We start from the raw sequence: 230686 nt of genomic DNA, 5'->3' as shown, positions 1-230686 counted from the left end.
AATTCGTGATCCAGCGACTGCCATTGCGGTTCGATGCTGACGCGGCCCTGTTCGGTGAATTTCAGCGCATTGCCGATCAGGTTGACCAGGATCTGCCGGATTCGCGTCGGGTCGCCCTGCACCTGCAACGCGCGCATGTCGTCCGGAATCGACAGCGCCAGGTCGAGCCCGCGTTGCACGGCGCTGTGCGAGAACGACTGGGCGCAACTGCCGATCAGGTCTGCGAGGTTGAATGGAATGTGCTCCAGCTCCAGTTCCGAACGCTCGATGCGCGAGAAATCGAGAATGTCGTTGATGACTTTGAGCAGGTGTTCCGTGGACTCCGAGGCAAGCGCCGCGTATTCGACCTGCTCCTCGGTCATCTCGGTGGTTTCCAGCAGTTGCAGCATGCCCAGCACGCCATTCATCGGCGTGCGCAATTCGTGGCTCATCATCGCAAGGAAATCGGATTTGGCGTTGTTGGCCTTTTCCGCTTCCTCGCGAGTCTGAATCAACTGCGCCATCGCTTGATGCTGTTCGCGACTGGCTTGTTCGAGCCCGTTGGCGAGGTTGTTGATGTGTTGCGACAGCGCGCCCAGTTCAGTGTCGTCGACGATCGGCAGCGGGGTTTTGTAGTCGCCGTCCTGAATGGCCTTGACCGCGTTGCCGATGTCGCGAATCGGTTGCGAAAGGCTGCCGGCCAGGCGCCGGGCGACCAGAAAAGTAAACAGCAGGGCGAACAGCGCCAGGATCCCGGCCTTGAGCAGGATTTCCTGCTGACGCTGGCTGAAGGCGTCATTGGACAGGCCGACGATCACCCGACCCAGATAATCCTCGGAGGACGCCGTGTTGGCGACGCGGCTTCCCTGCAGGAAATCATTGTGCAGCTGGATGCGTTGCAGCCGCACCGGGGCCTGGAACACTTCGACCTGGTGCGAGCGGTTGTGGGTTTCCGACGGTTGCTCGACGTACACCAGAATCCGGTTGGCACTGTCCTGGACTTCCAGAAAGCGCACATTGGGCGTGGCCAGGGTGGCCTTGAGCAAACTGTCTAGCACCTCGTTGTTGCCCGAGATCACCCCGTATTCGGTGGCCGGTGCCAGTTGGTTGGCGATCAGCTGCCCAGTGTGATTGAGCTCCTGACGCAGGTCCTGGATCCGCACGAAGGTAAAGAAACTGATCAACAGCAACGTCAGCAACAGGGCAGGGCCGAGGCTGATAATCTGCGTGCGGGTGTTGATGTCCCAACGGCGACGAAAGGTCATGGGCGGCTTTCTCCTTCGGCCAACTGTGTTGCGACAGACGCTTCATTCATCTGTTCAATCCCTAATGAACGAGCCACTTGCGGGTTGCTTAAGACTTTGAAGCGTTGCGGGTAGTGCGTGCGTGGCCACGTGGCCGGTGGCCGGTCGAGCAGTTCGTCGAGTATCGCCAGCCAATCGCTCTGATCGCTGTAGGTGCTGGCCAGGCTCCCGGCCCTGACGAACCCGGCGTTAGGGCCGATCAGCGCCAATTGCCGTGCATAGCTGCTGAGCAACAGGTTTTTAGCGGTTTTCGGGTTGTACAGATCGGGGTCGTCGAGGCCCAGCAACACGTCGCTGTTTTTCAGTAACGCCTGCAACGGCCGGCTGTCGTTCGTGTTATCCCAGCGCTCGGTGACTACTTCAAGACCCAAGGAGTGGGCGGCCTGATGCAGTTCTTTCAAGAGGAATTCGCTGTGGCTGTCGAAGAGCACGCCGACCCGTTTGGCCTGAGGCAGCAGCAATCGGGTCAGGCGCAATTGTCGGTCCAGGGGCGGGTCGCTCCAGAGCAGGCTGAGACGCGGGGGCAGGGTGGCCCCCAGATGCTGACGGGCTTGCAGGCGGCTGATGCGCAGCACCAGCGTCGCCGGGCCCTGGGTGTCTTGCAGGCGCCAGTCGAGGCTCGGCAGGTCGAGCAGAATCAAACGGGTGCCGGCGGGCAGTTTGCCTGGCGCCGGCAGACTGGCCAGCGGCTGGAAGTGCACGTTATCGGCAGGCCGCAAAGCGCTCAAGGCCTGAGTGAAGGATTGCATGCCCGGGCTGTCCTCGGCGCCGGTCAGCAAAATGTCCGCGGCGGTGGCCGCCAGGCTGCTCAGCAGTCCGGCAAGCACCAGGCACAACCCGGCCAGCAGGCGGCCAAGGATTGGCGTCTTGCGTGACGGGCTATAGAGCATCTTAGAACGCCAGCTCTGCGCTGAAGTAAAGCACCCGGCGCTCGTCGTAGTTGTTGTCGACGAAGGTAGTGGGCTGGCTGTCGAGGCGTTGCTGGAGCACACCGGCCAACTCCAGGCTGGCCTTGCCCAGGCCGATGCGTTTGGCGATGCGCGTATCGACCCGTTCGAAGCGATAGCCGTTCAGGGCATCGTCACCATAGTAGAAGAGCGCGCTGTTCCAGCCGTGGCCCCAGTTGCGCAGCCAACCGACGGACCCGCTGTTTCGAGCCGTCTGTTGTGCATCCTGCGGGTTGCTCGCCTCGGCATCGACGTAGGCATAGGTCAGACGCAGGCGATCGGCGCTGCTGATTCTCCAGTCGAGCTGGGTTTCTGCCCCGGAGAAGCGCGCGCTGTTTGAGTTGCTGGCGATGTACTGATTGTTGCGCAGCGGTTCGCTGATCATCCCGGTGATTTCGTCGTAGAACAGCTTCACATCGACCGCCAGCCCCACTTTGGCAAAGTAGCCGTTGTAGCCCAGTTCCCGGGAACGCATGTGTTCCTGTTCGAGGTCGCCGGGGCCACGGGTCTTGACGAAATAACGGGCACTGGACTGGCCATAGGCACTGGGTCGCAGGTTCTTTACCTGATAACTCCAGTTGACGTTGTTCTCAAACATGTCCGGCGAGCGGATGGCTTCCGAGTACACCGCCCGCAGGCCATGGCGCGGGTTGATCAGGTAGTTGACCGCCACCCGCGGGGTGAGCGAACTGCCAATCAAGTGCGTGTCTTCGAACATCGCACCGCCCTGCAGCAACCAATGCTCGGTGGCGCGCCACTCGAGTTGGCCGAACGCCCGCCAGGTGGTGTCGTCGAGGGTGCCATTGAAGTAGGTCTTGGAATCTGCCCGGTCGTAACGATAGTTCATGCCGCTGACCAGCCGCAGACTGTCGGACAGGCTGAGGGTGTCCTGCACTTCGAGGTCGTAGCGCGACTCCCGGGCGCTTTGGTCGATATCACCGCAGAGGGTTTGTCGGGCGCCGTTTCGCCATTGGTCCAGCACTTGATTGGCCAGTGCGCGCTGGGTCGGGTCACCTGCGGGCGCGCCGGGGCCGGTGTAGCGCTCCATGTTGCGCGCCAGGCGTTCGGTGTAATTCGGGTTGAGCTGCCAGAGCTCGGTCAGCTGCGGGCTGAACGAAACCTCGGCATCGCAGGCACGCCAGGTCTGCTGACGATCCCAGTGTTGCGCCGAGCCCTGGATGTAAAGGCTGTGATCGGGATTGATGTCGAGGTTCCAGCGCAGCGAGCCGGCGTAGTCCTTGGCGATGACGTCGGAATTGTTCCCTGCAGCGGTAATCCCCGAGAAGACCGGGCGGTAGGTATACGGACGCTGGTTGCTCCCGTCCTTGGCATTCAATTGCCAGTCGATGCTCTGGTTTTCAGTGAGCGTTTGGCTGACGGCGAGGTTGAAACGGTTCAAGCGGCGGCTGTCGCGGTAGTCGGCGCCGTTACGGTCCGAATCGAAGCCGTCGTCTTGCTGGCCGGACAGTGACAGGCGCAGGCCGCCGCCGTCCCAGCCCACGCCCTGGCTGGCGTAAAAGTCGTCGATGCCGCGCTGCCCACGGGTGACTTTCAGCCGCGTGCCGTGGCTGTCGGCCGGGTTGCGCGTGATGATGTTGACCACCGCCATCAGCGCATTGGCGCCATAGCTGACAGTGTTCGGGCCGCGGAAAACTTCGATGCGTTCGATGTCTTCCAGGGCCACCGGAATGTCACTCCAGTCCACGGTGGCCAGGCCTGCGCGATACACCGAGCGGCCATCGATCAACACTTGCATGCGTCGCGCTTCGGTCGCGTTGGTGCCGTGATAGTTCACCGCCGCCTGGTTACCGCTGATGTTGCCGACCATCATCCCCGGCACCAGTCGCAGCAACTCACTGATGTCCCGGGCGCCACTGGCGTTGATCAGTTCGCTGTCGATCACCGTCATGCTCCCCGGTACCGCGGCCGGCGACTGCTTGAGCCGCGTCGCGGTCAATACTTGCGGCAGCGGCTCGCTGTCGAGGAACAAGTCGTCGGCAAGCAATGGCGAGCTGAAAATCAGCACCAGTACCAGTGGCGAGCGAGGTGATGGAGAGCCAAACGACACAACACATCCTTGATAGCGAACAATTGGCGCGCATGTTAACCGAGCGCAACGACTTTTCCAGTCACGTTGTGGGCATTTTCGTCGGTTTTCTTGGTCTTCTTCCTACAAGTGCCGGTAATTGATACGGGGACTGGCCGCCACTGGGCCGCTCCGTATAATGCCGTCATCGCCACTGGTATGGATTAACGGATTGCATATGACTGAACAGCGCCCAATTGCGGTCCTGGGAGGCGGAAGTTTTGGTACCGCCGTGGCTAATCTGCTGGCCGAGAACGGGCATCAGGTCCGGCTGTGGATGCGTGACCCCGAGCAGGCCGAGGCCATTCGGGTCAATCGCGAGAACCCGCGTTACCTCAAAGGCATCAAGATTCTGCCGGCCGTGGAAGCGGTCACCGACCTGCTGGCCACTCTGCAAGCCTGCGACTTGTGCTTCGTCGCACTGCCGTCCAGCGCGCTGCGCTCGGTATTGATGCCGCACGCCGAACGTTTGAGCGGCAAATTGCTGGTGAGCCTGACCAAAGGCATCGAAGCCCACACCTTCAAACTGATGAGCGAAATCCTCGAAGAGATCGCCCCGCAAGCGCGCATCGGCGTGCTGTCCGGGCCGAACCTGGCCCGTGAAATCGCCGAACACGCGCTGACTGCCACGGTGGTCGCCAGCGAAGACGAAGAACTCTGCCAGCGGGTCCAGGAAGCGTTGCATGGCCGGACCTTTCGCGTGTACGCCAGCGCCGACCGCTTCGGCGTGGAGCTGGGCGGCGCGTTGAAAAACGTTTACGCGATCATCGCCGGCATGGCGGTGGCGCTGGGCATGGGCGAAAACACCAAGAGCATGCTGATCACCCGGGCGCTGGCAGAAATGACCCGCTTTGCGGTGAATCAGGGCGCCAACCCGATGACCTTCCTCGGTTTGGCGGGCGTCGGCGATTTGATCGTCACCTGCTCGTCGCCGAAAAGCCGTAATTACCAGGTCGGATTCGCCCTCGGCCAGGGCTTGAGCCTGGAAGATGCAGTGACGCGCCTGGGCGAAGTCGCTGAAGGCGTGAACACCCTCAAGGTGCTCAAGGCCAAGGCTCAGGAGGTGGGCGTGTACATGCCGCTGGTCGCCGGGCTGCACGCCATTCTGTTCGAAGGGCGCACGCTGGAGCAGGTGATCGGTCTATTGATGCGTGCCGAGCCGAAAACCGACGTCGACTTTATTTCCACCAGTGGTTTCAACTGAGCACTCAATTGACAGGGGCAGGGAGCGAGACATGAACGATCCGAAAACAGAAGCCAAGTACGAATCCATCCTGCTGCGCGTGTTGTGGATGATCGTCTACGTGCTGGTATGGCAAGTGGCGCAATTCATCCTCGGCGCCGTGGTGTTGGTTCAACTGATCTATCGTTTGATCTATGGCGCCCCAAGCGCCAGCCTGATGAACTTCGGCGACAGCCTGAGCCAGTTCCTGGCGCAGATCGGTCGATTCGGCAGTTTCCACAGTGACCAGAAGCCCTGGCCGTTCGCCGACTGGCCGACGCCGCGTACACCGGAAGGTGAAGCGCCGCACGCTGTGGCGCCGGCACCACACCCGGTCCGAGATGAGGAGCCCAAGCTATGAAACTCTGGATACTGCGTCATGGTGAAGCCGAGCCACACGGCAAGCGTCCTGATTCGGAACGGGCACTGACTGCCCATGGTCGTGAAGAAGTGCTGCGCACTGCCGCCGAACTGGCCGGCAAGCCGCTGACCGCGATCTATGCCAGTCCTTACCTGCGAGCGCAGGAGACCGCAGAAATTGTGCGTACCGCGCTGAATTTCGCGCCGGAGATTCGCACCGTCGACTGGCTGACCCCCGACAACCGCCCGCAAGCGGTGGCGGAACAGTTGGTGTCTGTGGATCATGCGCTACTGGTCAGCCATAACCCACTGGTGGGTAACCTGTTGGGTTACTTGCAGCACGGCCATGTGCAGGCCCCGGAGGCGGTGAAAACTGCCGGCCTTGCAGAACTTGAAGGCGAAGGCCCGCTGGCCGGAGCGATGAAGCTCACCGGCATTAAGCACCCGTAAAATAGTCAACCGAGCAACTGCTTGGTTGACTACGCTTGCTCCAGACCAAAAATAAAGGAGCGAGTCGCATGCCTGCTGCTTTCCGTTTGCCGCTGGACGTTTTCTACGAGCGTGAAGCGCGCCATCCCCACCAGCGCTTTTTGGTCCAGCCCATCGGCGGCGGGCAAGTCGAGACGCTGACCTGGGCCGACGTCGGTCATCAGGCGCGTTGCGCCGCGCATTGGTTGCGCGCGCGCGAATTGCCCCAAGGCAGCCACATCGCCCTGATCTCGAAAAACTGCGCGCACTGGATCATCGCCGACCTGGCGATCTGGATGGCCGGTCATGTGTCGGTGCCGCTCTACCCGAACCTCACCGCCGAGACCGTGGCCCAGGTCCTTGAACATTCCGAAGCGGCGCTGGTGTTCATCGGCAAACTCGATGACTGGCCAGGCATGTCTCGCGGGATCAGCCCCGATCTGCCGACGATCAGCCTGCCGTTGCATCCAACCGGCACGTTCGATTTCAGCTGGGTCGACCTGCAAAAGAGTTCACCGATCCAGGACGATCCCAAGCCGTCCGCCGACCAGTTGGCGACCATCATTTACACCTCCGGCACCACCGGCATGCCCAAAGGCGTGATGCACAGTTTCGCCAATCTGGGGTTTGCCACCACACGCGGCACGCAGTTATTCGGCCTGAATGAGTCAGATCGGTTGCTGTCCTACCTGCCGCTGTGCCATGTCGCCGAGCGGATGTTCGTCGAGCTGGCGTCGATCTACACCGGGCAAACGGTATTTTTTGCCGAGAGCCTCGACACCTTCCTGACCGATTTGCGCCGCGCACGTCCTACCGCGTTGTTCGGCGTGCCAAGGATCTGGACCAAATTCCAGATGGGCGTGTACAGCAAGATCCCGGCAAAACGCCTCGACTTCCTGCTGGGTCTGCCGATCATCGGCAAGCGGGTCGGCCACAAAGTCCTTGCCGGGCTCGGGCTGGATGCCTTGCGCATCGCCTTGTCCGGCGCCGCGCCAGTGCCGCTGACCTTGCTGCTGTGGTACCGCAAACTGGGGCTGGATGTGCTGGAGGTCTACGGCATGACCGAAAGCTGCGGCTATTCGCACGTTTGCCGGCCGGGCCAGAACAAACCCGGCTGGATCGGCAAGCCCTGCCCGGAGGTCGAGGTGCGGATCGCCGAGTCGGGCGAGGTCATGGTGCGCAGCGGCGCGACCATGCTCGGGTATTTCAAGGAGCCTGAGAAAACCGCCGAAACCATCACCGAGGACGGCTTCCTGCGCACCGGCGACAAGGGCGAGGAGGACGCCGAAGGCAACTTGCGCCTGACCGGGCGACTGAAGGAAATATTCAAGACCAGCAAAGGCAAATACGTCGCCCCGGCACCGATCGAAAATCGTCTGGCGGAGCATTCGCGCATCGAGCAGGTTTGCGTGGTGGGCGATGGCCTGAGCGCGCCGCTGGGTTTGTGCGTGCTCTCGGCGGTCGGTCAGCAGGACGCCAGCGGAACGGCGAGGGCGGGCCTGCATTCAAGCCTCGAAAAACTTCTGGAGGAGGTCAACGGCGTCCTCGACAAACATGAGCGCTTGCGTCGACTGGTGGTGGTCAAGGACAGTTGGGCGGTGGAAAACGGCTTCCTGACGCCGACCCTGAAGATCAAGCGCAACGTGATCGAAGCCACCTACGGTGCCCGCTTCGAAGAATGGAGCGAGCGCAGCGAAGCGGTGCTGTGGCAGGATTGAGTCACGAATAAAACCAACAAAGGATGTCAGCAATGAGCTTGTGGCGTACCCATCCCAACATTGAACAGTTGAACGCAATCCAGAAAAACACCATCGGCGACGTGCTGGATATTCGCTTCGAAGCCTTCGACGACGAGTCCCTGACTGCGAGCATGGTCATCGACCATCGCACTCACCAGCCTTACGGCTTGCTGCACGGCGGCGCCTCGGTGGTGCTGGCCGAAACGGTCGGCTCGATGGCCAGTTACCTGTGCATCGACGCCAGCAAGTTTTACTGCGTGGGCCTGGAAATCAACGCCAACCATTTGCGCGGCTTGCGCAGTGGGCGGGTCACGGCGGTAGCCAAGCCGATTCACATTGGCCGCACGACACATGTTTGGGATATCCGGTTGAGCAGCGATGAGGGGAAGGCTAGCTGTGTGTCGCGGTTGACCATGGCGGTAGTGCCATTGGGTGAGAATCCACCGGCGCGTTGAGAGTGTGTTTCTTCAATTGAGGCCGCCCCTCACCCTAACCCTCTCCCGGAGGGAGAGGGGACTGACCGAGGTGTGCTTTCGAGTTACATCGACCTGAGATATTGAGTCGAACTCAGGTCTAGAAGCCAGTGCAGATCTGCTCCCTTTACCCCTCTCCCCCTTGGGGAGAGGGCTGGGGTGAGGGGTGGATTCATCTGACACGCCATTCCCATGACCGGACTGTCATCATTCCTGGCACTTACGGTCATTGCTGCAGGACGTCGTCTTACGGACAATCAACCCTTGTTTTCGTTGATGGATCACCGGTATGTCGCAACAGATATTTTTCGCCCACGCCAACGGCTTCCCCTCGGGCACCTACGGCAAGTTGTTCGCGGCGCTGGCGCCCGAGTATCAGGTGACGCATCTGCAGCAGCACGCCCACGACCCGCGTTTTCCGGCGGACGACAACTGGTACAACCTGGTCGATGAGCTGATCCATCACCTCAAACAGCAACCGGAACCGGTGTGGGGCGTCGGCCATTCCTTCGGTGGCGTGCTGCATCTGCACGCAGCGTTGCGGTGTCCCGAGCTCTATCGCGGCGTGGTGATGCTTGATTCGCCGGTGCTGACCCGCGCTGATCAATGGGTGATTCGCGCCGCCAAACGTTTCGGTTTCATCGATCGCCTGACCCCGGCCGGCCGTACATTGGGACGGCGCGAAGAGTTCGCTGATCTGGAAGCGGCCCGACTCTACTTCGCTGGCAAAACCCTGTTTCGCAGTTTCGACCCGGAGTGCTTCGACGCTTACCTGCAACACGGCTTGCACAAGGTGGGCGACAAGCTGCGCCTGCGCTTCGACCCGGCCACGGAAATCAGTATCTACCGTGGCGTGCCGCACACCAGTCCCGGCCGCACACGGCAACTGAAAGTGCCGCTGGCGGTGGTTCGCGGGCACAAGAGTCGGGTGGTGATGCGCCATCACGCAAGCCTCGTGGGGCGCTTGCCGCTGGGCGAGTCCCTGACCATGCCGGGCGGCCACATGTTTCCCCTCGAACGTCCCCAGGACACGGCCACGCTGTTGAAGAACCTGTTCAGCCGTTGGGACGGTCGCCGCCAACAGGATTACGCATGAGCAACGTCGTTGAAGAAGTTCGCCTGAGCCTGCCGCACATCGAGTTGGCAGCGCACTTGTTCGGCCCCGAAGACGGCATGCCGGTGATCGCCTTGCATGGTTGGCTGGACAACGCCAACAGCTTCGCCCGGCTGGCGCCGAAGCTCAAAGGCTTGCGCATTATCGCGCTGGACATGGCTGGTCACGGTCATTCCGGGCATCGGCCGACCGGGGCCGGTTACGCACTGTGGGACTACGCCCATGACGTGCTGCAAGTGGCCGAGCAATTGGGCTGGAAGCGCTTTGGCCTGCTGGGGCATTCCATGGGCGCGATCGTTTCGCTGGTGCTGGCCGGTTCGTTGCCGGAGCGCGTGACCCATCTGGCGTTGATCGACGGCATCATTCCTCCTACAGACAAAGGCGAAAACGCTGCCGAACGGATGGGCATGGCCCTGCAAGCGCAGCTGGATTTGCGGGAGAAGCGCAAACCGGTCTACAACACCCTCGACCGGGCCATCGAGGCGCGCATGAAAGGCTTGGTCGCTGTCAGTCGCGAAGCCGCAGAACTGCTGGCCCAACGTGGATTGATGCCGGTGCCGGGCGGTTATACCTGGCGCACCGATAACCGCCTGACGTTACCGTCGCCGCTGCGTCTGACTCCTGAACAGGCGATGGCCTTCGTCCAGCGGGTCAGTTGTCCTGCAAAACTGGTGGTGGCTGCCGACGGCATGCTCGCCAAACATCCCGAGTTGCTGGAACGTCTACCCTTTAGCCGTGAACAGCTGCCTGGAGGTCATCATTTGCACCTGAATGACGAACCCGGCGCCGACCTTGTCGCAGACTGTTTCAATCGGTTTTTCGCCGTTCCTTGACTTGCGCCGGGCAACTGTCGAGGCTGGGCGGGTTGAAATGGGAGACAACCATGATAGATCTCTACACCGCTGCGACCCCGAATGGCCACAAGGTCTCTATCGTGCTCGAGGAACTCGGCCTGCCCTACACGGTGCACGCCTTGAGTTTCGACAAAAAGGAACAGAAGTCCGAGGGCTTCCTCAAGATCAATCCCAATGGCCGGATTCCGGCGATTGTCGACCGCGCCAACGGCGATTTCGCCGTGTTTGAATCCGGCGCGATCCTGATTTACCTGGCTGAACTGAGCGGCAAACTGCTGCCAAAAGACCCCAAGGGGCGTTCAGTGGTCCTGCAATGGCTGATGTTCCAGATGGGTGGAATCGGCCCGATGCAGGGTCAGGCCAACGTGTTTTTCCGTTATTTCCCGGAGAAGCTCCAGGGCGCCATCGACCGCTATCAACATGAAACCCGCCGCCTCTATGAAGTGCTCGACACGCGCCTGCAAGCCGTGGAGTTTCTGGCCGGTGAATACAGCATTGCCGACATCGCCACTTATCCGTGGGTCCGTGGCCATGAGTGGTCGGGTGTCGAGGTCGACGGTTTGCCGGCCCTGCAGCGCTGGATGGCAACCATGGAGGCGCGTCCGGCGGTACAGCGCGGTTTGCTGGTGCCTGAGCGCATCGATGACGCCAGTATCATCAAGGGTGCCCAGGCCATGCTGATCCGATGAGTCTATCCATGCGTTCACTCAGTCTGCTGGCGCTGTGTTGCTTCAGTCCGTTGTTATTTGCCGCCGATATTCCGGGCAGTCAGGACCTGCCGATCGTGCCGCGTATGGCCGATGCGCAGATCGTTGACTATCGTCCGGTCGCCGAACTTGAGCGGATCTATCCACTGGGCTCGATCCGCAAAATCAGCGGCCAGTTGCGCTTTGACGGCCAGGTCGCTGCCCGAGGGCAAACCACTTCGGTGACCTACGAGTTGCCACCGGAGCATTCCTCCACCGAGGCCTTCACCGCCGCTCGTGAAGCCTTGCAGAAGCAGGACGCCCAGTTGCTGTTCTGGTGCCAGGCCCGTGATTGCGGCGAAAGCAGCCTGTGGGCCAATGATGTCTTTGGCAATGCCAAGCTTTATGGCGCTGATGATCAGCAAGCGTACTTGCTGTTGCGCCTGGCGGCCCCACAGGACAACACGCTGGTGGCGCTTTACAGCATCACGCGCGGCAATCGCAAAGCGTATCTGCACGTCGAACAGTTCAACGCCGCTGCGCCACTGGGTGATTTGCTGCCGACTTCCGCAACCTTGCTTCGAGAGCTCAAAAGTACCGGTGAACTCGATTTCCCCAAATTGACCGGCGATCCTGACGAAACCTGGCTGCGCCTGATCTCTCGTGGGCTGAATCTGGATACCACGTTGCGGGTCAGTGTTTCGGGGCCGAAGGCCGAAGCCTGGCGTCAGGCACTGATCGGGCAGGGTGTGCGTACCGCCAGGATGGAAGCCGGCAGTGTCGACGGCGCTGGCTTGCACATCGAACTGTTGCGGTAAGCTTTATCAGGCGAACGCAGACACTGCGTTCGCCTACTCTTTGGCGGACTGACTTTTTTCGAGATTTAGATGATCAATAACGATCGGCTATTGGTGCAGATCCTGCTCCTGGTGCTGTTTGGCGCGAGCTTCTGGGTGATGGCGCCGTTCTGGTCGGCGCTGTTCTGGGGCGCGGTGCTGGCGTTTGCCAGCTGGCCGCTGATGCGTTTGCTGACGCGTTTGCTTAATGGTCGCGAATCTCTGGCGGCCGCAGTGCTGACGCTGGGCTGGATGTTGCTGGTGGCGTTGCCGTTGGTTTGGCTGGGGTTCAACCTCGCGGACCATGTGCGCGATGCCACGGCGTTCATCAAGGATGTGCAGGTCGACGGACTGCCGGAAGCGCCGACCTGGCTGGGCAGTATTCCCTTGGTGGGTGAGCGGTTGGTCGGGGTCTGGAACAGTATCGATCAGCAGGGCGCAGCGATGATGCTGGCGGTCAAACCTTACCTGGGCCAAGTCGGCAATTGGCTGCTGGCGCGCAGTGCGCAGATTGGCGGCGGGATACTTGAGCTGACGTTGAGTATCGTCTTCGTGTTCTTTTTCTACCGTGACGGGCCGCGTCTGGCGGCGTTTGTTCACGGGTTGCTGGAACGTCTGATTGGTGACCGTGCCGGGTATTACATTGAATTGGTGGCGGGCACGGTGCAGCGGGTGGTGAACGGCGTGATAGGGACGGCGGCGGCCCAGGCGGTTCTGGCGTTGATCGGGTTTTTGATTGCCGGGGTGCCCGGGGCGCTGGTGCTGGGGATCGTCACGTTTTTGTTGAGCCTGATTCCGATGGGGCCGCCGCTGGTGTGGATTCCGGCCACGGCCTGGCTGGCCTGGAAGGGTGAGTACGGGATGGCGGTGTTCCTCGGAATTTGGGGGATGTTCATCATCAGTGGCGTCGACAACGTGCTCAAACCGTACCTGATCAGCCGGGGCGGGAACTTGCCGTTGGTGATTGTCCTGCTCGGGGTGTTTGGCGGGCTGATTGCCTTCGGGTTTATTGGCTTGTTTATCGGCCCGACGTTGTTGGCGGTGGCTTACAGCCTGCTGAACGACTGGAGCAAGAGTCAGGCTCGGGTTGAGGATCGCCGGCCCTGAGATTTTTGGTTGAAGCTTAGGGCCCCTTCGTCGGAACGCCGCCCGGAGCAGGCTCGCTCCCACATTGATTTTGTATCGATAACAAATTATGTGATCAATGCAGATCAACAGTGGGAGCGAGCCTGCTCGCGATGCTTTTGACTCAGGTTGCGACGTTCAGGTACTTACCCACGGTCGCCACGTTGTCGAGCGAATACTGCTTGCTCAGGTTGGCGATCATTTTGTTCAGGGCTTCGGTCACGTTCGACTGATCGGTGGAGCTGTCGGTGTTTCGCTCGTGGCCGGCTTGCAACGCCGCGTTCAACTCGTCGCTGCTAACGCCGCCACTGCTGTCGCTATCCAGCACTTTGAGCAACGCGGCGCTGGTGTCGGTGCTGGTCGATGAGGTGCTGCTGGTCTGCAACGCGCTGGTCAGTTCGGTGGCGCTGACACTGCCGTCGCTGTCCGCATCGAGCTGGCTGAACAGTTCTTCGCTGGACACTTGTTGAGGGGGCGGCGGAGGCGGGGCGAGGCTGGCGGCGAGTTCGTCCTGGCTGACAGTGCCGTCTTCGTTCTTGTCCAGAGATGAGAAGATTTCTGTGCTGTTGGCGCTGCTGCCGGCGTTTGCCAGGCCGTTGCTCAGTTCATCGCTGCTGATGGCGCCGTCACCGTCGGCGTCCAGGGCGCTGATCAGCGCGTCAGCCAGTTCGGTGTTCGGTGCCTGGTCCCGTGGCGGTGGCGGCGGAGGGGCCATCGCGGCCATCTCTTTACTGCTCAGGCTGCCGCTGTCGTCGCTGTCCAGGTCGGCGAAATTCTTGCTCAGGCTGACCAGCAGACCGTCGTCGGTTTTCTGCGACAGGGCGCTCTTGAGTTCATCCTGATCCACCGCGCCGTCGCTGTTGCTGTCGAGTTTGGCGAGCAATTCTTTCTGAAATTGCTGGTTGCGGGCGGTGCTGGTCGTGGTGCTGCTGGTGCTGGTATAGCTCGTGTAACTGCTGACGCTACCGATCATTGCGCTCACTCCTTGGAATGGATAGCCGGTGGGTGCACCGGCTTATGCAGCCTCAAGGGGCAAGATGTCGTGGGTATGTGAGGTTTGTACCAAGCGGTACACAGAGCACGACAGATCCGTGTAGCAGCTGGCGAAGCCTGCGTTCGGCTGCGAAGCAGTCGTAAATCCTGCCACATCAATCGCCCTGAAACACCGCGATGGCTGGTCTAGCGACTGCTGCGCAGCCGAACGCAGGCTTCGCCAGCTACAAGGATCGAGGCAAGCGGATAACGGCGGTCAATCCACCACCGGGCGTTTCTTCCAGGCTCAACTGCCCACCCAGGCGTTCGGCCGCTTCGCGGGCGATGGTCATGCCCAGTCCGACGCCACCGGAGTTGCGGTTGCGCGATCCTTCCAGACGAAAGAACGGCTCGAACACGGCTTCACGTTTATCCGCCGCAATACCCGGCCCATGGTCGATGACCCGGATCACCAGGGTTTCGCGCGTGTCTTCAAGCGTAATCATGGCCTGCCCGGCATAACGCAGGGCATTGTCCAGCAGGTTGTTGATGCACGAACGCAAGGCCATCGGCTGCACTTGCAGCGGCGCGCAGTGGCCGCTGGTCAGAACATCGGCGCCCTGGTCCTGGGCGTTTTCACTCAGGGATTCAACCAGCGCCTGCACATCCATCCATTGCACAATTTCACTGGTCCGCTGTTCATGCAGGTAAGTGAGGGTGGCGTCGAGCATGCCAATCATGTCGTCCAGATCCTGGCGCATCTGGCCTTGCAGTTTGTTGTCGTCGATCTGCTCCAGTCGCAGCTTGAGCCGCGACAGCGGCGTGCGCAGGTCGTGGGAGACGGCGCCAAGCATCCGCGAGCGTTGCTGTACCTGTTCCCGAATGCGTTGCTGCATCTTGTTGAAGGTGTGCGCCGCTTGCCGTGCTTCCCGTGGGCCGGACTCATCCAGCGGCGGGCTGTCGAGGTTTTCGCTCAGTCGCTCGGCGGCATCGCTCAGGCGCTGGATCGGTCGGCTCAGCAGTTTGGCTCCGTACCAGGCGGCGATGATCAGCGAGACCAGTTGAAAGGTCAGCGGTACCAACGGGCCGCCGAACCACGGCCGCGGTGGCCGATTTCCGAAGCGCGGGTCCATTGGCGGGCGCTGTCCGTCGAAGTTTTCGGAAAACCCCGGCGGCGGAGGGGGGGGCGGCGGGCCGTAATAGTGAAACCAGAAAAACGCCAACAAGTGCGCCAGGATGATCGCCACCAGCAGCATGCCAAACAGGCGGCCGAAGAGCGTATCGAAGCGCACACGCATCAGCCGATGTCTCGGGCGTCGAACAGGTAACCCTCACCGCGAACGGTTTTGATCAGTTGCGGGGCTTTCGGGTCATCACCGAGTTTCTGGCGCAGGCGCGAGACCAGCAAGTCGATGCTGCGATCAAAGGCTTCGATCGAGCGACCGCGAGCGGCATCCAGCAGTTGTTCGCGGCTGAGTACCCGGCGCGGACGTTCGATGAACACCCAGAGCAAACGGAACTCGGCGTTGGACAGCGGCACCACCAGGCCATCAGCGGCGATCAATTGGCGCAGCACGCTGTTCAGGCGCCAGTTGTCGAAACGGATGTTGGCCCGTTGCTCAGTGCGATCGTCGCGTACCCGGCGCAGGATCGTCTGGATGCGCGCCACCAACTCTCGCGGTTCGAACGGCTTGGCCATGTAGTCGTCGGCACCCAGCTCCAGGCCGATGATCCGGTCGGTGGGTTCGCAGCGGGCGGTGAGCATCAGAATCGGGATGTCCGATTCGGCGCGTAGCCAGCGGCACAGCGACAAACCGTCTTCGCCGGGCAGCATCAAGTCGAGCACCACCACGTCGAAATGCTCTGCTTGCAGCGCCAGGCGCATCGCGGCGCCTTCGGTGACGCCGCTGGCGTGAATGTTGAACCGGGCCAGATAGTCGATCATCAGTTCGCGGATCGGGACGTCATCGTCGACGATCAGGGCGCGAATGCTCCAGCGTTTGTCATCGCCGGGCGCTTTTTGATCGTCGTTCACAGGTGCGTGGAGGTTGTGCATGTGTGCGTTCATCTGCCAGGTAGGCTGCCAACCACAAAGATGGGCTGCGAGGTTGTGGTTTCAGCATAGGCGTCCGGCCCGGAGGCGGGAAGTGCTGTAGGACGTGTTGCGGCTGCCGAAGGTAACGTTGAAGGGTGTTGCAGGCGTGTCATGTGTGTATCTGACTCGACACAATGGGTGTAAGGGCTAGTCTTGCTTGAGCCGCCTCGACGAATTACCGATCATCGGGTCCCGCAGAGGCGCTGGTTCCGCTACAATGCGCGCCGATTTCGACCTGCCTGAGAGCCCACTCATGTCCGCCTGCCAGACTCCTATCATCGTCGCCCTGGATTTCCCCACCCGTGACGCCGCACTGAAGCTGGCCGATCAGTTGGACCCGAAGCTGTGCCGGGTCAAAGTCGGTAAAGAATTGTTCACCAGCTGCGCTTCGGAAATCGTTGGCACCCTGCGTGACAAGGGTTTCGAAGTGTTCCTGGACCTCAAGTTCCATGACATCCCGAACACCACCGCCATGGCCGTCAAGGCGGCTGCGGAAATGGGCGTGTGGATGGTCAATGTGCACTGCTCCGGTGGTTTGCGCATGATGGCCGCGTGCCGCGAAGTGCTCGACCAGCGCACCGGTCCGAAACCACTGCTGATCGGCGTGACCGTGCTGACCAGCATGGAGCGTGAAGACCTGGCGGGTATCGGTCTGGATATCGAGCCGCAGGAGCAAGTGTTGCGCCTGGCCGCGTTGGCGGAAAAAGCCGGGATGGACGGTCTGGTTTGTTCGGCTATGGAAGCTCAGGCCCTGAAGTCGGCGCACCCGTCGTTGCAACTGGTGACCCCGGGGATTCGTCCGGCGGGCAGCGCCCAGGACGATCAGCGCCGCATTCTGACCCCGCGTCAGGCGCTGGATGCCGGTTCGGATTATCTGGTGATCGGCCGTCCGATCAGCCAGGCCGCGGATCCGGCCAAGGCGCTCGCCGCTGTGGTAGCCGAACTGGCCTAAACGCCGCTAAACCTGTGGGAGCGAGCCTGCTCGCGAAAGCGGTGTATCAGTCAACATTGATGTCGACTGACACTCCGCTTTCGCGAGCAGGCTCGCTCCCACATTGGTTTTGTGGCGACTATAAATGTCGGGTTAAACCTTCAGAACCAACTTCCCGAAATTCTCGCCGCTGAACAACTTCATCAGCGTCTCCGGGAACGTCTCCAGTCCTTCAACAATATCTTCCTTGCTCTTGAGTTGCCCCTTGGCCATCCAGCCGGCCATTTCCTGTCCGGCGGCGGCGAACTGCGTGGCATAGTCCATCACCACAAAACCTTCCATCCGCGCGCGGTTGACCAGCAGCGACAGGTAGTTGGCCGGACCTTTGACCGCTTCCTTGTTGTTGTACTGGCTGATGGCGCCACAGATCACCACCCGCGCCTTCATGTTCAGACGACTCAACACCGCGTCGAGAATGTCGCCGCCGACGTTATCGAAATACACATCGACGCCTTTCGGACATTCGCGCTTGAGGCCGGCGTGGACGTCTTCGTTTTTGTAATCGATGGCGCCGTCAAAACCCAGTTCGTCGATCAGGAACTGGCACTTGTCCGCGCCCCCGGCAATGCCGACTACCCTGCAACCTTTGATCTTGGCGATCTGCCCGGCAATGCTGCCCACCGCACCGGCCGCGCCCGACAGCACCACGGTGTCGCCAGCCTTTGGCGCGCCGACATCGAGCAGGGCGAAATATGCGGTCATCCCGGTCATGCCCAGTGCAGACAGATAGCGCGGCAGAGGCGCCAGTTTCGGATCGACCTTGTAGAAACCTCGTGGCTCGCCGAGGAAGTAATCCTGCACGCCCAAGGCACCGTTGACGTAGTCCCCGACCGCGAAGCCCGGATTATTCGAGGCAACGACTTTACCTACGCCCAATGCGCGCATCACTTCGCCGATACCGACCGGCGGGATGTAGGACTTGCCCTCGTTCATCCAGCCTCGCATGGCCGGGTCCAGGGACAGGTATTCGTTTTTGACCAGGATCTGACCCGCAACCGGTTCGCCGACCGGTACTTCTTGATAGGTGAAGGTCTCGCGGGTCGCCGCGCCCACCGGACGTTTGGCGAGCAGGAACTGGCGATTGGTCTGGGTAGTCATGACAGGCACTCAAGATGAATGAAGACTTGTTGATAGACCTTCATGAACGATGCCGCAAGTTTGGCTGATGCGGCGAATGCACATCGATCCAGTGCAGTGATAGTCGAACCGACGGTTTTATCACTGTCACTCATGGGCACCCAACCGGCCTTCTGATAGTGCTGCCGCGCCGCAGGCCCTTGTGGCTAGATTGAGAACACGCGATCCCCTGCATCTTCTCTTCGAGGACATATCAATGAGCATGACGTTTTCTGGCCAGGTCGCCGTTGTAACGGGCGCCGCCAATGGCATTGGCCGCGCGACCGCCCAGGCGTTCGCCGCTGAAGGCTTGAAAGTGGTAGTGGCTGACCTGGACGCAACGGGTGGTGAGGACACGGTGGCGCTGATTCGTGCCGCTGGCGGTGAAGCCACCTTCGTGCGCTGCAACGTCACGCTGGAAAGCGATGTAAAAAATCTGATGGACGAGGTGGTCAATACCTACGGCCGTCTCGACTATGCCTTCAACAACGCTGGCATCGAGATCGAGAAAGGCAAGTTAGCCGAAGGCACGGTCGATGAGTTCGACGCGATCATGGGCGTCAACGTCAAAGGCGTCTGGTTGTGCATGAAGTACCAGTTGCCATTGCTGTTGGCCCAGGGCGGCGGTGCAATCGTCAACACCGCATCGGTAGCTGGCCTCGGGGCTGCGCCGAAGATGAGTATTTACGCGGCGTCGAAACATGCGGTGATCGGCTTGACCAAATCGGCGGCCATCGAATACGCCAAGAAAAAGATTCGCGTGAACGCGGTGTGTCCGGCAGTGATCGACACCGACATGTTCCGCCGTGCCTATGAAGCCGACCCGAAGAAAGGTGAGTTCGCCAATGCCATGCACCCCGTCGGGCGCATCGGTAAGGTCGAGGAAATCGCCAGTGCGGTGTTGTACCTGTGCAGCGACGGCGCAGCGTTCACCACGGGGCACTCGCTGGCGGTAGACGGTGGCGTCACGGCATTCTGACCAAGCACTGCAGCGTAGGAAAAAACCCGCATTTGTGCGGGTTTTTTTTCGGTTCCTTAACGGGGCTGGGCAATGTGTTTCAAATGGTTAGAACCGACGGTTTTAGCGGCGTTGTCGCACAGCTGATCGACCAATCCTGTGATTAACTGTTTCCCGCAAAACGGACAGGAGTTTGCTTGCTCATGGAGTTGAGAATCGATCGACAGGCAATGGTGCCGGTCGTACAGCAAATCGTCGACGCACTAGCCTGCTGGCTTCGCCGTGGCGAGGTGCCGCCGGGGACGCGTTTGCCTTCCGTGCGGCAAATCGCCCGGATCAATTTGCTCAGTCAGTCCAGCGTCGTTGAGGCCTGTGAGCGTCTGGTGGCTCAAGGAGTGCTGGCGTCGCGTCATGGCGCCGGTTTCATTGTCGCCATGCCAGCGCCGGCCGCTCAAGGGCAACAGGACTGCCCCTGGTTCGAGGGGGTAGAAACGAAGCAGGGCGGCACTTCGGGCGAACTCAAACTGGGGTGTGGCGGACTGCCCGAGAGCTGGCGCGAAACTGACGACTTGAGCTACGCGATCCGTCAGGTCAGTCGCACCGACATGGCCGGCCTGTTCAACTACAGCACGCCGCTGGGCCTGCCAGCCTTGCGCCAGCAGATCCACAAACGCCTGAAACAGCTGGATATCGTGGTGGAGGAAAGCCGGATCCTGACAACGGCGGGGGCCAGTCAGGGGCTGGACCTGATCGTGCGGACCTTGTTCAAGCCGGGTGATTGCGTGGTGGTGGAGAGTCCCGGTTATTCCTTGCTGTTCGATTTGCTCAGGCTGCACGGTGTCAGCATGATCGAGGTGCCACGAACCCCGCACGGACCGGACATTGAAGTGCTTGAGGCACTGCTGGTTAAGTACAGGCCCTGCGGGATCTTTATCAATAGCTTCTATCACAATCCCACTGGCAGCAGCCTGGCGCCGGCGGTGGCGCAGCGGGTTCTGCAATTAGCCAAAACTTATGGCCTTCTGGTGATCGAAGACGACGTCTATGCGGATTTGCACAGCGGCCCCGGTACGCGCCTCGCTGCGTTGGGTATCGATGACAACGTGATCTACGTCGGCAGCTACTCCAAAACCCTCAGCAGTTCGTTGCGGGTCGGTTTTGTAGTGGCCGGCGCCGGGGTTATTTCGCGGCTGGCCGAGGTCAAGATGATCAGCAGCATGGGCGCTTCACGGTTTTGCGAGTCGGTGCTGGCAAGCCTTTTAGCCAGCGGTGCCTACCGCAAATTGGTCCAGCGCCAGCGCCAGCGTTTGAGCAATGACAGGGAGGCTGCGTTGCAAGTGCTTGAAGACGCCGAATGGGAGGTTTTCGGCAAGCCGGTTGGAGGCCTGTTCATCTGGGCGCGATCGCGGATGTCCGACTACGCTCAGGTGCGCAAACAAGCCCAGCGCTTCGGTGTCCTGTTGTCTTCAGCGACGGCATTCAGTCCCACCGCAGAGGCCAGTGGCTGGCAGCGTATCAATGTGGCCTATGCCTGTGATCCGCGAGCCCGGGCGTTTTTTCAGGCCACCGCTCGGGATCGACCTCAAGCGTTCTGAAAACGACGTAGGCGTAGCTATTTGCCATTATTCCGACGCCGGAGACTTGTGTTGATACAGGCCCGTTGCGAATCTGCGTCAACAGACTATGTCAGGGGACTAAGTGCAATGATTTCGGCCGTGCAAGGACGTTTTGCCAACCTCGGTATGGCGAAAAAACTGGGTGTCGGGTTTGTACTGGTGCTGCTGTTGACCGCCTTGGTGGCGGCCATCGGCGTATGGTCCTTGCAAACCATCAGCCAGCGCTTCGATGGGCTCAAGCAGATGTCGTCGCTCAACAGCGGTTTGCTCAAGGTGAGACTGCTCGAGCAGGAATACGCCTTGCACGGCAACCCGAAAACCGCCGATGCGCTGCGCGAGGGCGTTGACGGCCTGATCGCCCTGGCGACCCAACTGAAAGCGGCGTCTGCGGCCAACGTGCCGGTGATGAATGACGTCGAGCAGTCTTTGGGGGCTTACCGAAAGGCCTTTGACGAGTTCGTCTCGCTCAGCCAGGCCAAGGACCTGGCACTGGAGATGGCCAGTTGGTCGGTGTCCAGCGTGGCCAATAACCTCGACGTGCTGCAGGCCGGGCTGGCCGATGACGGCGCTTATACCTTGAAGGAATCCGAAGGCAAGGACGGTGGTCAGTTCATCGAACAGGCCAATCAGGTCAGCCAGGTGTCGCGGTTGATGTTGCAAGCCATGAACGAAGCGCGTGTGCGCCTGGACCTGAGCCGCAAGGGCGACGACAGCGCAGGGCAGGGCAAGATCGAACAGGCCGACCAGGCACTGACCCAGGCCGAGCAGCTGAAAACCACGGTCAAGGATGAGGGTTACCAGACTGTCCTCAATGAAGTGGTCGGACACATTGGCGGATTCAGCGAAAAACTCGCCGAGTACACCGGTCTGCTGGCCCAGGAAAAAACCGTCTATGAGCAACTCCATCAGCGCGCCGCTCAGGTGGTGGAGCGGGTGGATCAGGCCTATGTCGCCGAAGACCAGTCGATGCAGACGGAGCTGAAAAAGAACTCGCTGCTGATCATCGGTTCCTCGGCGCTGGCACTGCTGGTCGGGCTGATTGCGGCCTGGGTGATTACCCGGTTGATCGTGGCACCGCTGCGCAGTGTGATCCGTGTTGCTCAACAGATTGCCTCTGGCGATTTGAGTGCGACGGTTGAAGTGACCCGTCGTGATGAGATCGGGCAGCTGATGCAGGCCATGCAGCAGATGGGCGCAGGGCTTAGCAGTATTGTCAGCGGTTTGCAGGCGGGTATCGAACAGTTGGCCAGTTCAGCGCAGTCGTTGTCGGCGGTGACCGAGCAGACCAATCTTGAAGTCAGCAGCCAGAAGGAAGAAACCGAACAGGTCGCTACCGCGATGAACCAGATGACCGCCACCGTGCACGACGTTGCGCGTAACGCGGAGGAGGCCGCTCAGGCGGCGCAGACGGCGGACGGCAAGGTTGAAAGTGGTCAGCAGGTGGTGCGCCAGAGCATGGCGCGGATCGAACAGTTGGCGGATTCAGCTACCTCGGCCAGTTCGAGCATCGAAAGTTTGAGTGCGGAAATCCAGAACATCGGTACGGTACTGAGCGTCATCAAGAGTGTGGCCGAACAGACCAATCTGTTGGCCCTCAACGCCGCTATCGAGGCGGCTCGAGCTGGCGAGCAGGGCAGGGGCTTTGCGGTGGTGGCCGATGAAGTGCGGGCCCTGGCCAAGCGTACTCAGCAGTCTACCGAGGAGATTGAGCGACTGGTGAGTGCCTTGCGTTCGGCGGCTCAGTCTTCTGTTCAGCAGATTCAGAACAGTGGCGAGCTGGTGAAGCTGGCGGTGAGTGATGCGTTGCAGACTGAGAGTGCGCTGGGGAGTATCGCAGCGGCAGTGTCTTTGATTCAGCAGATGAACCAGCAGATTGCAGCGGCTGCCGAGGAGCAGAGTTCAGTGGCTGAGGAGATTAATCGCAGTGTCACGAGTATCCGGGCGAGTGCAGATCAGTCTTCGTTGGCGATGCAGGGGAATGCGGCTTCCAGTATTGAGTTGGCGCAGTTGGGGGTTGAGTTGAAGGGGATGGTGGGGCACTTTCGGCTCTGAGGCGTATACCTATCAACTGTGGGAGCCGGGCTTGTCGGGTCGCCGCATCGCCGCGATGGCGGCCTGACGGCTGACCTGTTTTTTTAGGGGGGGGGGCACGCCAAACTCAACGCAAAAAAAAAGCCACCTGTTTAGGTGGCTTCTCTGTTTTTTGTGATCAGTCGTAGATCACTTTTTTCTTCCAGTCCGCATCGGCCTCGACGTCTTTGAGGCCTTCGGTCAGCTGGTTCACTTCGCCTTCTGCCGGGGCGATGTTGTCCATGACTTGTGCGTTGGCGCGAGCCAGGAGTTTTTCCAGGTATTCCAGCTGTTCGGCGTAGACCTGGGGTTCCTGTTGTTTGCGCAGGTATTGCACGCCGCGCTCGAATGCCAGGCGGGCCTGGCCGGGCTGGTTCTGTTGCAGGGCGTGCTGGCCGAGGTTGTTGAAGAATTCGATGTGCAGCAGGACCAGGAGGTGGCGAACTTCGCGGATCCAGCGTTTGGCTTCGTTGGTTGGCAGGAAGCCGTCCTGTGCGGCGCGGGTGATTTGGCCGTGCATGGCTTCGAGCAGGAAGCGTACGTCTTTAGCTTTGGCTTCGGTCTGAATCGGTGCCGGCGGGTTGTTGACCGGGATCGATTCGCCATGGCCGACCAAGGCGCTCAGTTCGCCAATCCGTGCCTTGAGGTTGGAGCTGGTTTTTTCCAGATTGAGCAGGCGTTGGCAGACGTTCAATTCCAGACGGGTCAACAGCAGCTTGAGTGCCGGTGTCATCAACTGGCCGGGAAAGGTCTCGGTGATTTCGCCGCAACGACGCAGACGATCGTTGAGCTCAACCTTGGCGCGGGCCTTTTCCAGCTTATTGTTTTCCACCACATGGTTCATGTAGCCAATGGCGATCAATAGTGCGATCCCGGCTATGACTAGCAGGGTGATCATGAGTGGTGTCACCGGTAAGACCTCTTTATGGGGTTCGCGTGCGAGTGTAGTGGCTTGGCATTGGGACGCATAGCGCCACTCAGCGAGTTGAATCGGCTACTGCACTGCCTGTATCGGCCGCGTTCCTGCTTATATAAGTAATAGCGTGCGCGGTGCACAATGCCATCATCTTTGGCGTAGGTGGACTATAACGTCTTGGCGGGTGTCAGAATATAGGCGTCAAACCCCGGGCGACGGAAAAGCCCGATTAGTGTCTCAAAGCAGGGCGAAGTCATTGATTTAAATAAATTTATATCTGGGGGTTGACGACCCCTCAATCCATCCATAGAATGCGCGCCACTTACAGCGTAAAGCACACAGCGAAACGCGGTAGGGAGTGAATGTTGTACGTGTGTCCCCTTCGTCTAGTGGCCTAGGACACCGCCCTTTCACGGCGGTAACAGGGGTTCGAGTCCCCTAGGGGACGCCATATGCGGGAATAGCTCAGTTGGTAGAGCACGACCTTGCCAAGGTCGGGGTCGCGAGTTCGAGTCTCGTTTCCCGCTCCAATTTTAAACAGCGTTGCTTTCGGGCAGGGCTGAGTGAAACCAGAACCAGCATCTTCGGATGCGGATTTGGGCACTGAAATACACACCATGTGTTTCAGTTAGCGTGTCCCCTTCGTCTAGTGGCCTAGGACACCGCCCTTTCACGGCGGTAACAGGGGTTCGAGTCCCCTAGGGGACGCCATTTGCGGGAATAGCTCAGTTGGTAGAGCACGACCTTGCCAAGGTCGGGGTCGCGAGTTCGAGTCTCGTTTCCCGCTCCATATTTAACGAAAACGCCGCTCAGCAATGAGCGGCGTTTTTGTTTGCGCGTCTTTTATGGCGCAACAGAAAACAACCTTCTTCGGGAAATGCCGATCAGGTAAGCCAAGTCGCACCTTGTAGCAGCTGGCGAAGCCTGCGTTCGGCTGCGCAGCAGTCGTAAAACTGAGCGCGAGGTAGTCCTGAAGGACCGCATTGCCTGATTTCACGACTGCTGCGCAGCCGAACGCAGGCTTCGCCAGCTGCTACAGGGTATGCGTTGCTACGATCAAAGCAGTGGACCCGCCAAAATAGCGGGTCCGAAAGGGAATCAGAGCTTCGGCAACTGCCCAATACGCCCCATCATCTCGGTCACGATCTGCAGGTCCAGCAAGAACTGGTCGACGGTCTTGAACTCGTTGTCAGTGTGGCCGGTGTACTTGATCTCGGGCCTGGCCAGGCCGAATTGCACGCCATTGGGCAGTTCATGGACCGAGGTGGCGCCGGCGGAAGTACTGAACGTGTGTTCCATGCCAAGGTTTTCGCTGGCCACAGCCAGCAGGGCCTTGACCCATTCACCCTCGGGGTTGCGGTACATCGGCTCGGCGATCGAATAGTCGAAGGCCACCGCAACGTGGGTCTTCTTGCTCCAGGCGCCAAGCTTTTCGGCGATTTCGGCTTTGAGCACTTCGGGGGATTTGCCCTTCGGCACCCGCAGGTTGACCGCGAGCTTGAAGGCTTTCTCATCCATCCCGACATAGGTCAGGGAAGTGGTCAACGGTCCCATGAAGGCATCGGAAAAGCCGACCGCCAATTTGCCACCCAGGTAATCCAGCCCCCAGTTGTCGGCGGCGTAGCGAGCAGCATCGGTAATGTGGTTGTGCTTGAGCGCGACTTTTCCGTCAAGGCTGTTGATGAAATCCAGCATCCTGGCCACCGGGTTAACACCTGACTCGGGCTCGGAGGAGTGGGCCGAAACGCCGGTGACCGTCAGCTTGATGTCCTTGCCGACGACCTTGGCGGTTACCTCGAAGTTGCCGCCATTGCGCTTGGCATAATCGCTACCTGCCTTCTGCAGGCTGGCGGCCAACTCAGCAGGCTTGTCACTCAAAAGGGTGGCGACCGACGTCGACGGAATTTGGTTGGTGGCCATGCCGCCCGTCATCGAGATGATTTCAGCACCCTTGCCCTCTGCCTTGCGCTTGGCAAAGTTCGCCATGACGGTGCCGTAGCCTTTCTCGGCAATCACCACCGGGTAGCCGCCATCCAGCGCCAGGTTGTAGTTGGGTGTCGGGTTGTTTTCGAAGTAATAGGGGATGGCGTCGCCGGTAGTTTCTTCGGTGGTGTCGACCAGCAGCTTGAAATTCCTGGCCAGCGGCAGCTTCTCTTCCTTGATGACCTTCATGGCATAGAGCGACACCACGATGCCGTTCTTGTCATCCTCGGTGCCCCGGCCATACAGGCGGTCGCCGATCAAAGTGACCTTGAACGGATCAAGTTGGGTGCCGTCTTTCAGGACCCAGTTCTCCGGCGTCACGGGCACCACGTCGGCATGCGCGTGAATGCCCACGACTTCATCCCCACTGCCTTCCAGGGAGATCTCATAGACGCGATTGTCGATGTTGCGAAAGTTCAGGTTGAAGGCCTGGGCAAGGCTTTTGATCTTGTCGGCGATCTTGATGAATTCGGGATTGTCGTGCTGGGCAACGCCATCCACACGGAAGGTCGGGATGGCCACCAACTCGCGCAGGGTCTCAGTGGCGGCGCTGCCGTACTTCACGCGTGCATAGAGGCCGAGCAGGCGATGGATCTCGTTCTGCTGTTCTGAAGAAAGGGTCTTGTTGTCGAGAAAGGCACTGATGGCCGGGCCGAGGTCGTCGGTTTTGCCAAGGTCGCTTTTGGCCAGGCCTCCCAGGAACTGCCTGAAATCCGTTACCGATGCGTCGCTGAAGGTCTTGAGGATAGCCGCGCTCTGTTGCGGGGTGATGTTAGCGTGCGCTGTCAGGGTGAACGACGAAAGGCTGACCAGTATCAGAGTCGACGCGGCCAGGTGCTTGAGTGAGAAATTCATTGCTGGGGGCATTCCTTTGCAGGCGTTTGTGAGAAGTTGCTGATCGATGGGACAAGAAAACGTTCCCAAACTAACACCACGAGTGAGCAGTCCGGGAGTCCCTGAAGTGAGATCTGTCGCACAGAAATGCAAAAGCGACGCAGAAACGGAAAAGGCCCGCCAGTCGACTGAGCGGGCCTTTTGCATGGCCGCAGATTTTACATCGACAGAATCAGGCGCCCGGCGAACAGGATCAGAATCACCCCCATGGTGCGTTCGAACCAGTGCCCCATGCGCATAAACAGCAGCCGTACCCGGGCACTGGAAAAGAACAGCGCGACGATCACAAACCACAGCGCATTCACAAAACACATCCAGATTCCGTAAAGCGCCTGGATCTTCAGTGGCGTTGTGGTGCTGATGATGGTGGTGAAGATCGCCAGGAAAAACAGTGTGGCTTTCGGGTTGGTCGCGTTGGTCAGGAAGCCGGTGGTAAATGCCTTCAGCAAAGTTTGTTCTGCGACCGGTTCGTCAGGTTTGTCGCCTTCCAGTACGGTCTTGGGCTTGCTGCGCAGCAGGCTGACACCGAGGTACAAAATGTAAGCGCCACCCACAACCTTGGCCACCGTCAGCAGCCAAGGCGTCGTGTGCATCAGCGCGCCGACCCCGAGCAAGGTGTAAAGCACGTGCACGGAAATGCCCGCACCGATGCCCAGCGCCGTGCAAATCCCGACCAGTCGACCGAAGCGCACGCTCTGGCGGATGGTCACTGCGAAGTCCGGTCCGGGTGCAACCACGGCCAGAAAGTGGATAGTTGCCAGCGCCAGAAACTCGCCCAGGTAATTCGAAAGCATTTCAACTCCAGAAAGTAAGGGGTGAAGCATTGCCGCGATAGCCGACAAAGAACGAAAGGCTCAAGCGCGGATCAGCCACACCCGGTGTCACCGAGTGCATGCAGCGCGAATTGAACATGATGAAATCACCCGGCTCGGGAAGAATCTCCAGGGTCGGAGTCCCGAGCAGAGCCGGATCGATTCCGTAACTGTCGCCACGCATTTCGTCAAACTGGTCCGGGGAGATGTCGTGGTCCCACATCTGCAGTGCACCGCCCTCGGCGGGCATGTTCAGGTAAACATTGCAGGCGAACTGCGCTTCCAGGCTTTTAGCCTGGTAACTGTCCGGGGCGTCCTTGGCGAAAATGTCGTGGTGGGCCAGAAAACAGATCCCGGGTTTTACCACCCGGGACAGCCCGACATACATCTTGCGACCGTAGAGATTTTCCAGGTGCGCACCCGCCGGCCAGGACTCGTCGAGCATGCAGCGCAGGGTGTCGACGGGGGACGAATAGGGCGCACACCGGTTGCGCAATTCCGCAATGTTGCGGGTGGCACGTTCGAAATAATCTTCGATCAGCAGCGGCTGGTTTTCCGCTTCATAAAACGCCATGCCGATGCGACCGATGCTCGGCGCATTGATATAGCCTTCAAAGCCCGGGGCGAGGATCTTGTCGCCAATCTGAATCGCCAGCGGCTTGGGCAACAAGCCTTTGACGCGGACGGCGAGGACTTCTTCGTTGGCCAGTTTTTTTATGCACGTCTCATCGAGACGCTCGACGTCAAGCATCATGTCTTAGGTCCATCTATCAGATAGTCAACAGAACCCGCGACCGCAGGTTCCCCCGGCGTCAGGCGATGACAGGAACGGTATCGCCCAAATGCTCAATCCACGCTGTAGTGGACTGATAGCGTTCCCTTCTTCAGTGAAAGGGAAGTGATCGTGACCGTGCCCAAATCCTTCAGGCTGCGTACATGGGTGCCGCCGCAGCCGTAGGCGGGCAGTTCACCGAAACCGATTTCCCGGGCGCCTTCACGCATCGATGTCAGGCGCGGAAAATCATGGGCGATCCACTGCTCGATGCCGTGCTGAACCATCTCGGCATCAACCTCTTTTGCCGACTCTGCCGGTTTGAATTGCACGCGTCCTTCGCCCGGCCAGTGATGAGCCTTGATCGGCATCCAGCCCATGGCCTGGACGAAGTGGCCGATCAGGTGGCCGGCGGAATGCATGCGTGAGTTGAACTGGCGGCGTTGTTCGTCGACCCGAATCTGAGTCATGCCCGGTTTTACCGGATGGTCGACGAAATGAATGATCCGCTCTGGATCCTGAACAACCCGCAGGACCTGGCTTTCGCCGATCCAACCGGTGTCAAAGGGCTGTCCTCCGCCTTGGGGATGAAACAACGTGGCGCGCAGCACCACGGCAAATTCGTTCTCATGGGGCGTGCAATCCAGGACTTCCACATTGGCCTTGAGGTCATCACTATGGAAAAAGAGGCGAAGCGTCATATTCCATGCCCTTATTAACAATTCTATTTTTTATTATATGGAGCGTGGAATTGCGTGATAATCCGTTCAAACATCAAAGGACTGTTGCGCTGTGAGCATAAATCTTCCACTGCCATTGCTCGGTGAAATGGCGATCTTCGTCAAGGTTGTCGAGACTGGCAGCTTCTCCGAGGCTGCTCGACAGTTGGGTTCTTCACCCTCGGCGGTCAGTCGCAGCATTTCGCGCTTGGAGAAGGCGCTTGCCACCCGTTTGCTGCAGAGAACCACGCGCAAGTTGCGCTTGAGCGACGGTGGCGAAGAGGTGTTCAAGCGCTGCCAGGAGATGGTCAGCGCAGCCAAATCGGTGATGGAAATCAGCGGCCAGTTCACCCATGAAGCGGAAGGACTGGTGCGCGTCAGTGTGCCGAAGGCGGTGGGGCGTTTCGTGATTCATCCGCATATGCCGGAATTTTTGCGTCGCTATCCCAAAGTGGACGTGGAGTTGTTGCTCGAGGACCGCCAGGTGGATTTGATCGACGACAACGTTGATCTGGCGATTCGTATTACAGATCGGCCACCTGCTGGACTGGTCGGGCGGCAATTGCTGACCATCGATCATATGCTCTGTGCAACGCCGCAATACCTGGCCGAACACGGCACACCGACCCATCCCCACGACTTGCTCAACCACAGCTGCATCTATCTGGGCGAAACGCCGAGCGATGCACGCTGGAAATTCAAGAAAGGCACCAAGGCTGTAACCGTTGGCGTGCGCGGACGTTATGCGGCCAATCACACCGGCGTGCGGTTGGGCGCAGTGTTGCAGCACATCGGGATTGGCAGCCTGCCGTATTTCACCGCACGTTATGCGCTGGAGCAGGGACTGATCGTGCAGGTGTTGCCGGACTGGACCTTTCTGGCGTCTTACCACGGCGGTGCCTGGCTGCTGCATTCGCCGACCCGTTATTTGCCACCGAAGTTACGGGTGCTGATCGACTATCTGGTGGAGTGCCTGGAAAAGGAACCGACCCTGAGCAAGCCTGGCAAGTTGAGTGGCTCGGGTAAGGTCGCGGTAGAGTATGAGTTGCCGGAGAGTGATGGATTGCTCTGAAGCGAAGATCAAAAAAAGGCCCGCATGTTCAACCATGCGGGCCTTTTGTATTTCTGACCGGGGATCAGTGTTTGCTGTCGTCTTTCGACATCGCCAGCAGCTGTTTTTCCTGGTTCCAGTCGAACGGTTCGTCGTTTTGTTCGGCTTCGAAACGACGTTCTTCCAGCGCCTGGTACACGTCGATTTCATCGTCGGGCATGTAATGCAGGCAGTCACCGGCGAAGTACCACAGCAGGTCGCGCGGGACCAGGTGAGCGATTTGCGGGTAGCGGGTGATCACCTGGCACAGAATGTCCTGGCCCAGGTATTGGCTTTCGATCGGGTCGACCGGCAGCAACGCACGCAGTTCGTCGAAGCGCTCCAGGAACAAGGCATGGCTTTCTTCGGGAACCTGTTCGGCCTCACCTACGGCGACCAGGATGCTGCGCAGGTGGTCGAGCAAGACAAGATGATCGGCAACGACATTGGACACGAGATAAGTCCTCAAGAGCAAAACGGGCGCGGGAGTATAAAGCCCCTGCGCCCGTTTTTACATGGTGGAGAGTACAACATGGATCAGCGGACCTTTCCGTCTGCCAGCGCCAGCTCCTCTTTGTCGAAATCATCGACATCAATCACCTTGCGCCGCGCCGCTTCGGCGTCACGCAAGGTCTGCGCTTCCCCGGGCTGCAACACGCCAGCCTCAAGCGCTGCATCGATGACGTGTTCCCCGGCGACCGGTTTGACCTGGCCGCTTTTGAGCGCGACATGAAGCTTTTTGCGCAGCGGTTGCGCGGCACTCAGCAGGTTACATGCATGTTGCAGGGCGCCGACCGGGTCATCAGTGGATTGCGGCCGGTAGCAACCGCCGAGCAACTCTTCCAGGGTCGGATCGCCCTTGGCGCGACCGATCACCGCCGCCACTTCGGCGCCGAGTTTGTCCGATGGCCCTTTGTGACGACGCCCGAACGGGAACACGATCACCCGCAACAGGCAACCCAACACCTTGTTCGGGAAGTTGCTCAGCAGTTCATCCAGCGCTCGTTCCGACTGACCCAGGCTTTCTTCCATGGCCCAGGTAAACAGCGGTGCCATGTGCTCCGGTGAATCGAGGTCGTGGTAACGCTTGAGTGCGGCGGAGGCGAGGTACATGTTGCTGAGTACATCCCCCAGACGCGCCGACAGGCGTTCGCGTCGTTTCAGTTCGCCGCCCAGCAACATCATGCTCAGGTCAGCCAGCATGGCGAACGCGGCAGCCTGACGGTTGAGCGCACGGAAATAACTCTGGCTGAGCTTGTCTCCCGGAGCGTGTTCGAAGTGACCGAAGCCGAGGTTCAGCACCAGCGTGCTGGCAGCATTGCTCACGGCAAAACCGATGTGTTTGAGTAGCAAGCCGTCGAATTCTATGAGTGCCTGATCCTTGTCTTCACGGCCGGCGAGGGCCATTTCTTTCAGTACGAAGGGATGGCAGCGAATTGCTCCCTGACCGAAGATCATCAGGTTGCGCGATAGAATGTTCGCGCCTTCCACGGTGATGAAAATCGGCGCGCCATTCCAGCTGCGACCGAGGTAGTTGTTCGGCCCCATGATGATTGCCTTGCCGCCATGAACATCCATGGCGTGGCTGATGCACTCGCGGCCGCGTTCAGTGAGGTGGTACTTGAGAATCGCCGACAGCACCGATGGCTTCTCGCCCAAATCCACTGCATTGGCGGTGAGCATCCGCGCGGCGTCCATCATCCAGGCGTTGCCGCCGATACGGGCCATCGCTTCCTGAATACCTTCGAAGGCCGACAGTGGAACATTGAATTGTTCACGGACCTGAGCGTACTGGCCGGTCACCAGACTGGTGAACTTGGCGGCGCCGGTGCCGACCGCTGGCAACGAAATCGAACGCCCGACCGACAGGCAGTTCATCAGCATCATCCAGCCTTTGCCGAGCATTTCCTGGCCGCCGATGAGGAACTCCAACGGTACGAAGACATCTTTGCCGGAGTTCGGGCCGTTCATGAATGCAGCGCCCAACGGCAGATGGCGGCGGCCGATTTCAACCCCGGCGGTATCAGTTGGGATCAGCGCGAGGCTGATGCCTAAATCGACTTCGTCGCCCAACAAGTGATCCGGGTCGTAGGCCTTGAAGGCCAGGCCGAGGAGGGTGGCGACCGGGCCGAGCGTGATGTAACGCTTTTCCCAGTTCAAGCGCAGACCGAGGGTTTCCTTGCCTTCCCATTCACCTTTGCAGATCACCCCGGTGTCGGGCATGGCGCCGGCATCAGAGCCGGCCAGTGGACCGGTCAATGCGAAACACGGGATGTCATCGCCACGCGCCAGTCGTGGCAGGTAATGGTTGCGTTGTTCGTCGGTGCCGTAATGCAGCAGCAATTCCGCGGGGCCGAGGGAGTTGGGGACCATCACGGTGGACGCGAGGTCGCCGCTGCGGGTTGCCAGTTTCATCGCCACCTGGGAGTGGGCATAGGCGGAGAAACCCTTGCCGCCGAACTCCTTGGGAATGATCAGGGCGAAGAAGCCGTTTTCCTTGATGTGGGTCCAGGCTTCGGCCGGCAGGTCCATGGTTTGACCGATCTGCCAGTCGCTGACCATGGCGCAGAGTTCTTCGGTCGGGCCGTCGATAAAGGCCTGTTCCTCTTCGCTCAGCTGTGCTTTTGGATAGGACAGCAGTTTGTTCCAGTCCGGGCGACCGCTGAACAGTTCGCCGTCCCACCACACGGTGCCGGCATCGATCGCATCGCGTTCGGTTTCCGACATCGGCGGCAGGGTTTTCTGGAACCAGCTGAACAGCGGCGCACTGAAATACTTACGGCGCAGGTCGGGGAGCAACAAGGGCGCTGCGACAGCCGCGATCAACACCCAGAGAACCAGCAGCAACCAGCCGGGCGCGCGGCTGAAAGCGCCCATCGCCACCACGTAAACGGCAACGACACACAGGGCGGGCAGTGGGGCGATACGACGGTGGGCTAAATACGCAATCCCGACAACCAGAACCAGTATCCACAACAGCAGCATATTTAATCCTCCGTGAAACTAGGGCAAAACCAACTTTCAGAGCTTAGACGGCATCCGCAAAACAGGGTGGTCAGAGCGATGTGATTGAATTCGTGGGAAACCATGGATGAGTTTTGTAGGTCCGGTGGGCAACAGGCCAGGGAAATCGTTCGTTGGGCGGGCGGCAAAGCGTCCATGTTTGGCCGAAACGTCGTTATCTCTGTGCTGAACGTGTCGCTAGACTCGTGGCTTCCCCAGGAGATTGTTCTCATGCACGAGTATCTGAGTCCCGGCCGCTTCATCGATAGTGACCACCCGTCGGTGGTGGAGTTCGCCGAAAAACATCGCGGCAGCCGTCGCGATCCTCTAGAGCAGGCGATCAATCTCTATTACGCCGTGCGCGAAGCCGTGCGTTACAACCCTTACACCTTCAGTCGCGTCCCGGATACCTTGCGCGGCAGTTATGCGTTGGCAGCGGGGGAGAGTTATTGCGTGCCCAAAGCCACGCTGCTGGCCGGGTGCGCCCGACATTGCGCGATCCCTGCGCGTATCGGCCTGGCGGACGTGCGCAATCATTTATCGACGCCGCGGTTGCTCGAGTTGCTCAAGAGCGATGTGTTCGCCATGCACGGCTATACGGAGCTGTATCTGAACGGCCGCTGGGTAAAAGCCACGCCAGCGTTCAACCAAGGCTTGTGCGAACTGTTCAATGTCGCACCACTTGAATTCGACGGCATCAACGACAGCGTTTTCCATCCGTTCAATCGCGACGGCGAGCAATTGATGGAATACCTGATCGACCACGGCCAGTTCACCGACGTGCCTGAATCGTTCTTTTTCGAGCACCTCGAGAAGTGCTATCCGCATCTGTTCAGCGACACACTGCCCGCGCTGCTGGGTGACATGCAGAGCGATTTGAGTCGCGCCTGATCCGGCGTATGCTGCCTGCGCATTCATCCATAAAGAGGCGGTCATGCTGAAGATCTGGGGTCGGAAAAACTCGTCGAATGTCAGAAAGCCGTTGTGGGCCGCCGAGGAGCTGGGCCTGGCCTATGAAGCCATCGATGCGGGCGGCGCCTTTGGTGTAGTCGATACGCCGCAGTATCGCGCGATGAACCCCAATGGTCGCGTGCCGGTGATTGAAGACGAGGGTTTCGTGCTGTGGGAATCCAACGCCATCGTGCGTTACCTGATGGCTCGCCACGCCAACGGCACGGCCTGGTATCCAGAGGATCTGCAGGCCCGGGCTTCGGCCGACAAGTGGATGGACTGGACCACTTCAAGTTTTGCCGGCCCGTTCCGCACGGTGTTCTGGGGCGTGTTACGTACATCGGAAAGTCAACAGGACTGGCCCGCAATCAACGCCGCGATCAAGGAGTGCGATGGCCTGCTGTCGATGGCTGATCAGGCGCTGGCGACCCAACCATACCTGTCCGGCGATGAGATTGGCATGGGCGACATTTCTCTGGGCAGTTTCATTTATGCCTGGTTCGAGATGCCGATCGAGCGCGCGCCGCAGCCTCATTTGCAAGCCTGGTATGCACGGCTGAAACAGCGTCCGGCGTATCAGAAAGCCGTTATGACCGCGTTGACTTAATACTCACTATCGACACACTTGACTGTACTTGTGTGGCGGCGACAAGCACCATTGCGCTCGTGCGCCGCGGTTGTATCAGTCGCCGCCCGCCCTTATTTGTCCCTTTCTTCCCTTCTTGGTGCGTAAATCCGATATGAGTTCCGCTCTGTCCATCCGGCAGCTAACCAAAACCTACGGCAACGGTTTCCAGGCCCTGAGTGGTATCGATCTGGACGTCGCCGAAGGTGACTTTTTCGCATTGCTCGGCCCTAACGGCGCCGGAAAATCCACCACCATCGGCATCCTCTCGACCCTGGTGAACAAGACCAGCGGGACGGTGAATATCTTCGGTCACGACCTGGACAAGAATCCTGCGCAGCTCAAGCGCTCCATCGGCGTAGTACCTCAGGAATTCAACTTCAACCAGTTCGAAAAAACCTTCGATATCGTCGTGACCCAGGCCGGTTATTACGGCATCCCGCCGAAAATCGCCAAGGAACGCGCCGAGCAGTACCTGACCCAACTGGGCCTGTGGGACAAGCGCGATACGCCGTCGCGTTCACTGTCTGGCGGCATGAAGCGTCGACTGATGATCGCCCGTGCGCTGGTTCACGAACCGCGCTTGCTGATCCTCGACGAACCGACGGCGGGTGTGGACATCGAACTGCGTCGCTCGATGTGGACGTTCCTCACCGAGCTGAACAAGAAAGGCATCACCATCATCCTCACCACCCACTACCTGGAAGAGGCTGAGCAGTTGTGCCGCAACATCGGCATCATCGACCACGGCACCATCGTCGAGAACACCAGCATGAAACAGTTGCTCGGCCAACTGCATGTGGAAACGTTCCTGCTCGACCTCAAAAACACTTTGCAAACCGCGCCGCAGTTGCTCGGTTACCCGACCAAGCTGCTCGACAGCCACACCCTTGAAGTTCAGGTCGACAAGGCCATGGGCATCACCGCGCTGTTCACCCAATTGGCGCAGCAGAACATCGAAGTGTTGAGCCTGCGTAACAAAACCAATCGCCTCGAGGAGTTGTTCGTGTCCCTGGTGGAGAAAAATCTGTCGAAGGTGGCGGTATGAGTTCCGAGCTGCAACCCAACCTCGTTGCCCTCAACACCATCGTTTACCGAGAGGTCAAACGCTTTACCCGGATCTGGCCGCAGACGCTGCTGCCGCCGGCCATCACCATGGTTCTGTACTTCGTGATCTTCGGCAATCTGATCGGCCGGCAGATCGGTGACATGGGTGGCTTCACCTACATGGAGTACATCGTGCCGGGGCTGATCATGATGTCGGTGATCACCAACTCCTACGGCAACGTGGTCTCGAGTTTCTTCGGCAGCAAGTTCCAGCGTTCCATCGAAGAATTGATGGTGTCGCCCGTGTCGCCGCATACGATTCTGATCGGCTACACCCTGGGCGGCGTGCTGCGCGGCTTGATGGTCGGGCTCATCGTGACCCTGCTGTCGCTGTTCTTCACCGACTTGCAGGTGCATCACCTGGGCGTGACCATTCTGGTGGTGGTGCTGACGGCGACGATTTTCTCGCTGCTGGGCTTCATCAACGCCGTGTTTGCGCGCAACTTCGATGACATCTCGATCATCCCGACGTTTGTGCTGACACCGCTGACCTACCTGGGCGGGGTGTTCTACTCGATCTCCTTGCTGCCACCGTTCTGGCAGACCGTGTCCCTGGCCAACCCGGTGCTGCACATGGTCAACGCCTTCCGTTACGGCATTCTTGGCGTTTCGGACATTAGGATCAGCGTGGCGATCACCTTCATGCTGGTGGCGACCGTGGTGTTGTACATCGGTTGCGCACGGCTGCAGGTCAGTGGACGCGGGATGCGTACCTAAAAGGACGACCGCATCGCCTTCTTCGCGAGCAGGCTCGCTCCCACACTGGATCCCCTGTGGGAGCGAGCCTGCTCGCGATGGCGTCAGTCCAGACACCACAAAAAACAACGGCCTCCCACTGTGGAGGCCGTTTTGCGTTTACTGCATTCGCTTTTTCTTGCGCCGCCGCCACTGCCGCCCCACCCACCAGCGCCAGTACATCATGGTCAGGCAATAGGCGAGCGCGCCGAGCACCAGTCCCGTCACCACCGAGCCGAGTAAAAACGGCTGCCAAAGAGTCGAGAGTTCGCCGCTGATCCATTCCCAGGTCAGCTCGTCCGGCAAATGGCGGGTGGGAACGTCCATCAGCCAGGCCCCCGTCTGGTAAGTGCAGAAGAACACCGCCGGCATGGTGATCGGGTTGGTCAGCCAGACCAGGCTGACCGCAATCGGCATGTTGCCGCGCACCATGATGGCGAGAATGGCGGCGAGCAGCATCTGCAATGGAATTGGCAGGAACGCCGCGAACAGACCCACAGCCATGGCCCGTGCGACGGAATGGCGGTTGAGGTGCCAGAGGTTCGGGTCATGCAGCAGGGTGCCGAGAAAGCGTAACGACTTGTGTTCCCTGATGATGATCGGGTCTGGCATGTAACGTTTGAATAAGCGCCGGGGCATAAGGCTTCTCGGTCGGTTAAGGCGGCAAGTATGTCTGGATTCTATGAACCGCCCATTCAGACTTTGTGACAATTAATAACGATGCCTGTGCGATTAGCCGGCTATGCCTAAGAGGGGACTCTCAAGGACGGGCGTATGCGCACAGGGATGATGGCGCTGGCGTTGGGTCTGTTGATCTTGCGTTTTTTACCGGTACTACCGCCGGTCTGGTTGTGGCTGTTGTTGCCAGTCATGGGATTGATGGCGCTGCCGTTCAGGACTTATCCGTTGGCGTTTTTCCTGTTCGGATTCAGTTGGGCGTGCGCGAATGCACAGTGGGCGCTGGATGATCGGCTGCCGATGAGCCTCGATAGCGAAACCCGTTGGGTCGAAGGTCGGGTGACGGGATTGCCGCAGATCAATGAGGCCGTCGTGCGTTTCGAGTTGGCGGACGCCCGGTCGCGACATGGGAAGGTGCCGAAACTTCTGCGCCTGGCCTGGTATGACGGGCCGCCGGTCAAGAGCGGCGAACATTGGCGACTGGCGGTCAAGTTGAAGCGTCCTGCGGGGCTGCTCAATCCCCATGCCTTCGATTACGACGCCTGGCTGTTGGCGCAACGCATCGGCGCTACCGGGACGGTCAAGGCTGGCGAGCGGCTCAAGGAAGCCCAATGGGCCTGGCGCGACGGCATCCGTCAGCGCTTGCAGTCCGTGGATGCCCAGGGACGAACGGGAGCGCTGACGGCGTTGGTGCTGGGGGATGGCGCCGGACTGAGTCGCGAAGACTGGCAGGTGCTGCAAGACACCGGCACCGTCCATCTGTTGGTGATTTCCGGACAACACATCGGGTTGTTGGCAGGGCTGGTGTATCTGTTGATTGCCGGGCTGACCCGTTATGGCCTGTGGCCGAAACGCTTGCCTTGGCTGCCGTGGGCCTGTGGACTCGCGTTCGCGGCCGCTCTCGGTTATGGGCTGCTGGCCGGTTTCGAGGTGCCGGTGCGGCGGGCCTGCGTGATGATCGGTCTGGTGCTGTTGTGGCGCCTGCGATTTCGTCACCTCGGCGCCTGGTGGCCGTTGTTGCTGGCGCTCGACGGTGTTTTGCTGCTGGATCCGCTGGCGAGTCTGCAACCGGGTTTCTGGCTGTCGTTCGCGGCGGTGGCGGTGTTGATCTTCACCTTCGGTGGTCGGCTGGGCCCATGGCGTTGGTGGCAAACGTGGACCCGTGCCCAATGGCTGATCGCGATTGGTCTGTGCCCGTTGCTGCTGGTGCTCGGGTTGCCGATCAGTCTCAGCGGGCCGGTGGCCAATTTGCTCGCGGTGCCGTGGATCAGCCTGGTCGTGCTGCCTCCGGCATTGCTGGGTACGTTGTTTTTACCCCTTCCTTACGTGGGCGAAGGGTTGCTGTGGTTGGCAGGAGGTTTGATCGACCTCTTGTTCAAGGGCCTGACGCTGATGGCCGGGTATTTACCCGCGTGGGTGCCGGTGGCCATCCCGTTGTGGATATGGGCACTCGGCACATTCGGTGCCTTTCTACTATTAATGCCTCGGGGTGTGCCGTTTCGCTCGTTGGGTTGGCCGATGCTGTTGTTGCTGGTTTTTCCACCCCGGCAGGTCTTGCCTGAAGGCATCGCCGAAGTTTGGCAGCTGGATGTCGGCCAGGGTTTGGCCATCCTGGTGCGCACCCGTCATCACACACTGTTGTATGACACCGGGCCACGTTTCGGCGATTTCGACCTGGGCGAGCGGGTGGTGCTGCCGACTTTACGCAAACTGGGCGTGAATGGACTCGATTTGATGTTGATCAGCCATGCTGACGCCGATCATGCGGGCGGCGCCCGGGCCGTTGCCAATGGCCTGCCGGTGAAACGGGTGGTCAGTGGCGATCCCCTGGCGCTGCCGGCCGAATTGCAGGCAGAAGGCTGCGAGAGCGGCAAGCAATGGGTCTGGGATGATGTGAGGTTCCAGCTCTGGCAGTGGTCTTCGGCCAGCGACAGCAATCAAAAATCCTGCGTCCTGCAGATAGAAGCCAACGGTGAGCGTCTGTTATTGACCGGTGATATAGACACCGTAGCCGAGCGGGCACTGCTCGACAGTCCACTCGCCGTCACCACCGATTGGTTGCAGGCACCGCACCACGGCAGTCGCAGCTCATCTTCCATGGCGCTGCTTACCGGGCTGCAACCCAAAGCAGTGCTGATCTCCCGCGGCCAGGGCAATTCATTCGGTCATCCCCATCCCACGATCATGGCGCGCTATCGAAAGCGTGGCATGTCGATCCATGACAGCGCCGAACAGGGTGCCATCCGTCTGCAACTGGGACGCTTCAAGCCGCCATGGACGATGCGTCAAGAACGGCGTTTCTGGCGCTCTGTGCAATAACCGGAGTGATTAAAGCCCGACCGGATGCGACATCGCGGTTTTCGGTGCGCCGACCCCCTATGTTAGAGTGGCGCACTTTTTCGAGGGGACTGTCACTGTGTGGGAATTGGTCAAATCCGGCGGATGGATGATGATACCGATCATTCTGAGTTCCATCGCAGCCATGGCGATCGTCGCCGAACGTCTCTGGACCCTGCGAGCCAGCCGTGTGACCCCGGAGCATTTGCTCGGGCAGGTCTGGGTCTGGATCAAGGACAAACAACTCAATAAGGACAAACTCAAGGAACTGCGCGCCAACTCGCCGCTGGGCGAAATCCTGGCTGCCGGCCTGGCCAACTCCAGGCATGGTCGCGAGATCATGAAAGAGTGCATAGAAGAAGCCGCCGCGCGAGTGGTTCACGAGCTCGAACGCTACATCAATGCGCTGGGCACCATCGCCGCCATGGCCCCGTTGCTGGGTCTGTTGGGGACGGTGTTGGGCATGATCGATATCTTCAGCGCATTCATGGGTTCGGGCATGACCACTAACGCTGCCGTGTTGGCCGGTGGTATCTCCAAGGCCCTGATTACTACGGCCGCAGGCCTGATGGTCGGCATCCCGGCGGTATTCTTCCACCGGTTCCTGCAACGCAGGATCGATGAACTGGTGGTGGGCATGGAGCAGGAAGCGATCAAGCTTGTCGAGGTGGTGCAGGGCGACCGTGATGTTGACCTGAATGGGAGCAAAGCGTGAAATTCCGCCGCAAGCAACGGGAGAATGTAGACATCAACCTCGCGTCGCTGATTGACGTGGTGTTTATCCTGCTGCTGTTTTTCGTTGTCACCACCACGTTTACCCGTGAAACCCAGTTGCGCGTTGATCTGCCGGAAGCGGTCAGCGGTTCGCCTGCCGAAGACCAGCAGGTCAAGCATCTGGACGTTGCCATCAGTGCCGAAGGCGCCTTCTCGGTGAATAATCAGGTATTGCCCAAGAACGACCTGGCGACCCTGATGGATGCGCTGCAGAAAGAATCCAGTGGCGACACCAACCTGCCGCTGTCCATCAGCGCCGACGGCAAGACTCAGCATCAGTCCGTCATCACCGCCATGGACGCCGCCGGTAAACTCGGTTTCAGCCACCTGCGCATGACCACTGTCGAGGCGGCGCCGCCCGCGCCCTGATGGCCATGTCCGATCGCTTGCTCGCCGCATGGTACCAAGGTCATCCGGCCTTGAAGCTGTTGCAGCCGCTGGAGTGGCTGTATCGGCGCGTGGTCATGAACAAACGCAAGCGTTTTCTGGCGGGTGAGGGCGAGATCTATCAACCGCCGGTGCCGCTGATCGTAGTCGGTAACATCACCGTCGGCGGCACCGGCAAGACGCCACTGATTCTATGGATGATCCAGCACTGCCAGCGCAGCGGTTTGCGGGTTGGCGTGGTCAGCCGAGGTTACGGCGCCAAACCGCCGCAACTGCCTTGGCGAGTCGAGGCGGATCAAAGCGCCGATATCGCAGGCGACGAACCGCTCTTGATCGTCCAGCGCACCGGCGTTCCGTTGATGATCGACCCGGACCGCAGCAGCGCCGTCAAAGCCCTGCTGGCGAGTGAACCGCTGGACCTGATCCTGTCCGACGACGGCATGCAGCATTACCGTCTGGCCCGCGACCTGGAGCTGGTACTGATCGACGCCGCCCGAGGTTTGGGCAACCAGCGCTGTCTGCCCGCCGGGCCGTTGCGTGAGCCGGCCGAGCGCCTGCAAAGCGTCGACGCGGTGCTGTACAACGGTGCCGATGACGATCGCGAAGGCGGTTTTGCCTTCCAGCTTCAACCCACCGAACTGGTCAATCTGCGAAGCGGCGAGCGGCGTCCCCTCGATCACTTTCCCGCAGGCCAGGCGCTGCACGCCGTGGCCGGGATCGGCAACCCGCAGCGTTTCTTCACAACCCTCGAAACGCTACACTGGCAACCAGTCCCGCATGCGTTTGCCGACCACGCCGAATACAGCGTGCAGGCCTTGAATTTCACACCGTCATTGCCGTTGGTGATGACCGAAAAGGACGCGGTGAAGTGCCGTGCCTTCGCCGCCGCCGATTGGTGGTACCTGGCGGTCGATGCTGCGCCATCGCCGGCCTTCGTGGCCTGGTTCGATACGCAGCTGATGCGCCTGTTGCCGGCTCGTCTTTTGCCTTAAATCCGTTTTTATCCAGGGAATGCTCATGGACACCAAATTGCTCGATATCCTCGCTTGCCCGGTCTGCAAAGGCCCGCTCAAGCTCAGTGCCGACAAAACCGAGCTGATCAGCAAGGGCGCAGGCCTGGCTTACCCGATTCGCGACGGCATCCCGGTGATGCTCGAAACCGAAGCCCGCACCCTGACCACCGACGAGCGTCTGGATAAATGACCACAGCCTTTACCGTTGTCATTCCATCGCGTTATGCCTCCACTCGTTTGCCGGGCAAACCGCTGCTCCTGATCGCCGGCAAGCCGATGATCCAGCACGTCTGGGAACAGGCGAGCAAAAGCAGTGCTCAGCGCGTGGTGGTTGCCACTGACGATGCGCGCATCGTCGAGGCCTGCAACGGGTTTGGCGCTGAAGTGGTGCTGACCCGCGAAGATCACAATTCCGGCACCGACCGTTTGGCCGAAGTCGCCGCGAAGCTGGGCCTGGCGCCCGACGCCATTGTGGTCAACGTCCAGGGTGACGAACCGTTGATCCCGCCGAGCGTGATCGATCAGGTTGCCGCCAACCTGGCCGCCCACACCGAAGCGCGCATGGCCACGTTGGCTGAGCCGATCGAAGACGTGGAAACCCTGTTTAACCCCAACGTGGTCAAGGTTGTCAGCGACCTTAATGGCCTGGCGCTGACCTTCAGTCGTGCCACGTTGCCGTGGGCCCGGGACGCGTTCGCCAAAAGCCGCGAGCAATTGCCGGAAGGCGTGCCGTATCGCCGGCACATTGGCATCTATGCCTACCGCGCCGGTTTCCTGCATGACTTCGTCAGCTGGGGCCCATGCTGGCTGGAAAATACCGAATCCCTGGAACAGCTGCGTGCCCTGTGGCACGGCGTGCGGATTCACGTCGCCGACGCGCTGATCGCACCGCCCACCGGCGTCGATACCGTTGAAGACCTTGAGCGCGTTCGTCGCCTGCTGGAGGCCTGATGCGGGTTTTGTTTGTCTGCCTGGGCAACATCTGCCGTTCGCCCACGGCAGAAGGCGTGTTGCGACACAAACTGCGCGAAGCGGGGCTGGCCGATCAAATCGAAGTCGCCTCCGCTGGCACCGGTGACTGGCACGTCGGCAAGTCCCCGGACAAGCGCAGCCAGGCTGCGGCGAAACTGCGCGGTTATGACCTGTCCGCCCAGCGCGCCCAGCAAGTGTCCCGCGCCGATTTCGCCACCTACGACCTGATTCTGGCGATGGACCACAGCAACCTGCGCAACCTCAAGGCCTTGCAACCGGCCAGGGGCAAGGCCGAGCTGGACCTGTTCCTGCGTCGCTACCAGTCAGACATCGATGAAGTGCCGGATCCGTACTACGACAGCGACCAAGGCTTCGAGCAGGTGCTGGACCTGATCGAGCGCGCCAGTGATTTGCTGGTGATCGAATTGAAGGGACGGTTATGAGTTTGCAGGTGCACGCCCAGGTTTCGCTCAAACCGTTCAACAGCTTTGGTGTCGACGTTAAGGCCAGGCTGTTTGCCGAAGCCCACAGCGATGCCGACGTGCGTGAAGCCCTGGCCTATGCGGAGGAACATGATGTGCCGCTGCTGGTGATTGGCGGTGGCAGCAACCTGCTGCTGACGGCCGATATCCAGTCGCTGGTGCTGCGCATGGCCACGCGCGGGATTCGCATCCTGAGCGATGACGGCAGCAAGGTCGTGATCGAAGCCGAGGCCGGCGAGCCTTGGCATCCGTTCGTGCAGCACACCTTGGCGCAGGGTTTGTCGGGCCTGGAAAACCTCAGTCTGATCCCCGGCACCGTCGGTGCGGCACCGATGCAGAACATCGGTGCTTATGGCGTGGAGATCAAGGATGTGTTCGCCGGCCTGACCGCGCTGGATCGTCAGACCGGCGACTTGCGGGATTTCACCCTGGAAGAATGCAACTTCGCCTACCGCGACAGCCTGTTCAAGCAGGAACCGGGGCGTTGGTTGATCCTGCGGGTTCGTTTCATCCTGGACCGCGCCGCGCACCTGCATCTGGAGTACGGCCCGGTGCGCCAGCGCCTGACCGAGCAAGGTATCGATCATCCGACAGCCACTGATGTCAGTCAGGCGATTTGCAGCATCCGCAACGAAAAGCTCCCGGACCCGGCGGTGCTTGGCAATGCCGGCAGCTTCTTCAAGAATCCTTTGGTGCCAGCGGCGCTTGTCGCGCAACTCAAAGGTGAATATCCGGATCTGGTGGCCTACGCGCAACCCGACGGGCAAATGAAACTGGCAGCGGGGTGGCTGATCGAGCGGGCCGGCTGGAAAGGTTTCCGTGACGCCGATGTCGGCGTGCATAAATTGCAGGCGTTGGTGCTGGTCAACTACGGCAACGCGACCGGTCTGCAATTGCTGAACCTGGCGCAACGCATTCAGAAAGACATTTCGGAACGTTTCCATGTCGACCTGGAAATGGAGCCCAATCGGTATTGAAGCTACGCTTTCAAGACTGATTTCAAAGCCCTGCACACGTTTAACGGTGCAGGGCTTTTTTGTTAATGCTGGGTTAACTTAGCCACCTAACGATGCAAACGTTTGCTCCATCAAAGGCCCGATGCAGACGCTATCGTCCGCATAAGAGAGCCTCATTAGCCTGAGCCGATCTGCGTGATGCCAACCGCCAACACCAGGCGGCAGATTGCTCGACCCCATAACCAATAACTATGCGGGCGTGCCCATGAATACCCTGAAGCTTAACGGTCAATACTACAAAATGGATGTGTCGGACGAGATGCCGCTGCTGTGGGCTATTCGCGATGTAGCGGGCGGCCATCCAGGCACGAAATTCGGCTGCGGCATGGGGCTGTGCGGTGCCTGTACGATTCATATCGACGGTCAGCCTGCGCGGGCGTGCATCACGCCGATCAGTTCCGTGAACGGGCAGAATGTCACCACCATCGACGAGTTGCACAACGACCCGATCGGGCAAGTCGTCCAGCAAGCCTGGCTCGACACCGCCGTGGCCCAGTGCGGTTTCTGTCAGGGCGGGCAGATCATGTCCGCCACGGCGCTGCTCAAGACCAACCCGAACCCCAGCGACGAACAGATCGAAGAGGCAATGGTCGGCAATATTTGCCGCTGCGGCACTTACAACCGCATCAAGACCGCCATCCGCCAGGCATCCACTCACCTGAAGGAGGCCAAGGCATGAGCCAGCTACCGAATGATTTCGCGCTGAGCAACCTCAGTCGTCGCGGTTTCCTCAAAGGCGTTAGCGCCACCAGTGCGCTGGTACTGGTTGCGAGCTGGGGCTGGCAAGACGCTTTCGCTGCCGAGAAAGAGAAGACATTCGGCGCCGATGGCATGCCCAACGGCTGGATCGACGATCCCAAGGTGTACGTCAGCATTGCCGCCGACGGCATGGTGACCGTGGTCTGCAACCGTTCGGAAATGGGCCAGGGTGTGCGCACCAGCCTGACGATGGTGGTGGCCGATGAGCTGGAAGCCGACTGGGCGATGATGAAGGTGCAACAGGCGCCGGGCGACGAAGTGCGCTTCGGCAACCAGGACACCGATGGCTCGCGCAGCATGCGCCACTGGTACGAGCCGATGCGTCGCTGCGGTGCTGCCGCGCGGACCATGCTTGAACAAGCGGCAGCCGAACAGTGGAAGGTGCCGGTCAGCGAATGCCGAGCGCAACTGCATAAAGTCATTCACCAACCGACCGGTCGTGAGCTGGGTTACGGCGCTTTGGCCGCCGCGGCCGGTGCGCTGGCGGTACCGGCGCGTGACAGCCTGCGGCTCAAGCAGCCGTCGGAATTCCGCTATATCGGCAAGGAAGGCACCAAGGCTATCGACGGTGCCGACATCGTCAATGGCCGCGCTATTTACGGTGCAGATGTACATTTCGACGGCATGCTCTACGCCACCATTGCACGTCCTGCGGTGTACGGCGGCAAGGTTAAGTCCGTCGACTCCAGCGCCGCGATGAAAGTCCCGGGCGTGATCAAGGTCATTCAGATCGAAGATCGTCCACTGCCGTTGGAGTTTCAACCGCTGGGCGGCGTGGCCGTGGTGGCCAGCAATACCTGGGCGGCGATCAAGGGCCGCGAAGCGCTGAAAATCGAGTGGGACGATGGCCCCAACGCCAGTTACGACTCGATCGCCTACCGCAAGGAAATTGAGGCAGCATCCCTCAAATCCGGCAAAGTGGTGCGCAATACCGGCAACATCGATGACGCGATGGGCAGCGCCGACAGCACACTCGAAGCATCCTATTACCTGCCGCACCTGACGCAGGCGCCAATGGAACCGATGGTCGCCATCGCCCGCTTCAAGGACGGTGTGTGCGAAGCCTGGGCTCCAAGCCAGGCACCCCAAGTCACTCGCGAACGAATTGGCGAGCGCCTCGGTATTCCGTTCGATAACGTCACCTTCAACGTCACCTTGCTCGGTGGTGGTTTCGGTCGTAAATCCAAACCGGACTTCATCATTGAAGCCGCAATCCTTGCCAAGGAATTCCCCGGCAAGGCACTGCGGGTGCAATGGACCCGTGAAGACGACATCCACTGCTCCTATTTCCACACGGTGTCGGCCGAGTACCTGAAAGCCAGCCTGAACAAGGACGGCCTGCCGTCCGGCTGGTTGCACCGCACCGTGGCGCCAAGCATCACTGCGTTGTTTGCGCCGGGCATGAATCATGAGGCGGCCTTCGAGCTGGGCATGGGCTTTACCAACATGGCTTACGCGATTCCTAACGTGCGCCTGGAAAACCCGGAAGCGACGGTCCATACCCGGGTCGGCTGGTATCGCTCGGTGTCGAACATTCCTCACGGTTTTGCGATTCAGAGCTTTGTCGATGAACTGGCGCACAAGGCCGGCCAGGATCCGCTCAAGTACCAGATCAAATTGCTCGGCCCGGACCGGCAGATCGATCCGCGCACCTTGAGTGAAGAGTGGAACTACGGCGAATCGCCCGAGCGTTATCCGATCGACACCGCACGTCTGCGCACGGTACTGGAAACCGCCGCCAAAGCTTCCGGTTGGGGCCGCGAGTTGCCCAAGGGCCGAGGTCTGGGTCTGGCGGTGCATTACAGTTTCGTGACCTATGTGGCAGCGGTGATTGAGGTTGAAGTCAAAGACGACGGCACGCTGATCGTGCACAAGGCCGACATCGCGGTGGATTGCGGACCGCAGATCAACCCCGAGCGGATTCGTGCGCAGTTCGAAGGCGCCTGTGTCATGGGCCTGGGCAACGCGGTGCTGGGGGAAATCAGCTTCAAGGACGGCAAGGTCCAGCAGGACAACTTCCACATGTATGAAGTGGCGCGCATGTCCCTGGCGCCGAAGGAAGTCGCGGTTCATCTGGTCACGCCGCCAGGCAACGTGCCATTGGGCGGTGTCGGTGAACCGGGCGTGCCACCGATTGCGCCAGCGCTGTGCAACGCAATCTTTGCCGCCACCGGCAAACGCATCCGCAACTTGCCGGTTCGCTATCAGCTGCAAGGTTGGCAGAAGGCGCAGGCCTGATGGACAGCGTCGATCTGAATGTCCTGCGCAGCGTGCTCGAATGGCGCCGCGCCGGTCAGCGGGTGGTGTTGTACAGCGTGGTCCAGACCTGGGGCACTGCGCCGCGAGCACCTGGCGCCATGCTGGCCTTGCGTGAAGATGGCGTGGTGATTGGCTCGGTGTCCGGTGGTTGTGTCGAAGACGATTTGATTGCCCGGCTGCACGACGGTCGTATTCCCGCCGATGGGCCGCCGGTGCAATTGATCACTTACGGCGTCACCCGTGAAGAGGCGGCACGCTTCGGTTTGCCGTGCGGCGGCACCTTGCGCCTGACCGAGGAGCGGGTCAGCGATCCGGCTTGGGTCGCCGAGTTGCTGGCGCGCTGCGAGGCGCATGAAATCGTGGCTCGCTCACTCAGTGTCGAGACGGGTGAAGTCATGCTGCAACCGGCTGACAAGACGGATGTGCTGATGTTCGATGGCAAGACATTGCGCGCCATCTACGGCCCGCGTTGGCGGCTTTTGCTGATCGGCGCCGGGCAGTTGTCCCGTTATGTCGCCGAGATGGCGCGGCTGCTGGATTTCGAAGTGCTGATCTGCGATCCACGTACCGAGTTCGTTTACGGCTGGGAAGAGCAGCACGGGCGATTTGTTTCGGGCATGCCCGATGACGCGGTGCTCAGCATCCAGACTGACGAGCGTACGGCCATCGTCGCGCTGACCCACGATCCTCGACTCGATGACATGGCGCTGCTCACGGCCCTGGATTCCAGGGCGTTTTATGTCGGTGCGCTGGGCTCCCGGGTCAACAGCCTCAAACGCCGGGAAAATCTCGCTCAGCTAGGCTTGTCACAAGAGGCTATCTCTCGGCTGCATGGCCCGATCGGTTTGCACATAGGCAGCCACACACCGGCGGAAATCGCCTTGTCGCTGCTGGCCGAAATCGTGGCGATCAAGAACGGCGTCGAACTGAAGCAGAAGAAGCTGTTGCAGGAGGTGGTATGAGCGAGCCCATCGGCGTCATCGTGTTGGCAGCGGGGCAGGGCAGTCGGTTTCGACAGGAGGCCGGTGCCGAGAGGGACAAGCTGGTGGCGGATTGTACGGGGCGCGAGGGTGCTGTTCATTCGATGATCGAGCAAGTGCTGGTGAATTTGCCGGCCTCTCTTGAGAAGCGCGTCCTGGTGACCACTGTGGATCGACCACAAGTGATCCGCATGGCCAAGGCCTATGGCTGCGAGATTGTGCTGATCGAATCGACCGGCATGGGTGACAGCATCGCGGCCGGGGTGGCGGCGTGTCCGCAGCTCGGCGGCTGGCTGATTGTGCTGGGGGATATGCCGTTTATCTTGCCGTCGAGTATTGAGCGGGTGGTGGCGGAGATTGCTGATGACGCCGTCAGTGTTCCGGTGCATCAAGGTGAGTATGGGCATCCGGTGGGATTTGGGCGCAGTTTTGGTTCGGCGTTGATGGCGTTGTCCGGTGATCGAGGTGCCAAGGCGTTGTTTGCGCAGGCGAGAGTCGTCGAGGTGGCAGTGGGCGATCCCGGGGTGTTGTGGGATGTGGATGTGCCAGAGAAATTGATCTACCCGCAATGACAGAACCGCAGACATAAAAAAGCCCCGCCTGGATCACCAGGCGGGGCTTTTTAGTGGCCGATGGAATCAGACGAGAGGTTTAGGCTCGTGTTCTTTTTCCAGGGCTTGCTCGTGTTGCTCTACCGCTTCCTGAACGGAGCGCGGTGCTTCGTCGATCACCGATTCAGCGGGTTCGGCAGCAGCGACTTCAGCAGCCGGGGCAGGTGCTGCCTCGACGACTTCAGCGGCAACCGTTGCTGGTTCGACAGCAGCCGGAGCAGCAGTGGCAGCCAGTTCGGCTTCCTTCTGCAGACGCTCGGCTTCACGCTTGCGGCGACGCACTTCACGTGGGTCGTTCGGCGCACGGCCACTTGGCGTCAGGGCGCTGACAGGGGCGGCTTCGACTTCCGGTGCGGCCACTTCGGCAACAACCGGCGCTTCAACCACCGGAGCAGGCTCGGCAGCAGCAACCACTGGCTCGGACACCATGGCCTCGGCTTCTGGCGCTTCGGCGGCGGTTGGCTCGGCAACCCAGTTGAACGCGGTTTGCTCTTCGCGAACTTCACGGACAGCTTCAGTCACTGTTTCGCTGGCTGTTTCGAAAACCGGTTCTGCGGCAACCACTGGCTCAGCGGCAGCTTCAAATACAGGCTGTGCTTCACGAACCGAGGCCACTTCGATTTCCGGAGCAGCGGTGGCTTCGACCGGAGTCGTTGCTTCAACCACTGGCGCTTCCACTGGAGCAGTTTCCAGGGTAGCGGCAGTCGCGCGTTCGGCTTGCTCGTTAGCCTGTGCTTCGGCTGGAGCGCTGATCACGGTGCTGGCAACGGCTGCGGTAACAGCCAGGCCTGCGGCCAGATCGGCAGCGCTTGGCGCTTCGTTGGTTTCGGCAGCTTCGTTACCTTCGGCGGACTCGGATTCTTCCGAACCTTCGATCACATTACCGTTGGCATCGCGCTGACGCTCACGACGGTTGCTGCGACGACGCTGGCCACGGGAGCGGCGGCGTGGACGATCGCCTTCGGCGCCTTCCTGACCGTCTTCCTGCAATTCTTCGTTGGTAACCAGCTCTTCTTCAGCTACTGCGGCAGCGGCTTGCTCTACACGTGGCTGACGATCTTCACGCGGTGGGCGTGGAGCACGTTCTTCGCGTGGCTGGCGAGTTGGACGCTCTTCAGCAGTAGCAGTAGCAGCAGCGGCCGGAGCAGCATCAAGAGGCTCGCGCAGTTCACGAACCGGACGCTCTTCACGATCGCCACGTGGCTTGCGATCTTCGCGAGGAGCGCGCGGTGCACGTTCTTCACGAGGGGCGCGTGGTGCGCGCTCTTCACGTGGAGCGCGTTCTTCGCGGGCGACTGCCGGAGTTTCTTCGCGGGCTTCGCGTGGCTCACGTGGTGCGCGCTCTTCACGCGGTGCACGTTCCTCACGAGGCTTGCGTTCTTCATCGCGGCGACCGTTACGGTTGCGGCTCTGCTGACGACCGTTGCGACGCTCTTCGTTGCGGGCTGGACGCTCGGCGGCCGGTTTTTCAACCACAACCGGAGTTGCAGGCTCTTCCTTGGTCGCGAACAGGCTGACCAGCGACTTCACCAGGCCTTTGAACAGGCTTGGCTCTGGCGCGGCGGCCGGTGCGGCAACAGGTGCGGCAGCGACGACTTCGGTTGGAACCGGCGCATTGGCGCGGGCCGGAGCAGTCTTGACCGCGGCTTCCTGGCGAACCAGGGTGCGGGTCGCAGCGGCTGGCTGGACTTCTTCGACTTCGGCAGCGGCAGCAGCGATTTCGTAGCTGGACTGGTTGATGCTGGCTTCCGGGCTGTCATCACGCAGACGCTGAACTTCGAAGTGCGGCGTTTCGAGGTGATCGTTCGGCAGAATGACGATGCGGGCACGGGTGCGCAGTTCGATCTTGGTGATCGAGTTGCGTTTTTCGTTGAGCAGGAACGCAGCGACCGGGATCGGCACTTGTGCGCGAACTTCGGCAGTGCGGTCTTTCAGGGCTTCTTCTTCGATCAGGCGCAGGATCGCCAGCGACAGTGATTCAACGTCACGGATGATGCCGGTGCCGTTGCAACGCGGGCAAACGATGCCGCTGCTTTCGCCCAGTGATGGACGCAGGCGCTGACGGGACATTTCCAGCAGGCCGAAGCGCGAGATGCGACCGACTTGCACGCGAGCGCGGTCGGCTTCCAGGCATTCGCGGACTTTCTCTTCCACGGCGCGCTGGTTCTTGGCAGGGGTCATGTCGATGAAGTCGATGACGATCAGGCCGCCGATGTCGCGCAGGCGCAACTGACGGGCGATTTCTTCGGCGGCTTCAAGGTTGGTCTGCAGAGCGGTTTCTTCGATGTCGCTGCCTTTGGTGGCGCGCGCCGAGTTGATGTCGATGGACACCAGGGCTTCGGTCGGATCGATCACGATGGAGCCGCCGGAAGGCAGTTCAACGACGCGCTGGAAAGCGGTCTCGATCTGGCTTTCGATCTGGAAACGGTTGAACAGCGGAACGCTGTCTTCGTACAGCTTGATCTTGCTGGCGTACTGCGGCATCACCTGGCGGATGAAGGTCAGGGCTTCGTCCTGGGCTTCAACGCTATCGATCAGCACTTCGCCGATGTCCTGGCGCAGGTAATCACGGATGGCGCGGATGATCACGTTGCTTTCCTGGTAGATCAGGAACGGCGCGGAGCGATCCAGCGAGGCTTCTTTGATGGCGGTCCAGAGTTGCAGCAGGTAGTCGAGGTCCCACTGCATTTCTTCGCTGCTGCGGCCCAGGCCGGCAGTGCGAACAATCAGACCCATGTCGGCTGGGGCAACCAAGCCGTTCAGGGCTTCACGCAGTTCGTTGCGCTCTTCACCTTCGATGCGACGGGAAATACCGCCGGCACGCGGGTTGTTCGGCATCAGAACCAGGTAACGACCGGCCAGGCTGATGAAGGTGGTCAGGGCTGCGCCCTTGTTGCCACGTTCTTCTTTTTCGACCTGAACGATGACTTCCTGGCCTTCGCTCAGGACGTCCTTGATGTTGACGCGGCCTTCGGGGGCTTTCTTGAAGTATTCGCGGGAGATTTCTTTGAGGGGCAGGAAGCCGTGGCGCTCAGAGCCGAAATCGACAAAGGCAGCCTCAAGGCTTGGTTCGATGCGAGTAATCCGGCCTTTATAGATGTTGGCCTTTTTCTGCTCGCGTGCACCGGATTCGATGTCCAGGTCGTAGAGGCGTTGGCCATCTACCAGTGCAACACGCAACTCTTCGGGTTGAGTTGCGTTAATCAGCATTCTTTTCATGTAGTACCGTCGGTTTCCGGGCTGCCGGAAACGGCGTTCGGCACACACGACTTCTCATGGTCGGTGTCAGGTGCGTCAGGAGTGGTTGGACACTCCAGTGTCTAGCGAACCCCGACCAATTGGGCCGGCGTCGCGACGTACGCGTCCTGCTTGCTGTGGCTACTTAAGCACTCAGTCAGGAGGAGGAATCAACCAGCGGCTGTGGACGAGATGAAGCGTCTTGATAAAGCCTATTGCTACACAGTCCAGCGGTTGTGCATCTCCACCCTACACGTATCCCTGATAATTCGGGTGCTGCCGCGCGCAGAATCCGCAGCGGGTTGGCATTTACCGTGAGCTCCGAAAGGGGAGGTCACGCATCATGGCTAATTTAGGCGTTGTTTCCGAAGCGTTCGCTCGGGGTTGTTCGTAGCTGACTGCACTTTGTGAACTGGCCGTGAATATTTGCTCGCAAGGCGAGTGAAAACTCTGCTTTGCGGCATGCTTCAGGCCTCATGTCACCTGCGCTCGTTACAACTGCAAACTCTACCGTTTCGTAGCGAAAGCCCCGTAGGACGGCCTCTCGTCCTCGTGAATTGCGTTGGTCAGGGCCGGTTTTTGACCGTTAGTCCGCTGTCCAGGCCACTTTTGGCGGCGTTCGCGACTATAGCAGCAATGATTAAGTGCTTCAATTCCATAAAAAATTGTTATCATCCGCGCCATGACGACTACTGCCCCTTCGACCCCAGCCGTACAACTGCTGGAGGTCTCGCCGGAATATGCCGGCCAACGTATTGATAACTTCCTTCTCGCTCGGCTCAAAGGCGTGCCCAAGACTTTGATTTACCGCATTTTGCGCAAAGGCGAAGTGCGAGTGAACAAAGGTCGGATCAAGCCCGAATACAAGCTGCAGGCGGGCGATATCGTGCGCGTGCCGCCGGTTCGCGTGCCTGAGCGCGACGAGCCGGTGCCGCTGGCCCAAGGCCTGCTCCAGCGCCTCGAAGCCTCGATTGTCTTCGAGGACAAGGCGTTGATCGTGATCAACAAGCCTTGCGGCATCGCGGTTCACGGTGGCAGCGGCCTGACTTACGGGGTGATCGAAGCCTTTCGTCAGTTGCGTCCCGATTGCAAGGAGCTCGAACTGGTTCACCGTCTCGACCGTGACACCTCCGGCCTGCTGATGATCGCCAAGAAGCGCAGCATGCTGCGTCACTTGCACACGGCATTGCGCGGCGATGGCGTCGATAAGCGCTACATGGCGCTGGTTCGCGGCAACTGGGCGGCCTCGATCAAGCAAGTCCGAGCGTCGCTCGGCAAGAGCAATCTGCGCTCCGGCGAGCGTATGGTCGAGGTCGACGAGGATGAGGGGAAGGAGTCCGTGACCGTGTTCAAGGTCCTGCGTCGTTTTGGCGACTTTGCCACCCTGATCGAAGCCAAACCGATCACCGGCCGGACTCACCAGATCCGCGTCCACACCTTGCACGCCGGACATTGCATTGCCGGTGACACCAAGTACGGCGATGAAGGCTTCAGCAAAGAGATTCGTGACCTGGGCGGAAAGCGCCTGTTCCTGCACGCCTACATGCTGACCGTACCGCTGCCGGATGGTGGTGAGCTGAAGTTGCAGGCACCGGTCGACGAGATGTGGGCCAAAACCGTGGAGCGCCTGAGTGCACCCATCTGATTACAAGCTGCTGATTTTCGATTGGGACGGCACGCTGGCTGATTCCATTGGTCGGATTGTCGAGTCGATGCATGTCGCGGCCGAGCGATCCGGATTCCAGTTGCGCGATGATTTTGCCGTCAAGGGCATCATCGGTCTGGGCTTGCCGGAAGCGATTCGCACGTTGTATCCGGAAATCGGCGACGAAGAATTGGTAGCCTTCCGTCAGCACTATGCTGATCACTACATCGCCTCGGAAGCTGTGCCTTCGCCGTTGTTCGAAGGTGTGGTCGAGTCGATGGAAGCGTTTCGTGCCGAGGGTTATCACTTGGCGGTTGCGACCGGCAAGGCTCGTCGCGGGCTGGATCGGGTGCTGAAGTCTCACGGCTGGGAAGATTATTTCGATATCACCCGCGCGGCCGACGAAACCGCCAGCAAGCCCCATCCGCTGATGCTCGAGCAGATCCTCGCTCACTGCGAGGTTCGCCCGGAGCAGGCGCTGATGGTGGGCGATTCGTCCTTTGATTTGCAGATGGCGCGCAACGCCGGCATGGATTCGGTGGCCGTCAGCTATGGCGCGCAATCGATCGAAGCGTTGAAGTTGTTCGAGCCGGCACTGGCCATTGATTGTTTTTCAGAATTGCATGCCTGGCTGAGTCAGCGGGCTTAATAGGTTTTTGCTGGGGTAGATGTCATGACCGACGAATGGAAAGCGCCCGCCAAGGCAAGCGCAGAGAGCGGTGACGAGAAAAGCTGGAAGCTGCTGGAAAAGACCCTGCTGGCCAGCGTGCAGGAGCAGCGCCGGTCCCGTCGCTGGGGGATTTTCTTCAAGCTGCTGACCTTTGTGTACCTGTTTGGCGCGTTGATCCTGTTCACGCCGCTGATGGACATGGAAAAAGCTGCCACCCTTAGTGGTAACTACACCGCGCTGATCGACGTGACCGGCATGATCGCCGACAAGGAGCCAGCCAGCGCTGACAATATCGTCGGCAGCCTGCGTGCAGCGTTCGAGGACAAGAAGGTCAAAGGTGTCATCCTGCGAATCAACAGTCCGGGCGGCAGTCCGGTGCAGTCGGGTTACGTCTATGACGAGATCCGCCGTTTGCGCGGCCTGCATCCGGACACCAAGCTTTACGCGGTGATCTCTGATTTGGGCGCTTCCGGTGCTTATTACATCGCCAGTGCGGCGGATCAGATCTACGCCGACAAGGCGAGCCTGGTGGGTTCCATTGGTGTGACGGCGGCCGGTTATGGCTTTGTCGGGACGATGGAGAAGTTGGGTGTCGAGCGTCGCACTTACACCTCCGGCGAGCACAAATCGTTCCTCGATCCGTTCCAGCCGCAAAAACCTGAGGAGACTCAGTTCTGGCAGGGCGTGCTCGATACCACTCATCAGCAATTCATCAGCAGCGTCAAGAAAGGTCGTGGCGACCGCCTCAAGGACAAGGAGCATCCGGAGTTGTTCTCCGGGTTGGTCTGGTCTGGCGAGCAGGCGCTGCCGCTGGGCCTGATCGATGGTCTGGGGAATGCCAGTTCGGTGGCGCGGGACGTGATCGGCGAGAAAGAGCTGGTGGACTTCACTGTTCAGGAATCGCCGTTCGATCGCTTCTCGAAAAAACTCGGTGCCAGCGTGGCTGAGCATCTGGCGATGTGGATGGGCTTCCAGGGGCCTTCGTTGCGCTGATCTCCTTCGGCATAAAAAAACCGGCCCAAGTGGCTAATGCCGATCAGTTAAGCCCTCTCGCTTGACCTTTGGCCGCAAGAAATCAAAATCCGATGCCTGTACTGGCATCGGATTTTTTTATGCGTCTCGCTCGGGTCCTGGAACTGGCCCACAACATCGCCTCCACTCCGAATTCAATCGAGGGATTGGATTCCTTGCTCGATCCTTCTTTGGTCGAACAGGCACTGGAGCAGGCAGGCGTAGCGACCCTGCGCAAGCGGCGTTTGCCGCTGGAAATGATGCTTTGGTGCGTGATCTCCATGGCGTTCTTTCGACGCATGTCGGCCTGGGATGTGGTCAGCCGCATGATCATCATGCTGCCGGGACAACGTCCGCTGGTGGCGCCCAGCGCCGTAGTCCAGGCCCGTCAGCGATTAGGCAGCGAAGCTGTACGACAGGTCTTCGATCTGACTCAGAAAAGTTGGCATGAGGCGGTCGGTCATCCGACTTGGGCCGGTTTGCGCTTACTGGGTGTCGACGGCGTCGTCTGGCGAACACCCGATACCCCCGAAAACCGTGCGCGTTACGACTCCGCCAGCAACCAGCATGGCGACACTGGTTTTCCTCAGGTGCGCATGGTCTGCCAAATGGAGTGACCAGCCACTTGCTGATCGGCAGTGCGTTTGACGGCTACCGCAGCAGCGAAATGAAGCTGGCGGAACAACTGATCGAAACCACGCCCGATCACTCGTTGACCCTGTTCGATCGCGGCTTTTATTCCCTGGGTTTGCTGCACCAATGGCAGCAAGCCGGCACCGAGCGCCATTGGCTGATGCCACTGCGCAAAGGTGCGCAGTACGAAGTGGTTCAGCGCTTGGGTCGCCAGGATGCGATGGTTTCGTTAAGCACTTCGCCACAGGCCCGCAAGCAATGGCCGGGGCTGCCGGAGCGCCTGACCGCGCGACTCCTGAGCAAAACCGTCAAAGGCAAGGTGTGTCAGATCCTGACCTCGATGGCCGACCCGCTGCGCTTTCCATCCGACGAGATCGTCGATCTGTACAGCCAGCGATGGGAGATCGAACTAGGGTTTCGGGAGATGAAACAGGCGCTGCTCAACAGCAGTTATACGCTGCGCAGCAAGACGCCCGAGATGATCGAGCAAGAGTTGTGGGGCGTGTTGCTGGGCTACAACTTGTTGCGCTATCAGATGGTGGAAATGAGCCGTCGTTGTCCGGGTATTAACCCATGTGAAATGAGTTTTACCGCGTGTACCTGGGCGATCCTCGGGTTTATCAACAGCGTCTCGGCCGACCGTTCCGGGAACATCCCCAAATACCTGGCCGAGCTTCATGCTTCAGCCATGCATTATGTCCTGCCTCATCGACGGGAGGAGCGCGTTTACCCCCGGGCCATCAGGCTTAAATCCCCGAAGTATCCGATCAAAAATAAAAATGCCAGTCAGCTTAACTGACTGGCATTAGCCCAAGTGGCCGGTTTTTTAATGTCTGCGCGGTCTCTGCAGCTGGCGAAGCCTGCGTTCGAGTGCGCAGCGCTCGCAAATCCGGATTGCGCGGTTTATCTGAAAGGTTGCGGCGTATGGTTTGGCGAGCGCTGCGCACTCGAACGCAGGCTTCGCCAGCTACTACAGGACTGTGGTGTTCAGGGGATTTCAATCCCTTCAACCAGCAACATGTCCACCAGGCGAATCAATGGCAGGCCGATCAGGCTGGTGGCGTCAGGGCCTTCGGTGCTTTGAAACAGGCTCACCCCCAAGCCTTCGGCTTTGAAGCTGCCAGCGCAGTCGTAGGGCTGTTCGGCGCGCAGGTAGCGTTCGATGCGCGCCGGATCGAGGGTGCGCATGTGTACGGTGAAGGGCACGCAATCGACCTGGCAGTCGCCAGTCTGGCTGTTGAGCAGCGCCAGGCCGGTGAGGAAGGTCACGCTGGCACCGCTCGAAGCCAGCAATTGTTCGCGGGCCTTTTCGACGGTGTGGGGTTTGCCGATGATCCGATCGCCAAGTACGGCGACCTGATCGGAGCCGATGATCAGGTGAGCGCGGTGGCTGCTGGCTAGCGTGCGTGCTTTTTCCTCGGCGAGGCGCTTGACCAGCTCGATTGCGGATTCGCCCGGACGATGGCTTTCGTCGATATCTGGCGAGCTGCAGGTAAACGGCAGCTGCAAGCGGGCCAGCAGTTCCCGGCGATAAACCGAGCTTGAAGCGAGTAATAAAGGCAGCATGCGCATCTCCAGAAGACAGGCGCGAATTCTAGCGGAGGCTTGCAAGTGACGGACAGGGCTGAATTTCCTTTGACATGGCTGGGGGCATCCCTATAATGCTGCGCCTATGTTGAATGACCCGATTCCACCTCACGTTGACCCGCGCAAATTGGCTGATCGTGGCACCACCCTTCAAGGTGAACTGCTGCTGGCCGATTTGGAGAGACTCTGCGACCCGCTTTCCGACACTGTCGGTACGGTGCAGGCTAAATTCGTTTTTGAACGAGATGAACGTAAGTCTGTGGTAATCCACAGCTTTATCGACACCGAAGTCAAAATGGTTTGCCAGCGTTGTCTTGAGCTGGTCACCCTGCCGATCCATAGCGAATGCAGTTATGCTGTGGTGAAGGAGGGTGCGAATACCCAGTCGTTGCCGAAAGGTTATGACGTGCTGGAACTGGGCGAAGATCCTTTGGATCTGCAGTCACTGATCGAGGAGGAGCTTCTGCTCGCCTTGCCCATTGTGCCTGCTCATCATCCGGAAGAATGCCAGCAGCCGGCGGGTCTCGATGAGCCCGAACCGAGCGAGGACGAGGTAACGCGGTCCAACCCGTTCAGTGTATTGGCGCAGTTAAAGCGTGACCCAAACGTTTAGGAGTTAATCAATTATGGCTGTTCAGCAGAACAAAAAATCCCGCTCTGCCCGTGACATGCGTCGTTCGCACGACGCCCTGACGGCAAGCACTCTGTCTGTAGAAAAAACCACTGGTGAAATTCACCTGCGTCACCACGTATCGCCAGAAGGCGTATACCGTGGCCGTAAAGTGATCGACAAGGGCGCTGACGAGTAATCACTTGTCTGCTCAAGTCATCGCGATTGACGCAATGGGCGGGGACTTCGGTCCCCGCAGCATTGTTCAGGCCAGCCTTGCTTGTCTGTCTGCTACGCCCTCGCTGCACCTGACCCTCGTCGGTCAACCCTCCCTTCTTGAAGAATTGCTCTCTGGCCAATCGGCTGTGGATCGCTCGCGTCTGTCGATTGCTCCGGCGTCCGAAGTCATCACCATGGACGAAAAACCTGCACAGGCCCTGCGCGGCAAGCCCGACTCGTCGATGCGCGTGGCGCTGGAGTTGCTGCGCGATGGCAAGGTCCAGGCCTGCGTCAGTGCCGGTAATACCGGTGCGCTAATGGCGTTGTCGCGGTTTGTGCTCAAGACCTTGCCGGGCATTGATCGGCCGGCGATGGTGGCGGCGATTCCGACGCAGAAGGGTTATTGCCAGTTGCTCGACCTGGGCGCCAATGTCGATTGCAGTGCCGAGCATCTGTTGCAGTTTGCGGTGATGGGGTCGGTGGCAGCGGAAACCCTGGGCATCGTTCGTCCGCGAGTGGCGCTGCTGAACATCGGTACTGAAGACATCAAGGGCAATCAGCAGGTCAAGCTCGCTGCAACATTGTTGCAAAGTGCCCGTGGTATCAACTACATCGGTTTTGTCGAAGGTGACGGTGTGTACCGTGGCGAGGCGGATGTGGTGGTATGTGACGGTTTTGTCGGCAATATCCTGCTCAAGTCCAGCGAAGGGCTGGCGACCATGATTGCCGGGCGCATCGAGGCCTTGTTCAAGAGAAACCTTGCGTCGAAAGTGGTCGGTGCTCTGGCATTGCCGCTGATGAAGCGCTTGCAAGCTGATCTGGCGCCTGCGCGGCATAACGGCGCAAGCTTCCTCGGGTTGCAGGGGATTGTGGTCAAAAGCCATGGCTCGGCGGGGGTTCAGGGCTTCCAGAGTGCGATTCAGCGCGCCTTGATCGAGATCCAGGAAAATCTGCCGGAACGCATTCACGGTCGCCTGGAGGATTTGTTGCTTTAGGCGTTTTCGTCGGACAATGCTTAAATGTGACCGCTCAGTTCAATTTGCCATCCAACTGTCAGTTTCTTGCGTCCCCCAAGCGGGACGTCAATTCTCCGACGACAAGATCATTAGGGGCTTGTTACATGTCTGCTTCCCTCGCATTCGTCTTTCCGGGACAGGGTTCGCAGTCCCTCGGCATGCTGGCCGAGTTGGGCGCGCAACATCCGGTTGTCCTCGAAACATTCAAAGAAGCTTCCGATGCTCTGGGTTACGACCTGTGGGCACTGACCCAGCAAGGGCCGGAAGAACAACTCAATCAAACCGATAAAACCCAGCCGGCCATTCTGACCGCCTCGATTGCCTTGTGGCGTCTGTGGCTGGCTGAAGGCGGCGCGCGTCCGGCTTACGTTGCCGGTCACAGCCTGGGCGAATACAGCGCTCTGGTTGCTGCGGGCAGTCTTAGCCTGGGTGACGCGGTGAAGCTGGTTGAACGCCGTGGTCAGTTGATGCAGGAAGCCGTTCCGGCCGGGCAAGGTGGCATGGCCGCCATTCTCGGTCTGGACGATGCTGATGTGCTGGCAGCCTGTGCCGAAGCGGCGCAAGGCGAAGTGGTCAGTGCGGTCAACTTCAACTCCCCTGGCCAGGTTGTCATCGCCGGTGCCAAGGCTGCGGTCGAGCGTGCCATCGAAGGCTGCAAGGCTCGTGGTGCCAAACGCGCCATGCCGTTGCCGGTCAGCGTGCCGTCCCATTGCGCGCTGATGCGTCCGGCGGCCGAGCGTTTCGCCGAGTCGATCGCAGCGATCGACTGGCAGTCGCCGCAGATCCCGGTGGTGCAGAACGTCAGCGCCACTGTGCCGGCCGATCTGGAAACCCTCAAGCGCGATCTGCTTGAGCAGCTTTACAAGCCTGTACGCTGGGTCGAATCGGTTCAGGCGCTGGCCGCCAAAGGTGCTACCCAGTTGGTCGAATGCGGCCCGGGTAAAGTGCTGGCTGGCCTGAACAAGCGTTGCGCCGAAGGCGTGTCGACATCCAACCTCAATACCCCCGACGCCTTCGCTGCCGCTCGCGCAGCGTTGGCCTGAATCAGGAGAAGCCTGCATGAGTCTGCAAGGTAAAGTTGCACTGGTCACTGGCGCGAGCCGCGGTATCGGCCAGGCTATCGCCCTGGAACTGGGTCGTCAGGGCGCCATCGTTATTGGCACCGCGACGTCTGCCTCGGGTGCCGAGCGCATTGCCGCAACCCTGAAGGAAAACGGTATTCAAGGCACGGGCCTGGAGCTCAATGTCACCAGCGACGAATCCGTTGCGGCAGTGCTGGCGAGCATTCAGGAGCAGTTCGGTGCGCCGGCGATCCTGGTCAACAATGCCGGTATCACCCGCGATAATCTGATGATGCGCATGAAAAATGACGAATGGCATGACGTCGTCGATACCAACCTGAACAGTCTGTTCCGCCTGTCCAAGGGCGTTTTGCGCGGTATGACCAAAGCCCGTTGGGGACGAATTATCAGTATTGGCTCGGTTGTGGGTGCCATGGGCAACGCAGGCCAAGTAAACTACGCAGCCGCCAAGGCCGGTCTGGAAGGTTTCAGCCGTTCACTGGCGCGTGAAGTCGGTTCGCGTTCGATTACGGTAAACTCGGTGGCCCCTGGGTTCATCGACACCGATATGACCCGCGAACTGCCGGAGGCACAGCGTGAAGCCTTGCAGACGCAGATTCCGCTGGGCCGTCTGGGGCAAGCTCAAGAGATCGCGTCTGTGGTCGCTTTTCTTGCATCCGACGGTGCGGCTTACGTTACTGGGGCTACAATCCCGGTGAACGGCGGGATGTACATGAGTTAAATGTGACGGATTGCTTCAAAAAAATGTCATACGAGCTGTCTAAAATCCGTTATAAAGCTGCAATCTATTTATAGGCAGAGGGTCGTCGGGTTTGAGGAGTGAAGCTTTCAGTTGAAAAACTGAAAAGTCTTTCTATACACTTACCCACTGGCCAGCTGCCTGAATTTGTCCATTAGGAGTGAAAACAAGGTATGAGCACCATCGAAGAGCGCGTCAAGAAAATCGTTGCTGAGCAACTGGGCGTTAAAGAAGAAGAAGTGGTCAACACTGCTTCCTTCGTTGAAGACCTGGGTGCCGACTCCCTTGACACCGTTGAGCTGGTGATGGCTCTGGAAGAGGAATTCGAGACCGAAATCCCTGACGAAGAAGCTGAGAAGATCACTACTGTACAAGCCGCAATCGATTACGTTACTAACCACCAGGCTTAATAGCTTGTAATCGTTGCTTGCTGTCATGGAAAAACCGCACTGCCATCACGGCGTGCGGTTTTTTCTTTAGGCCTGATGCAAAGTCGTCATTTGAAAAAGGAGAGTGCTGTGTCGCGTAGACGCGTCGTAGTCACCGGTATGGGTATGTTGTCGCCACTGGGCACGGATGTGCCGAGCAGTTGGCAGGGCATTCTGGCTGGCCGCAGTGGCATTGGTCTGATCGAACACACCGACCTTTCTGCCTATTCCACCCGTTTTGGCGGCTCGGTAAAGGGCTTCAATGTCGAGGAATACCTGTCGGTCAAGGAAGCTCGCAAGCTCGACCTGTTCATTCAATACGGTCTGGCCGCAGGTTTTCAGGCAGTTCGTAACGCCGGTCTGGAAGTCACCGACGCCAACCGTGAGCGCATCGGCGTGGCCATGGGGTCGGGTATTGGCGGATTGACCAATATCGAAGAAACCAGCCGCACGCTGCATGATTCCGGCCCACGACGGATCTCTCCGTTTTTCGTGCCTGGCTCGATCATCAATATGATTTCCGGTTTCCTGTCCATCCATCTGGGCGCACAGGGACCTAACTACGCCATCGCCACTGCGTGTACCACCGGTACGCACTGCATCGGCATGGCGGCACGCAACATCATGTACGACGAAGCCGACGTGATGATTGCCGGCGGCGCTGAAATGGCAGCTTGCGGTCTGGGCATGGGCGGCTTCGGTGCCTCCCGCGCACTGTCGACCCGCAACGACGAACCGACCCGCGCCAGCCGTCCATGGGACAAGGGCCGTGATGGCTTCGTGCTGTCCGACGGTGCCGGCGCTCTGGTTCTGGAAGAACTGGAGCACGCCAAGGCCCGCGGCGCGACGATCTACGCCGAGCTGATCGGCTTCGGCACCAGTGGCGATGCCTACCACATGACTTCGCCACCGGCTGATGGTGCAGGCGCTGCACGTTGCATCACCAATGCGCTGCGCGATGCCAAGATCAATGGCGATCAAGTTCAGTACGTCAACGCCCACGGCACCTCGACGTCGGCGGGCGACCTTGCCGAAGCCTGTGCGATCAAGTCGGTATTCGGCGATCACGCTTACAAGCTGGCGGTCAGTTCGACCAAGTCCATGACCGGTCACCTGTTGGGTGCGGCGGGCGCGGTCGAGGCGATCTTCAGTGTGCTGGCGATCAACAGTCAGGTAGCGCCGCCGACCATCAACCTTGATGAGCCGGACGAAGGTTGCGACCTCGATTTCGTACCGCATACCGCGCGCAACATGGAAATCGATGTGGTGTTGTCCAACTCCTTCGGGTTTGGCGGTACCAACGGCTCGCTGGTGTTCCGCCGGTTCGCTGACTGATGGACAGCTGGGTCGACGGTCAGCCGGCTGACGCTTTGTCGCTGAAGGATCGCGGCCTGGCTTACGGTGATGGTTTGTTCGAGACCATTGCCGTGCGTGGCGGGCAACCGTTGCTGCTGGACCGACATCTGGCGCGTCTGGCCGATGGCTGTTCACGCCTGGCGATCACTGCCGATCATGAGTTGATCCGCAGTGAGCTGCTGGCCTATGCCAGCGCACTGGGTGAGGGCGTGCTCAAGCTCATCATCACCCGCGGCGACAGTCTGCGCGGTTATGCCTCCGATCCCTCGGCTCAGGCCCGACGTATTCTGCAAGGCAATCCACCTGCTGCTTATCCTGCCGTTCATGGCGAGCAGGGCGTTCGCCTGTTCCCTTGTGCGACACGACTGTCCAGGCAGCCACTGCTTGCCGGCCTCAAACACCTTAACCGTCTGGAACAAGTGATCGCCCGCGCCGAATGGCAAGATACGGAGCACGCCGAAGGCTTGATGCTCGATCAGGCGGGTCGCGTGATCGAAGGCGTGTTCAGCAATCTGTTCCTGATTCGCGATGGCGTGCTGATCACGGCTGATTTGAAGCGCTGTGGCGTGGCCGGCGTGATGCGTGCCGAATTATTGTTTCAAGCCGAGTCATTGGGGATCCCCACAAAAATCACCGATATCACCCTCGATCAGCTGCAATGGGCTGATGAAGTCTTTGTCTGCAACAGCGTGTATGGCGTTTGGCCGGTGCGCGCCTATGCCGCACTGAGCTGGCCGGTTGGTCCGCTCACCCGTAAACTCCAAACCATTGCCCGCGCGCTACTGGATGTTTGATACGTGAGACGTAAATTCTTGCTGCTGCTGGAAACCGGATTGGTTCTGGCAGGGCTGTGTCTGGGCGCTTCCGCCTGGAAAATCCATTCGGCGCTGGAACAGCCGCTGAACATCACTCAGGAAGAGCTGCTGGAAGTGCCCAAAGGCACGACACCGACCCGCACCTTCTATCGACTCGAAGCCGATGGCGTTATCAAGGACGCTTTCTGGCTGCGGGTGTATTGGCGCTTCAATCTCGCCAAACAACCGTTGCACAAGGGCGAGTACCGCATGCAGCCGGGCATGACCGTCGAAGGACTGATTGACCTGTGGAAACGCGGGGAAATGGTTCAGTACAGCCTGACGCTGGTCGAGGGCTGGAATTTCCATCAGGTCCGCGCTGCTCTGGCCAAGGATGAAAAACTCGAAAAGACCCTCGACGGTTTGAGTGATAGCGAGGTTATGGACAAACTCGGCCACACCGGGATTTTTCCGGAAGGGCGGTTCTTCCCTGACACCTATCGCTTCGTGCGCGGCATGACCGATGTCGAGCTGCTGAAAAAAGCCTACGACCGCCTCGACGAAGTCCTGGCCAAGGAATGGAGCCAGCGCGCCGCTGACGTGCCGTACACCGAACCCTATCAGGCGCTGATCATGGCCTCGCTGGTGGAGAAGGAAACCGGCGTGCCGCAGGAGCGCGGGCAAATCGCTGGCGTGTTTGTACGGCGCATGGAAATGGGCATGTTGTTGCAGACGGATCCGACCGTGATCTACGGCCTCGGTGATCGTTACAACGGCAAATTGACTCGCGCCCATCTCAAGGAAGCGACGCCGTACAACACCTACATGATTTCGGGACTGCCGCCGACCCCGATCGCCATGGTCGGCCGCGAAGCGATTCATGCAGCGCTGAACCCGGTGGCTGGCAATAGCCTCTATTTCGTGGCTCGTGGTGATGGCAGCCACGTGTTCTCCGATGATCTGGACGCGCACAATAACGCTGTGCGTGAGTTCCAGATCAAGCGCCGTGCCGACTACCGCTCCAGCCCCGCGCCGACCACGGCGCCAGAGGCGACGGATGAGCAGGCACCGATTCCGGCTGCATCGCCTGACACAGCCCCCGAGGCTTTGCCGCAAGTGCCGCCGCAAGAGCCTGCTCAGGCGGCGCCACCAGAGCCGCAAGCGCCTGACCCGTCGCCTTCACCGGAGCCGGCGCAAGAACCCGCTCAAGAACCCGCAGCCGCACCCGCGCCCGAACCGGATGCAACCGCGCCGCAAAGCCCGCAATGACTCTGACTAAGGACTGCCTGTGACTGGCTTGTTTATTACCCTGGAAGGCCCGGAAGGGGCCGGCAAGAGCACCAATCGCGAATACCTGGCCGAGCGCCTGCGCGCCGCGGGTATCGAGGTCGTGCTGACTCGCGAACCAGGCGGCACGCCGTTGGCCGAGCGGATCCGCGAAGTGTTGCTGGCGCCGGTTGACGAAGTCATGAACCCCGACACCGAGTTGCTGTTGGTGTTCGCTGCACGAGCCCAGCATCTGGCCGAGGTGATTCGCCCGGCACTGGCCCGCGGTGCGGTGGTCCTGTGTGATCGTTTTACCGATTCGCTGTTTTCCTCGCCCCATCAACGTAAACCAATTCGGTTCATCGCTTGATTAGATGCTAAAGCCTGCCTTTTTTCCTGAAAGCCCCAAGTGGCAGAGGCTTCAGAGCAGATCATCAGTAACGAGTCATCCCAGTATACCATTCGTCGTTCTAAAAAAGTAAACCTATCATTTTTCAGTGCATTTTTTTAAGAAACGTAAACCGGTTTTCACTCTCTCGGCTTTTCTCCAGTCACCTCGAAACCAAAATCCCCCAGAAACCCCCGTAAACACTAGCTCTCCAGGGTTTACGTTTCAGAAAAAACCCCGATTTTCTAACCCGGCCCCAGCCCAGCCCAGTCCAGTCCAGTCCAGCCTCCCAGCCTCAACCCAAGCCACATGCTCATCAACACCGCCCCACATCACTTATTGATGCTTTGATGCCAAAGGCGGCGAAGAGTCGAATCGGGAATATCTAGTCTTTTGGCGGCTTCCGATTGGCTGAGGCCTTCGCGCTTCAGTTCCTGGACGGCCACCCATTTCTTTCTGGCTTCTTCTACTCGTGAGGAGACAAGGTTTCGCGGGGCGGTCGGGAGCACCGCGTCGGCCAATCCCAGCTCATCAATTTCTTCGAGCGCAGCGAGCAACATTTCCCGAGCGGGGCGCTGTTCGTGAGAGGCCAGAATCAATGCGAAAAACGCGGCGGGGTGCATCTTGAGTGCGACTGCGAGTTCGTAAGTTACATCGACGGTCGCGGTGGTTTTAGCACTCTCGAGATGGCTGACGTGTGACTGTACGACTTTGCCTGAGATCTCTTGCTGTGAAAGACCTTTGTGGGTGCGAAGCAGCTGGAGCACTGCTGCATAAGAGTTGCGCAGCGACATTTAGCATTCTCTCAAAATGAGACGGTATGCCGTGTTTGCGCGCCACCACACAAATCTATATATTAATCGTGTGGCGGATCAAGATTCCGATAGCGTTGGTGACAGCCGAGTAAGAGGGTGACTCTAGCAGCGTTGCCGCTGCCGGATCATTTGAGGTTGTGCGTGACAATTAATCCGAATGTGAAAGAGCTGGTAGAGGGCCAGGCAAGGTCTGTGACAGGCACTTGCTTCTCCTCAACAGATGCTAAGCGAGCTGTGACGGAGCGGTATCCAAATAAAGCCTTTTGTCTCGTAGAGCAGTGGACGGTTTTTCAAGCAGCCGTAACTGAGAGCGATCTCATAAAGATTCGCCTAGCCGGGCATCTCCCGTTATTTGTTTTTGCCCACAAGGTCATTGAAGACAGTAGGGGGAGATTTCAGGAGGGGGACTGGGTGCGTTCGAGTATGTGCATTTCTTACCAGGACGGACTGATGTTTGAGACAAAAAATACGATTTACGTGCTCATCGGGGATGGACAAGAGATGAAGGCCAGCCTAAAAACAATATTCTCTTTTTTTTAGGCTAAGTATTGTTGTAAAAAAGGTGCGATTCAGACTAACGCCACGATTGTCATTTCGCAGTAGCAGCAGATTTTAATAACGTCGAAGCTGGCAGTTAAGCAGGCTTCGAGGCACCACTTCGTCTGAGTTTTACTATCAGGGTCTTGGGTCAACTCATCAAATGCTTAAAATGAAACATGGGAGTTTCTGTGCTCAATTTTGATTGTGTAAAGGTAGCGGGCAAGGTCGACTACGTAAAAGTCAACTCAGATCATGGTGATAGCTATAAGGCTATCGTCAGTCTCGATGGTCAAGTTATTCCAAACCTCACCTTGCCTAAGAAAATGTATGAGGAAATTGATTCAGGCGAGACCGTTACTCTTTACGGTTTTTTCAAGAATTCTTCGAATAAAGAAAAGAACACTGGAATTGTCTACGGTCTGTTGAAAGAAAATGGTGCAAAGACATTTGCAACTAACATTAGATTCACTGTTCCGCTTCTCATGGTTTTTTATGCAGTTCTTGCCTTTTGCATAGTTTTTCCTGTGGGATGGCTAGTGTCTATCGTCCCGATGATGAACTTTATCGGCGGTCAGCATCCAATGATTATGGAATACACAAGCATCATCGCACTGGTAGAAGCTGCCTTGGCCGCTCTGTTTTTTCTATGGGCCGGGTGGAATGTGCTTAATAAGACATCTGACCCCGAAGGGTGGAAAGCAGTAGCTGCACAAGAGTTATCAAACCGTTTTAGCAAACTTCATAAGTAGCATAGGATGCATGGCATTGAGTTGGCGACCAGAAAGCTTCCCCAGAAAAAGATGGCATTAATCCGAGGCAAATATGTTCAGAACTCAAGATGTTGATTTAGCCGGGCTGCCAGGAATGTTCGGGGAAGGGCTGGCTCACTGGCATGGAGTGTCTCGAAGTCTTGCCACGCACTGGTATCACATCAGCATTAAGCAGCGTTACGAGGATAGATTTGTATCTCAAGTGGAGATGCTTAATGATGAGACTAAACTTGTTGAACTCATCTCGGCGCAAAGCGAAGACCTCGTCATAGATGAGCTCCAGGTCGTCACGCCGCCGTGGATCAATAAAGGCAAGAGCTGGCGGATGGAAAAGTTAACGTCAATGTCTGTCGGCTATGACAAAAACGAGGTTCCCGTTTGTTTGCTGGAGGTTGAGAGCGGCGCTGTGTATACCGACGTTCACGACCCCTCCTTCGACGCTTCCACGCTGATAAACCTTCGGAAGATTTACTGAGCAAACGCAGATACTCCCAAGGTGTAACGCGATTTTTCCAATGTAACATTGCCAATGTTACTTTTCAAAAAGCGCGTTACGCCTCAGCAAATACGCCTCAGGAGCCAAAAATGCCGAGCACGATCAACGTAGATCTTCACGGTAAACGTTTGACAGATTTTCATCTTAAACGCATTGCCCAAGCCGACGCTCAATTATTCCACGAACCGATCACTGCGTACCTAAGCGATGTTTTTGTATCTGCCTGCTCAGCTGTCGGTATCGTGTTTGGCCACCAGAGAAAAGATCAGTTCGGGCGCTACACCGATGGACACCTTATACGTACATCTGACATTCGCTTTGTCCGAAAGGAGGGCAGATTTTGGGTGCTGACCACTATGACTTCGAGGTATGTGGTCACCTCTTTCACAAGGGATATCGGTAGGAATAGCTTAAAAAGCTTTCTGCAGACGGCCCAAGGACGCTATGTTTTCACACCACCAGTTTTGCAGTAGCGATTATCCCAGGGCGAACGGATTCGCTAGTTTAGCTGGTTGTCGTAATTGGTGAATCGCGACGACCAGTGTCTTGATCTGGACGATTTATGAATAAATCGGAAAAGGATCGATGCGAAGGACTTTAAACTTAGCATGCGGCGAATCCACGTGGTCATCATGGGTTCGGTAATTGCGATATCGCTCAAACGTTGCTTCAAGTTCACGAATGCTCCTGCAATGCTTGTAGAGCGAATCTTCTGAAGTATTTACAGTTTCCACGTAAAGTGCCCCGATATTTTGCTGGTCGCTTAATGACTCCGCGTCAACAGTGGTGTCAATAATCGCAAACCATATATTGTATTTCACGTGCGTTTTTGCCTTAGCTGATTGACGGGGTCGGAACCTCAATTCGGCAATTCTCAGCTGACGAAATGAGAAAATCAAGGCGCAGAGCGAGAGATTAATTCATTGAAGCGCAGTCGATAAGAGGTCTGTGCTAGTGTTTTACTGTATGTACATGCGGTTAATTCAATATAACTGTGGTGTGCAAGGCAGGGAGTTGACGAAAAGTCAATTTAACGCACCGCGAAAATTATTTTATTTCCCGGCTAAGCGCGCGGCAAAAAACGAAGAAGAGTACGAACTCAATGACGAAAATCGCGATGCGGTCAGGAAAGTCTTTGTTGCCCTCGCAGCAGCGGTAAATTCATCTATGGGCGTCTGGTTCAAGGAAGTCGCAGTGTAAGTGACTATCTGTTCATAAGCGCCAACATCGTGGAAGCTTCTGCCCGTTTTTTACGACGCTAACCACGCAAGGTGTGTTGGGCAGACGCTTACACAGGACTTTGACCCCGATTCGTTGCAGAAGCACTATGGCTGCTTACCGAGAGGCGGGGAATGATGAGCTCGTTTTAGGATATTTCCTGGATACCTTTTGATTGTGGGCTTATCGCCAAGCTTCCTTGTCGGCAGATTTGCCTGGGAGCGATGGACGAAGTACACATTCGGGAGGAAGAGAAGACCTTCTAGGCGGGGCGTCGGGATCAGGGTAGAGGCCCTTCACAGGGGCTTTTTTATGTCTGGACATTGGAGGCCAGCTCTCGGTAACCGTCCGGCCAAGTCATCTACCCAGCCCCGCAAAGCCAAGACATGGTGTGCACTTAAATTTAAGTGGGCACCAGTTCTAGCCTTTTAAGCGGGTATTTCATGCAGCCAACACGCCGTTCCTATTCCAAGTCCTTCAAGGCCCAGGTCATTCAAGAGTGCGCCCAGCCCGGCGCTTCGATTGCCAGCATCGCGCTCAGCCATAGCCTCAACGCAAACCTCGTCCACAAATGAATTCGGGTGCAGGCACAGAGAAGCACCGTGCTGCAACCTGCATTTATTCCATTACCCATGCCGTTGGCCGGAGCAAGTTCGCTCGCAACGTCATCGAATATCTGCGTTGAGATCCAGCACCCACGCGGCACCGTTAAAGTAAACTGGCCAACTGAAAGTGCTGCTGTCTGCGCGACCTTTCTTCGAGACCTGTTGCGATGATCCGCATCGACGCCATCTGGCTGGCCACCGAGCCCATGGATATGCGTGCTGGTACCGAGACCGCGCTGGCCAGAGTCATTACGGTATTCGGTGCGGCGAAGCCGCACTGCGCTTATCTGTTTGCCAATCGACGGGCCAACCGAATGAAAGTGCTGGTGCATGACGGGATCGGCGTTTGGCTGGCGGCACGCCGGTTGAACCAGGGCAAGTTTCAATGGCCAGGCATTCGACAAGGTAGCGAGCTGGAACTGGATACCGAGCAACTTCAGGCCTTGGTACTTGGTCTGCCGTGGCAGCGCGTTGGCGCTGGCGGTGCAATCACGATCCTTTAAAAAGGCTGTAATTAGCGCTTGGGCCTGCTGCCGTAGGCGGTCTGCTTTGGTAAAATCCACGGCATGACTTCCTTGCCCAACCTCGACCAAATGACCCCCGACCAACTGCGCGCCCTCGCTGCGCAGTTGATGTCGAAGGTCGACACCATGGGCAGAAAGATCCACCGCGATCAAACCATCATCGAACAGCTGACCCACGAGATCGCGATCCTCAAGCGGCACAGGTTTGCCAAGCGCAGCGAGCAGATCAGTCCTGAGCAAGGCAACTTGCTCGACGACTTGCTCAATACGGATCTTGAGGCTATCGACGCCGAGCTGACGGTACTGCGTCCGGCTCCGGCTCCAGCAGAGGTGCGGCAAAAACCAAAGCGCGCACCGCTGCCGCCGCAGTTTCCACGCACCGTCATTCATCACGAACCAGAAAACACTCAGTGCACTTGCGGTTGCCAACTTCAGCGCATCGGCGAGGACGTCAGCGAGAAGCTCGATTACACGCCGGGCGTGTTCACCGTCGAGCAACATGTACGTGGAAAATGGGCCTGCCGTCAGTGTGAAACGCTGATCCAGGCACCGGTGCCAGCCCAAGTGATCGACAAGGGCATTCCGACCGCAGGTCTGCTGGCTCATGTGATGGTGGCGAAGTTTGCTGATCATTTGCCGCTGTATCGGCAGGAGAAAATCTTCGGGCGCGCCGGTTTAGCGATACCGCGCTCCACACTGGCTCAATGGGTTGGGCAAACCGGTGTACAGCTTCAGCCGCTGGTTGATGCCTTGCGAGAAGCCGTTCTGGCGCAGCGAGTTGTCCACGCCGATGAGACGCCGGTGCAGATGCTTGCGCCCGGACAGAAGAAAACGCATCGCGCTTATGTCTGGGCTTACTGCACCACACCGTTTTCGGCGCTTAAGGCAGTGGTTTATGACTTCAGTCCGAGCCGCGCCGGTGAGCATGCGCGTAACTTCCTCGGCTTGTGGAACGGCAAGCTGGTGTGCGATGACTTTGCTGGCTACAAAGCCGGATTCGAGAAGGGCATGACCGAAATCGGCTGCATGGCTCACGCCCGTCGCAAGTTTTTCGATCTGCACGTGGCAAATAAAAGCCAGTTGGCTGAACAGGCGCTGCACTCGATTGGCGGCTTGTACGAAGTTGAACGCCAAGCGCGAGACATGAGTGACGAGGATCGCTGCCGAATACGACAAGAAAAAGCAGCACCATTGGCGAAAGCACTGCACGACTGGATGTTGACCCAGCGTTATCTTGTGCCCAACGGATCAGCGACGGCAAAAGCCTTGGATTACAGCCTTAAACGCTGGGTAGCGCTGACGCGCTATCTGGAGGATGGGGCTGTGCCCATAGACAATAATCCGGTCGAGAATCAGATCCGGCCGTGGGCACTTGGACGTTCCAACTGGTTATTTGCCGGGTCGCTTCGCAGTGGGAAACGGGCTGCGGCGATCATGAGTTTGATCCAGTCAGCGCGCATGAATGGGCACGATCCGTATGCGTATCTCAAAGATGTGCTGACGCGGCTGCCGACGCAGCGGGCGAGTGAGATTGACCAGTTGTTGCCGCATCAGTGGGTATCTGCCTGAGTCACACAAGGTGACTTTGGCAGACGCTTACAGCTCTCGGCTTTAATGCAAGTGTTATTTGGTTTATTTGGTTTATTTGGTTTTTTACAGCGGTGTATTGTGTAATAGCCGGTGCGCGATGTAGTTGGTCTTCATAAGTGACAAAAAACAGCAGTCTTAGGAAGGAGTGTTATCATCAATTTTTAGACCTATGATTCCTTTCTCCAGCATCTCTTCGATGGTGGAGGAGGGAATCATAAGTTCTTCTTTCTCGACCTCATTCGCGAGGCCCAAGAACCAATCATACTTTGAGCTATGTTCAGGCCACTTGGATTTCATCTGTTCTACTCGATTTCGCGCGGATACAAACCAAAATTTGTTGAACGGGTTTACTACGTTTTGGCCGTCATGATGGAGCAGGGGCATATCAAACAGTCCATGTGCGAAGCGCGCGAACCAAATGGAAAGCGGTATGTCGATTTCAGGCGAGAGGGCTACGCAGGGGTGTTTGATGGTTGACTCAAGCCGCACAGCCCGTACCAGCGCGTCACTGACCACGAATAGGTTGCCATTGCTCCTGTCTTCCCAATATTTGCCATAGGCTATCCCACCCCGGATGAGCCAATCATTGTGGAGGGTCGCGAACCAGAGGCTTTGGACTGCATAAAGCAGGGGCGCAAGCTCATCGCAAACCAGCAAAATTGAGTCCGAGTACACGGAGACATTTACTTTCTCCGGAAATGGCCAATCGGTGAGACGTGCTTGATACGTCTTGTAGAGCAAGATGGTTGCGTCGAACTCGGTCTCTACAGCATGGGAAAAGCCAAGCACATCGCAGAAGGCTACGTATTTTAGTGGGACTGCATTTGTCTCGTCGATTTCGGGTGACATTCTTCACTCCTGACGGATCAATTTTGAAGTGGCCTAAGTGCAGTCAAGGCCGCGAAGAGCCTCTAGGATAAGCGTTGAGCAGGGCGCGAGCTAGGTCATTTTTCACCGAAGTGACAGCCAATGAGGGCCAATGAAGGACAACTGAATCCTCCGTCGCTATAGTGCCCGCTTCCGGAAAAGTCACAGGTGGAGCAGGGAATGTCAGCAACAGGTAGCATTACGGGTAGGTTGTATCAGGAAAGTGAAATCCTGGATAACAACGCATATCCCGCGATGCGAGCAGAAACGCTACTCAATGCTAATGATGAGCTCGTGGTACCCGTTAGAAATCAGGGGCGTCCTCATTTTCGAAGGATTGGTGCCTTATCGTTTGGCACTCGCGTTGGTCAAAGCGAAGCCGACCCTGCGCATAACAAATGTGTTGATGAAATACTTGGAAAGCTTACAGCGACCAATGGTGTTGAACTTTGTGTATATGTATTCGACGAGAATGGGGATCGACATACACAGGTAATTTTTTCTACCTTGCCAGGTAGTGATTATCGTTGGGTAAAGGAGGGTGGAGCCAGAGTCGCTTTTAGTGACGGGCGCTACATTCAGCCAGATATCGCCGGTAGGGATGTAACCAAATTTTTCCCAAGGTCGAGCTGCCCAAATATCATCATTGAGGTGATTCGCACTCATGAGCCAGATTTGGAAACGTTCAAGAGGCTTTACGAGCTATCCAAGGCCAGCACAGTCGTGGTTTTCTACTTCATCAATGATGATGCGTGGAAAACCAAATTAAATCATGTCCTCAACGACGCCAATCCGTTTCGTTTGCGCATATCCCGTTATATGATCAACGGCTCAGTCTATGTCGGGGACTCTGAAAAGTGCGAACGCCAGAAAGGTGAGCGGCTGGAAGACTGGCATTTACGTCTCACGAACTCTTATTTTAAGTTTTCCAAGGAGGCCGTGCGAGCCTAACTCAAGCTAAATTAGTTATAGACGAATCTAGAGGCCTATCGTATTTCATATATAACCAGCTAGTTTTGGTTGCAGTATACGCTGGGGCCTCTATTCCCTATACGGCTCCAATATCGACATGATGCGGTCGGCGAGGTAGGTGGTTTTTTTACGTGCGTCGGCTAAGCCACGCCAGTATCCGCGTCCCTCGGCGAGGAATATTGCAATCTTGAAGTCATTGTCCTGTAGCGCTGATTCGAGGGCCGTCTGAGCGAAATCTCCATGCTCGCTGAACAGCGCGCGCTCAGATGCGGTTATTGCTTCACTTTCAGTCTGATAGCTACCACGTCCAACGATACCGTCGATGGCGTAGCACCATTCATCGGTGTGAATTGAATCGTTGATTTCTTCGTGGCCTGACAGACTCTTGCCATGCTCCCAAACGGTAGGTGAGTCGAAGCTTGGCAAACGTATTTCGTAAGCGTCCGGCCATGTCACCTTCAAAACTCCAGCATTAAGGGCGATGGTGTCCGCGTATTTTTAAGCGGACGCGATCACCCTTAATCGCCAGGATTTCCATGCGCCAACGAAGCTCTTATCCCAAACCGTTCAAAGCCCAGGTCGTTCAGGAATGCCTTCAGCCCGGGGCCACCGTTTCAAGCGTTGCCATCGCTCACGGCATCAACGCCAACGTCATTCGTAAATGGCTGCCGCTTTACCGGCATACCTCAGTTGCCGCGTTGCCTGCGTTTGTCCCGTTGAAGGCTCCGCCTAAGCGGCCGTCGGAGGCATCGGCGATCATCGAGATACCCGTTGGCGAACAAGCCATCGCAGTGAAGTGGCCAGTTTCCGATCCTGATGGGTGCGCTCGATTTATTCGAGAGCTTGCCAAGTGATCCGCATAGACGCCATCTGGCTCGCCACCGAGCCCATGGATATGCGCGCGGGTACCGAGACTGCGCTGGCCAGAGTGATCGCAGTATTCGGTGCGGCGAAGCCGCACTGTGCTTATCTGTTTGCCAATCGCAGGGCTAACCGAATGAAAGTCCTGGTTCATGACGGAATTGGTGTTTGGCTGGCGGCACGGCGGTTGAACCAAGGCAAATTCCACTGGCCAGGCATTCGCCAAGGTTGCGAGATGGAGCTGGATGCCGAGCAACTTCGGGCGTTGGTGCTCGGTCTACCTTGGCAACGTGTTGGCGTTGGCGGCGTAATTACACTGCTTTAAAAGTTTTAATTTTGCTTCTTGGCCTACTGCCGTAGGCGGTCTGCTTTGGTAAAATCCACGGCATGACTTCCTTGCCCAACCTCGACCAAATGACCCCCGACCAACTGCGCGCCCTCGCTGCGCAGTTGATGTCGAAGGTCGACACCATGGGCAGAAAGATCCACCGCGATCAAACCATCATCGAACAGCTGACCCACGAGATCGCGATCCTCAAGCGGCACCGGTTTGCCAAACGCAGCGAGCAGATCAGTCCTGAACAAGGCAGCTTGCTCGACGATCTGCTCAACACCGACCTTGAGGCTATCGACGCCGAGCTGACGGCACTGCTTCCGGCTCCTGCTCCAGAAGAGGCGCGCCAAAAACCAAAGCGCGCGCCACTGCCGCCGCAGTTTCCACGCACCGTCATTCATCACGAACCAGAAAGCACTCAGTGCACTTGCGGCTGCCAACTCCAGCGCATCGGCGAGGACATCAGCGAGAAGCTCGATTACACGCCGGGCGTGTTCACTGTTGAACAGCATGTGCGTGGGAAGTGGGCCTGCCGTCAGTGCGAAACACTGATCCAGGCACCGGTACCGGCCCAAGTGATCGACAAGGGCATCCCAACTGCGGGCCTGATCGCGCATGTGTTGGTGGCGAAGTTCGCTGACCACTTGCCGCTGTATCGGCAGGAGAAAATCTTCGGGCGCGCTGGTTTAGCGATCCCGCGCTCCACACTAGCTCAATGGGTTGGACAAACAGGTGTACAGCTTCAGCCATTAGTTGATGCCTTGCGAGAAGCCGTCCTGGCGCAGCAAGTTGTCCACGCCGATGAGACGCCGGTGCAGATGCTTGCGCCCGGAGAGAAGAAAACTCACCGCGCTTATGTCTGGGCTTACTGCACCACGCCGTTTTCGGCGCTTAAGGCAGTGGTTTATGACTTCAGCCCGAGCCGCGCCGGTGAGCATGCGCGTAACTTCCTCGGCGCGTGGAATGGCAAGCTGGTGTGCGACGACTTTGCTGGTTACAAAGCTGGGTTTGAGAAAGGCATGATCGAAATCGGCTGCATGGCTCACGCCCGCCGCAAGTTTTTCGATCTGCATGTCGCGAATAAAAGTCAGTTGGCAGAACAGGCGCTGCACTCGATTGGCGGTTTGTACGAAGTTGAGCGGCAAGTGCGAGACATGAGTGATGGAGATCGCTGTCGAATACGGCAAGAAAAAGCGGCGCCGCTGGCCAAAGCACTGCACGACTGGATGTTGGCCCAGCGCGATCTTGTGCCCAATGGATCAGCAACGGCCAAAGCCTTGGATTACAGCCTTAAACGCTGGGTAGCGCTGACGCGCTACCTGGTCGATGGGGCGGTGCCCATAGACAACAATCCAGTCGAAAACCAGATCAGGCCGTGGGCACTTGGACGCTCGAACTGGTTGTTTGCTGGATCGCTTCGCAGCGGCAAACGGGCAGCGGCGATTATGAGTTTGATCCAGTCGGCACGTATGAATGGGCACGATCCGTATGCCTATCTCAAAGATGTGCTGACGCGGCTGCCGACGCAGCGGGCGAGTGAGATCGACCAACTGCTGCCGCATCAGTGGGTATCTGCCTGAGTCATGCAAGGTGACTTCGGCGGACGCTTACCGTATTTCTCCCGCAGAATATTTTCTTAGCGTGATATGAGGAAATATAGGGTGAATGTTTTTCATAAATGCTGGAGATCTCGTAGTTGCTAATCCTACTCTAGATTTAAATATAAATAGGAGGGGGTTTCTATACTTTGAAGGGGGATAGTCCTTTTACACAATATCTAATCTACTAACTTATTCACAACGAAGTTGCACTGATAATAAGTGTCTTCGATGTGGCAGTGAATGTTGAGCGAGTATTTAATTGTTTGTTAGGAGGTCAAGGCGTGCCCCTCCGGGGACGGCTGTCGTTGAACCAAGCCCCTACGTGTCTTGGCCCTGGCGGGCTTCCATCCTCACGTCTTCGGCCGGGCGGACTGCGCGCTCCGCTTGCCTAAAGCACAGGACTACGTTTCGATTTTTCATCGCAGCTTCGGATGGCTGCGGCGGAAGCTGTGGGCCGCGAAGGTCGACAAGCACCTGTAATGGCTTTGCGCGACTACGAGCTGAACTGCTGGTAGCATATGTCCAAATGTCAAACAAATACTGTATTTATATACAGTATTGGAATAACGGTTATCTACCCAACGCCGACGCCGGGCCGGTGCCCTGCGTTGATTTGCTGACGCGTATCAAGAAGCGATGCGTGTGCTCGGTCTGCTAAGCGAGTCGCTGGTCAGGGAAGCCATGCCCAACATTGGATTATGTATGGATACGACTCAACACCCGAATACGACGCTACCCGGTCACGCACCCTTGCCGTTCGATGCGACGCTCCTGTTCAAGGCGCTTCAGTACCAGCTGCTCGTTGCCGTGGAGCATTGCTATGACCTGGCACCTGACGAGTGCCTGTGGCTCGAAGTCCTAGGAGATGTCACGGTTCCTGGAAAAAGCCAGACAGAGGTCAAGCATTACACCGATAACCTCACGGATAGCCATGCCAATTTCTGGAACACCCTGAAAAACTGGCTACATGAAAACTTTGATCGCACCTCCTTCAAGAGCCTGGTGCTGCTGACGACGCAGGAGTTCGGAGCGCAAACCCTGCTCAAGGGATGGAACACGGCCACTCCCGCCGAGCGGCTTTCGATCATGGAGAGTATCGTTGCATCCTCTCAAGCCAGTGCCGGCAACAAGGCGAAGAAGGAGTCCGAGGCCGGGGAGGTCATTTCCAAGCCCTCGAAGTCCCAGTCGCTTCAACAGTACGTGATGACTCTTGACCGCCGTGGCGCATTGATGGAAGTGCTGGAGCGGATGCACATCACAACAGGCGCCGAGTCACTGGAGCAACGCCTCAAGACCTACGAGACCCGTCATCTCAAGCCCATTCGACCGTCCAAATACCAGCAGTTCATCTATGAGCTGTTGGGCTTCATGTGCAGCCCAGAGCTAGTGATCGAGGGGTGGAAGATCACCCATCAAGCTTTTACTGACAAATTGTCAGAGCTTACGCATCGGTACATGAAGCATCCGAAAACTTTTCCCCCAGTGGATATGGCGGCGCTCAAGAAGAGCGTCGATGTCGAAGAAATTCGGCCCATGCCGTTTGCTCAGAAAATCACAGAAATTGGCGGAGAGCAGTACCTGAAGCGGGCAGCTCTGCATCGAGTGGTTGCCCAGACGACGATCTCCGATCTGTACACGGATGGCGTGCTCTTCAAACCAATGGTGGATCTCTACCTCAGCAATCATCTTACACAGCACCAATACGGGCGTGATGCGGCGATGCTCGGCTGCACGGGGGTTACCTGTTCAACCCAGCTGAGTACCCGATCCATGATGTTCTTCCTTGAGCGTAATGGTTTGCCCCCTGAACCGTTCTGCGGCTTGGAACACACGATGCCCGAATTTCGCAATGGCATCTATCACATGCTCGCAGGAGAGAAGCCCGAGGATGAGGATGACGAATTTCACTGGAGGCTGTGGTGATGACCACTCAAGTCTCTGATCACCTGTATACCTTGCACAGAACACCTTTTGCGCTCGCGCCTGTTATCCAGAGCTTCTATCAGCACTGGGAGCCGGTCGAAAAGGATGTACTGCTCAGCTACCTGATCCTTCCCCTCGTCACCTACAAGCCGATGCATGCCTTCCTGCACAGGGCGCGACGGGACAGTTCACTTCGGACGATGGCCTCAGACTCGGAAAGGCTCATTGGGTTGGCCCTTCGTGTTGAGGAGTTCAAGCCGATCACCAACGCTTCCTTGCTTATCCTGGCCGCTGAAAAAAGTCTGGAAATCACGTCCGAGCTGTCCGTTCGATCGCTCCAGAAGCCGCAGTCGGTCAACTCGGATAAGTCGTTGCTGAGGTACAGCCAGAAACTGGCCATGGTGCTGTCTGGCGAAAACGTTGTTTCAATTTACAGGATGTTGGGGCTCAAATCGCTATGAAGTGTTACGTACAATACATCGGTGTCGTGGACAGTGATCATAACGTCCACCACGTCCCCTTTGAGCCTGGTCTCAATATTGTGACCGGCAAGTCCTCCAAAGGTAAAAGTGCGATCCTCGACATTTTTGATTACTGCCTGGGGAGCTCCGAGGACACGATCCCGGAGGGTATTATCACGGATCGTGCGAAGACATTTTTTACCGTGCTGCGTTTCCCGAGCATGGCGGTTGTCGCGGGGCGAGCGGTGGCCAGCAACCGGTGTTTTCTACGCGAGATTTCCGGGCAGGCGGTGGACAATGTGCTCCAGCTCATCGAAGACGTGGATACGTTCTTCACTTCTAATTTCTACCAACCCAAGGCCGACTTCCTTAAGAGCCTAGGGCGCTACTTCGGTGTCACGCTGGAGAACATCGACACAGATCCGCTGCAGCAGGAGATGACCGGCAAGTGGAGCGCCACACCTTCGGTGCGCAGCTTCCCGTCGTTTATGCTGCAGCATCAGAACCTGGTGGCCAACCGGCATGCGGTTTTCTACCGGTTCGAAGAGAAGCGCAAACGTGACCAGGCAATTGATCACTTCAAGATCTTCATGGATATCGTTGGGGAGGATTACTTCGATCTTGCGAAGCTCCGTACCGAGGCCCTGTATGAGCTCAAGCGTGCTAAGGCTCAGATACCAAAGCAGGACAAGATCAAGGAAGATTACCTTTCTGACTTCGCAACCTTGTTGAAGGAGTACGAAGCGTTCGCCGGTATGCCGCTGACAGAACTCACACCTGAGGAAATATTGGCGAAGCCCAAGCCAGCGTTGGAGCGCCTCACAGGTCTCTCTGTCAGAGTTGATGGCCAGTCCAGTGCTTTTGAAACCAGGCGGACTGAACTGCGCGAGCAGAAAGCCGTACTGATGGCCAGTATTCAGAAGGCGCTCAATACTCGCTATCTGCTGAAAGTATCTACTCAGCAGGCGTCGGGTTTCGCGGAATCAGTGACCGCGTTGCCCATCCCTACGACGACCAACCTTGAACACGCGGCCTGTCCCGTTTGCGCATCGCAATCGGATGTGGCTGAGGACGAAGCCAACAAATTGTCGGCAGCGATCCACTGGCTGAATGGTGAGCTCAAGGTCTCGACCTACGCGCGGGAAGGGTTCGGTGAGGAGAGCCGGGCGATTGATGAAGAGATCAAAAAGCTTCGCAAGGAACTCGCGCTCGTAGAGAAGGCGCTGAAGCCCCTAGACGATGAAGCGGATCGGCTGGAGAAATCAAAGTCTGCCGATGGCGCCGCTCAGAAGGCCAAAATCAAGCTCGAGCTCGCCATTGAAAAGCGCATCGCGAATCCCCCATCCGAGGCAACGGGTATGGCGGATTTCTGGCAAAAAGAAGTTGATAGGTTTGATGGGCTTATGTCCCAGTACGACGTTGAGTCAAAGCTGTGGGCACTTCAGAACGATATCAACAAAAAAATGAAAACCTTCGGAAAGGACTTCGACTTCGAGGAAACCTATAAAACGGGCTCTTTAAAATTTGACGTAGAAACCTTCGATCTTTGGCATGAGCGGCCCATCGCTGGTGGCCACTTCAAAAAGGTATTCCTGCGCTCGATGGGCAGCGGAGCCAACTGGTTGTATTCGCATTTGACACTGTTCATGGCGCTGCACTATCAGTTTGCGGCTTATCCCAAATGTAAGGTGCCGCCGATCCTATTCCTTGATCAGCCGACACAGGTCTATTTTCCCTCAACAGATGATTCTGATGCATTCAAAGCAGATGATCTGCGTGGGGATAGAAAGACTGCCAAGACTGTCGACGAGGATGTAGACGCTGTTTCGAAGATGTTCACCAACCTGGCCAGATTCTGCGATGTGACGCTCAAAGAAACCGGCGTCATGCCGCAGATTATCGTGTGCGACCACGCCGATAAGTTGCCGCTGCAGGGCAACTATGTCTTTGAGAATTTCGTTCGCGCTCGGTGGAGAACCAAGGGCCTGATCGCGGAGTAACCTGAGACGTTGCCAGGGGAGGTCGCTCCCTTGGCCGGTATCGTGCGAATTGTAGCTGGGGCTGCGGTCAACTCGCTGGAGGGTTTGCGGCACTCAGTGAGAGATACCAGTCAGCATAGGGTGTATTGGCGACCTGACACTTATTGAAGTCAGGGCTTCCATCGTTCCACCAAACCGGCCCGCGCTCCCCGAGTGCTACCTTGGCCTTCTGCACCTTTGCCCTTAGCGCCGACAACTGCCCAGGATCGCCAGAAGCTTTCGCTTCCTTTACCTCACGACGCGCCGCCATCAAGTCGTTGACCAATTTCTGCCGCACATCCTCACTCAGCGATGGGTTACTGCAACGCCACAGCTGTCCTTTGATTACAAAGTAGCGACCGTCAGGTGTCGTGAGATTCATTTCGGAAGCTCCGTGCCGACTCAGTGCAGCGTTCTGGCTCGAAAAGCACCGCAACCGATGCACTCCCGATTTGGGCTTCTGACTTGGTATTAGAATGACGCTCAGCTAGATGCTGGCTCTGGGCATCGACGAGTCTCTCTGCCAAGAAACCTCACCGGGAGTTCTCTGGATGATTTGCGGGTGGTGTCGACGTGCGATTCGCAATACTCCCCACAGCATGGCAATCGCTACCGCCACCCAAGCAGCAAACATACTGAAAATGGTCATTGCTAGGCTCATACTTCTCTCCTTTGCGTAGTCGTCATCCTGCTCTCCTTGTCGATGATCATTTGCCACTAGCACATTCAGCAATTTTATGAGGCTATGGTTTTGAGCACCGGAACGCAATGTGGAAACCTTCTTTAGGCTGCAGATCGCTTTGAAACCGGTAGCTCGATCCAATAGTTTAGAGTTTCCAACGACGACTCAGCCGGTGCCTGCGAGCCAGCCCTCGTAGTTGAAACACTGGCGAAATAATCTGGCCGTATGATTCGCGTCATTGGAATCCTAGGTGCTAGAGATGAATCGGCCATCAAGAAGCATGCGCAAACTGCTCGACTCCGTCGCTACCAACAATGAGCGCGCTGCGCTGGATGTTATGCGTGCAACTGAGCAGCTCACGGACGAGGTGTTGCGGCAACGACTGCTCAACTTGGTTCACCGGCTCAATCAGGACGCCGATGACCTGCGATTGGCGCGCGACGACTTCCAGGGCGGCGCCATCAAATTCGCGTGACTGACCGCCCGCGACTTAGCGGACTGGTTGAACTCACCGTATGTTTGGCGCCGGTACGGATGGCAGCTCCGTCAATGTCGAGCCTCGGCTGTCCATGTGATTTCCTTTTGAGTACAAACAAAGGGCCCTTCGAGGGCCCTTTGTTGTATGCGCTTTCGCAATTGCCAGGCCGACTTAAGCTTGGCGCGCTGCTAATGCCGAGTAGCTGTTCATCAGGTTGCGATAGTTCGGAATGCGCTGGGACAGCAGGTTGCCCAGGCCTTCGATGTCGTTGCGCCAGTCGCCCTGCAACTCGCAGGCTACCGAGAACCAGTTCATCATTTGCGCACCGGCTTGCGTCATGCGGTTCCACGCCGCCTGTTGCACGGTGGTGTTGAAGGTGCCGGAAGAATCCGTGACCACGAACACTTCAAACCCTTCAGCCAGGGCCGACAGCGTCGGGAAGGTCACGCAAACGTCGGTCACCACGCCGGCGATGATCAGCTGTTTGCGACCGGTCGCCTTGATCGCCTTGACGAAGTCTTCGTTGTCCCAGGCGTTGATCTGCCCAGGACGGGCAATGTAAGGCGCATCTGGAAACATTTCCTTGAGCTCTGGTACCAGTGGGCCATTGGGGCCTTGTTCGAAGCTGGTGGTCAGGACGGTTGGCAGTTCGAAGAACTTGGCCACGTCAGCCAGGGCCAGCACGTTGTTTTTGAACTCGTTGGGCGAGAAGTCCTGCACCAGCGAGATCAGACCGGTCTGGTGGTCGATCATCAACACTACGGCGTCGTCTTTGTTCAGGCGGTTGTAAGTGGCGTTGCTCATGATGAAATCCTTTATCGAGAGGGGTAAGTGGCGTCGTTCAACATGGGCTTAGATTAATGATCTACGAAATGGGGAAAAAGAGGGTGAAAACGGTTTGACTGTCAACTCAGATGGGACAATAACTCAGAGCCTACGCATGTGAGCTGGCGGGCATTAGCGAAGAGAGGAGGGAGCGCGTGAAGGATCACGGCAGAGCAAACGTCTTCTTGGGGCAGACAGGAGCACTTAGGAATATCTCGGCACTAAAGCTTTAGAAATTTCGTTGCTCAAGGAGCGGTACCATTCGGTATAGGGAGTAATAGTCACTCGGCGCCTTTGAATTCGTCGACGAGGCGCTGCCGGGCGTGTCATGACTTGGCTCGTACTAGACCGCATCCGGTCACCAAAACGATTCTTAGCTGGCAGGCTATACAAGGCCTACAAACGACAGGATAACTAGGACGATCACCACTGCCCCAACGATGTAGATGATATTGTTCATGAAAACTTCCTCTCTAGCTGAACGGGATTTCGACACAAAGGTGTCTAATACAAACGACACCTCCGTTGGCAACTCCGTTCCGCAAACCAGATTCAGATGCTGCGCATCACACCAATGTTCCCTTTCGATATTACGAACCTTTCCTGGTCGCCAAATGTCTATTTACGGATGTTCGCTCAAGTGTGAACCCCGCAACGGATACGACCTAATGAGCAAAATAACCGCACTTACTTCATGCAAATCGGAGTTTGTGGTGTAACGTTAGAATAACAATCACGGAGAGATTTCCCATGTCCAAGCTCGCAGAGTTCCGCCAGCTCGAAAAACACCTAGCTGAACAGCTTGAAGCACTCGAAGCCCTGAAAGGTGACGCGGGCTTGAAGGCTGAAATCGAATTCGAAACAAAGCTCCATGCCTTATTGGCGAAGTACGGCTTCAGCTTAAAAGACATCGTCAACCTACTTGATCCAAAGGCAGGTCGTCGCGCACCCGCTGCTGAGTCGAAGAGCACCACTCGCAAGCCACGCCAGGTGAAGGTCTACAAGAATCCAGAATCTGGCGAAGTTGTAGAAACCAAAGGCGGCAACCATAAAACGTTGAAAGAGTGGAAAGCACAATTTGGTGCGGACACGGTCGAGTCTTGGCTGACCAAGTGAATTCGGTTTGAGTACAAAAGGGCGTTTATGCGCCCTTTTTGCTAACGCTTATCTAGGTCGGTTTTGAGCGTGAGCCTGGGTGTTGCCTCTGAATTTCTTACATATGGAGTACAAGTCATCCCGAGGGTTAGACATCTGTTCTGCGTGCATACAGCCATGGAGCTTGGGCAAACGCGTCGCCCCGATCAACCTCTTGCTGCTTTGACTCGGATGCATTTCAACGTACTAGGCCGTTAGAAATTCGCTAGCGGGTATGGCGACGCGTTGCCAGCCTTCGGAAGTGACCTCTGACCGGCAACCGCCATAGTGTTACTTCTCACCCGACCAATACCAAAGCGTATCGCCCCAGCTTGAGCCGCTGAAACTCGGCAGGATTTCTCCCTGAGTGAAATAACGTCGGGAGTCGGATTGAGCTGGACTGAACCAGTAACCTGCCACGCTGCATGGCTGACCGGCCTCAAGGCGTGCGGGAGCTTTTGATTGACTATCTTCTTGGTCGAAGCGAGCGTACCAGCGGGCTGTGCTGCCTTCTTCGAAGCAGTTTCCATAAGGGGAGTAGGTGTGCAGTTGATCTGGATTAGGGATGCGCAACGATTTTACGACTCGATTGACCGCCACATAGGCAGAGGGAAGCTGTTCATTTTCTGCGCCCAACTGGGGGAGGTCACCCGCACGGATGATCAGTCCGTTCTCGTATCTCAATACTTCTACATCGCCACGCCCACCAAAAGCATGACGTAGTCGGTCTTCGCCCCCGAGCCGCTCCACAAACTGCTTTCCAAGAACGGTGTACCAGTTCACCCCCTTAATGTGATCAAGTAGTTCTCGCTTAAAGTTGTGTACCATAGAATCTACTTCAAGTCCGGAGAACTGCTGAGCAAGCTGAAATTCCATAGGCATGTAGCTATCGAAGTCATAGGGTAGAACGCTGGACAGGCCGCCATAACCATGTTCAGCCCTAACCTGGTTACAAAGGTAAACCAGCCAGTTCTGATATCGAGCGGCACCGTCAGCTTCCTGCAGCAAAGCCCAAGGCAAAGTGATCTTCAAATACGAGCGCTTCTGGTCGCCATGGACTTCAAAAGAGTTCAATGCTGAAAGGCTGTATTCAGCGGCCTCACTTGCGGTCGGAGCGCTACTGATGTGCCACTCATATTGTTCGTTCGAATCAGTTCCAAGAATCTTCATAGTCGTTTTTTTGAAACTTTCGTTTGTCAGTTTCTTATAGCGACCATCAAATTGCCCTTTCAGGTGTTGGCCGAACTCTTCCTTGAAACGGTCGAAGCACTCCATGACTTTTTTCTTGTTTTCAAGCAAATAGCCTTCTTTGAAATACACAGTAGCGATCAGTCCAAGCCTTACGACTGGTGTGTTATCCGGCAATTCAAAGGCTAAATTTGGGGCTTGGTGAGTCAATTTTTCCAACGAATTCATAGTCGTCTCTTCTATCCGGCAGCAACTGCTGCAGTAACGGCGGCACCACCCAAAATGCTGGCTAACAAGGCCCATGAAAGCTGAGCCAGGCGCACAATAACCAATAAGCCGGCAACAATGGTTGCTGGAATACCCGCTGCTACAAAGGCGGCTCCAATGGCAAACGCGATTACTACCGTGGCTACAGCGATCCCCAAGTCGATCAAAACCTGTACCCAATCGATCTGCCGAAGCATATCGAGAGTTATGTCTGTATAGCGTTGGACTTCTTTCCAGATAGCTCTCAATTGCTCATCTGTCCAGCGAATGACCTGAGCCCCTGTCTCGCTGACCCACTCCCAAGCTTTTTGCGATTCGCGTCGCACCCATTCACCTTTGACTCCAAGCCATGTTGCGGCGTCTTCGAGATGTTGTTGTACTTCCTGAGAGAGCTTCCGAATACCTTGAGCTCCTTGTTCCAGAAGGCCATCTACAGCCTCTTGGACTTGTTGAGTCCAGCTTTCAACATGGGCAGGCCTGGACGTAGGTGCTGGGCCATACGCAGGGACTGGAAGAGGCGCGGGTCTTGGCGGTTCATCAGGATTTCGGGGAGGTAATAACACCGGCCATTGTAGAGGATTAAATTCTCCGGTTGGCTTGTGCTCTCTGTTGTACTGGCGATCTCGTTCGCGATCACCATCATCGCGGCAGTCGCTAATTTCCAAAACAGAGAACCGGTTCGGCCCTCCTGCGATGTCTAAGTAGGCCTCTCTCTGAGCCATTCCAAGCACGTCCCCTGGAAATTTCACTTCCACTAAACGTTCTAGATTATTCGGGTGAGCAATACCTTGATGATCAGGGCCGGCCTGTCCCGGCCAGCGAATACTCCGATTCTTTACGATGATGACGTCCGGGCGTCGCAGTAAGCCTTTGACCGAACCTTTGGGAAACGGAAATAAAGTATGGCGTCGCAATGGATCGGGTTTCTCATCTTCGCCGAACCACGAGGAGCTGAGAAATGGTTTGGGTGGAAGGGATGCCATGTCAAAGCAGACTTCCGCTTTATAGTCCCAGAGAAAATTCCAGCGATATTCGTCTGCTCGGATCAACCCACTCATGACAAGTTGTTTGAGCTCCAGAGCTGTGACACCACCGTCCTTTGCTTTCTTGATAGACAACTTCGGAAACCGCGAAGCGTAATTCGCTTTTTCCATCAGGTAAGGCTTGTTGTCCGGGTTGGGCAGTGGAGCCTGTTTGATCGTGCCTTCAATGCTGGTGTTAGTACAGCCCTGGGGCGTTTGAGGTGGTTGCATGACTGCCATGTATCAGCCCTCCGAGTTGGCGTTTTTGAAGTCCAGGGTCATTTCCTTTGGAGCACTTTCACCCGCCCTGATCAATGGCTCTTCAGGCTCCGGCTTACGAATTGGCGTCAACAGCTCCACTTCGGTCGGGTCGGTGCTATGGGCCAGAAAGGTCTTTCCTTCTTCGTTGGTGTAACCGGCAATACGCGTGCCGTCGGCCAGCTTCAATGTGTAAGGGCTTCCTACTAATGGTTCGCCTGTTTTTTCGTCCTGAAGCAGGTACCGTGCTTTGTGACTGCGTGGGGCATTTTCGAGCAGTTTCCCGAACTTGTCCTTATCAGCTAGACCAGGCAAAAGAGGCCCCAATATCCGAATGCCCGTACCAACTCCAGGCGAACCGCCCGAGTTGGTCTTGACCTCCGCACCGCTGATGGTCACGCCCCCGGCATCAATCTTCACAAAGCTACCGCCAGCTTTGGCCGTCAGCTCCATGCCACCTTCAAGCACGACCTTGTCGCCAGCGTGGTAGTGAATCTCTTGCCCCGCCTCGACAAACTGCGCCGCCCCGACCTTCAGATGCTGAGTCACGGCGACAGTGAGGTGATCATCCGCCCGCACTTCGGTCTTGCGGTCAAGGTGGGTGAGGCGATGCTCTTCCACCTTGAACTCGCTGAATACATTGGCTTCGACCGTGTCATGCCGTTCATTGCCGACACGAATTTTCTGGTCGTGCTCGATGTTTTCGTCCCAGTCGCGCTGGGCGTGCAGGTAGATCTGTTCCGCGCCTTTTTTGTCTTCGATGCGAAACTCGTTGTAGCCCTTGCCGCCCGGTGAACTCAGGGTTTTGAAGGTGCTGCGGGTTTTGTTCGCCGGCAGGTCGTAGGGGACGACGTTTTCCTTGTGGTACAGGCAACCGGTGATCAGCGGTTGGTCGGGGTCGCCTTCGAGGAAGCTCACGAGCACTTCCATACCCACGCGCGGGATGGCGATGCCGCCGTAGGCCCTTCCGGCCCAGCCAGTGGCCACGCGCAGCCAGCAACTGGTGTTATCGTCGGACTGGCCGTCGCGATCCCAGAAAAACTGGACTTTGACCCGACCGTATTGGTCGCAGTGGATCTCTTCGCCCGGCGGGCCGGTGACGATGGCAGTCTGACTGCCCAGGGCCTTGGGTTTCGGATGTTCGAGCGCAGGGCGGTATGGCGCGTCCCACGGGGTGGCGAGGAAGCGGTTGCGGTAGCCCTGGTGGAAGTCGTCTTTGTTGTGAGTGACGTCGCTGGTGATGTTCTCACCCAGCACCTGCGGCTGTTTGCCTTCGTGGATCACCTCCAGCAGCAACCAAAGGTCATTCCATTCGGCACGCGGGTGTTCACTGAGGGCCAGGAAGTGCCCGCTGAGCAGGGTTGGTTCATCACCTTTGCCTTCAGCCAATTGGTAATCGCTACGGTGGCGTTCGAGGGCGCGGGTCGCCAGTTGCTTGCCGCGCGCGCGGTCGGTGAAGCGGCCAGGATAGTCGTAGTCTTCCAAGTCTGGAGCGAACGCGGTCTTGGCTGCACTTTCAGGCAGCAGGCGCGGTTTTTCGAAGTCGTAGTCGCGGCGGCTGACGCGGGTGGTGCGGGTTTCCAGGCGCAGGTTGAAGCGCTTGATCACCGGTTTTTCGGCGGCCATGCCTGAATCCTGCTGGTAGCTCACGGGCGCGAGTTTGCGGAACACCGTCTGATCATCGCCGAACACCAGTTTGTGGCCACTGGTGCTGTGCTGGAAGTGGAAGTGAATGCCTTCTTCTTCGCACAGGCGCTGGATGAAGTGCAGGTCGGATTCGTCGTACTGCACGCAGTACACGCGCTCGGGGTAGATCGCGCCGAGCTGGAAGCTGTAGGCGTCGGCCAGAATGCCCCGGGCCTCAAGCACCTGGGCGATGATCTTCGGCACGCTGAGGTGCTGGAAGATCTGCTGGTTATGGTTGTGCCGCAGGTAGGCTAGTTGCGGCACCAGACTGATGCTGTAGCGGGTCAGGCTCTTGCCGGAATCGCCTTGTTCGATGCGATACACCAGACCGTGGATGATGCCTTTGCCGGTGGCGCCGAAGGTCAGGCAGCCGGTCTTGTGCAACAGCTGTTCGAGCTTCAGATCGGGGCGGGCGCTGACCAGTTCAATGTCGAAACAGAACGGCTGATTGAGGGCTTCGCGACCGACAAAGCTGAGTACCTGAAGGTCAACGGATATGCCCTCCAACTTGAGGGAAATATGAGTTGCGTTTGCGTCCAGCATGCCTTGAGTTCCATCCATTGAACGATTCAGGAATGAAGGATGGTGCTGGATTTGCTTTACAACCTCAATGTAAAAATTGGTGCAGGGAGTCAGTGCAACTCGATCTGCTCAGTTTCTACAAGGTTAACGATAATCTCGATGTGGAAACCTGTTCGACCGTGACTACCCAACAGGCTTCTTTCGACATATGGATGAATTACTCCGGCGCCATCAACACCGCGAGGGTCAAGTTGATGAACTCTTCATTTGTTCTGATCGTGTCCAGCGCACCGCGCACGTTGCCTCCAAGGGAGCAGATCAGAGTTTGCATCGCGAATCCTCCATGGAAGAAGGAGAGCGTAGCAGTATGAGTGGATGGAAAGTACGGACACCGTCGAGTCCTGTCGGCTATTCAGGCTCACCTTTTCCAGCAGCTCGCTTAGCCTCCCGTAAGATGTCCTCGGCGTTCATTGCAGAGTCCAGTTCTGGCAACGGGTAGCCGGCCTCAGCATGGGCTTTGGCGCGCTCCTCAATCAGCAGGCTCTCAGGGTCACGAGCCTTTTGATAAGCCCGGCCAGCTACGTACCATTCTCGAGACATCGCTGCTTTCCATTGGTTTTGGCAGTGGTCAACAGGCTAGCATGACTATCCATTTTGTTTGTTTCAGATGCGGATTCGGACTCGCGCCGCCTGCTGGGCAAGAGGGGCGCTGTCATACGGCGAAGGTTGGCGGCTCATGGGGAATCGGCCAACCTAACGTGTAGTTAGTGCGGATATTGGGTGCCGGCGGGGAGTCAGCGGGCGGCTAGCACGCAACCTGAATTCTATCGAATGACCAATCTGCTAATCCTTCGCATCCCCCGGTTAGGTAATCGGCAGTAACAGCGACTGTAGGGTCTGCCATGACTGCCATCATGTCTGTGGCCTGCTTCTTCGCCGGTTCGGGCAACTCGTCCCACCAGGACATCCGGATGGCATGATTTTCACAGCAGGCCAGAGAAAAACGCAGCAGCATGTCTTCGAGCTTTAACCCTTGACGCACTTCTTCTACTAACGATTGCATGAGTCTAAGGCAGCTTTCGTCACTGGATTCATGCCATGCAAGTACGAGCGCCCAACCGCATTCAGTGGGGGCAGTAAAGAATGTAAGAAGATCCATCTGGTTGGTGCGCAGGCCAAGGTGTTGCAAAGGGCGACCCTTGAAGTCGAAGTCGGGAAAAATGAGCCCGGAGGCTTGAAGAGAGCAGCGTGAGGTCGATCCAAAAATCGTGAACTTAAACCCCGCGAAATCGCGGTGTGCGAGCGACGCATCATATATATCTTTGTGCCGCCTGAGGCGCTCGAAGCCGAGTAGGTGACCATCGACACCATCTTGAAGAAACTGCTGCTGAGCAGAACTCAACCCCGGGTAACTCCTCATTTCGCCCAGAGTGGTTACTGCATTCTCTTTGACGAAATACTCACGGCAAATGCTTCGATACGCATAGAGCGCGACCTGCTCGTGGTCATATGACAACAGTTTATTATCAATGGGTTCAAACAGCTTGTTGTCGTGATGCTTGCACATACCCACAAAGGTAGATGCCCGGTTCACGCCTATTTTTTTGGGGAGCGGTATCCCTCCAGATTCCTTGAGGGTTGAAATGTCCGAATTTAGCCGGTAGACGTGCCCAGACTCCGCAATCAACCTCAGTTGACCTTGCTTCTGAATGGAGTGCGCAGCGATTATTTCATTACACCGAGTGCCATCCTTGAAGTGTAAGCAACGGCCTTTTTTGCTCTGCTGTTTCATTGCCGCTTGATGGGCGTTCGAAAAAGACATGTCGGAAGCGCTCCTATGCTAAGTACCGCCATTTTGGCAGAAACGTAGATACGCCCCCACCGAGCTGTGTTGCTTTTCCGCACCCAATAGGCTGCCCGATGCGGTTTGGGGGTGTGCTTCCCACCCGTTTGCATTCGTCCTGACCAGCCATTTGCATCAGATTTGACCATCATGCTTAGTAACCATGGCCGGCAGAGAGCGACCCAATACTATCGGTGATGATTCGATGAGACTGGTCAGAACGGGAAATCTACAAAAAAGATCTGCCCTGAATGGCACTTACTTAACATGTTTTGCGTGCCCATTTTTCCTGACATCTGCCCTTGCTGACCGACGCGGTTTGGTCAGTAAGGGGTAGGCTTGAGGTCTTCGTTTTATGGCTCGCGGCTCGATACGACCAGGCCGATTCCCGACGCGCCTCTGAGCAATCAACATCAATAAATTCGACAGGCCATCCTCGTCTTCGGGGCTGCCATATTGTCGCAAAGCCAGCCATAGCTGAAGGCTGTGTTTGAAGCTCAGTTCGCGAGGCAAGCAATCCGCTAACAGAGCCGATTGCGCCATGAGCATTCGGATCAGATTGTGTGCCAACAGATAGACCCATAACTCCTTGACTGCCATGCCTGGGGTTTTGCAGCTTAACTTTCCAAGTCCTAGCGTAGCTTTGAGATTGCGCAGATCCAACTCGACATGCCATCGACCCTTGTACAGCGATTTGAGAGCTGTTTTGGGTGTCTGCTTCGGGCAATGCAACGTGGTGACCAAAGTCTTTCCACCCGCCTTCAGCTCTCGCACTGTCAGTCTTTCAGGCGCCTGTTCGTAATGCGTTTGACTCATCCACGGCGGTCTTCTTGCAGGCTTTTTCAATTCGATCAGGTGATCTTCCGAACCCAGACTTTGCCCTAGGCGAAAGTCCGTGCTGCGCCGTCGAGCACCGTATTGTTCGAACACGCCATCGACACCTCTTCGTTGCAACTCACACAGCAAGAAGTAGGTAGCGTAGTAAGCGTCGCCCAATAAAATGTCGCCTGTTTTCAGCGTGTCGAGCATTGATCTGAGCAGCGTTTGCTCATCGCCGCCTTTGCCTCGGAAGCGCCCAAGGGCGGCATCCAAGACGGCGCCGCTGGAAAGGCAAACGATGCCAACCACGCGACACAGGGGAAAACCAAGACCGACTTTCTGGCCGCGTGACTGCGGATAGGCACCCTGATTGGCCGCAGTGTCGGGCATGCTGACCGTCGTGCCGTCCACCAACCGTACAGGCCGTCCCATCCAGCGCCACGACGAGGGTGCGTTATCACTTATCGAAGCACCGGTGTGCCTGACCAGCGTAGAAACCATTTCCACAGGTAGGCGTTTTCTGGCTTTGCAGTAGGCGCCCGTGCGAGTGCTACTGGGCTTCATGCCGCCACATGACCGTTTAATCGACAAGTCGTTGACGGCGTTCTGGCAGGAACGGTCGGCACTCATTGCTTGAGCCAGAAACATGGACAGCGTTTCAGTCGGCGGAAACAGACGCTCCCGATATTCCGGCAGTGCAGACTCGACGCGCTGTAAGAGCTCGGGAGACGTGAGGAGATTGAAAAACGCATAGGCATCACAGTCCGAAGCGTGTCGATGAAAACGTTGCTGTTGATGCTGGAGAATTTCACGTCTACGATTCATTTGGGGCTGTGTCCTTGGTTCGTCGGGGTGTGTTCGCAACTATCACCGTAGACCAAGACCAGCCCTTCTTCATTTTTTGCTTTCAGCTCAAGTGGTTAGCAGCTAAGTAAGTGCCATTCAGATCTGCCCTATTTGTACTATTTGGTCAAAAAGTCAGTCGCCTTGCTGTGCCTCATAAATATTAACTAGCTGCTGATAATCTAAATTTTCTCCTGGCCATGAGGCATGGATCTCAATAAGGTCAAACTCTAGTTCATCAGCTTTTGCTAGCTCGATGATTTCTTCATCAGACATGGCAGCGTATTCGGGCCATTGATCAATGAGCCCTCTTGCACTCGCAACGGCCTCTTCGTTGGTTCTGCCAATGTACAACTCATCAATTTGAGTTAGTCCGTAGGTGATCATATAAAAAGACATTATCTATCCTGAGTTTCAGTGAGTCGTAGTGATGGAAGACAAAACGAGCAGCAAAAGAATTTATATTGGCCGCGTGGCTGTCTTCATTCTAGTAGCTGTAGCGCTGGTACTTCGGTTCAGCTAAGGAAAGCTTGTACTCGAACAGTTCTACGTTCTTCATGGCTGTCTAGGCTAGTCGTAGATCCCCTTATCGAACGCCCCCCTCATATCTTGGTAATCACGAACGATTGCACTCCGGATAGCGGCCCCACGTGCATACATACTCCCAGAGCAGTTTACGCTCGAGATGTTTGATGTAGGCTGTCGTGTAGGGATCACCCATATCCACCGGGCAAGCGGATACCCAGAGATGCTCAAGCGGGGGTCGTTTCAAGCAGTGTCAATCTGAAGGTGTTGCCGCCTGAGTGGCCTGGTCGCTCGCTAAATGCGGACGTATTGAACTGCCGGAGTCGGTCTGCGAGAGTCTGGCCGGTAGTCTCACCGACATAGATAATGAAATCATTGTTTATACGATGGTTGTCCGGCTTGCGCCTGCTTCGAGCGATGAAATAGACACCTGGAAAATTCTTCCCAGGGAGCTCACTGCGCTTTGACCACGGTTGCCATTCACAAAAACCTACTTCACCCTGCATAGCGCTTGACCCACCTGCGACTTTCCTTTGAAGGAGCCAATGAAATCATCCTTTGGCCCTGCTTCCTCAACGCTACACGTTACCGTTTTCTCGGTCTCATTGGCGACCGTTAAGCATTGCTGCCTAATGGATGTCACAAGTTTGCATCGTAAGCATCCATGGCCTCACTGACTGAATCGAACCACTCAAATTCGCCAGACGTAATGGAGCTAGCGACTCGGTGGTTGACCTTTGCAGCGAGCCCTTCGAAGAAGCTATCCAGAGGCTCCGAAAAGAGGTCAGCAGTGGCGACGGCATATTGCTTTGTTGTCAAAGATTCGAGACATACGTAGCGCGCGGAAGCGCCGGAGTTCAGGCGGCGCCAGGTCACGACTTCGACAAAATCATGCATCCCCGAAGCGCTTAGTGTCGAGCCACCTTGGTGGGCGGTCAGAGGAGCGGTCGTGAATTGGCGTGCGTGCGTTGTACGGTTCGGCGACGGTGGATTTACAAGGTGCTTCAGCTCTTCGCGACCGGTCATAACGCGCTCGCGAAGCTCTTCCGGATTCATGGACAATCCACCACGATCACTGACTGAGTAATTCTTGAGCTTATTGAATGCTTCGATGGCCTGGCGGTCTTGCGTTTGCTCCCAAACGGATCTTTTGTCTTTGAAGAGCCAGGCCCAGAACTGCATGAATAATCCCATTTTTCTTTCACCCTGCCTTGATCCATGAGGAGCATCTTCAGTGAAGCGGGGGGAAATGTCCTGATATTTTTTTGCTGGGCGCAGGACAATTTCGTGGGAGTGGTTTGCCGCCAAAGGCATTCCATCATGTACTGCCGAATACTCGGCTGCTAGTTCAAACGCGATAACGGGTAGCCATGGGCGAGAGCGCTATGTCGTACAGAACCCGTCTATAAATCTCCCTTGGCCAGATGCGTCGAGTTGGCATTCGACTGTCCATCTGCAGCCGTCAAACACGAGCTTATAACTCCAGCAATTTCTCATCGGTTCCCGAACATCGACGACCCGAAACTCACGCATCAAATCTTGCGAGCTAGTGTGGTCTCCATGTTTGATCCGCCAAGCAGCAGCTCTGATGAGTTGCCCATGGCTGAAAACTAGGATGTCCCGGGCATAGTGATCCGCAAGCTTGGCCAGCATCGCATCTGCCCGCCCGAGTAGATGATCGAACGACTCAGCGCCAGGCCCATCAATCATCGTCGCGTCACCGCTCTCCCAGTAGCTTTCCGCATGTGGCTTTCGGTCGGCCTGGGTGCTGCCGGAAAATCGGTCTGGGTTCAAATAAGTAAATTCTTCGACCGCCCACAGCTCGAATGGCGCATCGGGGTAGCGCTGCGCGGTCGGTAATGCCGTAGCCTCGGCGCGCACAAACGGCGAAGAGACGATCAGATCTGGCACTGAGCTAATCGACTGAGCAAGTTCCTGGGCTTGGCGCTTGCCCTTTTCAGTCAAAGGTATGGAGTCGGGGGCAGTCGTGGCCAAACCGACATTCGCGGCGCTCTCGGCGTGCCTGATCAACCTGACCTGCTTTGGCATTTACTTCCTACCTTAAAAAACGCATGTGTAGTCTGCCAATGTTGAATTGGGCTGGCCGTGACAGCAGCTCGTAGTCTTGCAGATTACCGGCATCACGCGTTTTCTTTGCGTTTACAAAAAGGGGCGCCCATCAATTTTTCCCCAGCAGTCTGCATTCAGTTACATGCCTAATTCGTTTTCAAGTTTCATGGTGCGAAGGCGCATCGGCAAAGCCCTGGCAGGCAACCATCGAAACGCTGCTTCAGTCATCGCATGCCAAATCAAAACCTGGATATAAAGAGCGTCGTCGGTGGTGCCAATTGCCCCGTGAGGCTTGAGAATCTGCTTGAGCAGTAGTGTCACTGCGCGAGGGTATCGACCTCGCCCTGTGCTGTCGGAAATCGGCACATAGGAAATGCAGTCAAAGGGGCGAGAGTAACCTCGGATCACGTTCTGTAATTTTGCGCGTAGCTCTTTCTTGCTCGACCGTGAGGCAGCGATCCACCAGATCAACTCTACGTCCTCCAGCTCCATTCCTATGGGGGGCTCATCACAAAAATTGTCGAACTGGTCGAAGGGTAGCGGACGATTTGGGCGAGGTCGTGGGCGACCGGGCATGCCGTGGTTCGATGGGCAGTTTGAGATGTTCATGTAAGGCCGAATCTGGAGAAGGTAGGGATATTAGCAGCGTCGATGGCATTTCAAAAAAGCTTCAGCGAAACTCCAATCCTCTGGTAAGTACGCGCACTGTCAATCGGGTCAGGTTCGAGCTGCTGACGCTTATCTTGCTAGAGGACGGCGCAATTGAACAAACGCCATGCGACCTGGAATCAATGTCTCGGCAGTCCCGCGATTCGTTCTGAGTAGCTCTCTATAAAAGGATTTTTGGAAAACGTATGTCATCTACAGAATTGGACGAGGTCGTCCCTGGTACCGTTGAAAAAACCGTGCAAGTGGTCGAGGAAATTGCTGACCCACTTGGCCACCTCTCTGCAGAGCAGGTGGAAAATATCTACCAACGGTATCTGGGAGGCGAGAAAACAAGCGACTTGATGAACGAGTTCGCGATCAATACCAACACTAATTCTCTACTGAAGCTCCTACCTCTCCTGGAGCGTACCGATCTCGCTTGTCCGCATTGCAGCGCTCACGGGACGCAGAGACGAGCAGCCCGAAACAAGCCCGCAAATCGGCCAGTTTGCACCGGGTGTGATCACATCTTCCCGACGTTTAGTGAGGACATCTGTGGGTGCAGTGGTTGTAAGGACGAGTACCTCAGTCAGATCAATGGCGAGGGCATGCGGCATAGAACTGCTTATGACCAGCTAACGCTTCGTGAAAAGATACTTCTGCTCGCCGCCCTGACAATGGCCGGCCCTGCTGATGTGACCTGTTTCTCTTTCGCCCAGCTTCAGCGATGGCATCGCCGGTTAGCACCAACGCCCGAGTATCAGAATCAATGCATAAGTGAGCTTTTCGGTAGGCATATCATTCTTGTATCAGCAGATACGTCATCCGACGCGCTGGATTTTTACCGCAGATACGACAGGCATGATTTTTTATGGTGGACTCCCAACGTAAGCGCTGCTGATTCCGATGACGTGGCACTTGATGTGCAGTCTCTCCAAATGCTGATTGTTTACGACCTGGAGCGAAACAAGGCAGAGCTTGAGTCTGTTTTGACAGAGCTCATTTATGAGCTTGCTGAAGAGGATCTTGTAGAGTATCTGCGCTACCGAGTCGAAAACGCTGCCGTCGTATTCAAAGCGGAGCGCGCTACCCGTGAGGTCTTGAGGCCATTGCTTGCCTCTAGCTCTGTCAGCAACATATTTAGCATTATTTGGAAGGCTGTTAAACAAGCGGATAAATCGCTTGAGAAAGGGGTTTTTAATGGGGCCACCCACGCCGGTAACTGGATCCCGTCTGCCATCGTGCGGATAGCTGAGGAGGAAAAGGAGTACGAATATGACCGATTGAAGGGATCTAAAATCTGTCAGATTTCTGAGGTCATTTACAGCCTGATCCTGGACGACCCCGATGGTAGCTTTAAGATACCTCTACCGCGTTACACCGCCGAGGTAATGCGACCTGTGCTCGAAGGTATCAGTAGCGCAAAAGACGCGAAACTCGCGTGATTCTGTCGGAAGTCAAAGTCAGCAGAGGGCGTGACTGTTCGGGGCCGTCCGCAATCCTCTGGCGCCTGCGGCGACGTGGCCTTCAGACCGGGAACATTCATACCTGCGAAGTCGTAGCCAAAGTAGGCAAAAGCCGGCGCGCGTAAGGGGAGAAGACCGAGGATCGGTAACCAGCACGTTTTCTTGCAGAACCTTCGTCATACAGGTTTGACAATCCTGCTGCTGCCCATGCAAGATATGGATATCCAACGAGTGTTCATGCTATTAGCTAGGTACGAACATTCGGCGCAGACAGCGTGACGCGATACACCATTACACCATTACGTCATTCGGAGCATGGGCCTAGTTTGCTGCGACTTACCCTTCTCTCGGTGCATCATGGGATGCAAAGCGCCTCGACCGAGGGTGACTGAAACGGGGCATTGCTCTTTCATCTGTTGGACACAGAGCTGATATTTTTGTCAGTAGGGCGCATGGAGGATATCTGACCTTCCTTGGCGAAGAAATCGGCTTCGTCACGCATAGATAATCCGACGAAATTCAATTTTTGACTCATCTCAAGCATATTTTTGCTTGAGATGAGACTCGTCAGGAAGAAATGTGGATAGCCATCGTCGTCTCACCTCAGCACAAATTCATAAACTTTACCAATCTCTCAATGCCAGCCTTCGCCATAGCGGGACTGAGATTCTCGGTTCTCAGCTCGGACAATTCGTCGCGAGAACCATAGCACCCAAAACCATCAAGTCCTTAGGTGGCATTCGAAGTATCGTCGATAGTGATCTGAGTGATGCTGTCGAGTTCATCGAACCACGTCAGTCTGATTTCCTGTTCCGAATAAAGCTAAAGGCAGTGGAGCCTCTCCAAGAGGTGATCGAGCAGGCAGCAGTCAGCGGCGCGGAGCTTTGGCGTTATTTCTCCAACCCTAATGTACGGTGCATCCTCGGTGTGGATGCTGCCCACAGGGTCATTGTCACTCCATCTGACCAGTCGTTCGCTTCGGACGTAAAGCTGCTCAAGAGAATGGATGCGGAAGAGTACAGGGCCTTGGCTCAGGCATACGCCCAGGAACAAAATGATGACGGTTTTCGGGCACAGCTTCTGGAGCTTGCGAACGATTCGTGGCTCTACGCCAAATGGATCGAATGCCTGCGTGCCAAGCGAACCAAGTCGATCAACTACCTCAAGTCTTGGGAAATCAAGCGTACCGAGTTGGTTGTGGGGCGGCTTCGTGAAGAGCTAGAGCTTGCCGGGATGGAACCTAGCCAAGCAACAGTGGTGGCGGATGGCATACGCCCGGCTATGAAGAAGAAACCAGTCGAGGAGCCCCACGTGTTCGTTCAGGTCGCTGAGTTGGGCGTTAATTCGTTTTCCGAGGATGGCGATGCGAAGGAGCTCAAGGATCTACGGGCCTTGCTCCGTCAAGCAGTGGATCACATGTCGCTTGCAGACCTGAAAGCAATACGGGTACCTGCCGGTGTTTGGCTTGAGCTGCTCAATAAGCCAATGGATTGATACTACATGCGGCCGTTGCTGATTCTGGCTGAGACCAGGCATACCCAGAGAATTCAAGAGATACTTCAGAAATATGGGCACCCGGCTGTCGTCAACAAATTCGTCCGCATCATCTATGCCGATCTGGGCTTAGAAATTGACAAGGGGCAGTTCCATTACGACGTGTTGGCTGCGTTGCAGGAGAAAAGACCTGACGGTGCCTCTCAAGGGTACACGGTCTGCTCAACCGTCGAGCTTGCGAGAGTTCTAGGGCTGAAGAAATTACTGCAGCTCCAAGACATCCCGCTGCAGTTTTTCAGTGGCAGCGTTCTCGCCAAACCTCTACGTGCCGATTCTACGGCTAAGCCGGAGTTGGCAAATATGCTGGGCTTGTGCGAGCTTTCGATCCATACCGCTGCCTCAGAGCTGCTCAGTGCCTGGAGTCACTCGCGTGTTGATGTGAATTCGCTTGCTGTTTGGAAAGGCCAATTTGGCCGGTTGGGGAAGTTTTCTTGGGTGGCTGATGCGATCCTGGCGAACACTGCACTGATCGCTCCCCAAGACCTGGTAGATCGTTTCCTCGAATCACCCATACCCCAATCCAACGCTGTCGTTTACAACAAAGATGGCAGAGGTACGATCAAGAGTGGTGAGGTCATCGCCAACCTGCTGACCAAACGCCTTCCCGACATGGACATCCTCGACTCCCTGACTGATGCCATCGAAAAGTACCCCAGTGGGAATATCGTAATGGTCGAAGATGGCCTTTGGACAGGGACTGAAGCTGTAGGTGTTTTCGAGAGTCTGCTTGGAAGGCGAGAGGGTCGAGAAAAAACCAAAGCGCTGACTGATCCGGCACTACTGGAGGATGTGACTCTTACACTGGTTTATGGGGTCGCCACCGACTACGGCGTCTCAATGGTCAACCGTTACCTTCGTGACAATAACCTGCCCAACGTCAGTATCTACGGAGCTGAAACCCTGAGCTTGACGTCGGAACGATTGCTTCAGAGCATTAATGACTCCACATACGACGTCTCTGAATTGCGAGGCCATGGGCCGGCTTCGGACGACATCACGCCGCATTTCTTCAACCATTTTGACGCGCATGCCGATAAAGCTGTGGCCATCGACTTCTGCAGAGTGGTGGGACAGCAGTTGTTCGACAATTATCTGGCGGAGAGGCAGTCTAAGGGTTGGGGGGCGTGGGAGGACGAAAAACGGCTGAAGTGCTGCTTCGGTATGAATGGTTTGGGGCTTACCCATGCATTCGGTCATTCGGTGCCCAAAGCAACTTTGCCCCTGCTGTGGTGCAAGGGCACGGTTGAATGGGCGGGTCATACCGTGGAGTGGGTACCGCTTTTTGAAAATGCCTGAGCAGGTTTCGCTTGGATATCGTTGCCGGCCCGGCAAGTTGCATGTAGCTGCCATGCTCGCCCCGCATCCCTTTGGTCAATCGAACTCGTCGATAAGCTCCTTCGCGATCGCTTTAACCTGATTCAGTTTTTTGGCATCTTTAGGAAGCTCCGGCGTTTGTGCTTCCTCCAAGAGATGCTCAATCTCGCCGTCCACGCCTCGGATGATCTCATTCTCTCTCGCATCTTCTTGAGCGTCGTAGATGTTTTTACGGTCTGGACGGCTGAGGCACGGCTGCGTCATCCACTACCGGCACTGCAGCCTCCAAAGCTTTTTGCTGCCGCTGCCATTCGTCAAATTCATCCTGCTGATCTTGCAGATGAAGGTCGCTGCCCATGAATACCTCAGGATCTCGGTTGATTCACTGGAGTGAAATCTCACGCAGCCTCATTTTAAGCGCTAAGGAGGCTTCTCACCAATGTCTCTCATCCGCTAGATTTTCCTTGATTTCTGGTACCAGGAACGCGAATAGCCGATTGTATTTGAGGTCTTGGCGGTATGCAGGATCTTTGTTTCGCAGAGCGTCTCGAATAATTTTACGGCGTTTTTCCCAAGTCTTTTTTGTGTCCTGGGAAGTCAACGTCTCCGCTTGCTGGAAAGCTTCCAGTGTCCAGCCGAAAGGCAACAGGTAGGCTTTGTAGTAGTCGAATGCGGTGTTCGTCACGTTGATCAGGCGGGGCAGACGGTAGCCAATGGGGCGACCATATCTTGCGCTGAGAACAATGGATACTGCGCCATGAAATCGGCCCTCATGGAATGAGCGAGGCAGCGAAATCTGCGGCATTGCGAGAGTCATACGTTCCCGCAGCTCGCTCCAGGCCAAGTCTGCCTCGGGTTCCTCGCTGGTACCGTGCTCTAGCCAAAAGTCGTGGAATTCTTGGCGAAGTCGGGCAGGAGCGATAGTTTCTTCCAGCTCTTTTCGATGAGTCGCATAGTCGTAGAAATAGACCAGTTGCTGTTCCGTATCGACAGTTAGCTGATCAAGAAACACCTCTTCTTCATGCCATTCGTTGAAGATAATCCGACCTTTGAGGTGTGGAACCGCGTACCAGCAGGTCAGCGCCATACGCTTGGCTTCTCGGGAGCGCTCCAACGTTCGTTCATTCACAACGAAGACGTTCAGGTTATTGAGGTAGAAAATATCCTGTTCGGCGGTACGGCTCTCTTGGGGATTGAAGCCCTCGAACACCCACACGATGGCACCACCGTTGACGCGGTAGAACTCTCTTCTGCCTACGATCTCCGTGAGAAAGGTAGTGGATAGCTGGACTTCAAACGCAAATCGCTGCTGCTCCCGGTAAACTTGAACATCCGGCTTGCGCCATGTTGCCCGGTCAGCGATAGGCATCCCACGCCATACCTTTTCAACTTCCGGTTCCGAGCAGGCCGCATCGGCATACAAGCTGTCTCGAATAATGCCCTTGAGTCGAAGGTGAGCCGCGCTTTCTTTCGCAGCGTTGTACTTCATCCGATTGATCTGATCGGTGCTGAATGCCCCCTTTGTCGAAATTGGACAGCCCCTGGTGCCTTCTTCATCCGGATGATGACGGAAGTGGAACCGTCTCTGTTGCGTAAGCACTAGCATTACCGCACCGCCGCAGATCCTGCATACCAGCCATGGCTGACTCGGGTCGCGAGCATAGCGGCCAGCGAGTTCGTTTCTATCCTGTATTACGACGACCAAATCTCGCCTTAGGAACGTGTCGACGTCCAATGGCTCCCCGTCATCGAGGTTTAGGATTTCGTTTAGCAGCATTTGATCCGTAGGCTGGGCTACGTCATAGGTGAACATCGATCACTCCCTGATTGGTCTTGCACCCAGGTTTGTAGGGTGAAGGGCAGCGTTCCTAATGATAGGTTGCTGAGCCACTATGGCGCCATCACGCCCGTTGAGTCAAAATCTCAGCCAGCAAATCGGCTATCAAACTGCCGTGCATTAACTTAGGTAGGATTCATGGGAAGGAAATGGCTCAAGCAGGAAAAACGGACAAAGGAACGTAAGCGTCCGGCCATGTCACCTTCAAAACTCCAGCATTAAGGGCGATGGTGTCCGCGTATTTTTAAGCGGACGCGATCACCCTTAATCGCCAGGATTTCCATGCGCCAACGAAGCTCTTATCCCAAACCGTTCAAAGCCCAGGTCGTTCAGGAATGCCTTCAGCCCGGGGCCACCGTTTCAAGCGTTGCCATCGCTCACGGCATCAACGCCAACGTCATTCGTAAATGGCTGCCGCTTTACCGGCATACCTCAGTTGCCGCGTTGCCTGCGTTTGTCCCGTTGAAGGCTCCGCCTAAGCGGCCGTCGGAGGCATCGGCGATCATCGAGATACCCGTTGGCGAACAAGCCATCGCAGTGAAGTGGCCAGTTTCCGATCCTGATGGGTGCGCTCGATTTATTCGAGAGCTTGCCAAGTGATCCGCATAGACGCCATCTGGCTCGCCACCGAGCCCATGGATATGCGCGCGGGTACCGAGACTGCGCTGGCCAGAGTGATCGCAGTATTCGGTGCGGCGAAGCCGCACTGTGCTTATCTGTTTGCCAATCGCAGGGCTAACCGAATGAAAGTCCTGGTTCATGACGGAATTGGTGTTTGGCTGGCGGCACGGCGGTTGAACCAAGGCAAATTCCACTGGCCAGGCATTCGCCAAGGTTGCGAGATGGAGCTGGATGCCGAGCAACTTCGGGCGTTGGTGCTCGGTCTACCTTGGCAACGTGTTGGCGTTGGCGGCGTAATTACACTGCTTTAAAAGTTTTAATTTTGCTTCTTGGCCTACTGCCGTAGGCGGTCTGCTTTGGTAAAATCCACGGCATGACTTCCTTGCCCAACCTCGACCAAATGACCCCCGACCAACTGCGCGCCCTCGCTGCGCAGTTGATGTCGAAGGTCGACACCATGGGCAGAAAGATCCACCGCGATCAAACCATCATCGAACAGCTGACCCACGAGATCGCGATCCTCAAGCGGCACCGGTTTGCCAAACGCAGCGAGCAGATCAGTCCTGAACAAGGCAGCTTGCTCGACGATCTGCTCAACACCGACCTTGAGGCTATCGACGCCGAGCTGACGGCACTGCTTCCGGCTCCTGCTCCAGAAGAGGCGCGCCAAAAACCAAAGCGCGCGCCACTGCCGCCGCAGTTTCCACGCACCGTCATTCATCACGAACCAGAAAGCACTCAGTGCACTTGCGGCTGCCAACTCCAGCGCATCGGCGAGGACATCAGCGAGAAGCTCGATTACACGCCGGGCGTGTTCACTGTTGAACAGCATGTGCGTGGGAAGTGGGCCTGCCGTCAGTGCGAAACACTGATCCAGGCACCGGTACCGGCCCAAGTGATCGACAAGGGCATCCCAACTGCGGGCCTGATCGCGCATGTGTTGGTGGCGAAGTTCGCTGACCACTTGCCGCTGTATCGGCAGGAGAAAATCTTCGGGCGCGCTGGTTTAGCGATCCCGCGCTCCACACTAGCTCAATGGGTTGGACAAACAGGTGTACAGCTTCAGCCATTAGTTGATGCCTTGCGAGAAGCCGTCCTGGCGCAGCAAGTTGTCCACGCCGATGAGACGCCGGTGCAGATGCTTGCGCCCGGAGAGAAGAAAACTCACCGCGCTTATGTCTGGGCTTACTGCACCACGCCGTTTTCGGCGCTTAAGGCAGTGGTTTATGACTTCAGCCCGAGCCGCGCCGGTGAGCATGCGCGTAACTTCCTCGGCGCGTGGAATGGCAAGCTGGTGTGCGACGACTTTGCTGGTTACAAAGCTGGGTTTGAGAAAGGCATGATCGAAATCGGCTGCATGGCTCACGCCCGCCGCAAGTTTTTCGATCTGCATGTCGCGAATAAAAGTCAGTTGGCAGAACAGGCGCTGCACTCGATTGGCGGTTTGTACGAAGTTGAGCGGCAAGTGCGAGACATGAGTGATGGAGATCGCTGTCGAATACGGCAAGAAAAAGCGGCGCCGCTGGCCAAAGCACTGCACGACTGGATGTTGGCCCAGCGCGATCTTGTGCCCAATGGATCAGCAACGGCCAAAGCCTTGGATTACAGCCTTAAACGCTGGGTAGCGCTGACGCGCTACCTGGTCGATGGGGCGGTGCCCATAGACAACAATCCAGTCGAAAACCAGATCAGGCCGTGGGCACTTGGACGCTCGAACTGGTTGTTTGCTGGATCGCTTCGCAGCGGCAAACGGGCAGCGGCGATTATGAGTTTGATCCAGTCGGCACGTATGAATGGGCACGATCCGTATGCCTATCTCAAAGATGTGCTGACGCGGCTGCCGACGCAGCGGGCGAGTGAGATCGACCAACTGCTGCCGCATCAGTGGGTATCTGCCTGAGTCATGCAAGGTGACTTCGGCGGACGCTTACAAAGGAACAGCTGTTCGATGCTTTGGTGAAGAATGCGCTGGGGTTCGTTGAGACGTCACTTGATCACGTTAAGGAGAGACCCAAGAACTCTATCGTCGACTTGTATACGGCCATTGAGCTCTTTCTCAAAGCTCGCCTGATGGCGGAACACTGGACGCTTATGCTGTCCAAGCCAGAGACTGCAGAGCTGCAAAATCTATACGTCGGGGACTTTCTTTCTGTTTATCTCGATGATGCCCTGAAGCGGATCAATTCGATTCTTGGAGAGAAAATTGACCTCGCCGCCTCCGATAACTTCAAGGCGCTAGGCGAGCACCGCAACCAGATCGTCCATTTCGCCCATTCAGGGCATGACGACCTAGCAGCAACTCAAGCGGGCGTTATCGTTGAGCAGTGGGCCTCATGGCACTACCTGTACGCCATGCTCACAGATACGTGGAAGGAAGTTTTCGAGCCTTACAAAATTGAGCTCCAGAAGCTTAATCACCGCATGATGAGGCAGCGCGATTTCCTTAGTTCCCGGTTCACGATTCTAAAGCCGAAAATTGAGATAGAGCTGAAAAGAGGTAAAACGATCATTGCATGCGAGCACTGCGAGCTGAAGTCAGCTGTGGTGAATAAAGTGCATCCTTGGGGAACGGATTACAGCTGCTTGGTCTGCGGCGTCAGTGACACGGCGGTGGTAAAAGCTGATATCAAATTACCCTGCCCTGGATGCAACGAAGACATTGAGTTCTTTGATGCAAAATTCACCGAATGTCCTACGTGCCACTTCGCCTTCGATACAGATGCTCTAATCGACCTGTGCACTGCTCACATCCACGAAGGGGATCAATGGTGGGAGGAGGGCGCCGAGCATATCGCTTCTTGCCATGAGTGCGAGTGTCCCCGACCTTCTGTTTTCTACATCGACGGGTTGTGGAGCTGCGTTTCGTGCTTCGATCGAGGATGGCAGGCAGTTGCCTGTGAGCGCTGCGAGGAATTTGTGACTGGCAGCATGGAGAGAATTAAGTATTTCGCCTGCCATAAATGTGAAGACCAAGTGCGGCAAGGTATAGAGGCTATGGTCGCAGCTGGTGCGGCGGCTGAGGAGAGTCAGGATGCAAAAGAGCAACCATGACCGGGGCAACGTTAACCCGCTGGCGGCTTAACCTGTCCCAGGAGGGAATGCTCTGGAAGGTTGCGTTAGCACATCTTGGAGCCTCCGGCCTTCATCAGGCAGTAGTGGATCTACTCCAAGGTTTTGGGCCCAAGCCTCCACGCAGCTCAATGGAGTACCTTCGTCGCGAGTGGGTAGGGGAGGAGGTTCTCCAGGTGCTGAGACGCGCGCGAAGCGAGGCCGGTATTGAGAGTCCAGCGCCTGATAGCCTACCCGAATATGTCGCGCTTCTTTCTTGCTATAGCCGACATCTTGCAGATGGCCTCCTACAGAAGTTACCGGTCGATAAGCTGCCGCCCGTCCTTAAAGGCTTTAAGCTTGAGCACGATTTAGGTATGTGAAGGAGATTGACTGGTGGATATTTAAACTCTTTCTTTCTTTCTCTCTCGCTCCAGCATTATATTTAAATACTAAGTGTCTTTATATTATCTTGTGCGATTAGAGATCGCTAGTCGCCGACCAATATGTGGGTGAGGTATGAAAAAATCTGATTTGAAATTTATGAACAGTGTGCTGAGGAAACAGTGTGGGTGGTATTTGGAAATCGGCGTTGTTCCCGATTGTGGGGATGAGTTTTTTCGGGTGTATGAGCGCCCATCCTCTAAACAGGTACCTAATAATTTTGTAGGGGTAATGCCTATATGCTCCACTCTCGGTGCTATTGTGAGTGCTGCCGCCCTGTGTAAATACTATCGTGATGCTGGGATGGAGGCGAGTAAAGCGCAGCGGTAAGGTGTTTTAAATAAAACTACTTACTTTTCGAAAAGGCAATATGAAAGTGCGAGATGCTCCTTGATTTTAAATTGAGAACCCATGACACTGATTTCTTTTGTGCCATGGACTCCACCGTGAAAGTAGCTCGACATCCCGTCACTCTTAAGCCGATCACTATAGCCCAATATAGATTTGAATTCGGGCCGCCTTATCAGGGGCAGATTAAGCTTCTGCGCCCGGAAGCAACCTGTCCAGCTTGCCACGAGGCGCTACTGATCCGAGGCGAGAAGGTTGAGGCTGATAGGATGACATTCAGTCATTATCCAGCGTCAGCCACTAAACCTTCAGTGTTCTGTCCAATCAAGGCAGCGGGTAAACATAAGTATGAAGTGCTCTGCCCAGTTGATGAGGATCCATTAAGAACGCGGCAACTGCGAGAGAGTTTTTTCGCTAACTGGAAACTGCATTGGAGACGATTTGCACAATACGTAGGCTATGCTGATATCGGTGACTTCATCAGTATGATTAAAGTGGCTGATAAGTCAAATGTATGGCGCTATCGCTCACTTCAGGAGCATGAGGTGATCATAGTGTTTATGTTGACTAGCGACTTCAAGCCCGTGCTTGGCAAAGGTACTGAGCCTCTACGGAAAAACTGGGTACGATTTTGGTTTGAGTCTCGGGCAACATCGTTCGAAGATTTCTGGAATCTTCAAACAAACCATAAAGTGATCATACGAACGGAATATAACGTCCCGGTAGGTAAGAGGGGATTAAAGCCTGACTACCTGGAGCAGTTCAAAGTTTTAGATATGAGCCACAACTATTTGGCTAACCGGAGGGAAGGTGATGATCATGTCCCCGACTACGTAGAGCGACGTATGATACAAGCGTTTAGGAATCTATTAGGTATATCGAGTGTGGTGACAGGGAGTCTGTCCCGTTCGATGCCCAAGCTCTGATGTAGGGCTAAGACATCATTGGATCTAGTGTCATGTGGGCTGCACATGTGCGCAGCCCTGTCGTAAGGATGCGAGGGTAGCATCAGCCGCTCTCACAACTACCTGCAAGATGATGGGGCTGATTAAAAGCATTAGGTTCGCTATTTCCTGTCGAACCTTATCTTGCGTAGTCTTGGTGGTTGCCCGGATAAGGTTGTTTGCCGCTATACCTTTACCACCTCCAAGGTCAGCATTCAGAAAAAATCCTCTTTGGCCGGAATCCCATGTGACGAACAAAAGGTAAGCCGGCGGGCCAACAAAGCGAGCTTGGTTCACCGCCAGATTTTGTCGATGTCGGCTAGCTTTTAGAACAGCCGGAAAGGATTGATGTACTTATTGACTTTACGCAGATATCTGGAAGCTAAACGCATCCCTGCTCCTATAAATTTCACCTTTTGAAGCGTCCCCTGCCGGTCGTGGACGAAGTGAAATTGGTCGTCCAGCTTTGAACGTTCGACCAGAAGCTGTTGGCGGCACTTGTCATCTAAATTGGGGGCAGAGAGCTCATCGTCGATTACTTGTTGGTAACCACGGTACTCTCGCTCCATTGCAGCAGCTCTCCAAGCTGATGTCACCGGCATAACCAGGCAGAGTAAAGCCGTCCCATCGAAGGCGGCTGCCACAGTGGTTGCGCTGAGCAAGCCATCGCGCCATAGCACTCCCATTATTAGAAAGGGAATGCTGACGACCAACGCCAGAAAAACTGGTTGGGTCGCGTAGGCTAACAGTGGGTGAGGGCGATACCGCAGTTTTCTCATAGAGCCTCCAAGGCTTTGATAGGTGATGAGATACTGGCAGTTCTGCCTACCCTTGTCTTGCCAAGTCAGTGCTCCGAAATTCAGCGTCAGGAGCGTCAGGAGCGTCAGGAGCGTCAGGTAGGCCGCATGGGTTACTCTTGATGATCCGTGCTCAGCTGAAACTCGTTGGGGTTCCGCAAGCGCTCAACCGTCCTTGGGGCTGCGCTCTGGTTTATCAGGCTTACTGCAGTTGAGCTATCGATTAGCAGCGCTGCTTCGCATGAGTCCCTTTGGCTAATCTTCAGCCGCTGGACGACATTAGTTTTCGTCATCCTCACCTTCGTCACTCGAAACGCTTACAGGCCTGTTTAGTAGTGCAGTAAAGTTCTGTACCGTATGTTTCGGATTGTTTATCAGATCAAGTGCAAGTCCTTTGTGCGTCGCCATCATTACCCTTGCCATGTCGATGTAGTGCTTGTAGGTGATCTCAATGTCATTGTGACCCAGTTGATTGGTGATGACTTGGGCTACAGCGAGTATAATGACATCTGTCGATTCCGTGAGGAGGCTCTCACCAAAGGTAACAATTAGATATTGAGTGGGCCACCAATGTCGAGTTTGATAAAAATCAATGTGACTTCTAAAGCTTGGCATCGACGCCATTGCTTTTACCTTGGCGCTATTAGTGCGCTTAGCAATTTTTATTGGGGTGACGGGGATGCCATTCTTATTTAGAAAAAGAATGCCGGGTGGGCAGTCATGTCCAAAGTGTTGCTTATATAATTTTCTTCGTTCCATGTAATACGGTTTAATATAATTCTCTTCAATAGCCCTGAGATCCTCCATATGGATGATGATGGTGCGGTCTTTGTGTCCTTTGCTGTCGTAAACAGTATATTCAGTGGTGACGTTAGAGCCGCTACCCATTTCGGAGAATGGCATGATGTGTTTATTGTCACGATCGCCCAAATAGGGGAATCGGTAGATATCCATGGGGCGCATACCTGTCCCCAGTGCAAAATTGAACAAGCACTGATACACCGGATCGACGTAAGCCCTTAGTAAAGCCTCTATCTCGGGCTTTGTGATAAGAAAGTCAAACTTCGTTTGCCTATTTCTTTTGTCCAAGACACGGATGTTTTCAGAATCAATCTTGGTCTTAGACATCGTCTGGATGTAACTCAGTACGCGTCTGCTCCTAAAATTGGCCTTCCATGATTTCAGCTTGACGCTAACGTTGGTCAGGAAGTTTTCCTGATTGAGCCAATGAAAGAAACCCAGTAGGAGCTTGGCATCCTCATAAATAGTCTCGGAGCAAGGGCGTGCGGATTGTTTTTCTAGTCGATCTAACTGCCGCTGTATCTGCCATCTCCGAATGTCTCTATTATCTGCAAGTAAATGATAAGACGAAATATCATGGCCCTGCATTTTTTCTTGCGTGGATAGAAAGCGATAGAACATAGAGATGATGCTGGCATACCGTTTGGACGTATGTTCGGATGACCTTGTTCGACTATAAAGAAACAAGTTTGGGTGAGAAAGTAAGATCTTTTTGTCTTCATACTCCGCAATCAATATGTAGTGCGTCACATTGATTGGTAGCTCGATCGTGTTATAAGTGACAAGTTTTCGACTGATATTGATCATGTATAATGATGTCCGTTATTTTGACTCAGTCGCCTTGGCGTATTTTAAAGACAACAACTTCATCGAATCCCCAGGTAATGCTCACAGAATCAGCATTGTCTGCCCCTTTGGCTTCCTGCGCTGGTAATTTCTGAAACATGAATTCCCGCTGAGCTTTTTTGTCACTGTCAGATGCGCAATAGGGAATGTAAATGCTCCTGCAAAAACCGGCTGGCAGATATTTTGTGAAGTTAAGAATTTCGCTGCGGCTGAAAAGAGGCAGTCTAACGATAAGCGCCGTCTCAGTCGGGTTACCTATATAGTTGTCCACGAATGTGCTAAAGCGCGATAAATAACGATCTGAAAAAATCACGACATGTACGTTCGGGACATCTGAGAATTTAATGAGCTTTTCCCTGATTTTGAAGATTTCATTGTCCTTTGCATCCTCAAATTTATTTATATCAAACTCCACGCCCACACGTGTGTATAGATTCTCGATATCGACATTGAAGGCAAGCTTGTTGGAATTGTTGCTGGCATTATCTGATCTACTCGATAAATGACCATCCGCAGCTAGGGCAAGCTTTAGCTCCAAGTTATCAATTTTCTTGCGCAGCTCTTCATTGTGTAGTGTTTGACGTTCAAGAGATGTCCTCACGGTATGGCTTTGAAGCACCACAAGGTCGTTGTTCATCAGTGTAGTGATATGACTGTCCAGGGCATGTTTCAAAGACTTGTCATGATCTTCGATAATTCTCTGAATTTGCGCTTTGTATTTTGTTTCTATTTGGGTGAGCGCTACCTGGGTATTAATCTGATTTTTTGTTTCAATACCCTCTACCAAGTCGGAGATATCTTTATCCCCGGCAATGTACGGTTTGAGATCGCCGTAATAACGATCGAGCGCCTGGCGGCTAATGCCGGCTTTGTCCGCTAACTCCTTCAGCTTAATCTTCTTGCCGGTCGCGAGTAGGTGATGCTCGACTATCAAATCTATCAGCCGCTGACGACGATCAGAGTTTGAGGCATTGGACTGTTCTTGCTTAGATGAAGTAGCAGCCGTGTGTGAGGCGTCAGCCTGCGGATCACGGTATGAATGTAAATCAGACATTGGCAACCTCAATGAAATTGTTTTCCGAATGACCCGTGGTGATGAGATTGTTCAAATGCGATTGTGTCGCTGAAATACGGCGTCTGAGTTCACGTTCTGCGGTGATTTGTAATTTGCCGCCCGCATTTTCCAGTACAGTAGAGTAGAAAGTGATGTTGTCAGACAGCGCCTGTTTAGCCGTTGCCAGAATAATTATTTTTTTACAATCAATTTGACAGTTGGACGGATCTGGAAGGATGTTATCCAAGTCAACTGTGCGACCTTTCAAGCAAGGTGGGATGTTGTCTGCTGTAAAGTGTTCGGCAGACATGCAATATGTTCCGACAGCTGTGCGACGAATAAATATTGGTTCGCCGGCGGTAAGCAAGTGAGAAATGTAGGACATGAGCGAGACTTTCAACTGCTTGCCCGTGAATTCGTCAGGACGCTTCTCAATTTGCGCGTAAATTCGTTTGGCAGCCTCGCCCGAATGGCCCCCGTACCTGATACCAGAAACTATTTCGTGGAATTCTCGCGTGTAGTTTTTCTCAATAGCAATCGCTACTGTTCTCACCATTAGCGGATTTCGCGCAATGTAATGAAGTGTCATTGAATAACTGCGATGCCCGAACAACGCTCTGATGATATCAATATTTCTTTCATCTCTATTGATAAGGATCTCAGCAATTGTTTTGCGAAAACGGTGGCAATGGAGCCGTTCGATTGGCAACTGTCTGCGGAGCTGATTAATAACGAATTCAATAAGTGCCGGTGTCGCATTATTCAGCACTTTTCTTGATTGGTTAGACTGAAATATCCATCCATCTTTGACAAAAGATTCGAGGTTGCGAAGGCTTTCAAGGGTGCGAATGGCGTCCCCAATAAACTTGGGAATGGGTAGTTCGTCTGGCTCACCTTTGGTAGGGTTCCTGGCAGTTTTCCATCGGGTGATACGTAACCAGTAGTCGCCGTTTGCATCAATAATGAGGTCTGAGAACTTCAAAGTGGCAAGCTCAGATTTTCGAGCCCCAGTCACTAATGCGACCAAGATAAATACCGAGTTCCTAACGTTGTCCAGCATAACGCCGTAGGGGTTGGCCCAAGAATATGAAAAATATGGGCGGCTGTCCTTGATGTGTTTGCGCACCGGTGGACACATTACGCTTTTATCGTTGACCGTAATGGTCATGAGGCGCTCAAGTTCTGGAATGCGCTCTGCTCGACTGACTATGCGATCAGCGAGACCTGCAAAACCCGAGTCTTTAAGATAATCGGCGAGCTTTTGCATTTCAGGTGCAACACCTTCAATCCAGAACAAGGTGTATTCCATGAGGATTTCAAGATCTTCCTCTGAATAGGAAACCCACGAGCTTACATTTCCTCTGAAATAGGTTTGAAACACGTCTGCACGATTTTCAGGGGTGTCGATTGAGCTAAGCCTTACATCAAGCCGTAGGTGCTCCGGTATTAATTTGTGTTCGGAAAGATTAATCCAGAGACGTATGAATTGAAATAGGTTCAGGAAGTGGCCTTTCGATTCACTTTTCTTGGCTCGAGCCAATGCGTTAAGTATCAGTGGAGTGGAAATAAGGCTGATATGATCCGGTCGAGCGGTTAAATGATTGTCCTGAAAAATATAATTTTCCATAACGCTGTAATTGAAACCGTACACGCGTGCGGTCGTATAGCTTCGAATGTGGTTAAACGGCGAGTATTCTTTAATCGTATGGTAGATCAACGCACGCTTCAATTCGTTGGAGCCTTCAATCTCCCTATTGAAGTGGATATTGTTTGGAGCGCCGTTGCCCCCGCGTGTCATCACCCAAAGGTTATCCAGGTAGTTGGATTCCGCTGTAACGGGAAAATTTCCACCCGTCTCTTTCAACTTCTTGGCAAGAGATAATGTTGGCGACGCAATCTCATCACTGAACTCTTCTTCAAAAGATTCAGCCTCTTCTAGCCTGGATTCATCATCATCAGCTTCTAGGTCGGCGAGCAGAAGCTCATCCTCGCTGACTTCGGAGTCTGCGTCCGCCTCGTCCTCCGATGTTTCGTTATTGTCTGATACCCCTTCCTTATCAATAATATCGTTGAACTCTTCCATGCCGATGACTCCGTGAACATCTTGCTCTGGCGTATTGGTCGATTCTTGACGGCTATTATTTCTGTTGTTGGTATCAGACATTGTGGTTTTCACTGTCAAATATGATTTCAAGTATTTTAAGGTCGCGGGGCAACAATGGTGCGTGACGGCGCCTATAACGAGCTGCTGCCGTTATGTCATCGTCGTCTCCCCATTTATCGAGAATGTATTGGATCGCCTCATATTCTTTACTGAATCGAGAATCGAACCCTACGTTTTCATCACCTCTTTCATTGATGATTTCCTCTAGGTGCGCCGCTCTTTCCATCAAAAAAGGTAATGTCTCTTGAAATACTCGCATTTGACTGCAAAAGATACATTCAGAAATGGCGAAGCATTTCTTGCCTGTCGAGGCGATAATGTCGGAACCTACCCAGTCAGGCTTTTCTTGATTAGAGCATGCCCAAAGTGGTCGATCATGTCCTGGGATATGAAAGATCTTGAGTTGGCCAGAGGCTTCGGCTTGAGCATGCTTACTAAGTAGGCCCTTAAACTGGCGAGTCCTCAAAAGGTGAATTACTGCATCCAGCTCAGTACGTAAGCGTGCCTTACGTTGTTGGCGAGCAACACCAGAGTCATCATAAAAAATGTCAGTCGTATCGCGATCCTTATGCCCCATGGTATGAGAAAGCATTGCAATCGAATGATGTTTCTTCTTGTGGAGAAACCAAGTTGGCCTGAGTCGGCGCGTCAGTTCCGAGGCACTCGTCAGGCGCTTCCCGTTGTCGATGACTTTATGAATCTTTAAAAGATTTTTGACGGCAATTGAGAATGTCGGTTTGTAAGCGATTGACGTATACCGACCCCCACGACGCCAATCCGCTTTTTTCCGAATGCAAAGGAACAGCGGATTCATATCCTCTCGGGAAAGAATAGTAGGCATTTGATCCAGCGGGTATTTGGCGAGCGGCTCTGAGAGACTCTTTGCTAGATAAACGAGATTGTAGAAACTGAACGGATCATCGTCTCGGGAGGGTAGATGGATTCGTTTCGGCTTCTCGAAGGGTTTGCCGTTTGCTTGGGAGCGGTTTTTTTCTGAGAAAACAATCTTAACCGCCGCTTCGATCACCCCAGTCAGTGTATGTTCGAAATTATCCTGATCCACTGCCAAGACAGTCTCTTTGTTCCAGCCTGACTGAAACATCATGAAAATCAAAAGCGCCGCCATGTCCTCCACACTGGGAAAATAAAGACCCATAATTCGGTCTATGTGGAGCGTGCGAACTTTTGATTTATCTATGTTTCCTGTTGAGACTCTGTAGAGGAGGATTTTAATAATATCGTTACAATCCTCTTCGATGCGGCCGAGTTGATCTTGGCCATAGGTCTCGACAACCATTTCTTGGTCTAGATCAAAAGGGTAGCCATTAACGATGAAGGTTTTAACGACACGCGCATAGTCCAGTGCCCAGCCTGAGATTCCGCCGGTTTCAAATGGATCATAGATACCGTCGTAAGTGATGCTGGAATATTCGTTCCGGTAAACTTCACGGAATTTTTTGATGCCGTTTTTATCATCCGCCAGCGCTTGGATTTCCGGATCTGGACACCTTCTGAAACGGGAGCGGTATGAATCGCGATGAGCATCTCGGTTCATGAGCTGCACGTGCTTTTCCCATTTGAGCAGTCGCTCCCTTGTAGGCTTAGGGCGCAGCTCTTCCATGACTTCGGCGGCTATGTAGGGTTCTGCTTTTTCAACTTCAGTACGGAAGGCCAGTTGGCGATATAGACCTTCAATTTGCGTAAAACAAGCACGTTCTAACGATTCAAAGCCATCTTTGTACAGAGGCTCTGTCTTCTTCGCGACGTCTACCGAGATCACAGGAAGCTTGATGAATGGGAGCTTTCCAGTTTCATCCGCTACTTTCTTAATGGCAGTTTTAAGCTTTATAGCAAGTGCATTAGGGCGGCCTTGGCTACTGATATAGTCTTGGTAGCCATTGAAAATTTCAGAGTTTATGTCTGTGTATCGTTTGACATGAAGGGCTTCTGGATTTCGAGCATTGTGAAGCGCCACGAAATCTAATAACTCTTCGATACTGCTTCGCAGTGTGTATCCATTGGTATGGTTGGCATCGCTAGAAAACAAAACAAAAAGCCAATGAAGGCATTCGCAAAGATTCGATGCAGCGTCAAAGTGCTCGCTCTCCATGTATCGGCACGCGATTCGCTTGCCATTCGAAGAGATAATCGAAGTGACTGCGAAGATGTCTTTGATCTCATCTACTTCGAGGAAGTCGAATTCCGCCTCAGTTGGTACATCTTGTGCGATTGAGTTCATGCTTCAGGGGCGCCCTGGAGTTTCGGGGCGTCAGGGGCACCTTGGGTAGCGGTAGTTGCGAGATCGTCAGTGCAGCGAGCAGGTAGGCCGTTCCACGCTTGCTGAATCAATTGGCTCAGGTGATCCAGGCTGCCATCGTTCAAAATCAAAACGTCTTCAGGCGCTTGCTCAATGCCTGCTTCGGATGAGTGCTCATTCACTTTCTGAAGGTCGGGCCGTTTGATGTGCCAAATCTTGCCGTTGTGGCTTCGCAGGAAGGCAGCCTCGTTCTCGAACCGGATGTCCTTGATGATGATGGTATGGGCTTCTTTGGGCAGCTCAATACGGCACTGCGGGACTACCACAGGCCTGTGCTGACGGCGGGTATCGAAGTCCGGGAACATCGCGTAGGTATGGCTCTTGAGAAGCTCGATGGCTTCTCGGGGTGAGAGGGCCCATTGGCTGTCGCACACATCTAGGCTGACTGGATTCCAAACCTGATCATCGGTGAAGTCAAAGAAGGCCTGGGCTGCTAGAGCGAACGGGGCCTCCGGTGAGGTCAGGTTGGCAGGGAAGGGGATGTCGGGTGTCTCAGGAGATCGATTGATCTCCCGCTCAGCTCTCATCAACCAATGCTCTGGGTTATGATGACGCATCCATTCTGTACCGACAGTTTGAAAGAACTCCCTTGGGGATTTGCTCCACAGATCTATCGGCTTTTCTTTGAGGTCGTCGTCCCAAGTCTCTTTGTTGGTCAGTCCAAACAAAGCCTGGCACCCGACCTTCAGGGGATCCGCAAGGGCAAAGGCAGCTACATTCGGGTACGTCAGAAGCATTGACGCTACGGTGTCTTTTCCTGATCTAGCTAGAGCTGCCAGGCCGATGATCGTTCTCACTGCTTGTCCTCGGTTCAGAGCTCAACCCCTCTAGTTCGGGGCTTAGAGCATCAGTTTACTTATTTTAAAAAGGAATATAGTACGTGCTGTTTACATCTACAGCAAAGGGAAAACAAGATTCGACCTACGCCTATCAGGGGGGCGGTCGCGGCCTGTCGCTGGAGCGCATCGCGACCCTGGAAGCCTTCGTCCAGGGCGATCTGCGCCCGGACCTGACGTTAATTTTCGATCTGCCGGTGGAAGTGGGCCTGGCCCGCGCCAGCGCTCGCGGTCGTCTGGATCGCTTCGAACTCGAAGGCCGAACCTTTTTTGATGCGGTGCGCAGTGCTTTCCTCAAGCGTGCCGAAGCGGATCCTGCGCGTTATGTCCTGGTTGATGCCGCCCAGCCGTTGGCGCAGGTTCAGCAGTCACTGGATGCCTTGTTGCCGCGCCTGCTGGAGTTGACCCGTGGCTGAAGCCTATCCGTGGCAGGACAGTCTCTGGCAGCAGTTGGCCGGTCGCAAGCAACATGCTCACGCCTATCTGTTGCATGGCCCGGCCGGAATCGGCAAGCGTGCACTGGCCGAGCGCTTGATGGCCAGTTTGTTGTGTCAGCGTCCGAGCGCCGCCCACGATGCTTGCGGCGAATGCAAATCCTGTTTGTTGCTCAAGGCCGGCAGTCACCCTGACAACTACATTCTGGAACCGGAAGAAGCCGATAAGGCGATCAAGGTTGATCAGGTTCGTGATCTGGTCAGCTTCGTGGTTCAGACCGCTCAGATGGGCGGTCGCAAAGTGGTGCTGATCGAGCCGGTCGAGTCGATGAACATCAACGCCGCCAACGCTTTGCTCAAAAGCCTTGAAGAACCTTCCGGCGATACCGTTTTGCTGTTGGTCAGCCACCAGACCAGTCGTTTGTTGCCGACCATCAAGAGCCGCTGTGTGCAGCAGGCCTGTCCACTACCGAGCGAAGCCATGAGTCTTGCGTGGCTGGCGAAGGCTTTGCCGGACTGCTTGGAAGAAGAGCGCATCGAGTTACTGACCCTGGCCGCCGGTTCGCCACTGGCCGCCGTCAACTTGCAGGCCCAGGGCGTGCGCGAGCAGCGGGCGCTGGTGGTCGATGGCGTGAAGAAGTTGCTCAAGCAGCAACAGTCACCGACACAACTGGCCGAAGGCTGGAATGCGATTCCGCTGTTGCTGTTGTTCGACTGGTTCTGCGACTGGTCGAGCCTGATCCTGCGCTATCAGCTGACTCAGGACGAAGAAGGCCTGGGACTGACGGACATGCGCAAGGTGATTCAGTATCTGGCGCAGAAAGCTGGCCAGGACAAAGTCCTGAATATTCAGGACTGGATCCTCGCCCAGCGCCAGAAAGTGATGAGCAAAGCCAACCTCAATCGGGTGTTGTTGCTGGAGGCGCTGTTGGTGCAATGGGTGGGTTTGCCTACCCAGAAGTGATCGTCTGTGCTTAGTATCCTGTGTCGCAAATACTGTTTGTGAGACGGGACACTAGACTCTGAGCATCAGCAACGGAGGTCAGCATGAATGAACTCGTCAATCCGGGGCCGCGCAACGGCATTTTGTCCCTGACGATCAAGGACAAGTCCGTGCTTTACGCGGCCTACATGCCGTTTATCAAGAACGGTGGCCTGTTTATCCCGACCAACAAGAGTTACAAGTTGGGCGATGAGGTGTTCATGCTGTTGAACCTGATGGACGAGCCGGAGAAGATTCCGGTCGCCGGCAAGGTCACCTGGATCACCCCCAAAGGTGCGCAGGGCAACCGGGCCGCCGGGGTCGGCGTACAATTCAACGATGGCGACAACACCGCGCGCAGTCGAATCGAAACCCATCTGGCCGGAGCCCTGAAGTCCGACCGTCCCACTCATACGATGTAAGTTGCAGCCCTTTTATGCTCGTAGATTCCCATTGCCACCTTGATCGCCTCGACCTCACCGCCCACGACGGCTCCCTGGATGCTGCACTTGATGCGGCCCGTCTGCGCGGGGTAGGGCACTTTCTGTGTATTGGCGTCAGCGTCGAGAATGCCGCCGACGTCAAAGCCCTGGCCGAACGTTACGACGACGTCGACTGTTCGGTGGGCGTGCATCCGCTGGACGTGCAGCCGGGCGCCGCGCCAGCACTTGATTGGCTGTTGCGTGAGCTCAACCACCCGCGTGTGGTGGCGATCGGTGAAACCGGTCTGGATTACCACTACGAGCCGGAAGCAGCGGAGTTGCAGCAGGAGTCGTTTCGCCTGCATCTGCAAGCGGCACAGCAGACGGGCAAACCGGTGATCATCCACACCCGTGGTGCCCGCGCCGATACGTTGAACCTCCTGCGTGAAGCGGCGCTGCCCCAGGCAGGCGTGCTGCACTGCTTCACCGAAGACTGGGACATGGCCAAAGCAGCATTGGACATGGGGTATTACATTTCCTTGTCCGGGATTGTCACTTTCCGCAATGCCGACGCTCTGCGTGACGTGGCCAGTAAAGTGCCGGCTGATCGATTGCTGGTGGAAACCGACTCGCCTTACCTGGCGCCGATCCCTCATCGCGGTAAGCCGAACCTGCCGCAGTACGTGCGCGACGTAGCGGAATTTCTGGCAATGTTGCGAGGTGAACCTTACGAGCGGTTTGCCGAGCAAACCACCGAGAATTTCAAGCGACTGTTTCCGCTGGCGCATGTGAAAGGTTAAATCGCAGGCAAAAAAAACCCGGGTTCTGGGGGGTGAATCCGGGTTAAGACCATTAGGAGTAAAACAAAGGCACGCGGTCCGTTGGTACCTATATCGGCGCAACACTTGGGGGAGATGTCCCGCCGACAGTTGAAGTATTGATCAGTATTGCGCCGAGTCCAGTTTGCCGGCCCCGGTTTTTAAACAAATTTGGAATACGGGCGCTTCGGTTGAGTTCTCACTAATCTGCGAGACTGCCGGAATTCATCAAGAAACACATATATGGTCGGATGATCCGTGCATTTTTGCGCAAGTTAGGCATAATACGCGGCTTCGAATTTTGACCCCTACAGACCTTTTCTTATGCATAAAGAACCTCGTAAGGTCCGTGAGTTTCGTCGCCGCGAGCAAGAAATTCTCGATACCGCGCTCAAGCTGTTCCTCGATCAAGGTGAAGACAGTGTCACCGTCGAGATGATTGCTGATGCCGTCGGTATCGGCAAAGGCACGATCTACAAGCACTTCAAATCCAAGGCCGAGATCTATCTGCGCCTGATGCTCGATTACGAGCGTGATTTGAACGAGCTGTTGCATTCGGCCGATGTCGACAAGGACAAGGAAGCCCTGTCCCGGGCCTACTTCGAATTCCGCATGCGCGATCCTCAACGCTATCGGTTGTTCGATCGCCTGGAGGAAAAGGTGGTCAAGGGCAATCAGGTGCCGGAGATGGTCGAGGAGCTGCACAAGATCCGTGCCTCGAACTTCGAACGCCTGACCCTGCTGATCAAGGGCCGGATCAGCGAAGGCAAACTTGAAGACGTACCGCCTTATTTCCATTACTGCGCATCCTGGGCGCTGGTGCACGGCGCCGTGGCGCTGTATCACTCGCCGTTCTGGAGCAATGTGCTGGAAGATCAGGAAGGCTTCTTCCAGTTCCTGATGGACATCGGCGTGCGCATGGGCAACAAACGCAAGCGTGATACCGACACCCCGAGCAGCTGAGTCCATACAGTTCGCCTTATTGCGCCATGATATTCACACCATGACGCAGTACCGCAGGAATATACTCAGGCATAGGACTTGCTAAAACTTGATTTGTGAGTCAAGTTTTAGCGGTCCGAATATTCTTCCGCCGGAGTAGTCCATGATCGTTGACCGTCAAGGCAGGCGTTTTCGCAATTTGCGAATCAGTCTGACTTCAGCCTGCAATTACGCTTGTACCTACTGCGTGCCCAACGGCAAGCGGTTGGTGGCTGCGCAGGATGAATTGTCGGCCGAGGCCATGGCGCGTGGCGTGGCCTATCTGATTGAAGCGGCGGGCATTGAGCGTTTGCGCATCACCGGCGGCGAACCTCTGGTCAGCCCGAAACTCGAAACTTTCATGGCTGCCGTCGGGCAGATGGGCCTGGCGGACATCAGCCTCACCACCAACGGTCAGCTGCTGGCGAAGAAGCTGCCACTGTTGGTGGATGCCGGCATTCGTCGCATTAACGTTTCCCTCGATACCCTGGATGCCAGCGCCTTTCGCAGCATTGCCCGTGGCGGCGATCTGGCGACTGTGCTCGACGGTATGGATCAGGCCAGCGCCGCCGGCCTGAAGATCAAGGTCAATATGGTGCCGCTGCGTGGGCAGAACCTCGATCAGGTGATGCCGCTACTTGATTACTGTCTGGAGCGCGGCTATGAGCTTCGCTTCATCGAGTTGATGCGCATGGGTCACCTGGCCAGCGACTCCAATGCTTTCCTGCAACAGTTTGTCAGCCTCCAGCAGTTGCTCAGTCTGATCGGCGAGCGCTACGAATACCTTCAGGCCGATGCGCCGGTAGACGCCACCGCCGTGCGTTACGAGATTCCGGGGCAGGGCTATTTCGGCGTTATCGCCAACGAAAGCGTTCCTTTCTGCCGCACTTGTTCGCGGCTGCGTCTGTCCTCCACGGGCTGGCTGCACGGCTGCCTGTCGTCGAGTAACCGCCACTATGTCGGCGACCTGCTGGACAAGCCCCGTCATCAAGCTTTGCCCGCCTTGCAGAGACTCTTGGTGAAAGCCTTGGGCGATAAGCAGGAAGTGGCATTTTCCGGTGGCGCGACCGTGATGAAAATCATCGGCGGCTAAACTCTGTTCCTGCCACACCGAGCTGGCGCGGAAGCTGCATTCCATGGCCATTCGCCGGTTTTCCGTCACCGGCCTCTGGAGGGTAGGATGCGTAGCCTGGTTTTGCTGCTGGCCGTTTTGGCGCTTGGTGGCTGCATGAATGTCAGCGATCTGGCTGAAGGGACTCGCTACCACATGAGCGACGCGGGGTTGCTCGACCATAGCGACAGCCGTCGTGTGAATAACCTGCGCATTCAACCGGACTCATTCGTCTATATCGCCCAGGGCGCCTTTGTGCCGCCAGGCAGTACTGTCTACCCACGACCTAACGTGATAGCCGAAGTCGCCTTCGATGGCTTTGTCGAATACTTCCCTATGGTCCGCCGCGCCCGTGCCCCGGAAGGCCTTGATCAAGCCATGGGCGAAGCCCGTGCCGCCGGTGCCCATTACCTGCTATATACCCGATTCGCCAAATCTGACGACCGTATCGGCAACTCGGACGAGTGGCTCGATCAGGAAGCCCTGGATCGCCTCGGTATCGACGGCGGCGTGATTCAAATCATGTTGATCGAGACCAGCACCCAGTATTTGATTGATACTGCACGCATCAAGAGTCGTGGCGGTTTACTGACGTTCCACGACAAAAAGCCAGAAGACCTGATGGGCCCGCCGCTGGAACAATACGCGCGCAGTCTGCTGGGGCTCAGCGACCAGTAATTCAAAAGGAGAACGCCATGAGTGGTCCGCAAAAAGCCAACGATCTGTTGGGGCAAATCCCCAAAACCAAAGGCTTACCGCCGGTCCACCTGTGGAACCCCGACTTCTGCGGCGACATCGACATGCGTATCGCCCGTGACGGCACCTGGTATTACCTGGGCACACCGATCGGGCGCAAGCCGATGGTCAAGCTGTTCTCCACCATCATTCGCCGCGATGGTGACGATTACTTCCTCATTACCCCGGTCGAGAAGGTTGGCATCAAGGTTGACGATGCGCCCTTCGTCGCGATTGCCGTGGATGTCGAAGGCGAAGGCGAAACCCAGGTCTTGCGCTTCACCACCAATGTTGACGAGACCGCCGAGGCCGGCACCGAACACCCCATGCGCGTGGAGATCGACCCGGTTACGCAGGAGCCTGCGCCCTACGTGCATGTGCGCACCAACCTCGAAGCCCTGATCCACCGCAACGTGTTCTACCAACTGGTGGAGCTGGCCGTCACCCGCGAGATCGACGGGCAACGTTGGTTAGGCGTGTGGAGCGGTGGCGAGTTCTTCCCCATTGGACTTGAGCCGTAACGCGCCGAGTTGCTGTGTTCTGGAAAATGGCCCGCTATCAAGTAGGCCATTTTTTTGCCTACAAACCTTTGTCCTTTAGCCGAGCAGCATGTTCAAGATAGAGGTGGACCGGGCTTACGTTCCAACTCGTGATCCCGGCCATTTGATTGACTGCGTCGAAATGGTCCATCGGGTAATCCGAACGAATGACTTTGCCCAGGTGCGAGCTGTACTGTCCGACTAGCCCATCGTTGGCGTGTTTCTCTTTATAAAATAACTTCGACAGCACGATACAGTTCAAGTGGGACGGATCGAGGGGTTGCAGACTTTGAAAGTTTTGCAGGATCCCGCTCCAGGAGTAGTAGTGCACGCCGTTTTCAATTTCGTTACCTTCCCCACCCCAATGCTCCGGTAGCCCTTGCGGGTACTTGAGATTGAAAGCGGCCATTCCTGCGCTGGTCAGAGATTCGAAAGCCGCTTGAGGGTCCTGAGGGTTTTCCGGATGGTCGCTGATCAACGAAATGAAGGTGCCGACTGCTTTGAATAGGGCGAGTACGAGCGTTTCGGGCAACTCCCCAGGCGTCAGCGCCTTATGCAGTTGGTCGGCAATCTCGGAGCCATGATTGGGGCAGCTGACAGACGTGACTGATGCGACCTTTTCCGGGTGTAGCGCCGCTACGTAGCGCGCAGCCAATGGACCTTGGCTGTGGCCGATCAGGTTGACCTTGGCAGCTCCCGTTTCCCGCAATATGCGATTGACGTGTTCGAGCAGTTTTTTACCGCGCTCCTCGTTTCCGTTCACGGCTGGAATGTTAACGGCAAACACCTTGGCCCCGGCGCGCTCCAGAGCTTCCTTGATCTCGAAGAAGTAGGGATAACCGGCAATTTTATCGAAGCCAAAAAGGCCGTGGACCAAAACAATCGGGTATTGCGTAGACGCATCCATGTTCATGCTTATACCTGTCGATAGCGGACTTTAGTGGAACAGATGCTATGGACTGCTTGATCTGTCGCGGCTAACCGTAGGTCACAAAGCGAGTTCGTTCAAATCGCCCCATCTGCCGTCAGACAGAAAAAAATCAAATTGACACTCAATCATATGATGATTAGCGTAGGCACCCATCGCAAACGGCTTTGTGCCGTCCCTGTATCGAGGTGTCCATGTCCAGCAGTTTTCATGCGTCGACGGTCGATTGGCTGGGTTGCTGGATCGCTACGGGGCAGGTCAAACCGGGTGAGACGCTCAAGGTCGAAGCCGACCTGGGCGAGCAACTCGGTGTCAGCCGCACCGTTATCCGCGAAGCCATCAAAACCCTGGTCGCCAAGGGCATGCTCGAAGTCGGTCCCAAGGTCGGCACGCGGGTGTTGCCGGTGCGCCGCTGGAACCTCTTCGATCCGCAAGTCGTAGGCTGGCTGTCGCGCAGTGGCTTGCCGGAAAACTTCGTCGACGACTTGCTCGACCTGCGCCGCACCATCGAACCAATGGCGGTACGCTGGGCTTGCGAGCGCGCTACCATCGAGCAGGTTCACGCCATCCTTCAGGCGTACAACGTATTGGAGCGGGCAGTGGACAGCGGCATCGATTACAACCGCGCCGACCAGTTCTTCCACGAGTGCATCCTCGCTGCCAGCCACAATCAATTCATCGAACAAATGGTCCCGGCCCTCGGCGCACTGCTGGCGGTGTCGTTCGAAGTGTCCGCCGCCGACCCGGACGAACTGCGCCGCACGCTACCGATTCACAAAGAAATGGCCGAGGCCATCGCCGCCCGGGATGCCGCGCGGGGTGTCTGGGCCTGCATGACCCTGATCGATAACGCCGACCTGGCCATCAAGCGCTTTTACCCGCAAGTCATGGCCGACAAGAAGCCCAACTGACAACCATAAAAAGCAGGAGGTTTCATGACGTGGACTGCGGTTACCGAACACCGGGCACGGCTGGGTGAAGGTCCGTTCTGGGACGCGCCGACCCAGGCGCTGTACTGGGTTGATATCGCCGGTCAACAGGCACTGCGGCTGATTGGCGCCAACGTGCAGATCTGGCAGATGCCCGAGCACGTGTCTGCCTTCATCCCCTGCGAAAGCGGCGATGCGCTGGTGACGTTGAACAGCGGCGTGTATCGACTCGATCTGGATTCCCCGGGCCTGGAACCTCGACTGACTTTGCTCTGCGTCGCCGATCCGCAACCCGGCAATCGCGCCAATGAAGCCCGCTGCGATGCTCAGGGTCGGCTCTGGCTCGGCACCATGCAGAACAACATCGGCGAGCAGGGCGAAGACGTGCCCATTGTTCGGCGTTCCGGTGGCCTGTTTCGCATCGATCGCGATGCTCGGGTCACGCCGTTACTTCGCGGGTTGGGCATCCCGAACACGTTGCTGTGGAGCGACGACGCGACCACCGTGTATTTCGCCGACACCCTCGACAACACGCTCTACCAGCATTTCATCCGCACCGACGGCAATCTCGACCCGGCCCACGTCTGGTTTGGCCCCCATGAACGCGGCGGGCCTGATGGTTCGGCGATGGATGCCGAAGGTTACATCTGGAACGCCCGTTGGAATGGCAGCTGTCTGCTCAGGCTGACCCCGGACGGGCAGGTTGATCGCGCGATCGAGCTGCCAATCAGCCGCCCCACCAGTTGCGTATTCGGCGGTGAAGACCTCCAAACGCTTTACATCACCAGCGCTGCGAGCCCACTCGACCATCCGCTGGACGGTGCGTTGCTGTCGATTCGAGTCGATGTGCCCGGAAAAACCTGTACTCGGTTTGCGGGATAAATCCCAAAATATGGGATGTAAAATTATATATTGAGATTATTTGGCGGTCGGCTTTATAGTCGACTCCATCAGTTACACACACTCACACTTAAAAAAACAAAACAGGTGAAGTGATGCAGCGATTTTCCAAAAAGCCTTTTGACCGGACATCGACAGATGCCCGGTTTTTGTCGTGCCTTCGAAAAGGAGTCTTGATCCATGGCTGAACCTCTTTCCTTGCCACCGGTGCCCGAACCGCCGAAGGGTGAGCGCCTGAAAAACAAGGTCGTGCTGCTGACCGGTGCCGCGCAGGGTATTGGCGAGGCGATTGTCGCAACGTTCGCTTCCCAGCAGGCCAAGCTGGTCATCAGCGATATCCAGGGGGAGAAAGTCGAAAAAGTCGCGGCGTACTGGCGGGACAAAGGCTTCGACGTTCAGGCAATCAAGGCTGACGTTTCCAACCAACAAGACCTGCACGACATGGCCAGACTGGCGATCGAGCTTCACGGACGGATCGACGTGCTGGTCAATTGCGCCGGGGTCAATGTGTTCCGCGATCCGCTGGAAATGACCGAGGAAGACTGGCGTCGCTGCTTCGCCATCGACCTGGACGGCGCCTGGTATGGCTGCAAAGCGGTGCTGCCGCAGATGATCGAGCAGGGCATCGGCAGCATCATCAACATCGCCTCGACCCATTCCACTCACATCATTCCCGGCTGCTTCCCGTACCCGGTGGCCAAACACGGTTTGCTCGGCCTGACCCGCGCCCTGGGTATCGAGTACGCGTCAAAAGGCATTCGCGTCAACGCCATTGCGCCGGGTTACATCGAAACCCAACTGAACGTTGATTACTGGAACGGTTTTGCCGACCCGCATGCCGAGCGTCAGCGCGCTTTCGATCTGCATCCGCCACGTCGCATCGGCCAGCCGATTGAAGTGGCCATGACGGCTGTTTTCCTGGCCAGCGATGAAGCGCCGTTCATCAATGCTTCGTGCATCACCATCGATGGCGGTCGCTCGGTCATGTACCACGACTGAGCCAAGCGGGTTTCAGGCGCGGAATTACGCCTGAAATCCAATCATCATACGATATGACTATTAGCTGCACAGTTTGATTGGCTTTCAAATAACGCTCAAAAAAAATAACAAGGAGTCAGCTTATGAATCGTCGTCGTGGGATCCGTTCCCTGTGCTGTGCCGCTTTGGCGGTCACCGCGGTCAGCCTGAGCAGTTCGTTGCTGGCGGCCGAGGAAGTGAAGATCGGTTTTCTGGTCAAGCAGGCGGAAGAGCCCTGGTTCCAGACCGAATGGGCATTTGCCGAAAAGGCCGGGAAAGAGAAGGGTTTCACCGTCATCAAGATCGCCGTGCCGGACGGCGAGAAAACCCTCTCGGCCATCGACAGCCTCGCCGCCAACGGTGCCAAGGGCTTTGTGATCTGCCCGCCAGACGTATCCCTGGGACCTGCGATCATGGCCAAGGCCAAGCTCAACGGTTTGAAAGTCATCGCCGTCGATGACCGCTTCGTCGATGCCAGCGGCAAGTTCATGGAAGACGTTCCTTACCTCGGCATGGCCGCGTTCGAAGTCGGCCAGAAACAAGGCAGCGCCATGGCCACCGAAGCGAAGAAACGTGGCTGGGACTGGAAAGACACCTACGCGGTGATCAACACCTTCAACGAACTCGACACTGGCAAGAAACGCACCGACGGTTCGGTCAAAGCGCTGGAAGACGCCGGCCTGCCGAAAGACCACATTTTGTTCTCGGCGCTGAAAACCCTCGACGTACCCGGCAGCATGGACGCCACCAACTCGGCGCTGGTGAAACTGCCGAGTGCAGCGAAAAACCTGATCATCGGCGGTATGAACGACAACACCGTGCTGGGCGGCGTGCGCGCCACCGAGAGCGCCGGTTTTGCCGCAGCCAATGTGATCGGCATCGGCATCAACGGCACCGACGCCATCGGCGAATTGAAAAAGGCCAACAGCGGCTTCTTCGGCTCGATGCTGCCGAGCCCGCACATCGAGGGCTACAACACCGCCAGCATGATGTACGAGTGGGTCACCACCGGCAAAGAACCGCCGAAGTACACCGCGATGGACGACGTAACGCTGATCACTCGCGAGAACTTCAAGCAGGAACTGGAAAAGATCGGCCTCTGGAACTGAGGCACGGTTGATTTCATCGGCGGCCCTGGCGACGGGGCTGCCTGATCTGTGTGAAGAGGTGGGTTATGCACGCGCAATCAAAAACACAACAACACAATGCTGGCGGCAGCTTGCGCTTCAACGGGATCGGCAAGACCTTTCCCGGGGTGAAGGCACTGGATGGCATCAGCTTCGTCGCCCACCCGGGGCAGGTTCACGCCTTGATGGGCGAGAACGGCGCCGGTAAATCGACCCTGCTGAAAATACTCGGGGGGGCTTACACCCCGAGCAGCGGCGACCTGCAGATCGGCGAGCAGAAGAGGGTCTTCAAGTCCACCGCCGACAGCATCGGCAGTGGCGTCGCCGTGATCCATCAAGAGCTGCACCTGGTCCCGGAAATGACCGTGGCAGAGAACCTGTTCCTCGGTCATCTGCCGGCCAGTTTCGGCCTGATCAATCGTGGCGCGTTGCGGCAACAGGCATTGGCCTGCCTCAAGGGCCTGGCCGATGAAATCGATCCGCAAGAGAAAGTCGGGCGCCTGTCCCTCGGTCAGCGGCAACTGGTGGAAATCGCCAAGGCCTTATCCCGTGGGGCGCATGTGATTGCATTTGACGAACCGACCAGCAGCCTGTCGGCGCGGGAGATTGATCGTTTGATGGCGATCATCGGTCGCCTGCGCGACGAAGGCAAAGTGGTGCTTTACGTCTCCCACCGCATGGAAGAAGTGTTCCGCATTTGCAACGCGGTGACGGTGTTCAAGGACGGTCGCTTTGTGCGCACTTTCGAGGACATGAGCGAGCTGACTCATGATCAGTTGGTGACCTGTATGGTCGGTCGCGACATTCAGGATATCTACGATTACCGCCACCGTCAGCGTGGCGCGGTGGCGCTCAAGGTCGACGGTTTGCTGGGGCCGGGTTTGCGTGAGCCGGTGAGTTTCGAGGTGCACAAAGGTGAAATTCTCGGGCTGTTCGGCTTGGTTGGCGCGGGGCGTACCGAGCTGTTCCGCATGCTCAGTGGCCTTGAGCGCAACACCGCTGGACGCCTGGAATTACGCGGTCATGAACTGAAGTTGCGTTCACCCCGCGATGCGATTGCCGCCGGGATTCTGCTGTGCCCCGAGGACCGCAAGAAAGAGGGCATCCTGCCGCTCGCCAGCGTCGCCGAGAACATCAACATCAGCGCCCGCGGCGCCCACTCGACCTTCGGCTGCCTGTTGCGTGGCCTGTGGGAAAAGGACAACGCCGACAAGCAGATCAAAGCGCTGAAAGTGAAGACGCCCAACGCGGCGCAGAAAATCATGTACCTGTCCGGCGGCAATCAACAGAAGGCCATTCTCGGCCGCTGGCTGTCGATGCCGATGAAAGTCCTGCTGCTCGACGAACCGACTCGCGGCATCGACATCGGCGCCAAAGCCGAGATCTACCAGATCATCCACAACCTGGCGGCCAGCGGCATCGCGGTGATCGTGGTCTCTAGCGACCTGATGGAAGTGATGGGGATTTCCGACCGCATCCTGGTGCTCTGCGAAGGCGCCATGCGCGGCGAGTTGTCTCGCGCAGAGGCCAATGAATCCAACCTGCTGCAACTGGCTTTGCCGCGCCAACGCGCTGACGGCGTAGCGAACTGAGAGGTGACTATGACAATCCAAAACAACGCTTTGCCCACCCAGCGCAAACCTCTGGACCTGCGGCGCTTTCTCGATGACTGGGTGATGCTGCTGGCGGCCGTCGGGATCTTCGTGCTCTGCACCGTGCTGATCGATAACTTCCTTTCGCCATTGAACATGCGCGGCCTGGGCCTGGCGATTTCGACGACGGGGATTGCCGCTTGCACCATGTTGTATTGCTTGGCGTCCGGGCACTTCGATTTGTCGGTGGGTTCGGTGATTGCCTGCGCCGGCGTGGTCGCCGCGGTGGTGATGCGCGACACCGACAGCGTGTTTCTCGGTGTGGTAGCGGCGCTGTTCATGGGGCTGATCGTCGGGTTGATCAACGGCATCGTGATCGCCAAGCTGCGGGTCAATGCGTTGATTACCACACTTGCGACCATGCAGATCGTTCGCGGCCTGGCTTACATCTTCGCCAACGGCAAAGCGGTCGGCGTGTCGCAAGAGCAGTTCTTCGTCTTCGGTAACGGCCAGTTGTTGGGTGTGCCGGTGCCGATTCTGATCACCATCGTTTGCTTCCTGTTTTTCGGCTGGCTGCTGAATTACACCACCTACGGGCGCAACACCATGGCCATTGGCGGTAATCAGGAAGCGGCATTGCTGGCCGGAGTGAACGTTGACCGGACCAAGATCATCATCTTCGCCGTGCACGGCGTGATCGGGGCGTTGGCCGGGGTGATTCTGGCGTCGCGCATGACCTCCGGTCAGCCGATGATTGGCCAGGGTTTTGAGCTGACGGTGATTTCTGCCTGCGTGTTGGGCGGGGTGTCGTTGAGCGGCGGGATCGGCATGATCCGGCATGTGATTGCCGGGGTTTTGATTCTGGCGATCATTGAGAATGCTATGAACCTGAAGAATATCGATACGTTTTACCAGTATGTGATTCGGGGTTCGATTTTGCTGTTGGCCGTTGTCATCGACCGACTAAAACAGCGTTGAGATTTGGGGGGATTCAAGAACCACCCCTCACCCCAGCCCTCTCCCCAGTGGGGAGAGGGGGAAAGGGGGCAGATCTTCAAGCCTTTCAAAACCTGAGTTCGACTTGGACTTCCAGGTCGCAATAAATTCAAAATTCCCCACGGTCAGCCCCCTCTACCCCTTGGGGCGGTCCGACGTTTCGGGAGGGTTGGGGTGAGGGGTGGATTCACCTGACACCACACACCTCCGAACATCCCACCTCCCGTCACTTCCCCTAAATATCCCTTGCCCGCCCAACCCCGTTTCGGTTATCACGTTGTACATGATTAGACAGGTACGATTTGACAAGAAACAACGGGTGGTCGACGAACTCATCCGGCGCATCGAAAGCGGCCTCATGGAGGACGGCTTACTGTTGCCGGGCGAGCATCAATTGGCTCAAGAATTCAAAGTCAGCCGCGGCACGCTGCGCGAAGCCCTGGCTGAGTTGAAACGGCGCAATTACATCGCGACGCAAAGCGGGGTGGGTTCCATCGTCACCTTCGACGGTGTGGTGCTCGATCAACGCAGCGGCTGGGCCCAGGCCCTGGCCGACAGCGGGGCGCTGATCAATACCGAAGTGCTGCGGCTGGAGGCGGTCACCCGTCCTGACCTGTTGCCGCGTTTCGGCACCGACCAATTCATCACCCTCGACCGTCGCCGCCGTTCCAACGAAGGCAAGCTGGTCTCCCTTGAACGCTCATTGATGCCCGCCACCGGAGGCCTGGAAAGCCTGCCGCGGGTCGGCCTTATCGACAATTCCCTGACCATCACCCTGGCCGCTTACGGCTATATCGGCGAGCGCGGCGATCAATGGATCGGCGCCGAACCGTTGAACGCCGAAGACGCCGAACTGCTCGGTCGTCCGCAAGGCACGGTTTTCCTCAAGGCCTTGCGCACCACCTACGACCGGCAAAACCGATTCATGGAGCAGGTCGAAAGCTTGCTCGACCCGGTGCATTTTCGCCTGCACCTGCAGTTTGGAGAGTCAAAATGACCGCGCTCAACCGTGCCCTCGGCGCGTTCTACGGACTGGCCCTGGGCGACGCGCTGGGCATGCCGACCCAATCCCTGAGCCGTGCCGAGATCAAGGTGCGCTTCGGCGAGATCACTGACCTGGAGGACGCGGGCCCCGATCAACCGATCGCCGCCAACATGCTCAAAGGCTCGATCACCGATGACACCGAACAGGCGATTCTGGTCGGCCAATTGCTGGTTGAAGGTGAGGGCCGGATCGAACCGTCGGTGCTCGCCCAACGGTTGATCGAATGGGAAGCCGCGATGCAGGCCAAGGGCTCGCAAGACTTGCTGGGCCCTTCGACCAAACGTGCCATCGAGATGATCCTCGCCGGCCACTCGCCGGAAGAAGCGGGGCGCTACGGCACCACCAATGGCGCGGCGATGCGCATCACGCCGGTGGGGATTGCGGCGGATGTCGCCAACCCTGAGCGTTTCATCAACGCTGTCGTGCAGGCTTGCCAGGTTACCCACAACACCACGCTGGGCATCTCCAGCGCGGCGGCGGTGGCGGCGGTGGTCTCGGCCGGTATCAACGGCATGGACCTGGGCGAAGCGTTGAACCTCGGCCAGCAAATCGCTCAACAAGCTGAAAGCCACGGTTACTGGGTGGCTGGCGGACGCATCGCCTCGCGCATCAGCTGGGCGCGGACCATCAGTGTCGACAGCGACAAGGCATTGCTGGCGGACTTGATGTACGACGTGATCGGCACTTCGGTGGCTTCACAGGAATCGGTGGTGGTCTCGTTTGCCCTGGCCCAGCAAGTGGCCATTGGTGAAATGAACGCGTTCGAAGCGCTGTGCATGGCGGCGAGCCTTGGCGGCGACACTGACACCATCGCGGCGATTCTCGGCGCCATGCTCGGGGCCTGCCTGGGCCTTGAGAGTTGGCCGACGGCGATGATCGACAAGGTCAAAACCGTTAACGATCTGGAGCTGGAACCGTTGGTGCAAGGGCTGTTGGCCTTGCGCTGACAGTACTGACGTCTTCGCGAGCTTGCTCGCGATAGGCGCGCCGCCTACTTGAATTTTTCATCCGCAATGGATCGCACTGACTTGGCCAGGACAGCCGGGATGTCGTTTTGTCTTCCGTCATTGCCCACAACCACAACAAAGGCAACAGGAGCATTTCACATGAGTTCATCGAACGCCGGGCCAAGCGCCGGGCAACTGGAAACCCGTGGCATCGAGCCCGTGCCGGAAGCGGAGTGCAACGGTCATCCGCTGCAGCTGTTCTGGGTCTGGTTTGCTGCCAACATCTCCATTCTCGGCCTGCCGCTGGGTGCGACCCTTGTAGCCTTTCGCGGCTTGGCGATCTGGCAGGCGATCATCGTCGCGATCCTGGGTGCCGCCGGTTCCTTCGCGGTGGTCGGGATCATCTCCATTGCCGGTCGCCGTGGTCGCGCACCGAGCCTGACGTTGTCGCGAGCGATCTTCGGTGTACGCGGCAACATCGGTCCGACCCTGGTCTCGCTGATGTCGCGTCTGGGCTGGGAAACCGTCAACACCACCACCGCCGCGTTCGTGCTGTTGTCGCTGTGCTCGATCCTGTTCGGCTCGCCGGTGGAAGCCAAAAGCGCACCCGTGCTGACGTTGATTTTCATTGCGATTTTCGTGCTGCTGACCCTGTCGGTGTCGGGCCTCGGTCACGCCACCTTGCTGGTGATCCAGAAGTGGGCAACCTACGTGTTCGGTGCGCTGAACATTCTGGTCGGCGGTTTCCTCTGCGCCACCATCGACTGGAGCGCGGTGTTCAATGCCACACCGGCACCGCTTAGCGCGATGATCATCGGCGTCGGCACCATGGCTGCCGGCACCGGGATTGGTTGGGCCAATGCCGGTGCCGACATGTCGCGCTACCAGCACCGCAGCGTCAAAGCCGCACGCCTGGTGGCGTCGGCAGCGTTCGGTGCGGGGATTCCGCTGGTGTTGCTGATCACCCTCGGCGGCCTGCTTTCAGTGGGCAACAATGACCTGGCCTCCGCCACCGACCCGATCATCGCGATCCGCGACATGCTGCCAACCTGGATGGCTGTGCCGTACCTGATCACCGCGTTCGGCGGGTTGCTGCTGTCGAACAACCTGTCGGTGTACTCCGCCGGTTTGACCACGCTGACCCTCGGCCTGAAGGTCAAACGCGTTTACGCGGTGGTGGTGGACATCGTCGCGATCTTCGCCGGTTCGATTTATTTCATGCTGATCGCCGACAGTTTCTACGGCCCGTTCATTACCTTCATTTCGCTGCTGGCGGTGCCGATCACCGCGTGGGTCGGGATCTTTGTCGTCGACCTGATCCATCGTCATTACTACAGCCCCAAAGACCTGCTGGACGTCAGCCCGAGCAGCGCTTACTGGTACAGCGGCGGTGTCGAGTGGCGCGCCTTCGGTGCGTGGGCGGTGGCGATCGTGCTGGGCTTCAGCTTCACCACCATCGGCACGACCGAACAAACCGTGTGGTTCCGAGGTTTCCTGTCCGACTCCTGGCTGGGCCATAACGGCCTCGGCTGGATCGTGACGTTCCTGGTGGCCGGCGGGATTTACTTTGTGCTGGGTGGCGCCAGGGATCGTCGCGCCGCGTTGGTCGAGAACGCTCATGCCTAGATTGCTGCACACCGGCCAGGTCATCATCGACCTGGTCATGGCCGTGGATAAACTGCCACATTCGGGCGGCGATGTGCTGGCGCAATCCGCCAGTTTTGAGGCTGGCGGCGGCTTCAATGTGATGGCTGCCGCCCAGCGCAATGGTTTGCCGGTGGTTTACCTCGGGCGCCACGGCACCGGGCGTTTCGGCGATCTGGCGCGCGAGGCGATGAAGGCTGAAGGCATTCGGATCGGCATCACTCACCGAGCCGAACGGGATACGGGATTGTGCGTCGCGTTGACCGAAGCCTCGGCCGAGCGCAGTTTCATTTCCTATATCGGTGCCGAAGGTGAGCTGACGGCCGAGGATTTGGCCAGCGTGCCGGCCGAGGTGGGTGACTATGTCTACGTCAGCGGCTACAGCCTGCTGCATGGCGGCAAAGCCCAGGCGCTGGTGGATTGGGTGCTGGATTTGCCGCGAGGAATCAACGTGGTTTTCGATCCGGGCCCGCTGGTGGATTCGCCGGATGAGCCGTTGATGCAAGCCTTGCTGGCGCGCATCGATCTGTGGACCAGCAACAGCGTCGAGGCGTTGAAGTTTACCGGTGCGGCGGACATTGCCGAGGCCTTGAACCGGTTGGCCGATCATCTGCCGGCCGACGTCTTGATGGTGGTTCGTGACGGCCCGCAAGGGTGCTGGATCAGCCAGCGTGGAGACCGCCAGCATGTGCCGGGTTTCAAGGTTGAGGCGGTGGACAGCAACGGCGCGGGGGATGCGCATGCCGGGGTATTTGTGGCCGGGTTGGCGCAAGGATTGTCGGCGAGTGAGGCGGCGCGGCGGGCTAATGCGGCGGCTGCGTTGGCGGTCACTCGGTGGGGGCCGGCGACTTCGCCGGGGACTGCTGAGGTGGATGCGTTAATCCGCAAGACCTTTGGTGGCTGATCTGACGTCTTCGTCGGATCGCCGCCCGGAGACAGGCTCGCTCCCACATTGAATCTGCAGCGTACGCAGATCCCTGTGGGAGCGAGCCTGCTCGCGAAAGGGTCCTCAGCTGTTTAAATATCCAGCTTGCGCGCCGCCTCCACCCCTGTGGCACTGAGTTTGATCGGCAAGTTCAACGAGTGCTCACCGGCCTCGTTGCAGATCACATGACCGTGCTGGATCAATCCACGATCCTGCAGCGTGGCGAGGGTGCTGGCCACGACTCTCTCCCCCCGGTAATTGTCCAGGACCTCTTTACCCAAACCGGTTGGGTGGGCATGCAGCAGACGGGTCAGGACTTCTTTCTCAAGGTTTTTATCGACGTTCATGGTTACCTCTTCATGGATGTGGATAGGTCCATTTAATTAGAATCCTTACCTGATGTTGGTCCGCCCCCGATTTGGATTGGTGCCTGATGAACGACGAACGGTCTAGGCCTGCTGCAGCGCTTTGCTGGTAACGCTTCGGCGCCAGACCAGCCGGCCGACGCTGATCAGCCAATTCAATACAGCAACCGCCAACACCGTGAGCAACAACGACGCCATCCCCTGTTTCACGATGATTTTTCCGGCCAGCAACGGAAAACCAAACACACCGATAAAGTAGGACAGGCTGAACAGCAGCAAGGATTGCGCGGTGGTGCCGTTCGGCGCCTCGTTGGCCGCCAGGCCATTGATCACCGAATAGGTCAGCCCGTAACCGACCCCGAGCATCACCGCCGCCAGCACGTAGCTGAACCCGTCATTGACCACAAAAGCGAACATCAGGATTGAGCCCATCATCAAGCCCGACAACAGGCAGGACGCCCGGAACGGGTCGCGCTTGACCACGAAACCGGCGATCAGCATGCGGCTGCTGATCGCTGCGCTCATGAAGCCGAGGAAGAACAATGAATAGTCGAGTGAACGCGCCGCCGCGTAGCTGGTTTGAAAACTCGACAGACCGCCGAAAACGCACCCGCCAAGCCCGACCATGATGATCGGAAACACCGCTCTGGACGACAGCACTTGCGCCGCTGCACGCCAGGAAATTCGCGACACCGCTGCCGAGTGGGCCGACGCTTTTTTCAGCTGCGAATCCAACCGCCAGAACAGCAATACGCCGATCAGGCTGGCCAGCGCCGCGAGGTAAAACGCCGCGGTGATCGGATAGCCGAGTGCACTGGCAGCGCGGCCTAACAAGGGACCGCTGCCGATCCCGGTCATCATGCTGCCCGACAGCAGCGCAAAGTATTTCGCGCGTTGGGCAGGCGTTACCAGACTCGCCACGATGATCGGCCCGAGGGTGTAGAACACGCCCCAACCCAGCCCCAGCAAGAGTCCGAAAAACAACAGCAGATTGCCGAAGCCTGGCGCCAGGGCGAAGCCCAGGCTGGCGGCCACCAGCAGAATGCCGAGCAGCGCAATCGAGCGCGCCGCGCCGAGCAAATCGGACAAGTGCCCGGAGACGATTACCGCTGCAAACGTACTGAGCATCGCCGCCGAAATCACACTGCCGGCATCGTGCTCGTTGCCGCCGCGGGAACCGATCAACAACGACAGCAAAAAGGTCGAGCCATAGGACAGCGACAGCAGATAGCTGGCCAGGCAAAACAGGCCGAACAACCTGCTGGAGACTTGGGGTGTTGCGCTAGGCATGACGCGGTTCCTTGACCCGATAGAAGAGAGCTTCATCTATCTATCACGCAAGGCGTCGATGTTAAGTCTGAGGTTTTCGATTTCAGGGTTAGCGCTGGCCGGAGTAATGCGTTTAGCAGACGCCTATTTCTTCCTTGAACAACACCATGAACCCCTTCAACCGTTCGTGGCGAGTCTGCGCCAGACGCTGGCCGGTGGTCGTCTGGAATCCATCCGCCAGGTGCAGCAGCTTGGTCTGGAAATGGTCGAGGCAAAAACGTTTGTCATCGTAGTCCCGGTCCTTCGCCTCGGGATCCTCTGGGTCGTACAACGCGCTGCCCATACGTCCGGCGATGTAAAAGGTGCGCGCCACGCCGAGCATGCCAAGGGAGTCGAGGCGGTCGGCGTCCTGCATGATTTTCGCTTCGAGCGTGGTCGGCGTGATGTTGGCGGAAAAACTGTGCGCTTCGATGGCGTGGGCAACCGCGCTGACTTTTGCGTCTGGCCAGGCCATGTCCACCAACAATTTCGATGCCTTCTCGGCGGCCAACCGCGACGCCTGAGAACGCAGCGGCGAGTTCTTCTCTACCGCCACGCAATCGTGCAACAGCACTGCCGCGAGCAACACTTCAAGATCACCATCTTCTTGCGCATGGAGTGTTTGCACGTTGTGCCAGACCCGCTGCAAGTGCGACAGATCGTGAGCGCCGTCCTCTGAGGGTTCCAGCGCGTGGGGCAGCAGTTGCGCAGCGAGGAGTTGCAGTGGTGCGAAAGCATCAGTGTTCATAAACATCCTGTTAAGTGAAAACGTCTTTTGCAGCGACATAGTCCTGTAGCAGCAGGCTTCGCCAGCGGCTACACATGCTCCATGGATCAGCTTTGAATTTCCAGTGTGACGAGCGTCGCTCGCCGACTTAGTATGGCGTTTTCAACTTTTGACGAAGGCACGTCCATGACGATCGAGATCCGCCCGGCGACCCCGAGCGATGCACCGCAAATCCTCGGGTTCATCACCGAACTGGCCGACTACGAACGTGCCCGCCACGAAGTCATCGCCAGCGTCGCCGACATCGAGCGCAGCCTGTTCAGCGAAGGCGCCACCGCCCACGGTCTGATCTGCCTGCGCGACGGCTCGCCGATCGGCTTCGCGGTGTTTTTCTTCAGCTATTCCACGTGGCTCGGCAGCAACTGCCTGTACCTCGAAGACCTCTACATCACCCCCGAACAACGCGGTGGCGGCGCGGGTAAAACCTTGCTGCGTCACTTGGCGAAAATCGCCTGCGCCAATGATTGCGGTCGATTTGAGTGGAGCGTGCTGGACTGGAACAAACCCGCGATCGAGTTCTACAAGTCATTGGGTGCGCAGCCGCAGGAAGAGTGGGTGCGGTATCGGATGGACGGGGCGGTGTTGCGGGAGTTTGCCGAGGGGCGGTGATCGCTGATGGCAATGGGCTGCTGAATCAGTTGTCGCCACCGCTCTAGTCCGGCATTCTGTTCGCCTTTGCGCGCTCACGGATGACACCTGCAATGCCTTTGGCATCTTCATCTCTCGACATTCGTCACGATCGCCATCGACTGTCCGATTTGGTTGAACGCTGTTGGTGCTTTTCTTTTGCACCGTAGATGTTTGCCACATCGCTTTAAAACTCAAAAGCAAGGAGCTTTGACTTGAGTGGAAAACCTGCTGCGCGCGTTACCGACCCTACGTCGTGCCCGTGACCAGGACATGGCACCAATCCGATTATTTCTGGATCGCCAGATGTTTTCCTCGATGGTCTGGCCGCTGCTCGCATGACGGACAAATCTGCCTGTGGCAGCCCAATTACCGGTGCTGTTTCGGGTACGGTATTCATCAATGGTCTCAACGCTGCAACCCTCGATAGCACGGGCGGGCACGGCAACGTAGTCATCGGCGGTTCCGGGACCGTTATCATCGGACAAAGCGGAGGCGGAGCAGCCTTTAGTGGGTTGCTTCCGATGCCGGTGCATTTTACCGACAGATTACAAGTGGTGAATGACGCGACCGGTGAGCCGATTCCTTATCACCCATACACCATTCAGCGTGGTGACGGCAGCGAAGAGCATGGCGTTACGGATGCGTCCGGTTTTACTCACACCGTCAGTTCTCATTTGGCCGAGACCATTAAATTGTTTGTGGAGTGATTGGCATGGCTGGTGAAGCTGCAGCGGTGAAACAAGAGTTGCCTGAAAGAGATGTAAAAAACCAAACGTTGACCTGTAAAACGGACCAGTCTGTTAAACAGGTATCTGTTATTTTGCGAGACTTGGTTATATTTTTTATTGGTGGTGCAGGCGATCAGGAAAGTTATTACGGTACTGGACCCAATAATAATATCGATTATGTGCGTCGGGTTGCTGTTGATGACGCAAAGCAGTTGGAGATTTTGAAGCGCTGTCCGTCGTGGGCGCTCAGTTATAATTCGTTTATTAGTAATGATGATCTTGAACGCAATGTGTTGAGTCGAATACCTAATTGCTCCACCGCGATTTACATCGTCGGCCACAGTCTCGGTGGTTGGAACGGTGCCCACCTTTCCAGTGTGCTGACAGACAAAGGCTTCAAAGTAAAAATGCTGATTACACTGGATCCAGTAGGAGAAGGGAAAATCGTCTACGGCATCTCAAGTATCTATAGACGGGAGCCAATACCCAAGGCTGAATACTGGGTTAATATTCGGGCTGCAGCGGTCGACTGGAATGTGTCGGACCTGGTCGCGGACTTTGGTGAACAGTGGCAAGTAACACAGGGACCTAATGTCATGGGGCGGGTGGACGTTAACCATGCCGATGCCGACAGGATGTTTGTGCAGACATTGCCTGGTGGCAAGTCTGCTCGGCAAATATTCAACGAGTCGATTTTGAGCTACTTTAGGGAGTGACTCTGGATGCATAAGGTTTTTTTGTTTTTAACAATCTTGATGAGTGCATCTTGTTCTCTCAATCATGGAAGACCTATCGCAACGCTTGAATACTCCAGTGTAAAGGAACTTCGTAATACTGGGCTTTACCAGATTTATTTCACTTCCGATGTGGAGCTTCTTCAGTTATTCAAGTCGCGAATAGGTGAGGGGCTTGTCTGTTCTTTAGAAGATGATCTGGATTTTACCGAAGCACACCATATAAAGCGTTCCGGTTTTGGCTTGGTAGGAAAAGTGATTGAGCCGGCGTCATTGCTCTATCGAGCGAATGTCGTTTTTAGTGAGTCAGAAAGCGGAAAAGGAGGAGAGGACTATTTGGAAGGAGAGGCCCTGATTCTGCTATTGAAGAAACGTGATTTTATTTCGTGCGTGTTTCGAGTTCATACCACCACATACAATACGTACTTCTCCAAGGTCATGCACGTGCCGACCGCGGAACTGTTGAAGGCTATTTCTAAACAGTAAAACAAGCCTAGGTGATGCGAGGTTGTTTACCGGGAAAAAGCAGCCTCTCACTCAGTCACTGGCTTCCCAATTACTATTGATCAATCCGTCGAGGACTTGTCGAACGGTAATCTTGAAAGCCCCGGCCTTCCCTTCGTCAAACGCCGCTTTCCACGCCGTATAACCCTGACTGAAATCCGGAACATCTGCGGTTTCCCCCACCCGGTGCGTGATGCTGCGTTCCAGGGCTTTTGCCTGGAAGGGCAGGTGAGGCATGTCGTTGAACTCATTGCCTGTCACCGGATTGATCATCCGAAAACCGTCCACCCTGATGTGAATGACCTTGCCCAGTTTCGGATAATTTTCGATTTTCAGGATCGTGAGTGTCGATCCATCCTCGCCCGGCCGGTTTTTGTAGGCCCAGATATCACCGACCTTCAAGTCTTTCGATGCGCTGAAGGCCGCCATGGACCAGAGCACGCCGCATAACAGCAGAGCCTTTGAAGCAATCTTCATTTTTCTTCCTTGATTGGGTGTACGGCTGCAATGGCCCGGCATTTTAAAGCGTCGTCGTAGAAAAACTTGTCACACTTGTAAATCCCATAATATGGGAGTGATATTTATATATTGAGATTTTTGTGCGTCCGGGTTTATAGTCCAGCTCACTCACTGCCAATAAACAAAACAGGTGAAGCGATGCTGGCGCAATTGATCGCGCTCGATTGGGGGACAACCTCATTACGTGCTTACAAACTCACCGCCGGTGGCCAGGTGCTCGAACAGCGTTCGCTGTCATCGGGGATCATGCAGCTGCCCAGGACGCCGCGAATGATTGCGGGTCAGGAATGTACCGACGGTTTTGAACTGGCCTTCGATGAGGCCTGCGGTGACTGGCTCGACGCGCAGCCCGATTTGCCGGTGATTGCTTGCGGCATGGTCGGCAGCGCACAAGGCTGGCGTGAAGCGGCTTACCGCGATACGCCGGCGAACGTCGCCAATCTCGGAATCTCCCTACAAACGGTTCGTAGTGTTCGCGGTGTCGACGTGCACATTGTGCCGGGCGTGATTCAGCGTTCTCGTTTGCCAAACGTGATGCGTGGCGAAGAAACCCAAGTGCTCGGCGTTCTGCACAATCTGACGGGCGAGGCGGGCAACGATCTGTTGATCGGTCTGCCGGGCAGTCATTCGAAATGGGTGGAAGTGGCCGACGGCTGCATCGTGCATTTCGATACCTTCATGACCGGCGAAGTCTTCGCCGTGCTCAGCGAGCACAGCATTCTCGGGCGCACTCAGCAAAAGGGTGCGTCCTTCGATGGCCAAGCCTTTGATCGTGGTGTGCAGGTGGCGCTGTCGGCGGATGGCGAGATCGGGCCGTTGTCGACATTGTTCAGTGCTCGCAGCCTCGGGTTGACTGGCGAACTCAGCGCCACCGCCCAACCGGATTACTTGTCCGGCTTGTTGATCGGCCATGAGCTTTCGGCGCTGGCCAATGTTCAGCGACGCCGACGCAACAGCGTTCATCTGCCTTCGATCATCCTCATCGGCAATTCCCAACTCTGTGCCCGCTACAGCCGGGCGCTCGACGCTTGTGGTTTTGCCCGGGTGACCCTGGCCGAACAGGCTACCGAACGCGGCTTGTGGCAGTTGGCGGTTGCTGCCGGACTGATCACACCCAACCCATCCCGTTCCTGACTGGAGGTCTGACATGCTCAAGCAAGCATTGGCGCAAAACGGTCTGATCGCGATTTTGCGTGGCCTGTGCCCGCAAGAAGCGGCAGCCATCGGCGAAGTCCTTTACGCCGCCGGATTTCGCGTCATCGAAGTGCCGCTCAATTCCCCTGAGCCGTACGAAAGTATCCGCATCCTGCGCAGTATTTTGCCCGCCGATTGCCTGATCGGTGCCGGCACGGTGTTGACGCCGGAGCAGGTCGAGCAAGTGAAAGCGGCGGGCGGCCAGGTGATCGTCATGCCGCACAGCGATGCCAAGGTGTTGCGCGCAGCGAAAGCGGCGGGGTTGTTCCTGTCGCCGGGTGTGGCGACGCCGACTGAGGCCTTTGCGGCATTGGCCGAAGGGGCGGATGTGCTGAAGATGTTCCCGGCCGAGCAGATGGGCCCGGCAGTCGTCAAAGCCTGGCTCGCAGTGCTGCCTGCGGGAACGATTCTGGCGCCGGTCGGCGGGATCACGCCGGACAACATGCAGGTTTTTATCGACGCGGGCGTCAAAGGTTTCGGCCTCGGTTCCGGGTTGTTCAAACCGGGCATGACACCTGAGGAAGTGGCGGTAAACGCCAAGGCATATGTCGCTGCATGGAACGCTCTGCGTTAAGACTTTTTGGCGCCGAGCGCTACATCTATAAGCGCTGCATTTATAAAAAGAGAGCACGAGATGAAAATCACCAAACTGACCACCTTCATCGTTCCGCCACGCTGGTGCTTCCTCAAGGTCGAAACCGACGAGGGCGTGACCGGCTGGGGCGAACCCGTGGTCGAAGGCCGCGCTCACACGGTCGCCGCTGCTGTTGAAGAATTGTCCGACTACCTGATCGGCAAAGACCCACGCAATATTGAAGACATCTGGACCGTGCTGTACCGCGGCGGCTTCTACCGGGGCGGCGCGATCCACATGAGCGCGCTGGCCGGCATCGACCAGGCGTTGTGGGACATCAAGGGCAAGGCTTTGGGTGTGTCGGTCAGCGACCTGCTCGGTGGGCAGGTGCGGGACAAGATTCGCGTTTATTCGTGGATCGGTGGTGATCGCCCGGCGGACACCGCTCGCGCTGCGAAAGAAGCGGTCGAGCGTGGTTTCACAGCAGTCAAAATGAATGGCACCGAAGAGCTGCAATTTCTCGACTCCTTCGAAAAAGTCGACCTGGCCCTGGCCAACGTCGCCGCCGTGCGCGATGCGGTGGGGCCGAACGTCGGCATCGGTGTGGACTTCCATGGCCGGGTGCACAAGCCCATGGCCAAGGTGCTGATGAAGGAACTCGATCCGTACAAACTGATGTTCATCGAAGAGCCGGTGCTCAGCGAAAACTACGAAGCGCTGAAAGAATTGGCGCCGATGACCAGCACCCCGATTGCCCTAGGTGAGCGGCTGTTCTCGCGCTGGGATTTCAAGCGTGTGCTCAGTGAAGGTTATGTCGACATCATTCAGCCGGACGCGTCTCACGCCGGCGGTATCACCGAAACCCGCAAGATTGCCAACATGGCTGAAGCCTACGACGTGGCGCTGGCGCTGCACTGCCCGCTGGGCCCGATTGCACTGGCGGCGTGTTTGCAGCTGGATGCGGTTTGCTACAACGCGTTCATCCAGGAACAGAGCCTGGGCATCCACTACAACGAGAGCAATGACCTGCTGGATTACGTCAAGGATCCGCGGGTGTTCGACTACGACAAAGGCTTCGTGAAAATCCCGAATGGCCCGGGCCTGGGGATCGAGATCAACGAGGAATACGTGATCGAACGCGCGGCCGTCGGCCACCGCTGGCGCAACCCGATCTGGCGCCATGCCGATGGCAGTTTTGCCGAGTGGTGAGTGATCACTGACCCACCGCAAATCCCTGTGGGAGCCAGCCTGCTGGCGATTTGGTCGGCACATCCAGCATTTTTGGTGACTGACCCACCGCGATCGCCAGCAGGCTGGCTCCCACAATTAGATCTCCATGGACAGGATGATTTACGGCAACCCCCCGATTTCACATCGACCTCAACAAACATAAGAAGAGGCATTCCCCATGCACCCGCAAACCCTCACCGGGCAGGCGTCGTTGGTGACGCCCAGTCGCAAGCGTTTTTTCATCATGGTGCTGCTGTTTATCACCGTGGTGATCAACTACCTGGACCGTAGCAACCTGTCCATCGCCGCCCCGGCACTCACCAGTGAACTGGGCATCGATCCGATCCACGTCGGGCTGATTTTCTCGGCATTCGGCTGGACTTACGCCGCCATGCAAATTCCCGGCGGCTGGCTGGTGGATCGGGTACCGCCGCGGATTCTTTATAGCGTCGCATTGCTGCTGTGGTCGATTGCCACGGTGATGCTCGGCTTCGCCGCCAGCTTCATCGCACTGTTCGTGTTGCGCATGGCAGTCGGTGCGCTGGAAGCGCCGGCGTACCCGATCAACAGCCGTGTGGTCACCACCTGGTTTCCTGAGCGTGAACGCGCCACAGCCATCGGTTTCTACACGTCCGGGCAATTCGTCGGTCTGGCGTTCCTGACGCCGGTGTTGGCCTGGCTGCAGCATCAATATGGCTGGCACATGGTGTTTGTCAGCACCGGTGCGGTGGGCATTCTCTGGGCGGTGATCTGGTACGCGGTGTATCGCGAGCCACGGGATTTCAAAGGCGCCAATGACGCCGAAATCGAGCTGATCCGCGAATGTGGCGGGCTGGTGGATATCCAGGCTGAACAAGCCAAAGTCAAAGCCAAACTCAGCTGGACCGACCTCGGCATCGTGCTGACCAAGCGCAAGTTGTGGGGCATTTATCTCGGCCAGTTCTGCCTCAACTCGACGTTGTGGTTTTTTCTGACGTGGTTCCCGACCTACCTGGTGAAATATCGCGGTATGGACTTCATCAAGTCCGGCCTGTTGGCGTCGCTGCCGTTTCTCGCCGCCTTCGTCGGTGTGCTCTGTTCCGGGTTCTTCTCCGACGGGCTGATCCGCCGCGGCTACACCGTGGGTTTTGCCCGCAAGTTGCCGATCATTGGCGGCCTGCTGATTTCCACTTCGATCATCGGCGCCAACTTCGTCGAGTCGACACCGCTGGTGATTGCCTTCCTCGCGTTGGCGTTCTTCGGTAACGGGCTGGCTTCGATCACCTGGTCGCTGGTTTCGACGTTGGCCCCGGCGCGATTGCTCGGGTTGACCGGTGGGGTGTTCAACTTCATCGGCAACCTGTCGGCGATTACCACGCCGATCGTCATCGGTTTCCTCGCGACCGGTGATTCGTTCGCTCCCGCGATCACCTATATCTCGGTTCTGGCGTTGATTGGCGCACTTTCCTACATCTTGCTGGTCGGCAAAGTCGAGCGTATCAAGTTGTAGTTGCGGCATTCGGGCGACCATAATGCCGCCCGTTCACTCGCTCAACGGTAAAGGCTGGATATGCAGGAAGACGCCCCAAAAATCGCCAAGGACGCCGCACCGACTGGCACCCAGACACTGCTTCGTGGATTGGGTGTGGTTCAGGCCGTGGCCAGTGGTGCCCGCGATCTCAAGGAGATCGCCCGGCTGATCGGTACCACGCGCAGCACCACCCATCGTCTGGCCAGTTGCCTGGTGGACGAGCGTTATCTGCGTGTGGTGCCGCAAGTCGGTTATCTGTTGGGGCCGAAGCTGATCGAACTGGGCTTCCAGGCGCGTGAAGAATTGCCGCTGGTCACATTGGCCGGGCCGTATCTGGATGAGTTGTCGGCGTTGACCGGCGACACCATTCATCTGGCGATTCGTGAAGGCGACGAGGTGCTGTACCTGCACAAGAATCCGGGGCGCAATGGTCCGGAAATGCGTTCGCGGGTCGGCCATCGCATGCCGTTGGCGCGTACCGGGATCGGCAAGGCACTGATGCTCGATGACACGCAGGAAGAGTGGCAACGGCTTTACGAAGTCAGCTTGCCGGCGGGTGGGAAAAACCAGTTCTGGCCGCAGCACCCGGAGCAGTCCTGGGAGCAGTTTCAGCAGCGCATGGTCGAGTATGTGGCGGGCGGTTATGCATTCGATCTGGAAGATAACGAACCGTCGATCCGCTGTGTGGCGGCGCCGATCCGTGATGCCAGCAAGCGCATCGTTGCCGGCATCAGCATCGCCAGCACCGTGCCGTATATGCCGCTGGAGAAAATGGCCGAGCTGATTCCCCTGATCAAAGGGGTCACAGCCCGGCTTTCGGCGGAGCTTGGCGCCAAGGTCTGATTAGACCTTCAGCGTGGCCATATCGATGACGAAGCGGTACTTCACGTCACCCGCGATCATGCGGGCGTAAGCCTCGTTTATCTGGCGGATGTCGAGCATTTCGATGTCGCAGGTGATGTTGTGCTCGGCGCAGAAATCCAGCACCTCCTGGGTTTCGGCGATGCCACCGATCAGCGAGCCGGCCAGCACACGACGGCCCAATACCAGTTTGGCGGCGTGGACCGGTGGATCGACCGGTTCGATCAAGCCCACCAGAATGTGCACGCCGTCGAAACGTAGCGTATCGAGGTAGGGATTGAGGTCGTGCTGCACCGGAATGGTGTCCAGCAGGAAGTCGAAATGTCCTGCGGCGGCCTTCATCTGTTCGGCATCGGTGGACACGATCACGTGGTCCGCACCCTGGCGACGACCTTCTTCAGCCTTGCTCGCCGAGCGAGTGAACAGCGTCACTTCAGCGCCCATTGCCTTGGCGAACTTGATGCCCATGTGGCCGAGGCCGCCCATGCCGAGAATCCCGACCTTGTCGCCCGCTTTCACCCCGTAGTGCTTGAGCGGCGAATAGGTGGTGATGCCGGCACACAGGATCGGCGCGGCGCTGGCCGGGTCGAGTTTCTCGGGGATGCGCACCACGAAGTGTTCGCTGACCACGATGCTGTCGGAATAGCCGCCCATGGTGTTGCTGCCGTCGACGCGGTCCGGGGTGGCGTAGGTCATGGTCGGACCTTCGAGGCAGTATTGCTCGAGGTTCGACTGGCAGGCTTCGCAACTGCGGCAGGAATCAACCATGCAGCCGACGCCAACCAGGTCGCCGACTTTGTGCTGGGTGACGTTCGCACCGATGGCGGTAACTTTGCCTACGATCTCGTGGCCAGGCATCAGCGGATAGACGGCAATGCCCCACTCGTTGCGTGCCTGATGGATGTCGGAATGGCAGACGCCGCAGTAGAGAATGTCGATCGCAACGTCGTCGGCCCGTGGGCTGCGGCGCTCGAACTTCACGGGGGCGAGGGGAGTGGTGGCCGACTGGGCGGCGTATCCGATGGCGGTGTACATGATGAACCTCGCAAAAGCTGTGACGGGTGAGGTGGCGCATTCTGGGCGCCGCACCGGCCACCGACCATGGCGATTCCTCCGGGTGTCATGCCTAATCCTCCGGCATCAGCCTTCAATGGGTCGCATTGGCCATCAGACCTGCGATGATGCTTTCATCCCTATTTTCGCGACTTTTTTGTGAAGAGCCCTCATGTTGTTGACCCGTCATCTGGATGCCAATGCCACCCTGGTTTCATTGATACAGCCGCTGACCACCCGCGACGGTTTTGCTCCCACGGCGTTGCCGGGTGTGCAGGTTTTGCGGGCCAGTTGTGATGTGGCTCGCGGCCCGCAGATTTACGAGCCGAGTCTGGTGATCATCGCCCAGGGCAGCAAGCTGGCGTATCTGGGGCCGCGTACGCTGGAGTACGGCGCCGGGCATTATCTGATTCAGGCACTGCCGGTGCCGTTCGAGTGCGAAACGTTTTCGGCGCCGGATGGGCCGATGCTCGGGGTGTCCATCGCCATCGACCGGGTGTTGCTCGGTGAGTTGGTCTTGGCCATGGGCCTAGCGCCGGGGCGTAGTATTGCGGCGCAAACGCCAGAGTCCATGACCTCGGCGGTGCTCGACGATGCGATGCGTGGTTGTGTTGAGCGGCTGCTGCGTTGCCTGCACGATCCGCTGGAATGCCAGGTGATGGGGCAGGCGCGGTTGCGCGAGTTGTTGTTCGTCGCCTTGCGCGGGCCGCAAGCCGATGTGTTGCGGGCGCTGGTCGAGCAACAGGGGCAATTCGCCCGGATCGCGGCATCGCTCAGCCATCTGCATGCGCATTACACCGAGCCGCTGAACGTCGAAACCCTAGCCAGTTGCGCGAACATGAGTGCGTCGACCTTTCACGAGCATTTCAAACGCAGCACGTTGTTGTCGCCAGTGCAGTACTTGAAGCGTTTGCGTTTGCTCAGGGCCCAGCAGTTACTGCTGGGCGAGGGGTTGGGCGTGGCTCAGGTGGCGCATCGGGTCGGGTATCAAAGCACGTCGCAGTTCAGTCGCGAGTACAAGCGCTACTTCGAGCGTAATCCTGGTGATGAGCGTGCTGCTTGATTCGCCGCTGATCCCCCACATTGGTTTGTGGTGTGGCTTGAATTGCAGGCAACAAAAAGGCCCCCGTTCGGGAGCCTTGATGTTCAGCCGTTCGACTTACATGTTCGGATAAGTCGGGCCGCCAGAGCCTTCCGGCGCCACCCAGGTGATGTTCTGTGCAGGATCCTTGATGTCGCAGGTCTTGCAGTGAACGCAGTTCTGGGCGTTGATCTGGAAGCGCTTCTCGCCGTCTTCCTTGGTTACCACTTCGTACACGCCGGCCGGGCAGTAACGCTGGGCAGGCTCATCGTAGAGCGGCAGGTTCTTGGCGATCGGGATGCTCGGATCGGTCAGCTTCAGGTGGCACGGCTGCTCTTCTTCATGGTTGGTACCGGAGATGAACACCGAGCTGAGTTTGTCGAAGCTGATCTTGCCGTCCGGTTTCGGGTAGTCGATTTTCTTGCAGTCGGCCGCAAGCTTGAGGCAAGCGTAGTCCGGCTTGGTGTCGTGCAAGGTGAACGGCAGTTTGCCGCCGAAGATGTTCTGGTCGAGCCAGTTGAAACCGCCGCCGACGATGGCGCCGAACTTGTGGATCGCCGGACCAAAGTTGCGGCTGGCGAACAGTTCGTCGTAGAGCCAGCTCTTCTTGAACGCGTCGACGTAAGTGGTCAGCTCTTCGGTGCCGTCCTTTTCAGCGTACAGCGCCTCGGCCACGGATTCAGCGGCGAGCATGCCGGACTTCATGGCGGTGTGGCTGCCTTTGATCTTGGCGAAGTTCAGGGTGCCGAGGTCGCAACCGATCAGCGCGCCGCCCTTGAAGACCATTTTCGGCAGGGAGTTCAGGCCACCTTTGCTGATGGCGCGAGCGCCGTAGCTGATGCGCTTGCCGCCTTCCAGGTACTGCTTGAGCACTGGGTGATGCTTGAGGCGCTGGAACTCGTCGAATGGCGACAGGTAGGTGTTGCTGTAGGAAAGATCGACGATCAGACCGACTACAACTTGGTTGTTTTCCAGGTGATAGAGGAACGAGCCACCGGTGTTCTCGGTGCCCATGATGTCCAGCGGCCAGCCGGCGGTGTGGACCACCAGACCTGGTTGATGCTTGGTCGGGTCGATTTCCCAGATTTCTTTCAGGCCGATGCCGTAGTGCTGGGCGTCGGCATCGCTGTCGAGGTTGAAGCGCTTGATCAGTTGCTTGCCGATATGGCCACGGCAACCTTCGGCGAACAGCGTGTACTTGCCACGCAGTTCCATGCCCGGGGTGTACAGGCCTTCTTTCGGATGGCCTTCGCGGTCAACGCCCAGATCACCGGTGATAATCCCGCGAACCACGCCGTTTTCGTCGAACAGCGCCTCCTGAGCGGCGAAGCCTGGGTAGATTTCCACGCCCAGGTTTTCGGCCTGCTGAGCCAGCCAGCGGCACAGGTTGCCCAGGGAGATGATGTAGTTGCCTTCGTTGTGCATGGTCTTGGGCACAAAGAGGTCAGGAATCTTTTGCGCGCTGTCGGCGTTCTTGAGAACGAAGATGTCATCGCGGGTGACTGGCGTATTCAGCGGGGCGCCGAGTTCTTTCCAGTCCGGGAACAATTCGTTCAGGGCGCGTGGTTCGAACACGGCACCGGACAGGATGTGAGCACCCACTTCGGAGCCTTTTTCGACCACGCAGACGCTGATTTCCTTACCGGCTTCGGCGGCCTTCTGCTTCAATCGGCAGGCGGCGGAAAGACCAGCGGGGCCGGCACCGACGATGACCACGTCGAATTCCATGTATTCGCGTTCCACAGGTTATCTCCTACTCAAGGCTCAACAGTTTTTTTTCTAATTGGAGGTTTGGTGTCGCATCCATGAATTCCTGCGTAATGCAGGAAGAGGACAATCGATGAGCCACCTTTCTCTCTAAGGTGGCGCATTATATCTACACCACTCCTAGCGTCCAATACAAACGTTTGTTTGAATCAGCTCAAAGCCAGAGAAATCAAAGTCACGCGGCTTATGACTGGCCATTTTGCCGTATTGACCGGAATAGGCGTTCCGGTCAAGATACGGTCGGTTTTGCGCTCGCCGTAGGCTGACTGTTGGTTTCAAGAGCACCTCTAAAGACAGGGCGATGGCAGTACAAGGTGTGCGCAGCGCAGGTTCTGGCGCGCAGTTTACACGCCGCGATAATGAATGACTCGTGAGTCACCACTGACCAACGGTCATCTTCATCGTGAGCGCTTGTCACTTGACACCTTTGCCAGCGTTTTTAGAGGTGCCCTTGCGCCGATGAGCATCAAACCGCCAGGTTCGCCTAGGCGACTTTCTTTTCACCGGAGAGTAACGAGGAATCCATGAAGGTTCTTGTAGCTGTCAAACGCGTTGTGGATTACAACGTCAAGGTTCGCGTCAAGGCGGACAATTCCGGCGTCGACCTCGCCAACGTCAAGATGTCGATGAACCCGTTCTGCGAAATCGCAGTGGAAGAAGCCGTACGCCTGAAAGAGAAAGGTGTTGCGACTGAAATCGTCGTCGTCTCCATCGGCCCGTCCACCGCTCAAGAGCAACTGCGCACCGCGCTGGCTCTGGGTGCCGACCGCGCCATCCTCGTCGAATCCGCTGAAGACCTGACTTCGCTGGCCGTTGCCAAGCTGCTCAAGGCTGTTGTCGACAAGGAACAGCCTCAGCTGGTGATCCTTGGCAAACAAGCCATCGACAGCGACAACAACCAGACCGGCCAGATGCTCGCGGCATTGAGCGGCTACGGTCAGGGCACGTTCGCGTCCAAAGTCGAAATCAGCGGCGACACGGTTGCCGTGACTCGCGAAGTCGACGGCGGCGCGCAGACGGTTTCCCTGAAACTGCCGGCCATCGTCACCACCGACCTGCGTTTGAACGAGCCGCGCTACGCGTCCCTGCCAAACATCATGAAAGCCAAGAAGAAGCCTCTCGAAGTGCTGACTCCGGACGCTTTGGGCGTTTCCACCGCCTCCACCAACAAGACCGTGAAAGTCGAAGCGCCAGCTGCACGCAGCGCGGGTATCAAGGTCAAGTCGGTGGCTGAACTGGTCGAGAAACTGAAAAACGAAGCGAAGGTAATCTAATCATGACTATCTTGGTAATCGCTGAGCACGACAACAAGGTTGTGGCTCCTGCCACCCTGAACACCGTTGCTGCTGCCGCCAAAATTGGTGGCGACATTCACGTTCTGGTCGCTGGCCAGAATGTGGGTGCTGTTGCTGAAGCCGCTGCGAAAATCGCTGGCGTGGCTAAAGTGCTGGTGGCCGACAACGCCGCCTACGCTCATCAACTGCCGGAAAACGTTGCGCCGCTGGTGGCCGAATTGGGCAAGGGCTACAGCCACATCCTGGCTGCCGCGACTTCCAACGGCAAAAACATCCTGCCGCGCGTTGCCGCTCAGCTGGACGTTGACCAGATCTCCGAGATCATCTCGGTCGAAAGCGCTGACACTTTCAAGCGCCCGATCTACGCCGGTAACGCCATTGCTACCGTTCAATCGAACGCCGCAGTAAAAGTGATCACCGTGCGTGCTACCGGTTTCGACCCGGTCGCTGCTGAAGGTGGTTCGGCGGCTGTTGAAGCCGTTGCGGCTGCTCACGATGCTGGTATTTCCAGCTTCGTCGGCGAAGAACTGGCCAAGTCCGATCGTCCGGAACTGACCGCTGCCAAGATCGTCGTTTCCGGCGGTCGCGGCATGCAGAACGGCGACAACTTCAAACACCTGTACGCCCTGGCCGACAAGCTGGGCGCTGCTGTCGGTGCTTCCCGCGCCGCGGTCGATGCAGGTTTTGTACCCAACGACATGCAGGTCGGTCAGACCGGCAAGATCGTTGCTCCACAGCTGTACATCGCCGTCGGTATCTCCGGCGCGATCCAGCACCTGGCCGGCATGAAAGACTCCAAAGTGATCGTTGCGATCAACAAGGACGAAGAAGCGCCGATCTTCCAGGTGGCCGATTACGGCCTGGTAGCGGACCTGTTCGAAGCCATCCCTGAGTTCGAGAAGCTGGTCTAATCCAGCGGCCTGACTTATAAAGAGCCCGACCTTTTGGTCGGGCTTTTTTTTGTTCCGGATTTTAGTGGGAGAGTGTTGTCATGGATCTGCGCCGCGTTTACGGCTGGTCATTGCTGCTGGGTCTGACGTTGTTGCCGGCGCTGTCCGTCGCCGCGGGCAAGTGCGAGCGCCTGGTGGTGACCGGCAGCCCGGACGCGCCGCCGTACCTGTGGCAAGACCCGCAAAACCCCAAGCACCTGATCGGCGCCAGCGCTGACCTGTTGCAGCAAGTGGCGGGGGAGCTGGGAATCAAGGTCGAACTGCTTTACGCCGGCAAACGCTCTCAGGCTCTGGACGAAGTGCGCAGTGGACGAATGGACATGCTGGCGGATGCGTCATTGACGGTCAGCGAACTGGGCACTCTGGATTACATTCATCCGCCGTTACTGGAAAACGATTACCTGGTCTGGACCCGCAAAGACTCGACGCTGGTCTACAACGAAGCGCAGGACCTTCACGGTCATCCCGGCGCGTTGTCGGAAAAGTCTCGTATGACCCCGGCATTTGGCGTGTTCGCCGAGCAGCAATTGACCCTCGCACGCACGCCTAACCTGACCCAGGCCTTTCAGAAGTTGCTGCTGGGCGAGGTGGAATTTGTCCTGGCCGGACGCTACTCGGGCATGGCGGCCGCGCAGACACTTAACCTAGCCAACGACCTGATCGCCCGTCCTCAACCGATCGACAAACCCGGCCTGTTCCTCGCGGTTTCCCACAACTCCGCCTGCAACGATCCGTGGTTGCGCGGACAGCTGGCCAAAAAGATGACAGAATTGCCCGCGTCCGGACTGACGGAAGCCGTGCTGCAACGCAATATCGAGCGCTGGAAGGCGCAGCTCTCACAACCGCAGCAACCACCTGTCAGTACCCCAAAACAGTAGGGATTTTTAGTGAGTATTCGACCTCTTTTCGCTGCCCTGGCCGTTCTGGCTCTGGCGGGTTGTGCAGCCGATCCGGCGCCGAATGAACAAATGCGCCTGACCGAACAGGCACTCGAACAGGCCAAGGCTGTAGGCGCCACCGCCGCCGACGTGCCGGAAATGAAACTGGCTGAAGACAAGTTCAACCGCGCCAAGGGCAGCATGAACGACCAATCCTTCAAGAACGCGCGCATGCGGGCCGAGCAGGCCGAACTGGACGCGCGTCTGGCCGAAGCCCGGGTTCTGACCCTCAAGAGCGAGGAGCAGTTGAACGTGCTTAATACCCGCATCACTCGTGTGCGCAAGCAACTGGGAGATGCCCAATGAGCCTCAAGACCAAAGCCCTGGGCGGTTTGATCCTGGCAGGCTGCGCCAGCCTCTATGGTTGTGCCGGTCAGCACAGCGAGGCCGCGTTGCAGCAGGCCAGTACTGACTTCCAGAAGGTCAAGGAAGATTCCAACGTGCTGCGAATCGCGCCCAAGGACGTGATTCGTGCTGGTGAGTCGCTGGCCCGCGCCGATCGTCTGTCCAGTTACTGGGGCAGTGGATCGGACGTGCTGCATTACGCTTACCTGAGTGAGCGCTATAGCGAAATCGCGCGCGAACACACCAATCAGGTGCTCAACGAAGAACGTGCGGCGAAGCTCGAACTGGAGCGTCAGCGCCTGCAGCTAGCCTTGCGCGAATCCAAACTGCTCAGCGTGCAGCAGCAGGGCAAGTGGCTCGAAGAACAGATTGTCGCGCTGGCGACCACCCAGACCGACCGTGGCCTGGTGATGACCTTGGGCGACGTGCTGTTCGACACGGGCGAAGCGGAGTTGAAAAACTCGGCGAACCGCGTGGTGTTGAAGATCGTGCAGTTCCTGCAGCTCAACCCCAAGCGCGTAGTGCGCATCGAAGGTTATGCCGACAGTACCGGCGGCAAGCAGGAAAACCTCAAGCTGTCCCGTGACCGTGCACAATCGGTGGCGGACGTGCTGATGGATTTGGGCATCGATGATAAACGTATTCAGGTCGAAGGTTACGGTGATGAATATCCGGTCGACGTGAACGCCTCCGAACGGGGACGTGCACAGAACCGTCGGGTAGAAATTGTGTTCTCTGACGAAAAAGGCCAGCTCGGCGCTGCCCGCTAAGGGCTGCGTCACTGGAAAACCCGGCCTGCACGTCAGCGCCGGGTTTTTTTACGCCTGCTAATCAACTCACAAAACAGTACAGTTTTTGCTGACACTGCACTGTACGGTCGACTATTGTGGCAACTGTCCCAGTACACTTCTAAACTGTTCCGGTATTGTTTCACACAAGAATAAAATGCCCGTGAAATCGAGTGCTGCGTCATGACCAATCTCTTGCTCTACCAACGTATTGCTCAACAACTGGCCGAAGACATCCGCCGTGGCGTCTATCAACCGGGGGAGCGCGTGCCTTCGGTGCGCAAGATGAGCTCGCAGCTCAACGTCAGCCATGCGACGGTGTTGCAGGCTTACGCCAACCTCGAGGATCAGGGGCTGATCCGCGCCCGGCCGCAGTCCGGTTACTACGTGCACCAGACCCCGGCCCTGACCGCGCCGACACCGGACATCGCCCGGGTCGAGCGTCCAGGTCTGGTCACTCGCAGCAGCATCATCCAACAAGTTCTGGTCGAATCCCGCCGCGAGGGTGTGTTTCCCTTGGGCGCGGCGGTACCGAGCGTTGATTATCTGCCGGTGCGGGCGCTGCATCAGCAACTGGCCAAAGTCACCCGTTTCCATAGCCCGCGGGCGTTCAGCTACATGTTCAGCCCGGGTTTCGAACCCTTGCGCCGACAAGTGGCGATCCGCATGCGCGATGCCGGCGTGGTGGTCGATCCGTCGGAAGTGGTGATTACCCACGGCTGCGTCGATGCGTTGCAGATGTCCCTGCGTGTGCTGACTCGCCCGGGCGACCTGATCGCCGCCGAATCGCCGACCTACTACGGTTTGCTGCAACTGGCTGACCTGCTGGGCCTCAAGGTCATCGAGATTCCGAGCGATCCGGCCACCGGTATGAGCCTCGAAGCTTTGCAGCTGGCGGCCAACCAGTGGTCGATCAAGGCGCTGGTGCTGACCACTCGTTTGAGCAATCCATTGGGCGGCACCATGCCCGAAGAGCGGCAGAAGCAACTGCTGCGTCTGGCCTCGGATTTCGATATCCAGATTGTGGAAGACGATATCTACGGCGAACTGATGTTCGAGCAGGGGCGCACCAAATCACTTAAAGCCTACGATCGGCTGGATCGAGTGATCTATTGCTCAAGCTTCTCCAAAACCCTGTCGCCGGGCGTGCGGATCGGCTGGATGATTGCCGGCAAGTACCAGCAGGAAATCCAGCGTTTGCAGACCTTCAGCACCCATTCAGCCTGCAGCGTCACGCAGATGGGCATTGCGGCGTACCTGGAGAACGGTGGTTACGACCGGCATTTGCGCTACATCCGTCAGGAGTACCGCAAGAACCTCAGCGCTTTCCAGCTGGCGGTTCAGCAATACTTCCCGGAAGGCACACAGATGACCCGGCCGACCGGCGGCTTCATTCTGTGGGTCAGCCTGCCGGGGCGGGTCAACACGCAGGAGCTGCACGTTCGTGCGTTGCAGCAGGGCATCAGCATCGCGCCGGGGCTGATTTTCAGTAACACCGAGCAGTTCAACCACTGCATTCGGCTGAACTGCGGCACACCCTGGAACCGTGAAGCCGAACGTGCATTGATGACCTTGGGCATGCTCGCCACTCAGCTCTGTCAGGAGATGGTCGGCGGCTTTTGAGGGGGCGGGCAGGATATTCCTGCCCGAGCTTGTCATGTCGCGTGCAACAGGCGAGCATAGGACTCCTGCCGTTTGTACCGTTGGTTCCATGAAGCCGATTTTTCCCGCCGTCTGGCTATCGATCTGCCTGCTGATGACCTTCCAGGCCGAAGGCGTATTGGCGGCTTCCGTTCAAGAAAAACCGGCAGCAAGCGCCACCGCGAAAAAACCGGCACCGGTCAAGAAAGCTGCGCCGGTCAAAAAGAAAGCGGCCAAGGTGAAAAAGCGACCGCCGATTGCCTCCAAGTCCAAATCCGCCAGTGAGATCGCGAAAACCGAGCTTCCTTCGGCCGACCTGGATTTAAGCCTGCCCCAAGACATGGCCGAGGAGCTGAAACCGCTCGGTACGGTAGCGTTGCCACGGCACGATGCACTATTGCCGCAAATGTTTGGTGACAAGGCTGGTCCGTTTCAGCTCAACGGGAGGCTGATCAGCAACGAAATGCAGTTGCAACTGCGCAACGAAGAGCGTCATGAAGTCGAAGGCGCAGCCCTGGAATTCGAGTTCAAACGATAATTTCTTCCCGTCCGTGACCCGCTGGCCAGACGCTTTGTCGGAGACTGGTCAGTCACGCTCGTTTAAGCGAAAAACCCGGGCCCAGACAATTTTAAACAAGCGTTTTAGCGGTTACTCTGTGCCACGTCCTTTAACACATCGCCCGTCGAGGAGCTCGTCGTCATGAAATGCCGTGAAGGCTGTGGCGCCTGTTGCATTGCCCCTTCCATCAGTTCACCGATTCCTGGCATGCCCAATGGCAAGCCCGCCGGAGAACGTTGCGTACAACTCTCTGTCGATAACCTGTGCGGCATTTTCGGCCAACCGGAACGTCCTGCAGTGTGTTTGGCGTTCGAAGCCGACATCGAAGTCTGCGGAAGCAGCAGTGACGAAGCGATCAAATTGTTGGGTTGGTGGGAGCAAATGACGGCGGCGTGATGTGTTCAACGAACGGATCTTCAACAATAAGGAATAAGACTATGGGTTCGCTGCAACGTATGGCTGTGCTGTGTGGTTTGACGGTAATGCTCGCCACCACGGCTGCTCAGGCCGAAGACTGGAAAGTCGCCAAGGAACAGGACGGCATCAAGATCTCCTTGAGCGAGGTGGCCGGCTCCGATTACAAGGCCTACCGTGGTGTCACGCTGATGAAGACCACCGTGGCCAAACTGCGAGCTTTGCAGGAAGACGTGCCGGGGGCCTGCGCCTGGATTCACGAATGCAAGACTCAGAAATTGCTCAAACATGAAGGTGATCAGAGCTGGAGCTACACTCAGTTCAATACTCCTTGGCCGGTTACCGCGCGTGATTCGGTGCTGCATGTGACCACTGTCGAGGGGGCTGATGGCAGCCTGACCCGCAAACTCGAAGGTGTGCCGAAGTACATTCCTGAAGAAAAAGGCTTTGTGCGGGTTACCAAGGTCGACGGTTTCTGGAAGTTCGTGCCCAAGGGCGATCAGATCGAAGTGACCTATCAGGTGCACACCGAGCCGGGCGGTAGCATACCGTCGATGGTCGCCAACAAGTTTGTGGTTGATGCGCCGTTCAATACCTTGAAAGCCCTGAAAGAACGCGCCGAGAAGTAACTGCGGCGCTCTTTTGATTGGGGTACATATCCGTTTCTGCGGTAACGGCTGCTTAGGGTTCCGCCCTTACGGCAGGTCACTTTGGAAAAGAACCCCAAAGTAACCAAAGGGTTCCTGCCCCTTTCGTTCGGTGCCTCGCCTAGGCTCGGCATGCCCTCACTCCGGTCCTGCTCCGTGGGCCCGCCGCCATCGGCCATCCATGGCCGGGGGCGGCTAACCCGGCATCCATGCCGGGTTGCCCACTGCGCAGAACCTGCGCTCGGCCTCCCGAGGGGGCGTGCACCGCAAACGCCTAAGCGAGGCGGCCTACCGGCCGGCCTGGCTTCAAGTGAACGCATTTCCCTGTAAATACCGTCTTGAACCTCACCGAGCAAGCGCAAGTTTGGCCCGACTTGAGCCGCCATCACCACAGAACCGAACATCCCCCCGAACTAAAGGACATCAGGAGCAGGGGCCTTTATTTTGTTTCCGGATATCGCGTTGCACGAAATTTTCACAAAGCCTCCAAGACAATTCGCCCGCGCCAAACATGCCGGGCAGTAATCAATGGCAATGCCGCGGGTGATCGTGCAACATTTGCGCACCGCGCAAGTCCCGGGGCCGAGTACTGGCCAACAGAGGGCAAGGCGCCGCTGTATTTTTGAAACTTCAACTTCCAATGGGTCCTAAAACGACATGGCAAACCCGGACGCCCTGAGTCAGCAGCGAGCTTCTAGTCGCCTGCTGCAACCGACCGTCAAATCGCATCTGGCCTACACACTGCTGTGTGCCCTGGTCATGATGGTCATGTTCAGCCTGCTGCGCGTTGCGCTGCTGGTTTACAACCGCGAGATGATCCTCGACACCCCGGCCTCGACCTTTCTCGAAGCGTTCGCTAACGGTCTGCGTTTCGACCTGCGCCTGGTGGTATACCTCTGCATTCCATTGCTGCTGGCGCTGTTCAGCGCCCGAGCCATGGCCGCACGCGGATTCTTCCGTTTCTGGCTGACCATTGCCTCGAGCATCGCGCTGTTCCTGGGCCTGATGGAGATGGACTTCTACCGCGAGTTCCACCAGCGCCTCAACGGCCTGGTCTTCCAATATGTAAAGGAAGACCCGAAAACCGTGATGAGCATGCTCTGGTACGGTTTCCCGGTGGTTCGCTACCTGCTGGCCTGGGCCGTGGGCACGTTGATCCTGACTCTGGCGTTCAAGGGCGCCGACCGCGCCACCCGGCCTCGTGGCCCCTTCAGCGGCGGCAGCATCGGCACGCGCCAAGTCGCCCCGTGGTACTCACGCATCGCGGTGTTTGTCGTCTGCCTGCTGGTCTGCGTGGTCGCCGCTCGTGGCACTCTGCGTCAGGGCCCGCCAATGCGCTGGGGTGACGTCTACACCACCGACTCGAACTTCGCCAACCAGTTGGGCCTCAACGGCACCTTGTCGCTGGTCGCCGCGGCCAAGAGCCGGATGTCCGAAAATCGCGACAACATATGGAAGGCCACCCTGCCACAGCCTGAAGCGCAGAAAATCGTGCGTGACATGCTGGTGATGGCGGACGACAAACTGGTGGATGCCGAAACCGCAGCCGTGCGTCGCGACTACACGCCGCCGGCTGACAAGACCCTGCCGATCAAGAACGTCGTCGTGATCCTAATGGAAAGCATGGCCGGTCACTCGGTGGGCGCCTTGGGTGCACCGGGTAACATCACGCCGTACCTCGACAAACTGTCGAAGGAAGGCCTGATGTTCGACCGCTTCTTCTCCAACGGGACCCATACCCACCAGGGTATGTTCGCCACCATGGCGTGCTTCCCGAACCTGCCAGGTTTCGAATACCTGATGCAGACGCCGGAAGGCAGCCACAAGTTGTCCGGCCTGCCGCAATTGCTCAGTGCCCGTGACTATGACGACGTGTACGTCTACAACGGCGACTTCGCTTGGGATAACCAGTCGGGTTTCTTCAGCAACCAGGGCATGACCAACTTCATTGGTCGTAACGACTTCGTGAACCCGGTGTTCTCCGATCCGACCTGGGGCGTGTCCGACCAGGACATGTTCGACCGTGGTCTGGTAGAGCTCAAGGCGCGGGAAAACGGCAAGCCGTTCTATGCGTTGCTGCAAACCCTGTCCAACCACACGCCATACGCCTTGCCGACACCATTGCCGGTTGAGCGCGTGACCGATCGCGGTAGTCTGAACGAGCATTTGACTGCCATGCGCTATGCGGACTGGGCGCTGGGCCAGTTCTTTGAAAAGGCCCGCAAGGAGCCGTATTTCAAGGAAACCCTGTTTGTGATCGTCGGCGACCACGGTTTTGGCAACGAGCGTCAGATCACCGAAATGGACCTGGGCCGCTTCAACGTGCCGATGCTGATGATCGCACCGGGCATCCAGGAAAAGTTCGGCGAGCGTGACCATACCGTGGGCACGCAGATCGACATAGTGCCGACCATCATGGGCCGTATTGGTGGCGAAGTGCGTCATCAGTGCTGGGGCCGCGATTTGCTCAACCTGCCTGAAGGCGACACCGGTTTTGGCGTGATCAAACCGTCGGGTAGCGAGCAGACCACCGCCATCATCACGGCTGATCAGATTCTGGTGCTGCCGAAGGAAAAGGAAATGGCGCCGAAGATGTACCAGTACGAACTGGGCGCGACACCTCACGCCGAGATCGTTGCGGATGCACCGCGTACCGCTGAGCTGAAGCTCAAGCTCGAAGCGTTCCTGCAAACGGCGACCAAGGGCCTGATCGACAACACCGCCGGTGTGGTTGACGGCAAGCCTGACTAAGTCTTGATGCAATAAAAAAGAGGCCCTTGAAAAGGGCCTCTTTTTTTTGCCTGTTAAACCTTTAAATCTTGCCGAGCAACAGCAGTATCAACAGCACCACCAACACGACGCCGATGATCCCCGACGGGCCATAACCCCAACTTCTGGAGTGCGGGAACACTGGCAAACCACCCACCAGTAACAGGATCAGGATTACGATAAGAATTGTGCCCATGTCTATTTCCTTGTTGGAAGTGTTCTGGAATTACCTGGCGTTTAATTGTCAGCCGGGAGGCTATAAAGCCGGGCTGCTTACAAAATCCGACTGTCGCGCATGAAAGAAAATTCCAAGTTTTTTTAATGTTTTTCGAAGAAAGGCTTATTTCGTTTTTAATGAGTCTAGTTGGTTCAGGCGCTGCCACGGTTTGCTCGGGCCATTCAGCAATCTGATGGAGCGTGGGTCGGGCATTGTCCTTCGCTACACTCGATGCATCTTCCCCGGAACAACAAGGCTGTTTGCTATGCAAAATCGCATGATGATCACTGGTGCGGGCTCGGGCTTAGGTCGCGAAATCGCGCTGCGCTGGGCGCGTGAAGGCTGGCAGCTGGCCTTGTCGGATGTCAGCGAACCCGGTCTGCAGGAAACCTTGAAACTGGTTCGCGAAGCCGGCGGCGACGGTTTTATCCAGCGTTGCGACGTGCGCGATTACAGCCAGCTGACCGCTTTCGCCCAAGCCTGCGACGAGAAACTTGGTGGCATCGATGTCATCGTCAACAACGCCGGCGTTGCCTCGGGCGGGTTCTTCAGTGAACTGTCCCTGGAAGACTGGGACTGGCAGATCGCGATCAACCTGATGGGCGTGGTCAAGGGCTGCAAGGCCTTCCTGCCGCTGCTGGAAAAAAGCAAAGGAAAAATCATCAACATCGCGTCGATGGCCGCCCTGATGCAAGGTCCGGCCATGAGCAACTACAACGTGGCTAAGGCTGGCGTGGTGGCGTTGTCCGAAAGCCTGCTGGTCGAGCTGGCGCAGCAGGAAATCGGCGTGCATGTGGTGTGCCCGTCCTTCTTCCAGACCAACCTGCTGGACTCGTTTCGTGGCCCGACGCCGGCCATGAAAGCCCAGGTCGGCAAGTTGCTGGAAAGTTCGCCGATCACCGCGGCCGACATTGCCGATTACATCTATCAGCACGTCGCCGCCGGCGAATTCATGATTCTGCCCCACGAACAGGGCCGCATGGCCTGGGCGCTCAAGCAGAAGAATCCGCAATTGCTCTACGACGAAATGACCGCCATGGCCGACAAAATGCGCGCCAAGGCCAAACAAACCGCAGGCTGAACTTGCCCGTACGCAACACCGTCGTTAGGGTGGCCGCCATCGGCCATCCTCGTGAGACGTTTGCATGCTCAATTACCTGTGGTTTTTTCTCGCCGCGCTGTTTGAAATCGCTGGCTGCTTTGCCTTCTGGATGTGGCTGCGCCAGGGTAAAAGCGCCTGGTGGGTCGTGCCGGCTCTGCTCAGTCTGACCTTGTTCGCGCTGCTGCTGACCCGCATCGAAGCGACTTACGCCGGCCGCGCCTATGCCGCGTACGGTGGCATCTACATCATCGCGTCGATCGGCTGGCTGGCGGTGGTCGAGCGGATTCGCCCGCTGGGTTCGGACTGGCTCGGCGTGGCGCTGTGTGTGATCGGGGCCAGCGTCATCCTTTTCGGGCCGCGTTTCTCCGCCTCCTGAAGGATCGGTCCTTCAATCAATGGATTTGTCAGACGTTTCCTTAGGAAGCGTTCGTCCTGCGCTGTAGGGTGGGCCTGATTGTCTGCCAGCGCATTGAAGAGCTGCTGCACGCAAGGCATCTTCAGGGTCCGATAACCCTGAAGGATGAATGTCATGCTTGTACTCAGTCGCGTTGTGGGCGAATTGATTTCCATCGGTGACGACATTTCCGTGCGCATTGTCGCGGTCAACGGCAACACTGTGCGCTTCGGTGTCGAAGCGCCGCAGAACGTCAGCGTGCACCGGGCGGAGGTCTACGACCGCATTCAGGCCAAACGGGCAAAAAACAAAGGGCGCTGAAGGCCTCAGTCGAACAGGTGCTTGGGCACATCGTGTTTGAGCATCAACTGGCATTGCTCGCTTTCCGGGTCGAAGACAATCAGCGCCTGGCCCTTGGTCAACGCCTGGCGGACACGCAGAACACGGGTTTCCAGCGGCGTGTCATCACCGTTGTCCGTACCGTCGCGGGTTACGAAATCCTCGATCAGGCGGGTGAGAGTGTCGACTTCAAGTTGGTCGTGGGGGATCAGCATGGGCACCTCGGCTAAACAATGGCGCGATGCTACGGCGAATGACCAACGACGGCTAGCCTGGGGTTCTGTGTTGTCTGATCTGGCGTATTCGCGAGCAGGCTCGCTCCCACAGGTGACCGCGTACTCCTGTGGGAGCGAGCCTGCTCGCGATGGCAATCTTTCAATCACAGCCTATCTCAAGCCAGACTCAGCTTTCAGACCGCTGCCCCACCAGACTATCCACCGACGGCACTCGCGTATCGCTTTCCATCTGCGTCTCATGTTCGATCTGATGACTGAACCGGTCCAGCGACCCCTTGGCCGGTTGTGCATCGCTGGCAAACACCGGCGCACTCAGAATATAGGCGCCGAGCAGGCGGCTGAGGGCGGCGAGGCTGTCGATGTGGGTGCGTTCGTAGCCGTGAGTGGCATCGCAGCCGAAGGCAAGCAGGGCGGTGCGAATGTCATGCCCGGCAGTGACCGCCGAATGGGCATCGCTGAAGTAATAGCGGAACAGGTCGCGACGCACCGGTAACTCGTTGTCACTGGCCAGGCGCAGCAGATGCCGCGACAGGTGATAGTCGTAAGGTCCGCCGGAATCCTGCATTGCCACGCTCACCGCGTGTTCGCTGGAATGCTGACCCGGCGCGACCGGGGCGATGTCGATGCCGACGAATTCGCTGACGTCCCACGGTAACGCCGCCGCCGCGCCACTGCCGGTTTCCTCGGTGATGGTGAACAGCGGATGACAGTCGATCATCAGCTCTTCGCCGCTGTCGACGATCGCTTTCAGCGCCGCCAGCAATGCGGCAACGCCGGCCTTGTCATCGAGATGACGGGCGCTGATGTGGCCGCTTTCGGTGAACTCCGGCAAAGGGTCGAAGGCGACAAAATCACCGACGCTGATCCCCAGCGAGTCGCAATCGGCACGGGTGGCGCAATAGGCGTCCAGGCGCAATTCGACGTGATCCCAACTGATTGGCATTTCATCCACGGCGGTATTGAACGCATGCCCGGAAGCCATCAGCGGCAGCACGCTGCCACGGATTACGCCGTTGTCGGTAAACAGGCTGACCCGACTGCCCTCGGCAAAACGGCTGGACCAGCAACCGACAGGCGCCAGGGTCAAACGACCGTTGTCCTTGATCGCGCGAACCGCCGCGCCGATGGTGTCGAGGTGAGCGGAGACCGCGCGGTCGGGACTGTTCTTCTTGCCCTTGAGGGTGGCGCGGATGGTGCCGCGGCGGGTCATCTCAAAGGGAATGCCCAGCTCTTCAAGCCGCTCGGCGACATAACGCACGATGGTGTCGGTGAACCCGGTCGGGCTGGGAATGGCGAGCATTTCCAGCAGGACTTTTTGCAGGTAGATCAGATCCGGTTCCGGAATGTTGCTGGTCATGGAAACTCCTGATGGGTTGAGAGCATCGATGGTTTCGATGAGGAAAAGAGAGTGTGTGATCTGTCAGGGCCCCATCGCGAGCAGGCTCGCTCCCACAGGGGAATGCGGTCAAATGTGCGAGCGAGCCTGCTCGCGATGGCGATGGAACAGGCGACAAATCAATGTCCGGCCGCCGGCTGACTGTGCGGAAACAACAAATCCACAAACCGCTCGGCCGTCGGCTGCGGTTCATGGTTGGCCAGGCCGGCGCGCTCATTGGCTTCGATAAACACGTACTCCGGTTGATCGGCAGCGGGCACCATCAGGTCGAGCCCGACCATCGGAATGTCCAGCGCCCGCGCCGCTCGCACAGCCGCATCCACCAGGGTCGGATGCAGAATCGCAGTGACATCCTCAAGAATGCCGCCGGTATGAAGATTCGCCGTACGCCGTACGAACAGATGCTCACCGGCCGGCAGAATGCTGCTGTAGTCATAACCCGCCGCTGCCAAGGTGCGCTCGGTCTCATGATCCAGCGGGATTTTGCTTTCACCGCTGGTCGCCGCCTGACGACGCCGGCTCTGGGCTTCGATTAACGCACCGATGGAATGCTGTCCATCACCGACCACTTCTGCCGGTTGGCGAATGGCCGCGGCGACCACCTCAAAACCGATCACCACAATCCGCAAGTCGAGGCCTTCGTGGAAGCTCTCCAGCAGCACGCGACTGTCGAACTGGCGGGCGGATTCGATGGCTTGCTGGACCTCTTCGATGGTCCGTAAATCAACCGCGACGCCCTGGCCCTGTTCGCCATCCAGCGGTTTGACCACCACCCGTTCGTGCTCGTCGAGAAACGCCAGATTGTCATCGGCGTTGCCGGCCAGTTGCTGTGACGGCAGGTTCAAACCGGCGGCCTTGAGCACTTTGTGCGTCAGGCTTTTGTCCTGGCACAACGTCATGCTGATGGCGCTGGTCAGATCGCTGAGGGATTCACGGCAACGTACGCGGCGACTGCCATGGATCAAGGTGAACAGGCCGGCATCGGCGTCATCGACTTGTACTTCGATGCCACGGCGGTGAGCTTCCTCGACGATGATCCGTGCATAAGGATTGAATTCGGCTTCGGGACCCGGGCCGAGAAACAATGGCTGATTGATGCAGTTTTTACGCTTGATGGCGAAGGTCGACAGGTTGCGAAACCCGAGCTTGGCGTAAAGACTTTTCGCCTGCCGGTTGTCGTGCAGCACTGACAGGTCCAGATAACTCAGCCCACGGCTCATGAAGTGCTCGATCAAATGCCGCACCAGCACTTCACCGACACCCGGTCGCGAACATTGTGGGTCGACCGCCAGGCACCACAGGCTGCTGCCGTTCTCTGGGTCGTTGAACGCCTTGTGGTGATTGAGGCCCATGACGCTGCCGATGATTGCGCCGCTGTCCTCATCTTCGGCCAGCCAATACACCGGGCCACCCTGATGGCGTGGGGTCAGCAAGTTGGCGTCGATCGGCAACATGCCACGCAAATGATACAGCTGATTGATCGCCTGCCAGTCCACGTCGCTCTGGGCCCGGCGGATGCGAAAGCCGCGAAACACCCGAGTGGATTGGCGGTAATCGCTGAACCACAGGCGCAGGGTGTCGGACGGGTCGAGAAACAACTGGGCGGGCTCCAGCCCCAGTACTTGCTGAGGCGCAGCCACGTACAGGGCGATGTCGCGTTCACCGGTGTGCTCATTGAGCAGCTCTTGGGCCAGGCTCGCCGCATCTGGAAAGGTGTGGCCGATCAGCAACCGGCCCCAGCCGCAGTGCACGGCAATCGGTGCGGCGCCCAATTCACTACCGTCTTCGGCCAGGCGTGCCTGCAAGCGTTCGTAAGAGGGCGCCTGACCGCGCAACAAGCGTTGGCTGTAGGCCGTGGCGTGGGGTTTCATCGATCAGATTCCTTGTTCACTGAGCCACAGGTTCAGGGCCGCCAATTGCCACAGCTTGGAGCCGCGCAACGGGGTCAACTGGCCTTGCGGATCGGTCAGCAGGCGATCGAGCATCTCTGGCTTGAACAGTCCGCGATCCTGACTCGGATCGAGCAGCAGTTCGCGCACCCAGTTCAGCGTATCGCCCTGCAAATGCTTCAGACCGGGGACCGGGAAATAACCTTTCTTGCGATCGATCACTTCACTCGGAATGACCAGGCGCGCGGCTTCTTTCAGGACTTGCTTGCCACCGTCCGGCAGTTTGAATTTACCCGGCACGCGCGCCGACAATTCCACCAGGCGGTAGTCGAGAAACGGTGTGCGCGCTTCCAGGCCCCAGGCCATGGTCATGTTGTCGACGCGTTTGACCGGGTCGTCCACCAGCATGATCGTGCTGTCCAGACGCAAGGCTTTGTCTACCGCTGCATCGGCGCCGGGCTGTGCGAAATGTTCTTTGACGAAGTCACCGGCCGCGTCATTGGCCGTCAGCCATTTCGGCTGCACGGTGGCGGCGTAGTCGTCGTAGCTGCGGTCGAAAAATGCATCGCGGTAGGCGGCGTACGGATCTTCGGCACCGTCGACTTGTGGGTACCAGTGATAACCGGCGAACAGTTCGTCGGCACCCTGGCCGCTCTGCACCACTTTGCAATACTTGGCCACTTCGCGGGACAGCAGATAGAAGGCGATGCAGTCATGGCTGACCATCGGCTCGCTCATGGCGCGGAACGCTGCGGGCAATTGCTCGATGATCTCTTTTTCGTCGATGCGCAATTGGTGATGCTGGGTACCGTAGTGTTTGGCGATCAGGTCCGAATACTGGAACTCGTCGCCGCGCTCGCCGCCGGCATCCTGGAAACCGATGGAGAAGGTCGACAGGTTTTCAACACCGACTTCACGCAACAGACCGACCAGCAGGCTCGAATCGACACCGCCCGAAAGCAGAACACCGACGTCGACCGCTGCACGTTGACGGATCGCCACCGCGTCGCGGGTGCTGTCGAGTACACGGTCGCGCCAGTCTTCGAGTGTCAGATTCATCTCGTCGGCGTGTGGGCCGTAGGGCAGGGTCCACCAGGTTTTCTGCTCGGTGGTGCCATCCGCTTCGATGCGCATCCAGGTCGCCGGTGGCAGTTTCTCGATGCCGGCCAGCAAGGTGCGCGGGGCCGGGACCACTGCGTGGAAATTCAGATAATGATTGAGTGCCACCGGATCGAGGATCGGGTTGATGTCGCCGCCCTTGAGCAGCGCCGGCAACGCCGAGGCAAAGCGCAGGCGCTGACCGGTGCGCGACAGGTACAGCGGCTTCACGCCGAGACGGTCGCGGGCGATGAACAGGCGTTGGGCGTCACGCTCCCAAATGGCAAAGGCGAACATGCCATTGAGTTTGGGCAGCAGCGCTTCGCCCCAGGCGTGATAACCCTTGAGCAGCACTTCGGTGTCACCACCGGAATAGAACGCGTAACCAAGGCTTTCAAGCTCGGTGCGCAGTTCAGGGAAGTTGTAGATCGCGCCGTTGAAGGCCAGGGACAAGCCCAATTGGTTGTCGACCATCGGCTGCGCCGAGCCGTCCGACAGGTCCATGATTTTCAGGCGACGATGGCCCAGGGCAATCGGCCCCTGGCTGTGGAAGCCCCATGCGTCAGGGCCGCGAGGGGCCAGGTGATGGGTGATTCGCTCAATGGCTGCAAGGTCTGCAGGTTGATGATCAAAACGTAACTCGCCAGCTAATCCGCACATAAATTCCTTACCGGTTTTTCCGTTGGGGAGGTCAATCGATACCGCGCCAAAAACGGCGGGTACTCAGAAACTGACCCGGCTGAATCCCCGGAGTTTTAGACCGATAAGTTATAAGGCGAGCCGTCAGACTTTTCCGCGGATCAATTGGCGCACGGCGAAACGGTTGGGATGGCAGGCCTCGGCGACTGCTCTGGGCAGGGGCAGCGGTTCGTTTTCGATCCATGCCGCGAGCAACTCACCCGACAGTGGCGCGGTGATCAGGCCGCGAGAACCGTGGCCGCTGTTGACGTAAAAACCCTCAAGCCAGGGGCAGGGAATGTCCGGCACTTGTCGGGCGTCCTTGCTCAGTACGGCGTAGGCATCGGCGAAGGCCGCTGGTTCGGCCAACGGGCCAACGATCGGCAGGTAGTCTGGACTGGTGCAGCGGAACGCGGCGCGTCCTTCAAGCTGTTGCGGGTCCAGTGCCTGAGCCTGCAGTCGCGTGGCGAGGTCGGGGGAGATTTCCTCAAGCAAGGCCAGGTTGCCGAGGTGTTCGGCGAGTGTCGGGGTCAGGTCATCGCTCTTGAAGTCGAAGCTGGCGCCGAGGGTGTGTTCGCCCATTCGAGCCGGCGCCACATAGCCTTCGGCGCAGACGACGGTGGCCAGGCTCTGGCTTTCAGGTGTTTGCGCCAGTCGGGTGATCTGGCCACGAATGCGTTTGAGGGGCAGCTCGGCGCTGTGTGGAAAACGCTTGATCTCGGCCGCGCCGGCCAGGATCACCACGGGGGCACTGGCCAGCAAATCATCACCGTCCCAGGCCTGCCACTGATCATCAACCTTGCGCAGTTCCAGGACATCGCGATGGGGCAGCCACTGGATGTTCGCCGAAGACGCCTGCCAATGGCACAACGCCGGCGGATGAACCCAGCCACCTTCCGGGAAGAATAATCCGCCGTGCTCCAGGGCGATCCCGGCCTGAGTCTGGGCTTGCGGTTGATCGAGCAAGTGCACCAGATCTGACGAAAAGGCGGCGGCCAATTGCGCCTGACGTTCGGCTTCCTTGGCGTTGAAGGCCAGTTGCAAGACCCCGCAATCGTCCCAGTCGACGCCCCGTTGCAAATGTTCGAGCAAACGCCGGGTGTGACCGAAACCACTGACGATCAACTGCGACAGCGCGGTGCCATGGGCCGAAAGCTTGAGGTACAAAACGCCCTGAGGATTGCCCGAGGCTTCCTGCGCCAGTGCATTGTGACGCTCCAGCAGACTGACTTGCCAGCCCCGCGCAGCCAGGCTGGCGGCCGTGGCGCATCCGGCCAGGCCGGCGCCGATCACCATCGCACGCCGCTCGCCGTTCAGTGGCGTCGGCCGCGCAAACCATGGTTTGGCCGCGGCGGGCACCGGGACTTCTTCAGGCCAGCCGAGAAACACGCCCCGCAGGATTTCCCATTTGTGGCCAATGCCGGGCGTGCGCTTCATCTTGAAGCCAGCCGCATTCAGCAGACGGCGCACCCAACCGGTGCTGGTGAAGGTGCTGATGGTCGAGCCGGGGGCCGCCAGACGCGCCAGTTCGGCGAACAGTTCGGCGGTCCACATGTCAGGGTTTTTCGCCGGGGCAAAACCGTCGAGAAACCAGGCATCGATCTGCGCGTCCAGTTGTGGCAATTGTTCCAGCGCATCGCCGATCAGCAGGGTCAGGGTCACGCGGCCGTTGTCCAGCACCAGGCATTGGAAGCCTGGGTGGATTGCGATGTATTGCGTCAGCAGTTGATCGGCAAACGGTTTGAGCTCCGGCCACAAGGCCAAGGCACGCTGCAGATCGGGCAGGCTCAGCGGGTACTTTTCGACACTGACAAAATGCAGCCGCGCCCCGGCCACCGCGTGCTGTTCGAACAACTGCCAGGCGCAAAGGAAATTCAGCCCGGTGCCGAAACCGGTCTCGCCAATCACCAGTCGACCGCCGGCTGGCAACGCAGCGAAGCGTTCACGCAAAGCGTTTTGTTCGAGGAACACGTAGCGGGTTTCGTCCAGCCCCGACAGATCGGAAAAATACACATCATTGAACACCCGCGAACGCGGGAGACCTTGGTCATCCCAGTCGAGCTGGGCGTGGGGCAATACAGGTTTCATGGCAGGCTCGGCAACGGCAAGGCGGCCATTCTAGCCGATCGCCGGAGCGGTGCTTGATCCATGGCAACGCGTGCGTTCGCAGATTCGCTGAAAATCTGTAGCAGCCTTCGGCAGCTGCTACACGAAACGATCGTTGCTGCGAAGTAAGGGATTTCTCCCGCGGAAAACAACTCAATCCGCTAGTCTTGCTCAATCTGGAAAGGGAGCCATCCATGTTCGAATCCGCCGAAATCGGTCACGCCATCGACAAAGAAACCTACGACGCCGAAGAACCGGCCCTGCGTGAAGCCTTGCTCGAAGCACAGTTCGAACTTCACCAGCAGCGCCGCTTTCCGGTGATCATTCTGATCAATGGCATCGAAGGCGCCGGCAAGGGCGAGACGGTCAAGTTGCTTAACGAATGGATGGACCCACGCTTGATCGAGGTCCGCACGTTCGATCAGCAGACCGACGAAGAGCTGGCGCGGCCGCCGGCCTGGCGCTACTGGCGGATGCTCCCGGCCAAGGGCCGCATGGGGATTTTCTTCGGCAACTGGTACAGCCAGATGCTGCAAGGCCGGGTTCATGGCTTGTTCAAGGACCCGGTGCTGGATCAGGCGATCAACCAGTCCGAGCGCTTTGAAAAAATGCTCTGCGACGAAGGCGCGCTGATCTTCAAGTTCTGGTTCCACCTCTCCAAAAAGCAAATGAAGGCGCGGCTCAAGGCCCTGGCGGATGACCCGCTGCACAGTTGGCGCATCAGTCCGCTGGACTGGCAACAATCGCAAACCTACGACAAGTTCGTGAAATACGGTGAACACGTGTTGCGCCGTACCAGTCGCGACTACGCGCCTTGGCACGTGATCGAAGGGGTGGACCCTCATTACCGCAGCCTGGCGGTGGGCAAGATCCTGCTCGAAGGCCTGCAAAGTGCCCTGAAGCGACACAAGGTCCATCCTTCCAAGGTTAATGCCGCGCCGTTGCCCATTCATGTCGATCAGTTGAATCTGCTCGACAGCCTGGATTTGACCCAGCGCCTGGACAAGGACGATTACGAAGAACAATTGATTACCGAACAGGCAAGATTCTCCGGCCTGATGCGCGACAAACGCATGCGTCGGCACGCCTTGATGGCGGTGTTCGAGGGCAATGATGCGGCAGGCAAGGGCGGGGCGATCCGCCGGGTCGCGGCGGCCCTTGATCCGCGGCAGTACAGCATCGTGCCGATTGCCGCGCCCACCGAAGAGGAACGTGCGCAGCCTTATCTGTGGCGGTTCTGGCGGCACATCCCGGCCAAGGGCACGTTCACGGTGTTCGATCGTTCGTGGTACGGGCGGGTGCTGGTGGAGCGCGTCGAAGGCTTCTGCCCGCCGGCGGACTGGTTGCGGGCCTACAGTGAAATCAATGATTTTGAAGAGCTGATCGCCGAGGCCGGGGTGATCGTGGTCAAGTTCTGGCTGGCCATCGACAAGCAGACGCAACTGGAGCGCTTCCAGGCGCGGGAAGAAATTCCCTTCAAGCGTTTCAAGATCACCGAAGATGACTGGCGCAATCGTGATAAATGGGAGGACTACCGCGCGGCGGTCGGTGACATGGTTGATCGCACCAGCACCGAGATATCGCCTTGGACGCTGGTGGAAGCCAATGACAAGCGCTGGGCGCGGGTCAAAGTCCTGCGCACCATCAATCTGGCGCTGGAAGAGGCTTTCGAAAAGTCCGACAAACACAACAGGAAAGTGAAACAGCACAAGAAGTGATCGATGTTTACGCATACGCGGGGTGAATGATTGTCGCGGTCGCTAATGCAGTGGATTTATGCTCGGTCCACTCTCAACCGACAACAACAATGAGGTATGCCATGCGTGAAGTGGTGATCGTCGACAGCGTGCGGACCGGCCTGGCCAAATCCTTTCGCGGCAAGTTCAACATGACCCGTCCGGACGACATGGCGGCGCATTGTGTCGACGCATTGTTGGCGCGCTCGGGCATCGATCCGGCCAGCGTCGAAGACTGCATCGTCGGTGCCGGTTCCAACGAAGGTGGCCAGGGCTTCAACATCGGTCGCAACATCGCGGTGCTGTCGCGCCTGGGCACCGGCACTGCCGGCATGACCCTCAACCGGTTTTGCTCGTCGGGCCTGCAGGCGATCGCCATTGCCGCCAACCAGATCGCTTCGGGTTGCAGTGACATCATCGTCGCCGGTGGCGTCGAGTCCATCAGCCTGACCATGAAAAGCATCAACACCGACAACCTGATCAATCCGCTGCTTAAAGAGCAGGTGCCCGGTATCTATTTCCCGATGGGCCAGACGGCCGAAATCGTCGCTCGTCGTTACAACGTCAGCCGCGAAGAACAGGATCTGTACGCGCTGCAAAGTCAGCAACGTACCGCTCAGGCTCAGGCCGCAGGATTGTTTGACGATGAAATCGTGCCGATGGCGGTGAAGTATCGGGTTGAAGACAAGGCCACCGGTCAGGTGCAGATCCTTGACGGTATCGTCGATCACGATGACTGCAATCGCCCGGATACCACCCTGGAAAGCCTGGCGGGATTGAAACCGGTGTTTGCCGAGGACGGTTCGGTGACGGCGGGCAATTCTTCGCAGCTGTCCGATGGTGCGTCGATGACGCTGGTGATGAGCCTGGAAAAAGCACTGCAACTGGGGTTGAAGCCCAAGGCGTTCTTCCGTGGTTTCACCGTGGCCGGTTGCGAGCCGGATGAAATGGGCATCGGCCCGGTCTTCTCGGTGCCGAAGCTGCTCAAGGCCAAGGGTTTGCAGATTGCCGACATTGATCTGTGGGAACTCAACGAAGCGTTCGCCTCGCAATGCCTGTACAGCCGCATTCGGTTGGAGATTGATAACGACAAGTACAACGTCAATGGCGGCTCGATTTCCATCGGCCATCCGTTCGGCATGACCGGTTCGCGTCAGGTCGGGCATCTCGTGCGTGAATTACAGCGCCGCAACGTGCGTTACGGCATCGTCACCATGTGTGTGGGTGGCGGGATGGGGGCGACCGGGTTGTTTGAAGCGGTGCGTTAAGACTGCAAGATTTGTATTGTCTGATTAACCGCTATCGCGAGCAGGCTCGCTCCCACATGGATCTGGAGTGCGACATAGATCTAATGTGGGAGCGAGCCTGCTCGCGAATGGAGGCGCCGCGGTTTACAGGTTCATACGCAAAAGCAGCATCCGCTCAATGTAAGCCTGTACCTCCCGCGCCAACTTCTCCGGGTTTTCAAACGGCCCCTCCAGGGTGTTTTCCCGGGTGCTGAAATACAACTCCCCATTCACGCGACACACCCGGTCACAGCGAAAGTGAGTGGCGGGGGCATTGTCCTGGGCGCGTTTGCCGTACATGGCGATCTCCTGAGGAATGTTCCTGTTGGCGAATCCCATGAGCTTATGCATGAACCACTTGCAACGCCTGGCCAACCGATCGACGGCATAGCGCCAATTTAATGGTGCGACCTGCACAGTTTCATTCGCGGCCAACGCCCAACTGTCCCTGTGTGCCGAACGGCGCTAAGCCTAGAATGACCTTTCTCGCCAATGGGCTTCGGGGTTCGCAATGCACATTTCATCGGGTCGCTGGGTTTACGGTCTGTTCCTGGCCTTGGTGACCGCGCTGCTGTGGGGAATCCTGCCGATCAAACTCAAGCAAGTGCTGCTGGTGATGGACCCGGTGACGGTGACGTGGTTTCGCCTGATCGTATCCGGCGGGTGCCTGTTCATTTATCTGGCGGCGACCAAACGCCTGCCGAGCCGCAAGGTGCTCGGGCCGCGTGGTGGCTGGTTGGTGTTGATGGCGGTGCTCGGCCTGGTGGGCAACTACGTGCTGTACCTGATGGGCCTGAACCTGCTTAGCCCCGGCACCGCGCAACTGGTGGTGCAGATGGGGCCGATCATGTTGCTGATCGCCAGTCTGTTTGTGTTCAAGGAACGGTTCAGCGTGGGGCAGGGGATTGGCCTGCTGGTGCTGTTGATCGGTTTTGCCCTGTTTTTCAATCAGCGGCTGGCCGAGTTGCTGACCTCGCTGACCGATTACACCGCCGGGGTGCTGTTGGTGTTGTTGGCGTCCACGGTCTGGACGTTCTACGCCTTGGGCCAGAAGCAATTGCTCACGGTGTGGAATTCGTTGCAGGTGATGATGGTGATCTACCTGTTCTGCGCGCTGTTGCTGACGCCGTGGGTGCATCCGCTGGAAGCGCTGCAACTGAGTCCGCTGCAAGGCTGGCTGTTGCTGGCGTGCTGTATGAATACGCTGATTGCTTATGGCGCGTTTGCCGAGGCACTGGCCCATTGGGAGGCATCGCGGGTCAGTGCGACGCTGGCGATTACGCCGTTGGTGACGTTTGCTGCGGTGGCAGTGGCTGCGTGGTTGTGGCCGGACTATGTGCATGCCGAGACGATCAATGGTTTGGGTTATGGCGGGGCGGTGCTGGTGGTGCTGGGGTCGGCGCTGGTGGCGTTGGGGCCGTCGTTGATTGCCGGGCTCAGGGCCCGAAAGGTGCGGATGGCCGCCAGTTAGACCGCGTCATCGTTCTTCGCGAGCAGGCTCGCTCCCACAGGAGAAATGCGATTACCTGTGGGAGCGAGCCTGCTCGCGAAAGCTGAGTGTCAGGCGCTACAAAACTCAGCCCTTGGCGCCAGCCTCCAGCATATTCTCCGGCTTTACCCACGCATCAAACTCTTCATCCGTCAGATACCCAAGTTGCAACGCCGCCTCACGCAAGGTCAGCCCTTCTGCGTAAGCCTTTTTGGCGATTTCCGCCGATTTGTCATAACCAATGTGCGGATTCAGCGCCGTCACCAACATCAATCCACGCTCCAGATGTTCAGCCATTTTATCTGCATCCGGTTCCAGACCGGCGATGCAATGCTGCTGGAAGTTGCTGCAGCCATCGCCGAGCAGGCGGATCGATTGCAGCAGGTTGTGGATGATCACCGGTTTGAACACGTTCAGCTGCAGGTGCCCCTGGCTCGCGGCAAACCCGATGGCGACGTCGTTGCCCAATACCTGACAAGCAAGCATCGATAGCGCTTCGCACTGAGTCGGATTGACCTTGCCCGGCATGATCGAGCTGCCCGGTTCGTTGGCCGGCAGTTTCACTTCGGCGAAGCCTGCTCGCGGCCCGGAGCCCAGCAGGCGCAGGTCGTTGGCGATTTTCATCAGGGTCACGGCGAGGGTTTTCAACGCGCCGGACAGTGTTGTCAGCGGTTCATGGCCAGCCAGGGCGGCGAATTTGTTCGGTGCGGTGACGAACGGCAGGCCGGAGAGGGCGGCCAGTTCGGCAGCGATGGCTTCGCCAAAACCGTGGGGCGAGTTCAGCCCGGTGCCGACCGCGGTGCCGCCCTGGGCCAGTTCACAGACGGCCGGCAGCGAGCTGCGGATCGCTCGTTCGGCGTAATCCAGTTGCGCGATGAACGCCGACAGTTCCTGACCGAAGGTAATCGGCGTTGCGTCCATCATATGGGTGCGACCGGTCTTGACCAGTTTCATGTGCCGCGCGGACAGTTCGGCCAATCCGCCCGACAGTTCGCTGATCGCCGGCAGCAATTGCTGTTGCACCGCCTGGGCTGCTGCGATGTGCATGGCAGTCGGGAAGCAGTCGTTGGAGCTCTGGGAGCGGTTGACGTGATCGTTAGGGTGAACTGGCGACTTGCCGCCGCGAGCATTACCGGCCAGTTCGTTGGCCCGACCGGCGATCACTTCGTTGACGTTCATGTTGCTCTGGGTGCCGCTGCCGGTCTGCCAGACCACCAGCGGGAACTGGTCGTCATGGCTGCCGTCGAGCACTTCGTCGGCGGCCTGTTCGATCAGCCGGGCGATGTCGGCGGGCAGGTCACCGTTGCGGTCATTGACCCGCGCCGCGGCTTTCTTGATCAGCGTCAGGGCGTGCAGCACCGCCAGTGGCATGCGTTCGTTGCCAATCGCGAAGTTAATCAGCGAGCGTTGCGTCTGAGCGCCCCAGTAGGCTTCATCCGGGACTTCCACCTGGCCGAGGCTGTCGGTTTCGATACGGCTCATCATGCACACTCCTGTAGGTCTGATAGCGCAGTTTAGGCCGTGATCGCCGGCCGTGGTTCCATCAGTCTGGAATTTGACCGTTCAACCCCTCTAAATCAGGCCCGACATGGCTTGGGGTTGAGCCACACAGTTTTTTAGGCGCAGAATGGTCGCCCTTGGGGTTTTACCTCGCCTGCTAGAAAAGGAAACTCGATGACTCGTCTTCGTGCCATCTGTACCGCGGTTGCACTGGTTTGCGCCAGCGGCCCTGTTTTTGCCGATACCGCCAGCCACAACGCCAGTGCCGAAGCTTTCCTGACCCTGGCGCACGCTGACAAATTGGGCACTCCGGTGTACATGCAAGTGCAGCAAATGTTCGCTCAGCGCTTTGAACAGACCAAGGCCCCTGAATCGAAAAAAGCCTTGCTGGAAACCTACCAGGCCAAAGCCAACGCCGCGCTGGACCAAGCCATTGGCTGGAACAAGCTGAAGCCGGACATGGTCAAGCTCTACACCACCAACTTCAGCGAATCCGAGCTGAAAGACCTGGTTGCGTTCTACAAGTCGCCACTGGGCAAGAAAGTCCTGGAAAAAATGCCGCAGCTGACTCAGCAATCGGCCCAGATGACTCAAGCCAAGCTGGAAAGCGCCGTGCCTGTGGTCAACAAACTGCTGGCTGACATGACGGCCGAGCTGGAGCCTAAAGGCGCCGCTGCTCCAGCCAAGAAAAAGCCTTAAGCGGAGTTCGGTATGACCATGCAACAACGCATCGAATCGACGCTGGGCCTGTTGCAGCCGCAGCATCTGCAAGTGCTGGATGAAAGCCACATGCACAGCCGTGGGTTGCAGACCCACTTCAAGGCCGTGGTGGTCAGCCAGCAGTTCGAAGGGCTCAACCGGGTCAAGCGTCACCAGAAAGTCTACGGCACGCTCGGCGAGCTGATGGGCGAGTTCCATGCGTTGGCGCTGCATACCTACACGCCAGAGGAATGGGCACAGATCGACGCGGCTCCGGCCTCGCCGACCTGTGCTGGCGGCAGCAAGCATTAAACCCACGTTTTTTGCTAGAATCCGCAACGCGCCGCTCACCCGGCGCGTTTTTTTTCGCATCCGGTTCACCCCTTACGAGGGTAGCCACCTGGAGAATCACCCATGACACAACAGATTGTCGTGGCGGCACTGTATAAGTTCGTCACTCTGGAAGATTACGTTGCCCTGCGCGAGCCACTGCTGCAAGCGATGGTCGACAACGGCATCAAAGGTACGCTGCTGATCGCCGAAGAAGGCATCAACGGCACCGTGTCCGGCAGCCGCGAAGGCATTGACGGGCTGATGGCCTGGCTCAAGAACGACCCACGCATGGACGACATCGACCACAAAGAGTCGTACTGCGACGACCAGCCGTTCTATCGCACCAAAGTCAAACTCAAGAAAGAAATCGTCACCCTCGGCGTCGAAGGCGTGGACCCGAACAAGAAGGTCGGCACCTACGTCGACCCAGAGAACTGGAACGCGTTGATCAGCGATCCGGAAGTGCTGTTGATCGACACCCGCAACGACTACGAAGTCTCGATCGGCACCTTCGAAGGCGCCATCGACCCGAAGACCACCAGTTTTCGCGAGTTCCCCGACTACATCAAAGCCAATTTCGACCCGGCCGTGCACAAGAAAGTCGCGATGTTCTGCACCGGCGGCATTCGTTGTGAAAAGGCGTCGAGCTATATGCTCAGCCAGGGCTTCGACGAGGTCTATCACCTCAAGGGCGGCATTCTGAAGTACCTCGAAGAGGTGCCGCAGGAAGAAACCAAATGGCAGGGCGACTGCTTCGTGTTCGATAACCGCGTGACCGTTCGTCACGACCTCAGCGAAGGCGACTACGATCAATGTCATGCCTGTCGTACACCGATCAGCGTCGAAGACCGCACATCCGAGCACTACGTGGCCGGCATCAGTTGCCCGCATTGCTGGGATAAGCTGAGCGAGAAGACCCGTCGCAGTGCCATCGACCGGCAAAAGCAGATCGAACTGGCCAAGGCTCGCAACCTGCCTCACCCGATCGGCTACAACTACAAGCAAACTCCTCCCGAGGCTTGAACCATGTCTGCGCAACGCCTGCTCTATGTGATGGACCCGATGTGTTCCTGGTGCTGGGGCTTTGCGCCAATCGCCAACGCGCTGGTCGAGCAGGCGCAAGCAGCGGGTGTGGACGTGCACCTGGTGGTGGGCGGTTTGCGTACCGGCAGCGGCTCCGCGCTGGAGCCGACCACCCGGCGCTACATCCTTGAGCATTGGCAGGCGGTCAACGAGGCGACTGGCCAACCGTTCAAGCTGGAAGGCGCGTTGCCCGACGGGTTTGTCTACGACACCGAACCTGCCTGTCGGGCGCTGGTGACCGCGCGCAGCCTGGCGCCGGATTGCGCGTGGAAACTGCTCGGGCTGATTCAGCATGCGTTTTACGCCGAAGGGCGCGACGTCACTCATGCCAGCGTTCTGGTGGAGTTGGCGGAACAGGCCGGTCTGCCGCGCATCGAGTTCGCCGCTGCGTTCGACCGTGCCGATATGCACGCCGCGACGGCTGCCGATTTCACCTGGGTCCAGGACCTGGGCATTGCCGGTTTCCCTACCTTACTGGCTGAGCGTGATGGTCAATTGGCGCTGTTGACCAATGGCTATCAGCCTCTCAGCGTATTGTCTCCGTTGCTCGGCCGCTGGCTGGAGCGCGCTGCCTGTGCATGATCTGCCCGACGACGCCCCAACCGCTACACGTGTCGACCGTCTGAGCTGGGCGGAAATCCGCCGCCTGGCCCTGCATCACAAGAAATCCCTGTGGATTGCCAACGGCGTGGCGGTGCTGGCAACCCTGTGCAGCGTGCCAATCCCCTTGCTCTTGCCGTTACTGGTCGACGAAGTGTTGCTGGGCCACGGTGACGCCGCGCTGAAGATCATGAACCACGCGTTGCCCGAAAACTGGCAGAAAGCCGCGGGTTACATCGGCCTTATGCTGCTGGTGACGCTGGGACTGCGTTGCGCTGCATTGCTGTTCAACGTGGTGCAGGCGCGGCTGTTCGCCGCGCTGGCCAAGGACATCGTCTACCGCATTCGCGTGCGGCTGATCGAACGGCTCAAGCGCATTTCGCTGGGTGAATACGAAAGCCTGGGCAGCGGCACGGTCACCACCCACCTGGTGACCGACCTGGACACGCTGGACAAATTCGTTGGCGAAACCCTCTGTCGTTTCCTTGTGGCCATGCTGACCCTGGTCGGCACCGCCTCCATCCTGATGTGGATGCACTGGAAGCTGGCGTTGCTGATCCTGCTGTTCAACCCGTTGGTGATCTATGCCACGGTGCAGTTGGGCAAGCGGGTCAAGCACCTGAAGAAACTCGAGAACGACAGCACCTCGCGCTTTACCCAGGCGCTGACCGAAACCCTCGATTCCATTCAGGAAGTGCGTGCCGGCAACCGTCAGGGCTTTTTCCTTGGGCGCCTGGGTCATCGCGCCCGGGAAGTGCGCGATTACGCGGTGAACTCGCAGTGGAAAACCGATGCCTCGAACCGTGCCAGCGGCTTGCTGTTCCAGTTCGGCATCGATATTTTCCGTGCGGCAGCGATGCTCACTGTGCTGTTTTCCGACCTGTCCATCGGCCAGATGCTCGCGGTGTTCAGCTACCTGTGGTTCATGATCGGTCCGGTGGAACAGCTGCTGAATCTGCAGTACGCCTATTACGCGGCCGGCGGCGCGCTGTCGCGGATCAACGAGTTGCTGGCCCGGGCCGATGAGCCTGAGTACCCGGGCGGTGTCGACCCGTTCAACGGTCGCGAAACCGTGGGCATCGAAGTCCAGGGATTGAGTTTCGGTTACGGCGACGAGCTGGTGTTGAACCAGATGAACCTGTCGATCGCCCCCGGCGAAAAAGTCGCGATTGTCGGCGCCAGCGGTGGCGGCAAAAGTACCTTGGTGCAGTTGCTGCTGGGCCTGTACACGCCGCTCGCCGGGACGATCCGCTTCGGCGGCTCGACCCAGCAAGAGATCGGCCTGGAAACCGTGCGGGAAAATGTCGCCGTGGTCCTGCAACATCCGGCGCTGTTCAACGACACCGTCCGCGCCAACCTGACGATGGGTCGTGAACGCAGTGACGAAGCCTGCTGGCAAGCGCTGGAAATCGCGCAATTGCACCAGACCGTTCGAGAGCTGCCCAACGGCCTGGACAGCATCGTCGGACGTTCCGGGGTGCGCTTGTCCGGCGGCCAGCGTCAACGCCTGGCGATTGCGCGGATGGTGTTGGCCGAGCCCAAGGTGGTGATCCTCGACGAAGCCACCTCAGCGCTGGATGCCGCCACCGAATACAACCTGCACCAGGCACTGGCGCGGTTCTTGAGCAACCGCACCACGCTGATCATTGCGCACCGGTTGTCCGCGGTGAAGCAGGCTGATCGGGTGCTGGTGTTTGATGGCGGGCAAATCGCCGAGGATGGCGACCACCAGCAGCTGATTGCCGAGGGTGGTTTGTACGCCAAGCTTTATGGGCATTTGCAGCAACATTAGATCAGTGCCACAGGACGTTCAGCGCATTTTCACTACCGTCGAAACCGAATTCCTTGATAGCAACCTAACAGGATTCGCAGGGTGGCATGGTGGTGGCGACGTTAACCGTTTCGATCGATCTGGGATCGGGGTATTTTTCGCGAATCACGCTGATCAACTTGCTTTCGCTGTCCAGTGACGTGGGCTTGAGAGTCAGTGCCGGGCGATAGCTTTCAATATCTTTTATTGTCGCTGGCACAGCGAGTAATTTGCAGCGGTTGCAATCGATCAAGGCCGAGAGTTCATCTCTGAAAAGGTTTCGTTCTACAGGTGACCCACAATCATGAAATCACCTATTACGAACTGATCCCGAGTGCTGGCGTCATTCGTTGCCGACCCCACTTGAGGTTTTCAACAGTCAACGGGGTTCGCACCACGTTTCCCTTGCACGCTTCAATTCCCGGACAAACATATACTGCTGAAATCGGCACTTCTCTGCTTCTCGATTGGTCAGCGCACTTAGAGGGCAAGCGGCCTGCTGACACGTACTGCATAGCGATCCTCGGCGTGGTAGGTGACGTGCCCGCAGCTGTATCGCCAAGCGCAGCCGTTAGCCATAGCGAAGGAACGGCGCGGGTATCCCCCCGTTTGAATGCAGTCGCCCACTGCTCTTTTGCTTTGTCCGTGTTCAGCATTCGCTGGAGGAATACAGAGGGCGTCGCGCGCAGCTGAACCATGGATGCGGAAGCCAGTACAGAGGCGCCGAGATGACCGATTAACGAACGCTTGCCGTTCAGGAAAGCCTCCACGATGTCGGTGATTTGAACATTGATGCGTTTTGACTTGTAACTGTCATGGTCATGTGTCGCGCGAGGTCGGTGGCCGCGCCTCCTTTGAAAGGGTTCCCGCAACGGATAGGGGGAGCCCGAAGTGCCCAGTAAACAGATCTCCAAACCGGCTTTGGCGGTATATATCTATATGGGGGGCACGTGTATGGCATTGAGCCCGATCCTCCGCTTGCCGGAACCGGGAACGCACCCTAGTCTAGCTGTAGCGATCACGTCGGGATGCTGATCTGGCAGTGCTAAAACAAGGGACCTCATGAATCAAGCGCGGACTCTCGGAACGCCACGGTTGTTGGGCATCGTCTGGCCATTTATTGCCGTCGTGTTATTTCAAGCCTTGCTGGGCGGTGTCAGCCTGTATGTTCTGTCGGCGGTTCGCGGCTACGTTGCCGGTGAAAGCCTGTGGTCCAAAGGCCAAAAAGACGCCATCTATTACCTCAATCTCTACGCCGACAGCCGCGACGAGACAATTTTCCTCAAATACCAGAACGCCACTGCCGTACCTCAGGGTGGCCACGAGTTGCGTGTGGCGCTGGATCATCGGCCACCTAATATCGAAGCGGCACGGGTGGCGATCCTCAAGGGGGGTAACCACCCGGATGACGTCTCCAGTGTGATCTGGCTTTACCTCAATTTCCGGCACTTCAGTTATCTCGAAAAAGCTATCGACCTTTGGACGGTGGGCGACGCGTACCTGGTGCAACTCGATGACGTTGCGAAGGAAATGCATCAGCTCATTCCTGTCAATCAGGCCGCCCAGGCTGACATCAAGCGCTGGAAAGACCAGATATTCACCATCAATGAGGGTGTGACACCGGCGGCGAAAGCGTTCAGCGATGCCTTGGGCGAAGGTTCACGGGTGATCCTGCGGCTGCTGCTGGTGACCAACCTCGCCACCGCCCTGGGCTTGATTGCGCTGGCCTTGATGCGCACCCACAAACTGCTCAAGCACCGCAATGCGTTCGCCGAGGCGCTGCAGTTGGAGAAGGACCGAGCGCAGATCACCCTGCAATCGATTGGCGATGGCGTGATCACCACGAATGTCGAAGGCGCAATCGCCTACATGAACCCGGCCGCCGAGGCGTTGACTCACTGGAAGGCCGAGCAGGCGACGGGTTTGCCGCTGGCGGCGCTGTTCAATCTGCTGGACGAGAACGCTCAGGCCGATGGCTTCACGTTGATCGAGCACATTTTGAGCGGACAGCTGAGCGGTGGCAGCGAACACTCAAAATTGATCCAGCGCCTGGATGGCAGCACGGTTTCGGTCACCTTGGTCGGTGCGCCGATCCGCAACGCCGGGAAGGTCAGCGGTACCGTGCTGGTATTGCACGACATGACCCAGGAGCGACAGTACATTGCCAATCTGTCCTGGCAGGCGACCCATGACGCCTTGACCGGGCTCGCCAACCGCCGCGAATTCGAATATCGCCTGGAACAGGCGCTGCACAACCTGACACGGCAGTCGGGGCGCCATGTCTTGATGTTCCTCGATCTGGATCAGTTCAAACTGGTCAACGATACCTGCGGCCATGCGGCGGGTGACGAGTTGCTGCGGCATATCTGCGCTCTGTTGCAATCCGGTTTGCGCGAAGGCGATACCCTGGCCCGCCTGGGTGGTGACGAGTTTGGCATCCTGCTGGAGAACTGCGCCCCGGAAGCCGCCGAAAAAATCGCCGAGGGCCTGCGTCAGACCGTGCAGAACCTGCACTTCGTCTGGAAAGGTCGACCATTCGTGACCACTGTGAGCATCGGACTGGTTCACGTCGCTCAGAATCCGACCACTCTTGAAGCTTCGCTGCGCGCTGCCGACATGGCCTGCTACATGGCCAAGGAAAAGGGCCGCAATCGGGTTCAGGTCTATCACGCGGACGATTCGGAACTGTCACTGCGCTTCGGTGAAATGGCTTGGGTGCAACGCTTGCACATGGCGCTGGAAGAAGACCGCTTCTGTCTATATGCACAGGAAATCGTCCCCCTTGGTCATGTCGAGAAGGGCGGTGGACATATCGAAATTCTGTTGCGCCTGCACGATGAAGCCGGACGCATGATTTTGCCCGACAGTTTTATTCCGGCTGCTGAACGGTATGGTCTGATGACGTCCCTAGACCGCTGGGTAGTGCAGAACGTTTTCAAGATCATTGCCCAATGCATAGCCGAACAGCACAAAGGACCATTGGCCATGTGTGCGATTAATCTGTCAGGCACAACTATCGGAGATGAGGCGTTTCTGCACTTCCTGCGTGAACAGTTTGTTACTTACTCCATACCGCCTGAAATGATTTGTTTTGAAATCACTGAAACCAGTGCTATTTCCAATCTCGGAAGTGCAATCAGATTTATTAATGAACTCAAAGGTTTAGGTTGCCACTTTTCACTGGATGACTTTTGTGCCGGAATGTCCTCATTCGCATACTTGAAACATTTACCTGTAGACTTCTTGAAGATCGACGGGAGTTTCGTAAAGGATATGCTGGACGACCCGATTAACCGCGCCATGGTCGAAGTGATCAATCACATCGGTCATGTTATGGGTAAACGTACGATTGCCGAGTTTGTTGAAACACCCCAGATCGAGCAGGCATTGCTGGAGATCGGGGTGGATTACGCTCAAGGGTATGTTATTGAACGCCCGCATTTGTTTACCTGCGACAGTTTACAAAGTCGTCCAGCCAGGCCTCAGCCTTTGTTGTTCAAGGCGCCTGGCACGTTCCGTTGAAATCTCTTGCTGATCCTTATAATCACAATCAAAAGGAGTTCGACAGTGATCGACACATTCAACCGAACCGGACCACTCATGGACGCTGCAAGTTATCCCGCCTGGGCTCAACGCCTGATCCAGGATTGCAGCGAGAGCAAACATCGGGTTGTCGAACACGAACTGTATAAGCGTCTGCGTGATAACAAACTCAGTGCAAAGACCATGCGTCAGTACCTGATTGGTGGCTGGCCGGTAGTCGAACAGTTCGCGTTATATATGGCACAGAACCTGACCAAGACTCGCTTTGCCCGCCATCCAGGTGAAGACATGGCGCGTCGCTGGCTAATGCGTAACATACGCGTCGAATTGAACCATGCCGATTACTGGGTGCACTGGAGCCGTGCTCACGGTGTCAGCCTGGAAGATCTGCAAGCGCAACAAGTTGCTCCCGAACTTCACGCCTTGAGCCACTGGTGCTGGCACACCAGTTCGTCGGATTCGCTGATCGTTGCCATTGCCGCCACCAACTACGCCATTGAAGGTGCGACCGGGGAGTGGTCGGCGCTGGTCTGTTCCAGTGGCGTCTACGCGGCATCATTCCCCGAGGAAGATCGCAAGCGGGCCATGAAGTGGTTAAAAATGCATGCCCAGTACGACGATGCCCATCCGTGGGAAGCCCTGGAAATCATCTGCACGCTGGCGGGAATGAACCCAAGCAAATCCCTGCAAGTGGAATTGCGTCAGGCGGTCTGCAAGAGCTACGACTACATGTTCCTGTTCCTGGAGCGCTGCATGCAACTTGAGCATGCGGGAAAGGCTTCTGTCGCGCGTGGACGCATGGAGCTGGCCGAGAGCTGATCGTTTAATACACGGCATTGAAAAAGCCCGCTCCCCCTGTCTGTATCGAAAGGGGGGCGGGCTTTTTTGTAATGGCAGCAAACAGTCAGGCGCTGATCTTAAGCCCAATCAGCCCGGAAATGATCAGCGCCACACTGGCGAGCCTGAACAACGCCATGGATTCACCGAACAGAATGATCCCGGCGATTACCGTCCCGACCGCACCGACACCCGTCCAGATCGCATAGGCCGTGCCCAGCGGCAATTCCTTCATGGCAAGGCCCAGCAAACCAAGGCTGATGGCCATGGCGGCAACGGTCAATGCGGTGGGGAGAGGGCGGCTGAAGCCATCGGTATATTTCAGGCCGACGGCCCAGCCAACTTCGAACAGGCCGGCGAAAAACAGAATGATCCAGGACATGAGAGACCTCCATCGATTGACGGGGTCGTCCCCAGATTAATGACTCGATCGAGCCGCGAGGTCGTCCTCGCGTTGTGCAATAGAGTGCCCATCATTAACCCGGGGATCAAGTTTGCGGATCAGTCGGTGGCTGGTTGAGCCGCCACCTCCCGATCTTCTTTCTCGCTCATCCGGCGGAAATACGTCGAGAGCAGCGCCCCGGAGATGTTGTGCCAGACGCTGAACAACGCACTCGGCACCGCCGCCAGCGGTGAGAAGTGCGCACTGGCCAGGGCCGCACCCAGCCCGGAGTTCTGCATGCCGACTTCCAGCGCCAGGGATTTACGCTGGGCCAGTGGCAACTTGAACAGCCTCCCGGTGAAGTAACCCAGTAGATAGCCGAAGCTGTTGTGCAGCATCACTACGGCCATGATCAGCAGGCCGGATTCGGCAATCTTCGCCTGGCTGGCGGCCACTACCGCTGTGACGATAATGACGATGCTCACCACCGAGATCAGCGGCAGAACCTCCACCGCGTGGCGAACCCGATCACCCAGCAGGCGCTGGGCAACCACGCCACACCGGGCATGATCACGAAATGCGCAACCACGCCCAGGGCCACGCGCCATGGATGGCGAGCGACTTCGGCGAAGTCTTCGAGTTTGAGGGTCAGGCCCATGCCGAACATCACCAGGCCCAACAGCGGCACGATCGCGCCTTTCAGGCCGATGAACCAGGTCGGCTGCAGGAACGCCACGACGGCGAAATCAGTACCCAGTAAGCGAAGGTGTTGCCGATAAAACGACTCAATTCAGCCAGTGCACGCATGGCCTGATCCTTGTTATCAAGTAACGCCATAAAACCAATGTGGGAGCGAGCCTGCTCGCGAAAGCGGTCTGTCATTCAACAATGATGCTGACTGATATGACGCCTTCGCGAGCAGGCTCGCTCCCACAGTGGGATATCACAAGCCTTTAGATCCCCTGCGGAGTCTCTTCGCCGCCCAACGCTTCAACCAGCGCCGGCAGGAAGTCGCCGAAGGTCAGCATCATCAGGGTGAAGCTGGCGTCCAGTTGGCCGAGGGCTTCTTCGCCACCGTCCTGTTCCGCCTGGTCTTGCAGCAGGTCTTCGAACTTCAGGCGCTTGACCACCATCTTGTCGTCAAGCACGAAAGACAGCTTGTCTTGCCAGGCCAGCGACAGCTGAGTGACCACTTTGCCGGTGCTCAGGTGCAGCTGGATTTCTTCGCTGGTCAGGTCCTGGCGCTTGCAACGCACGATGCCACCGTCTTCGTGGGTATCACGCAGCTCGCACTCGTCCAGCACGAAGAAATCGTCCGCGGCTTTCTGGGTGCTGACCCATTCAGTCATGGTCGCGGTCGGCGACATTTTCACGGTCAGCGGACGTACCGGCAGCGTGCCGATGACTTCACGCAGGGTGGACAACAGGTCTTCGGCACGTTTCGGGCTGGCCGAGTTGACCAGGATCAAGCCCTGTTTCGGCGCGATGGCAGCGAAAGTCGACGAACGACGAATAAAGGCGCGCGGCAGGAAGGCCTGGATGATTTCATCCTTGATCTGATCGCGTTCCTTTTTGTAGACCTTGCGCATTTGTTCGGCTTCGATCTCTTCGACCTTTTCCTTCACCGCGTCACGCACGACGCTGCCCGGCAGAATGCGTTCTTCTTTACGGGCGGCGATCAGCAGGAAGTCGCCACTGATGTGCGCCAGCGGAGCATCTTCGCCCTTTCCGAATGGCGCGACGAAACCGTAGGTGGTCAACTCCTGGCTTGCACATGGACGCGCCAGTTTGGTGGCCAGTGCAGTTTCCAACGCCTCGGCATCAAAAGGCAGATCTTGGGTCAGGCGATAGATAAGCAGGTTTTTGAACCACATGGGGCGAGTCTCTCCTTTATACAAAGGGGGGCATTATTCTCTTCGCAGCGCCATAGGCCAACCCTTCTCTAAGCCTTTGGAAGGCCTGAAAAAATTAATTAAAAAAGTGCTTGCCAGAGATGTGGTCGCTCCGTAGAATGCGCGCCACACCGAAAGTGAAGGGTGATTAGCTCAGCTGGGAGAGCGTCTGCCTTACAAGCAGAATGTCGGCGGTTCGATCCCGTCATCACCCACCATTCGCTTCCAGTGTTACGCGCAGCGGTAGTTCAGTCGGTTAGAATACCGGCCTGTCACGCCGGGGGTCGCGGGTTCGAGTCCCGTCCGCTGCGCCATATTCGGTTATCTGGTACGCTGAACGCCAGGTCACCACGGAAAAACCCGCTTAACGCGGGTTTTTTTCTGTCCAAAGTTTGTAAGTTGTTCCTGCAGGTCGCGTCGTTTATGGGTTTTCAGATTTTTTTGAAAATTTATTCAATTAAATCAACACTTTATGAAAATCTGTGGCACAATGCGCCCCGCAACGAAGGTAAAGGGTGATTAGCTCAGCTGGGAGAGCGTCTGCCTTACAAGCAGAATGTCGGCGGTTCGATCCCGTCATCACCCACCACTTACTTTCAACGCTACGCGCAGCGGTAGTTCAGTCGGTTAGAATACCGGCCTGTCACGCCGGGGGTCGCGGGTTCGAGTCCCGTCCGCTGCGCCATATTCGGTCACCTGGAACGCTGAACGCCAGGTCACCACAGAAAGCCCGCTTAATGCGGGCTTTCTGCTGTCTGGGGTTTGGCTTCTGCCGAGGCTCCACCGAGAAAGCGACCTTCGGGTCGCTTTCTCGGTGGAGCCTTCTTATTGTTCGGCGTTGCGGCTGTGTCGGTAGTCGCTCACGGCTTCATACACGGCTTTGCGCAACCGGTTGATGCCGCCAATGGGGCGGTGAGCCTCAAGGCCAAACCACGGGTTGAACGACTGGTTATCGCATTGCACGTTCAGCGCAGGCGTATCGAAGTCTTGGGCGGGTACGTTGATCCTCGCCACGGTCTCGAACAGGGCATCGCTTTGCTGCCACTCAATGCTCGTGTCTTCGATCGGCATGTACTTGGTCGGGTCCTGGCGCTGTATCTGCAGGACGAAGCAGGCCGGCATCCGGTCGGTTGACAGTTGCTGGTTCAGCGCATTGCGCAGGAAGTTCGGCAACTTCTGGTTTTGCGCTGGCAAGATATAGGTCGGGCAGCTTGTCGGATCGGGCATGACACGGAACTTGGCATTGGCTTCGCCGAATTTGTAGGGCGAAACCGAAAAGTAAGTCGTCTGGGTCGGGCTTTCCGGGGCGGGTGAAAGTGTCGACAGCGCGATAAACAGATGGCGAACCTGCCAGGTCCGTGGGTCCCAACCTGGAAAGAACGCCATCAGCTTCTTGCCGTCAGCCTGTGCAGCTACATTCTGACGGTACTCGGCGACATCGCTGACGAAGAAATTCGGATGGCTGAACATCACGAAGTCCTGTTCACCACGACTCTGTTGATCATGCAGCAGTTGTTTACCGGGCACATCGAGCAACTTGATTGCCATGCCTCGTGCATCGCGGATGCTGTCGAACTGCGGGTAGGCATTGCCGTTGGACAGCCGCATCGTCGCTTGCCAGGTTTTGCCGGGCTCGCTGAACACACCCTGACGCAGTTCACTCGTCAGATCCGGCAGCACCTGAATCTCGGCTTTCACACAGCCATGGGCCTTGGCATGGGCGTCGCGCAGGTAGCGGGTGCTTTCACGGTGCTGATCGACGATACGCACGGCCGTCTGGATGATGTCTTGGGTCATCGCTGATTCGCCATCCGGAATCAGTTCTTCTGCCGAAACCGGGACGCTGTGCTGCCAGGCAAACCAAGCAGTGGCCAGCGCCCAGCCGAGCAATCCAAGACCCAACGACCACAACAGGGTTTTGCCGAGAAAGGCGCCAAAGCGCATCCAGAGTCTACTCATGGCAATTGTGTCTCTAGCGGGCCGCCCAACACTTTCAGATACTCCAGCAGCGCCCAGCGCTCTTCTGGTTGCAGCAGGCGACCGATGACGCCGTTGCCGCGCTTGCCTGCCCGGAATTCGTGGCCGCTGTTGTGATTGCCGGTTATGCGTGTGTCGAACATAAAGCCATTGGTGAAGGCCTCGGTGCGATAACCCAGGTGCCTGGGGTCGTACTCGAAAGTGCCTTTGTAGAAGGTGCTTGCGCGTTCATCCTGGGGTGAGAGCAACTGATAAATGCTCGGCACAGAACCGTTATGCAGAAATGGTCCGGTGGCCCAGACTCCCGCCAATGGTCGCGCCTTGTAGGCGCGCAATTCGCGCACGCCAATCGGCAGGCCGAAGCCATCCATGTCCGGTCGTTCGGCCGTAGGAATGTTTGCTTCACGGAAGGCCCGGTTTCCGACGAAAGCGGTGACGTAGGCCAACCCTTTAGCCGATGAGAGCTTGCTCAAATCCAGCGATTCAGTGGGCGTCGGCTGCAATTGCACATCCAGTTGCGTCAGCTCTGCCGGGTCCCATTGCAAGGCTGTGAGGTCGAAGCGATGGTCGGCGATGTTATTGGCCGCGCCCGGGTCTGTGCCGATGAACTCCACGGGCAGCATTTTCAAATGTTGCACCCAGCGCCCGTCGCTCTGCACCGATCGAGGTACATGGCAGCCGGCGCAGTTCTCGGTGAATAATTCGCGACCTTTCGCTGCCTGGGTTTTGTCGATGGCGCCCAGCAGTTCCTCCGGCCAGGCTGGCGGTTTGAGCCGTTGCAGGGTTTGTTCGATCAGGTGCAGATCGCGCAAGCGGACACTGGACGGATAACGGGCCTCTCCTTTAAGCGGTTGGCCGTTAGCGTCGAAGAAATTCAGCGTCGCACCCACACCCAAGGCCTCACCGATGTTGCGGGCCATCGGTTGCTGCGCCGAACCGTTCCACTGCACCCAGTCGAAGGTCCACATGTCCCACAGTTGCGGATAGTCGACCGGGGCGTTGGCCACGCGGTAGTTGGCGGGGGAAATCGCATCGCCGAAACTGGCGTTGGCAATGCGCCCGAAAGCGTCGGTGCGGCCGGGGCCTTCTTCGGTGGGGTAGAGCCCGCGATGGGTGTCGTTCCAGGCCACCTTCAAGAAGATATCGAGAGAGACTTTGACGTCTTTGCGCAGTTGTTGATGCCGGGCATCGTAGTCCTGGCCCAATACGTTGCGTGCGAAACGTTCGAATTTCCACGGGTTGTAGTAAGTCGACGTCAGACTCGCTACCAGCGCTTGCCCGAAACTGCCGCCGCGCAACGTAGGAACGCTGGATGGCAGAACGTGCTGCGCCGAACCGCCATCGATGCGCACGGCCTGGCCGTTAAAACGCAGTTCGCCGGTGTGGCAGGCGGCGCAGGTGATGTCGAGGAACTCGTCCTGGCTTCCAGGGTTTTGATGACGGGCAAAACCCACGGGCAGATTGCCGGGGTTGTTCGGCGTGGGTTTCTGGCTGGGGTCGATCAGAAAACCGAAGCGGGCGAGGTATTCGGGAGCGGCGAATCGCTGTTGCGAGAGCGGTAATTCGAGGGCCTTGAACCAGTCATAGCGCAAGCCTTTGACCTGGGTACCCTGGGGTGTGAAGTAGTAAGTCTCGCGGTCGGCGACGCTCCATTGCTCCAGGTAATGCACCTGCTGCACGGGTGACCAGGCCGGTAGTTTCGGGTTGGCGACGTAGTACAGAACCACGGCGAGGCCCAGCCCCAGCAGGACTGCGAACAGAACCAGCAAGCGAAAGAGGAGGCGCAAGATAAACATCCTTGTCGATTTGAAGCTCCCTTATGCCTCAACACCTGAGGTGCGGCAAGTGGCCATTACGCCAGATGCTGGGGTTCTGCTATCAGTCTCTGTGAGCACAAGATGACAGAAGCTTCATCAGCCCATTCCCGAAATGCGTTAAAACACCTGAACTTATCAGAAGTTTCCTGCTCTCATGCCGGTAGCCATTGGTCGTGGCCGCCTGATAAGCTCGCGGCTTTATTCGATTGCCCTTTAGGCGCATGAACAAGGAAATAGCATGAAACAGCATCGGTTGGCGGCGGCGGTGGCCCTGGTTAGCCTGGTACTTGCGGGTTGTGATTCGCAGACCAGCGTAGAGCTGAAAACCCCGGCGCAAAAAGCTTCCTACGGGATTGGCCTGAACATGGGCAAGAGCCTGGCTCAGGAAGGCATGGATGATCTGGACTCCAAAGCCGTAGCCCAAGGCATCGAAGATGCCGTCGGCAAGAAAGAACAGAAGCTGAAGGATGACGAACTGGTCGAAGCCTTCGCAGCACTGCAAAAGCGTGCTGAAGAGCGTATGGCCAAAATGAGCGAAGAGTCGGCAGCTGCTGGCAAAAAATTCCTCGAAGACAACGCCAAGAAAGCCGGTGTAACCACCACCGCTTCGGGCCTGCAGTATGAAGTGGTCAAGAAAGCCGATGGCGCACAGCCTAAGCCGACCGACGTAGTGACCGTTCACTACACCGGCACCCTGACCAACGGCACCGTTTTCGACAGTTCCGTCGAGCGTGGCAGCCCGATCGATCTGCCGGTCAGCGGTGTGATTCCGGGTTGGGTCGAAGGCCTGCAACTGATGCACATTGGCGAGAAGTACAAACTGTACATCCCTAGCGAACTGGCTTACGGCGCCCAAAGCCCAAGCCCGGCGATTCCAGCCAACTCGGTGCTGGTATTCGACCTGGAACTGCTCGCAATCAAAGATCCAGCAAAACAAGACGCCGTTACCAAGTAATCAGCGTCTGCTCTAAAAACAACGCCTCGCTTATGCGGGGCGTTGTTGCATCTGGCGTTCAGCAAAGGTAAACAAAGCGAACGGATGCTGTAGGCTGGAGTCATAGCCATTGAGGACGCCCGTGCTAGCCGCGCCAGAGCGCCAAGTCAATGAAATCTTGGGTTTTTTTATGTGAGTAAAAAACGCCCGATCTGAGTGAGGCCCTTATGAAACGGGGCTTTCAGCCGTGAAAAGCAGCTCTGTTCACAAGGTTATCCACAATTTGTGTGGATAACATTTCAGTGGGAGGAAATGATGAAAACACCCTGGAATTTCGCACGTTTCCTGCCTCTGGCCGGACGCCTGCTCGCGCGTGGACGTTTGCCGACCTTGATCTTCGCGGTGGCCAGCAAAGGTGCCAGTCAGGGTAACCGGCTGGGCAAGCTCAAGGATGATCTACGCCTGTTGCAGGCACTCTGCCTGGCTTACTGGCGCGGTGAGTACCGGGCCATCAGCCCCAAAGCGTTGATATCGGTGGTGGCAGGCCTGATGTACTTCCTCAGTCCGCTGGATGCCATTCCGGACTTCATTCCAGTGTTCGGCATGCTCGATGACATCGCGGTGCTGGCTTGGCTGATGAAAGTTCTCGACGATGAGCTCAACGCCTTCCGCGCCTGGCGCAAGCGTCAGTTGCCGGAAAAGCTTGCGGTGGTCGAACGCCTGCCCGATACCCCGGAACAACTTCAACTTCAGGGACCAAAAAAAAACTGAACTAATTCAATCTCATCCACAGATTGATACCCCCGCGACCTTGGCCGCTGTTAGGATTACACTTCTAGGGAAAAGTGCCGACTCGCTAAGTGTTGTTGTCCTACGGGGTAGTCATGGATATTCAGATAATTACACGCGAAGGAGAGCCCGAGTATGCGGTTCTGCCATGGGCTCAGTATCAGGCTCTACTAAAAGCAGCAGGCATCAATGAACAACCGCCGCGTGTCGCCCCAGAGCGTCACGCGGCAACACCAGACCAGATTCTTCCGGGGCTGGATCAACTACGCAGTTTGCGCGAAGGGAAGGGCATCGCCATCGAGGCGCTGGCCCGCACGGTAGGCATCAGCCCGTCTTATCTGGCCTTGATCGAAAGTGGCGAGCGTCTACCCGACGCTGCGATTCGCCGCAGCCTGGCCTGGGAATTGACGGTGCCAGGGTGGAGGGATGAATCGTGAGCGTACGCATCAGTCGTCAACATTGGGACGGGTTGCTGGGCGAACTGGATCAGGCGCGCCGCCAGCGTCATCTTCTGACATACCGGGCGTTGCTTGAACGTTTGCAACTGCCCACACCGGCCATGCAAACCTTGACCGCCGCCCTTGAACATCTGGCCGCGCTGGACGCCAAGGCCGAGCAGCCACTGCGCAGTTCGCTGGTGATCAGCCAGGGCGCCAGTCGCCTGCCGCGTACCGGGTTCTTTGAGTGTGTCGAGCGTCTGGGGCGTTTCTCCGGGCCGTCCGATGGGGTGGCCGCAGCGTCCTGGCATGCCTCGGAAGTGGTGCGGGTGTTCGAATACGAGTACCCGGAATCGGCGGAGGCCTGAGTGTTTCTACGACTCAAGGCGAAGGCCAGTTACTGGCTGGCGCGTAGGCTGTTTCACTGGTCGTGGTTTGTGCGTCAGCCCCGTGGCTGGAGCTGGCTCGAAGGCCAGTTCGCACGCATGGCGAACCTGGGTGATGTTGGCGCCCAGAGCTTCTATGGCCACATCCTGACCTTTCGCGGCGTCGGCCTTGGCGCTCGCGAAGAGGGAGTGCGATTGTTGCGCCTGGCGGCGTTGGCAGGGGATGGCAAAGCGGCGTATCAGGTGGGCGTGATTAGTCTGGCGGGGACGCCGAGCAAGGCGCCGGATCCGAACGAAGCAGCTCGCTGGTGGGGTATGGCCGCGAAGGCCGGGCATCCACTGGCTGAGCTCAAATTGAAAGAGTTGGCGACCGGTCGCTCTTCGCAGTAATCCAATGATTGTCAGATAAACAAACGTGGCGTGAGGGAAACCTCCCGCCACGTTTGCGTTTCTGCCTGCTTGTCATTCGGTGATCGTTAATTAGGGATTAGTCCTACATCCATATCCTACTTCCCTGACTTCTTTCTTGATTGATCCCCCGCACAGTCTCGCGCGCCCATTTCTGCGCGAGGGATTGCTCATGTTTGACCCGATTTTTCACTCTACTTCATGCCGAATGGTGCGTTGATGGCGCACATCGCCAGCATCGAGCAGGAGCTCGACAGTTTTAAAGACACCCTGAGTGTGTATCGCCAACAACTCGGCGGCTTCCTGAGCAGGAATGCGGACAAGGTCAGCCGAGCTACGGACATGCCATCGCTGATGGGCATGGAGCGGCGGATCACACTGGGCAATACCAGCACGGCGGTGAGCAGTCGTGATGAGGACTTTTTCTCCAGTGTTGCGCAGTGTCCGAAGAGCGGGATTCTGGAGATCGAGAGCAAGTTCGAGTCGGTCTATGACATTCCGTTGGGGAATATTCAGGTCGATGTGATTGCTAAAGATGGTGGTGAAAAGACGTCGGTCACGCTCGATGAACATGGCAAAGGAAAGTTTAAGGGCATTCCCGGCAAGTTCTACCGCGTTCATGTCCAGAATGAAGTCACCCCGAAACAAATCGATGATCTTTTCTCCTCTTACGACGGCCTGACCAAAGAGTTGGAAGGCTGGCTGCGCAGTGAGTGGGAAGGATTCAAACCGCAGTGGTCGCAGCAGTCGGCATCCGCTTCGTTGGCGGCGGTGGGCAATGGCATGCTCGCGGGAAGTTGGGCGGCGGTCGAGGCTGTTTGGGATGGCATCGGTGAACTCGCCGACATCCTGAAGAACCCCAAGGCCTTTGCCGAGAAGCTGGGTGAAAGTGCCGGGCAGCTTGCCGAACTGGCGGTTTCCGCCCCCGACCTGATGGAAAAAGCCATGTTGCTGGCCAGCGACGAGGCAGCGCTGTGTTTGCTAATGCGCACCGCAGTGCTATGGCTGGATGCATTGCCACCTTCGCAGCTGGCCGGGTCCTCGGCTGAAGCCATTTCCAAAGTCGTGGTTGGTCTGGTTATCGATTTGTTGATTGGCCTGGTGCTGAGCGTGGTCGGGGTCGGAATTGCCTGGCTCACGGTGCGCTTGATGAAGTACAGCGCACAGATTTATGAGGCCGCGATGGGCTTCGTGAAGTCGATGGTCACGATCATCAACAACTTCATGACCTACGTCGATCGCTACAAAACAGTCGCTGCGCGCGGCGTCGCAGCCGGTCTGAAACAGGGTCGGATGCAGTTGCGCTGGAATGGCCGCAAGAACACCACGCTGAAAAAAGACGAACACCACGACGACGTCCCGGATCAAGCGAAAAACCCCAACGGCGACAGCGCCGACTCCGTCGATAAAACCGCCACCAACAAATGCCCGGTGTCGATGGTCACCGGCGAAGAACTGCTGACCCTCACCGACGGTTCGCTGGACGGCATCCTGCCGTTCGACTTCACCCGTCTCTATCGCACCAGCGCCGCCGAAATCGACGGCGGCCTTGGTTTCGGCTGGAGTCACAGCCTCGCCCATCGGCTGGAAATCGACGGCGACCACGTCATCTGGATCGACCACGAAAACCGTCGCACCACTTTCCCGCTACCCAACCGAGAACGCCCGGCGATCCACAACAGCCTGTCGCGTGCGGCGATTTATCTCGGCGATCAACCCGAAGAACTGATCCTCGCCCAGGCGGGTGACGACACGCGGTTCTATCACTTTCACAACGGTCGACTGACAACCATCAGCGACGCTTACGACAACCGCCTGCGCATCACCCGCGACCGCCTGGACCGGATCAAACGCCTCGACAACGGTGCCGGTCGCGCCTTGCTGTTGCGCTATGACCGCAGCCATTTGATCGCCGTCGACTACCAGCATTTTGTCCCGGCCCAGACCCTCGACGAGGCCTGGCAGACCGAGCAAACACTGGTCAGTTATTGCTACGACGAACGCGATCAACTGATCGAAGCCACCAACGCCGCGAACGAAAGCGAGCGCTACGACTACGACGATCAGCACGTCATCCAGCAGCGACAACTGGCCGGTGGAGCCAGTTTTTTCTGGGCGTGGGAAAGGTCCGGCAAGGCGGCCCGATGCATCCGCCACTGGGCGTCGTTTTCGCAGATGGACGCGCGGTATGTCTGGGATGAGCAGGGCAGTGTCACCGTTCAGAACATCGACGGCAGCGAAGAAGTTTACGTCCATGACGACCGCGCGCGGCTGGTGCGCAAGGTCGAACTGGATGGTGGCGAACACCTCAAGGCCTACGACGATAAAGGTCGGTTGATTGCCGAGCAGGATCCGCTCGGCGCCGTCACCGAATACCGTTACGACGAAGTCGGACGGCTTATTGCGCTGATTCCGCCGGAAGACGAACCGACGGCCTACGAGTACCGCAACGGTTTCCTGCACGCGCGGTACCGCGGTAAAGCGGTCTGGACTTCTCAGCGCAATGCTCAGGGCGCTATCACCGAAGCGACCGATCCCGACGGCCATGTCAGCCACTACCACTACGACAAAAAAGGCCAGCTGCTGTCGATCCGTTACCCGGACAACAGCCGGCATCTGTTCGTCTGGAGCGCCTTAGGCCAATTGCTCGAAGAGACCTTGCCGGACGGTGGCCAGCGGCGGTTTTCCCACGATGCGATGGGTCGGCAGATTACCCGTCAGGACGAACACGGCGCCGTCACCCAGTACCAATGGGATGCCGTTGGCCGACTGATTCAGACGACGCTTCCTACCGGTGCCAGCCGCGCGTTCAGCTACAACGCCTACGGCAAGATCACCGCCGAACGCGACGAACTGGGCCGCGTCACCCGTTACGAATACGTCGACGATCTGCACCTGGTCAGCCGCAGGATCAATCCCGACGGCACCCAGCTGAAGTATCGCTACGACAACGCGCAGCTGTTGCTCACCGAAATTGAAAACCAATCCGGCGAAAAATATCAGCTGGACTACACGGCCAACGGCCTGATCCGACAAGAAACAGGGTTCGACGGCCAGCGCACGGCGTACACCTACGACCTCAACGGCCAGTTGCTGGAGAAAACCGAGTTCGGCGAGGACGACTCGCAGCTGGTGACGGCTTATCAGCGGGACGCGGCAGGGCGGTTGCTGGTCAAAACCCTGCCCGACGGCATCAAGGTTCAATACCGCTACGACAGCCTCGGTCGCCTGATCAGCGTCGATGACGGCCACGACCATCCGCTGGAGTTCGAGTACGACCAGCAGGACCGCCTGATCACCGAACATCAAGGCTGGGGCACCTTGCGCTATGGCTACGACGCCTGCGGCCAGCTCAATCGCCTGCGCCTGCCGGACGGCAGCAAACTCGATTACCACCACGCCAAGGGCGGTGCGCTGACCGCCATCGACCTCAACGGTGCGCGACTCACCAGCCACCAATTCGCCTTCGGCCGCGAACAGCAACGCCAGCAAGGCCTGTTGCTCAGCGAATATGCCTACGACGATCAGGGACGCCTGAAGGCTCACGCCGTCAGCCAACAGCAACAAGCGCAGTACCGCCGCGACTATGCCTACAGCTCCAACGGCAACCTCGACAGCATCGCCGACACCCGCCACGGCCAGCGCTGCTATCAGTACGACCCACTCAATCGCCTGACCCGCGTCCGCCACACCCGCGACGATCCAGCGGAAACCTTCGCCCACGACCCGGCGGGCAACCTGCTGATGCAGGACCGCCCCGGCGCCGCGACCGTCAAAGGCAATCGCCTGCTCATGCAAGGCGATCGCCACTACGACTACGACGCCTTCGGCAACCTGATCCGCGAACGCCGCGGCACCGCGCAAAAACTCGTCACCGAGTACCGCTACGACTGCCAACACCGCTTGGTCGGCGTCACCACCCCGGACGGTCGTTGCTCAAGCTACCGCTACGACGCCTTCGGCCGCCGCATCGCCAAAACTGTCGACGGCCACACCACCGAGTTCTTCTGGCAGGGCGACAACCTCGTCGCCGAAAGCAGCCGCGAACATTACCGCAGCTACGTCTACGAACCGGGCAGCTTCCGCCCACTGGCCATGCTCGACGGCAAAGGCCCGCGCCAGGCATGCCCGTTTTACTACCAGCTCGATCACCTGGGTACGCCGCAGGAACTGACCGATTTTGGCGGCGAGATTGTTTGGTCGGCGAAGTACAGCGCCTATGGAAAAGTCACTCGCCTGGCGTTTGGCGGGGGAGAGCAGCTCGAGCAACCGTTGCGGTTTCAGGGGCAGTACTTCGACGCCGAGAGCTGCCTGCACTACAACCGGCATCGGTACTATGATCCTGAGGTGGGACGGTACCTGACGCCGGATCCGATCAAGTTGGCGGGGGGGCTGAACCAGTACCAGTACACCCCGAATCCGACGGGGTGGGTTGATCCGTTGGGGTTGAGCGGTAATTGCCCGCCGCCGAATAAGCCTGGGTGTAAGGCGCCGGATGATACGACTGGCGCTAAGGTTGATGAGGGTGAGCCGGCGCTACCAAACGCTTACACTCACTTTCCAAAGGATCCAAATGAGCTTACGAAGGCGCTAGGTGTAGAGCCAAAAATTTCGCAGACAAAACATGGAAGCCAAAGAATGGAGTGGCGACCTAATGCCGATACAAGCATCAGATTTGAAAGTCATCCTGGCGATGCGGGCCCCTTTAATGCGAGGCATCACGGTGAGCACTATCACCTTGAGCTTAAACCTAGTCACTTAAGTTGGAGTCAGGCGGATAAGAAAAAGGCTGTAGTAAAGGTCAAGCCTGACGGCTATCAGCTTGGTCACGGAACCGGCTTCACTGCCGGTGAAAAACATCCAGGTCCTTCAAAATGACAAAATTTCCGGTTTCAGACGGCACCATTGAAAAAATAACGTGCGAGCGCGAAAGCCTGTGCATAGAGTTCCTGGATTGGCAGGAGGAACTTTGGATTATTACTTTTGAAAACGTTTTAGGGTTCAAATCTGTTGGAGCGGTAGGTACGGAGCTGTCAGAGATGTTTGTGGAGAGTGCCACGTCTCTGTCACAGGAATTGGTCTTAATCAATGCCTCGGAAGTCGGGATTAATTATTGCTTCGCTTCTGCTCGCGACAATAGTGTTGTTTTGACGATAGTGGCTAGTGGTTATGTGGCTGAAAAAATTACCTGAGTATATGGACCGGATTGACGTGGCCTTCTGATGAGGTGCGAAATTTCCGGGCAAGGTCGTCGGAAGTTTCCTTCAAGTTGTAGTGGTTTCCATGAACTAGCGCGGTATGCGTTCAATCGATAGCCTTTGCTGGTCATTGAAATTCAGTGATGGGGTGTAGGAACCCGGTATTAGCATCGGTAACGCATTAGCGTTCGAAACCTGATTTGCGGCCGTCAATGTGCGTCCGTAAGATCTGTTGCGGCGGCTGTGCGCGGGCACGCTTCGGCGTGGTCGAGTTTCCGATGCTCGGTATTCCTACCCCGCGTATAGCTGCCACCCAAGCCTGTAGGAGGGCTTTTGGCAGCTCCTATTTTCATCGGAAGGTCTCAAATGCCAACACTTCATCCTGATCCACCCTACGTTAAGCCTGTTCCCCACCCCGAAAACCGATTCATGGCGCTCACCAGCAACTGCGACGACATGCCCACACTGTTCGTTGATACCCAAGCGCCGCTTGATGTTTTGTATGACGCTGCCAGCTACCGAATCCGCGCCGTCACTCAAGTGATGGAGAACCTGTCCATGCGTGGTTCGATTGAGTGTCAGTCCTTCATTCTAAGTGACTTTGCCTTGCTCTGCGCCATTCCGTTGCGGGATGGGTGTGATGTGCTGGATGTGCTTGGCCGGCGGTTGCGGGCTCGGCCTTCCTGACCAGTTTTCAGCATTGAAGAATTGTGTCGTTTGAACAGCCGCCTTCGCGGGCAAGGCACTCCCACACTTATGTTCTGATGTTCACAAATTTGTGTTCACCGTAGATCTAATGTGGGCTTACCCGCGAAGACGTTAGGGAAATCAGTGATGACCCAGGAGCAATTCATCTTCTTGTACGGGCACCGCCAAACTATCAATCACATGCACGCTATACCCCGGCACATTCTTCGCGTGGTGCTTGGCTTGCGAGGCCATCTCCGCCAATTGACTTGCATCGAGTTGTCCACAGGCCTGTGGATGTAAATGCACCACGCCAATGGATAGTGACAGCAACGCAAATTCCTGGCGCACACCCTGACGGTTTGGGGCGATGAAGCAGCCAGCTTCCAGGTGTTCGCTGCGATAAAAACGTCGGCACTGGCTCTGGAAGTCGTCCAGCAACTGGTTCAAACGTTTGCGCCAGTCTTCCGGGCCGAGTACCAGCAGGAAGTCATCGCCGCCGATATGGCCGACAAAGTCGCGGGAAGGGTCGACGCGATCATTCAGGCATTGCGCCAGGCACAGCAGGACTTCGTCCCCACGGCCGTAGCCGTAGATGTCGTTGAAGGGTTTGAAACTGTCGATGTCGACGTAGCAGATCACCGATTCCCGTTGCTGTTGCAGCAGTCGCGTCAGGCATTGTTGGATCGGCACGTTGCCCGGCAGCAGGGTCAGCGGGTTGGCGTAACGGGCTTGTTGGATCTTCAGTTCGGTAATCAGTTTAAGTACGTCGATCACTCGGCCCAGTCCCAGGTAACCGCCGTTGAGGGTGATGATGAAGTCTTCTTCGATGCGCTGCCGCGCGCGGCTGGTGATCAGGCGACTCACTTGTTGCAACGACTGGCTCATCTCAACGGCGAGGAAGTCATCACTCATTAAACGGCTGATCGGCTTGCGGGCGAACAGGTCGGTGGCAAAAGGCTTGAGCAGTGCATCGGAGAGCGAATGCCGGTGGACGATGCCGCAGGGCTGACCTTGCTCGTCGAGTACCGCCAGGGAGTTAAGGTTGGCCTGGCGGCGAAAGGCTTCCAGCACCGTGGCGGTCGGTGTATCGCGACCCACTGCCGGTTGGTCGTTGAGCAAAGCGCTAAGGTCGCTGACTTCATCATTTAACGCCACCGCTGTGCTTTCCCGTTTGGGCATCAGGGCTCGGGCATCACGAGGTGGATGTTCCTGGGGGCGGCAGAGCAGATAACCCTGAACCAGATCCACGCCCATCTCCGTCAACACCGCGAGCTCTTCCGGCAGCTCGATACCTTCGGCGATCACTTGTGCCCGTGAGGCCTTGGCAATTTGCAGGATCGAGCCGACGAATTCGCGCTTGAGGGCATCCTGGTGAATGCCATCGATGAAGTGTCGATCAATCTTCACGTAGTCCGGACGCAATTCGGACCAGAGCCGCAAGCTCGAGTAGCCTGCACCCAGATCATCCAGAGCAATGGAAAACCCCATCGCTCGATAGTGATGCAGCGCGGTTTGCAGCAGCTCGAAATCGTCGGTCGGGGTTTGTTCAGTCAGTTCGATCACCACCTGACTCGGCGGTATGCCGAAATCCTGCAGCAGTTGCAGGGTGCGACCGGGTTGGTGGGCGGCTTCGAGCAGGGATTCAGGGGAAACGTTGAGGAACAGCTTGCCGGGGAGTTGCTGATCATTGAAGCGTCGGCAGGCGCTTTGACGGCAAGCGATTTCCAGCTCGCTCAGGCGGCCGGCCTGACGGGCCACGGCAAACAGTGCGAGGGGGGAGTGCAGCGGACTGTTGGAGGGCCCGCGACTGAGGGCTTCGTAACCGACAATGCGTCGCTCAGAGAGGGAAATGATCGGCTGGAACAAGCTGTGCAAACCGCTTTGAGCCAGTATGGAACTCAAGGCACTCAGCTGTTCGGTAGTGGTCATGGCGATCTCTGGCGATAAAAAAAGGACTGGGAGCACACTCTTGGTTTAAAGAGGGCTCCCAGTCCTTTATTTCACGACAGAATGATGACTGTATGATGACGCTCCAGAGAGCGTCAGCATTAAATTGCCATCATCTTGCTTGTAACAACTTAGTGCTTGGCTACCGCGGTATTGAGTTTCAGGTAGTCCAACAGAATCCGCCCTGTCTCGCTCAGGTAGGCATCGTCTTCTGGTTTGGTCTTGTCTGGCTCGGCCGCGATCGCGTCTTCGTCTTCTTTCTTCAGCTCTTTGAGCGGCTCTTCACCCTTGGCCTTACGACGGATATTTTCCATTACAAGTTGCTTGGCTTCGATATCGGCGTGTTGTGCACGACGATCAGCTTCATTGAGGCTGACGGTTTTTTCTGTCATCAGTTTCTGCGCCAAGGCCAGCTTGTCGCGAATGAACACGAACTCCGCGTCTTTGGCCGAGCGTACCTCGTGCTCGGATTTAAGCTGCGAGATGTACGGCTTGAAGGGATCGACCGCAGGCTTGATGGCCGCTCGGATGGTGTCCCACGGCATGGCTTCAGGCAGTGCGCTTTCGCCGATTTCCTTGGTGTCGATGATCGACGGGTAATTGATGTCCGGCAGTACGCCCTGATGCTGGGTGCTCTGGCCGGAAACCCGGTAGAACTTGGCCAGGGTCAGTTTCAGTTCGCCATGGTTCAACGGCTGAATGGTCTGCACGGTGCCTTTACCGAAGGTCTGGCCGCCAATGATCAATGCGCGGTGGTAGTCCTGCATGGCGCCGGCAAAAATCTCCGAAGCCGAGGCGGACAAGCGGTTGACCAGCAACGCCATCGGGCCTTTGTAGAACGCACCCGGGTTTTCATCTTCCAGCACATCGACCCGGCCATCGGCATTACGCACGAGAACGGTCGGACCTTTGTCGATGAACAGACTGGTCAGCTCGGTGGCTTCCTGCAAGGAACCGCCGCCATTGTTACGCAGGTCGATGACTACGCCGTCAACTTTGTCTTTCTGCAACTCGGTCAGCAGTTTCTTGACGTCGCGAGTGGTGCTCTTGTAGTCCGGATCGCCAGCACGGAAGGCCTTGAAATCCAGGTAGAAGGCCGGGATCTCGATGACGCCGAGCTTGTAGTCCTTGCCGTCTTGTTTCAGGTTGAGGACCGACTTCTTCACAGCCTGGTCTTCAAGCTTCACTGCTTCGCGGGTGATCGGGACGATCTTGGTGGTCTGGTCGTTCGGCGCGTTGCTGGCCGGGATCACTTCCAGGCGCACCACGGTGCCCTTCGGCCCACGGATCAGCTTGACCACTTCGTCCAGACGCCAGCCGACCACATCGACCATTTCTTTGTTGCCCTGGGCAACGCCGATGATCTTGTCAGCCGGTGCGACTTGCTTGGTCTTGTCGGCCGGGCCTGCCGGCACCAGACGCACGACTTTCACCTGGTCGTTGTCACTCTGCAACACGGCGCCGATGCCCTCGAGGGACAGGCTCATGTTGATGTCGAAGTTCTCCGCGTTATCCGGCGACAGATAGTTGGTGTGCGGGTCGTAGGACATGGCGAAGGTATTGATGTACGCCTGGAAGATGTCTTCCGGACGGGTTTGGTCCAGGCGCGACAATTGATTCTTGTAACGCTTGGTCAGGGTTTCCTGAATCTGCTTGGGCTCTTTGCCAGCAATCCTCATCCGCAGCACTTCGTCCTTGACGCGTTTGCGCCACAGGTCGTCGAGTTCTGCTGTGGACTTGAGCCAAGGGGCGTCCTTACGATCGATCAGCAAGGATTCCTTGGTCGTGAAGTCGATCTTGTCGACGCCTTTGTTCAGCTCGGCAAGGGCGAAGTCCAGACGCGCTTTGACGCGGTCCAGGTAGCGCTTGTAGATGGTGAACCCGGCGTTCAGGTCGCCGCTTTTGAGGAAGTCGTCAAACTGGGTTTTCCATTTGTCGAATTCGGCAATGTCGCTGGCCATGAAGTAGCTGCGCGACGGGTCCAGCAGCTTGAGGTAGCTGTCATAGATGATCACCGAGCGCGCATCATCGAGAGGCGGTTTGCTGTAGTGATGGCGCTTTAGCAACTCGACGACATTCAGGCTGGCGATCACTTCGTCACGATCAGGCTGAAGCTTGTCCCAGCTATTGGCTGCAAACGAATTGGTCGACATCGGCAACAGGCCGATACCAATGAACAGGGCTAGGGCGGTGCTGGGGAAAAAATGCTTCATGCTGATTCGACGCGGGGACAATTGATCACGCATATTAGGCCGTCTTTGAAGTCGCCGGTTCCACAAAGGGCCGGTCAAAAATGCAAGAAAGCCCGGCGCTACAGCTACGGGCTCAGTCCAGACTCACTATGGAGGCACTGTGAAAGCATTGCAAGGCGTTGAAGGTCAAGTGGAGTGGGTGGAAGAGCCCAGTCCTACATGTGATGTAGGACAAGTTCGGATTCGAGTGGCGGCTGCGGGTCTCAATCGCGCCGATTTGTTACAGAAGGCGGGTCTTTATCCGCCACCGCCGGGAGCCAGTCAGGTACTGGGTCTTGAGTGTTCGGGGGTGATCAGCGAGGTGGGGCCGGGCTCGTCCTGGCAAGTCGGGGATCGAGTCTGCGCCTTGCTGGCCGGGGGCGGGATGGCCGAGGAGGTAGTTGTCGACGGACGGCACGTGTTGCCGGTTCCCGAAGGTTTGTCTCTGGCTGAGGCAGCAGCGCTGCCGGAAGTGTATGCGACCGTTTGGCTGAATTTGTTTCAACTGGCTGCGCTCAAGCCGGGTGAGAAAGTTCTGCTGCACGCCGGAGCAAGTGGAATCGGTTCAGCTGCCATTCAGCTGTGCAAGGCGTTTGGTAACCCGTGTTGGGTCAGTGTCGGCTCTGCCGAGCGTTTGGCTTACTGCGAAGCGCTGGGGGCCCAAGGTGGGGTCGTGCGCAACGGGGATCTGGGCAGCTTGAGCGACCTGGGCCCGTTCGATGTGATTCTCGACCCGGTGGGCGGCAACTACGCCGCGCTGAATCTGAAACTGATGGCGCGCGATGGTCGTTGGGTGCTGATCGGCCTGATGGGCGGTCGTGAGGCACAGCTGGATCTGGCGCAGGTACTGGCCAAGCGGGTGCAACTGTTGGGTTCGACTTTGCGCAGTCGCGACGAGCAGTTCAAGGCGGATCTGTTCAGTGATCTCAGCCAACATGTCTGGCCGCTGTTTGCCGAAGGGCGTTTGAGCCCGCAATTGGCCAAGACCTTTCCGATCAAGGACGCCGAAGCGGCGTTTGCGGAGTTGGCGACTAACAAGGTGTCGGGAAAGTTGGTGTTGATGATCGACGAAAGCCTGGTTTGACGACAGTGAACCTGTGGGAGCGAGCCTGCTCGCGATTCAGGCGACGCGGTTTACCTGCAAGACCGCGTTATCGTTCATCGCGAGCAGGCTCGCTCCCACAGGGGCCAAATTACTTCCAGATATGGATTGGCCAGCCGGCCTTTTCGGCGTGCTCAAGTAACACCGGATCCGGGTTCACCACATGCGGAAAATCAACCTTCAGCAACAGCGGCAAATCATTGCGTGAGTCGGAGTAGAAACTGGCGCCCTCAAGGTTTTCCTCTTCCGCATCCAGCCACTCCAGCAAACGCGTGATCTTGCCTTCGCGGTAGGTCAGCGTGCCAACGGTGTTGCCGCTATACACCCCATGTGCAACTTCCAGCTCGATGCCGAGAATCTCGTCAATGCCCAAGCGATCGGCAATCGGCCGCACCAGATGCGTGCCCGACGCCGAAATCACCAAAATCCGATCGCCGGCCTTGCGATGGGCCGCAATCGCTTTGGTGGCGTCACTGAAAATGATCGGCTCGATGAAGTCTTCCACCCAAGGCCCTACCAGATGGTCGACCTCTTCCGGTGTGCGCCCGATCATCGGCTCCAGGCTGAAGGTCATGTACTCCTCCATCCTTAGTTTGCCGTGGCTGTAGGCGTCCATCAGTTCATTGTTCTGACGCATGAACGACTCGGGATCGACCCAACCCAGGCGGCCCATTTGCTCGCTCCAGAGGGTGGCGCAGTCGCCGTGGATCAGGGTTTCGTCCAAATCAAAAATTGCCAGGGCCATCAGTGCGGTTCTCTCTTCAACATCAGCAAAGGCATCAGGCTACCTCACACAGGGCCGTCGGATCGATGGAAAGCGCCAGACGCTGACCATCGGGATGCAAATCGGCCGCCGAGCGGTTCAGCACATCCACCACCAATTCCACGCCCCGGGCTTCGACCCGGTAGCGAATCACGTTGCCCAACAGGCTGTGGCTGCGGATTTGTGCGTCGAGTTCGCCGTTCAGGCTCAGCTCGATGGCTTCCGGGCGAATCGCGATGCGGTGGGTAATCGGTCGCTGCAGCAGTTTTGTGGCGCTGTCGGCGTCCAGCAGGTTGTAGTTGCCGATGAAACCTGCGGCAAAGAAATCGATGGGTGCGGTGTAAAGGGTCTGGGCGTCGCCGCTTTGTACGATCTTTCCCTGATTCATCAAGAAAATTCGGTCGGACATCGTCAGGGCTTCTTCCTGATCGTGAGTGACGAAGATCGTGGTCAAGCCGAGTTCACGCTGGATCTGACGGATCTGTTCGCGCAAGTGCTTGCGAATCCGTGCATCGAGGGCCGACAGCGGTTCGTCCAGCAACAACAGACGAGGCCGGGTCACCAACGACCGGGCGAGAGCGACTCGCTGGCATTGGCCGCCGGACAGTTGATGCGGATAACGCGCGGCGAAATCGTTGAGCTCCACCAGTTTCAGCACTTCGGTAACACGCTTATGGCTATCGTCGGCGTTGACCTTCTGCATGCGTAGACCGAAGGCGACGTTCTGCTCCACGGTCATGTTGGGGAACAGCGCGTAGCTCTGGAACACCATGCCGATCCCGCGTTTCTGTGGGCTCAACGGAACGAGGTCCTGGCCATCGAGCAGGATTTTGCCGCCATCCACCGAGGTCAGCCCGGCGATGCAGCGTAGCAGTGTGGACTTGCCGCAACCGGACGGGCCGAGGAGGGTGACGAACTCACCCTTCTGGATTTCACAGTTGATGTCGCTGAACACCGTGGTGCCCGCGTAGCTTTTCAGTAGGTGTTGGACGCTGACGAAGCTCATTGGCTTTTGTCCTTGTTCAATATATTGGCAGCCCAGGTCAGAACCAGCACAAAGAAGAAATAGGAAATCACCAGCGCACTGGTGAAGTGGCCGCTGCTGTTGCGCATGTTGTTGAGGTAGACCTGCAGGGTTTCGTAGCGGGTCCCGACGAGGATGTTGGCGAACACGAACTCACCGAACAGGAACGAGAACGACAGCAGCAACGCCACCATCAAACCTTTGCGCAAGTTTGGCAGCACCACCAGGAACGCCGCTTGCCAGGTGCTGGCACCGAGCAGTTGGGCGGAGTCCATCAGGTCTCGCAGGTTGATCGCTTGCAGGTTGTTGGTGATTGCCCGGTACATGAACGGCAGCGCCACGGTGAAATAGCAACCGATCAGAATCCACGGCGTCCCGACCATCGCAAACGGCCCGGAACCGTAGAGTTGCAGCAACCCCACCGACGACACCACCGGCGGCACCGCGAAGGGCAGCAGGATCAAGATGTTCATCAGCGCATCGAGTTTCGGGAAGTGGTAATGCACCACAAACAGCAGCGGCAGAATCAGCACCACGGACAGAATCAGCGAGCCGACGCAGACCAGCAGCGATTGGCCGAACGAATGGAGAAACCGCGGATCGCTCCACAGCTCCACGTACCATTTGACGGTGAAGCCGCTGGGCAGAATGGTCGCCGACCAACTGCTGGAGATCGAGTAGATCAGCGTCCCGAGCAACGGCAGCAAGAGTATGGCAAAGAGCAAATACACCACCACCCGGTGATAGACACCGACGGGACCCAGTTCAGCGCGAGACATGGTAGCTCCTCTTCAACAGCAGCTGATGCACGATGGTCACCAGAGTCATCAACGCCACCAGCACCACCGCCAGGGCACTGGCCAGGTTCGGGTCTAGCGAAATGTCGCCGGAAACCATCGCCGCGATGCGGATTGGTAGCACGTTGAAGTTACCGGTGGTCAGGGCATACACCGTGGCGTAGGCGCCCAGGGCGTTGGCCAGCAGGATCACAAACGTACCGAGCAGCGCCGGGGTCAGCACTGGCAAACCGATGTGCCGCCAGAACTGCCAGCCATTGGCGCCAAGCAGCGCGGCGGATTCACGCCAGTCTTCGCGCAGGGCATCAAAGGCCGGGTAGAGCAGCAACACGCCGAGCGGAATCTGGAAGTAGGTGTAGAGAATGATCAGCCCGGTTTTCGAATACAGGTTGAAGTCCTGAATGATCCCGGCCTGCTTGAGCATGATGGTGAAGCTGCCGTTGAAGCCCAGCAGAATGATGAACGCGAAGGCCAAAGGCACGCCGGCAAAGTTGCTGGTCATGTTGGCGAAGGCGTTGACGAAGTTGCGCAGCTTCGAGTCGACCCGGCGCAAGGAGTAGGCGCCGAGTACGGCGATGATGATGCCGAACACGCTGGACCAGAAACTGATCTCGAGGCTGAACTGGATCGCCTGCAGATAGAACTTCGAATTGAAGATCCTGGTGAAGTTGGCGATGCCCCAACCGAACTCTTCCGATTGCAGGCTATTTATCATCACCCAGGACAGCGGCGCGATCTGGAACACGATAAAGAACAGTGCAAAAGGCACCAGACACAAGGCTGCCAGCCATTTTCCGCGCGTCATGGTGTTCACTTGAGCAGCTCCCGGCACACAGGTTTGTCGTGGGCCACACCCAGCAGTTCGCAGACGGTGCCGCAGATTTCAGTCTGTTTCGGTGCGGCGTTGGCATTGAAGCTGAAAGCGTCTCCGAGGACGAACAGCGGTACTTCGCGTTCTTCCGGCAGCAGGCCGTTGTGGGAGCGGTCGTTGTTCATGCCATGGTCGGCGGTCACCAGCACCTGATAGCCGGCGTCGAGCCAGGTTTGCAGATAGTCGGCCAGAATAATGTCAGCCGAGCGGGCGCTATTACGGTATTGGGGGGTGTCGAGGCCGTGCTTGTGCCCGGCATCGTCGATGTTCATGGGGTGGACCAGTAAAAAGTTCGGCGCATGACGCAGGCGCAGGTTTTCGGCGTCGGCGAACAGGTGCGAGTCCGGGTAGTGATCGCTCCAGTAGAAATGACCGTGCTGGATTGGCAGGTCCGGGTCGTCGGTGTGACGATCCCGCGCGGCAATAAACGGCGAACGGTTATACAGCTCACTGACCCAGTGATAGGCCGCGGCGGCGGTTACAAGGCTGGCATCGCTGGCGTAGTGATAGATGCTGCGCTGGTTGGACAGGCGCGAGACATTGTTGTGAACAATGCCGCTGTCGATCGGAGTGACGCCGGTCAGGATGCACTCGTAAAGCGGACGGGACAGCGCCGGCAATTCGCATTCCAGTTTGTAGAGCGTTGCGCGTCCTGCGCCAACGTGAGCCTGTAGGTGCCCCATGGCGTGGCGCGCGACTTCGTAATTGAGGCCGTCGAGCACCACAAGGATGACGTTGTGCTTCATAGGGGCAAAACTCCGCGAAACAGTTAATTCAAGTACGCAACCAATCCCCCTGTGGGAGCGAGCCTGCTCGCGAAAGCGGTATGACATTCAACATCTTCGTCGAATGTTCAGCCGCATTCGCGAGCAGGCTCGCTCCCACATTGGATCTCCATTAGGTGTCCAATGTGGGATCTACAGCATTACTGCATGTTGATGATGACTTCTTCCTGCCACTTCTGAGGCAGCGCCTTGGAGGTCTTTTCCCACGCATCCGCGTCTTTGATCGGCGTGACCTTTTTGTACTGCTCGTTAGGCAGCAGTTGGGCCTTGACGTCATCCGGCAATTTGACGTGGTCGGCGCGGATCGGACGGGCGTTGCCGCGCGCCAGGTTGATCTGACCGGCATCGCTGAAGATGTATTCGCGGGTCAGCTTGGCGGCGTTCGGGTTTTTCGCGTATTTGTTGATGATGGTGGTGTAACCGGAAATCACCGAGCCATCGGATGGAATCAGCACCACGTAATCATCCGGATTCGCCATCTTGGCCTTGTAGCTCAGGCCGTTGAAGTCCCAGACCACGCCGACTTCGATTTCACCCTTTTCCATGGTGGCGATGGTCGGGTTGGCCATGGACAGGCGTCCTTGTTTGGCGATATCTGCGAACAGCAACAGCGCTGGTTGCAGGTTCTTTTCGTCGCCACCGTTTGCCAGTGCTGCGGCCAGTACACCGTTGGCGGCCTGGGCGGCGGTGCTCACGTCACCGATGGAAACCTTGTATTTACCGGTTTTCAGATCAGCCCACTTGGTCGGGGCTTCGGAACCGTGCAGCAGCTTCTTGTTGACGATAAACGCGATGGTGCCGGTATAGGCCAGCGCCCAGTTGCCGTCCTTGTCCTTGGCCCAATCTGGAATCTGATCCCAGGTAGAGGGTTTGTAAGGTTGCACCACATCTTGCTTGACCGCGATCGGGCCGAAGGCTGCACCGACGTCACCGATGTCAGCCGTGGCGTTGTCTTTTTCAGCTTTGAACTTGGCGATTTCCTGGGCCGAGCTCATGTCGGTGTCGATGTGTTTCAGGCCGTAGTTTTTGGCCAGGTCATCCCAGGTGCCTTTCCAGTTGGCCCAGTTGTCGGGCATGCCGACGCTGTTGACCTCACCTTCCGCTTTCGCCGCGGCTTCCAGGGTTTTCAAATCGCTATCAGCCGCCATCGCGGCGGTGCACATGGCAATGGTCGAGCCTAACAGTGAGGCCAGGAAAAGCTGTTTCATCCGAAGCTCCTTTGGGCGTTTTCAACGCTGCGATTGCGGTTGTGTTGGTCTAGGTCAGCAATACCTGAGCCAATTTAGGCGCCTCTGATGACATTTTGATGTCGACGACCGGTCGGCCTATATTTTTTGAGCTGCAATGCTCAGGCTTCGGAGTAAGCGTAGACCATGGCTAATAGGCTGATATAAAAGGACTTGGCCGTGAAATTGCAGGTGTCTGGATCAACCGTTCGGCGGCTTTGTCATCTGTCAGTCATGTGCAGTGCCTAGGCTTGTCGGGAGTTGAGGGAACCGATTTGAACTGCGGTTCCGCCCCGAAACAGTGCTGGTCTAGTCCAGATAGGTAACGTTGATGCGCATCGAGACAACCAAAGCGGTGACAGCCATCGGGCAGGTTCTGCAGGAACAGCTCGACCATGGCCTGTTGGCGCCCGGGAGCAAACTGCCGGCCGAGCGCAAGCTCAGTGAGTTGTTCGGGACCACGCGGATCACCGTGCGGGAAGCGTTGTTGCAGCTGGAAGCCCAGGGGCAGATTTATCGGGAAGAGCGCCGTGGCTGGTTCGTGTCGCCACCGCGCCTGGCCTACAACCTGATGCAGCGCAGTCACTTTCACGCGATGGTCAGTGCGCAGGGGCGGGTGCCGTCCACCGAGGTGATTTCGGCGCGGTTGCAACCGGCGTCGGCGGCGGTCTGTGCCTGGTTGCAGTTGCCGGCGTTGTCGAGCGTGATTCAGATTTGCCGGGCACGGCAGATTGATGAGCGGCTGGTGTTGTATGTGGAGCACTATTTGAATCCGCAGTTTTTTCCGGGGATTCTCGATTTCGATTTGACTCAGTCGATTACCGAGTTGTACGCGCGGCATTACGATTTGCACTACGGACGGGTGCGTTTCGAGATTGTGCCGACGGCGTTGTCGGTGGATGCGGCGGCGGCTTTACGGGTGTCGGTGGGGAGTCCGGGGTTGCGCATCGCTCGGGTCAATTACGATCAGCATGAGCGGTTGATTGATTGTGATCTGGAGTTTTGGCGGCACGACGCGATTCATGTCGGGGTCGATGTGGTCTGAGCCTGGCCGCCACAGGTTGAGCGCTTGTACTGCGACATTATCCGAAGCGGTAAATGTCCATGCCCAAGGCCCCCATGGTGAATCCCTTGTGAGTCACGCTGAAGTTTCCTCCGGCACCGCGGGCAAAATACAAAGGCAACAAATGTTCATCACTTGGATGGTTGCGCACGGCATTCGGTGCTTGCTGACGGTAATCGTGCAACGCGGTTTCGTCGTTGGCAGCGAGTTTTTCGATCATCCAGTCACGAAATGCCTGGGCCCAGGGTTCGACGCTTTCCGGGCCGGCGTGCCAGTCCAGTTCGCGCAGGTTGTGGGTGATGCTCCCGGAACCGATCAGCAGCACGCCGTGTTCGCGCAGGCTGGCCAGGGCATGACCGACTCGGGCCTGCAGGGCCGGGCCGCCGCGGGTGGGTAGCGAGACTTGCACCACGGGGATGTCGGCTTGTGGATACATCAAAGACAACGGCACCCAGACACCATGGTCGAATGGCCGTTCGGCGTCGATGCGTGCGGGCAGGCCATCGCTCTTCAGCAGTTCGACAACCTCTGCGGCCAATTGTGGATTGCCGGGCGCCGGGTATTGCACATCGAATAACGCCTGCGGAAAGCCGCCGAAGTCATGCCAGGTTTCAGGCTTGGGATTGCCGCTGACGAGCAACTCATTGCTTTCCCAGTGCGCAGAAACAATTACGATAGCTTTGGGTTTCGGCAATTCTGCGGCCAGGCGAGCGAGGGCGGGCCCGCTGGCGCCCGGTTCCAGTGCCAACATGGGCGAGCCATGGGATATGTACAGGCTGGGGAACATGAATGAGCTCCTGAGGGGTAAGATGGCATCATCTTCAGTCAGATCATTGATCTAAATCTAATATAAGTTTTAGGGTCTTTTGATCGAATTTTCGGGATTAATTATGCAGCCGGAGTTTTGGCACAAGCGGTGGACGTCGAATCAGATCGGCTTCCACCTGCCGGAAGTGAATCCATATCTGCAACGGTACTGGCCGCAGCTGGGCCTGGAGGAGGGTGCGCGCGTACTGGTGCCGCTATGTGGCAAAAGCCTGGATCTGCTGTGGCTGGCGAAATGCGGTCACGAGGTGTTGGGCGTCGAATTGTCGGAAAAAGCGGTGGAAGACTTTTTCCATGAGCATCAATTTGATCCGGACGTCAGCGACCAAGGCCCCTTTACTGTCTATCGGGCGGGCTCGATCGAGATCTGGTGTGGTGATTTCTTCGCATTGACGGCCGGCGATGTCGCCGATTGCAGTGCGCTGTACGACCGCGCTGCGTTGATCGCCTTGCCACCGAAGATGCGGGAGCAATACGCCGAGCATCTGAAGCGGATTGTGCCGAAGGATTCGCTGGGGCTGCTGATTACCCTGGATTACGACCAGGCACAAATGGAGGGGCCGCCCTTTGCAGTGCTGGATGACGAAGTGCAACGGTTGTTCGGGGTTTCGTGGGAGTTGAAGATTCTGGAGGACCAGGACGTTCTGGGCGAGAGCTGGAAGTTCCTGGAAAGCGGTGTTACGCGGCTTGAAGAGCGGATTTATCGCTTGATGAGTTGATGGAACAGCAAGGCACAAAAAAGGGGCGATCAGATGATCGCCCCTTTTTGCATCACCGCAGAGCTATCAGCCCCGACGACGCAACGCGTCGATGCGCTCTTCCAGCGGCGGGTGGCTCATGAACATGCGGGCGAACCCCTGTTTGATGCCACCGTTAATGCCGAAAGCCGTCAGGGTGTCCGGCATGTGCACCGGCAGCCCCTGTTCGGCACGCAGGCGTTGCAGGGCGCCGATCATTGCGGCGGTACCGGCCAGACGTGCACCGGCTTCGTCTGCACGGAATTCGCGTTTACGCGAGAACCACATGACGATGGCGCTGGCCAGAATGCCCAGAACCAGTTCGGCGAAGATGGTTGCCACGTAGTAGGCGATGCCCTGGCCTTCTTCGTTCTTGAAGATCACCTTGTCGACAAAGTTGCCGATGATCCGTGCGAAGAACATCACGAAGGTGTTCACCACGCCCTGGACCAATGCCAGGGTGACCATGTCGCCATTGGCTACGTGGCCGATTTCGTGGGCCAGAACGGCCTTCACTTCATCTGGCGAGAAACGCTCGAGCAGCCCTTGGCTGACCGCGACCAACGCGTCGTTCTTGTTCCAGCCGGTGGCAAAGGCGTTCGCCTCGTAGGCCGGGAAAATACCGACTTCGGGCATCTTGATCCCGGCTTCCCGGGACAATTGCTCGACGGTTTGCAGCAGCCATTGCTCGTGACGTGTGCGCGGCTGGCTGATGATTTGGGTACTGGTGCTCATCTTCGCCATCCACTTGGAGATGAACAGCGAGAACAGCGAACCGGCGAAACCAAAGACCGCACAGAAAATCAGCAGCTGATTGAGGTTGAGATCAACCCCGTTGGCCGCCATGAACCCGTTGAAGCCGAAAAGGCTCAGGGTGATGCTGGCAATCAGCACGACCGCCAGGTTAGTGGCCAAAAACAGCAGGATGCGCATCATGGTTGTAGAAATCTCCTCATGCTAAAGATGTAGCGTACTGCGGGGTATATAAGGTGCTGACCCAGGCTATTCAACCAAGTGACTATTTCAAACTGTGTCCTACGGCAACAGTCTAGCTGTTTGAAGGGCATTTCCGACGTCGATGCGGGAAGCGTTTGTCAGGCAATTAGCGTCATAAGCCCCGCCGTTGTTAGACGCGAGCACTCAACGGTCATCAGTTAGCGCTTGAAGCAGCGATGTTCGGCAGGGCGCAAAGAAATGTTGCTGAATCAATCACCGTGCGACTTGCGCAAGCGTCGCACGGTGACAGGCAGGTTACTGGCGATAGGACTTGAGGAAGTTGCCGATACGTCCGATGGCCATGTCCAGGTCGTCCACGCGCGGCAGGGTCACCACACGGAAGTGGTCCGGCCATGGCCAGTTGAAGGCGGTGCCTTGAACCACCAGCAGCTTCTCCGACAGTAGCAGGTCGAGCACGAATTTCTCGTCGTTATGGATCGGGCAGACTTTCGGGTCGATCCGTGGGAACGCATACAGCGCGCCCATTGGCTTGACGCAGCTCACGCCGGGAATGTCGTTGAGCAGTTCCCAGGTGCGATTGCGCTGTTCCAACAATCGTCCGTTGGGCAATACCAGATCATTGATGCTCTGGTAGCCGCCGAGGGCGGTCTGGATCGCATGCTGGCTCGGCACGTTGGCACACAGACGCATGTTGGCCAGCATGTCGATGCCTTCGATGTAGCTCTGGGCGTGGTGTTTCGGGCCTGAAATGGCGATCCAGCCGGAACGAAAACCCGCCACGCGATATGACTTTGACAGACCGTTGAACGTCAGGCACAGCAGATCTGGCGCCAGGGAAGCCGTGCAGATGTGCACGGCATCGTCGTACAGAATCTTGTCGTAGATCTCGTCGGAAAAAACCACCAGGTTGTGCTGACGGGCCAGTTCCAGCATGCCCAGCAGGACTTCTTTCGAATACACCGCGCCCGTCGGGTTGTTCGGGTTGATGATCACCAGTGCTTTGGTGTTCGGGGTGATCTTGGCCTTGATGTCGGCCAGATCCGGCCACCAGTTGGCTTGCTCGTCGCACAGGTAATGCACCGGGTTGCCGCCCGACAGGCTCACCGCGGCGGTCCACAGCGGGTAGTCCGGGGCCGGCACCAGCACTTCGTCGCCGTTGTTGAGCAGGGCCTGCATCGACATCACGATCAGCTCGGAAACGCCGTTACCCAAATAGATGTCTTCGATGCCGACGCCTTCTACCTGCTTTTGCTGGTAGTACTGCATCACGGCCTTGCGGGCGCTGAACAGACCTTTGGAATCGCTGTAGCCCTGAGCAGTCGGCAGGTTGCGGATGACGTCCTGAAGGATTTCATCCGGCGCTTCGAAACCAAAAGGCGCCGGGTTGCCGATGTTCAGCTTGAGGATGCGATGGCCTTCCTCTTCCAGGCGTTTGGCGTGCTTGAGCACTGGGCCGCGAATGTCGTAGCAGACGTTGGCGAGCTTGTTCGATTTGCTGACCTGCATGGCGATGTGTTCCCGAAAATGAACGATCCAGGCGGCGTATGAACGACCGTACTGGGAATCCTGCGTATTCACACAGGCCTGGCGCCTTGAGAGGCAGCACCCATAAATCCGTTTGAATGCGCGAGGTCTGGCTGCCAGACTGGCGTTTGACGAGGCGCAATCATACGTGCCGCCCGATCCGTGGAAAAGGTACAGATCGGGCTTTTTCAGCTGCTGAGGTGTGATGATGGAAAAGTTGGAAAAAACCCTGGAAGAATGGCGGGCGATGCTCGATCCGGAGCAGTACAACGTTTGCCGCCTCAAAGGCACTGAACGGCCGTTCTCCGGCAAATACAACGACAGCAAGGTCGATGGTGTTTACCACTGCATCTGCTGCAACGAGCTGCTGTTCGACTCCAAAACCAAATTCGACTCCGGCTGCGGCTGGCCGAGCTTCTATGCTCCGATCGGTGACAGCGCCATGGTCGAGATCCGTGACGTCAGCCACGGCATGATCCGCACCGAAGTGGTCTGTGCCAAATGCGATGCGCACCTTGGGCACGTGTTCCCGGATGGTCCGCCGCCGACCGGCCTGCGTTATTGCATCAACTCGGTGTGCCTGGACCTGGTACCCCGCGGGTAATAAGCCAATGGGCGATCCGATGATCGCCCTTCGGATATTTAAATTGCACGCAATTCAATTGCTCGCTATGTTTGTCTCGTCTTCCCTCATTTAGAGTCAGAACCATGAGCGACAACCTGCTAAGCATCCCTTGCACCACCATCAAGGGTGAGCAAAAGACCCTGGCGGATTTCGCCGGCAAGGCCGTGTTGGTGGTCAATACCGCGAGTAAATGCGGCTTCACTCCGCAATACAAAGGCCTTGAAGAGTTGTGGCAGACCTACAAGGATCAAGGTCTGGTGGTGCTGGGCTTTCCGTGCAATCAGTTCGGCAAGCAAGAGCCAGGCAACGAAGGGGCGATTTCCGAGTTCTGCGAGTTGAACTTCGGCGTCAGTTTTCCGCTGTTCAAAAAGATTGAAGTCAATGGCGCCGGCGCCCATCCGCTGTTCGTTCAACTGAAAAAGCGCGCGCCGGGTGTGCTGGGTTCCCAAGGCATCAAGTGGAACTTCACCAAGTTTCTGATCGGCAAGGATGGCCAGTTGGTCAAGCGCTTCGCCCCCGCGACCAAGCCGCAGGACCTGACCCGCGAGATCGAAGCCCTGCTCAAATGAACACCTTGTCAGTCGATTCCCTGAAGCTTGACAGTCAACTGTGCTTCAAGCTGTACGCCGCTTCCCGGGCGGTGATCCGCGCCTACAAGCCGATGCTCGATCAGCTCGGCCTGACCTACCCGCAATACCTGGCGATGCTGGTGTTGTGGGAATGGCAGGAGGCAGCCCCGGAGCAGCCGACGGTCAAGGCGTTGGGCGAACGTCTGGCGCTGGATTCCGGCACGCTGACGCCGTTGCTCAAGCGTCTTGAGCAACTGCAACTGGTTCAGCGTCAGCGCTCGGCGCGGGACGAGCGTGAAGTGCACTTGAGCCTGTCGCCAACCGGCAAGGCTTTGCGCGATCAGGTCGGGCCGCTCAAGGCCCGTCTGTTATGCGACAGCGGTGTGGATCTGGATCGCCTGAACGATCTCCGCGATGGTCTTGATCACCTTTTGGGGCAAATCAAAGCACTGTCGTAGTAGGGACCCACAAGTCCAGCAGGGCAGCCAACTCTTCCCGGCGGAAGGGTTTTGCCAGGTAATCGCTCATGCCTGCCGCACGACAGCGTTCGCGCTCTTCGGACATGGCGTTGGCGGTCAGGGCGACGATGGGCAGCTGTGGCCAACGTCCGCTGCGACGGATTTGCCTACTGGCCTCATAGCCGTCCATCACCGGCATGTTGCAGTCCATCAGCACCAGATCGAATTCGCTCTGCTCCAGCTGATCCAGCGCCTCGCCACCGTGACCGGCGACAATCACCTCGCAACCGAGTTTTCCGAGCATCCCCTTGGCTACCAATTGGTTGACCGGATTGTCCTCCACCAGCAGCACGCGTCCGCGTCGTTGTGGGGAGATAGTGTCGAGCCGGGCACCGTTGATCGTGTTGAGTTCCGGCTGCAGGGTTCGCCGCAGTGTCTGGTACAGCGCGTTGCGCGCCAGAGGCCGCGCCTGTTGCTGTAAGGGGGCGAGGGCGAGGGCTTCTTCGCTGGGCATGAAACTGCCGTAAGCGGTGACCAGCAGAATGGGCGCTGTACACGAAGGACGCAGGCCAAACAGGCATTCGGGGCAATCGGTAATCAGTACATCCGGGTTCAGGCCCAGCAACGAGTCATCGAGGGAACGCTGCTCATAGTCGAGCCCCCAGCCGGGCAACACACTTTTCAGCAGTTCTGCCAGACCGCTGCTGGCGGCGGTGATTGCGATGACCTTGCCCTGTAAAGAGGCCGGGGGAAGGGCGCGGGTGTGGCTGGGCAGCGGCAGATCCGCACAGAACTGGCTGCCGAAGCCTGCTTCCGAGCTGATGGTGAGGCGCCCTTGCATGGCTTCGCAGAGGTTGTAGGTCAGTGCCAGGCCCAATCCGGTCCCGCCGAATTGCCGAGTAATGCCGGCACCCGCCTGCGTGAAGGGCTGGAAGATCTTGACCTGGGCGTCCTGGGCGATGCCGATGCCGGTGTCGCAGACTTCGATTCTGACGCCGTCCCCGAACGTCGACAGGCGCACATCGACGCGACCGAAACGGGTGAACTTGAGGGCGTTGGACAACAGGTTGCTGACGATCTGTCGGACCCGGGTCGGATCCCCGAGCACCAGGGCCGGAAAGTGCGGGTCGATCAGGCAGCTCAGCTCGACACTCGGCGCAGCGTTTTGCGATAGCAGGTTGGCGGTGTCCTCGATCAGCGAACCGAGGTCGAACGGAATATGTTCGAGCTCCAGTTGGCCGGCATCGAACTTCGACAAATCGAGAATATCGTTGAGCAGTTCCACCAGTACTTTGCCCGAGTCATGGGCGATGGACAGCTGTTGCTGTTGCTCGGCATTGAGCGGGCCGTCCAGGGAAAGCGCGATCATCCCCAGCAGGCCATTGAGCGGCGTGCGGATCTCGTGGCTCATGTTGGCCAGGAACACCGAGCGCGCTTCGGCCATGTCCAGGGCGGTGCCGCGGGCGACTTCCAGTTCCTGATTGGATTGACTGAGCCGCGAATTGATCGCCTTGAGTTCCGCAGTGCGGGCCGAGACGATGTTCTCCAGTTGCCCGAGGTAGTCGGTCAGGCGGTTTTCGGCGTTGCGTCGCTGCTGGATTTCGGTGGCGATGTTTTCGAATTGTTGATTGGCAACTTTGACCAGTACACCGATTTCATCGTTTTCATGGGCCGTCGGACACTCCAGCGACGTTGACTCCGTGCTGCGCGGGTCGCGACTGCTGAGTTCACGGATGACCCGCACCAACGGCTTGGTCAGCATTACATAGAACAGCGCCAGCAGGATGCCAGTCAGCAGCAGGCTGCGAGCGAAGCCATTGAGCAGGGTCACCTCGGCCCGGCGCAGGAACCGGTTGCCGAATGAATAGGTGTCGACGTCCAGGCTCAGGGTGCCGAGGGATTCGGTCGGCAAGTGATCCAGGTAGAGACGGTCTTCGAACTGCCGGTTGGCGCCGAACAGGAAGTCGCTGATCACCCGATAACCGCTTTGCACGCCCGGGCGTTTGACGCTGGCCAGCACGGTATTGTTGTTGTCGGTCAATTGCGCACCGATGATCGCCGGCGAGCGCAACAGGCCCAGGGTCAGTTCCTGAGCGAGTTCGGCGTCGATGTTGTAGGCGATACGGGACGCGGGGTTGTGGCTGATTTCCAGCAAAGACAGGATTTCGCGGTTGATGGAGGCGTCTTCGCTGGCATAATCGATGCCTATTTGCAGCAGACTGAGCAGCGTGCCCAGAATGAAACCGACCAGCACAGTAAGCCTGGCTTGCTTGTAGGACAGCCGGTTGGTGAACTTGATATCCATGGGGTGTCGAACCACTTCCGTTTCCCTTCGCTGCTCAAGCATAGTCGATCATGCATGGATACCGATGTTCTCGCGAGCCCTTGTGCAAAGGGATGAACCGGACACCGAACGCTGTGTTTCGTCGCTGTATCGCCATCATTACTGTGAACGTGCCCGAGGAGAAGACGTGGATTCCCGATTAAATGCTTTTCTTGAACGCGCCGATGCCGTTTTGGCCCGTATCGAACCGCTGCTGCCCGCCCCTCGGCAAGTTATCGACTGGAATCATTGCCTTGCCGCGCGCTGGCAGCGCGAGGGGCGCAGCGGGTTTCTGTTGCCGCTGGAAGTCAGCCTCGACATGCGTTTGTCCGACCTGATCGGTGTCGACCGGCAACTGGAGCAACTGGGGCGAAATACCCAGCAGTTCCTCGATGGCATGCCGGCCAACCACGCATTGCTCTGGGGCGCGCGCGGCACCGGTAAATCGTCGCTGGTGCGCGCCTTGCTGGCCGAACACGCCAAGGCCGGTCTGCGGCTGATCGAGATCGAACGCGATCACCTGGCGGACTTGCCGCGAGTGGTCGAACAGATCGCCAGGCTGCCCCAGCGTTTCGTGCTGTTCTGCGATGACCTGTCGTTCGAGTCGGGAGAAGGCGATTACCGGGTGCTCAAGAGCGTGCTCGACGGCTCTCTCGAACAGGCGCCGGATAACGTTTTGCTGTACGCCACGTCCAACCGTCGCCACCTGGTGCCGGAAAAGGAAAGCGATAACGAAAACTGGAAACGCGTTGACGGCGAACTCCATCCCAGCGAGGCGGTGGAAGACAAGATTGCGCTGTCGGATCGGTTTGGATTGTGGCTGTCGTTCTATCCGTTTACCCAGGAGCACTTCCTCAACGTCGTCGAACACTGGATCGGTCAACTGGCCGACAAGGCGGGCCTTAAGTGGCAGCGAGACGAAGAACTGGACATCCTCGCGGTGCGCTGGGCCACGGGCCGGGGCAATCGCAACGGACGTTGCGCGTATCAATTTGCCCGCTATTGGGTCGGGCTGAAGCTGTTGGAGCACAAGGCATGATCGATTTACAAAAGAGCGGCCAGGGCCTCGAAGGCTACGGCATGCTGTGGGCGCAATTGGAGTCATTGCTGGCGGACGAGCGGGATTTCATCGCTAACGCCGCGCAGTTCTCGGCGTTCCTGTTCAACCAGCTCGATGACCTGAACTGGGCCGGTTTCTACCTCAATCGCAACGAAGAACTGGTACTTGGCCCTTTTCAAGGGCAGATCGCCTGCGTGCGGATTCCATTCGGTCGGGGCGTGTGCGGGGCTGCGGCGGCGACCTTGCAGACCCAGTTGGTCGAGGACGTGCACGCGTTCCCCGGGCACATCGCTTGCGACAGCGCGTCGAACAGCGAGCTGGTCGTGCCCCTGGTCAAGGGCGGTCGCCTGATCGGCGTGCTGGACCTCGATAGCCCGAAACTGGCGCGTTTTACCGCTGAAGATCAGGCCGGTATCGAGCAATTGGCGGCGATTTTCCTGCGCCTGACCGACTGCTGATCATGCCCGCAAGCCTGCCTTGACCAGCAGGCTTGTCGGATCAACCGCATCGATCTGTTGGGGATCGAGGAATCGATCGGCGTACTGCGAGTAGATTTGCGCGTTGATGAACAGCCCGAACACCTCAGGATCGATGTGGGCGTCCCGGCACATGGTGGCCATGATGCCCAGCGCTTCGCTCAACGACTTGGCTTTCTTGTAGGGGCGATCGGCGGCGGTCAGCGCTTCGAAAATATCGGCAATCGCCATCATCCGCGCCGGCAGGCTCATTTCTTCGCGCTTCAACTGTTTGGGATACCCGGTGCCGTCCATCTTCTCGTGGTGGCCGCCGGCGATCTCCGCGACGTTGGTGAGGTGGCCGGGGAAGGGCAGGTGGCTGAGCATCAGAATCGTCTGCACCATGTGGTGATTGATGATGTAACGCTCCTCGCGGGTCAGGGTGCCTCGGGCAACGCTCAGGTTGTAGAGTTCGCCCCGGTTGTACTTGTAGGGCGGCACATCGAGCTTGAACCCCCACGGATTATCCTCTGGAATCAGTTCGGCTTCGGGCCGTTCGAACAGGTGCTCGGGTTTGTCCGCCAGTAATGGTTCGCTGACCGGCAGTGCCGGTGCCGGGGTTCGCGCCTGGCGTCGGTTCTCTTCCCAGGAAACGCCCAGCCGGTCATCCAGTGTTCGGGTCCAGGTGCGCTGGGCCATGCTGTGCAGGCGTTGCAGGTCGGGCTCGGCCATCGCCTCGCCACCCAGGTTGCAGCGGGCAACGAACGCGAAGTCATCGTCCAGTCCCGCCAGAGTGGCGTTGCGCAGTTCGGCCAGGTGCTGCTCGTCACCGCCCAGGGCCATGGCTTGCCAATAGTTGATCCAGACATCGCGCTTGAGCACTTCGAAACGGGTGCGGATTTCGTGGATGCGGTCGTTAAGCGTTTCCAGTTTCGTGGCTTTATCGACCACGTATTCCGGAGTGGTGACCTTGCCGCAATCGTGCAGCCAGGCGGCGATGTGCAGCGCTTCCCATTCATCTTCGGTGGGTTGATAGCCACTGAAGGCCGGGTCCTGGCTGGCAGCGGCGGCTTGGGCGAGCATCAGGGTCAGCGCCGGCACTCGCTGGCAGTGACCGCCGGTGTAGGGGCTTTTGGCGTCAATCGCCCCCGCCAGCAGTTGAATGAAGGAATCCAGCAGTTGTTTTTGTTTGGCTTGCAGACGCTGACTTTCGATACTCACGGCGGCCGCGCCGGACACGGCCTGGAGGAACGCGATACGGTCCGGGCGAAGTTTTTCCAGATCGCTCTGGTTGCCGGTATCAGCCAACAGCAGGACCAGCAGGCCCACGGTTTCGTTATGACGATTGTGCAGCCGAATGCCGATCAGATGAACCCGGGGGCACTCCAGCGCAAGCAACACCTTCTGCAAATCCCCGGCCTGTTCAAAACCAAGCGTGGTGACGACGTTGTCCGCATTTGACAGCTGTTGTAGCCATGCAGGGCTTTGCGGAGCCTGGAGTTCGTGTCCTCGAAGATCAAATGACGGCAATGCCCGTGAGGTGCCGTTGACGACCAGACCATGGGGCTCCATGCGATCGCCATCGCTTTCGCCCAGGTAGATCAGACCGGCCTGGGCCTGGCCAATTTTCACGGTTTCAAACAACACCCGTTCGAGCAAGGGGGCGAAGCGAGTCTCGGCGCTCAGGCTGTCGGTGATCTGGAAAAAACTCGCCAGGGTGTCTTTCATGCGCGTCATCGACACGCTCAGTTGGTCGACTTCGAGCACGGGAGAGCGACGTGAGGCCGGAAAGTTGAAGTCGAAACTGCGAACCGCATCGGCCTCCCGTACCAGCGCGCGCAGGGGTTTAACCAGAATCCGCGAGGTCAGCCAGCCCAGCGGCAGGCACAGCAACAGCGTGGCCAGGGTAATCAGTGCGCCTTGCCAGCGCATGCGGTAGGCATCGACGAGTAATTCATCTTCCGGCACCAGCAGCGCCAGTTGCAGTCCTTGGGGGCCGCCTTCTTGCATGCGGCTGCGGGCAACGATCCATTGACGACCGGCGACATCCAGGCGATTACCTGCGGGGGGATTGTTGAGCAATGCGCCGAGGCTGGGGCTCAGGTCGGTGGCTTTGATCAGGCGGGCAGTCTGATCGTCGATGATCAGTTTGCTGCTGTCGGGATACGCGATGGCGTTCCCTTCAGCATCGAACAGCACTATTTCGGTACTGGGGGTCACAACATGTTTGGCCAGGGTCGCGGAGAGTTCCTCCAGGGTCAGATCGGCACCCATGATGGCCTGTTCGCCGCTGCGCCGGGCCAGGGTAGTGCCGACATTACGGGTGGAGAAAAAAATGTAGGGTTCGGTGGTGATCTGATCGTTGTCGCTGCGGGCGCTGGCATACCAGGCGCGGGTTCGCGGATCGTAGGTTTCGTCGGGATTGTCCTGGCGGCTGATGAGGGCCAGATCCTGATCGAAAAACAATGATTGGGAGCGGACCTGACCGCTGTTGCCTGTTCGCTCAATGCTCCACACCTGATAAGCCGCAGTATCCGGTGCCTTGAGGAGCGTTTTCAGGTTGGGGGTTCGCAAGGGCCGAACCATGAAGAAATCACCGTTGCCATAGCCCAGATACAACGAGGCCAGGTCGGGGTTGTCCTTGAGCGACTGGCTGAAGGGTTTGAGCAGCGCCAGGCGTTGCGCAAGGTCAGGTGCCTGGGTCGCCGGGTATTCCGCCAGCAGGGTCAGCAGATGGCGAATCGGCTCATAGGTAGAGTGCAGGTCGAGACGGACGTCCTGCTCGATACGGTTGAAGAGCTTTTCACTGCTGGAAAGAATGATCTGCGTGGTTTGCTGGTAGTTGAAAACGCCCAGCACCACGCCAGTCAGCAACAGCAGGAAAGTGAACATCACGCTGATATGGACGTGCAGGGGAAACCGCCGTTGATCCGGGCGCAGTGGGCTGGGCATTGCGGGTCTCTCCATGATGGTTAACACACTGCTCAGCGTCCAAGCATAGTTAAGGCTCTGTCATTCTGCTTTTGTCGTTTTGGCCGATCTGTTGCTGCAATGCTTGCTCCAATTCGAGCATGGCGCGCTCTATAGCCTTGCTGCAATCGGCCACTTCGTCGTGATGAAACACTTCATGGCAGGCCTTTTCCAGCGCCTCGCAGCTGTCGATCACCCGGGACGCCTGGACGATTCGGGCGGCGCCCTTGATTTTGTGGGCGATGTCGAGAAATGGCTGAGGCTCTTTGGAGGGGGACAGCGCCAGCAGTTCTTGTCGGTCCAGACGGTTGCTGTTCAACAGTTCGGTTAATAATCGTTGGTCCAATACCGGATCGCCCCCGGTTAAAAGACGCAGTCCTTGCAGGCTGAACGCGGGATCGCGGACGGTTGGCCTGATACCTTCAAACCACTGACTCAAGGCTATCAGGGTAAGGGGCTTGAACAGGCAGTCGTCCATCCCGGCTTGTTTGCAGCGTTGTATTTCTTCCGGTTGTGCGTTGGCGGTAAAGCCCAGCACGGTACAGGGCGGGCGGTGCGTTTTTTGTTCATGTCGGCGAATGGCGCGGGCCAGTTCGTATCCGTTCATGATCGGCATGTTGCAATCGACAATCACCAGATCGAACGGCTCGGCTTCCCATGCCTGAAATCCCGCCTGGCCGTCCGGTGCGACGCTGAATCGGTGGCCCAGAAACTCCAGTTGCTGGCACATGAGCAAGCGATTGGCGGGGTGATCGTCGACCACCAGAACATTCAAGGGGGTCGTCGTGGTGCGGATTTGCGCTTCAACAGTCTCTGGCTTCTGCTTGAGCGGCAGTGTTGCCAGGTGCAACGACACCTCGACTTGAGTGCCGACACCCGGCTGGCTGCTCAATTGCAGGCTGCCGCCCATCATTTCGCACAGGCTGCGGCTGATCACCAGTCCAAGCCCCGCACCGCCTCTGGCTGACTGCCCGGAGTGATCGGCCTGGGCGAAAGGTTCGAACAGCCGCCGCTGATCCTGTTCGTTGATCCCTATGCCGCTGTCGTGAACCTGCAACAGCATCCGGACCCGCTCAGGCTCGGCGGTCGGGTGCAAGTCGACAATGATCCTGACTTGGCCTTGCTCCGTAAACTTGATGGCATTGCTGACCAGATTGGACAAGACCTGCTTGAAGCGCATCGGGTCCAACAGGACATCAAACCCCGGATTGGCAGGGCGAAATTCCAGCAGCAGCCGGAGACTTTTCTGGCGCGCCAGTCCATCGAAGACCCGCACCACCGAGGCCACGATTTCACTTGGATTGACCCGTTCAGGGCTCAGGCTCAGCCGTCCGGATTCAATCCGTGCAATGTCGAGAATGTCCCCGATCAGCTCCAGCAGGTCCTTAGCCGAGTTGTACGCCACATCGATGGCCGGGCGATCCGGGTGCTCATGATCGATGCGTTTCAGCGTGAGTTCGAGCATGCCAATGACCGCATTCATCGGGGTGCGGATCTCATGGCTCATGGTCGCCAGAAAAGTGGTTTTGGCTCGGTTGGCTTCATCGGCACGCTCTTTGGCATAGCGCAGATCATCGAACAGTTGCCGCCGTTCGCTGATGTCGATCCAGCCGCCAATGATGCCTTGTACTTCACCGCTCGAATCACGGTAGGGAAGAATCCAGTGGTAAATCGTCAGTCTGCGGTCGCCGATATGCAGCGCGCGATCGAGAATCAGCGATTTGCCCTCGGCCACGACGCGCTGGTAATCGGCCTGATATTCCCGGGCTTCGAACGCATTGCTCATGTTGGCTTGCATGACGCCTTTGCCGATGACGTCTTCACGTCTCGTGCAGAAAGCTTCCAGGTAACTGTCGTTGCAGCTTTGCAGCAGTCCCTGGCGATCGCGGACGTAGATGGGATGAGGCGTCCCGTTGACCAGTGATCGCATGAATTCGAATTGATCGTTCAACGCGCGCTCGGCCGCCTGACGCTGCTTTATCTGGCGACGCATGTAAGCGTTCCAGGCAACGGATATCAGCAATAACACTCCGGCACCGATAACGACCTGATAGAACACTCGGTAAACGTTGCGCCAGGTACTTTGCGAGGACGCCGAATAGCCGCGCCAGCGGCTGTTGATGATGCCCAGTTCTTCCGGCGCAATGCTCAGCAGTGCCTTGTTGAGGATGGCGTTCAGTTCTTTGGAATCTCGGCCTGTGGCCAGGGAGAACGCGGCCTGTTGGGTACCGATGGTGGTACTGATTTGAAGTGTTTGCTCGAAGAGCTGCGATGAGATGAAGTAGTTGGCAATCACCAGTGAATTCACCGCACCTTCTGCCTTGCCCTCGGCCAGCAACTCCACGGCGCTGAACGTGTCAGGCGTTTCAATCAGCCTGATCCGCGGGAACTCGCTGCGCAGGTAATCCACCAGGGGATTGCCTTGGGCGATTGCCAGGCGTTTGTCCTGCAACTGCGCAAGGCTTGTCGGGCTGTCGGCGGCTTTGCGAGTCAACAGGACAAAGGAGTTTTGCAGATAGGGGCGGGTGAAGTTCAGCGTCGATTCACGTTGGGCGCTGGGGAGCAGGGCGGCGATCAAGTCGGCCTTATTGTCCCTGATCTGCTCGATCATCTCGTCATCACTGCGGCTGCGACGGACGTCGAAGCGCAAACCGGTGCGCAATCTGATCAGCTCGAGCAAGTCGGCGGTAACCCCACGAAAGTTGCCATCACTGTCGAAAAATGTCAGCGGCGCAAAAGCCTCATTGACCACCACCCGCACTACCGGGTGTTGTGCCAGCCAGCGTTCTTCGTTGTCGGTGAGTTGCAGTTTTTGATCGGTGAGAAGCATGTCACTGCCGGCACTCCAGCGTTTGGCGATGTTGTCTCGTTCGTTGGTGGGGATGGCCATGAGTATTGCGTTGATGATCCCGAGCAGTTGCGGGTTGGCCTTGTGCACCGCAAAGCTGAAACCGTGGGCTTCGTGTTTACCGAAGTTGGCCATGCGGATGTTGTTGAGATACCCCTTGTTGATCATGTAATGGGTGGAAATGGTGTCACCCAGAAAAACGTCGGCTTGATCGAAGGCAACGGCATTGATCGCATTCTGGTAGGACGGAAAGGACGTGATGATCGCCCCCGGATACATGGCCTTGACCTCCTTCAGCGGCAAATAGTGATACACCATGCTCAGCCGGAGACCGGACAGGCCATCGGTCAAGGATCTGGTTTCTCCTTCGCGTGTCACCAGAACCGGCTGGTCCACGGCGTAGGGGGTGGAAAGTACGATGTCAGCGTTGTGAGCTTCGAATCCATTGGCGGTCCCCAGCAAATCGATCTCGCCGTTTTCGAGTGCCTCGATCGCGTCCTCCCGGGACGCAAAGCGCAGAACCTTGATTGGCAAACCGGTGGTTTTGCCAAGGATACCTGCGTAATCGGCGGTAAAACCTTCGTAGTCGTGACCACTGATGGTCAGGTCGAAAGGGGGGTAGTCCGGGGCTGACGTGCCAAGGATCAGTTCTCGTTTACTCTCAATCCATTGTCGTTGTGATTTATCCAGTTGGACTTCCTGGTGTCCGGCCATCGAGCGACTCATCAGGGTGTAGTTCTCGCTGACGGTCTGCGCAGCGGCCACTGAGGTGTTCAGGCATAAACCTGCGGCCATGAGTGTCAGATAATCCTTTATACGACTGGGCATCCTGTCTCTCACACTAACGCGTTACGTTTTGCCATATCGATGAGTTCAACCAGGGATTTGGCTTTGAGTTTCTGCATGAGGCGTTTTTTATAAGTGCTGACAGTCTTGTTGCTCAGAAACATGCCTTTGGCAATTTCCTTGTTGGTGCGGCCTTGGGCAAAGAGTTGCAATACCATCAGTTCCCGGTCATTGACTGACTTGAACAGTTCCAGGTCGGCGAACCGCGCGTCATCACAGCGAACAGGATTCAATGCCTGACTTGGGAAATAGTTGTAACCTGACAATACGGCCTTTATAGCACTGACCAGTTCACTCAGGTCTTCCTGTTTACACACATATCCCGATGCGCCGGATTGCATGCAACGAATACCAAAAAGTGTCGGGCATTGTGCTGTTAATACCAATGTTTTCAGGCGGGTACTCATTGCGTTGAAACGGGCGAGAACCTCCAGTCCATCCAGTTTGGGAATGCTGATGTCGAGAATGACCAGATCAGGCATGCATTCGCGAACCATCTGCATGGCGTCGACCCCATTATCAGTTTCGCCGACGACTTTGTAACCTTCATGTTCAAGCAACATTCTGACGGCAAGGCGGATGACCGGGTGATCGTCGACAATAAAAACGGAGTTCATAATCAAATCCCATACGAGCTCTAATAAAGCGCGCACCTTAGCTCAGATAGTTGAGGCGACGCATGAGCTGACGGACCTGCAGCGGCAATATAGGAACAATCCTACAGCTGAAGAAGAATGGGACTACGTATCAACTAGGTTTTTTATGAAGAAGGGTAAAGGTTGTTGATCGTTAGTCGAGAGGTTGGAAGTATTTAATTGTAAGTTCTGAGTTGTGTTTGACCTGGATTTTTTAGTGCGTTTGGTGTGCGTTTTTTTACAATGAAGCCAAGGTCAACAAGTTTCTAAATTCGGATTGTTTCAGCGGTTTGATCAAGTACCCCAATAAGGGCAGTCCGTGTTCGTTGGCCTTTTTTTCAAGTTCATCCAGTTCAGCGGATGTCAGGCTACTTAACAGTATTGCCTGTCTAATCATCCCCCGGTGGCTGGCGAATTCGACCAGATCAAGACCGGAGAGGTCGGGCAGACATTGATCGCACAAAAGAATATCAAATGGCTGCACCGCCTTGAGCATTTGTTGCAAGGCGCCATCGGCACTGTCGGTGGTGGTCAATTGGGTGAAACCGTAACTCTCAAGCAGATATTGAGTCGCCCGGAGTTGGAAGGGATGATCTTCCACCAGCAAGATGCGCAGATCGTCTTTGAACATAGGAGTATTCACGCTTCTTCTGTCGAACTGAAGGAAGCGAGATTATTTCGCGAGGTTACCGAATAATCGATCAGTTAGCTCAGCGCGTGTTGTAGGGGGATTCGGCGAACGTTGAGTGCACTTGGATTTTGAGAGGCAAATCAACCATTGCAGGCTGCGTAATGGCTGATCACCCAGGTCTCATCAGTGGCTCGAACGACCGGTCATCTCCAGCGCCATTTCGCTTGCATAGCTGTCGGTCATGCCGGCGATGAAATCAATCATCCGTAGAAACGAGGCGTGCAATGAGCCGTGAGGATCGGGCGCATTGTTACCCAGCAGGTCGAGGACTCGGCGACTCTTGAAGGACGGCGTTCGCCCGTTGTGCTGTTCCAGTGCCGCGCCGCAGAAGGCGTTGAGCAGGATTTCCAGCGTGGTGTAGGCGCCGATTTCATGCAGGGTCTTGCGCTTGTCCTGGAAGATTTTTTTCCGCGCCATGTCCTTGGCATTCAGGACGCAACGCTTGGCAGGGCCGTGCATGTGCTCCACCAGATCACCGGGCAGCGTGCCGGCCAGCAACGCGTCCTGTTGCTCGACAAAGGCCCGGGCTGCGGCGTTGGTCAGGTGTTCAATGGCTTTGCCTCGCAGGATCGCCAGTTTGCGCCGGCGCGAATCCTGCGGGCCGAGCTGGCGATAGGTTTCCGGCAGATCGTCACCCACAAGGTCCAGCAACAGGGACTCGACTTCGGCGTATTCCAGCAACTCCATTTCCAGACCGTCTTCCAGATCGATCAGCGCGTAGCAGATGTCATCGGCAGCCTCCATCAGATACACCAGCGGATGGCGCGCCCAACGCTGTTCCTCGAGTTGCGGCAGGCCGAGTTTATGGGCGATTTGTTCCAGAAGCGGCAATTCGCTCTGATAGCAGCCGAACTTGTGTTTTTTGTAGCCCAGAGAATCCGCGTGTTTTGCCGTCCATGGGTACTTCAGATAAGTACCCAGCGTGGCGTAGGTCAACCGGGTGCCGCCGTCGAACTGGTGATATTCCAGCTGGGTGAGTACCCGGAAGCCTTGGGCATTGCCTTCGAAATTGAGGAAGTCATTGCGTTCGACTTCGCTCATTGCATCCAGCCAGCCACGGCCGGCGGCTTGTTGGAACCAGTGGCGAATCGCGTCTTCGCCGGAATGGCCGAAGGGCGGATTGCCGATGTCATGGGCCAGGCAAGCCGATTGCACCACCATGCCCAGGTCGCTGGGCTCGCACCAGTCAGGGAGGGCGCTACGGATGGTTTCGCCAACGCGCATGCCCAGCGAACGGCCGACGCAGCTGACTTCCAGCGAGTGGGTCAGGCGCGTGTGGATATGATCGTTGCTGGTGACTGGATGGACCTGGGTCTTGCGACCGAGGCGGCGAAACGCGCCCGAGAAAATGATCCGGTCGTGGTCTTTATGGAAAGGACTGCGGCCGAGTTCTTCCGGGCTGTGCAGAGGCTTTCCGAGGCGTTCGCGGGTAAGCAGGGTTTGCCAATCCAAGGCGGGTTCTCTCCGTCAGGTGTTTGATTGCTTAAGCTTCCGGGTTCGCGTCCGGACCTGCAAGCGGAACTACAGCCCGGCGGCGTCGATATCGATGAGCAGCAGTCGCTCGCCGTGGTCGAAAAATTGCCCGGCGGTGAGGCAGTACTGATTGCTGGTGGCATCGCGGTAAGTATTGGAGAGCGTCAGTCTTCGCTCATCCCAACCCTCTGCCAGCAGGTGATAGAAGTAGGGGCGCCATGACCAGTTGTGGCCCAGGTAGCGATTGTCGGCCTCCCAGCCGTTGTTGCGCCATTCAAGGTTGGGCGTCAGCTGCGTGCCGTGGCGGTCGCATTGGTAGAAGCGCAGCAGCCAGGGAAATGCATCCAGTTGTGGCAAGGCGCTGAGCGGCGCGTGGGCCTGAGCCCATGCTTGCAGGATGGTCATCAGCTCGCTGAGTTGCTGGCGCATGATCATCAGGCGACCGCGCTCATCCAGCTTCTGCTGAACATAGCGCTGACGCAGTTGCGCGAAGCGCTCGACAAAGGCGTCCGTGGCAAAGAAACCGGCTTGTGCCCGGGCAAACAGAAAACCTTGAACGTAGCGCGAACCGCACTCCAGGGCAAAACTCAGTTGAGTTTCGGTTTCCACCCCTTCGGCGATGATCCAGCAACCGGTTTTCTCCGCCATTTGCGCCAGAGCCTTGACCACGTCGCTGCTCGGTCCACCTAGCGCAGCGGCCTGGAACAAGCGCATGTCGAGTTTGAGAATGTCCGGTTGCAGCGCGAGTACGCGATCAAGTTGAGAGTATCCGGCACCGAAATCATCGATGGCGATCCTCGCGCCGGCCTGTCGGTAACGTGCCACGACTTCGGTCAGGCGCTGAATATCGCCCCCCAGTTCGGTGATCTCGAAGACAATGCGTTTCGGGTCGACGTTGTGCCTGCTCAATTGCTTGAGGCTCGGTAGAGCCTGGTCCTGTCGCAAGCGGTTGATCCAGCGTGGCGAAATGTTCA

At 57.5% G+C, this 230686-nt stretch carries 210 protein-coding genes, 8 tRNA genes and 7 pseudogenes (2 of these 225 running past the window's edge); 146 read left to right on the top strand and 79 right to left on the bottom strand.

Going from position 1 to position 230686, the window contains the following annotated elements:
* The 3 genes in view from QFX16_RS21760 to QFX16_RS21750 are tightly spaced (at most 1 nt apart) and all read right to left on the bottom strand, a layout consistent with a single transcriptional unit that may run on beyond the window.
* A protein-coding gene (locus QFX16_RS21760) for an ATP-binding protein (protein WP_283181299.1) crosses the window boundary here: on the bottom strand, positions 1 to 1244 show its 5' portion. Its footprint begins 658 nt before the window's first position; 1244 of the gene's 1902 nt are visible here — the first part of the coding sequence; the start codon lies at positions 1242 to 1244; the stop codon falls past the left edge of the window.
* The gene (locus QFX16_RS21755; protein ID WP_283181298.1) at positions 1241 to 2173 is read right to left on the bottom strand and encodes an ABC transporter substrate-binding protein; all 933 of its coding nucleotides are present in this window, start codon (positions 2171 to 2173) and stop codon (positions 1241 to 1243) included. The genes QFX16_RS21760 and QFX16_RS21755 overlap by 4 nt, the downstream gene beginning before the upstream one ends.
* A 1-nt stretch (position 2174) precedes the next feature.
* Positions 2175 to 4298 (bottom strand): TonB-dependent receptor plug domain-containing protein, encoded by a 2124-nt coding sequence (locus tag QFX16_RS21750; RefSeq protein WP_283181297.1) that lies wholly within the window; start codon positions 4296 to 4298, stop codon positions 2175 to 2177.
* Positions 4299 to 4494: 196 nt separating this feature from the next.
* Here QFX16_RS21750 and QFX16_RS21745 point away from each other — a divergent pair, with 196 nt between their 5' ends.
* The 10 genes from QFX16_RS21745 to QFX16_RS21700 all read left to right on the top strand — a co-directional run bounded on the left by QFX16_RS21745 (position 4495) and on the right by QFX16_RS21700 (position 13175).
* Positions 4495 to 5520, top strand: coding sequence for an NAD(P)H-dependent glycerol-3-phosphate dehydrogenase (locus QFX16_RS21745; RefSeq protein WP_134419054.1), 1026 nt, complete (start codon positions 4495 to 4497; stop codon positions 5518 to 5520).
* A 31-nt stretch (positions 5521 to 5551) separates the two neighbouring features.
* Positions 5552 to 5899, top strand: a complete 348-nt coding sequence (locus QFX16_RS21740; RefSeq protein ID WP_008087808.1) for a DUF4389 domain-containing protein — start codon at positions 5552 to 5554, stop codon at positions 5897 to 5899.
* On the top strand, positions 5896 to 6348 hold the full coding sequence (gene sixA / locus QFX16_RS21735) for a phosphohistidine phosphatase SixA (RefSeq protein ID WP_283181296.1): 453 nt from the start codon (positions 5896 to 5898) through the stop codon (positions 6346 to 6348). Before QFX16_RS21740 ends, sixA begins: the two co-directional genes overlap by 4 nt.
* Positions 6349 to 6416: 68 nt before the next feature.
* Positions 6417 to 8084: an AMP-binding protein gene (locus QFX16_RS21730; protein ID WP_283181295.1), complete on the top strand. Its 1668-nt coding sequence runs from the start codon at positions 6417 to 6419 to the stop codon at positions 8082 to 8084.
* A gap of 32 nt (positions 8085 to 8116) precedes the next feature.
* A complete protein-coding gene (locus tag QFX16_RS21725) occupies positions 8117 to 8560 on the top strand; it encodes a hotdog fold thioesterase (protein ID WP_283181294.1) in 444 nt (147 codons plus the stop codon).
* Positions 8561 to 8867: 307 nt separating this feature from the next.
* A complete protein-coding gene (locus QFX16_RS21720; protein WP_283181293.1) occupies positions 8868 to 9674 on the top strand; it encodes an alpha/beta fold hydrolase in 807 nt (268 codons plus the stop codon).
* Positions 9671 to 10525, top strand: coding sequence for an alpha/beta hydrolase (locus tag QFX16_RS21715; RefSeq protein WP_283181292.1), 855 nt, complete (start codon positions 9671 to 9673; stop codon positions 10523 to 10525). Before QFX16_RS21720 ends, QFX16_RS21715 begins: the two co-directional genes overlap by 4 nt.
* A gap of 50 nt (positions 10526 to 10575) precedes the next feature.
* Entirely contained in the window at positions 10576 to 11235 is a 660-nt protein-coding gene (locus QFX16_RS21710) for a glutathione S-transferase family protein (protein ID WP_056745055.1), read from the top strand.
* Between the two features lie 8 nt (positions 11236 to 11243).
* Positions 11244 to 12050, top strand: coding sequence for a DUF4892 domain-containing protein (locus QFX16_RS21705; protein WP_283181291.1), 807 nt, complete (start codon positions 11244 to 11246; stop codon positions 12048 to 12050).
* Positions 12051 to 12119: 69 nt separating this feature from the next.
* The gene (locus tag QFX16_RS21700) at positions 12120 to 13175 is read left to right on the top strand and encodes an AI-2E family transporter (RefSeq protein ID WP_095132397.1); all 1056 of its coding nucleotides are present in this window, start codon (positions 12120 to 12122) and stop codon (positions 13173 to 13175) included.
* Between the two features lie 142 nt (positions 13176 to 13317).
* Here the strand turns inward: QFX16_RS21700 and xopAW are convergent, their stop codons facing one another.
* The 3 genes from xopAW to QFX16_RS21685 all read right to left on the bottom strand — a co-directional run bounded on the left by xopAW (position 13318) and on the right by QFX16_RS21685 (position 16221).
* Positions 13318 to 14166: an EF-hand domain-containing protein gene (xopAW, locus tag QFX16_RS21695; protein WP_283181290.1), complete on the bottom strand. Its 849-nt coding sequence runs from the start codon at positions 14164 to 14166 to the stop codon at positions 13318 to 13320.
* A gap of 244 nt (positions 14167 to 14410) precedes the next feature.
* The gene (locus QFX16_RS21690; RefSeq protein ID WP_283181289.1) at positions 14411 to 15463 is read right to left on the bottom strand and encodes a sensor histidine kinase; all 1053 of its coding nucleotides are present in this window, start codon (positions 15461 to 15463) and stop codon (positions 14411 to 14413) included.
* Positions 15463 to 16221, bottom strand: a complete 759-nt coding sequence (locus tag QFX16_RS21685) for a response regulator (protein WP_283181288.1) — start codon at positions 16219 to 16221, stop codon at positions 15463 to 15465. The genes QFX16_RS21690 and QFX16_RS21685 overlap by 1 nt, the downstream gene beginning before the upstream one ends.
* A 292-nt stretch (positions 16222 to 16513) precedes the next feature.
* Here QFX16_RS21685 and pyrF point away from each other — a divergent pair, with 292 nt between their 5' ends.
* Positions 16514 to 17212 (top strand): orotidine-5'-phosphate decarboxylase, encoded by a 699-nt coding sequence (pyrF, locus tag QFX16_RS21680; RefSeq protein ID WP_178122744.1) that lies wholly within the window; start codon positions 16514 to 16516, stop codon positions 17210 to 17212.
* 132 nt (positions 17213 to 17344) lie between these two features.
* Here the strand turns inward: pyrF and QFX16_RS21675 are convergent, their stop codons facing one another.
* Complete coding sequence (locus QFX16_RS21675; protein ID WP_283181287.1) at positions 17345 to 18349, bottom strand: NADP-dependent oxidoreductase; 1005 nt, start codon at positions 18347 to 18349, stop codon at positions 17345 to 17347.
* Entirely contained in the window at positions 18346 to 18483 is a 138-nt protein-coding gene (locus QFX16_RS21670) for a hypothetical protein (protein ID WP_283181286.1), read from the bottom strand. The genes QFX16_RS21675 and QFX16_RS21670 overlap by 4 nt, the downstream gene beginning before the upstream one ends.
* 101 nt (positions 18484 to 18584) lie before the next feature.
* On the opposite strand from QFX16_RS21670, the gene QFX16_RS21665 reads away from it, so the two are divergent.
* The 4 genes and pseudogenes from QFX16_RS21665 (at position 18585) to QFX16_RS29820 (ending at position 22993) form a co-directional block, all read left to right on the top strand.
* A complete protein-coding gene (locus QFX16_RS21665; RefSeq protein WP_283181285.1) occupies positions 18585 to 19346 on the top strand; it encodes an SDR family oxidoreductase in 762 nt (253 codons plus the stop codon).
* A 182-nt stretch (positions 19347 to 19528) separates the two neighbouring features.
* Positions 19529 to 20920, top strand: coding sequence for an aminotransferase-like domain-containing protein (locus QFX16_RS21660; protein ID WP_283181284.1), 1392 nt, complete (start codon positions 19529 to 19531; stop codon positions 20918 to 20920).
* A 108-nt stretch (positions 20921 to 21028) separates the two neighbouring features.
* A pseudogene (locus tag QFX16_RS29825) lies at positions 21029 to 22132 on the top strand (HAMP domain-containing protein); the annotation flags it as partial.
* Positions 22112 to 22993 (top strand): methyl-accepting chemotaxis protein, encoded by an 882-nt coding sequence (locus tag QFX16_RS29820; protein WP_371317146.1) that lies wholly within the window; start codon positions 22112 to 22114, stop codon positions 22991 to 22993. The pseudogene QFX16_RS29825 and the gene QFX16_RS29820, both read left to right, overlap by 21 nt.
* A gap of 157 nt (positions 22994 to 23150) precedes the next feature.
* Here the strand turns inward: QFX16_RS29820 and QFX16_RS21650 are convergent, their stop codons facing one another.
* Positions 23151 to 23909, bottom strand: coding sequence for a hypothetical protein (locus tag QFX16_RS21650; RefSeq protein WP_283181282.1), 759 nt, complete (start codon positions 23907 to 23909; stop codon positions 23151 to 23153).
* 393 nt (positions 23910 to 24302) lie between these two features.
* Between QFX16_RS21650 and QFX16_RS21645 the strand changes: the two genes are divergently transcribed.
* From QFX16_RS21645 to QFX16_RS21630, 4 genes are all read left to right on the top strand, one after another.
* A tRNA-Glu gene (locus QFX16_RS21645) sits at positions 24303 to 24378 on the top strand.
* A 3-nt stretch (positions 24379 to 24381) separates the two neighbouring features.
* Positions 24382 to 24457: transfer RNA gene (locus QFX16_RS21640), tRNA-Gly, on the top strand.
* Positions 24458 to 24562: 105 nt separating this feature from the next.
* Positions 24563 to 24638 (top strand) — tRNA-Glu (locus tag QFX16_RS21635).
* A gap of 3 nt (positions 24639 to 24641) precedes the next feature.
* Positions 24642 to 24717, top strand: a tRNA-Gly gene (locus QFX16_RS21630).
* Between the two features lie 308 nt (positions 24718 to 25025).
* Here the strand turns inward: QFX16_RS21630 and QFX16_RS21625 are convergent.
* The 4 genes from QFX16_RS21625 to QFX16_RS21610 form a co-directional block, all read right to left on the bottom strand.
* Positions 25026 to 26765: a dipeptidase gene (locus QFX16_RS21625; protein WP_283181281.1), complete on the bottom strand. Its 1740-nt coding sequence runs from the start codon at positions 26763 to 26765 to the stop codon at positions 25026 to 25028.
* A gap of 197 nt (positions 26766 to 26962) precedes the next feature.
* Entirely contained in the window at positions 26963 to 27598 is a 636-nt protein-coding gene (locus QFX16_RS21620) for a LysE family translocator (RefSeq protein WP_283181280.1), read from the bottom strand.
* A 1-nt stretch (position 27599) separates the two neighbouring features.
* On the bottom strand, positions 27600 to 28370 hold the full coding sequence (locus QFX16_RS21615) for a 2OG-Fe(II)-dependent halogenase WelO5 family protein (protein WP_283181279.1): 771 nt from the start codon (positions 28368 to 28370) through the stop codon (positions 27600 to 27602).
* 92 nt (positions 28371 to 28462) lie between these two features.
* Positions 28463 to 29089 carry an alanyl-tRNA editing protein gene (locus tag QFX16_RS21610; RefSeq protein WP_283181278.1) on the bottom strand — a complete coding sequence of 209 codons (627 nt, stop codon included), beginning with the start codon at positions 29087 to 29089 and terminating at the stop codon, positions 28463 to 28465.
* Positions 29090 to 29180: 91 nt separating this feature from the next.
* On the opposite strand from QFX16_RS21610, the gene QFX16_RS21605 reads away from it, so the two are divergent.
* Positions 29181 to 30179 (top strand): LysR family transcriptional regulator, encoded by a 999-nt coding sequence (locus tag QFX16_RS21605; protein WP_283181277.1) that lies wholly within the window; start codon positions 29181 to 29183, stop codon positions 30177 to 30179.
* Between the two features lie 64 nt (positions 30180 to 30243).
* Here the strand turns inward: QFX16_RS21605 and QFX16_RS21600 are convergent, their stop codons facing one another.
* Positions 30244 to 30651, bottom strand: a complete 408-nt coding sequence (locus tag QFX16_RS21600; protein WP_283181276.1) for a PA2817 family protein — start codon at positions 30649 to 30651, stop codon at positions 30244 to 30246.
* 83 nt (positions 30652 to 30734) lie between these two features.
* Positions 30735 to 33182 carry an acyl-CoA dehydrogenase gene (locus tag QFX16_RS21595; protein ID WP_283181275.1) on the bottom strand — a complete coding sequence of 816 codons (2448 nt, stop codon included), beginning with the start codon at positions 33180 to 33182 and terminating at the stop codon, positions 30735 to 30737.
* Positions 33183 to 33431: 249 nt separating this feature from the next.
* Between QFX16_RS21595 and QFX16_RS21590 the strand changes: the two genes are divergently transcribed.
* From QFX16_RS21590 to QFX16_RS21575, 4 genes are all read left to right on the top strand, one after another.
* On the top strand, positions 33432 to 34091 hold the full coding sequence (locus QFX16_RS21590) for a transglutaminase-like domain-containing protein (protein WP_283181274.1): 660 nt from the start codon (positions 33432 to 33434) through the stop codon (positions 34089 to 34091).
* Positions 34092 to 34134: 43 nt separating this feature from the next.
* Positions 34135 to 34758, top strand: a complete 624-nt coding sequence (locus QFX16_RS21585; RefSeq protein WP_283181273.1) for a glutathione S-transferase family protein — start codon at positions 34135 to 34137, stop codon at positions 34756 to 34758.
* Positions 34759 to 34891: 133 nt separating this feature from the next.
* Positions 34892 to 35824: an ABC transporter ATP-binding protein gene (locus QFX16_RS21580; RefSeq protein WP_033056918.1), complete on the top strand. Its 933-nt coding sequence runs from the start codon at positions 34892 to 34894 to the stop codon at positions 35822 to 35824.
* Positions 35821 to 36600, top strand: coding sequence for an ABC transporter permease (locus QFX16_RS21575; protein ID WP_283181272.1), 780 nt, complete (start codon positions 35821 to 35823; stop codon positions 36598 to 36600). The genes QFX16_RS21580 and QFX16_RS21575 overlap by 4 nt, the downstream gene beginning before the upstream one ends.
* A 138-nt stretch (positions 36601 to 36738) precedes the next feature.
* Here the strand turns inward: QFX16_RS21575 and QFX16_RS21570 are convergent, their stop codons facing one another.
* Positions 36739 to 37257 carry a DUF2062 domain-containing protein gene (locus QFX16_RS21570; protein WP_283181271.1) on the bottom strand — a complete coding sequence of 173 codons (519 nt, stop codon included), beginning with the start codon at positions 37255 to 37257 and terminating at the stop codon, positions 36739 to 36741.
* Positions 37258 to 37392: 135 nt separating this feature from the next.
* Between QFX16_RS21570 and QFX16_RS21565 the strand changes: the two genes are divergently transcribed.
* The 12 genes from QFX16_RS21565 to QFX16_RS21510 all read left to right on the top strand — a co-directional run bounded on the left by QFX16_RS21565 (position 37393) and on the right by QFX16_RS21510 (position 48847).
* Positions 37393 to 39615: a DNA internalization-related competence protein ComEC/Rec2 gene (locus QFX16_RS21565; protein WP_283181270.1), complete on the top strand. Its 2223-nt coding sequence runs from the start codon at positions 37393 to 37395 to the stop codon at positions 39613 to 39615.
* A 97-nt stretch (positions 39616 to 39712) separates the two neighbouring features.
* Positions 39713 to 40348 (top strand): flagellar polar localization protein PocA, encoded by a 636-nt coding sequence (pocA, locus tag QFX16_RS21560; RefSeq protein WP_283181269.1) that lies wholly within the window; start codon positions 39713 to 39715, stop codon positions 40346 to 40348.
* Positions 40345 to 40776 carry a flagellar polar localization protein PocB gene (gene pocB / locus QFX16_RS21555; protein WP_283181268.1) on the top strand — a complete coding sequence of 144 codons (432 nt, stop codon included), beginning with the start codon at positions 40345 to 40347 and terminating at the stop codon, positions 40774 to 40776. The genes pocA and pocB overlap by 4 nt, the downstream gene beginning before the upstream one ends.
* Entirely contained in the window at positions 40776 to 41786 is a 1011-nt protein-coding gene (lpxK, locus tag QFX16_RS21550; protein WP_283181267.1) for a tetraacyldisaccharide 4'-kinase, read from the top strand. The genes pocB and lpxK overlap by 1 nt, the downstream gene beginning before the upstream one ends.
* Before the next feature lie 25 nt (positions 41787 to 41811).
* Positions 41812 to 41997, top strand: a complete 186-nt coding sequence (locus tag QFX16_RS21545) for a Trm112 family protein (protein ID WP_007945752.1) — start codon at positions 41812 to 41814, stop codon at positions 41995 to 41997.
* On the top strand, positions 41994 to 42758 hold the full coding sequence (kdsB, locus tag QFX16_RS21540; protein WP_046049062.1) for a 3-deoxy-manno-octulosonate cytidylyltransferase: 765 nt from the start codon (positions 41994 to 41996) through the stop codon (positions 42756 to 42758). Before QFX16_RS21545 ends, kdsB begins: the two co-directional genes overlap by 4 nt.
* Positions 42758 to 43222, top strand: coding sequence for a low molecular weight protein-tyrosine-phosphatase (locus QFX16_RS21535; protein ID WP_283181266.1), 465 nt, complete (start codon positions 42758 to 42760; stop codon positions 43220 to 43222). The genes kdsB and QFX16_RS21535 overlap by 1 nt, the downstream gene beginning before the upstream one ends.
* Positions 43219 to 44238 carry a UDP-N-acetylmuramate dehydrogenase gene (gene murB, locus QFX16_RS21530; RefSeq protein ID WP_283181265.1) on the top strand — a complete coding sequence of 340 codons (1020 nt, stop codon included), beginning with the start codon at positions 43219 to 43221 and terminating at the stop codon, positions 44236 to 44238. The genes QFX16_RS21535 and murB overlap by 4 nt, the downstream gene beginning before the upstream one ends.
* Positions 44239 to 44482: 244 nt before the next feature.
* Positions 44483 to 44956: a (2Fe-2S)-binding protein gene (locus tag QFX16_RS21525; RefSeq protein ID WP_283181264.1), complete on the top strand. Its 474-nt coding sequence runs from the start codon at positions 44483 to 44485 to the stop codon at positions 44954 to 44956.
* Positions 44953 to 47274: a xanthine dehydrogenase family protein molybdopterin-binding subunit gene (locus QFX16_RS21520; RefSeq protein ID WP_283181263.1), complete on the top strand. Its 2322-nt coding sequence runs from the start codon at positions 44953 to 44955 to the stop codon at positions 47272 to 47274. The genes QFX16_RS21525 and QFX16_RS21520 overlap by 4 nt, the downstream gene beginning before the upstream one ends.
* A complete protein-coding gene (locus QFX16_RS21515) occupies positions 47274 to 48257 on the top strand; it encodes an XdhC family protein (protein ID WP_283181262.1) in 984 nt (327 codons plus the stop codon). The genes QFX16_RS21520 and QFX16_RS21515 overlap by 1 nt, the downstream gene beginning before the upstream one ends.
* Positions 48254 to 48847 carry a nucleotidyltransferase family protein gene (locus QFX16_RS21510; RefSeq protein WP_283181261.1) on the top strand — a complete coding sequence of 198 codons (594 nt, stop codon included), beginning with the start codon at positions 48254 to 48256 and terminating at the stop codon, positions 48845 to 48847. The genes QFX16_RS21515 and QFX16_RS21510 overlap by 4 nt, the downstream gene beginning before the upstream one ends.
* 66 nt (positions 48848 to 48913) lie before the next feature.
* On the opposite strand, the gene rne is transcribed toward QFX16_RS21510, so the two are convergent.
* Positions 48914 to 52105: a ribonuclease E gene (rne, locus tag QFX16_RS21505; RefSeq protein ID WP_283181260.1), complete on the bottom strand. Its 3192-nt coding sequence runs from the start codon at positions 52103 to 52105 to the stop codon at positions 48914 to 48916.
* Between the two features lie 700 nt (positions 52106 to 52805).
* Here rne and rluC point away from each other — a divergent pair.
* The 4 genes and pseudogenes from rluC (at position 52806) to QFX16_RS21485 (ending at position 56881) form a co-directional block, all read left to right on the top strand.
* Positions 52806 to 53768, top strand: coding sequence for a 23S rRNA pseudouridine(955/2504/2580) synthase RluC (gene rluC / locus QFX16_RS21500; RefSeq protein ID WP_283181259.1), 963 nt, complete (start codon positions 52806 to 52808; stop codon positions 53766 to 53768).
* A complete protein-coding gene (locus QFX16_RS21495) occupies positions 53755 to 54417 on the top strand; it encodes an HAD-IA family hydrolase (RefSeq protein WP_283181258.1) in 663 nt (220 codons plus the stop codon). The genes rluC and QFX16_RS21495 overlap by 14 nt, the downstream gene beginning before the upstream one ends.
* A gap of 24 nt (positions 54418 to 54441) precedes the next feature.
* The gene (locus QFX16_RS21490; protein ID WP_283181257.1) at positions 54442 to 55431 is read left to right on the top strand and encodes a S49 family peptidase; all 990 of its coding nucleotides are present in this window, start codon (positions 54442 to 54444) and stop codon (positions 55429 to 55431) included.
* A gap of 119 nt (positions 55432 to 55550) precedes the next feature.
* Positions 55551 to 56881, top strand: a pseudogene (locus QFX16_RS21485) (IS4 family transposase).
* 188 nt (positions 56882 to 57069) lie between these two features.
* On the opposite strand, the gene QFX16_RS21480 reads toward QFX16_RS21485, so the two are convergent.
* Positions 57070 to 57648 (bottom strand): Maf family protein, encoded by a 579-nt coding sequence (locus QFX16_RS21480; RefSeq protein ID WP_283181256.1) that lies wholly within the window; start codon positions 57646 to 57648, stop codon positions 57070 to 57072.
* Positions 57649 to 57754: 106 nt separating this feature from the next.
* On the opposite strand from QFX16_RS21480, the gene QFX16_RS21475 reads away from it, so the two are divergent.
* The 10 genes and pseudogenes from QFX16_RS21475 to tmk form a co-directional block, all read left to right on the top strand.
* Entirely contained in the window at positions 57755 to 58282 is a 528-nt protein-coding gene (locus tag QFX16_RS21475) for a YceD family protein (RefSeq protein ID WP_004371317.1), read from the top strand.
* Between the two features lie 13 nt (positions 58283 to 58295).
* Positions 58296 to 58478, top strand: a complete 183-nt coding sequence (gene rpmF / locus QFX16_RS21470) for a 50S ribosomal protein L32 (RefSeq protein ID WP_008152339.1) — start codon at positions 58296 to 58298, stop codon at positions 58476 to 58478.
* Between the two features lie 4 nt (positions 58479 to 58482).
* Positions 58483 to 59493, top strand: a complete 1011-nt coding sequence (plsX, locus tag QFX16_RS21465) for a phosphate acyltransferase PlsX (protein WP_283181255.1) — start codon at positions 58483 to 58485, stop codon at positions 59491 to 59493.
* A 125-nt stretch (positions 59494 to 59618) separates the two neighbouring features.
* Positions 59619 to 60557, top strand: coding sequence for an ACP S-malonyltransferase (gene fabD, locus QFX16_RS21460; RefSeq protein ID WP_283181254.1), 939 nt, complete (start codon positions 59619 to 59621; stop codon positions 60555 to 60557).
* 16 nt (positions 60558 to 60573) lie between these two features.
* The gene (gene fabG, locus QFX16_RS21455; RefSeq protein WP_283181253.1) at positions 60574 to 61317 is read left to right on the top strand and encodes a 3-oxoacyl-ACP reductase FabG; all 744 of its coding nucleotides are present in this window, start codon (positions 60574 to 60576) and stop codon (positions 61315 to 61317) included.
* Positions 61318 to 61508: 191 nt separating this feature from the next.
* Positions 61509 to 61745 carry an acyl carrier protein gene (gene acpP, locus QFX16_RS21450; protein ID WP_003442511.1) on the top strand — a complete coding sequence of 79 codons (237 nt, stop codon included), beginning with the start codon at positions 61509 to 61511 and terminating at the stop codon, positions 61743 to 61745.
* Between the two features lie 108 nt (positions 61746 to 61853).
* Positions 61854 to 63098: a beta-ketoacyl-ACP synthase II gene (fabF, locus tag QFX16_RS21445; protein WP_283181252.1), complete on the top strand. Its 1245-nt coding sequence runs from the start codon at positions 61854 to 61856 to the stop codon at positions 63096 to 63098.
* Entirely contained in the window at positions 63098 to 63913 is an 816-nt protein-coding gene (gene pabC, locus QFX16_RS21440; RefSeq protein ID WP_283181251.1) for an aminodeoxychorismate lyase, read from the top strand. Before fabF ends, pabC begins: the two co-directional genes overlap by 1 nt.
* Positions 63914 to 63916: 3 nt before the next feature.
* Positions 63917 to 65182, top strand: coding sequence for an endolytic transglycosylase MltG (gene mltG, locus QFX16_RS21435; RefSeq protein WP_283181250.1), 1266 nt, complete (start codon positions 63917 to 63919; stop codon positions 65180 to 65182).
* 19 nt (positions 65183 to 65201) lie between these two features.
* Positions 65202 to 65510, top strand: a pseudogene (gene tmk / locus QFX16_RS21430) (dTMP kinase); the annotation flags it as partial.
* Between the two features lie 389 nt (positions 65511 to 65899).
* Here the strand turns inward: tmk and QFX16_RS21425 are convergent.
* Entirely contained in the window at positions 65900 to 66361 is a 462-nt protein-coding gene (locus QFX16_RS21425; RefSeq protein ID WP_283181249.1) for a helix-turn-helix domain-containing protein, read from the bottom strand.
* 117 nt (positions 66362 to 66478) lie between these two features.
* Between QFX16_RS21425 and QFX16_RS29815 the strand changes: the two genes are divergently transcribed.
* From QFX16_RS29815 to tnpC (QFX16_RS21390), 8 genes are all read left to right on the top strand, one after another.
* Positions 66479 to 66922: a DUF6957 family protein gene (locus QFX16_RS29815; RefSeq protein WP_439900095.1), complete on the top strand. Its 444-nt coding sequence runs from the start codon at positions 66479 to 66481 to the stop codon at positions 66920 to 66922.
* Between the two features lie 188 nt (positions 66923 to 67110).
* Positions 67111 to 67671 carry a hypothetical protein gene (locus tag QFX16_RS21420; RefSeq protein ID WP_283181248.1) on the top strand — a complete coding sequence of 187 codons (561 nt, stop codon included), beginning with the start codon at positions 67111 to 67113 and terminating at the stop codon, positions 67669 to 67671.
* A 73-nt stretch (positions 67672 to 67744) separates the two neighbouring features.
* Complete coding sequence (locus tag QFX16_RS21415; protein WP_283181247.1) at positions 67745 to 68167, top strand: hypothetical protein; 423 nt, start codon at positions 67745 to 67747, stop codon at positions 68165 to 68167.
* A 110-nt stretch (positions 68168 to 68277) separates the two neighbouring features.
* The gene (locus QFX16_RS21410) at positions 68278 to 68661 is read left to right on the top strand and encodes a hypothetical protein (protein WP_283181246.1); all 384 of its coding nucleotides are present in this window, start codon (positions 68278 to 68280) and stop codon (positions 68659 to 68661) included.
* Between the two features lie 499 nt (positions 68662 to 69160).
* Complete coding sequence (locus QFX16_RS21405; protein WP_283181245.1) at positions 69161 to 69388, top strand: hypothetical protein; 228 nt, start codon at positions 69161 to 69163, stop codon at positions 69386 to 69388.
* A gap of 461 nt (positions 69389 to 69849) precedes the next feature.
* Positions 69850 to 69981, top strand: coding sequence for a transposase (locus tag QFX16_RS21400; RefSeq protein WP_283181244.1), 132 nt, complete (start codon positions 69850 to 69852; stop codon positions 69979 to 69981).
* Between the two features lie 197 nt (positions 69982 to 70178).
* Positions 70179 to 70514, top strand: coding sequence for an IS66 family insertion sequence element accessory protein TnpB (gene tnpB, locus QFX16_RS21395; RefSeq protein WP_140684503.1), 336 nt, complete (start codon positions 70179 to 70181; stop codon positions 70512 to 70514).
* A 63-nt stretch (positions 70515 to 70577) separates the two neighbouring features.
* Positions 70578 to 72104 carry an IS66 family transposase gene (gene tnpC / locus QFX16_RS21390; protein WP_283181243.1) on the top strand — a complete coding sequence of 509 codons (1527 nt, stop codon included), beginning with the start codon at positions 70578 to 70580 and terminating at the stop codon, positions 72102 to 72104.
* 156 nt (positions 72105 to 72260) lie between these two features.
* Here the strand turns inward: tnpC (QFX16_RS21390) and QFX16_RS21385 are convergent, their stop codons facing one another.
* Positions 72261 to 72974 (bottom strand): hypothetical protein, encoded by a 714-nt coding sequence (locus QFX16_RS21385; RefSeq protein WP_283181242.1) that lies wholly within the window; start codon positions 72972 to 72974, stop codon positions 72261 to 72263.
* A gap of 198 nt (positions 72975 to 73172) precedes the next feature.
* Here QFX16_RS21385 and QFX16_RS21380 point away from each other — a divergent pair, with 198 nt between their 5' ends.
* Entirely contained in the window at positions 73173 to 73943 is a 771-nt protein-coding gene (locus QFX16_RS21380; protein WP_283181241.1) for a hypothetical protein, read from the top strand.
* Between the two features lie 90 nt (positions 73944 to 74033).
* On the opposite strand, the gene QFX16_RS21375 is transcribed toward QFX16_RS21380, so the two are convergent.
* Positions 74034 to 74420: a hypothetical protein gene (locus QFX16_RS21375; protein WP_283181240.1), complete on the bottom strand. Its 387-nt coding sequence runs from the start codon at positions 74418 to 74420 to the stop codon at positions 74034 to 74036.
* Between the two features lie 80 nt (positions 74421 to 74500).
* Between QFX16_RS21375 and tnpA (QFX16_RS21370) the strand changes: the two genes are divergently transcribed.
* The 6 genes from tnpA (QFX16_RS21370) (at position 74501) to QFX16_RS21345 (ending at position 81144) form a co-directional block, all read left to right on the top strand.
* The gene (tnpA, locus tag QFX16_RS21370) at positions 74501 to 74818 is read left to right on the top strand and encodes an IS66-like element accessory protein TnpA (protein WP_010465922.1); all 318 of its coding nucleotides are present in this window, start codon (positions 74501 to 74503) and stop codon (positions 74816 to 74818) included.
* Positions 74815 to 75150, top strand: a complete 336-nt coding sequence (tnpB, locus tag QFX16_RS21365) for an IS66 family insertion sequence element accessory protein TnpB (protein WP_010465920.1) — start codon at positions 74815 to 74817, stop codon at positions 75148 to 75150. Before tnpA (QFX16_RS21370) ends, tnpB (QFX16_RS21365) begins: the two co-directional genes overlap by 4 nt.
* 62 nt (positions 75151 to 75212) lie before the next feature.
* Positions 75213 to 76739, top strand: a complete 1527-nt coding sequence (gene tnpC, locus QFX16_RS21360; RefSeq protein WP_010465918.1) for an IS66 family transposase — start codon at positions 75213 to 75215, stop codon at positions 76737 to 76739.
* A 723-nt stretch (positions 76740 to 77462) separates the two neighbouring features.
* Positions 77463 to 78683: a hypothetical protein gene (locus QFX16_RS21355; protein WP_283181239.1), complete on the top strand. Its 1221-nt coding sequence runs from the start codon at positions 77463 to 77465 to the stop codon at positions 78681 to 78683.
* On the top strand, positions 78683 to 79144 hold the full coding sequence (locus tag QFX16_RS21350; protein WP_283181238.1) for a three component ABC system middle component: 462 nt from the start codon (positions 78683 to 78685) through the stop codon (positions 79142 to 79144). Before QFX16_RS21355 ends, QFX16_RS21350 begins: the two co-directional genes overlap by 1 nt.
* Complete coding sequence (locus QFX16_RS21345) at positions 79141 to 81144, top strand: DUF3732 domain-containing protein (RefSeq protein WP_283181237.1); 2004 nt, start codon at positions 79141 to 79143, stop codon at positions 81142 to 81144. Before QFX16_RS21350 ends, QFX16_RS21345 begins: the two co-directional genes overlap by 4 nt.
* Before the next feature lie 67 nt (positions 81145 to 81211).
* Here the strand turns inward: QFX16_RS21345 and QFX16_RS21340 are convergent, their stop codons facing one another.
* Positions 81212 to 81544: a hypothetical protein gene (locus QFX16_RS21340; protein WP_283181236.1), complete on the bottom strand. Its 333-nt coding sequence runs from the start codon at positions 81542 to 81544 to the stop codon at positions 81212 to 81214.
* Between the two features lie 559 nt (positions 81545 to 82103).
* Between QFX16_RS21340 and QFX16_RS21335 the strand changes: the two genes are divergently transcribed.
* Positions 82104 to 82319: a hypothetical protein gene (locus QFX16_RS21335; protein ID WP_105348965.1), complete on the top strand. Its 216-nt coding sequence runs from the start codon at positions 82104 to 82106 to the stop codon at positions 82317 to 82319.
* 174 nt (positions 82320 to 82493) lie between these two features.
* Here QFX16_RS21335 and ycaC read toward each other — a convergent pair whose 3' ends face one another.
* Entirely contained in the window at positions 82494 to 83126 is a 633-nt protein-coding gene (ycaC, locus tag QFX16_RS21330) for an isochorismate family cysteine hydrolase YcaC (protein ID WP_105348963.1), read from the bottom strand.
* Positions 83127 to 83897: 771 nt separating this feature from the next.
* Here ycaC and QFX16_RS21325 point away from each other — a divergent pair.
* Complete coding sequence (locus tag QFX16_RS21325; RefSeq protein WP_283181235.1) at positions 83898 to 84263, top strand: histone-like nucleoid-structuring protein, MvaT/MvaU family; 366 nt, start codon at positions 83898 to 83900, stop codon at positions 84261 to 84263.
* A gap of 309 nt (positions 84264 to 84572) precedes the next feature.
* Here the strand turns inward: QFX16_RS21325 and QFX16_RS21320 are convergent, their stop codons facing one another.
* The 9 genes from QFX16_RS21320 to QFX16_RS21280 form a co-directional block, all read right to left on the bottom strand.
* Entirely contained in the window at positions 84573 to 85697 is a 1125-nt protein-coding gene (locus QFX16_RS21320) for a type VI immunity family protein (protein ID WP_283181234.1), read from the bottom strand.
* Positions 85698 to 85708: 11 nt separating this feature from the next.
* Complete coding sequence (locus QFX16_RS21315; protein ID WP_283181233.1) at positions 85709 to 86998, bottom strand: VRR-NUC domain-containing protein; 1290 nt, start codon at positions 86996 to 86998, stop codon at positions 85709 to 85711.
* Positions 86999 to 87001: 3 nt separating this feature from the next.
* Positions 87002 to 89245: a type VI secretion system Vgr family protein gene (locus QFX16_RS21310; RefSeq protein ID WP_283181232.1), complete on the bottom strand. Its 2244-nt coding sequence runs from the start codon at positions 89243 to 89245 to the stop codon at positions 87002 to 87004.
* Positions 89246 to 90029: 784 nt separating this feature from the next.
* Positions 90030 to 91046, bottom strand: a complete 1017-nt coding sequence (locus QFX16_RS21305; RefSeq protein WP_283181231.1) for a hypothetical protein — start codon at positions 91044 to 91046, stop codon at positions 90030 to 90032.
* Between the two features lie 279 nt (positions 91047 to 91325).
* Positions 91326 to 92711 carry an IS4 family transposase gene (locus QFX16_RS21300; RefSeq protein ID WP_283181230.1) on the bottom strand — a complete coding sequence of 462 codons (1386 nt, stop codon included), beginning with the start codon at positions 92709 to 92711 and terminating at the stop codon, positions 91326 to 91328.
* A 153-nt stretch (positions 92712 to 92864) separates the two neighbouring features.
* Positions 92865 to 93128, bottom strand: a complete 264-nt coding sequence (locus QFX16_RS21295) for a hypothetical protein (protein WP_283181229.1) — start codon at positions 93126 to 93128, stop codon at positions 92865 to 92867.
* Between the two features lie 765 nt (positions 93129 to 93893).
* Entirely contained in the window at positions 93894 to 94562 is a 669-nt protein-coding gene (locus QFX16_RS21290; RefSeq protein ID WP_283181228.1) for a hypothetical protein, read from the bottom strand.
* Between the two features lie 75 nt (positions 94563 to 94637).
* On the bottom strand, positions 94638 to 95303 hold the full coding sequence (locus QFX16_RS21285; RefSeq protein ID WP_283181227.1) for a histidine phosphatase family protein: 666 nt from the start codon (positions 95301 to 95303) through the stop codon (positions 94638 to 94640).
* A gap of 159 nt (positions 95304 to 95462) precedes the next feature.
* Entirely contained in the window at positions 95463 to 95933 is a 471-nt protein-coding gene (locus QFX16_RS21280) for a hypothetical protein (RefSeq protein WP_283181226.1), read from the bottom strand.
* Positions 95934 to 96178: 245 nt separating this feature from the next.
* Between QFX16_RS21280 and QFX16_RS21275 the strand changes: the two genes are divergently transcribed.
* The 3 genes from QFX16_RS21275 (at position 96179) to QFX16_RS21265 (ending at position 100288) form a co-directional block, all read left to right on the top strand.
* Positions 96179 to 97417, top strand: coding sequence for a hypothetical protein (locus QFX16_RS21275; RefSeq protein ID WP_283181225.1), 1239 nt, complete (start codon positions 96179 to 96181; stop codon positions 97415 to 97417).
* 600 nt (positions 97418 to 98017) lie between these two features.
* Complete coding sequence (locus QFX16_RS21270) at positions 98018 to 98932, top strand: hypothetical protein (protein ID WP_283181224.1); 915 nt, start codon at positions 98018 to 98020, stop codon at positions 98930 to 98932.
* 6 nt (positions 98933 to 98938) lie between these two features.
* Positions 98939 to 100288 carry a phosphoribosyltransferase-like protein gene (locus tag QFX16_RS21265; RefSeq protein ID WP_283181223.1) on the top strand — a complete coding sequence of 450 codons (1350 nt, stop codon included), beginning with the start codon at positions 98939 to 98941 and terminating at the stop codon, positions 100286 to 100288.
* Between the two features lie 75 nt (positions 100289 to 100363).
* On the opposite strand, the gene QFX16_RS21260 is transcribed toward QFX16_RS21265, so the two are convergent.
* The gene (locus QFX16_RS21260) at positions 100364 to 100570 is read right to left on the bottom strand and encodes a hypothetical protein (RefSeq protein ID WP_283181222.1); all 207 of its coding nucleotides are present in this window, start codon (positions 100568 to 100570) and stop codon (positions 100364 to 100366) included.
* Positions 100571 to 100739: 169 nt separating this feature from the next.
* Complete coding sequence (locus QFX16_RS21255; protein ID WP_283181221.1) at positions 100740 to 102119, bottom strand: DUF6035 family protein; 1380 nt, start codon at positions 102117 to 102119, stop codon at positions 100740 to 100742.
* Positions 102120 to 102425: 306 nt separating this feature from the next.
* On the opposite strand from QFX16_RS21255, the gene tnpA (QFX16_RS21250) reads away from it, so the two are divergent.
* The 5 genes from tnpA (QFX16_RS21250) (at position 102426) to QFX16_RS21230 (ending at position 107530) form a co-directional block, all read left to right on the top strand.
* Positions 102426 to 102743, top strand: coding sequence for an IS66-like element accessory protein TnpA (tnpA, locus tag QFX16_RS21250; RefSeq protein WP_010465922.1), 318 nt, complete (start codon positions 102426 to 102428; stop codon positions 102741 to 102743).
* On the top strand, positions 102740 to 103075 hold the full coding sequence (gene tnpB / locus QFX16_RS21245) for an IS66 family insertion sequence element accessory protein TnpB (protein ID WP_010465920.1): 336 nt from the start codon (positions 102740 to 102742) through the stop codon (positions 103073 to 103075). Before tnpA (QFX16_RS21250) ends, tnpB (QFX16_RS21245) begins: the two co-directional genes overlap by 4 nt.
* A 62-nt stretch (positions 103076 to 103137) precedes the next feature.
* Positions 103138 to 104664 carry an IS66 family transposase gene (tnpC, locus tag QFX16_RS21240; protein ID WP_010465918.1) on the top strand — a complete coding sequence of 509 codons (1527 nt, stop codon included), beginning with the start codon at positions 103138 to 103140 and terminating at the stop codon, positions 104662 to 104664.
* 56 nt (positions 104665 to 104720) lie between these two features.
* Positions 104721 to 105815, top strand: coding sequence for a hypothetical protein (locus QFX16_RS21235; RefSeq protein WP_283181220.1), 1095 nt, complete (start codon positions 104721 to 104723; stop codon positions 105813 to 105815).
* Positions 105816 to 106702: 887 nt separating this feature from the next.
* Positions 106703 to 107530, top strand: a complete 828-nt coding sequence (locus QFX16_RS21230) for a hypothetical protein (RefSeq protein WP_283181219.1) — start codon at positions 106703 to 106705, stop codon at positions 107528 to 107530.
* Positions 107531 to 107874: 344 nt separating this feature from the next.
* Here QFX16_RS21230 and QFX16_RS21225 read toward each other — a convergent pair whose 3' ends face one another.
* The 6 genes from QFX16_RS21225 to QFX16_RS21200 all read right to left on the bottom strand — a co-directional run bounded on the left by QFX16_RS21225 (position 107875) and on the right by QFX16_RS21200 (position 116324).
* Entirely contained in the window at positions 107875 to 108327 is a 453-nt protein-coding gene (locus tag QFX16_RS21225; protein ID WP_283181218.1) for a hypothetical protein, read from the bottom strand.
* 297 nt (positions 108328 to 108624) lie between these two features.
* Positions 108625 to 109953: a site-specific integrase gene (locus QFX16_RS21220; RefSeq protein WP_283181217.1), complete on the bottom strand. Its 1329-nt coding sequence runs from the start codon at positions 109951 to 109953 to the stop codon at positions 108625 to 108627.
* A 25-nt stretch (positions 109954 to 109978) separates the two neighbouring features.
* On the bottom strand, positions 109979 to 111046 hold the full coding sequence (locus QFX16_RS21215; protein ID WP_283181216.1) for a hypothetical protein: 1068 nt from the start codon (positions 111044 to 111046) through the stop codon (positions 109979 to 109981).
* A complete protein-coding gene (locus QFX16_RS21210) occupies positions 111039 to 113210 on the bottom strand; it encodes a tyrosine-type recombinase/integrase (RefSeq protein ID WP_283181215.1) in 2172 nt (723 codons plus the stop codon). Before QFX16_RS21210 ends, QFX16_RS21215 begins: the two co-directional genes overlap by 8 nt.
* Positions 113203 to 115449 carry a hypothetical protein gene (locus QFX16_RS21205; protein WP_283181214.1) on the bottom strand — a complete coding sequence of 749 codons (2247 nt, stop codon included), beginning with the start codon at positions 115447 to 115449 and terminating at the stop codon, positions 113203 to 113205. Before QFX16_RS21205 ends, QFX16_RS21210 begins: the two co-directional genes overlap by 8 nt.
* A complete protein-coding gene (locus tag QFX16_RS21200; protein WP_283181213.1) occupies positions 115446 to 116324 on the bottom strand; it encodes a deoxynucleotide monophosphate kinase family protein in 879 nt (292 codons plus the stop codon). Before QFX16_RS21200 ends, QFX16_RS21205 begins: the two co-directional genes overlap by 4 nt.
* A gap of 116 nt (positions 116325 to 116440) precedes the next feature.
* On the opposite strand from QFX16_RS21200, the pseudogene QFX16_RS21195 reads away from it, so the two are divergent.
* The 8 genes and pseudogenes from QFX16_RS21195 to QFX16_RS21160 all read left to right on the top strand — a co-directional run.
* Positions 116441 to 116779, top strand: a pseudogene (locus tag QFX16_RS21195) (dTMP kinase); the annotation flags it as partial.
* Positions 116772 to 117761: a DNA polymerase III subunit delta' gene (locus tag QFX16_RS21190; protein ID WP_283181212.1), complete on the top strand. Its 990-nt coding sequence runs from the start codon at positions 116772 to 116774 to the stop codon at positions 117759 to 117761. The pseudogene QFX16_RS21195 and the gene QFX16_RS21190, both read left to right, overlap by 8 nt.
* Positions 117762 to 117844: 83 nt before the next feature.
* Positions 117845 to 118201: a PilZ domain-containing protein gene (locus tag QFX16_RS21185; protein WP_033056958.1), complete on the top strand. Its 357-nt coding sequence runs from the start codon at positions 117845 to 117847 to the stop codon at positions 118199 to 118201.
* Positions 118202 to 118215: 14 nt separating this feature from the next.
* Entirely contained in the window at positions 118216 to 119001 is a 786-nt protein-coding gene (locus QFX16_RS21180) for a TatD family hydrolase (protein WP_283181211.1), read from the top strand.
* Between the two features lie 342 nt (positions 119002 to 119343).
* The gene (locus tag QFX16_RS21175; protein ID WP_008152317.1) at positions 119344 to 119982 is read left to right on the top strand and encodes a TetR/AcrR family transcriptional regulator; all 639 of its coding nucleotides are present in this window, start codon (positions 119344 to 119346) and stop codon (positions 119980 to 119982) included.
* A 142-nt stretch (positions 119983 to 120124) separates the two neighbouring features.
* Positions 120125 to 121093: a GTP 3',8-cyclase MoaA gene (locus QFX16_RS21170; RefSeq protein ID WP_283181210.1), complete on the top strand. Its 969-nt coding sequence runs from the start codon at positions 120125 to 120127 to the stop codon at positions 121091 to 121093.
* Between the two features lie 87 nt (positions 121094 to 121180).
* A complete protein-coding gene (locus tag QFX16_RS21165; RefSeq protein WP_102614828.1) occupies positions 121181 to 121789 on the top strand; it encodes a DUF4823 domain-containing protein in 609 nt (202 codons plus the stop codon).
* A 17-nt stretch (positions 121790 to 121806) separates the two neighbouring features.
* Complete coding sequence (locus QFX16_RS21160; RefSeq protein ID WP_283181209.1) at positions 121807 to 122367, top strand: DUF1285 domain-containing protein; 561 nt, start codon at positions 121807 to 121809, stop codon at positions 122365 to 122367.
* 58 nt (positions 122368 to 122425) lie between these two features.
* On the opposite strand, the gene QFX16_RS21155 is transcribed toward QFX16_RS21160, so the two are convergent.
* The gene (locus tag QFX16_RS21155; RefSeq protein WP_283181208.1) at positions 122426 to 123298 is read right to left on the bottom strand and encodes an esterase/lipase family protein; all 873 of its coding nucleotides are present in this window, start codon (positions 123296 to 123298) and stop codon (positions 122426 to 122428) included.
* Positions 123299 to 123507: 209 nt separating this feature from the next.
* On the opposite strand from QFX16_RS21155, the gene QFX16_RS21150 reads away from it, so the two are divergent.
* The 10 genes from QFX16_RS21150 to QFX16_RS21105 all read left to right on the top strand — a co-directional run bounded on the left by QFX16_RS21150 (position 123508) and on the right by QFX16_RS21105 (position 134414).
* Entirely contained in the window at positions 123508 to 124224 is a 717-nt protein-coding gene (locus QFX16_RS21150; protein WP_283181207.1) for a FadR/GntR family transcriptional regulator, read from the top strand.
* A gap of 24 nt (positions 124225 to 124248) precedes the next feature.
* A complete protein-coding gene (locus QFX16_RS21145; RefSeq protein ID WP_283181206.1) occupies positions 124249 to 125124 on the top strand; it encodes an SMP-30/gluconolactonase/LRE family protein in 876 nt (291 codons plus the stop codon).
* Positions 125125 to 125322: 198 nt separating this feature from the next.
* Positions 125323 to 126141, top strand: a complete 819-nt coding sequence (locus QFX16_RS21140; protein WP_283181205.1) for an SDR family oxidoreductase — start codon at positions 125323 to 125325, stop codon at positions 126139 to 126141.
* Positions 126142 to 126263: 122 nt separating this feature from the next.
* A complete protein-coding gene (locus tag QFX16_RS21135) occupies positions 126264 to 127268 on the top strand; it encodes a substrate-binding domain-containing protein (protein ID WP_283181204.1) in 1005 nt (334 codons plus the stop codon).
* Positions 127269 to 127333: 65 nt separating this feature from the next.
* Positions 127334 to 128878, top strand: coding sequence for an L-arabinose ABC transporter ATP-binding protein AraG (gene araG / locus QFX16_RS21130; RefSeq protein ID WP_283181203.1), 1545 nt, complete (start codon positions 127334 to 127336; stop codon positions 128876 to 128878).
* 9 nt (positions 128879 to 128887) lie between these two features.
* Complete coding sequence (gene araH / locus QFX16_RS21125; protein WP_283181202.1) at positions 128888 to 129856, top strand: L-arabinose ABC transporter permease AraH; 969 nt, start codon at positions 128888 to 128890, stop codon at positions 129854 to 129856.
* Positions 129857 to 130157: 301 nt separating this feature from the next.
* A complete protein-coding gene (locus QFX16_RS21120) occupies positions 130158 to 130871 on the top strand; it encodes a GntR family transcriptional regulator (RefSeq protein WP_283181201.1) in 714 nt (237 codons plus the stop codon).
* On the top strand, positions 130868 to 131866 hold the full coding sequence (locus QFX16_RS21115) for an ADP-ribosylglycohydrolase family protein (protein WP_283181200.1): 999 nt from the start codon (positions 130868 to 130870) through the stop codon (positions 131864 to 131866). The genes QFX16_RS21120 and QFX16_RS21115 overlap by 4 nt, the downstream gene beginning before the upstream one ends.
* 159 nt (positions 131867 to 132025) lie before the next feature.
* Positions 132026 to 133492 carry a purine-cytosine permease family protein gene (locus QFX16_RS21110; RefSeq protein ID WP_283181199.1) on the top strand — a complete coding sequence of 489 codons (1467 nt, stop codon included), beginning with the start codon at positions 132026 to 132028 and terminating at the stop codon, positions 133490 to 133492.
* Positions 133485 to 134414 (top strand): PfkB family carbohydrate kinase, encoded by a 930-nt coding sequence (locus tag QFX16_RS21105; RefSeq protein ID WP_283181198.1) that lies wholly within the window; start codon positions 133485 to 133487, stop codon positions 134412 to 134414. The genes QFX16_RS21110 and QFX16_RS21105 overlap by 8 nt, the downstream gene beginning before the upstream one ends.
* Positions 134415 to 134527: 113 nt before the next feature.
* On the opposite strand, the gene QFX16_RS21100 is transcribed toward QFX16_RS21105, so the two are convergent.
* The 3 genes from QFX16_RS21100 to QFX16_RS21090 form a co-directional block, all read right to left on the bottom strand.
* Positions 134528 to 134782, bottom strand: a complete 255-nt coding sequence (locus QFX16_RS21100; protein WP_283181197.1) for a hypothetical protein — start codon at positions 134780 to 134782, stop codon at positions 134528 to 134530.
* A 102-nt stretch (positions 134783 to 134884) separates the two neighbouring features.
* On the bottom strand, positions 134885 to 136090 hold the full coding sequence (locus tag QFX16_RS21095) for an MFS transporter (protein WP_283181196.1): 1206 nt from the start codon (positions 136088 to 136090) through the stop codon (positions 134885 to 134887).
* A gap of 112 nt (positions 136091 to 136202) precedes the next feature.
* Complete coding sequence (locus tag QFX16_RS21090) at positions 136203 to 136856, bottom strand: HD domain-containing protein (RefSeq protein ID WP_283181195.1); 654 nt, start codon at positions 136854 to 136856, stop codon at positions 136203 to 136205.
* Positions 136857 to 137021: 165 nt separating this feature from the next.
* On the opposite strand from QFX16_RS21090, the gene QFX16_RS21085 reads away from it, so the two are divergent.
* From QFX16_RS21085 to QFX16_RS21070, 4 genes and pseudogenes are all read left to right on the top strand, one after another.
* Positions 137022 to 137504: a GNAT family N-acetyltransferase gene (locus tag QFX16_RS21085; RefSeq protein ID WP_129437409.1), complete on the top strand. Its 483-nt coding sequence runs from the start codon at positions 137022 to 137024 to the stop codon at positions 137502 to 137504.
* Positions 137505 to 137737: 233 nt separating this feature from the next.
* A pseudogene (locus tag QFX16_RS21080) lies at positions 137738 to 138232 on the top strand (PAAR domain-containing protein).
* 5 nt (positions 138233 to 138237) lie between these two features.
* On the top strand, positions 138238 to 138969 hold the full coding sequence (locus QFX16_RS21075; protein WP_283181194.1) for an alpha/beta hydrolase family protein: 732 nt from the start codon (positions 138238 to 138240) through the stop codon (positions 138967 to 138969).
* Positions 138970 to 138975: 6 nt separating this feature from the next.
* Entirely contained in the window at positions 138976 to 139473 is a 498-nt protein-coding gene (locus QFX16_RS21070) for a hypothetical protein (protein WP_283181193.1), read from the top strand.
* 51 nt (positions 139474 to 139524) lie between these two features.
* On the opposite strand, the gene QFX16_RS21065 is transcribed toward QFX16_RS21070, so the two are convergent.
* On the bottom strand, positions 139525 to 139968 hold the full coding sequence (locus QFX16_RS21065; RefSeq protein ID WP_283181192.1) for a hypothetical protein: 444 nt from the start codon (positions 139966 to 139968) through the stop codon (positions 139525 to 139527).
* Between the two features lie 180 nt (positions 139969 to 140148).
* Here QFX16_RS21065 and QFX16_RS21060 point away from each other — a divergent pair, with 180 nt between their 5' ends.
* The 5 genes from QFX16_RS21060 to QFX16_RS21040 all read left to right on the top strand — a co-directional run bounded on the left by QFX16_RS21060 (position 140149) and on the right by QFX16_RS21040 (position 145361).
* Positions 140149 to 141144 (top strand): 2-dehydro-3-deoxygalactonokinase, encoded by a 996-nt coding sequence (locus QFX16_RS21060; RefSeq protein WP_283181191.1) that lies wholly within the window; start codon positions 140149 to 140151, stop codon positions 141142 to 141144.
* A gap of 13 nt (positions 141145 to 141157) precedes the next feature.
* On the top strand, positions 141158 to 141778 hold the full coding sequence (locus QFX16_RS21055) for a 2-dehydro-3-deoxy-6-phosphogalactonate aldolase (protein ID WP_283181190.1): 621 nt from the start codon (positions 141158 to 141160) through the stop codon (positions 141776 to 141778).
* Positions 141779 to 141838: 60 nt separating this feature from the next.
* Positions 141839 to 142987, top strand: coding sequence for a galactonate dehydratase (gene dgoD, locus QFX16_RS21050; RefSeq protein WP_283181189.1), 1149 nt, complete (start codon positions 141839 to 141841; stop codon positions 142985 to 142987).
* 199 nt (positions 142988 to 143186) lie between these two features.
* A complete protein-coding gene (locus QFX16_RS21045; protein WP_283181188.1) occupies positions 143187 to 144497 on the top strand; it encodes an MFS transporter in 1311 nt (436 codons plus the stop codon).
* Positions 144498 to 144557: 60 nt separating this feature from the next.
* Positions 144558 to 145361, top strand: a complete 804-nt coding sequence (locus tag QFX16_RS21040) for an IclR family transcriptional regulator (RefSeq protein WP_008152270.1) — start codon at positions 144558 to 144560, stop codon at positions 145359 to 145361.
* On the opposite strand, the gene QFX16_RS21035 is transcribed toward QFX16_RS21040, so the two are convergent.
* A complete protein-coding gene (locus QFX16_RS21035) occupies positions 145362 to 146414 on the bottom strand; it encodes an NAD(P)-dependent alcohol dehydrogenase (protein ID WP_283181187.1) in 1053 nt (350 codons plus the stop codon). It lies immediately after the preceding gene.
* 190 nt (positions 146415 to 146604) lie between these two features.
* Between QFX16_RS21035 and QFX16_RS21030 the strand changes: the two genes are divergently transcribed.
* Positions 146605 to 147495, top strand: coding sequence for an AraC family transcriptional regulator (locus tag QFX16_RS21030; protein WP_283181186.1), 891 nt, complete (start codon positions 146605 to 146607; stop codon positions 147493 to 147495).
* A gap of 96 nt (positions 147496 to 147591) precedes the next feature.
* Here QFX16_RS21030 and QFX16_RS21025 read toward each other — a convergent pair whose 3' ends face one another.
* Complete coding sequence (locus QFX16_RS21025; RefSeq protein ID WP_283181185.1) at positions 147592 to 149256, bottom strand: electron transfer flavoprotein-ubiquinone oxidoreductase; 1665 nt, start codon at positions 149254 to 149256, stop codon at positions 147592 to 147594.
* 548 nt (positions 149257 to 149804) lie between these two features.
* Here QFX16_RS21025 and QFX16_RS21020 point away from each other — a divergent pair.
* The 10 genes from QFX16_RS21020 to QFX16_RS20975 all read left to right on the top strand — a co-directional run bounded on the left by QFX16_RS21020 (position 149805) and on the right by QFX16_RS20975 (position 159608).
* Complete coding sequence (locus QFX16_RS21020; RefSeq protein ID WP_056745417.1) at positions 149805 to 150554, top strand: electron transfer flavoprotein subunit beta/FixA family protein; 750 nt, start codon at positions 149805 to 149807, stop codon at positions 150552 to 150554.
* 2 nt (positions 150555 to 150556) lie between these two features.
* Positions 150557 to 151486 (top strand): electron transfer flavoprotein subunit alpha/FixB family protein, encoded by a 930-nt coding sequence (locus QFX16_RS21015; protein WP_283181184.1) that lies wholly within the window; start codon positions 150557 to 150559, stop codon positions 151484 to 151486.
* An 80-nt stretch (positions 151487 to 151566) separates the two neighbouring features.
* Positions 151567 to 152403, top strand: a complete 837-nt coding sequence (locus QFX16_RS21010; protein WP_283181183.1) for a substrate-binding periplasmic protein — start codon at positions 151567 to 151569, stop codon at positions 152401 to 152403.
* A gap of 9 nt (positions 152404 to 152412) precedes the next feature.
* Positions 152413 to 152769: a DUF4398 domain-containing protein gene (locus QFX16_RS21005; protein WP_283181182.1), complete on the top strand. Its 357-nt coding sequence runs from the start codon at positions 152413 to 152415 to the stop codon at positions 152767 to 152769.
* Positions 152766 to 153578: an OmpA family protein gene (locus QFX16_RS21000; RefSeq protein ID WP_123364827.1), complete on the top strand. Its 813-nt coding sequence runs from the start codon at positions 152766 to 152768 to the stop codon at positions 153576 to 153578. Before QFX16_RS21005 ends, QFX16_RS21000 begins: the two co-directional genes overlap by 4 nt.
* A gap of 201 nt (positions 153579 to 153779) precedes the next feature.
* The gene (locus QFX16_RS20995) at positions 153780 to 155219 is read left to right on the top strand and encodes an aminotransferase-like domain-containing protein (RefSeq protein WP_008146981.1); all 1440 of its coding nucleotides are present in this window, start codon (positions 153780 to 153782) and stop codon (positions 155217 to 155219) included.
* An 88-nt stretch (positions 155220 to 155307) separates the two neighbouring features.
* The gene (locus QFX16_RS20990) at positions 155308 to 155775 is read left to right on the top strand and encodes a translation initiation factor 2 (RefSeq protein ID WP_283181181.1); all 468 of its coding nucleotides are present in this window, start codon (positions 155308 to 155310) and stop codon (positions 155773 to 155775) included.
* 162 nt (positions 155776 to 155937) lie between these two features.
* Positions 155938 to 156192, top strand: coding sequence for a YkgJ family cysteine cluster protein (locus QFX16_RS20985; RefSeq protein ID WP_283181180.1), 255 nt, complete (start codon positions 155938 to 155940; stop codon positions 156190 to 156192).
* Positions 156193 to 156233: 41 nt separating this feature from the next.
* Entirely contained in the window at positions 156234 to 156839 is a 606-nt protein-coding gene (locus tag QFX16_RS20980) for an START domain-containing protein (RefSeq protein ID WP_283181179.1), read from the top strand.
* 675 nt (positions 156840 to 157514) lie between these two features.
* Positions 157515 to 159608 carry an LTA synthase family protein gene (locus QFX16_RS20975; protein WP_283181178.1) on the top strand — a complete coding sequence of 698 codons (2094 nt, stop codon included), beginning with the start codon at positions 157515 to 157517 and terminating at the stop codon, positions 159606 to 159608.
* 61 nt (positions 159609 to 159669) lie between these two features.
* Here the strand turns inward: QFX16_RS20975 and QFX16_RS20970 are convergent, their stop codons facing one another.
* On the bottom strand, positions 159670 to 159828 hold the full coding sequence (locus QFX16_RS20970) for a DUF3309 family protein (RefSeq protein ID WP_169858239.1): 159 nt from the start codon (positions 159826 to 159828) through the stop codon (positions 159670 to 159672).
* Between the two features lie 280 nt (positions 159829 to 160108).
* On the opposite strand from QFX16_RS20970, the gene QFX16_RS20965 reads away from it, so the two are divergent.
* From QFX16_RS20965 to csrA, 3 genes are all read left to right on the top strand, one after another.
* Positions 160109 to 160924 (top strand): SDR family oxidoreductase, encoded by an 816-nt coding sequence (locus tag QFX16_RS20965; protein ID WP_283181177.1) that lies wholly within the window; start codon positions 160109 to 160111, stop codon positions 160922 to 160924.
* 64 nt (positions 160925 to 160988) lie between these two features.
* Positions 160989 to 161321, top strand: a complete 333-nt coding sequence (locus QFX16_RS20960) for a YnfA family protein (protein WP_074878904.1) — start codon at positions 160989 to 160991, stop codon at positions 161319 to 161321.
* Between the two features lie 153 nt (positions 161322 to 161474).
* On the top strand, positions 161475 to 161660 hold the full coding sequence (gene csrA, locus QFX16_RS20955; RefSeq protein WP_282481278.1) for a carbon storage regulator CsrA: 186 nt from the start codon (positions 161475 to 161477) through the stop codon (positions 161658 to 161660).
* A gap of 5 nt (positions 161661 to 161665) precedes the next feature.
* Here csrA and QFX16_RS20950 read toward each other — a convergent pair whose 3' ends face one another.
* The 5 genes from QFX16_RS20950 to mnmC form a co-directional block, all read right to left on the bottom strand.
* Positions 161666 to 161893, bottom strand: a complete 228-nt coding sequence (locus tag QFX16_RS20950) for a YheU family protein (RefSeq protein ID WP_003199186.1) — start codon at positions 161891 to 161893, stop codon at positions 161666 to 161668.
* A 187-nt stretch (positions 161894 to 162080) separates the two neighbouring features.
* A complete protein-coding gene (locus tag QFX16_RS20945; RefSeq protein ID WP_283181176.1) occupies positions 162081 to 163271 on the bottom strand; it encodes an osmoprotectant NAGGN system M42 family peptidase in 1191 nt (396 codons plus the stop codon).
* A 158-nt stretch (positions 163272 to 163429) separates the two neighbouring features.
* On the bottom strand, positions 163430 to 165181 hold the full coding sequence (gene ngg / locus QFX16_RS20940) for an N-acetylglutaminylglutamine synthetase (protein ID WP_283181175.1): 1752 nt from the start codon (positions 165179 to 165181) through the stop codon (positions 163430 to 163432).
* Positions 165182 to 165184: 3 nt separating this feature from the next.
* On the bottom strand, positions 165185 to 166957 hold the full coding sequence (locus tag QFX16_RS20935) for an N-acetylglutaminylglutamine amidotransferase (RefSeq protein WP_283181174.1): 1773 nt from the start codon (positions 166955 to 166957) through the stop codon (positions 165185 to 165187).
* 123 nt (positions 166958 to 167080) lie between these two features.
* Positions 167081 to 169063, bottom strand: a complete 1983-nt coding sequence (mnmC, locus tag QFX16_RS20930; protein ID WP_283181173.1) for a bifunctional tRNA (5-methylaminomethyl-2-thiouridine)(34)-methyltransferase MnmC2/FAD-dependent 5-carboxymethylaminomethyl-2-thiouridine(34) oxidoreductase MnmC1 — start codon at positions 169061 to 169063, stop codon at positions 167081 to 167083.
* Between the two features lie 212 nt (positions 169064 to 169275).
* Here mnmC and pap point away from each other — a divergent pair, with 212 nt between their 5' ends.
* Positions 169276 to 170799 carry a polyphosphate:AMP phosphotransferase gene (pap, locus tag QFX16_RS20925; protein ID WP_283181172.1) on the top strand — a complete coding sequence of 508 codons (1524 nt, stop codon included), beginning with the start codon at positions 169276 to 169278 and terminating at the stop codon, positions 170797 to 170799.
* A gap of 101 nt (positions 170800 to 170900) precedes the next feature.
* Positions 170901 to 172085: a thiolase family protein gene (locus tag QFX16_RS20920; protein ID WP_283181171.1), complete on the top strand. Its 1185-nt coding sequence runs from the start codon at positions 170901 to 170903 to the stop codon at positions 172083 to 172085.
* 123 nt (positions 172086 to 172208) lie between these two features.
* Here QFX16_RS20920 and QFX16_RS20915 read toward each other — a convergent pair whose 3' ends face one another.
* A complete protein-coding gene (locus QFX16_RS20915) occupies positions 172209 to 172403 on the bottom strand; it encodes a DUF6316 family protein (RefSeq protein ID WP_283181170.1) in 195 nt (64 codons plus the stop codon).
* Between the two features lie 211 nt (positions 172404 to 172614).
* Here QFX16_RS20915 and QFX16_RS20910 point away from each other — a divergent pair, with 211 nt between their 5' ends.
* Entirely contained in the window at positions 172615 to 173574 is a 960-nt protein-coding gene (locus QFX16_RS20910) for a DMT family transporter (protein ID WP_283181169.1), read from the top strand.
* Positions 173575 to 173679: 105 nt separating this feature from the next.
* Here the strand turns inward: QFX16_RS20910 and QFX16_RS20905 are convergent, their stop codons facing one another.
* Positions 173680 to 175074 (bottom strand): class II fumarate hydratase, encoded by a 1395-nt coding sequence (locus QFX16_RS20905; protein WP_283181168.1) that lies wholly within the window; start codon positions 175072 to 175074, stop codon positions 173680 to 173682.
* Positions 175075 to 175266: 192 nt separating this feature from the next.
* Between QFX16_RS20905 and QFX16_RS20900 the strand changes: the two genes are divergently transcribed.
* From QFX16_RS20900 to QFX16_RS20880, 5 genes are all read left to right on the top strand, one after another.
* A complete protein-coding gene (locus QFX16_RS20900; protein WP_109633752.1) occupies positions 175267 to 175791 on the top strand; it encodes a DUF2059 domain-containing protein in 525 nt (174 codons plus the stop codon).
* 12 nt (positions 175792 to 175803) lie between these two features.
* Positions 175804 to 176103 carry a BolA family protein gene (locus QFX16_RS20895; RefSeq protein WP_008151216.1) on the top strand — a complete coding sequence of 100 codons (300 nt, stop codon included), beginning with the start codon at positions 175804 to 175806 and terminating at the stop codon, positions 176101 to 176103.
* A gap of 102 nt (positions 176104 to 176205) precedes the next feature.
* Positions 176206 to 177147, top strand: coding sequence for an oxygen-dependent tRNA uridine(34) hydroxylase TrhO (gene trhO / locus QFX16_RS20890; RefSeq protein WP_283181167.1), 942 nt, complete (start codon positions 176206 to 176208; stop codon positions 177145 to 177147).
* Positions 177148 to 177150: 3 nt separating this feature from the next.
* A complete protein-coding gene (locus tag QFX16_RS20885; RefSeq protein ID WP_283181166.1) occupies positions 177151 to 177789 on the top strand; it encodes a DsbA family protein in 639 nt (212 codons plus the stop codon).
* Positions 177782 to 179599 carry an ABC transporter ATP-binding protein gene (locus QFX16_RS20880; RefSeq protein ID WP_283181165.1) on the top strand — a complete coding sequence of 606 codons (1818 nt, stop codon included), beginning with the start codon at positions 177782 to 177784 and terminating at the stop codon, positions 179597 to 179599. The genes QFX16_RS20885 and QFX16_RS20880 overlap by 8 nt, the downstream gene beginning before the upstream one ends.
* Position 179600: 1 nt before the next feature.
* Here the strand turns inward: QFX16_RS20880 and QFX16_RS20875 are convergent.
* A pseudogene (locus QFX16_RS20875) lies at positions 179601 to 179849 on the bottom strand (hypothetical protein); the annotation flags it as partial.
* Positions 179850 to 180679: 830 nt separating this feature from the next.
* On the opposite strand from QFX16_RS20875, the gene QFX16_RS20870 reads away from it, so the two are divergent.
* Both QFX16_RS20870 and QFX16_RS20865 read left to right on the top strand, forming a co-directional pair.
* Positions 180680 to 183139: an EAL domain-containing protein gene (locus tag QFX16_RS20870; protein WP_283181164.1), complete on the top strand. Its 2460-nt coding sequence runs from the start codon at positions 180680 to 180682 to the stop codon at positions 183137 to 183139.
* Positions 183140 to 183217: 78 nt separating this feature from the next.
* Positions 183218 to 183979: an iron-containing redox enzyme family protein gene (locus tag QFX16_RS20865; protein ID WP_439900094.1), complete on the top strand. Its 762-nt coding sequence runs from the start codon at positions 183218 to 183220 to the stop codon at positions 183977 to 183979.
* An 85-nt stretch (positions 183980 to 184064) separates the two neighbouring features.
* On the opposite strand, the gene sugE is transcribed toward QFX16_RS20865, so the two are convergent.
* From sugE to rdgC, 3 genes and pseudogenes are all read right to left on the bottom strand, one after another.
* Entirely contained in the window at positions 184065 to 184379 is a 315-nt protein-coding gene (gene sugE, locus QFX16_RS20860; protein ID WP_074878870.1) for a quaternary ammonium compound efflux SMR transporter SugE, read from the bottom strand.
* Positions 184380 to 184498: 119 nt separating this feature from the next.
* Positions 184499 to 185186: pseudogene (locus QFX16_RS20855) on the bottom strand (bile acid:sodium symporter family protein).
* Between the two features lie 146 nt (positions 185187 to 185332).
* Positions 185333 to 186253, bottom strand: coding sequence for a recombination-associated protein RdgC (gene rdgC / locus QFX16_RS20850; protein WP_283181162.1), 921 nt, complete (start codon positions 186251 to 186253; stop codon positions 185333 to 185335).
* Positions 186254 to 186413: 160 nt separating this feature from the next.
* Here rdgC and QFX16_RS20845 point away from each other — a divergent pair.
* The 4 genes from QFX16_RS20845 (at position 186414) to QFX16_RS20830 (ending at position 186956) form a co-directional block, all read left to right on the top strand.
* Positions 186414 to 186489: transfer RNA gene (locus QFX16_RS20845), tRNA-Val, on the top strand.
* Between the two features lie 19 nt (positions 186490 to 186508).
* Positions 186509 to 186585, top strand: a tRNA-Asp gene (locus tag QFX16_RS20840).
* Positions 186586 to 186784: 199 nt separating this feature from the next.
* Positions 186785 to 186860, top strand: a tRNA-Val gene (locus QFX16_RS20835).
* A gap of 19 nt (positions 186861 to 186879) precedes the next feature.
* Positions 186880 to 186956, top strand: a tRNA-Asp gene (locus QFX16_RS20830).
* Between the two features lie 140 nt (positions 186957 to 187096).
* On the opposite strand, the gene QFX16_RS20825 is transcribed toward QFX16_RS20830, so the two are convergent.
* A complete protein-coding gene (locus tag QFX16_RS20825; RefSeq protein WP_283181161.1) occupies positions 187097 to 188230 on the bottom strand; it encodes a catalase family protein in 1134 nt (377 codons plus the stop codon).
* Complete coding sequence (locus tag QFX16_RS20820; RefSeq protein WP_283181160.1) at positions 188227 to 190035, bottom strand: di-heme-cytochrome C peroxidase; 1809 nt, start codon at positions 190033 to 190035, stop codon at positions 188227 to 188229. The genes QFX16_RS20825 and QFX16_RS20820 overlap by 4 nt, the downstream gene beginning before the upstream one ends.
* Before the next feature lie 268 nt (positions 190036 to 190303).
* On the opposite strand from QFX16_RS20820, the gene bamJ reads away from it, so the two are divergent.
* The 8 genes from bamJ to QFX16_RS20765 all read left to right on the top strand — a co-directional run bounded on the left by bamJ (position 190304) and on the right by QFX16_RS20765 (position 198904).
* A complete protein-coding gene (gene bamJ, locus QFX16_RS20815) occupies positions 190304 to 191020 on the top strand; it encodes a BamJ family beta-barrel-assembly machinery protein (protein ID WP_283181159.1) in 717 nt (238 codons plus the stop codon).
* 294 nt (positions 191021 to 191314) lie between these two features.
* Positions 191315 to 191770, top strand: coding sequence for a YkvA family protein (locus QFX16_RS20810; protein WP_283181158.1), 456 nt, complete (start codon positions 191315 to 191317; stop codon positions 191768 to 191770).
* Positions 191771 to 191883: 113 nt separating this feature from the next.
* On the top strand, positions 191884 to 192225 hold the full coding sequence (locus QFX16_RS20805; RefSeq protein WP_123369006.1) for a helix-turn-helix domain-containing protein: 342 nt from the start codon (positions 191884 to 191886) through the stop codon (positions 192223 to 192225).
* On the top strand, positions 192222 to 192593 hold the full coding sequence (locus QFX16_RS20800) for a hypothetical protein (RefSeq protein WP_003223109.1): 372 nt from the start codon (positions 192222 to 192224) through the stop codon (positions 192591 to 192593). Before QFX16_RS20805 ends, QFX16_RS20800 begins: the two co-directional genes overlap by 4 nt.
* Positions 192594 to 193001 (top strand): SEL1-like repeat protein, encoded by a 408-nt coding sequence (locus QFX16_RS20795; RefSeq protein ID WP_283181157.1) that lies wholly within the window; start codon positions 192594 to 192596, stop codon positions 192999 to 193001.
* Between the two features lie 237 nt (positions 193002 to 193238).
* Positions 193239 to 197897: an RHS repeat-associated core domain-containing protein gene (locus tag QFX16_RS29575; RefSeq protein WP_349294207.1), complete on the top strand. Its 4659-nt coding sequence runs from the start codon at positions 193239 to 193241 to the stop codon at positions 197895 to 197897.
* The gene (locus tag QFX16_RS20770) at positions 197894 to 198211 is read left to right on the top strand and encodes a hypothetical protein (RefSeq protein WP_283181156.1); all 318 of its coding nucleotides are present in this window, start codon (positions 197894 to 197896) and stop codon (positions 198209 to 198211) included. The genes QFX16_RS29575 and QFX16_RS20770 overlap by 4 nt, the downstream gene beginning before the upstream one ends.
* 372 nt (positions 198212 to 198583) lie before the next feature.
* Entirely contained in the window at positions 198584 to 198904 is a 321-nt protein-coding gene (locus QFX16_RS20765; RefSeq protein WP_283181155.1) for a hypothetical protein, read from the top strand.
* A 141-nt stretch (positions 198905 to 199045) separates the two neighbouring features.
* Here the strand turns inward: QFX16_RS20765 and QFX16_RS20760 are convergent, their stop codons facing one another.
* Together QFX16_RS20760 and QFX16_RS20755 are read right to left on the bottom strand one after the other, a co-directional pair.
* Entirely contained in the window at positions 199046 to 200836 is a 1791-nt protein-coding gene (locus tag QFX16_RS20760; RefSeq protein WP_283181154.1) for a bifunctional diguanylate cyclase/phosphodiesterase, read from the bottom strand.
* A 149-nt stretch (positions 200837 to 200985) separates the two neighbouring features.
* Complete coding sequence (locus QFX16_RS20755) at positions 200986 to 203067, bottom strand: carboxy terminal-processing peptidase (protein WP_283184610.1); 2082 nt, start codon at positions 203065 to 203067, stop codon at positions 200986 to 200988.
* Positions 203068 to 203206: 139 nt separating this feature from the next.
* Between QFX16_RS20755 and QFX16_RS20750 the strand changes: the two genes are divergently transcribed.
* A complete protein-coding gene (locus QFX16_RS20750; RefSeq protein ID WP_283181153.1) occupies positions 203207 to 204169 on the top strand; it encodes a zinc-binding dehydrogenase in 963 nt (320 codons plus the stop codon).
* 109 nt (positions 204170 to 204278) lie between these two features.
* On the opposite strand, the gene QFX16_RS20745 is transcribed toward QFX16_RS20750, so the two are convergent.
* From QFX16_RS20745 to QFX16_RS20720, 6 genes are all read right to left on the bottom strand, one after another.
* Positions 204279 to 204932, bottom strand: a complete 654-nt coding sequence (locus tag QFX16_RS20745; protein WP_134102893.1) for an HAD family hydrolase — start codon at positions 204930 to 204932, stop codon at positions 204279 to 204281.
* A gap of 34 nt (positions 204933 to 204966) precedes the next feature.
* Positions 204967 to 205956 (bottom strand): ABC transporter ATP-binding protein, encoded by a 990-nt coding sequence (locus QFX16_RS20740; protein WP_283181152.1) that lies wholly within the window; start codon positions 205954 to 205956, stop codon positions 204967 to 204969.
* Positions 205953 to 206753, bottom strand: a complete 801-nt coding sequence (locus QFX16_RS20735) for an ABC transporter permease (RefSeq protein ID WP_283181151.1) — start codon at positions 206751 to 206753, stop codon at positions 205953 to 205955. The genes QFX16_RS20740 and QFX16_RS20735 overlap by 4 nt, the downstream gene beginning before the upstream one ends.
* Entirely contained in the window at positions 206740 to 207576 is an 837-nt protein-coding gene (locus QFX16_RS20730; RefSeq protein ID WP_283184609.1) for an ABC transporter permease, read from the bottom strand. The genes QFX16_RS20735 and QFX16_RS20730 overlap by 14 nt, the downstream gene beginning before the upstream one ends.
* Before the next feature lie 5 nt (positions 207577 to 207581).
* Positions 207582 to 208388, bottom strand: a complete 807-nt coding sequence (locus tag QFX16_RS20725) for an alkaline phosphatase family protein (protein ID WP_283181150.1) — start codon at positions 208386 to 208388, stop codon at positions 207582 to 207584.
* Positions 208389 to 208567: 179 nt separating this feature from the next.
* Positions 208568 to 209635, bottom strand: a complete 1068-nt coding sequence (locus QFX16_RS20720; RefSeq protein ID WP_283181149.1) for an ABC transporter substrate-binding protein — start codon at positions 209633 to 209635, stop codon at positions 208568 to 208570.
* Positions 209636 to 209984: 349 nt separating this feature from the next.
* Between QFX16_RS20720 and QFX16_RS20715 the strand changes: the two genes are divergently transcribed.
* Positions 209985 to 210698 carry a UTRA domain-containing protein gene (locus tag QFX16_RS20715; RefSeq protein WP_283181148.1) on the top strand — a complete coding sequence of 238 codons (714 nt, stop codon included), beginning with the start codon at positions 209985 to 209987 and terminating at the stop codon, positions 210696 to 210698.
* Between the two features lie 37 nt (positions 210699 to 210735).
* Here the strand turns inward: QFX16_RS20715 and QFX16_RS20710 are convergent, their stop codons facing one another.
* Positions 210736 to 211503, bottom strand: coding sequence for a DODA-type extradiol aromatic ring-opening family dioxygenase (locus tag QFX16_RS20710; protein WP_283181147.1), 768 nt, complete (start codon positions 211501 to 211503; stop codon positions 210736 to 210738).
* Positions 211504 to 211606: 103 nt separating this feature from the next.
* Here QFX16_RS20710 and QFX16_RS20705 point away from each other — a divergent pair, with 103 nt between their 5' ends.
* The gene (locus QFX16_RS20705; RefSeq protein WP_283181146.1) at positions 211607 to 212260 is read left to right on the top strand and encodes a thiopurine S-methyltransferase; all 654 of its coding nucleotides are present in this window, start codon (positions 211607 to 211609) and stop codon (positions 212258 to 212260) included.
* A 66-nt stretch (positions 212261 to 212326) separates the two neighbouring features.
* On the opposite strand, the gene htpX is transcribed toward QFX16_RS20705, so the two are convergent.
* On the bottom strand, positions 212327 to 213214 hold the full coding sequence (gene htpX, locus QFX16_RS20700; RefSeq protein WP_008145865.1) for a protease HtpX: 888 nt from the start codon (positions 213212 to 213214) through the stop codon (positions 212327 to 212329).
* A gap of 315 nt (positions 213215 to 213529) precedes the next feature.
* The gene (locus QFX16_RS20695; protein WP_046056560.1) at positions 213530 to 214741 is read right to left on the bottom strand and encodes a pyridoxal phosphate-dependent aminotransferase; all 1212 of its coding nucleotides are present in this window, start codon (positions 214739 to 214741) and stop codon (positions 213530 to 213532) included.
* 226 nt (positions 214742 to 214967) lie between these two features.
* Between QFX16_RS20695 and msrB the strand changes: the two genes are divergently transcribed.
* The 3 genes from msrB (at position 214968) to QFX16_RS20680 (ending at position 216411) form a co-directional block, all read left to right on the top strand.
* The gene (msrB, locus tag QFX16_RS20690; protein ID WP_283181145.1) at positions 214968 to 215363 is read left to right on the top strand and encodes a peptide-methionine (R)-S-oxide reductase MsrB; all 396 of its coding nucleotides are present in this window, start codon (positions 214968 to 214970) and stop codon (positions 215361 to 215363) included.
* Positions 215364 to 215467: 104 nt separating this feature from the next.
* The gene (locus tag QFX16_RS20685) at positions 215468 to 215953 is read left to right on the top strand and encodes a glutathione peroxidase (RefSeq protein WP_008002671.1); all 486 of its coding nucleotides are present in this window, start codon (positions 215468 to 215470) and stop codon (positions 215951 to 215953) included.
* Positions 215950 to 216411 carry a MarR family winged helix-turn-helix transcriptional regulator gene (locus QFX16_RS20680; RefSeq protein WP_008145868.1) on the top strand — a complete coding sequence of 154 codons (462 nt, stop codon included), beginning with the start codon at positions 215950 to 215952 and terminating at the stop codon, positions 216409 to 216411. The genes QFX16_RS20685 and QFX16_RS20680 overlap by 4 nt, the downstream gene beginning before the upstream one ends.
* Here the strand turns inward: QFX16_RS20680 and QFX16_RS20675 are convergent.
* A complete protein-coding gene (locus QFX16_RS20675) occupies positions 216395 to 218716 on the bottom strand; it encodes a hybrid sensor histidine kinase/response regulator (protein WP_283181144.1) in 2322 nt (773 codons plus the stop codon). The two genes, QFX16_RS20680 and QFX16_RS20675, sit on opposite strands and share 17 nt — an antisense overlap.
* 166 nt (positions 218717 to 218882) lie before the next feature.
* Between QFX16_RS20675 and QFX16_RS20670 the strand changes: the two genes are divergently transcribed.
* A complete protein-coding gene (locus QFX16_RS20670; RefSeq protein ID WP_283181143.1) occupies positions 218883 to 219773 on the top strand; it encodes an ATP-binding protein in 891 nt (296 codons plus the stop codon).
* On the top strand, positions 219770 to 220252 hold the full coding sequence (gene msrC / locus QFX16_RS20665; protein ID WP_283181142.1) for a free L-methionine (R)-S-oxide reductase MsrC: 483 nt from the start codon (positions 219770 to 219772) through the stop codon (positions 220250 to 220252). The genes QFX16_RS20670 and msrC overlap by 4 nt, the downstream gene beginning before the upstream one ends.
* On the opposite strand, the gene QFX16_RS20660 is transcribed toward msrC, so the two are convergent.
* From QFX16_RS20660 to QFX16_RS20635, 6 genes are all read right to left on the bottom strand, one after another.
* On the bottom strand, positions 220253 to 223201 hold the full coding sequence (locus tag QFX16_RS20660) for an HD domain-containing phosphohydrolase (protein ID WP_283181141.1): 2949 nt from the start codon (positions 223199 to 223201) through the stop codon (positions 220253 to 220255).
* 49 nt (positions 223202 to 223250) lie between these two features.
* A complete protein-coding gene (locus tag QFX16_RS20655; protein ID WP_283181140.1) occupies positions 223251 to 226895 on the bottom strand; it encodes a transporter substrate-binding domain-containing protein in 3645 nt (1214 codons plus the stop codon).
* 8 nt (positions 226896 to 226903) lie between these two features.
* On the bottom strand, positions 226904 to 227530 hold the full coding sequence (locus QFX16_RS20650) for a response regulator transcription factor (protein ID WP_046049241.1): 627 nt from the start codon (positions 227528 to 227530) through the stop codon (positions 226904 to 226906).
* 256 nt (positions 227531 to 227786) lie between these two features.
* Positions 227787 to 228179, bottom strand: a complete 393-nt coding sequence (locus QFX16_RS20645; RefSeq protein WP_056742438.1) for a response regulator — start codon at positions 228177 to 228179, stop codon at positions 227787 to 227789.
* Between the two features lie 183 nt (positions 228180 to 228362).
* Entirely contained in the window at positions 228363 to 229691 is a 1329-nt protein-coding gene (locus tag QFX16_RS20640) for a deoxyguanosinetriphosphate triphosphohydrolase (RefSeq protein ID WP_150656983.1), read from the bottom strand.
* A 69-nt stretch (positions 229692 to 229760) separates the two neighbouring features.
* Positions 229761 to 230686, bottom strand: partial view of an EAL domain-containing protein gene (locus QFX16_RS20635; RefSeq protein WP_283181139.1) — the 3' portion only. Its footprint extends 238 nt past the window's final position; the window shows 926 of its 1164 coding nt (coding positions 239-1164); its start codon lies off the right edge, out of view; the stop codon is at positions 229761 to 229763.

Origin of the sequence: Pseudomonas svalbardensis (assembly GCF_030053115.1) — a bacterium.
Classification (GTDB): domain Bacteria; phylum Pseudomonadota; class Gammaproteobacteria; order Pseudomonadales; family Pseudomonadaceae; genus Aquipseudomonas; species Aquipseudomonas svalbardensis.
This window is presented reverse-complemented; position numbering and strand designations above follow the sequence as displayed.

Bases quoted from the DNA above. Each gene is read 5' to 3' on its own strand.
- QFX16_RS21615 (WP_283181279.1), bottom strand. From the start codon at position 28,370: ATGATGCTTGACGTCGAGCGTCTCGATGAGACGTGCATAAAAAAACTG.
- QFX16_RS20805 (WP_123369006.1), top strand. From the start codon at position 191,884: ATGGATATTCAGATAATTACACGCGAAGGAGAGCCCGAGTATGCGGTT.
- murB (WP_283181265.1), top strand. From the start codon at position 43,219: ATGAGTTTGCAGGTGCACGCCCAGGTTTCGCTCAAACCGTTCAACAGC.
- QFX16_RS20865 (WP_439900094.1), top strand. From the start codon at position 183,218: ATGGACGCTGCAAGTTATCCCGCCTGGGCTCAACGCCTGATCCAGGAT.
- QFX16_RS20680 (WP_008145868.1), top strand. From the start codon at position 215,950: ATGAACACCTTGTCAGTCGATTCCCTGAAGCTTGACAGTCAACTGTGC.
- QFX16_RS21410 (WP_283181246.1), top strand. From the start codon at position 68,278: ATGCCGAGCACGATCAACGTAGATCTTCACGGTAAACGTTTGACAGAT.
- QFX16_RS21175 (WP_008152317.1), top strand. From the start codon at position 119,344: ATGCATAAAGAACCTCGTAAGGTCCGTGAGTTTCGTCGCCGCGAGCAA.
- QFX16_RS21475 (WP_004371317.1), top strand. From the start codon at position 57,755: ATGTTGAATGACCCGATTCCACCTCACGTTGACCCGCGCAAATTGGCT.
- QFX16_RS21400 (WP_283181244.1), top strand. From the start codon at position 69,850: ATGCAGCCAACACGCCGTTCCTATTCCAAGTCCTTCAAGGCCCAGGTC.
- rpmF (WP_008152339.1), top strand. From the start codon at position 58,296: ATGGCTGTTCAGCAGAACAAAAAATCCCGCTCTGCCCGTGACATGCGT.
- QFX16_RS21725 (WP_283181294.1), top strand. From the start codon at position 8,117: ATGAGCTTGTGGCGTACCCATCCCAACATTGAACAGTTGAACGCAATC.
- QFX16_RS21380 (WP_283181241.1), top strand. From the start codon at position 73,173: ATGTCAGCAACAGGTAGCATTACGGGTAGGTTGTATCAGGAAAGTGAA.
- ngg (WP_283181175.1), bottom strand. From the start codon at position 165,181: ATGAAACCCCACGCCACGGCCTACAGCCAACGCTTGTTGCGCGGTCAG.
- QFX16_RS21110 (WP_283181199.1), top strand. From the start codon at position 132,026: ATGAGTTCATCGAACGCCGGGCCAAGCGCCGGGCAACTGGAAACCCGT.
- QFX16_RS20745 (WP_134102893.1), bottom strand. From the start codon at position 204,932: ATGGCCCTGGCAATTTTTGATTTGGACGAAACCCTGATCCACGGCGAC.
- QFX16_RS21055 (WP_283181190.1), top strand. From the start codon at position 141,158: ATGCTCAAGCAAGCATTGGCGCAAAACGGTCTGATCGCGATTTTGCGT.
- rne (WP_283181260.1), bottom strand. From the start codon at position 52,105: ATGAAAAGAATGCTGATTAACGCAACTCAACCCGAAGAGTTGCGTGTT.
- QFX16_RS21585 (WP_283181273.1), top strand. From the start codon at position 34,135: ATGCTGAAGATCTGGGGTCGGAAAAACTCGTCGAATGTCAGAAAGCCG.
- QFX16_RS21100 (WP_283181197.1), bottom strand. From the start codon at position 134,782: ATGAACGTCGATAAAAACCTTGAGAAAGAAGTCCTGACCCGTCTGCTG.
- QFX16_RS21265 (WP_283181223.1), top strand. From the start codon at position 98,939: ATGCGGCCGTTGCTGATTCTGGCTGAGACCAGGCATACCCAGAGAATT.
- QFX16_RS20720 (WP_283181149.1), bottom strand. From the start codon at position 209,635: ATGAAACAGCTTTTCCTGGCCTCACTGTTAGGCTCGACCATTGCCATG.
- QFX16_RS20910 (WP_283181169.1), top strand. From the start codon at position 172,615: ATGCACATTTCATCGGGTCGCTGGGTTTACGGTCTGTTCCTGGCCTTG.
- QFX16_RS20715 (WP_283181148.1), top strand. From the start codon at position 209,985: ATGCGCATCGAGACAACCAAAGCGGTGACAGCCATCGGGCAGGTTCTG.
- QFX16_RS20730 (WP_283184609.1), bottom strand. From the start codon at position 207,576: ATGACGCGCGGAAAATGGCTGGCAGCCTTGTGTCTGGTGCCTTTTGCA.
- QFX16_RS21515 (WP_283181262.1), top strand. From the start codon at position 47,274: ATGGACAGCGTCGATCTGAATGTCCTGCGCAGCGTGCTCGAATGGCGC.
- fabG (WP_283181253.1), top strand. From the start codon at position 60,574: ATGAGTCTGCAAGGTAAAGTTGCACTGGTCACTGGCGCGAGCCGCGGT.
- QFX16_RS21170 (WP_283181210.1), top strand. From the start codon at position 120,125: ATGATCGTTGACCGTCAAGGCAGGCGTTTTCGCAATTTGCGAATCAGT.
- QFX16_RS20960 (WP_074878904.1), top strand. From the start codon at position 160,989: ATGCTCAATTACCTGTGGTTTTTTCTCGCCGCGCTGTTTGAAATCGCT.
- QFX16_RS21525 (WP_283181264.1), top strand. From the start codon at position 44,483: ATGAATACCCTGAAGCTTAACGGTCAATACTACAAAATGGATGTGTCG.
- QFX16_RS21280 (WP_283181226.1), bottom strand. From the start codon at position 95,933: ATGAACATCTCAAACTGCCCATCGAACCACGGCATGCCCGGTCGCCCA.
- QFX16_RS21205 (WP_283181214.1), bottom strand. From the start codon at position 115,449: ATGAACTCAATCGCACAAGATGTACCAACTGAGGCGGAATTCGACTTC.
- tnpA (WP_010465922.1), top strand. From the start codon at position 74,501: ATGCGCCAACGAAGCTCTTATCCCAAACCGTTCAAAGCCCAGGTCGTT.
- QFX16_RS21690 (WP_283181289.1), bottom strand. From the start codon at position 15,463: ATGCGTGTGCGCTTCGATACGCTCTTCGGCCGCCTGTTTGGCATGCTG.
- QFX16_RS21660 (WP_283181284.1), top strand. From the start codon at position 19,529: ATGGAGTTGAGAATCGATCGACAGGCAATGGTGCCGGTCGTACAGCAA.
- QFX16_RS21180 (WP_283181211.1), top strand. From the start codon at position 118,216: ATGCTCGTAGATTCCCATTGCCACCTTGATCGCCTCGACCTCACCGCC.
- QFX16_RS21570 (WP_283181271.1), bottom strand. From the start codon at position 37,257: ATGCCCCGGCGCTTATTCAAACGTTACATGCCAGACCCGATCATCATC.
- QFX16_RS21300 (WP_283181230.1), bottom strand. From the start codon at position 92,711: ATGAATCGTAGACGTGAAATTCTCCAGCATCAACAGCAACGTTTTCAT.
- QFX16_RS21220 (WP_283181217.1), bottom strand. From the start codon at position 109,953: ATGATCAATATCAGTCGAAAACTTGTCACTTATAACACGATCGAGCTA.
- QFX16_RS21425 (WP_283181249.1), bottom strand. From the start codon at position 66,361: ATGTCGCTGCGCAACTCTTATGCAGCAGTGCTCCAGCTGCTTCGCACC.
- ycaC (WP_105348963.1), bottom strand. From the start codon at position 83,126: ATGAGCAACGCCACTTACAACCGCCTGAACAAAGACGACGCCGTAGTG.
- QFX16_RS20675 (WP_283181144.1), bottom strand. From the start codon at position 218,716: ATGGATATCAAGTTCACCAACCGGCTGTCCTACAAGCAAGCCAGGCTT.
- QFX16_RS21405 (WP_283181245.1), top strand. From the start codon at position 69,161: ATGCGGTTAATTCAATATAACTGTGGTGTGCAAGGCAGGGAGTTGACG.
- QFX16_RS21535 (WP_283181266.1), top strand. From the start codon at position 42,758: ATGCGGGTTTTGTTTGTCTGCCTGGGCAACATCTGCCGTTCGCCCACG.
- QFX16_RS20920 (WP_283181171.1), top strand. From the start codon at position 170,901: ATGCGTGAAGTGGTGATCGTCGACAGCGTGCGGACCGGCCTGGCCAAA.
- QFX16_RS21740 (WP_008087808.1), top strand. From the start codon at position 5,552: ATGAACGATCCGAAAACAGAAGCCAAGTACGAATCCATCCTGCTGCGC.
- QFX16_RS21520 (WP_283181263.1), top strand. From the start codon at position 44,953: ATGAGCCAGCTACCGAATGATTTCGCGCTGAGCAACCTCAGTCGTCGC.
- QFX16_RS20685 (WP_008002671.1), top strand. From the start codon at position 215,468: ATGAGCGACAACCTGCTAAGCATCCCTTGCACCACCATCAAGGGTGAG.
- tnpA (WP_010465922.1), top strand. From the start codon at position 102,426: ATGCGCCAACGAAGCTCTTATCCCAAACCGTTCAAAGCCCAGGTCGTT.
- rluC (WP_283181259.1), top strand. From the start codon at position 52,806: ATGACGACTACTGCCCCTTCGACCCCAGCCGTACAACTGCTGGAGGTC.
- QFX16_RS21685 (WP_283181288.1), bottom strand. From the start codon at position 16,221: ATGCACAACCTCCACGCACCTGTGAACGACGATCAAAAAGCGCCCGGC.
- QFX16_RS29820 (WP_371317146.1), top strand. From the start codon at position 22,112: ATGCAGGCCATGCAGCAGATGGGCGCAGGGCTTAGCAGTATTGTCAGC.
- msrB (WP_283181145.1), top strand. From the start codon at position 214,968: ATGGAAAAGTTGGAAAAAACCCTGGAAGAATGGCGGGCGATGCTCGAT.
- QFX16_RS20770 (WP_283181156.1), top strand. From the start codon at position 197,894: ATGACAAAATTTCCGGTTTCAGACGGCACCATTGAAAAAATAACGTGC.
- bamJ (WP_283181159.1), top strand. From the start codon at position 190,304: ATGAAACAGCATCGGTTGGCGGCGGCGGTGGCCCTGGTTAGCCTGGTA.
- QFX16_RS20895 (WP_008151216.1), top strand. From the start codon at position 175,804: ATGACCATGCAACAACGCATCGAATCGACGCTGGGCCTGTTGCAGCCG.
- QFX16_RS20810 (WP_283181158.1), top strand. From the start codon at position 191,315: ATGAAAACACCCTGGAATTTCGCACGTTTCCTGCCTCTGGCCGGACGC.
- QFX16_RS21670 (WP_283181286.1), bottom strand. From the start codon at position 18,483: ATGAGTGACAGTGATAAAACCGTCGGTTCGACTATCACTGCACTGGAT.
- QFX16_RS20935 (WP_283181174.1), bottom strand. From the start codon at position 166,957: ATGTGCGGATTAGCTGGCGAGTTACGTTTTGATCATCAACCTGCAGAC.
- QFX16_RS20695 (WP_046056560.1), bottom strand. From the start codon at position 214,741: ATGCAGGTCAGCAAATCGAACAAGCTCGCCAACGTCTGCTACGACATT.
- QFX16_RS21345 (WP_283181237.1), top strand. From the start codon at position 79,141: ATGAAGTGTTACGTACAATACATCGGTGTCGTGGACAGTGATCATAAC.
- QFX16_RS21095 (WP_283181196.1), bottom strand. From the start codon at position 136,090: ATGCCTAGCGCAACACCCCAAGTCTCCAGCAGGTTGTTCGGCCTGTTT.
- tnpC (WP_283181243.1), top strand. From the start codon at position 70,578: ATGACTTCCTTGCCCAACCTCGACCAAATGACCCCCGACCAACTGCGC.
- QFX16_RS21010 (WP_283181183.1), top strand. From the start codon at position 151,567: ATGGATCTGCGCCGCGTTTACGGCTGGTCATTGCTGCTGGGTCTGACG.
- QFX16_RS20660 (WP_283181141.1), bottom strand. From the start codon at position 223,201: ATGCCCAGCCCACTGCGCCCGGATCAACGGCGGTTTCCCCTGCACGTC.
- pabC (WP_283181251.1), top strand. From the start codon at position 63,098: ATGGACAGCTGGGTCGACGGTCAGCCGGCTGACGCTTTGTCGCTGAAG.
- rdgC (WP_283181162.1), bottom strand. From the start codon at position 186,253: ATGTGGTTCAAAAACCTGCTTATCTATCGCCTGACCCAAGATCTGCCT.
- QFX16_RS21035 (WP_283181187.1), bottom strand. From the start codon at position 146,414: ATGTACACCGCCATCGGATACGCCGCCCAGTCGGCCACCACTCCCCTC.
- mnmC (WP_283181173.1), bottom strand. From the start codon at position 169,063: ATGAAACCTGTATTGCCCCACGCCCAGCTCGACTGGGATGACCAAGGT.
- QFX16_RS21315 (WP_283181233.1), bottom strand. From the start codon at position 86,998: ATGGCAGTCATGCAACCACCTCAAACGCCCCAGGGCTGTACTAACACC.
- QFX16_RS21040 (WP_008152270.1), top strand. From the start codon at position 144,558: ATGCAGGAAGACGCCCCAAAAATCGCCAAGGACGCCGCACCGACTGGC.
- QFX16_RS20975 (WP_283181178.1), top strand. From the start codon at position 157,515: ATGGCAAACCCGGACGCCCTGAGTCAGCAGCGAGCTTCTAGTCGCCTG.
- QFX16_RS20725 (WP_283181150.1), bottom strand. From the start codon at position 208,388: ATGAAGCACAACGTCATCCTTGTGGTGCTCGACGGCCTCAATTACGAA.
- QFX16_RS21575 (WP_283181272.1), top strand. From the start codon at position 35,821: ATGAGTTCCGAGCTGCAACCCAACCTCGTTGCCCTCAACACCATCGTT.
- QFX16_RS21145 (WP_283181206.1), top strand. From the start codon at position 124,249: ATGACGTGGACTGCGGTTACCGAACACCGGGCACGGCTGGGTGAAGGT.
- QFX16_RS20825 (WP_283181161.1), bottom strand. From the start codon at position 188,230: ATGAGTAGACTCTGGATGCGCTTTGGCGCCTTTCTCGGCAAAACCCTG.
- QFX16_RS21720 (WP_283181293.1), top strand. From the start codon at position 8,868: ATGTCGCAACAGATATTTTTCGCCCACGCCAACGGCTTCCCCTCGGGC.
- QFX16_RS21150 (WP_283181207.1), top strand. From the start codon at position 123,508: ATGTCCAGCAGTTTTCATGCGTCGACGGTCGATTGGCTGGGTTGCTGG.
- dgoD (WP_283181189.1), top strand. From the start codon at position 141,839: ATGAAAATCACCAAACTGACCACCTTCATCGTTCCGCCACGCTGGTGC.
- QFX16_RS21045 (WP_283181188.1), top strand. From the start codon at position 143,187: ATGCACCCGCAAACCCTCACCGGGCAGGCGTCGTTGGTGACGCCCAGT.
- QFX16_RS21320 (WP_283181234.1), bottom strand. From the start codon at position 85,697: ATGAATTCGTTGGAAAAATTGACTCACCAAGCCCCAAATTTAGCCTTT.
- tnpB (WP_140684503.1), top strand. From the start codon at position 70,179: ATGATCCGCATCGACGCCATCTGGCTGGCCACCGAGCCCATGGATATG.
- QFX16_RS21590 (WP_283181274.1), top strand. From the start codon at position 33,432: ATGCACGAGTATCTGAGTCCCGGCCGCTTCATCGATAGTGACCACCCG.
- QFX16_RS21355 (WP_283181239.1), top strand. From the start codon at position 77,463: ATGGATACGACTCAACACCCGAATACGACGCTACCCGGTCACGCACCC.
- QFX16_RS21275 (WP_283181225.1), top strand. From the start codon at position 96,179: ATGTCATCTACAGAATTGGACGAGGTCGTCCCTGGTACCGTTGAAAAA.
- QFX16_RS21730 (WP_283181295.1), top strand. From the start codon at position 6,417: ATGCCTGCTGCTTTCCGTTTGCCGCTGGACGTTTTCTACGAGCGTGAA.
- QFX16_RS21075 (WP_283181194.1), top strand. From the start codon at position 138,238: ATGGCTGGTGAAGCTGCAGCGGTGAAACAAGAGTTGCCTGAAAGAGAT.
- QFX16_RS21350 (WP_283181238.1), top strand. From the start codon at position 78,683: ATGACCACTCAAGTCTCTGATCACCTGTATACCTTGCACAGAACACCT.
- QFX16_RS21140 (WP_283181205.1), top strand. From the start codon at position 125,323: ATGGCTGAACCTCTTTCCTTGCCACCGGTGCCCGAACCGCCGAAGGGT.
- QFX16_RS21710 (WP_056745055.1), top strand. From the start codon at position 10,576: ATGATAGATCTCTACACCGCTGCGACCCCGAATGGCCACAAGGTCTCT.
- QFX16_RS21745 (WP_134419054.1), top strand. From the start codon at position 4,495: ATGACTGAACAGCGCCCAATTGCGGTCCTGGGAGGCGGAAGTTTTGGT.
- QFX16_RS21480 (WP_283181256.1), bottom strand. From the start codon at position 57,648: ATGCTGCCTTTATTACTCGCTTCAAGCTCGGTTTATCGCCGGGAACTG.
- htpX (WP_008145865.1), bottom strand. From the start codon at position 213,214: ATGATGCGCATCCTGCTGTTTTTGGCCACTAACCTGGCGGTCGTGCTG.
- QFX16_RS21225 (WP_283181218.1), bottom strand. From the start codon at position 108,327: ATGAGAAAACTGCGGTATCGCCCTCACCCACTGTTAGCCTACGCGACC.
- tnpC (WP_010465918.1), top strand. From the start codon at position 75,213: ATGACTTCCTTGCCCAACCTCGACCAAATGACCCCCGACCAACTGCGC.
- pap (WP_283181172.1), top strand. From the start codon at position 169,276: ATGTTCGAATCCGCCGAAATCGGTCACGCCATCGACAAAGAAACCTAC.
- xopAW (WP_283181290.1), bottom strand. From the start codon at position 14,166: ATGATCGGTAGCGTCAGCAGTTACACGAGCTATACCAGCACCAGCAGC.
- QFX16_RS21610 (WP_283181278.1), bottom strand. From the start codon at position 29,089: ATGACGCTTCGCCTCTTTTTCCATAGTGATGACCTCAAGGCCAATGTG.
- QFX16_RS21085 (WP_129437409.1), top strand. From the start codon at position 137,022: ATGACGATCGAGATCCGCCCGGCGACCCCGAGCGATGCACCGCAAATC.
- QFX16_RS21060 (WP_283181191.1), top strand. From the start codon at position 140,149: ATGCTGGCGCAATTGATCGCGCTCGATTGGGGGACAACCTCATTACGT.
- araH (WP_283181202.1), top strand. From the start codon at position 128,888: ATGACAATCCAAAACAACGCTTTGCCCACCCAGCGCAAACCTCTGGAC.
- QFX16_RS21070 (WP_283181193.1), top strand. From the start codon at position 138,976: ATGCATAAGGTTTTTTTGTTTTTAACAATCTTGATGAGTGCATCTTGT.
- QFX16_RS21255 (WP_283181221.1), bottom strand. From the start codon at position 102,119: ATGTTCACCTATGACGTAGCCCAGCCTACGGATCAAATGCTGCTAAAC.
- QFX16_RS21650 (WP_283181282.1), bottom strand. From the start codon at position 23,909: ATGATCACCCTGCTAGTCATAGCCGGGATCGCACTATTGATCGCCATT.
- QFX16_RS20705 (WP_283181146.1), top strand. From the start codon at position 211,607: ATGCAGCCGGAGTTTTGGCACAAGCGGTGGACGTCGAATCAGATCGGC.
- QFX16_RS20740 (WP_283181152.1), bottom strand. From the start codon at position 205,956: ATGAGCTTCGTCAGCGTCCAACACCTACTGAAAAGCTACGCGGGCACC.
- QFX16_RS21215 (WP_283181216.1), bottom strand. From the start codon at position 111,046: ATGTCTGATTTACATTCATACCGTGATCCGCAGGCTGACGCCTCACAC.
- sixA (WP_283181296.1), top strand. From the start codon at position 5,896: ATGAAACTCTGGATACTGCGTCATGGTGAAGCCGAGCCACACGGCAAG.
- QFX16_RS21000 (WP_123364827.1), top strand. From the start codon at position 152,766: ATGAGCCTCAAGACCAAAGCCCTGGGCGGTTTGATCCTGGCAGGCTGC.
- kdsB (WP_046049062.1), top strand. From the start codon at position 41,994: ATGACCACAGCCTTTACCGTTGTCATTCCATCGCGTTATGCCTCCACT.
- QFX16_RS21120 (WP_283181201.1), top strand. From the start codon at position 130,158: ATGATTAGACAGGTACGATTTGACAAGAAACAACGGGTGGTCGACGAA.
- QFX16_RS21545 (WP_007945752.1), top strand. From the start codon at position 41,812: ATGGACACCAAATTGCTCGATATCCTCGCTTGCCCGGTCTGCAAAGGC.
- QFX16_RS21565 (WP_283181270.1), top strand. From the start codon at position 37,393: ATGCGCACAGGGATGATGGCGCTGGCGTTGGGTCTGTTGATCTTGCGT.
- QFX16_RS21155 (WP_283181208.1), bottom strand. From the start codon at position 123,298: ATGAACATGGATGCGTCTACGCAATACCCGATTGTTTTGGTCCACGGC.
- QFX16_RS21135 (WP_283181204.1), top strand. From the start codon at position 126,264: ATGAATCGTCGTCGTGGGATCCGTTCCCTGTGCTGTGCCGCTTTGGCG.
- QFX16_RS21325 (WP_283181235.1), top strand. From the start codon at position 83,898: ATGTCCAAGCTCGCAGAGTTCCGCCAGCTCGAAAAACACCTAGCTGAA.
- QFX16_RS21675 (WP_283181287.1), bottom strand. From the start codon at position 18,349: ATGACTACCCAGACCAATCGCCAGTTCCTGCTCGCCAAACGTCCGGTG.
- msrC (WP_283181142.1), top strand. From the start codon at position 219,770: ATGATCGATTTACAAAAGAGCGGCCAGGGCCTCGAAGGCTACGGCATG.
- QFX16_RS21115 (WP_283181200.1), top strand. From the start codon at position 130,868: ATGACCGCGCTCAACCGTGCCCTCGGCGCGTTCTACGGACTGGCCCTG.
- QFX16_RS21015 (WP_283181184.1), top strand. From the start codon at position 150,557: ATGACTATCTTGGTAATCGCTGAGCACGACAACAAGGTTGTGGCTCCT.
- QFX16_RS21185 (WP_033056958.1), top strand. From the start codon at position 117,845: ATGAATGAACTCGTCAATCCGGGGCCGCGCAACGGCATTTTGTCCCTG.
- QFX16_RS20760 (WP_283181154.1), bottom strand. From the start codon at position 200,836: ATGACCACTACCGAACAGCTGAGTGCCTTGAGTTCCATACTGGCTCAA.
- sugE (WP_074878870.1), bottom strand. From the start codon at position 184,379: ATGTCCTGGATCATTCTGTTTTTCGCCGGCCTGTTCGAAGTTGGCTGG.
- QFX16_RS21715 (WP_283181292.1), top strand. From the start codon at position 9,671: ATGAGCAACGTCGTTGAAGAAGTTCGCCTGAGCCTGCCGCACATCGAG.
- QFX16_RS21625 (WP_283181281.1), bottom strand. From the start codon at position 26,765: ATGAATTTCTCACTCAAGCACCTGGCCGCGTCGACTCTGATACTGGTC.
- tnpC (WP_010465918.1), top strand. From the start codon at position 103,138: ATGACTTCCTTGCCCAACCTCGACCAAATGACCCCCGACCAACTGCGC.
- QFX16_RS20950 (WP_003199186.1), bottom strand. From the start codon at position 161,893: ATGCTGATCCCCCACGACCAACTTGAAGTCGACACTCTCACCCGCCTG.
- QFX16_RS21705 (WP_283181291.1), top strand. From the start codon at position 11,244: ATGCGTTCACTCAGTCTGCTGGCGCTGTGTTGCTTCAGTCCGTTGTTA.
- QFX16_RS20945 (WP_283181176.1), bottom strand. From the start codon at position 163,271: ATGACCAGCAACATTCCGGAACCGGATCTGATCTACCTGCAAAAAGTC.
- QFX16_RS21665 (WP_283181285.1), top strand. From the start codon at position 18,585: ATGAGCATGACGTTTTCTGGCCAGGTCGCCGTTGTAACGGGCGCCGCC.
- QFX16_RS21020 (WP_056745417.1), top strand. From the start codon at position 149,805: ATGAAGGTTCTTGTAGCTGTCAAACGCGTTGTGGATTACAACGTCAAG.
- trhO (WP_283181167.1), top strand. From the start codon at position 176,206: ATGACACAACAGATTGTCGTGGCGGCACTGTATAAGTTCGTCACTCTG.
- QFX16_RS21305 (WP_283181231.1), bottom strand. From the start codon at position 91,046: ATGTCTTTTTCGAACGCCCATCAAGCGGCAATGAAACAGCAGAGCAAA.
- QFX16_RS20905 (WP_283181168.1), bottom strand. From the start codon at position 175,074: ATGAGCCGTATCGAAACCGACAGCCTCGGCCAGGTGGAAGTCCCGGAT.
- QFX16_RS20870 (WP_283181164.1), top strand. From the start codon at position 180,680: ATGAATCAAGCGCGGACTCTCGGAACGCCACGGTTGTTGGGCATCGTC.
- QFX16_RS21595 (WP_283181275.1), bottom strand. From the start codon at position 33,182: ATGCTGCTGTTGTGGATACTGGTTCTGGTTGTCGGGATTGCGTATTTA.
- QFX16_RS21385 (WP_283181242.1), bottom strand. From the start codon at position 72,974: ATGTCACCCGAAATCGACGAGACAAATGCAGTCCCACTAAAATACGTA.
- QFX16_RS21295 (WP_283181229.1), bottom strand. From the start codon at position 93,128: ATGTCTTTTTATATGATCACCTACGGACTAACTCAAATTGATGAGTTG.
- QFX16_RS21210 (WP_283181215.1), bottom strand. From the start codon at position 113,210: ATGTCTGATACCAACAACAGAAATAATAGCCGTCAAGAATCGACCAAT.
- QFX16_RS20645 (WP_056742438.1), bottom strand. From the start codon at position 228,179: ATGTTCAAAGACGATCTGCGCATCTTGCTGGTGGAAGATCATCCCTTC.
- QFX16_RS21165 (WP_102614828.1), top strand. From the start codon at position 121,181: ATGCGTAGCCTGGTTTTGCTGCTGGCCGTTTTGGCGCTTGGTGGCTGC.
- QFX16_RS20965 (WP_283181177.1), top strand. From the start codon at position 160,109: ATGCAAAATCGCATGATGATCACTGGTGCGGGCTCGGGCTTAGGTCGC.
- QFX16_RS21260 (WP_283181222.1), bottom strand. From the start codon at position 100,570: ATGACGCAGCCGTGCCTCAGCCGTCCAGACCGTAAAAACATCTACGAC.
- araG (WP_283181203.1), top strand. From the start codon at position 127,334: ATGCACGCGCAATCAAAAACACAACAACACAATGCTGGCGGCAGCTTG.
- QFX16_RS21490 (WP_283181257.1), top strand. From the start codon at position 54,442: ATGACCGACGAATGGAAAGCGCCCGCCAAGGCAAGCGCAGAGAGCGGT.
- QFX16_RS21310 (WP_283181232.1), bottom strand. From the start codon at position 89,245: ATGCTGGACGCAAACGCAACTCATATTTCCCTCAAGTTGGAGGGCATA.
- QFX16_RS21340 (WP_283181236.1), bottom strand. From the start codon at position 81,544: ATGAATCTCACGACACCTGACGGTCGCTACTTTGTAATCAAAGGACAG.
- QFX16_RS21755 (WP_283181298.1), bottom strand. From the start codon at position 2,173: ATGCTCTATAGCCCGTCACGCAAGACGCCAATCCTTGGCCGCCTGCTG.
- acpP (WP_003442511.1), top strand. From the start codon at position 61,509: ATGAGCACCATCGAAGAGCGCGTCAAGAAAATCGTTGCTGAGCAACTG.
- QFX16_RS20990 (WP_283181181.1), top strand. From the start codon at position 155,308: ATGAAGCCGATTTTTCCCGCCGTCTGGCTATCGATCTGCCTGCTGATG.
- QFX16_RS21580 (WP_033056918.1), top strand. From the start codon at position 34,892: ATGAGTTCCGCTCTGTCCATCCGGCAGCTAACCAAAACCTACGGCAAC.
- QFX16_RS20885 (WP_283181166.1), top strand. From the start codon at position 177,151: ATGTCTGCGCAACGCCTGCTCTATGTGATGGACCCGATGTGTTCCTGG.
- QFX16_RS21065 (WP_283181192.1), bottom strand. From the start codon at position 139,968: ATGAAGATTGCTTCAAAGGCTCTGCTGTTATGCGGCGTGCTCTGGTCC.
- QFX16_RS20995 (WP_008146981.1), top strand. From the start codon at position 153,780: ATGACCAATCTCTTGCTCTACCAACGTATTGCTCAACAACTGGCCGAA.
- QFX16_RS21335 (WP_105348965.1), top strand. From the start codon at position 82,104: ATGAATCGGCCATCAAGAAGCATGCGCAAACTGCTCGACTCCGTCGCT.
- pyrF (WP_178122744.1), top strand. From the start codon at position 16,514: ATGTCCGCCTGCCAGACTCCTATCATCGTCGCCCTGGATTTCCCCACC.
- QFX16_RS20985 (WP_283181180.1), top strand. From the start codon at position 155,938: ATGAAATGCCGTGAAGGCTGTGGCGCCTGTTGCATTGCCCCTTCCATC.
- QFX16_RS20655 (WP_283181140.1), bottom strand. From the start codon at position 226,895: ATGCCCAGTCGTATAAAGGATTATCTGACACTCATGGCCGCAGGTTTA.
- QFX16_RS20735 (WP_283181151.1), bottom strand. From the start codon at position 206,753: ATGTCTCGCGCTGAACTGGGTCCCGTCGGTGTCTATCACCGGGTGGTG.
- QFX16_RS21285 (WP_283181227.1), bottom strand. From the start codon at position 95,303: ATGCCAAAGCAGGTCAGGTTGATCAGGCACGCCGAGAGCGCCGCGAAT.
- csrA (WP_282481278.1), top strand. From the start codon at position 161,475: ATGCTTGTACTCAGTCGCGTTGTGGGCGAATTGATTTCCATCGGTGAC.
- QFX16_RS21415 (WP_283181247.1), top strand. From the start codon at position 67,745: ATGTTCAGAACTCAAGATGTTGATTTAGCCGGGCTGCCAGGAATGTTC.
- QFX16_RS20765 (WP_283181155.1), top strand. From the start codon at position 198,584: ATGCCAACACTTCATCCTGATCCACCCTACGTTAAGCCTGTTCCCCAC.
- QFX16_RS20755 (WP_283184610.1), bottom strand. From the start codon at position 203,067: ATGAAGCATTTTTTCCCCAGCACCGCCCTAGCCCTGTTCATTGGTATC.
- QFX16_RS20980 (WP_283181179.1), top strand. From the start codon at position 156,234: ATGGGTTCGCTGCAACGTATGGCTGTGCTGTGTGGTTTGACGGTAATG.
- QFX16_RS21160 (WP_283181209.1), top strand. From the start codon at position 121,807: ATGAGTGGTCCGCAAAAAGCCAACGATCTGTTGGGGCAAATCCCCAAA.
- QFX16_RS21105 (WP_283181198.1), top strand. From the start codon at position 133,485: ATGCCTAGATTGCTGCACACCGGCCAGGTCATCATCGACCTGGTCATG.
- QFX16_RS21620 (WP_283181280.1), bottom strand. From the start codon at position 27,598: ATGCTTTCGAATTACCTGGGCGAGTTTCTGGCGCTGGCAACTATCCAC.
- lpxK (WP_283181267.1), top strand. From the start codon at position 40,776: ATGGCCATGTCCGATCGCTTGCTCGCCGCATGGTACCAAGGTCATCCG.
- QFX16_RS29575 (WP_349294207.1), top strand. From the start codon at position 193,239: ATGGCGCACATCGCCAGCATCGAGCAGGAGCTCGACAGTTTTAAAGAC.
- QFX16_RS20650 (WP_046049241.1), bottom strand. From the start codon at position 227,530: ATGAACTCCGTTTTTATTGTCGACGATCACCCGGTCATCCGCCTTGCC.
- fabD (WP_283181254.1), top strand. From the start codon at position 59,619: ATGTCTGCTTCCCTCGCATTCGTCTTTCCGGGACAGGGTTCGCAGTCC.
- QFX16_RS21510 (WP_283181261.1), top strand. From the start codon at position 48,254: ATGAGCGAGCCCATCGGCGTCATCGTGTTGGCAGCGGGGCAGGGCAGT.
- QFX16_RS21030 (WP_283181186.1), top strand. From the start codon at position 146,605: ATGTTGTTGACCCGTCATCTGGATGCCAATGCCACCCTGGTTTCATTG.
- QFX16_RS20710 (WP_283181147.1), bottom strand. From the start codon at position 211,503: ATGTTCCCCAGCCTGTACATATCCCATGGCTCGCCCATGTTGGCACTG.
- QFX16_RS20915 (WP_283181170.1), bottom strand. From the start codon at position 172,403: ATGTACGGCAAACGCGCCCAGGACAATGCCCCCGCCACTCACTTTCGC.
- QFX16_RS20900 (WP_109633752.1), top strand. From the start codon at position 175,267: ATGACTCGTCTTCGTGCCATCTGTACCGCGGTTGCACTGGTTTGCGCC.
- QFX16_RS21090 (WP_283181195.1), bottom strand. From the start codon at position 136,856: ATGAACACTGATGCTTTCGCACCACTGCAACTCCTCGCTGCGCAACTG.
- QFX16_RS21700 (WP_095132397.1), top strand. From the start codon at position 12,120: ATGATCAATAACGATCGGCTATTGGTGCAGATCCTGCTCCTGGTGCTG.